General features: G+C 61.9%; 199 protein-coding genes (2 of these 199 running past the window's edge). 91 read left to right on the top strand and 108 right to left on the bottom strand.

The genetic code is table 11. The annotated features are described in order from the left end of the window. Positions 1-584: the beginning of an omega-aminotransferase AptA gene (gene aptA / locus ADU59_RS14520; RefSeq protein WP_068954821.1), read on the bottom strand. The gene continues 754 nt to the left of window position 1, outside the view; only the first 584 of its 1,338 coding nucleotides appear in the window; its start codon is at positions 582-584; its stop codon lies off the left edge, out of view. Between the two features lie 142 nt (positions 585-726). On the opposite strand from aptA, the gene ADU59_RS14515 reads away from it, so the two are divergent. Beyond that, a complete protein-coding gene (locus tag ADU59_RS14515) occupies positions 727-1,275 on the top strand; it encodes a cupin domain-containing protein (RefSeq protein ID WP_068954820.1) in 549 nt (182 codons plus the stop codon). Between the two features lie 24 nt (positions 1,276-1,299). Here ADU59_RS14515 and ADU59_RS14510 read toward each other — a convergent pair whose 3' ends face one another. From ADU59_RS14510 to ADU59_RS14475, 8 genes are all read right to left on the bottom strand, one after another. After that, positions 1,300-2,742, bottom strand: coding sequence for a M20 family metallopeptidase (locus tag ADU59_RS14510; RefSeq protein WP_068954819.1), 1,443 nt, complete (start codon positions 2,740-2,742; stop codon positions 1,300-1,302). 126 nt (positions 2,743-2,868) lie between these two features. Next, on the bottom strand, positions 2,869-4,413 hold the full coding sequence (locus ADU59_RS14505) for an ABC transporter substrate-binding protein (RefSeq protein WP_068954818.1): 1,545 nt from the start codon (positions 4,411-4,413) through the stop codon (positions 2,869-2,871). A 24-nt stretch (positions 4,414-4,437) separates the two neighbouring features. Next, positions 4,438-5,301, bottom strand: a complete 864-nt coding sequence (locus ADU59_RS14500; RefSeq protein ID WP_068954817.1) for a serine hydrolase — start codon at positions 5,299-5,301, stop codon at positions 4,438-4,440. Between the two features lies 1 nt (position 5,302). Continuing rightward, a complete protein-coding gene (locus ADU59_RS14495) occupies positions 5,303-6,931 on the bottom strand; it encodes an ABC transporter ATP-binding protein (protein WP_068954816.1) in 1,629 nt (542 codons plus the stop codon). Next, entirely contained in the window at positions 6,928-7,746 is an 819-nt protein-coding gene (locus ADU59_RS14490; protein ID WP_068954815.1) for an ABC transporter permease, read from the bottom strand. The genes ADU59_RS14495 and ADU59_RS14490 overlap by 4 nt, the downstream gene beginning before the upstream one ends. Continuing rightward, entirely contained in the window at positions 7,743-8,687 is a 945-nt protein-coding gene (locus ADU59_RS14485) for an ABC transporter permease (RefSeq protein ID WP_068954814.1), read from the bottom strand. Before ADU59_RS14485 ends, ADU59_RS14490 begins: the two co-directional genes overlap by 4 nt. Before the next feature lie 178 nt (positions 8,688-8,865). Then, a complete protein-coding gene (locus ADU59_RS14480) occupies positions 8,866-9,771 on the bottom strand; it encodes a LysR family transcriptional regulator (RefSeq protein ID WP_068954927.1) in 906 nt (301 codons plus the stop codon). 55 nt (positions 9,772-9,826) lie between these two features. Continuing rightward, entirely contained in the window at positions 9,827-10,732 is a 906-nt protein-coding gene (locus tag ADU59_RS14475; RefSeq protein ID WP_068954813.1) for a LysR family transcriptional regulator, read from the bottom strand. Positions 10,733-10,844: 112 nt separating this feature from the next. Between ADU59_RS14475 and ADU59_RS14470 the strand changes: the two genes are divergently transcribed. Further along, positions 10,845-12,236, top strand: a complete 1,392-nt coding sequence (locus ADU59_RS14470) for an MmgE/PrpD family protein (protein ID WP_068954812.1) — start codon at positions 10,845-10,847, stop codon at positions 12,234-12,236. Between the two features lie 8 nt (positions 12,237-12,244). Here ADU59_RS14470 and ADU59_RS14465 read toward each other — a convergent pair whose 3' ends face one another. Then, complete coding sequence (locus ADU59_RS14465) at positions 12,245-13,108, bottom strand: MurR/RpiR family transcriptional regulator (protein ID WP_068954811.1); 864 nt, start codon at positions 13,106-13,108, stop codon at positions 12,245-12,247. Between the two features lie 208 nt (positions 13,109-13,316). Between ADU59_RS14465 and ADU59_RS14460 the strand changes: the two genes are divergently transcribed. Together ADU59_RS14460 and ADU59_RS14455 are read left to right on the top strand one after the other, a co-directional pair. Next, positions 13,317-13,808: a hypothetical protein gene (locus tag ADU59_RS14460; protein ID WP_068954926.1), complete on the top strand. Its 492-nt coding sequence runs from the start codon at positions 13,317-13,319 to the stop codon at positions 13,806-13,808. Positions 13,809-13,832: 24 nt separating this feature from the next. Beyond that, positions 13,833-15,320, top strand: coding sequence for a M81 family metallopeptidase (locus ADU59_RS14455; RefSeq protein ID WP_068954810.1), 1,488 nt, complete (start codon positions 13,833-13,835; stop codon positions 15,318-15,320). On the opposite strand, the gene ADU59_RS14450 is transcribed toward ADU59_RS14455, so the two are convergent. Both ADU59_RS14450 and ADU59_RS14445 read right to left on the bottom strand, forming a co-directional pair. Then, entirely contained in the window at positions 15,307-15,891 is a 585-nt protein-coding gene (locus tag ADU59_RS14450; protein WP_068954809.1) for a DUF922 domain-containing Zn-dependent protease, read from the bottom strand. The genes ADU59_RS14455 and ADU59_RS14450 overlap by 14 nt on opposite strands. A gap of 29 nt (positions 15,892-15,920) precedes the next feature. Next, the gene (locus ADU59_RS14445; protein WP_068954808.1) at positions 15,921-16,847 is read right to left on the bottom strand and encodes an SMP-30/gluconolactonase/LRE family protein; all 927 of its coding nucleotides are present in this window, start codon (positions 16,845-16,847) and stop codon (positions 15,921-15,923) included. A gap of 121 nt (positions 16,848-16,968) precedes the next feature. Here ADU59_RS14445 and ADU59_RS14440 point away from each other — a divergent pair, with 121 nt between their 5' ends. Next, positions 16,969-18,003 carry a LacI family DNA-binding transcriptional regulator gene (locus ADU59_RS14440; protein ID WP_068954807.1) on the top strand — a complete coding sequence of 345 codons (1,035 nt, stop codon included), beginning with the start codon at positions 16,969-16,971 and terminating at the stop codon, positions 18,001-18,003. 66 nt (positions 18,004-18,069) lie between these two features. Here the strand turns inward: ADU59_RS14440 and ADU59_RS14435 are convergent, their stop codons facing one another. From ADU59_RS14435 to ADU59_RS14410, 6 genes are all read right to left on the bottom strand, one after another. Next, positions 18,070-18,807 (bottom strand): ABC transporter ATP-binding protein, encoded by a 738-nt coding sequence (locus tag ADU59_RS14435; protein WP_068954806.1) that lies wholly within the window; start codon positions 18,805-18,807, stop codon positions 18,070-18,072. A gap of 4 nt (positions 18,808-18,811) precedes the next feature. After that, positions 18,812-19,654, bottom strand: coding sequence for an ABC transporter permease (locus tag ADU59_RS14430; protein ID WP_068954805.1), 843 nt, complete (start codon positions 19,652-19,654; stop codon positions 18,812-18,814). Positions 19,655-19,671: 17 nt separating this feature from the next. Beyond that, positions 19,672-20,640, bottom strand: coding sequence for an aliphatic sulfonate ABC transporter substrate-binding protein (locus ADU59_RS14425; RefSeq protein ID WP_068954925.1), 969 nt, complete (start codon positions 20,638-20,640; stop codon positions 19,672-19,674). Positions 20,641-20,755: 115 nt separating this feature from the next. Beyond that, complete coding sequence (locus ADU59_RS14420; RefSeq protein ID WP_338012936.1) at positions 20,756-21,343, bottom strand: alpha/beta hydrolase; 588 nt, start codon at positions 21,341-21,343, stop codon at positions 20,756-20,758. Between the two features lie 16 nt (positions 21,344-21,359). After that, on the bottom strand, positions 21,360-21,548 hold the full coding sequence (locus tag ADU59_RS14415) for a hypothetical protein (protein ID WP_139093173.1): 189 nt from the start codon (positions 21,546-21,548) through the stop codon (positions 21,360-21,362). Between the two features lie 202 nt (positions 21,549-21,750). Next, complete coding sequence (locus tag ADU59_RS14410; RefSeq protein ID WP_068954802.1) at positions 21,751-22,461, bottom strand: SDR family oxidoreductase; 711 nt, start codon at positions 22,459-22,461, stop codon at positions 21,751-21,753. Positions 22,462-22,546: 85 nt separating this feature from the next. Between ADU59_RS14410 and ADU59_RS14405 the strand changes: the two genes are divergently transcribed. Further along, the gene (locus ADU59_RS14405) at positions 22,547-23,488 is read left to right on the top strand and encodes a LysR family transcriptional regulator (RefSeq protein ID WP_068954801.1); all 942 of its coding nucleotides are present in this window, start codon (positions 22,547-22,549) and stop codon (positions 23,486-23,488) included. Here the strand turns inward: ADU59_RS14405 and ADU59_RS14400 are convergent. Beyond that, positions 23,476-23,826, bottom strand: a complete 351-nt coding sequence (locus tag ADU59_RS14400) for a putative quinol monooxygenase (RefSeq protein WP_083198273.1) — start codon at positions 23,824-23,826, stop codon at positions 23,476-23,478. The two genes, ADU59_RS14405 and ADU59_RS14400, sit on opposite strands and share 13 nt — an antisense overlap. Before the next feature lie 84 nt (positions 23,827-23,910). Between ADU59_RS14400 and ADU59_RS14395 the strand changes: the two genes are divergently transcribed. The 7 genes from ADU59_RS14395 to ADU59_RS14365 all read left to right on the top strand — a co-directional run bounded on the left by ADU59_RS14395 (position 23,911) and on the right by ADU59_RS14365 (position 30,783). After that, entirely contained in the window at positions 23,911-24,237 is a 327-nt protein-coding gene (locus tag ADU59_RS14395; protein ID WP_068954800.1) for an ArsR/SmtB family transcription factor, read from the top strand. Positions 24,238-24,464: 227 nt separating this feature from the next. Then, positions 24,465-25,652, top strand: coding sequence for an aminotransferase (locus ADU59_RS14390; RefSeq protein ID WP_083198272.1), 1,188 nt, complete (start codon positions 24,465-24,467; stop codon positions 25,650-25,652). Next, positions 25,649-27,064 (top strand): FAD-binding oxidoreductase, encoded by a 1,416-nt coding sequence (locus tag ADU59_RS14385; protein ID WP_068954799.1) that lies wholly within the window; start codon positions 25,649-25,651, stop codon positions 27,062-27,064. Before ADU59_RS14390 ends, ADU59_RS14385 begins: the two co-directional genes overlap by 4 nt. A gap of 19 nt (positions 27,065-27,083) precedes the next feature. Next, on the top strand, positions 27,084-27,878 hold the full coding sequence (locus ADU59_RS14380; RefSeq protein WP_083198271.1) for a MetQ/NlpA family ABC transporter substrate-binding protein: 795 nt from the start codon (positions 27,084-27,086) through the stop codon (positions 27,876-27,878). Then, entirely contained in the window at positions 27,872-29,050 is a 1,179-nt protein-coding gene (locus ADU59_RS14375; protein WP_083198270.1) for a methionine ABC transporter ATP-binding protein, read from the top strand. The genes ADU59_RS14380 and ADU59_RS14375 overlap by 7 nt, the downstream gene beginning before the upstream one ends. After that, positions 29,004-29,696 carry a methionine ABC transporter permease gene (locus tag ADU59_RS14370; RefSeq protein WP_068954798.1) on the top strand — a complete coding sequence of 231 codons (693 nt, stop codon included), beginning with the start codon at positions 29,004-29,006 and terminating at the stop codon, positions 29,694-29,696. Before ADU59_RS14375 ends, ADU59_RS14370 begins: the two co-directional genes overlap by 47 nt. A gap of 70 nt (positions 29,697-29,766) precedes the next feature. Continuing rightward, positions 29,767-30,783 (top strand): isopenicillin N synthase family dioxygenase, encoded by a 1,017-nt coding sequence (locus ADU59_RS14365; protein ID WP_068954797.1) that lies wholly within the window; start codon positions 29,767-29,769, stop codon positions 30,781-30,783. A gap of 70 nt (positions 30,784-30,853) precedes the next feature. Here the strand turns inward: ADU59_RS14365 and cysE are convergent, their stop codons facing one another. From cysE to ADU59_RS14305, 11 genes are all read right to left on the bottom strand, one after another. Then, positions 30,854-31,693 carry a serine O-acetyltransferase gene (gene cysE, locus ADU59_RS14360; RefSeq protein WP_244506433.1) on the bottom strand — a complete coding sequence of 280 codons (840 nt, stop codon included), beginning with the start codon at positions 31,691-31,693 and terminating at the stop codon, positions 30,854-30,856. Between the two features lie 561 nt (positions 31,694-32,254). Beyond that, a complete protein-coding gene (locus tag ADU59_RS14355; RefSeq protein WP_068954795.1) occupies positions 32,255-34,654 on the bottom strand; it encodes an aldehyde dehydrogenase family protein in 2,400 nt (799 codons plus the stop codon). 11 nt (positions 34,655-34,665) lie between these two features. Continuing rightward, a complete protein-coding gene (deoC, locus tag ADU59_RS14350; protein ID WP_068954920.1) occupies positions 34,666-35,622 on the bottom strand; it encodes a deoxyribose-phosphate aldolase in 957 nt (318 codons plus the stop codon). A gap of 41 nt (positions 35,623-35,663) precedes the next feature. Then, positions 35,664-36,677, bottom strand: coding sequence for an ABC transporter permease (locus ADU59_RS14345; protein WP_068954794.1), 1,014 nt, complete (start codon positions 36,675-36,677; stop codon positions 35,664-35,666). After that, a complete protein-coding gene (locus ADU59_RS14340) occupies positions 36,664-38,190 on the bottom strand; it encodes a sugar ABC transporter ATP-binding protein (protein WP_068954793.1) in 1,527 nt (508 codons plus the stop codon). Before ADU59_RS14340 ends, ADU59_RS14345 begins: the two co-directional genes overlap by 14 nt. After that, positions 38,180-39,187, bottom strand: a complete 1,008-nt coding sequence (locus tag ADU59_RS14335; RefSeq protein WP_068954792.1) for a sugar-binding transcriptional regulator — start codon at positions 39,185-39,187, stop codon at positions 38,180-38,182. Before ADU59_RS14335 ends, ADU59_RS14340 begins: the two co-directional genes overlap by 11 nt. Then, the gene (locus ADU59_RS14330) at positions 39,184-40,704 is read right to left on the bottom strand and encodes an FGGY-family carbohydrate kinase (RefSeq protein ID WP_068954791.1); all 1,521 of its coding nucleotides are present in this window, start codon (positions 40,702-40,704) and stop codon (positions 39,184-39,186) included. The genes ADU59_RS14335 and ADU59_RS14330 overlap by 4 nt, the downstream gene beginning before the upstream one ends. A 54-nt stretch (positions 40,705-40,758) precedes the next feature. Continuing rightward, the gene (locus ADU59_RS14325; protein WP_068954790.1) at positions 40,759-41,781 is read right to left on the bottom strand and encodes a galactitol-1-phosphate 5-dehydrogenase; all 1,023 of its coding nucleotides are present in this window, start codon (positions 41,779-41,781) and stop codon (positions 40,759-40,761) included. 124 nt (positions 41,782-41,905) lie between these two features. Next, positions 41,906-42,901, bottom strand: a complete 996-nt coding sequence (locus ADU59_RS14320; protein WP_068954789.1) for a substrate-binding domain-containing protein — start codon at positions 42,899-42,901, stop codon at positions 41,906-41,908. 616 nt (positions 42,902-43,517) lie between these two features. After that, positions 43,518-44,549 (bottom strand): L-idonate 5-dehydrogenase, encoded by a 1,032-nt coding sequence (locus ADU59_RS14310; RefSeq protein WP_068954787.1) that lies wholly within the window; start codon positions 44,547-44,549, stop codon positions 43,518-43,520. A 16-nt stretch (positions 44,550-44,565) separates the two neighbouring features. Then, positions 44,566-45,507 (bottom strand): 2-hydroxyacid dehydrogenase, encoded by a 942-nt coding sequence (locus tag ADU59_RS14305; protein ID WP_068954786.1) that lies wholly within the window; start codon positions 45,505-45,507, stop codon positions 44,566-44,568. 127 nt (positions 45,508-45,634) lie between these two features. Between ADU59_RS14305 and ADU59_RS14300 the strand changes: the two genes are divergently transcribed. The 7 genes from ADU59_RS14300 to ADU59_RS14270 all read left to right on the top strand — a co-directional run bounded on the left by ADU59_RS14300 (position 45,635) and on the right by ADU59_RS14270 (position 52,036). Continuing rightward, positions 45,635-46,402 (top strand): SDR family oxidoreductase, encoded by a 768-nt coding sequence (locus ADU59_RS14300; protein ID WP_068954785.1) that lies wholly within the window; start codon positions 45,635-45,637, stop codon positions 46,400-46,402. Further along, positions 46,377-46,913: a gluconokinase gene (locus tag ADU59_RS14295; RefSeq protein ID WP_068954919.1), complete on the top strand. Its 537-nt coding sequence runs from the start codon at positions 46,377-46,379 to the stop codon at positions 46,911-46,913. The genes ADU59_RS14300 and ADU59_RS14295 overlap by 26 nt, the downstream gene beginning before the upstream one ends. Then, positions 46,910-47,800: an NAD(P)-dependent oxidoreductase gene (locus tag ADU59_RS14290; RefSeq protein WP_068954784.1), complete on the top strand. Its 891-nt coding sequence runs from the start codon at positions 46,910-46,912 to the stop codon at positions 47,798-47,800. The genes ADU59_RS14295 and ADU59_RS14290 overlap by 4 nt, the downstream gene beginning before the upstream one ends. Positions 47,801-47,890: 90 nt before the next feature. Beyond that, a complete protein-coding gene (locus ADU59_RS14285) occupies positions 47,891-49,387 on the top strand; it encodes a sugar ABC transporter ATP-binding protein (RefSeq protein WP_068954783.1) in 1,497 nt (498 codons plus the stop codon). A 20-nt stretch (positions 49,388-49,407) separates the two neighbouring features. Continuing rightward, positions 49,408-50,472, top strand: a complete 1,065-nt coding sequence (locus ADU59_RS14280; RefSeq protein WP_068954782.1) for an ABC transporter permease — start codon at positions 49,408-49,410, stop codon at positions 50,470-50,472. A gap of 48 nt (positions 50,473-50,520) precedes the next feature. Next, positions 50,521-51,621 carry an ABC transporter substrate-binding protein gene (locus ADU59_RS14275; RefSeq protein ID WP_068954781.1) on the top strand — a complete coding sequence of 367 codons (1,101 nt, stop codon included), beginning with the start codon at positions 50,521-50,523 and terminating at the stop codon, positions 51,619-51,621. A gap of 82 nt (positions 51,622-51,703) precedes the next feature. Beyond that, complete coding sequence (locus ADU59_RS14270) at positions 51,704-52,036, top strand: hypothetical protein (RefSeq protein ID WP_068954780.1); 333 nt, start codon at positions 51,704-51,706, stop codon at positions 52,034-52,036. A gap of 5 nt (positions 52,037-52,041) precedes the next feature. Here ADU59_RS14270 and ADU59_RS14265 read toward each other — a convergent pair whose 3' ends face one another. Next, positions 52,042-53,031: a helix-turn-helix domain-containing protein gene (locus ADU59_RS14265; protein ID WP_068954779.1), complete on the bottom strand. Its 990-nt coding sequence runs from the start codon at positions 53,029-53,031 to the stop codon at positions 52,042-52,044. Between the two features lie 498 nt (positions 53,032-53,529). Between ADU59_RS14265 and ADU59_RS14260 the strand changes: the two genes are divergently transcribed. The 9 genes from ADU59_RS14260 to ADU59_RS14220 all read left to right on the top strand — a co-directional run bounded on the left by ADU59_RS14260 (position 53,530) and on the right by ADU59_RS14220 (position 60,775). Beyond that, positions 53,530-54,864 (top strand): TadE/TadG family type IV pilus assembly protein, encoded by a 1,335-nt coding sequence (locus ADU59_RS14260; RefSeq protein WP_068954778.1) that lies wholly within the window; start codon positions 53,530-53,532, stop codon positions 54,862-54,864. Beyond that, positions 54,861-55,382, top strand: coding sequence for a TadE/TadG family type IV pilus assembly protein (locus ADU59_RS14255; RefSeq protein WP_099050829.1), 522 nt, complete (start codon positions 54,861-54,863; stop codon positions 55,380-55,382). Before ADU59_RS14260 ends, ADU59_RS14255 begins: the two co-directional genes overlap by 4 nt. A gap of 9 nt (positions 55,383-55,391) precedes the next feature. Next, positions 55,392-55,964: a TadE/TadG family type IV pilus assembly protein gene (locus tag ADU59_RS14250; protein WP_068954776.1), complete on the top strand. Its 573-nt coding sequence runs from the start codon at positions 55,392-55,394 to the stop codon at positions 55,962-55,964. A 131-nt stretch (positions 55,965-56,095) separates the two neighbouring features. Then, on the top strand, positions 56,096-56,500 hold the full coding sequence (locus ADU59_RS14245; RefSeq protein WP_068954775.1) for a helix-turn-helix domain-containing protein: 405 nt from the start codon (positions 56,096-56,098) through the stop codon (positions 56,498-56,500). 96 nt (positions 56,501-56,596) lie between these two features. Continuing rightward, complete coding sequence (locus tag ADU59_RS14240) at positions 56,597-58,357, top strand: adenylate cyclase (protein WP_244506428.1); 1,761 nt, start codon at positions 56,597-56,599, stop codon at positions 58,355-58,357. Positions 58,358-58,372: 15 nt separating this feature from the next. Continuing rightward, on the top strand, positions 58,373-58,591 hold the full coding sequence (locus ADU59_RS14235; RefSeq protein WP_068954773.1) for a hypothetical protein: 219 nt from the start codon (positions 58,373-58,375) through the stop codon (positions 58,589-58,591). 8 nt (positions 58,592-58,599) lie between these two features. Continuing rightward, positions 58,600-59,784 (top strand): YcaO-like family protein, encoded by a 1,185-nt coding sequence (locus ADU59_RS14230; protein WP_083198268.1) that lies wholly within the window; start codon positions 58,600-58,602, stop codon positions 59,782-59,784. Beyond that, a complete protein-coding gene (locus tag ADU59_RS14225; RefSeq protein WP_068954772.1) occupies positions 59,781-60,455 on the top strand; it encodes a TfuA-like protein in 675 nt (224 codons plus the stop codon). Before ADU59_RS14230 ends, ADU59_RS14225 begins: the two co-directional genes overlap by 4 nt. A gap of 107 nt (positions 60,456-60,562) precedes the next feature. Then, a complete protein-coding gene (locus ADU59_RS14220; protein ID WP_068954771.1) occupies positions 60,563-60,775 on the top strand; it encodes a hypothetical protein in 213 nt (70 codons plus the stop codon). A gap of 68 nt (positions 60,776-60,843) precedes the next feature. On the opposite strand, the gene ADU59_RS14215 is transcribed toward ADU59_RS14220, so the two are convergent. The 4 genes from ADU59_RS14215 to ADU59_RS14200 all read right to left on the bottom strand — a co-directional run bounded on the left by ADU59_RS14215 (position 60,844) and on the right by ADU59_RS14200 (position 66,638). Then, a complete protein-coding gene (locus ADU59_RS14215) occupies positions 60,844-62,490 on the bottom strand; it encodes a phosphoethanolamine transferase (RefSeq protein ID WP_338012935.1) in 1,647 nt (548 codons plus the stop codon). 182 nt (positions 62,491-62,672) lie between these two features. Next, the gene (locus tag ADU59_RS14210) at positions 62,673-64,328 is read right to left on the bottom strand and encodes an ABC transporter permease (protein WP_068954917.1); all 1,656 of its coding nucleotides are present in this window, start codon (positions 64,326-64,328) and stop codon (positions 62,673-62,675) included. A gap of 106 nt (positions 64,329-64,434) precedes the next feature. Beyond that, complete coding sequence (locus tag ADU59_RS14205) at positions 64,435-65,454, bottom strand: extracellular solute-binding protein (RefSeq protein WP_068954769.1); 1,020 nt, start codon at positions 65,452-65,454, stop codon at positions 64,435-64,437. Between the two features lie 116 nt (positions 65,455-65,570). Next, positions 65,571-66,638 carry an ABC transporter ATP-binding protein gene (locus tag ADU59_RS14200; RefSeq protein ID WP_068954768.1) on the bottom strand — a complete coding sequence of 356 codons (1,068 nt, stop codon included), beginning with the start codon at positions 66,636-66,638 and terminating at the stop codon, positions 65,571-65,573. A gap of 492 nt (positions 66,639-67,130) precedes the next feature. Here ADU59_RS14200 and ADU59_RS14195 point away from each other — a divergent pair, with 492 nt between their 5' ends. Both ADU59_RS14195 and ADU59_RS14190 read left to right on the top strand, forming a co-directional pair. Further along, positions 67,131-68,375 (top strand): efflux RND transporter periplasmic adaptor subunit, encoded by a 1,245-nt coding sequence (locus tag ADU59_RS14195; RefSeq protein ID WP_083198267.1) that lies wholly within the window; start codon positions 67,131-67,133, stop codon positions 68,373-68,375. Then, positions 68,372-71,464, top strand: a complete 3,093-nt coding sequence (locus ADU59_RS14190; RefSeq protein WP_068954767.1) for an efflux RND transporter permease subunit — start codon at positions 68,372-68,374, stop codon at positions 71,462-71,464. Before ADU59_RS14195 ends, ADU59_RS14190 begins: the two co-directional genes overlap by 4 nt. A 33-nt stretch (positions 71,465-71,497) precedes the next feature. On the opposite strand, the gene ADU59_RS14185 is transcribed toward ADU59_RS14190, so the two are convergent. The 12 genes from ADU59_RS14185 to ADU59_RS14130 all read right to left on the bottom strand — a co-directional run bounded on the left by ADU59_RS14185 (position 71,498) and on the right by ADU59_RS14130 (position 84,795). Then, positions 71,498-72,115, bottom strand: a complete 618-nt coding sequence (locus tag ADU59_RS14185; RefSeq protein WP_068954766.1) for a ParB-like protein — start codon at positions 72,113-72,115, stop codon at positions 71,498-71,500. Continuing rightward, positions 72,112-73,728, bottom strand: a complete 1,617-nt coding sequence (locus tag ADU59_RS14180) for a SulP family inorganic anion transporter (RefSeq protein ID WP_083198266.1) — start codon at positions 73,726-73,728, stop codon at positions 72,112-72,114. Before ADU59_RS14180 ends, ADU59_RS14185 begins: the two co-directional genes overlap by 4 nt. 121 nt (positions 73,729-73,849) lie before the next feature. Further along, positions 73,850-74,620, bottom strand: coding sequence for an enoyl-CoA hydratase (locus ADU59_RS14175; protein ID WP_068954765.1), 771 nt, complete (start codon positions 74,618-74,620; stop codon positions 73,850-73,852). Positions 74,621-74,654: 34 nt separating this feature from the next. After that, positions 74,655-75,545 carry a 3-hydroxyisobutyrate dehydrogenase gene (mmsB, locus tag ADU59_RS14170; protein ID WP_068954764.1) on the bottom strand — a complete coding sequence of 297 codons (891 nt, stop codon included), beginning with the start codon at positions 75,543-75,545 and terminating at the stop codon, positions 74,655-74,657. Beyond that, positions 75,542-76,645, bottom strand: coding sequence for an enoyl-CoA hydratase/isomerase family protein (locus ADU59_RS14165; RefSeq protein WP_068954763.1), 1,104 nt, complete (start codon positions 76,643-76,645; stop codon positions 75,542-75,544). The genes mmsB and ADU59_RS14165 overlap by 4 nt, the downstream gene beginning before the upstream one ends. Further along, entirely contained in the window at positions 76,629-78,026 is a 1,398-nt protein-coding gene (gene lpdA, locus ADU59_RS14160) for a dihydrolipoyl dehydrogenase (protein ID WP_068954914.1), read from the bottom strand. The genes ADU59_RS14165 and lpdA overlap by 17 nt, the downstream gene beginning before the upstream one ends. Positions 78,027-78,031: 5 nt before the next feature. After that, a complete protein-coding gene (locus tag ADU59_RS14155) occupies positions 78,032-79,348 on the bottom strand; it encodes a dihydrolipoamide acetyltransferase family protein (RefSeq protein ID WP_068954762.1) in 1,317 nt (438 codons plus the stop codon). Between the two features lie 2 nt (positions 79,349-79,350). Further along, positions 79,351-80,364 (bottom strand): alpha-ketoacid dehydrogenase subunit beta, encoded by a 1,014-nt coding sequence (locus ADU59_RS14150; protein ID WP_068954761.1) that lies wholly within the window; start codon positions 80,362-80,364, stop codon positions 79,351-79,353. 1 nt (position 80,365) lies between these two features. Next, positions 80,366-81,598 carry a 3-methyl-2-oxobutanoate dehydrogenase (2-methylpropanoyl-transferring) subunit alpha gene (locus tag ADU59_RS14145; protein WP_068954760.1) on the bottom strand — a complete coding sequence of 411 codons (1,233 nt, stop codon included), beginning with the start codon at positions 81,596-81,598 and terminating at the stop codon, positions 80,366-80,368. Between the two features lie 67 nt (positions 81,599-81,665). Then, a complete protein-coding gene (locus ADU59_RS14140) occupies positions 81,666-82,793 on the bottom strand; it encodes an acyl-CoA dehydrogenase family protein (protein ID WP_068954759.1) in 1,128 nt (375 codons plus the stop codon). 25 nt (positions 82,794-82,818) lie between these two features. After that, positions 82,819-84,006 (bottom strand): acetyl-CoA C-acyltransferase, encoded by a 1,188-nt coding sequence (locus tag ADU59_RS14135; protein ID WP_068954758.1) that lies wholly within the window; start codon positions 84,004-84,006, stop codon positions 82,819-82,821. A gap of 21 nt (positions 84,007-84,027) precedes the next feature. Beyond that, positions 84,028-84,795 (bottom strand): 3-hydroxyacyl-CoA dehydrogenase, encoded by a 768-nt coding sequence (locus ADU59_RS14130; RefSeq protein ID WP_068954913.1) that lies wholly within the window; start codon positions 84,793-84,795, stop codon positions 84,028-84,030. Positions 84,796-84,993: 198 nt separating this feature from the next. On the opposite strand from ADU59_RS14130, the gene ADU59_RS14125 reads away from it, so the two are divergent. After that, entirely contained in the window at positions 84,994-86,004 is a 1,011-nt protein-coding gene (locus ADU59_RS14125) for an AraC family transcriptional regulator (RefSeq protein WP_068954757.1), read from the top strand. A 60-nt stretch (positions 86,005-86,064) separates the two neighbouring features. Here the strand turns inward: ADU59_RS14125 and ADU59_RS14120 are convergent, their stop codons facing one another. The 5 genes from ADU59_RS14120 to ADU59_RS14100 form a co-directional block, all read right to left on the bottom strand. Beyond that, positions 86,065-86,610 carry a glutathione peroxidase gene (locus ADU59_RS14120; protein WP_068954912.1) on the bottom strand — a complete coding sequence of 182 codons (546 nt, stop codon included), beginning with the start codon at positions 86,608-86,610 and terminating at the stop codon, positions 86,065-86,067. A 185-nt stretch (positions 86,611-86,795) separates the two neighbouring features. Continuing rightward, on the bottom strand, positions 86,796-88,880 hold the full coding sequence (gene pbpC / locus ADU59_RS14115; protein ID WP_068954756.1) for a penicillin-binding protein 1C: 2,085 nt from the start codon (positions 88,878-88,880) through the stop codon (positions 86,796-86,798). Next, a complete protein-coding gene (locus ADU59_RS14110; RefSeq protein ID WP_068954755.1) occupies positions 88,880-94,336 on the bottom strand; it encodes an alpha-2-macroglobulin family protein in 5,457 nt (1,818 codons plus the stop codon). The genes pbpC and ADU59_RS14110 overlap by 1 nt, the downstream gene beginning before the upstream one ends. Before the next feature lie 216 nt (positions 94,337-94,552). Beyond that, the gene (ssuD, locus tag ADU59_RS14105; protein ID WP_068954754.1) at positions 94,553-95,722 is read right to left on the bottom strand and encodes an FMNH2-dependent alkanesulfonate monooxygenase; all 1,170 of its coding nucleotides are present in this window, start codon (positions 95,720-95,722) and stop codon (positions 94,553-94,555) included. Positions 95,723-95,966: 244 nt separating this feature from the next. Further along, positions 95,967-97,364, bottom strand: a complete 1,398-nt coding sequence (locus ADU59_RS14100; RefSeq protein WP_068954753.1) for an FAD/NAD(P)-binding protein — start codon at positions 97,362-97,364, stop codon at positions 95,967-95,969. A 462-nt stretch (positions 97,365-97,826) separates the two neighbouring features. Here ADU59_RS14100 and ADU59_RS14095 point away from each other — a divergent pair, with 462 nt between their 5' ends. Continuing rightward, positions 97,827-98,657, top strand: coding sequence for a MipA/OmpV family protein (locus tag ADU59_RS14095; protein ID WP_068954752.1), 831 nt, complete (start codon positions 97,827-97,829; stop codon positions 98,655-98,657). Between the two features lie 25 nt (positions 98,658-98,682). Here ADU59_RS14095 and ADU59_RS14090 read toward each other — a convergent pair whose 3' ends face one another. From ADU59_RS14090 to ADU59_RS14020, 15 genes are all read right to left on the bottom strand, one after another. Beyond that, complete coding sequence (locus ADU59_RS14090; RefSeq protein ID WP_083198265.1) at positions 98,683-99,960, bottom strand: SAM-dependent methyltransferase; 1,278 nt, start codon at positions 99,958-99,960, stop codon at positions 98,683-98,685. Beyond that, positions 99,957-100,391 (bottom strand): EamA family transporter, encoded by a 435-nt coding sequence (locus ADU59_RS14085; protein WP_068954751.1) that lies wholly within the window; start codon positions 100,389-100,391, stop codon positions 99,957-99,959. Before ADU59_RS14085 ends, ADU59_RS14090 begins: the two co-directional genes overlap by 4 nt. Beyond that, positions 100,388-101,566, bottom strand: coding sequence for a peptidogalycan biosysnthesis protein (locus ADU59_RS14080; RefSeq protein ID WP_083198264.1), 1,179 nt, complete (start codon positions 101,564-101,566; stop codon positions 100,388-100,390). The genes ADU59_RS14085 and ADU59_RS14080 overlap by 4 nt, the downstream gene beginning before the upstream one ends. Continuing rightward, a complete protein-coding gene (locus tag ADU59_RS14075; RefSeq protein ID WP_068954750.1) occupies positions 101,547-102,365 on the bottom strand; it encodes an alpha/beta hydrolase in 819 nt (272 codons plus the stop codon). The genes ADU59_RS14080 and ADU59_RS14075 overlap by 20 nt, the downstream gene beginning before the upstream one ends. Beyond that, positions 102,352-103,227 (bottom strand): fatty acid desaturase family protein, encoded by an 876-nt coding sequence (locus ADU59_RS14070; RefSeq protein ID WP_068954749.1) that lies wholly within the window; start codon positions 103,225-103,227, stop codon positions 102,352-102,354. Before ADU59_RS14070 ends, ADU59_RS14075 begins: the two co-directional genes overlap by 14 nt. After that, positions 103,224-103,577 (bottom strand): DMT family transporter, encoded by a 354-nt coding sequence (locus tag ADU59_RS14065; protein WP_068954748.1) that lies wholly within the window; start codon positions 103,575-103,577, stop codon positions 103,224-103,226. The genes ADU59_RS14070 and ADU59_RS14065 overlap by 4 nt, the downstream gene beginning before the upstream one ends. Further along, positions 103,574-104,527: an arginase family protein gene (locus ADU59_RS14060; protein ID WP_068954747.1), complete on the bottom strand. Its 954-nt coding sequence runs from the start codon at positions 104,525-104,527 to the stop codon at positions 103,574-103,576. Before ADU59_RS14060 ends, ADU59_RS14065 begins: the two co-directional genes overlap by 4 nt. Before the next feature lie 4 nt (positions 104,528-104,531). Further along, a complete protein-coding gene (locus ADU59_RS14055; RefSeq protein ID WP_068954746.1) occupies positions 104,532-105,953 on the bottom strand; it encodes an aspartate aminotransferase family protein in 1,422 nt (473 codons plus the stop codon). 16 nt (positions 105,954-105,969) lie between these two features. After that, positions 105,970-106,653, bottom strand: a complete 684-nt coding sequence (locus ADU59_RS14050) for an MtnX-like HAD-IB family phosphatase (protein WP_068954745.1) — start codon at positions 106,651-106,653, stop codon at positions 105,970-105,972. A 217-nt stretch (positions 106,654-106,870) separates the two neighbouring features. Continuing rightward, on the bottom strand, positions 106,871-108,247 hold the full coding sequence (locus ADU59_RS14045; protein ID WP_068954744.1) for a sensor histidine kinase: 1,377 nt from the start codon (positions 108,245-108,247) through the stop codon (positions 106,871-106,873). Continuing rightward, positions 108,244-108,900 carry a response regulator transcription factor gene (locus tag ADU59_RS14040; RefSeq protein ID WP_068954743.1) on the bottom strand — a complete coding sequence of 219 codons (657 nt, stop codon included), beginning with the start codon at positions 108,898-108,900 and terminating at the stop codon, positions 108,244-108,246. Before ADU59_RS14040 ends, ADU59_RS14045 begins: the two co-directional genes overlap by 4 nt. Before the next feature lie 271 nt (positions 108,901-109,171). Continuing rightward, a complete protein-coding gene (locus ADU59_RS14035) occupies positions 109,172-110,008 on the bottom strand; it encodes a sugar phosphate isomerase/epimerase family protein (protein ID WP_068954742.1) in 837 nt (278 codons plus the stop codon). A gap of 59 nt (positions 110,009-110,067) precedes the next feature. Beyond that, positions 110,068-110,868: an ATP-binding cassette domain-containing protein gene (locus ADU59_RS14030; RefSeq protein WP_099050827.1), complete on the bottom strand. Its 801-nt coding sequence runs from the start codon at positions 110,866-110,868 to the stop codon at positions 110,068-110,070. Then, positions 110,844-111,923 (bottom strand): ABC transporter permease, encoded by a 1,080-nt coding sequence (locus tag ADU59_RS14025; protein ID WP_068954740.1) that lies wholly within the window; start codon positions 111,921-111,923, stop codon positions 110,844-110,846. The genes ADU59_RS14030 and ADU59_RS14025 overlap by 25 nt, the downstream gene beginning before the upstream one ends. A gap of 168 nt (positions 111,924-112,091) precedes the next feature. Then, positions 112,092-113,120, bottom strand: coding sequence for a sugar ABC transporter substrate-binding protein (locus tag ADU59_RS14020; RefSeq protein WP_068954739.1), 1,029 nt, complete (start codon positions 113,118-113,120; stop codon positions 112,092-112,094). A 504-nt stretch (positions 113,121-113,624) separates the two neighbouring features. On the opposite strand from ADU59_RS14020, the gene ADU59_RS14015 reads away from it, so the two are divergent. The 4 genes from ADU59_RS14015 (at position 113,625) to ADU59_RS14000 (ending at position 117,444) form a co-directional block, all read left to right on the top strand. Continuing rightward, positions 113,625-114,848, top strand: a complete 1,224-nt coding sequence (locus ADU59_RS14015) for an ROK family transcriptional regulator (RefSeq protein WP_068954738.1) — start codon at positions 113,625-113,627, stop codon at positions 114,846-114,848. A gap of 69 nt (positions 114,849-114,917) precedes the next feature. Next, positions 114,918-115,811, top strand: coding sequence for an ROK family protein (locus tag ADU59_RS14010; RefSeq protein ID WP_068954909.1), 894 nt, complete (start codon positions 114,918-114,920; stop codon positions 115,809-115,811). A 40-nt stretch (positions 115,812-115,851) separates the two neighbouring features. Further along, a complete protein-coding gene (locus ADU59_RS14005; protein ID WP_068954908.1) occupies positions 115,852-116,643 on the top strand; it encodes an inositol monophosphatase family protein in 792 nt (263 codons plus the stop codon). A gap of 123 nt (positions 116,644-116,766) precedes the next feature. Beyond that, positions 116,767-117,444, top strand: coding sequence for an HAD family hydrolase (locus ADU59_RS14000; RefSeq protein WP_274534648.1), 678 nt, complete (start codon positions 116,767-116,769; stop codon positions 117,442-117,444). Positions 117,445-117,469: 25 nt separating this feature from the next. On the opposite strand, the gene ADU59_RS13995 is transcribed toward ADU59_RS14000, so the two are convergent. Beyond that, on the bottom strand, positions 117,470-118,387 hold the full coding sequence (locus tag ADU59_RS13995) for a LysR family transcriptional regulator (RefSeq protein WP_068954737.1): 918 nt from the start codon (positions 118,385-118,387) through the stop codon (positions 117,470-117,472). 60 nt (positions 118,388-118,447) lie between these two features. Here ADU59_RS13995 and ADU59_RS13990 point away from each other — a divergent pair, with 60 nt between their 5' ends. Further along, a complete protein-coding gene (locus tag ADU59_RS13990; RefSeq protein WP_068954736.1) occupies positions 118,448-121,321 on the top strand; it encodes an FAD-binding and (Fe-S)-binding domain-containing protein in 2,874 nt (957 codons plus the stop codon). Between the two features lie 39 nt (positions 121,322-121,360). Here ADU59_RS13990 and ADU59_RS13985 read toward each other — a convergent pair whose 3' ends face one another. Continuing rightward, the gene (locus ADU59_RS13985; protein ID WP_068954735.1) at positions 121,361-123,196 is read right to left on the bottom strand and encodes a methyl-accepting chemotaxis protein; all 1,836 of its coding nucleotides are present in this window, start codon (positions 123,194-123,196) and stop codon (positions 121,361-121,363) included. 439 nt (positions 123,197-123,635) lie between these two features. Between ADU59_RS13985 and ADU59_RS13975 the strand changes: the two genes are divergently transcribed. Then, entirely contained in the window at positions 123,636-124,622 is a 987-nt protein-coding gene (locus ADU59_RS13975) for a DUF1402 family protein (protein ID WP_068954733.1), read from the top strand. A gap of 62 nt (positions 124,623-124,684) precedes the next feature. After that, on the top strand, positions 124,685-125,206 hold the full coding sequence (locus ADU59_RS13970) for a DedA family protein (protein ID WP_425332020.1): 522 nt from the start codon (positions 124,685-124,687) through the stop codon (positions 125,204-125,206). Positions 125,207-125,243: 37 nt separating this feature from the next. On the opposite strand, the gene ADU59_RS30640 is transcribed toward ADU59_RS13970, so the two are convergent. Next, on the bottom strand, positions 125,244-125,381 hold the full coding sequence (locus ADU59_RS30640) for a hypothetical protein (RefSeq protein ID WP_158515725.1): 138 nt from the start codon (positions 125,379-125,381) through the stop codon (positions 125,244-125,246). 55 nt (positions 125,382-125,436) lie between these two features. Here ADU59_RS30640 and ADU59_RS13965 point away from each other — a divergent pair, with 55 nt between their 5' ends. Beyond that, positions 125,437-126,045: a hypothetical protein gene (locus ADU59_RS13965; protein ID WP_068954731.1), complete on the top strand. Its 609-nt coding sequence runs from the start codon at positions 125,437-125,439 to the stop codon at positions 126,043-126,045. Positions 126,046-126,153: 108 nt separating this feature from the next. Next, a complete protein-coding gene (locus tag ADU59_RS13960) occupies positions 126,154-127,341 on the top strand; it encodes a hypothetical protein (protein WP_068954906.1) in 1,188 nt (395 codons plus the stop codon). Between the two features lie 61 nt (positions 127,342-127,402). Here the strand turns inward: ADU59_RS13960 and ADU59_RS13955 are convergent, their stop codons facing one another. Beyond that, complete coding sequence (locus ADU59_RS13955; RefSeq protein ID WP_099050826.1) at positions 127,403-127,891, bottom strand: GNAT family N-acetyltransferase; 489 nt, start codon at positions 127,889-127,891, stop codon at positions 127,403-127,405. A 528-nt stretch (positions 127,892-128,419) separates the two neighbouring features. Here ADU59_RS13955 and ADU59_RS13945 point away from each other — a divergent pair. The 6 genes from ADU59_RS13945 to ADU59_RS13920 all read left to right on the top strand — a co-directional run bounded on the left by ADU59_RS13945 (position 128,420) and on the right by ADU59_RS13920 (position 134,692). Next, positions 128,420-129,139 carry a FadR/GntR family transcriptional regulator gene (locus ADU59_RS13945; RefSeq protein WP_068954728.1) on the top strand — a complete coding sequence of 240 codons (720 nt, stop codon included), beginning with the start codon at positions 128,420-128,422 and terminating at the stop codon, positions 129,137-129,139. After that, the gene (locus tag ADU59_RS13940; RefSeq protein WP_068954727.1) at positions 129,136-130,308 is read left to right on the top strand and encodes a PLP-dependent transferase; all 1,173 of its coding nucleotides are present in this window, start codon (positions 129,136-129,138) and stop codon (positions 130,306-130,308) included. Before ADU59_RS13945 ends, ADU59_RS13940 begins: the two co-directional genes overlap by 4 nt. Positions 130,309-130,351: 43 nt before the next feature. Then, on the top strand, positions 130,352-131,611 hold the full coding sequence (locus ADU59_RS13935) for an ABC transporter substrate-binding protein (protein WP_068954726.1): 1,260 nt from the start codon (positions 130,352-130,354) through the stop codon (positions 131,609-131,611). A 229-nt stretch (positions 131,612-131,840) separates the two neighbouring features. Continuing rightward, entirely contained in the window at positions 131,841-132,779 is a 939-nt protein-coding gene (locus tag ADU59_RS13930) for a carbohydrate ABC transporter permease (RefSeq protein ID WP_068954725.1), read from the top strand. Between the two features lie 4 nt (positions 132,780-132,783). After that, entirely contained in the window at positions 132,784-133,617 is an 834-nt protein-coding gene (locus tag ADU59_RS13925) for a carbohydrate ABC transporter permease (protein ID WP_068954724.1), read from the top strand. Between the two features lie 4 nt (positions 133,618-133,621). Beyond that, entirely contained in the window at positions 133,622-134,692 is a 1,071-nt protein-coding gene (locus tag ADU59_RS13920; protein ID WP_068954723.1) for an ABC transporter ATP-binding protein, read from the top strand. A gap of 12 nt (positions 134,693-134,704) precedes the next feature. Here the strand turns inward: ADU59_RS13920 and ADU59_RS13915 are convergent, their stop codons facing one another. Both ADU59_RS13915 and ADU59_RS13910 read right to left on the bottom strand, forming a co-directional pair. Then, positions 134,705-135,922, bottom strand: a complete 1,218-nt coding sequence (locus ADU59_RS13915; protein WP_068954722.1) for an adenylate/guanylate cyclase domain-containing protein — start codon at positions 135,920-135,922, stop codon at positions 134,705-134,707. Positions 135,923-136,107: 185 nt separating this feature from the next. Next, positions 136,108-137,007 carry a LysR family transcriptional regulator gene (locus ADU59_RS13910; protein ID WP_068954721.1) on the bottom strand — a complete coding sequence of 300 codons (900 nt, stop codon included), beginning with the start codon at positions 137,005-137,007 and terminating at the stop codon, positions 136,108-136,110. 121 nt (positions 137,008-137,128) lie between these two features. On the opposite strand from ADU59_RS13910, the gene ADU59_RS13905 reads away from it, so the two are divergent. From ADU59_RS13905 to ADU59_RS13895, 3 genes are all read left to right on the top strand, one after another. Continuing rightward, positions 137,129-137,869 (top strand): SDR family oxidoreductase, encoded by a 741-nt coding sequence (locus ADU59_RS13905; RefSeq protein ID WP_068954720.1) that lies wholly within the window; start codon positions 137,129-137,131, stop codon positions 137,867-137,869. A 330-nt stretch (positions 137,870-138,199) separates the two neighbouring features. Then, positions 138,200-139,351 (top strand): efflux RND transporter periplasmic adaptor subunit, encoded by a 1,152-nt coding sequence (locus ADU59_RS13900; protein WP_068954719.1) that lies wholly within the window; start codon positions 138,200-138,202, stop codon positions 139,349-139,351. After that, positions 139,348-142,521, top strand: coding sequence for an efflux RND transporter permease subunit (locus tag ADU59_RS13895; RefSeq protein ID WP_068954718.1), 3,174 nt, complete (start codon positions 139,348-139,350; stop codon positions 142,519-142,521). Before ADU59_RS13900 ends, ADU59_RS13895 begins: the two co-directional genes overlap by 4 nt. A 158-nt stretch (positions 142,522-142,679) precedes the next feature. Here the strand turns inward: ADU59_RS13895 and ADU59_RS13890 are convergent, their stop codons facing one another. Beyond that, positions 142,680-143,273, bottom strand: a complete 594-nt coding sequence (locus ADU59_RS13890; protein ID WP_244506426.1) for a demethoxyubiquinone hydroxylase family protein — start codon at positions 143,271-143,273, stop codon at positions 142,680-142,682. 97 nt (positions 143,274-143,370) lie between these two features. Beyond that, entirely contained in the window at positions 143,371-143,934 is a 564-nt protein-coding gene (locus tag ADU59_RS13885; RefSeq protein ID WP_068954717.1) for a TetR/AcrR family transcriptional regulator, read from the bottom strand. A 119-nt stretch (positions 143,935-144,053) separates the two neighbouring features. Here ADU59_RS13885 and ADU59_RS13880 point away from each other — a divergent pair, with 119 nt between their 5' ends. After that, a complete protein-coding gene (locus ADU59_RS13880; RefSeq protein ID WP_068954716.1) occupies positions 144,054-145,262 on the top strand; it encodes an MFS transporter in 1,209 nt (402 codons plus the stop codon). Positions 145,263-145,265: 3 nt separating this feature from the next. Here the strand turns inward: ADU59_RS13880 and ADU59_RS13875 are convergent, their stop codons facing one another. From ADU59_RS13875 to ADU59_RS13850, 6 genes are all read right to left on the bottom strand, one after another. Continuing rightward, positions 145,266-146,888, bottom strand: coding sequence for a 5-guanidino-2-oxopentanoate decarboxylase (locus tag ADU59_RS13875; RefSeq protein WP_068954715.1), 1,623 nt, complete (start codon positions 146,886-146,888; stop codon positions 145,266-145,268). A 74-nt stretch (positions 146,889-146,962) separates the two neighbouring features. Continuing rightward, positions 146,963-147,769 carry an ABC transporter permease gene (locus ADU59_RS13870; RefSeq protein WP_068954714.1) on the bottom strand — a complete coding sequence of 269 codons (807 nt, stop codon included), beginning with the start codon at positions 147,767-147,769 and terminating at the stop codon, positions 146,963-146,965. 4 nt (positions 147,770-147,773) lie between these two features. Next, positions 147,774-148,601 carry an ABC transporter permease gene (locus ADU59_RS13865; RefSeq protein WP_068954713.1) on the bottom strand — a complete coding sequence of 276 codons (828 nt, stop codon included), beginning with the start codon at positions 148,599-148,601 and terminating at the stop codon, positions 147,774-147,776. Between the two features lie 172 nt (positions 148,602-148,773). After that, complete coding sequence (locus tag ADU59_RS13860) at positions 148,774-149,853, bottom strand: ABC transporter substrate-binding protein (RefSeq protein ID WP_068954712.1); 1,080 nt, start codon at positions 149,851-149,853, stop codon at positions 148,774-148,776. Between the two features lie 72 nt (positions 149,854-149,925). Further along, positions 149,926-150,999 (bottom strand): ABC transporter ATP-binding protein, encoded by a 1,074-nt coding sequence (locus ADU59_RS13855; protein WP_068954711.1) that lies wholly within the window; start codon positions 150,997-150,999, stop codon positions 149,926-149,928. A 119-nt stretch (positions 151,000-151,118) separates the two neighbouring features. Then, complete coding sequence (locus ADU59_RS13850; RefSeq protein ID WP_068954710.1) at positions 151,119-152,015, bottom strand: LysR substrate-binding domain-containing protein; 897 nt, start codon at positions 152,013-152,015, stop codon at positions 151,119-151,121. A 153-nt stretch (positions 152,016-152,168) separates the two neighbouring features. On the opposite strand from ADU59_RS13850, the gene ADU59_RS13845 reads away from it, so the two are divergent. The 5 genes from ADU59_RS13845 to ADU59_RS13825 all read left to right on the top strand — a co-directional run bounded on the left by ADU59_RS13845 (position 152,169) and on the right by ADU59_RS13825 (position 158,335). After that, positions 152,169-153,755, top strand: coding sequence for a zinc-binding metallopeptidase family protein (locus tag ADU59_RS13845; RefSeq protein ID WP_425332018.1), 1,587 nt, complete (start codon positions 152,169-152,171; stop codon positions 153,753-153,755). Between the two features lies 1 nt (position 153,756). Next, complete coding sequence (locus ADU59_RS13840) at positions 153,757-154,674, top strand: dimethylarginine dimethylaminohydrolase family protein (protein ID WP_068954709.1); 918 nt, start codon at positions 153,757-153,759, stop codon at positions 154,672-154,674. A gap of 249 nt (positions 154,675-154,923) precedes the next feature. Beyond that, positions 154,924-155,670, top strand: a complete 747-nt coding sequence (locus ADU59_RS13835) for a CPBP family intramembrane glutamic endopeptidase (RefSeq protein WP_158515724.1) — start codon at positions 154,924-154,926, stop codon at positions 155,668-155,670. 111 nt (positions 155,671-155,781) lie between these two features. After that, positions 155,782-156,939, top strand: coding sequence for an alpha-hydroxy acid oxidase (locus ADU59_RS13830; RefSeq protein WP_068954707.1), 1,158 nt, complete (start codon positions 155,782-155,784; stop codon positions 156,937-156,939). Positions 156,940-156,955: 16 nt separating this feature from the next. Beyond that, complete coding sequence (locus ADU59_RS13825) at positions 156,956-158,335, top strand: FAD-binding oxidoreductase (RefSeq protein ID WP_068954706.1); 1,380 nt, start codon at positions 156,956-156,958, stop codon at positions 158,333-158,335. Between the two features lie 6 nt (positions 158,336-158,341). Here ADU59_RS13825 and ADU59_RS13820 read toward each other — a convergent pair whose 3' ends face one another. Continuing rightward, complete coding sequence (locus tag ADU59_RS13820; RefSeq protein WP_068954705.1) at positions 158,342-159,049, bottom strand: transcriptional regulator NanR; 708 nt, start codon at positions 159,047-159,049, stop codon at positions 158,342-158,344. Between the two features lie 210 nt (positions 159,050-159,259). Between ADU59_RS13820 and oiaX the strand changes: the two genes are divergently transcribed. Together oiaX and ADU59_RS13810 are read left to right on the top strand one after the other, a co-directional pair. After that, a complete protein-coding gene (gene oiaX / locus ADU59_RS13815; RefSeq protein WP_068954704.1) occupies positions 159,260-160,513 on the top strand; it encodes a 3-oxo-isoapionate-4-phosphate decarboxylase OiaX in 1,254 nt (417 codons plus the stop codon). Continuing rightward, positions 160,513-161,856, top strand: a complete 1,344-nt coding sequence (locus ADU59_RS13810) for a four-carbon acid sugar kinase family protein (RefSeq protein ID WP_425332017.1) — start codon at positions 160,513-160,515, stop codon at positions 161,854-161,856. The genes oiaX and ADU59_RS13810 overlap by 1 nt, the downstream gene beginning before the upstream one ends. 21 nt (positions 161,857-161,877) lie before the next feature. On the opposite strand, the gene ADU59_RS13805 is transcribed toward ADU59_RS13810, so the two are convergent. Then, positions 161,878-162,273, bottom strand: a complete 396-nt coding sequence (locus ADU59_RS13805) for a hypothetical protein (protein ID WP_068954703.1) — start codon at positions 162,271-162,273, stop codon at positions 161,878-161,880. Beyond that, the gene (locus ADU59_RS13800; protein ID WP_068954702.1) at positions 162,266-162,508 is read right to left on the bottom strand and encodes a type II toxin-antitoxin system prevent-host-death family antitoxin; all 243 of its coding nucleotides are present in this window, start codon (positions 162,506-162,508) and stop codon (positions 162,266-162,268) included. The genes ADU59_RS13805 and ADU59_RS13800 overlap by 8 nt, the downstream gene beginning before the upstream one ends. Positions 162,509-162,705: 197 nt before the next feature. Here ADU59_RS13800 and ADU59_RS13795 point away from each other — a divergent pair, with 197 nt between their 5' ends. The 7 genes from ADU59_RS13795 to apnL all read left to right on the top strand — a co-directional run bounded on the left by ADU59_RS13795 (position 162,706) and on the right by apnL (position 171,000). Further along, on the top strand, positions 162,706-163,533 hold the full coding sequence (locus ADU59_RS13795; RefSeq protein ID WP_068954701.1) for a phosphogluconate dehydrogenase C-terminal domain-containing protein: 828 nt from the start codon (positions 162,706-162,708) through the stop codon (positions 163,531-163,533). Positions 163,534-163,612: 79 nt separating this feature from the next. Continuing rightward, positions 163,613-164,554: a D-ribose ABC transporter substrate-binding protein gene (locus ADU59_RS13790; protein WP_068954700.1), complete on the top strand. Its 942-nt coding sequence runs from the start codon at positions 163,613-163,615 to the stop codon at positions 164,552-164,554. Between the two features lie 72 nt (positions 164,555-164,626). Next, positions 164,627-165,271, top strand: coding sequence for a DUF2291 family protein (locus ADU59_RS13785; protein WP_068954699.1), 645 nt, complete (start codon positions 164,627-164,629; stop codon positions 165,269-165,271). 1 nt (position 165,272) lies between these two features. Further along, positions 165,273-166,832, top strand: a complete 1,560-nt coding sequence (locus tag ADU59_RS13780; RefSeq protein ID WP_068954698.1) for a sugar ABC transporter ATP-binding protein — start codon at positions 165,273-165,275, stop codon at positions 166,830-166,832. Continuing rightward, positions 166,832-167,896, top strand: coding sequence for an ABC transporter permease (locus ADU59_RS13775; protein ID WP_068954697.1), 1,065 nt, complete (start codon positions 166,832-166,834; stop codon positions 167,894-167,896). Before ADU59_RS13780 ends, ADU59_RS13775 begins: the two co-directional genes overlap by 1 nt. 213 nt (positions 167,897-168,109) lie before the next feature. Further along, positions 168,110-169,144, top strand: coding sequence for a Gfo/Idh/MocA family protein (locus ADU59_RS13770; protein ID WP_068954696.1), 1,035 nt, complete (start codon positions 168,110-168,112; stop codon positions 169,142-169,144). Then, positions 169,141-171,000, top strand: coding sequence for a D-apionate lactonase (apnL, locus tag ADU59_RS13765; protein WP_068954695.1), 1,860 nt, complete (start codon positions 169,141-169,143; stop codon positions 170,998-171,000). The genes ADU59_RS13770 and apnL overlap by 4 nt, the downstream gene beginning before the upstream one ends. A gap of 813 nt (positions 171,001-171,813) precedes the next feature. On the opposite strand, the gene guaD is transcribed toward apnL, so the two are convergent. Next, a complete protein-coding gene (guaD, locus tag ADU59_RS13760) occupies positions 171,814-173,148 on the bottom strand; it encodes a guanine deaminase (RefSeq protein ID WP_068954694.1) in 1,335 nt (444 codons plus the stop codon). Beyond that, the gene (locus ADU59_RS13755; RefSeq protein WP_068954693.1) at positions 173,145-174,380 is read right to left on the bottom strand and encodes a urate hydroxylase PuuD; all 1,236 of its coding nucleotides are present in this window, start codon (positions 174,378-174,380) and stop codon (positions 173,145-173,147) included. Before ADU59_RS13755 ends, guaD begins: the two co-directional genes overlap by 4 nt. A 135-nt stretch (positions 174,381-174,515) precedes the next feature. On the opposite strand from ADU59_RS13755, the gene ADU59_RS13750 reads away from it, so the two are divergent. From ADU59_RS13750 to ADU59_RS13740, 3 genes are all read left to right on the top strand, one after another. Continuing rightward, a complete protein-coding gene (locus tag ADU59_RS13750) occupies positions 174,516-175,430 on the top strand; it encodes a LysR family transcriptional regulator (protein ID WP_068954692.1) in 915 nt (304 codons plus the stop codon). Between the two features lie 79 nt (positions 175,431-175,509). Further along, the gene (locus tag ADU59_RS13745; RefSeq protein WP_068954691.1) at positions 175,510-175,764 is read left to right on the top strand and encodes a type II toxin-antitoxin system Phd/YefM family antitoxin; all 255 of its coding nucleotides are present in this window, start codon (positions 175,510-175,512) and stop codon (positions 175,762-175,764) included. After that, a complete protein-coding gene (locus tag ADU59_RS13740) occupies positions 175,764-176,177 on the top strand; it encodes a type II toxin-antitoxin system VapC family toxin (protein WP_068954690.1) in 414 nt (137 codons plus the stop codon). The genes ADU59_RS13745 and ADU59_RS13740 overlap by 1 nt, the downstream gene beginning before the upstream one ends. 4 nt (positions 176,178-176,181) lie before the next feature. Here the strand turns inward: ADU59_RS13740 and xdhC are convergent, their stop codons facing one another. From xdhC to uraH, 4 genes are read right to left on the bottom strand one after another with little or no spacing between them, the layout of a single operon-like run. Beyond that, entirely contained in the window at positions 176,182-177,057 is an 876-nt protein-coding gene (xdhC, locus tag ADU59_RS13735) for a xanthine dehydrogenase accessory protein XdhC (RefSeq protein WP_068954902.1), read from the bottom strand. Positions 177,058-177,062: 5 nt separating this feature from the next. Further along, positions 177,063-179,399: a xanthine dehydrogenase molybdopterin binding subunit gene (gene xdhB, locus ADU59_RS13730; RefSeq protein WP_068954689.1), complete on the bottom strand. Its 2,337-nt coding sequence runs from the start codon at positions 179,397-179,399 to the stop codon at positions 177,063-177,065. Between the two features lie 10 nt (positions 179,400-179,409). After that, positions 179,410-180,885 (bottom strand): xanthine dehydrogenase small subunit, encoded by a 1,476-nt coding sequence (gene xdhA, locus ADU59_RS13725; RefSeq protein ID WP_068954688.1) that lies wholly within the window; start codon positions 180,883-180,885, stop codon positions 179,410-179,412. 3 nt (positions 180,886-180,888) lie between these two features. Further along, on the bottom strand, positions 180,889-181,248 hold the full coding sequence (gene uraH, locus ADU59_RS13720; protein WP_083198261.1) for a hydroxyisourate hydrolase: 360 nt from the start codon (positions 181,246-181,248) through the stop codon (positions 180,889-180,891). Between the two features lie 163 nt (positions 181,249-181,411). On the opposite strand from uraH, the gene puuE reads away from it, so the two are divergent. The 3 genes from puuE (at position 181,412) to ADU59_RS13705 (ending at position 183,822) form a co-directional block, all read left to right on the top strand. Continuing rightward, positions 181,412-182,830 carry an allantoinase PuuE gene (gene puuE, locus ADU59_RS13715; RefSeq protein ID WP_068954686.1) on the top strand — a complete coding sequence of 473 codons (1,419 nt, stop codon included), beginning with the start codon at positions 181,412-181,414 and terminating at the stop codon, positions 182,828-182,830. A 10-nt stretch (positions 182,831-182,840) separates the two neighbouring features. Next, positions 182,841-183,326 carry an ureidoglycolate lyase gene (locus ADU59_RS13710; protein WP_068954685.1) on the top strand — a complete coding sequence of 162 codons (486 nt, stop codon included), beginning with the start codon at positions 182,841-182,843 and terminating at the stop codon, positions 183,324-183,326. Positions 183,327-183,453: 127 nt separating this feature from the next. Beyond that, positions 183,454-183,822: a YciI family protein gene (locus tag ADU59_RS13705; RefSeq protein ID WP_068954684.1), complete on the top strand. Its 369-nt coding sequence runs from the start codon at positions 183,454-183,456 to the stop codon at positions 183,820-183,822. Positions 183,823-183,974: 152 nt separating this feature from the next. Here the strand turns inward: ADU59_RS13705 and ADU59_RS13700 are convergent, their stop codons facing one another. The 3 genes from ADU59_RS13700 to ADU59_RS13690 form a co-directional block, all read right to left on the bottom strand. Further along, positions 183,975-184,394 carry a GNAT family N-acetyltransferase gene (locus ADU59_RS13700; protein ID WP_068954683.1) on the bottom strand — a complete coding sequence of 140 codons (420 nt, stop codon included), beginning with the start codon at positions 184,392-184,394 and terminating at the stop codon, positions 183,975-183,977. 168 nt (positions 184,395-184,562) lie between these two features. After that, complete coding sequence (locus ADU59_RS13695; RefSeq protein ID WP_068954901.1) at positions 184,563-185,855, bottom strand: NCS2 family permease; 1,293 nt, start codon at positions 185,853-185,855, stop codon at positions 184,563-184,565. A 398-nt stretch (positions 185,856-186,253) separates the two neighbouring features. Further along, positions 186,254-186,688 carry an Lrp/AsnC family transcriptional regulator gene (locus tag ADU59_RS13690; RefSeq protein WP_099050825.1) on the bottom strand — a complete coding sequence of 145 codons (435 nt, stop codon included), beginning with the start codon at positions 186,686-186,688 and terminating at the stop codon, positions 186,254-186,256. A gap of 127 nt (positions 186,689-186,815) precedes the next feature. Here ADU59_RS13690 and ADU59_RS13685 point away from each other — a divergent pair, with 127 nt between their 5' ends. The 7 genes from ADU59_RS13685 to ADU59_RS13655 all read left to right on the top strand — a co-directional run bounded on the left by ADU59_RS13685 (position 186,816) and on the right by ADU59_RS13655 (position 197,706). Beyond that, entirely contained in the window at positions 186,816-189,869 is a 3,054-nt protein-coding gene (locus ADU59_RS13685; RefSeq protein WP_068954681.1) for an aminotransferase class III-fold pyridoxal phosphate-dependent enzyme, read from the top strand. A 629-nt stretch (positions 189,870-190,498) separates the two neighbouring features. Then, a complete protein-coding gene (locus ADU59_RS13680) occupies positions 190,499-191,533 on the top strand; it encodes a LacI family DNA-binding transcriptional regulator (RefSeq protein WP_425332016.1) in 1,035 nt (344 codons plus the stop codon). 43 nt (positions 191,534-191,576) lie between these two features. Continuing rightward, positions 191,577-192,815, top strand: coding sequence for an ABC transporter substrate-binding protein (locus ADU59_RS13675; RefSeq protein WP_068954680.1), 1,239 nt, complete (start codon positions 191,577-191,579; stop codon positions 192,813-192,815). Between the two features lie 73 nt (positions 192,816-192,888). Next, positions 192,889-193,806, top strand: a complete 918-nt coding sequence (locus ADU59_RS13670; RefSeq protein ID WP_068954899.1) for a carbohydrate ABC transporter permease — start codon at positions 192,889-192,891, stop codon at positions 193,804-193,806. After that, complete coding sequence (locus ADU59_RS13665) at positions 193,803-194,681, top strand: carbohydrate ABC transporter permease (protein ID WP_068954679.1); 879 nt, start codon at positions 193,803-193,805, stop codon at positions 194,679-194,681. The genes ADU59_RS13670 and ADU59_RS13665 overlap by 4 nt, the downstream gene beginning before the upstream one ends. Positions 194,682-194,702: 21 nt before the next feature. Next, positions 194,703-196,631: a glycoside hydrolase family 127 protein gene (locus ADU59_RS13660; protein ID WP_068954678.1), complete on the top strand. Its 1,929-nt coding sequence runs from the start codon at positions 194,703-194,705 to the stop codon at positions 196,629-196,631. Position 196,632: 1 nt separating this feature from the next. Further along, a complete protein-coding gene (locus tag ADU59_RS13655) occupies positions 196,633-197,706 on the top strand; it encodes an ABC transporter ATP-binding protein (RefSeq protein WP_068954677.1) in 1,074 nt (357 codons plus the stop codon). A gap of 28 nt (positions 197,707-197,734) precedes the next feature. Here ADU59_RS13655 and ADU59_RS13650 read toward each other — a convergent pair whose 3' ends face one another. Genes ADU59_RS13650 through ADU59_RS13640 form a run of 3 tightly spaced genes read right to left on the bottom strand, consistent with a single transcriptional unit; the run spans position 197,735 to position 202,722 of the window. Further along, positions 197,735-200,878, bottom strand: coding sequence for an efflux RND transporter permease subunit (locus ADU59_RS13650; RefSeq protein ID WP_068954676.1), 3,144 nt, complete (start codon positions 200,876-200,878; stop codon positions 197,735-197,737). A 32-nt stretch (positions 200,879-200,910) separates the two neighbouring features. Then, the gene (locus ADU59_RS13645) at positions 200,911-202,062 is read right to left on the bottom strand and encodes an efflux RND transporter periplasmic adaptor subunit (protein ID WP_068954675.1); all 1,152 of its coding nucleotides are present in this window, start codon (positions 202,060-202,062) and stop codon (positions 200,911-200,913) included. A gap of 57 nt (positions 202,063-202,119) precedes the next feature. Next, entirely contained in the window at positions 202,120-202,722 is a 603-nt protein-coding gene (locus ADU59_RS13640; RefSeq protein ID WP_068954674.1) for a TetR/AcrR family transcriptional regulator, read from the bottom strand. Positions 202,723-202,889: 167 nt separating this feature from the next. On the opposite strand from ADU59_RS13640, the gene ADU59_RS13635 reads away from it, so the two are divergent. Then, complete coding sequence (locus ADU59_RS13635) at positions 202,890-203,573, top strand: DUF2161 domain-containing phosphodiesterase (protein WP_068954673.1); 684 nt, start codon at positions 202,890-202,892, stop codon at positions 203,571-203,573. Between the two features lie 26 nt (positions 203,574-203,599). On the opposite strand, the gene ADU59_RS13630 is transcribed toward ADU59_RS13635, so the two are convergent. The 10 genes from ADU59_RS13630 to ADU59_RS13585 form a co-directional block, all read right to left on the bottom strand. Then, positions 203,600-204,748, bottom strand: a complete 1,149-nt coding sequence (locus tag ADU59_RS13630; protein WP_068954672.1) for a serine hydrolase domain-containing protein — start codon at positions 204,746-204,748, stop codon at positions 203,600-203,602. Continuing rightward, positions 204,745-205,629, bottom strand: coding sequence for an N-carbamoylputrescine amidase (gene aguB / locus ADU59_RS13625; protein ID WP_068954671.1), 885 nt, complete (start codon positions 205,627-205,629; stop codon positions 204,745-204,747). Before aguB ends, ADU59_RS13630 begins: the two co-directional genes overlap by 4 nt. Continuing rightward, the gene (locus ADU59_RS13620) at positions 205,629-206,660 is read right to left on the bottom strand and encodes a histone deacetylase family protein (RefSeq protein WP_068954670.1); all 1,032 of its coding nucleotides are present in this window, start codon (positions 206,658-206,660) and stop codon (positions 205,629-205,631) included. Before ADU59_RS13620 ends, aguB begins: the two co-directional genes overlap by 1 nt. 66 nt (positions 206,661-206,726) lie before the next feature. Further along, positions 206,727-207,761, bottom strand: a complete 1,035-nt coding sequence (locus ADU59_RS13615; RefSeq protein ID WP_068954669.1) for an ABC transporter substrate-binding protein — start codon at positions 207,759-207,761, stop codon at positions 206,727-206,729. Positions 207,762-207,783: 22 nt separating this feature from the next. Further along, on the bottom strand, positions 207,784-208,584 hold the full coding sequence (locus tag ADU59_RS13610; protein ID WP_068954668.1) for an ABC transporter permease: 801 nt from the start codon (positions 208,582-208,584) through the stop codon (positions 207,784-207,786). After that, positions 208,577-209,497, bottom strand: a complete 921-nt coding sequence (locus ADU59_RS13605; RefSeq protein ID WP_068954667.1) for an ABC transporter permease — start codon at positions 209,495-209,497, stop codon at positions 208,577-208,579. Before ADU59_RS13605 ends, ADU59_RS13610 begins: the two co-directional genes overlap by 8 nt. Position 209,498: 1 nt before the next feature. Next, positions 209,499-210,608 carry an ABC transporter ATP-binding protein gene (locus ADU59_RS13600; protein WP_068954666.1) on the bottom strand — a complete coding sequence of 370 codons (1,110 nt, stop codon included), beginning with the start codon at positions 210,606-210,608 and terminating at the stop codon, positions 209,499-209,501. A 107-nt stretch (positions 210,609-210,715) separates the two neighbouring features. After that, positions 210,716-212,389 (bottom strand): amidohydrolase, encoded by a 1,674-nt coding sequence (locus ADU59_RS13595; protein ID WP_068954665.1) that lies wholly within the window; start codon positions 212,387-212,389, stop codon positions 210,716-210,718. Positions 212,390-212,471: 82 nt separating this feature from the next. After that, on the bottom strand, positions 212,472-215,396 hold the full coding sequence (locus ADU59_RS13590; RefSeq protein WP_068954664.1) for an aminotransferase: 2,925 nt from the start codon (positions 215,394-215,396) through the stop codon (positions 212,472-212,474). A 184-nt stretch (positions 215,397-215,580) separates the two neighbouring features. Beyond that, positions 215,581-215,727: a DUF1127 domain-containing protein gene (locus ADU59_RS13585; RefSeq protein WP_068954663.1), complete on the bottom strand. Its 147-nt coding sequence runs from the start codon at positions 215,725-215,727 to the stop codon at positions 215,581-215,583. A 270-nt stretch (positions 215,728-215,997) separates the two neighbouring features. Here ADU59_RS13585 and ADU59_RS13580 point away from each other — a divergent pair, with 270 nt between their 5' ends. The 10 genes from ADU59_RS13580 to ADU59_RS30635 all read left to right on the top strand — a co-directional run bounded on the left by ADU59_RS13580 (position 215,998) and on the right by ADU59_RS30635 (position 228,058). Beyond that, positions 215,998-218,373, top strand: coding sequence for a helix-turn-helix transcriptional regulator (locus ADU59_RS13580; RefSeq protein WP_068954662.1), 2,376 nt, complete (start codon positions 215,998-216,000; stop codon positions 218,371-218,373). A gap of 337 nt (positions 218,374-218,710) precedes the next feature. Then, positions 218,711-220,273, top strand: a complete 1,563-nt coding sequence (locus tag ADU59_RS13575; protein WP_068954661.1) for an ABC transporter substrate-binding protein — start codon at positions 218,711-218,713, stop codon at positions 220,271-220,273. Between the two features lie 123 nt (positions 220,274-220,396). Continuing rightward, positions 220,397-221,419, top strand: coding sequence for an ABC transporter permease (locus ADU59_RS13570; protein ID WP_068954660.1), 1,023 nt, complete (start codon positions 220,397-220,399; stop codon positions 221,417-221,419). After that, on the top strand, positions 221,419-222,306 hold the full coding sequence (locus tag ADU59_RS13565) for an ABC transporter permease (protein ID WP_068954659.1): 888 nt from the start codon (positions 221,419-221,421) through the stop codon (positions 222,304-222,306). Before ADU59_RS13570 ends, ADU59_RS13565 begins: the two co-directional genes overlap by 1 nt. After that, positions 222,303-223,148: an ABC transporter ATP-binding protein gene (locus ADU59_RS13560; RefSeq protein WP_068954658.1), complete on the top strand. Its 846-nt coding sequence runs from the start codon at positions 222,303-222,305 to the stop codon at positions 223,146-223,148. The genes ADU59_RS13565 and ADU59_RS13560 overlap by 4 nt, the downstream gene beginning before the upstream one ends. After that, positions 223,145-224,053, top strand: a complete 909-nt coding sequence (locus ADU59_RS13555) for an ATP-binding cassette domain-containing protein (protein WP_068954657.1) — start codon at positions 223,145-223,147, stop codon at positions 224,051-224,053. The genes ADU59_RS13560 and ADU59_RS13555 overlap by 4 nt, the downstream gene beginning before the upstream one ends. After that, the gene (locus ADU59_RS13550; RefSeq protein WP_068954656.1) at positions 224,046-225,593 is read left to right on the top strand and encodes a hydantoinase/oxoprolinase N-terminal domain-containing protein; all 1,548 of its coding nucleotides are present in this window, start codon (positions 224,046-224,048) and stop codon (positions 225,591-225,593) included. The genes ADU59_RS13555 and ADU59_RS13550 overlap by 8 nt, the downstream gene beginning before the upstream one ends. After that, a complete protein-coding gene (locus tag ADU59_RS13545; protein ID WP_068954655.1) occupies positions 225,583-226,686 on the top strand; it encodes an S-methyl thiohydantoin desulfurase family protein in 1,104 nt (367 codons plus the stop codon). Before ADU59_RS13550 ends, ADU59_RS13545 begins: the two co-directional genes overlap by 11 nt. Positions 226,687-226,698: 12 nt before the next feature. Next, positions 226,699-227,817, top strand: a complete 1,119-nt coding sequence (locus ADU59_RS13540; protein ID WP_068954654.1) for an S-methyl thiohydantoin desulfurase family protein — start codon at positions 226,699-226,701, stop codon at positions 227,815-227,817. 85 nt (positions 227,818-227,902) lie between these two features. Further along, on the top strand, positions 227,903-228,058 hold the full coding sequence (locus ADU59_RS30635) for a hypothetical protein (protein ID WP_158515723.1): 156 nt from the start codon (positions 227,903-227,905) through the stop codon (positions 228,056-228,058). A 104-nt stretch (positions 228,059-228,162) separates the two neighbouring features. Here ADU59_RS30635 and ADU59_RS13535 read toward each other — a convergent pair whose 3' ends face one another. Together ADU59_RS13535 and ADU59_RS13530 are read right to left on the bottom strand one after the other, a co-directional pair. Then, positions 228,163-228,672 carry an NUDIX hydrolase gene (locus tag ADU59_RS13535; RefSeq protein ID WP_068954653.1) on the bottom strand — a complete coding sequence of 170 codons (510 nt, stop codon included), beginning with the start codon at positions 228,670-228,672 and terminating at the stop codon, positions 228,163-228,165. Positions 228,673-228,677: 5 nt separating this feature from the next. Then, positions 228,678-229,682, bottom strand: a complete 1,005-nt coding sequence (locus ADU59_RS13530) for a LacI family DNA-binding transcriptional regulator (protein ID WP_068954898.1) — start codon at positions 229,680-229,682, stop codon at positions 228,678-228,680. Positions 229,683-229,866: 184 nt separating this feature from the next. Here ADU59_RS13530 and ADU59_RS13525 point away from each other — a divergent pair, with 184 nt between their 5' ends. Further along, on the top strand, positions 229,867-230,686 hold the 5' portion of the coding sequence (locus ADU59_RS13525) for an ABC transporter substrate-binding protein (protein WP_068954652.1). The gene runs 209 nt beyond the window's last position; only the first 820 of its 1,029 coding nucleotides appear in the window; the start codon lies at positions 229,867-229,869; its stop codon lies off the right edge, out of view.

Raw genomic sequence — 230,686 nt, 5'->3', positions numbered from 1 at the left:
CCCTTCACGAAGGCATTCTTCGCCAGGTCATGGGTATGGCGCAGATGGTCGGTGCCGGGAATGAGCGGAAAGACGCGGCGGTTGTTGACCAGACCGCCCACCGAAATACCGCCGAAACCGACGCCATGATAGCCGCGCTCACGGCCGATCAGCCGTGTCCGCGTGCCCTGCCCGATCGAGCGCTGGTAGGCGACCGCGATCTTGAGCGCGGTATCGACGGACTCCGAGCCGGAGCCGGTGAAGAACACACGGTCGAGCTTGCCGTCCGCCCCGCCGGGCGCAATCTCCGCCAGCCGCTCGGCGAAATCGAAGGCGATCGGATGGCCCATCTGGAAGGAGGGCGCGAAATCCAGCGTGGAAAGCTGGCGCTCGACCGCAGCGGCGATCTGGCGGCGGCCGTGGCCGGCATTGACGCACCAGAGACCTGCCGTCCCGTCGAGGATCTTGCGTCCATCGACGCTGGTATAGTGCATGCCCTCGGCCGAAGCGAGCAGGCGCGGTGCCGCCTTGAATTGCCGGTTGGCGGTAAACGGCATCCAGTAGCTGTCGAGTACCGGGGTGTTCTGTCTGTTGTGCTGGTTCATGGCGACCTCCTGTGAGGCCGTGATGACGCCATGATTTCATATAACCAAACAAGTCCTTTTCTATTGAGCCATAAACCGTTGAAAATACGTGGCACGATATGTAATAGTTTCGATATTTCGAACAGGCGAAACAGGAAAATCCATGTCGGTCGATATCGGAAACCGATTGCGCCATCTGCGCATCCTCAACAATCTGTCGCAGCGGGAGCTGGCCAAGCGGGCGGGCGTGACGAATTCGACGATCTCGCTGATCGAGTCCAATTCCTCCAATCCATCCGTGGGTGCACTGAAGCGCATCCTCGATGGCATCCCCATAGGACTTGCGGAATTTTTCGCATTCGAGCCGGAGCGCCCGAAGAAGGCCTTCTATCAGGCAGAGGAACTGGTCGAGATCGGCAAGGGACCGATCTCCTACCGCCAGGTCGGCGACAGCCTGTTCGGCCGCAGCCTGCAGATTCTCAAGGAATGTTATCAACCCGGCGCCGATACCGGCAAAGTACCGCTGGTGCACGACGGCGAAGAGGGCGGGATTGTTCTATCCGGGCGCCTTGAGGTCACCGTCGACGACGAACGCCGGATTCTCGGACCCGGCGACGCCTATTATTTCGAAAGCCGCCGCCCCCATCGCTTCCGCTGCGTCGGCCCGGTTGCGTGCGAGATCATCAGCGCCTGCACGCCGCCGACATTCTGACCGGCCAGGCCGTCCCGGCAGAAACTAGTGTTTCTGAGGATAAACGTCAGCCGGAATCGGGCAAACATAGGCTTGCCCATCCATCTTGTTGTGCCACTCCGCCTTCGCGTCATCACGAAGCTTTTCCGACGTCATCAAATCGAGGCCGGTGGCCGCCAGCACCTTTGCCGCATGCACCATGGCCTTATGCGCCGCCGGGCTTCGTCCCTGCGCCACCACCTGCCATGTGTGCGGATTGGTGCCGATCGCCCAGGCGGGCGCCCAGCATTGTGCCGTTGGCGTCACCCGGCTGACATCGCCGACATCGGTCGAACCGGCCCGGAAATGCGACTGGCCTTCGAAGGCCCGCAAGCCCAGATGCAAGGCTGTTGAACCATCGATCTTGTCGTTGGAGAAAACGTCGCTCTTGATCTGGTACAGGCGAATGCTGCTTTTGATCGCCTCGTCGGTAAAGGTTGCCTGGATTTTCTTAGCGAAAGCGATGTCGGTCTCGTCAAACGGCACGGGGCCGAGAGCAACCATGTTGTCGTGGATCGCATTTTCGAGCGTAAGGTTGGGAAGCAGATTGGTCGAGGCGGTATCGAAAATGGTCTCGACGTCTGTCTCGGTCATCATGGCAGCCCCCCGGGCAACCTTCTCGACCCGCTCGGCCAGTGCCAGCGCCTGCGCCATTTCCGGCGCGCGGATCAGGTAAAGCACTTCCGCCTTGGCCTGCACGACATTGGCGGCACGGCCACCGGCATCGGTGATGGCATAATGGACACGGCAATCCTGCGGCATGTGCTCACGCAGGAAATTGACGCCGACATTCATCAGTTCGACGGCGTCGAGCGCGGAGCGGCCGAGATGGGCGCTGTTGGCCGCATGCGCCGCCACCCCCTTGAATCGGTAATAGGTTTCGATGACCGCCAGATTGTTGGTCGAACGGACCCCGTTGAACGGCGCCGGATGCCATGTCAGCGCCGCATCGACATCGGCAAAGGTGCCGGCGCGCACCATGAAGGTCTTGCCGGAACCGCCCTCTTCTCCGGGGCAGCCGTAGTAGCGCACGGTGCCCGGAAGATTCTCGGCCTTCAAGTGCTTTGCCAGGGTAATCGCCGCAAGCAGCGATCCGGCTCCAAGCAGGTTGTGGCCACAGCCATGGCCCGTGCCATCCGGCGACAGGGCCTGCTGGGTGTCCACGCCGGCAACCTGGCTCATGCCGGCCAGCGCATCGAATTCGCCGAGAAAGGCGATGACGGGCTTGCCGCTGCCGTATTCGCCGATGAACGCCGTTTCCATATCGGCGACATTGCGGCGCACGGAAAACCCGTTTTGCTCAAGCGTCTCGATGAGCAACGCCGACGACCGGTATTCGTCGAATTTCAGCTCCGCCAACGCCCAGATCTGATCGCTCAGAGCGGTAAACTGCGGCGCCATTCCATCGATGGCGGCAGCCAGGGAAAGCAGGGACGATTTATCGGGCATGTGTATCCTCGCATCCGCGCCTTTTGGCGTCGGAAATCCTGGCCGGCGGATCGGTCTCCGCCAGCTTCAATCATGTTCAAAGAGCAGGAGAGATGCGCCGCCGCAGCGGCGCAGTCTGCTCGCGGCTTATTTGTCGAGCGACACTTCCCAGAGGCGCGCATTGGACTGCCAGACCGGCTGGCCCTTCAGCGCCTTGGTCGCACCCCAGACATCGACCATGTCGTAGAGGAAGATGCCCGGCATTTCCTGCAGCATCAGCTCATGGAACGCGTCGAAAATGGCCTGGCGCTTCTTCGGATCGATCTCGCCATAGGCAGCCTTCATCAGTTCCCGTGCCTTCGGATCGTCCCACATCAGCGAGGCATTCTTGTCCTTGTCGCCGACATAAAAGCTGTACATCAGCGCCGGATCGAGACGCGGGGCGACGGACTGCGAGATGATCTGGTAGTTGCCCGAACGGCGGCGATCGACCTGTGTTGCATAATCGAGCACCTCGATCTGCACGTTGAGCCCGATCTGCTGCAGCATCGCCTGCGCCATCACGGCCGCCGAGAAGCTCGGCACGTTGCCGCGCTTGTTGGCAATGATGCTGATCGGCTCGCCCTTGTAGGCGGCCGCGTCGAGCTCCTTCTTCGCCGCGTCCAGATCGTAAGGAAGGCGCTTCTTCTGCACGTCGCTGAAATAGACGGAATCGGAGGAGACCATCGAACCGTTCGCTTCGCCGGTGCCGTTCGACGCGGCTGCGACCAGCTGGTCGAGATCCAGCGCCTGTGCCATGGCGCGGCGGATGGCGGGCTTGCCGAGCACCGGATCGCGGGTCTGGATATAGAACAGGTTCTTGCCGTTGTTGCGGGCAATGATCAGCTGAGTCTTGTCGCTATCCTTGAATTCCGGGATGAGATCGGGAGAGATTTCAGCCGTATCCAGCACGCCCGATTGCAGGCCGGCCTTGACCGTCGAAGCATCGGGAATGACCATGAACTTGATGCCGTCAACCAGCGGCCGCTTCGATCCCACCATGCCGTCCGGCTTGCCGTCGTTCTTCGGCGAGACATAACCGTCAAACTTGGCAAGGTGAACGTATTCGCCCTTCTTCCACGTGTCCCACTGGAATGGACCGGTTCCGATCGGCTTGTCGAACGTACCGTCGGCAGCAACGGAATCGGGAGAGATGATGCCGGTATAGCCACATTCGGGCCGTGACATCAGGCCGAGGAAAACCGCCGACGGCCTTTCCAGCGTCATCGTCACGGTCGATGCGTCCACAGCCGTGATACCGGTCACATGCACGGCGCCATTGCCGTCGAAGTCCTTGATGCAGGTCCATTTGGTCTGCGGGTCCATGTAGCGGTTCCAGTTCCAGACGACATCCTGCGCCGTCAGAGCCTTGCCGTTGTGAAACGTCACGCCGCCGCGCAGCTTGAACGTATAGCTGAGCCCGTCCGGCGCCATGTCGACACTTTCCGCGAGAAGCGGCTTGACCTCGCCATTATTGGCATAGCCGACGAGCCCTTCGACGATATGGAGGATCACACCGTCGGTATTGCCGTCGCGGTTGACGCCGGGATTGCTGCTGCGCAGATCGGAACTTTGCGCCACGACGATATCGCGGGCCGCCGCCGTACCGGCCAGCACCATCATCATGGTACCGGCAAGGAGAATGGTTTTCATTGTTCTACCCTCTTTTATGGTTGATTATGACTGGAATTCGTCCCAGCAGGCGCGCGAAAGCCTGCCGATGGTTTCGAGAGACACCGTGTATCCCGGCGTCCCGTCCGGCATCGCCTGCGGCACCTGATCGGTATAGGCGGCGATGATGTAGAAGGGCGCACCGTCGCGGTAGACGATGCCCGCGTCCATGCGGCCGCGCTTGCCGCGCCCCCCCTTGCTCGCCACCTTTGTTTCGAACGGCAGCCGCGAATGGATGCCGTAACGCAGCACCTGGTTTTTCAGGGTTTGCAGCGCGTATTGGCAAAGCTCGGTCGAACAGCCGAGTTTGGCAGCCGCCTCCCCTGACGTCTGCGCATCGAGAATGGCCTGCAAGAGCATGACCTGATCGGCGGCCGTGGTCGTCGTGACCGCGCCCAGCGCATGATCCGGCGACAGCGCCAGCGGCGGGATGAGGAACCGGTGATGGGTTCCGCTCATGCCGATCGACTTGCAATAGAGATCGACCTCTTCCAACGTCAGCCGCTCGAACACCATCTTGGTGCAGACATTGTCGCTCAGCACCATCATGCCGGTAATCGCGTCGCGCAGCGAGATGACGATGCCGGGCGTCAGATAACGGAAGATGCCGCTCGCCACTTCCTCGGCGAGACGCTGCTCGTAGACGATCTTCTCATCGAGATCGAGACGCCCCTCGCCGACGGCCTTGAGGGCTGCCATCATGATCGAGGTCTTGCGGGTGCTGGCGGACGGGGTCTCTTCGTCCGCGCCACGACCAAAAGTTTCGCCGGTCAGCAGATTGCGGACACAGTAGCGGGTGATGAAGGACTGCGCATCGCAAATCGCATTCAGCCGGTCGGCCGCCTTGCTCGAAGTCGTCATCGTGTTCATATCAGGCCTCCAGACGCCATTTCAGTTTGACCCCGCCGTTCTCGTTGAGATCGAGCGCGGGGATGGCCGACAAAAGGCGTCGTGTGTACGCCTCCTTCGGCTTGTCGAAGATCGTGTTGCGGTCGCCCTGTTCGATGATGCGGCCGTCCTGCATGACGATGACGCGGTCGGCCACCTGCTCGACGACACCGAGATCGTGGCTGATGAACAGGCAGGAAAAGCCGTAGCGTTTCTGCAGATCGGAAAAGAGCGTCAGAACCTGCGCGCGGACAGTGACGTCAAGCGCCGAAACCGGCTCGTCGGCGATCAGGAATTTCGGCCGCCGGGCAATGGCGCGGGCGATCGCAACGCGCTGGCGTTGACCACCGGAAAGCTCGTGCGGATAGCGCAGGGCATATTCGGTACCGAGACCAACCTCGTCGAGCGTTTCATAGGCCCGCTTCGTCTTGGCGGCCCGATCAATGCCGGGCACAAGCCGCAAGGCTTCCTCGACCAGCGAAAGGATCGTCATGCGCGGATCAAGCGACGAATAAGGATCCTGAAAGACCATCTGGCAGTTCAGCCGATAGTCCTGCCAGTCCGCCGACCGTTCACGACCCTGAAACAGGATTTCGCCGCTACTCTGGTTCACCAGCCCGGCGATGGTGCGGCCGAGCGTCGTCTTTCCCGAGCCGGAGCCGCCGACCAGCGCGACCACTTCGCCGGCATGGATATCGACGCTGACGCCATGCAGCGCGCGCTTCGCCGTTCCCTTCTTGAAAAACGATTTGCGGCCGGGATAATCGACCACGATGTTACGGGCCGAGATCATCGGCGCCGATACGGTGTCGATCGTGCGAACCTCGCCGCGGATCGGCAGCGATGAGAGCAGTTTGCGCGTATAGGGATGCAGCGGTGTTTCGAGAATCTGCTCCGTCGTGCCCTGCTCGACGACCGACCCTTTTTCCATCACCACGATACGGCTGGTATAGCGCGCCACCATCGGCAGATCATGGCTGATCAGGAGAACGGCCGTGCCCTCGGCCTTGGTCAGTTCGACCATCAGCTCCATGACATCGCGCTGGATGACGGCATCGAGCGCTGTCGTCGGCTCGTCGGCGATCAAAAGCGCCGGTTTCAGGAGCATGACGGAGGCGAGCATGATGCGCTGGCGCATGCCGCCGGAGAATTCATGCGGATAGGCCGAAAGCGCGCCTTCCGGATCGCGAATGCCGACGCGCTGCAGCATGCCGAGAATGCGTTCACGCCGCGTGGCCGCCGGCACATTGGTGTGGAGCGTCAGCCCCTCCTCCAGCTGCCGGCCGATGGTCATCGACGGGTTGAGCGATGTCATCGGCTCCTGGAACACCAGCCCGATTTCCGCTCCGCGCAATTCGCGAAGCCCGGCCGCACTCATCGACAGGACGTCGCGTCCCTTGAAGGTTACCTGCCCGCCGGTCACCGTGATGGCGGGCGGCAGAAGCGAGATGATCGCGCGCGTCGCCAATGATTTGCCGGAACCGCTTTCGCCGACGATGCCGAAGATTTCGCCGGGCTCGATGTCGAAGCTGACCTTCTTCACCACCTCGACGCCGCGCTGGGCAACCTCGAGTGTCAGATCACGCACGCTGAGAAGTCTTTCCTGTGTCATTTCAGACCTCGCATGCGGGGATCGAGCTTGTCGCGGAGCGCGTCGCCGAGAAGATTGATGCCGAGCAACGTCAGCGCGATGCAGAGGCCGGGGAAAAGACCGAGCCAGACGGCCTGTTCGATAAACGGACGGCCGGCCGCCAGCATATTGCCCCAGGTGGGCGCCGGTGGCGGCACGCCGAGGCCGAGGAAGCTCAGCGCGCTCTCCGACAGGATCGCCCAGCCGAACATCGACGTCGACAGGACGGTGATCGGCGCCAGGCAATTCGGCAGGATATGGCGCATCATGGTGTAGAGTTCGCCATTGCCCATAATCTTGGAGGCTTCGATGAACTCCCGTTCCCGCAGGGACAGCACCGCGCCGCGAACGACACGCGCCATCGACGGCGTGTAGGCAATGCCGAGCGCGAAGATGATGCCGTATTGGTTTGCCCCGAAGACGGCGAGCAGGCCCAGCGCCAGCAGAATGCCCGGGAAAGCCAGAAGCGCATTGTTGACCGCCATGATCACCGCATCGACCCAGCCCCGGGCGTAACCGCTGACCAATCCGATCAGCGTTCCGGCAATCGCCGCCAGCGAGACCGTGAGGGCGCCGATCCAGACGCTGGCGCGGGCACCGACCATGATGCGGCTCAGGACATCGCGACCGAATTCATCGGTTCCCAGCCAGTGCTCCGCGCTCGGCGCCGCGAGGCGGGCGGTGAAGCTCAGCTTCATCGGATCGAATGGGGTCCAGAAGAGACCGAGTACCGCGACGGCGAGCAATAGAGCGATCAGGATGCCGCCGATGAGGCCATTGAACGTATAATTTTTCATTCGGCCACCACACGCGGATCGAAGAGGGGATAGAGCAGGTCGACGATCAGGTTGACGAGCACGTAGGACAAGGCGACGAACAGCAGGCAGCCCTGGATGACCGGATAATCGCGCTGAAAAATACTGTCGACCATCAGCCGGCCGAGGCCCGGAATGGTGAAGACCGTTTCGATAACGGCGATGCCGCCAAGCAGGTTGCCGAGGATCAGGCCGATCATCGTCCACGTGGGGCCGAAGGCATTTTTGAAGGCGTGTTTCCAGAGAACGGCACTTTCGGACAGGCCCTTTGCCCGCGCATGGGTGATGTAGTCCAGCCGCAGCACTTCCAGCGTCGAGGCCCGTGCCATACGGATCAGCACGCCCATCTCGTGGATCACCAGCGTCATCACCGGTAGGACCAGATAGAGCAGGCCGCCGACGAGGTTATCGCCGATCGAGACATAACCCAGCACAGGCAGCCAGCCGAGCTTCAGGCCGAAGAACAGAAGCAGCAACAGGCCCAGCCAGAATGTCGGGATCGACAGCAGCACCGTCGCCGTACCGACAAGGGCAAGGTCGGTCAGGCTGTTTTGGCGCCAGGCGGCGATGACGCCGGCCGGAACGGCGATCAGGCTGGCGAGCAATACGGCGACAAGGATGATCTGCGCGCTGACGGCGAAATGCGAGACGACCAGTTGCAGTACCGGCTCGTCGTTGACGATCGACCGGCCGAAGTCGCCGGTCAGGACGTTTCCACCCCAGATCAGGAACTGTTCGGGCAGCGACTTGTCGAGACCGAGCTCGGAGCGCATTTCGGCGATCTGATCGGGCTGTGCCATATCGCCAAGCATCAGGGCCGCCGGATCACCGGGAATGAAGCGGATCAGCGCGAACACCGTGATCGCCACGATCACGACTGTCGGCATCGCCATGAGCAGGCGGTTTAAGATAAATCTGAACATCGGTTCCCCTGAACACGATTGGATGCGGGATCGCTGCCGTTTGCCGGCTTGTTTGTGAAGGAACTATGATGGTTTTGCTAAATGCGCGCAATATTATGCATTTTTGTCATAGACCTATGCAGAAGCGGCGCGCGCTTTCCAGTGCCGGATCATCGAAAAATGCAACCAGCCAAGCGGGTTAGCGCGGTTCCTGCGAAAGGGCGATCTGGCGTTTGAGCGCATCCATCAACCCCTGCGCGGCGAGTGATGGCGGAACGCCCGCAGGCTTTGCAAGGCCGAACTCCTGGGTGGATGCGGGAACGAACGGGCGCTGGACGATTCGCAGATGCCGGTAGAGATTGGCATAGAAGCTGCTGATGATGCCGATACCGAGGCCATGCGCGGCATAGGCGCAGGCGGAGCTGTTGGTGTGGGTCTCGATCTTGACGTTCTGCTTCACCCCTGCCCGCTTGAAGGTCTGATCGAGCAGCATGCGTGTCGGCCGCTGGCGGCCGATCAGGATCAGGGGGATATTGCGCAAGTCCTTTGGCGTGATTTCCGCAAGCCCGGCCAAGGCATGGTTTTCCGGAATGACACAGACACTGATGCCGCTCGCCACCGGCTCCATCTCGATGCCCGGCCCCACCTGTCCCTCGTAGCGCAGGAAACCGAAATCGATCACCCGCTGCTCGACCAGCCTCGTGATGGCAGTGGTCGTCTCGAAAAAGGTTTCGATGCGCACGCTCGGATATTCCCTGGCATAGTCCATCAGCATCGCCGGGGCAAAATCCTCCCACATGCTACTCGGCAAGCCGATGCGAACGACCTCCGGCCCCGTCGCGCCGCTGCGCAGGTCTTCCGCCAGTCCGGAGAAGCGGTTCAATCCGAGCAGGATATTTTCAGCGTCGCGCGCCAGAATCGTCGCCTCCGGCGTCGGGATCAGGCGCCCCTTGTCGCGGGCAAACAGATTGAGCGACAGGTCGGATTCGAGCTGCTGCAGCAGCCGGCTGACGCCGGACTGGCTCAGTCCCATGCTCTTGGCCGTCGCGATCGTCGATCCCGTCGCAAGCAAGGTCTTCAGCACTTCCAGCTGCCGGAAATTGATCATCAGCAAAGCTCCCTTCAGAGCAAAATCAAATATGCGATCCCGATCGCAGGCTTTACGGCCAATCGCGCAAATAGGCGAGAAACAGCGCCGCGGATTTTGGCAGCGGATGCTGAGCCGAGGTTACGATGGCATAGGTGACGGGCAAGGCGGGCTCAAGCGGGACCAGTGCCAGCGGCAGCGACAGATATTCCCGGGCCAGCAATTCGCTGACGATGGCAATGCCCAGCCCCTCCGCCGCGAGCCCACAGGCACAGCCCACCGAATGCGCTTCGATCGCCGGGCGCTGGCGCAGTCCCTGCTTGTAGAACAGGGCTTCGAGTTCATGACGCACCGGCCGCTCCCGGTTCAGCAGGATGAGATCCTGCGACTTGAGGTCGGCGACGGAGAGAGCCGCACGGCCGGCCAGATCGTGATCCCGGTGCAGCGCACAGAGATTGCGCGATGGCAGCAGGATTTCCTGTCGAAGGCCGGATGTCGGCGATGGCAGGCGGGTAAAACCGATATCCGCCTCGCCATCGGCCACCATACGCTCGATCGCCAGATAGGTGCCGGAGGAAATCTCGACGCGGACAGGCCCGTTCTCGGAGAGGAAGCGCTTGACGAGGCGCGGCACCAGCGTCGCCGACAGGCTGGCGGGAAACGCCAGCCGCAGGGGAATTTCCTGGGACCGGCCGTTCTCCATTTCCTGCGCAAGCACCTTCAGCGCCGTCAGACGGTCCGAGATAGCCCGGATTTCCGGTCCCAGCTGTACCCCTTCCCGCGTTGGCGACAACCTGTTCTTGTCACGCTCGAACAGCCGGACGCCCAGATACAATTCAAGCTGATGCAGAAGCCGGCTGGCATTCGACTGCGAAATCCCAAGCTCCACTGCCGCAGCGATTGTCGAGCCCGTCGCCGCGATCGCGTCATAGGCCTGTATATGTTTGACGCTGATCGTCAGGTCGCCGTCCTTCGTCATTCCCGCTCCTGAAATTGAATAGCCCGACCCGCAAACCGCATAAGATTGAACAGCTCCGCGAAGGCGCACATGCTGAGGCGCAACAACGAAGACTTTGTGGAGACATTCGTCAATGGTGACGGCAATCGAAAAAATCGCCCATCACGTTTCGTCGCGTTCAGCGGCTTCGCCGCTGGCCTTGCGGCGCGCAAGCCAGGCTGTCACCGATACGATCGGCTGTATGCTCGCAGGCGCGGAGGATGGTGCGACGCGTTCCGTCGCAAAGGCGTTTTGTGGCGATATCGGCGAGAACGGCACATCCATGGTGGTCGGAGGCCGGCATGCATCGGCCTCGGTCGCGGCACTGGTGAATGGAACGGCGGCACATTGCCTGGACTTCGACGACAATTTCCATCCAGCCCGCGCCCATGCCTCGGCGGTTCTGGTTCCGGCCCTGCTGTCGATCGCGACAGCCAATGCCGGCATCTCCGGCCTGCAATTCCTGCGCGCCTATCTCGCAGGGCTGGAAGCGCAGGCCGCCGTCGGATATGGCGTGAATCCATCTCACTACAACAGGGGATGGCACGGAACATCGACGGTCGGATGCATTGGCGCAGCTGCCGGTGTGGCAAGCCTCCTCGGCCTTGGCGCAGATGGGATTGCACACGCGATGAGCATCGCCACCAGTTTCGCAGCCGGCCCCAAGGGCCAGTTCGGCACAGCGGTCAAACCGCTTCATGCCGGCATGGCCGCACGCAATGCGGTCGAAGCCGCCCTGCTTGCAAGGGCGGGATTGGCCGGTCGGCTCGATATTCTGGAGCGGTCCCAAGGGTTTCTCGACCTGACCGGTGGCGATGCGGCCAGGGGCTGGGATACGCTGTCCTTCGATGACAGCCACATCATCGAAACCCGGGGGCTGGTCGCCAAGCGGCATCCCTGCTGCGCGTCTACGCACCGAGCCATCGATGGGATGCTCGACCTTCGCGACCGGTTCGGCTTCACGGCGGACGATGTCGTTGGAATAGAAACAAAGGTGGGGATCTCTGCCGTCGACAACCTCGCCTATCCCGAGCCTGCCGACCCGATGCAGGCGCGCTTTTCGATGCAATATTGCCTGACCGCCGCCCTCGTTCAGGGCGGCCTGTCGCTTTCCGACTTCACCGATCAGGCGATTTTCAGGCCGGATATTCGCCGCCACATGGCAAAGGTTTCCATGACTGCTTACTCCGCCGCAGAAGAGCAGGGCCTGGAGCGCCTGCCGCACAAAATTGTTGTCCGCCTCGCGGACGGGCGCCTGCTGGAGACCGAAAAGCTGCATGCAACGGGATCGGTGGAGATCCCCCTGAGCGACACCGACCGGCACGCAAAGTTTCGCGATTGCCTCGCCTGGGCCGGCCTTGCTGAGACGGATCATCTCTACGAGAGTTTATGCACTCTCCCGGATGCACCCTCAGTACAGGGAGCGTTTGCAGCCGTGATGCTCCATGCCCGGGAAAGCCAGCCCGCAGATTCCGCGCGCCTTTGAGCCCCAGATCAGTCGCCGAGAAGCTGACGGTCGTCGCCGTCGCGGTGGGAGACGAGTTGTTGCTTGATCCGCCGCAACGTCGCCGTTGCCTGCGGCTGCATGTGATAGGCAACCAGGCTGGCGAGGATATCGACAAGCGCGAGATAGGCGATGCGCGTCGCGGTCGGATGGTAGATGTTGCTGCCTTCCGGCAGGTCGACCGGAACGGTGATATCGGCAGCGCGGGAAACCGGACTGCCGCTTTGCGTCAGCGCGATGGTGATGACTTTCTGATCGCGGGCAGCCATGAAAGATCGCACCAGTTCGGCGTTGCGGCCCGAAAACGACGAACCGATCACAACGTCGCCACGCCGGGCGGCGGCCGCCATCATCAGTTGCATGCCGTGATCGGCGCTTGCGGTGATGCGCAGCCCCAGACGGAAGAGGCGGTTCTGCAATTCGCTGGCGATCATCGAGGAGTTGCCGCCGGAACCGAAGGCATAGATCATCTTCGCTTCCGCCAGCAGCGCAGTCGCCTGCCCGATCGCGTCAAAGTCGAGGCTGCGATGCAGCAGGAAAAGCGCGTTCTGTGCCTTGGAAACGACGTCCTGCGCCACATCGGCAGGCTCCCGGCTCGCCGGCTCAGGCTTCAGATAGCGCGCGCCGACATAGGTGGTCCGCGCCAGCTGCACCTTGAAATCGGCAAAACTGTCGCAGCTGAGCCGCCGGCAGAAGCGTGTTACGGTTGGCGGCGAAACGCCGGCCTTGGCCGCAAGTTCGATGATCGAGGCATTCACCGCAAATTCGAAGTCGGTCAGCAGGATTTCGGCGATGCGGCCTTCGGCTTGCGAAAACTTCGCCTTGCCGTCCTGAAGCGTGGTGAAAATATCCATTGGAATAGACCTTGAACGAGATTACCGGGTTGCCTTGAGAAGACCTGCGGCGGCGGTTTCCGGGCTGATTTGTCCAGATTCGTAAGCTTGATGGATACGGCCCGGCCTTGTAAATTATTTTCTTCCAACATTGACATACGATCATGAAAGGCGGATTTTGGCCAGAGAAAACGTCATATATGAAAATTATTTCGATTCTGGAGTAGCCGTGCGCGATCCTTTCCGCAATCCGTTTCCATCCTCCGACCCGACCCGTCATGCGATCTGGCAAATGCTGGTCGAGCGAGACATCGATGCCTTCCTCACTGCCGACTGGTCCAGGGTCGCCGGTGATTTCGTCGAGGACGGGTTCATCGGCATTGATGGCAAACGTGAGACGAGCCCCGACAAATGGCGCCTCGCCTTCCCGTCGCTGGCGGCCTATCGCGCCGAGTGGCTGCGGCAGGCGCTGGATTTCGCCGAACAGGATTTCGCAGACGATCCGCGCACGGCCATCTTTGCCACCACGACACTCGAAGACATCGAGATCGAAGGCGACATGGCGCTGGCCCGCAAGAAATTCGACGGCAGCCTGAAAAAGTCGGACGGCAGCATCGATATCCTCAAGTGGCAGACATTGTACTATTGCCGCCTGCACGAGGGGCGGTGGAAAATCTGTGGCTTCACCGGCTATCTGCCCAATCCGATGGGCGGGGCCTGAGCGGATAAGCACGAGGCAAAGGCATTGCGCATCTTCACTGCCGTCCTGGCGACCGAAACGAATACATTCTCGCCGATCTGCGTCGATCGCCGCGCCTTCGAAGCCTCGCTCTATGCGCCGCCGGGCAAGCATCCGGGAACACCGACGCTATGCTCCGCGCCGATCACGGTTGGCCGCCGGCTGGCTGCAGAAAGAGGTTTCGACCTTATCGAGGGAACGGCTGCCTGGGCCGACCCGGCAGGCCTCGTCAATCGCCTTACCTATGAGGGACTGCGCGACGAGATCCTCGGCCAGTTGCGCGCGGCCCTTCCGGTCGATGCCGTGGTGCTCGGCCTTCATGGCGCGATGGTTGCCGATGGCTATGAGGATGCAGAGGGGGACTTCCTCGCCCATGTTCGCACCATCGTCGGGCCGAATATTCTCGTCTGCGCCGAGCTCGACCCGCACAGCCATCTGACCGCAAAACGTCAGGCAGCAGCGGATTTCTTCGTCTACTTCAAGGAATTCCCGCATACGGATTTCGTCGATCGCGCCGAAGACCTCTGGCGCATCGCGCTCGGCACGCTGGACGGCCGCCTCAAGCCGGTCATGTCGGCTTTCGACTGCCGAATGATCGACGTCTATCCGACCTCGCGCGAGCCGATGCGCTCGTTCGTCGACAGGATCATGCGGATCGAAGCGGAGGACCCGGATATTCTCTCCATTTCCGTCGTCCACGGCTTCATGGCCGGCGATGTGCCGGAGATGGGCACCAAAATGGCCGTCGTCACCGACGGCAAGCCGGAGAAGGGTAATGCGCTTGCGCGCGAACTCGGACTTGAGCTTTTCGCCAGACGCGGGACCTTCATCATGCCGCAGATCGACGAGAAGGAAGCCGTTTCCCGCGCGCTATCGGCAACCGGCGGACCGGTCGTAATCGCCGATGTATGGGACAATCCCGGCGGCGGCACGGCCGGCGATGCGACCGTGCTGCTGGCGGAACTGCTGGCCCAAGACGCAAAGAACGTGGCTGTCGGGACGATCTGGGACCCGATGGCGGTGCAGATCTGCATGGCGGCTGGCGAAGGCGCCGAGATCCAGTTGCGCTTCGGCGCGAAATCGGCTCCTGGCACCGGCAACCCTGTCGATGACACTGTCAGGATCATCAAGCTGGTGCGCAATGCCGAAATGCGGTTCGGGCAGAGCCAGGTGCCCTTCGGCGACGCCGCGCATATCCGTCTCGACGGCATCGACATCATCCTGAACTCCACCCGGGCGCAGAGTTTCGACCCCAGCCTGTTCTCCGTGATGGGTATCGACCCGACATCGAAGAGCATATTGGTGATCAAGTCGACCAATCACTTCCATGCCGCCTTCGCGCCGATCGCCTCGGAAATTCTCTATTGTTCGGCCGGCACCCCCTATCCGAACGATCCGGCCCGCACGGACTACCGCCGGGCTCCGCGCGATATCTGGCCGATGGTGGATGACCCGCATGGGATGGAGCCAGCCGCCTCTTCTACCCGCCGTTGATCAAGGCCAGAACAAGCTGGTGGATGTTGCCGCCGTTACTGAGTTCGGCCCGGTCGAAATCCCGGCTCTGCTGCCGTTGCGCGCGGGAGAGTTCGCCAAGGCGCGTCGTCAGTTCGGTCCTGATCTTCTGGCACTTGGGATCATCCGGGACTGTCAGGCCCACGGACGTGGCTTCGATCTTTTTCACCATGTCCTTGATCTGGTCACCGTGAACCAGTTCATGTCTGTGCACACCCGCGATGAAGATGTCCCATTTCGCCGCGACGGCAGCCGGAAGACGTTCGGCCGGTTTCGGCAGCGTGTAGGTGATGGTGAGCTTCGGCCGCGCCGTGACGAGGACGCAGGCACCGCCCTGCGGCTCGTATTTTCTGGTCCAGGTCAGTTTGAAATTGGTAAAGGCGATGGCACGGCCTGAGTTGCCAACCTTGGGTCCCCGCTCGCCGATCGATGCATAGAGCGCACCGCCCGTCCGGCCGGCGACCGCATAGGTCTGCACCTTTTCGACGGCCTGCCATTCCTGCGCAGCGGCCGGGAATGACGCCAAAAAGCCGATCAGCAAACAAAAACCCATGCCTGTTTTCACGATAAGTCCCTTGTTGCTCAGCCAAGTTTCGCGCCGTTCGCGGTGACATAAACGGCATAAAGCGAACTTGTTGCCGTAATGAACAGCCGGTTGCGCCGGGGGCCACCGAAAGTCAAGTTCGAGACGATTTCAGGGATGCGGATCTTGCCGATCAGCGTCCCGTCCGGATCATGGCAGTGAACGCCGTCCTGCGCGCTCGCCCAGATCCGGCCCGCCCTGTCGACCCTGAAACCGTCGAACATGCCGTTGGTGCAGGTCGCGAAAACCTCGCCGCTTGAAAGTTTCCCCTCTGGCGAAACCGAGAACCGCCGGATGTGGCGCGGCCCGTTTTCCAGGTGGCTGGCACCGGTATCGGCGATATAGAGGTGCCGCTCGTCCGGAGAAAAGGCAAGGCCGTTCGGTTTTTCGAAATCATCAGCGACCTTTGTCACGGCTCCGGATTGCGGGTCGACACGATAGACGTGGCAACCGCCGATCTCTTCCTCGCCATAGTCGCCCTCGTAATCATGCATGATCCCGTAGGATGGGTCGGTAAACCAGATCGAACCATCAGACTTGACGATGACATCGTTCGGCGAATTGAACCGCTTGCCCTCGAACGTCTCGGCGATGACCTGCACCGTGCCGTCAAACTCCGTGCGCGTCACTCGCCGCGTCAGGTGCTCGCAGGTCACCAGCCGGCCCTGATTGTCCACCGTATTGCCGTTGGAGTTGTTCGAGGGCTGCCGGAAGACGGATACCGCCCCGCTGGTTTCATCAAAACGCAGCATCCGATTGTTCGGAATGTCCGAGCACACGAGATAGCGGCCCGGCGCAAACCAGGCAGGCCCCTCCAGCCAGCGCCCGCCCGTCCACAATCGATCGACGCGGGCATGGCCGACGAAACACGCGGCAAAGCGCGAATCCAGAACCTCAAACCCTGTTCCCTCAATCGCCCCGAACATGTCCTCTCCCTCCTCGTATCAGGCCCCGCTGCTTACGGGCCGTTGTTTCTTTTGGATGATAGCGATAACATACGCGGGCACAACCAAGTTTTTTGCAGCAATCGGCCATGCGGAAACAGCAATGACGAAGATAAACGACGGCAAGACGACCGAAGCGCCGACCATGAACGACGTCGCCCGCCGCGCCGGTGTTTCCGCCATGACCGTATCACGGGCTCTAAAGGAAGGCAGTCACGTCTCCAGCGCGACGCGCGAGCGGATCACCCGGGCCATCAACGAGCTCGGTTATGTTCTCGATCAATCGGCCGGCAGCCTTTCCTCCCGGCGCACGGGCTTTGTCGCCGCGATCATTCCGTCCATCAACAATTCGAATTTTTCCGACACGGCACGCGGTATCACCGATGCGCTGGAGGGAACCGGCCTGCAACTGCTGCTGGGCTATACCAACTATTCCGTCGAGCGCGAGGAAGAGCTGATCGAAGCCATGCTCCGGCGGCGGCCGGAAGGGATCATCCTGACCGGCGGCTCTCACACGCCGAAAGGCCGGCGCATGCTGGAACAGGCCGGCATCCCGGTTATCGAGACATGGGACCGTCCGGCCCAGCCGATCGACAAGGTGGTCGGGTTTTCGAACGGCGAGGCGATGGAGCTTCTGGTCGAAACCCTCGCGCGCAAGGGTTATCGGCGCTTCGGCTATATCGGCGGCGTCACCGCGCGCGATACACGCGGCAGCCAGCGCCGGGCAGGATTTGTCCGTGCCCTGGAAAGATTGGGCCTGTCATCCGACCGGGTGATCTCCTTCGGGGTCCCGCCCATCTCGATGGAACAGGGCGCGCAGGCGGTCGTCAGCATGCTGGAGCGCTGGCCGGACACGCAGGTGGCCCTGTGTGTTTCTGATCTTTCCGCCTTCGGAGCGCTGATGGAGTGTCAGCGGCGCGGCCTGAAGGTGCCGCAGGATATTGCCATTGCCGGCTTCGGTGACTACGAGATCGCCGCCTGCTGTCATCCGCGCATGACGACCGTCAATGTCGATTGCTACGGCATCGGCCGGCAGGCCGCACTCAAGCTGACGCAAACCATCCAGGCACAATCCCCCGGAACGCCGGAGCCCGTCACCCTGACCGGCTTCCGCGTCATCGAGCGCGAAAGCACGTGAACCCACTCTGGGAAAAGATGATCCGGCTGGCCGAGCGCCGGAAGCCGCGCTGATCGTCCATACCGTTCAGGCGGGTTGCAGGGACGCGTTGAGGGACAGGAGCAGCTGCCGCTTCGCGGCCTCGAAAGCGGCGGATGTCCGGTCTCGCTTCTTCGGCAGTTCGATCGTGATTTCATCCAGGATACGTCCCGGCCATGGCCGCATGACGATGATACGGTCTGCAAGAACGAGGGCCTCGTCGATATCATGTGTCACGAGAATGAGCGTCGGGCGCGTTTCGGACCAGATGTCGAGCAGATGATCCTGCAGATCGGTGCGTGTGAACGCATCCAAGGCCGAAAACGGCTCATCCAGAAGCAGCACCTCCGGCCGGGTGACCAGCGCACGGGCGATCGCCACCCTCTGGGCCTGACCACCGGACAACTCCTTCGGCCAGCGGTGGCCAAGTTTCGCCAGACCGACCTTTTTCAAGGCAGCCTCGACCCGCCGCCCGCGATCCGCGCCGTCGAGTTCGGCAAGGCCGAAGCCGACATTGTTGGCAACCGTCAGCCAGGGCAGAAGTCGCGGCTCCTGAAAGATGAGATTGATCAGCGGATGCGGCTGGCTGACGGGCTCGCCATTCAACTCGACCGTTCCGCGCGTGGGAGTTTCAAGCCCGCTGATCAGCCGCAACAGCGTGCTCTTGCCACAACCGGACCCGCCGATGACGGCAATGATTTCGCTCCGGGCCACGCTGAGCGAAAAGCCCTCGAGCGCGTGCACGCCGTTTGCATAGGTTTTTCCGAGATTTCGCAGCGTCAGCATCGGCTCACTCCCCGCGCCTGTAGCTATCCTGCCATGTCAGGAAAGGCGCCGTTGCCGCCAGCAACAGACTGTCCGTCACCTTGCCGACGATGGCGAAGGTGATGATGGCGGCCATGATCTGGTCGGGTTTGCCCAGTTGCTGACCATCAACGAGAAGATAGCCCAGCCCTTCCGATGCCCCCATGAATTCTGCCGCGACGACGAACATCCAGCCAAGGCCGAGGCCGGATCGCAAGGCAAGCACATAAGCCGGGAGGACGGCCGGCAGCATGATCCGCCGCACCAGAGCAAAACCGGACAGCCGGAAGATCCGCCCGACCTCGACGATCTTGCGATCGACCGACAGGATGGCGCCCGACACACCGAGATAGACCGGAAAGAAGACACCGACAGCGATCAGCGCCACCTTTGAGGCCTCGAAAATTCCGAACCAGAGAATGAACAGAGGCACCCAGGCGATCGACGGAATGGAGCGCAGCGCCTGAAGCGACGGATCGATCAGGCGGCGGGCCAGTCCGAAATATCCGGTCACGGCGCCGGCAATGGTGGCCGCGACAGTGCCGAGGACAAATCCGAAGAACACTCTGACCGTCGTAATGCCGATGTGGTTGAACAGCTCGCCGGACTTCAAAAGCACCCACAGGGTCGCCAGAACCCTGGATGGCGGCGGCATGAGGCGGCCGGAAAACCAGCCAGCGGCAACCGCAACTTCCCAGAACAGCAGGCCCACAGCAGGCACGATGACAGCGGCCAGCGCTTGCCGGCTCAGGCCATAAAACGCCGACGCCGCGGCTGAGCGCGACGCCTTTATCTCGGTTTTGATTCCAGTCCCGGCCAGATCCGCCATGACGATGCTTTACGCCTTTACTGCGTTTTGCCGACAGCGAAACTGTCGTCGATCAGCTCGTTGGTAACCTTCTGGATATCGACGTCGGCCGGAAGAACACCCGCACTCTGCAAGGCGAGGCCTGCTTTCGAGATCGTATCGCGCTGCAGGTCGCCGATCGTCGGCTGGGAGATGTCGGTGCGTTCGAGCTGCTTGGCGATCACGTCCTCGGGCAGTTTTGCCGCTTCGACCAGCGCCGCCTTCAGGGCGGCGGGATCGGCGATCGCCTGCGCCCGCGCCTGCTCATAGGTGGCGATGACGCGCTTGACGATATCCGGATGCTCGGTGGCGAAGGTCTCGGTGGTGTTGAGCACGCCCCATGTGTTGTTTTCCGGCTTGCGATAGAACAGCTTCGCCTTTTCCTCCACTTCCGCGGAAGCCATCAGCGGATCAAGACCGGCCCAGGCATCGACGTCACCGCGCAAGAGCGCCAGCTTGCCGTCGGCATGCTGCAACAGCACCAGCGTCACGTCGGTTTCCTTCAGTCCGGCATCGGCCAGCGCACGAACGAGAAAGATATGCGGATCCGTGCCGCGCGTCACCGCGATCGTCTTGCCCTTCAGGTCCTGAACGGTGGCAATGGGGCTGTCCGCACGGGTGACCAAAGCGGTCCATTCAGGGCGGGAGAAGACATAGACCGATTTGATCGGGTTGCCGTTGACCCGCGAAATCAACGCAGCGGCGCCGGCCGTCGAGCCGAAATCGATCGATCCGGCACTGAGGAATTCCAGCGCCTTGTTGGAGCCGGCGGACTGCACCCAGCGGATGCTGATATTGTCTTTGACGAATTCCTTCTCGAGCAGACCTTCCTTTTTCAAAAGAAGCCCGACCGGATTGTAGGTTGCCCAATCGATCCTGATTTCCGAAAGATCCGCCGCCTGGGCCGAGGCCAGCCCGAAACTCAAAGCCGCCGCCACACCGATCATTGCCGAACGAAACAAGCCCATATCCATCCCCTATTGTTGGCATCGCCACTCTGCGTTGGGATAAGCCTACGGGCAAAGGCCATGGGGCGTGAAAGTCGGAATGTCTATTTCTATAGAATTTATGGAAATAATTTTCTCAGTGAAACTTGCCGGGATTGCCCTGTGCTTTCACCTTCTTTTCCAGCAAGGATAGCAGGCCGTAGCCGCCGGTCCATCTGCCAAAGCCGCTTTCGATATTGATATGGCCCGCTTGCCCGAGATTTTTGACCGGCGTCCTCCAGAGACGGCAATAGAGCGACAGGCTTTCAAGCGGCATGTAGATATCGTTCAGGCTTCCAACCGTGATCGTTGGAAAGGGCAGCGTCCGGGTTGGCATCCGGCCAAAGTGGATGGCGCCAGGATGCAGGTTTTCCGTGGTCGACAGGTCGCAGGGCGCAACGAGCAAAGCGCCCTTGATCAGCCGCGCGAATGGACTATCCGCGCATTTCGCAGCCAGCAGGCAGCCAAGGCTATGGGCGACGATATAGGCCGGTCCTTCCTGAGCAAGAACCTCTTCGAGACGCTTCGTCCAGGTCTCGATCCTGGGAGATTTCCAGTCGTCCTGCTCGACCAGCCGGCTGTTTGCATCGTCCTTGAGCCAGAACCGCTGCCAATGTCCATCGTCGGAGCCGTTCAACCCGGGCAAGATTAAGGTGAGTGTCATCTGGTTTCCCCGCTGTGGCACCCCGTCAACTCTGGGATTAACGGGCGCGCTGCTCCAATGCGAAGATCTCCTCGGAAATTTCGGATATGCGGTCGCGCAAGGCACGCCGCGCCCGGTAACCCATGCCGCCGCCTCCCAGGATGCCCGCATCATCAAGATCCAGCTTTGCCTCCAGCTGGTCTCTCATCGTTTGAAGGCGGTCGAAATGTCTCAGCAAACTCATCATGTCCTCACATCCACAGCGCGAAAATCCCGCATCGTGATTATCAAAAGGTATGGCGAGCATTATTGTCTATAAATTTGATAGACTAAAGGAACTGGCAACTACACGCGGCGGTGATTGCAAAAAATCCGGCCGTTGATCATTCCGATGACTGAAAATTTCCGCTGCAAGCGCTCACGGACCATCGAGCACATAACGGCATTCCTCAACGCATCGAGTAGCCACCGTCATTATAGAGCGTCGAACCCGTCATGTTGCCGTTGTCGAGGAGAAACAAGGCCGCGCTGACGGCATCGTCGACGCTGCCGACACGGCCGGTCAGGGCGAGAGACCGCCATCCCTCGAAAACCGGCTCCCGGACGGAGACCGGGCGGTTGCGCCAGAGTTCGCTGTCGATGGTTCCGGGCGAGAGGCAATTGACGCGGATCGGCCGCAACTCCACCGCGAGCGCCCTTGCCAGCCCCTCGATCGCGGCGTTGCAGGCCGCATAGGCAGCATTTCCGATCGGCCGAACAGAGGCGGCGCCCGACATCAGCAGCACGGCCGCGTCCTCGGCAAGATGCGGCAGGGCAGCATGAACGGCCCAATACTGCGCCCAGAATTTGCCACGGAACGGGCTCTCGGCGGTTTCGCTGTCTGCCTCGCGGAAGGAGGCTGTGCGGTAGGAGGCGCCGGGTGTGAACAGGCCCGCCAGATCGCTAAAGCCGTCAAAGAAGGCGGCAAGGGATGCCCTGTCCTCCATATCGACAGGGCGGACGACCGCGGCCGGACCGAGCTGCTTTGCTGCCTGCTCGAGACGAGTCACCGATCGGCCGCCGACAAGAACGTGGTCTCCCCTTTCGACAAGGCGTTGCGCAAGGCCGAACCCCATGCCGGAGGTGCCGCCGATGATGGCATATGTGTTTGCTTTTTTCATGCGCTCGACTGTATTCGCGATCTGAAATCCGTCGAAGCGATCAAAATTCCTGGGACTCACGAATATAATTCTCTAAATACGGAGGATGTCGACCATCGAACGGGCGGGACCGATCCGCATTTTCCTCACCGTCTGCGGCCTGAGCTCCTTTGCCGCCGCCGCGGACCGGCTGCATCTCTCGCCCTCTGCCGTGGCAAAGGCTGTCGCGCGGCTGGAGGACCGGCTCGGTGTGCGCCTGTTCGAGCGGACGACCCGCCGGCTGAACCTGACGCAGGAGGGCGAGCGCTACCGGGATGTCTGCCGCCGGGCATTCGAAGAGATCGACGCTGCCGAGGACGAACTGGCCGCCACCCGCACGGCGCCGAGCGGGCTTGTGCGGGTGAACCTGCCGCCGCTATTCGGCATGACCATCATCGCCCCGGCGCTTTTTGCCCTGTCGGACAGGTATCCGCTGCTCTCTTTCGAGATCGTGCTTGACGGCGAAAAGGTCGATCTGCTGTCGCAACGGGTCGATGTGGCGGTGCGGATCGGCGCTCTTCCGGATGTGTCGGGCCTCACCGCCCGCAAGCTCGGCATGCAGACCATCCTGCTCTGCGCGTCCCCATACTATCTCGCTGAACATGGCATGCCCGAAACAGTCTCCGACCTGGCCGGACACGCGCTGATTGCCACCAGCCGCAACGGGCGAACCCTGCCCTGGTCGATAACCGGTGCGGATGGGGTGATCGAAGCCTGGATGCCCCCTGCCCGGCTCCTGCTCGATGGAAGCGCGCTGACGCTGGCGGCGATCAAGGCCGGCCATGGGATCGGACTGCTGCCGGAATGGCTGGCAGCGCCGGAGATTGCATCCGGAGCGCTGCGGCAGGTGATGCCCGGACGAATCGCCGGCCATCTGCCGATCCACGTGATCTGGCCGAGCGCACCGGTGATGCTGCCGCGGCTGCGCGCGACCATCGATGCGATCGTCGCGGCTGCGGGAAAATCCAGCGTCGGGGGCCGCAGCGATGGAGATGGTCACGCGGCGTAGGAGCTGGCCATCTTCAGCCAGCGCACATCCATATCCTCGGCGAGATAATCCATCCGCCGCGAAAGGAAGTCGATGATGTACGGCTGCTGCAGATGTGCCTTCAGATGACCGAGGCTCTGCCAGGCCTCATAGAAGACGAAGAGGCAGGGATCGGCGCGGTCGCGGTGCACGTGATATTCCAGTGCGCCCGCCTCCCGCCGGGTGGGAGCGACAAGGGAGAGAAGCACCCGCTCGAGCGCGTCTTCCTGTCCGGGTCTGGCTCTTGCCTGGCCGACCAGCGTGTAGGGCGCGACATCATCCGCATCGGGTTCGGGAAGGGTAAAATCGGCGTTGGACATGGGATGTTCCTATTGGTATGAATATCACCGTACCTATCCCGATCTTAGGTATGACGCAATACGTACCTTGTGGAGTAACATTCATTGACAGATAGTGATGGACATCCTGAACCAGAGCAGATCGCGCTCGGGCCTATCCTCGCCGCGCTTGCCGATCCGCTTCGCCGGCGTGTCATCGCCGAACTCGCGCGCGCGCCGGACGGGACGGAGCGGACATGCGCGTCCTTCAACCTGCCCGTGACCAAATCGACCTTGACCCATCATTTCAAGGTGTTGCGGGAATCCGGTCTGGTCCGTCAGGTCGATCGCGGCAACAGCCGGGCCGCCTGCCTGCGGCGCGCGGATATCGAGGCGAAACTGCCGGGACTTCTGAGCCTGGTCGCGGCGGATGAGACCACGGGACAGGGCTGAGCAACCAGGGCCTGCCCAACCGGGACGGGTTTGCCGGCCACGGATCTGCGCCGCTCCAGAGGTGCGGATCGGCACGCTGGATGGATTGCCTCACCATCCCGCCTTTGCCGCAAATTTATTCTCACAATACCGAAATCACGTCACCACCAATCTTTGAACAGGTAATCTACAGAATATATGTTTTCCTCGCCTCGCCAGTTCGCGCGCGGCGCGCAGGAGACATACGCTTGGTCAATCCCATCTTTGCAAATGCCGGCACCTCTATCTTCGAATCCATGTCACGGCTGGCCGCCGAGACCGGGTCGATCAATCTCGGCCAGGGGTTTCCGGAAGGCATGGAGCCCGCCGCTCTGATCGATGCCGCCGTCAAGGCACTGCAGGACGGGCCACATCAGTACCCGCCGATGATGGGCCTGCCGGCACTGCGCCAGGCAGTTGCGGAAAACACCAAGCGTTTCCTCGAGATCGATGTGGATTGGGAGCGCGAGGTGCTGGTCACCTCGGGTGCCACCGAAGCGCTTGCCGATACGTTTCTGGCGCTTCTGGAGACAGGCGACGAAGTCATCGTCTTCGAACCGGTCTATGATGTCTACGCCCTGCTGATCCGCCGCGCCGGTGCGATCCCTGTTCCGGTGCGGCTGGCACCGCCCCACTGGGAGTTGCCGCGCGAACAACTCGCTGCGCTGATCACACCGAAAACCCGCGCCATCGTCATCAACACGCCGATGAACCCGATCGGCAAGATCTTCGACGACGAGGAACTGGCTTTTCTTTCCGCGCTTGTGCTCAAGCACGATCTCCTCGTCATCGCCGATGAAGTCTACGAGCACCTGACCTTCGACGGCCGCGCGCACAAGACGCTCTTTGCCCTGCCTGAACTCCGTGATCGCGTGGTCCGCATCGGTTCAGCCGGCAAGACCTTCTCGGTCACTGGCTGGAAGGTCGGTTATGTCACCGCCGACGCCAAGCTGCTGGCACCGATTGCGCGGGCGCACCAGTTCGTCACGTTCACCACGCCGCCGGCCTTGCAGGCTGCGGTCGCCGTCGGGCTTCGGCTGCCGGATACCTATTTCCAGAGCCTGAAAACCGATCTGGAACTGCGCCGCAATGTGCTTGTCGACGGCCTGCGCGCTGCCGGCTTCACCGTTGCGGACGCTGCGTCCACCTATTTCGCCATCGCCGATATCAGCAGTTTCGACGCCGATGGCGACGATCTCGCCTTCTCGCGCAGACTGACCCTGGAAGCCGGCGTTACGCCTGTGCCGATCTCCTCCTTCTATGGCGCGCGCGATGTCACCAGCCATGTCCGCTTCTGCTTTGCCAAGAAGATCGAAACGCTGGAAGAGGCCGTGAAGCGGCTGTCACGCTGGCGCGAGAACCAGGGCCGGGATCAGGGATTGAAAGCGGCGTCATGAACCAGCATGTCGCTTCAGGCGGACTAGCGGAGGCAATTGCCGCGCTGGTCTCCCGGTTTGGGGACCGGGCGCTCACCGGCCTGTCGGTCCGCGATCTGCATGCGCACGACGAAAGCCATCATCCTGCAAGCCGTCCCGATATCGTGGTGTTCCCGAGTTCGACGGAAGAAGTCGCGGAGATCGCCACTATTGCCAGCCGCTACCGCGTGCCGATCGTGCCCTTTGGTGCGGGATCGGGGCTTGAAGGTGGCGCCATTCCGGTTGCGGGCGGTATCTCGCTCGACACCAGCCGGCTTGACCGGATTCTGGACATCCGCCCCGACGACATGATCGTGCGGGTCGAGGCCGGCGTCCGGCGCCAGGAGCTGAACCGGCAGCTGCGCGACACCGGCCTGTTCTTTCCCGTCGATCCCGGCGCGGATGCCTCGATCGGCGGCATGGTCTCGACAGGAGCCAGCGGCACCAATGCCGTGCGGTTCGGCGTCATGCGCGAAAACGTGCTGGGGCTGACGGTGGTGACGGCCGATGGCCGCATCGTCAGGACCGGATCGCTCGCACGAAAATCGTCCTCCGGCTACGACCTGACCCGCCTGTTCGTCGGTTCCGAAGGCACGCTCGGCATCGTCACCGAGGTGACCCTTCGCCTTCACCCCATTCCCGATGCCGTCTCCGCCATTGCCGGTTTCCAGACGCTGGCGGGTGCCGTCTCCGCCGTCATCGACATCAAGCGCGCCGGCCTGTCGATCGGCCGCGTCGAACTTCTCGACGAAGCTCTGGTCGCGGTGATCAATCGGCACGAGACGCTCGATCTTGCTCCGCTGCCGACCCTGTTCTTCGAGTTCCACGGCAATCCCGAAAGCATTGCCGCGCTCTCGGATATCATCGCGGCAATCGTTGCCGACCATGGCGGAACGCCGTTGCGCTGGGCAAAGAATGCCGACGAGACACGCCGGATCTGGGAAACCCGCAGGGTGGCGCTGGGCTGGGCGAAAGCCGAGCGTCCCGGCGCCCATTCCTGGCCGACCGATGTCTGCGTGCCACTCTCAAACCTCGCCGATGCCGTGCTGGAGACCCATGCCGATATCCGCGCGTCGCAGATACCGGCCTATATCGTCGGCCATGTCGGTGACGGCAATTTCCACTGCGTGTTCATGTCCGATCCCGACGATGCGCAGGAACAGGCCGAGGTCCACCGGCTGGCGGACCGCATCGTCCTGCGGGCGCTGGCTGTCGGCGGCACGGCGACCGGCGAACACGGCGTCGGTCTCGGCAAGCGGGTGTTTCAGGAAGCCGAACATGGCGCGGAAGCCGTCGCCATGATGCGGACGCTGAAGATCGCGCTCGACCCTCTCAACATTCTCAATCCCGGCAAGATCCTTCCCGACCTTGCCGATCCCCTCCATTCCAACTGATTTCAAGGAACCCCGATCCATGCGTTTTGCATCCCGCCTGACCACTGCCGTCTCGGCTCTTGGCCTGCTCTTTGCCTCCCACCTGTCCGCTGCCGCCGAAACGATCAAGTTCGGCGTCACCGCCGGCCCGCATGCGCAGATCGCCGAGGCGTTGAAGCCGATCGCCAAGGCCAAGGGTCTGGATATCGAGGTCGTCGAATTTTCCGACGGCGCCCTGATCGATCCGGCCACCAATGACGGCGACCTCGATGCCAACGGCTTCCAGCACACGCCCTATCTCGACCAGCAGAATGCCGACCGCGGACTGAACCTCGTTTCGGTCGGGCGCACGGTTCTCCTGCCGATGGCCGGCTATTCCCGCAAATACAAGTCGCTCGACGCACTTCCCGATGGCGCCCAGGTCTCGGTTCCCAACGACCCGAGCAACGAAGGCCGCGCCCTGAAACTTCTGGAGGCCGGCGGCATCATCAAGCTGACTCCCGGCTCCACCTTCAAGGCGACGGAACTCGACATCATCGAGAACCCGAGGAACATCAAGATCATCCCGATGGAAACGGCGCAGCTTCCCCGCTCGCTGGAAGATGTCGACTTCTCCGTTATCACCTCGCATTTCGCCCTTTCCGCCGGCCTGGTTCCCAAGCGTGACGGATTGCTGGTCGAGGACGAACTCTCGCAGTATTTCTGCCTGATCGGTGTTGCCGAGAAGAACAAGGATGCGCCTTGGGTGAAGACGCTTGTCGAAAGCTACCAGTCGCCAGAGGTCAAGCAGTTCATCGAGACGACGTTCAAGGGCAACGTCATCGCCGGATGGTAAGTCCAGTGACGGCGCTCCCCCAACCCCTCGACTTCAAACAGCCTCCTGCACCCGCGGTGCAGGAGGAGACAGAACGGGACGCCGGGAGCGCCGCCGCCGGCCGGGTCGCCGTGCGCATCGAGAACCTGACGAAGACCTATGAAAGTGCTGCCGGGCCGGTGCTCGACGACGTGTCCCTGACGATCGGCGAGGGCCACATCCATGGCATTATCGGCCGGTCGGGCGCGGGCAAGAGCACGCTGGTGCGCTGCCTCAACAAGCTCGTCACGCCAACGTCGGGCCGCGTCATCGTGTCGGATCGCGAGATCACCAGCCTCGACGGGGCGGCGCTGCGTGCTGCCCGCCGCGATATCGGCATGATCTTCCAGCACTTCAACCTTCTGTCGTCGCGCACGGTGGCCGGCAATGTCGCCCTGCCGCTGGAGGTCGCCGGCGTTTCCAAGGCGGACATCCGCAGACGGATCCCGCCGCTGCTCGAGCTCGTCGGACTGGCCTCCAAGGCCGATGCTTATCCGTCCGAACTGTCGGGGGGCCAGAAGCAGCGTGTCGGCATCGCCCGGGCTCTGGCGCTCGACCCGAAAGTGCTTCTGTCCGACGAGGCAACCTCGGCGCTTGATCCGGAAACGACCGAGCAGATCCTGCACCTGCTCAAGGACATCAATCGCCGGCTCGGCCTGACCATTCTGCTGATCACCCATGAGATGGAGGTGGTGCGCGCCATCGCCAGCCACGTCGCGGTGCTGGAGCATGGGAGGCTGATCGAGAACGGCCCGACCTTCGATGTCTTCGCCTTTCCGAAATCGCCGGTCGCCCGGTCGTTCCTCTCCAGCATCGTCGCCCATGATCTGCCGCCGGAGATTGCCGGACGGCTTTTGCCCGAGGCGCACGCCGATACCGATCCGGTGCTGCGCATCGTCTTTACCGGTGACGCCGCGCATGATCCTGTAATCGCGACGCTGGTCGAGCAATTCCGCATCCGGCCGAATATCCTGCACGGGCGCATCGACTATATCGACGGTAAGCCACTCGGCGTGCTGACGCTGATTGCCGGCGGGCTGGGCGAACGCCTGCCCGACGTGCTGTCATATCTTTCATCCCTTAGACTGTTTGGAGAGGTCATCGGACATGCTGTTCGACCTGCTGCCGCCGGCGCTCGCCGGGCTCATTCTTGAATCGCTGAAGCAGACGGCGACCATGGTCGTGGTGGCAGCGCTGCTGTCAACCCTGATCGGCCTGCCGCTCGGCATTTTGCTCGTCGCCACCGAACCCGGCCACATCCTCGAACGGCCGGTGTTCAACCGGGTGATCGGGACAGTGGTCAATCTGGTGCGCTCGACGCCGTTCATCATCCTGATGGTCGCCATCATTCCGTTCACCCGCCTCATCGTCGGCACCACCGTCGGCACCTGGGCAGCGGTCGTGCCGCTCACCGTCGCCATCACGCCGCTGTTTGCGCGGCTGGCCGAAGCTGCCATGCGCGAGGTCGACCGCGGCCTGATCGAGGCGGCGGAATCCATGGGCGCGACGCCGTTCCAGATCATCACCAAGGTGCTGGTGCCGGAAGCGCTTCCCGGCATCGTCGCTGGGCAGACCGTGACGCTCGTCAGCCTGATCGGTTATTCGGCCATGGCCGGTACCGTCGGTGGCGGCGGGCTCGGGGATCTCGGCATCCGCTTCGGCTATCAGCGTTTCATGCCGGAGGTGATGCTGGCCGTTGTCATCATCCTCGTCGTCATCGTCCAGTCCGTGCAGGTTCTGGGCGACTGGGCGGCGCGCGCCGTCAACCATCGCATCGCCCGCAGGCGAAAACTGGCCTGAAGGCCAGCGTGCCGTTTACACAGTCAAATACCGGACTATCTTTTGTCCCGAACATTAGCAGGAGACTTTCATGAGCATCCATACGTCGGCGGTCCAGTTGCCCATCCTCGATCTCTCGCGGTTCAATGCCTCGCCGGAATCGCGGTCCGAATTCGTTGCCGACCTGCGCCGCGTGCTGCACGATCACGGCTTCTTCTATCTGGTCGGCCATGGTGTGCCGCCCGAATTGATCGCCGACGTTTTTGCCGTCGCCAAGCGCTTCTTCGCCCTGCCGGAGAAGGACAAGCTGGAAATCGAAATGGTCAACTCGCCGCATTTCCGCGGCTATAACCGGGCCGGTCTCGAACACACGCGCGGCAAGCAGGACTGGCGCGAACAGATCGACGTCAACACGGAATCCGAAGCCATCGAACTGACTGCGGATACGCCCGCCTGGAAGCGCCTCATCGGCCCGAACCAGTGGCCGTCGGCGCTACCGGAACTGAAGCCGTTGCTGCTGCGCTATCAGGCGGAAGTCACCCGCGTCGGTATCGATGTGCTCAAGGCGATCGGCATTGCACTCGGTCAGGATGAAAATGTCTTTTCAACGCTTTACGAGCCGCAGCCGACCCAGCTTCTGAAGATCGTCCGCTATCCCGGCCGCGATGCCGCCGAGAGCGAACAGGGCGTCGGCGCACACAAGGATGGCGGCCTGGTAACCGTGCTCCTGCAGGACAGCACGCCGGGCCTGCGGGTGCGCACGGAAGAGGGCGTCTGGCTGGAAGCACCGCCGCTGCCGGGCAGCTTCGTCATCAACACCGGCGAACTGCTGGAGCTGGCGACGAACGGTTACGTCAAGGCGGATGTCCACGATGTCGTAACCCCGCCGGCGGGATCGGAACGCTTCTCCGTGCCGTTCTTCCTCGGCGCCCGCTACGACGCGGTCGTCCCGGTCATCGAACTGCCGGAAGAACTGAGCCGCAAGGAGCGCGGCATCACCGTCGATCCGCTGAACCCGATCTTCCGCGAAGTCGGCCAGAACAACCTGAAAAGCCGCCTGCGCTCGCATCCCGACGTTGCCCAGCGTCACCATGCGGACTTGCTGTAGTCGCGGATTGATCAAGAGTTGAGAGGGGCTCAAGCCGAGCCCTGTCTTTTAAAGGCAGGGCCGGTTTCGATCAGATCACGTATTCGGGTTCCGTGATCGTCTGCTCCATGCTGATGCCGGGCAGATCGGAATTCGGCCTGCCGACCAGTCGCGCCGGTACGCCGGCAACCGAGGTGTGGGCCGCCACCGGCGAGACGACGACGCTGCCCGCCCCGACCTTGGCGCCGACACCCACTTCGATATTGCCGAGAATCTTGGCACCGGCGCCAATCAGCGCGCCACGGCGGATTTTCGGGTGGCGGTCACCGGTTTCCTTGCCCGTTCCGCCCAATGTCACATCCTGCAGGATGGAAACCTCGTCTTCGACGACGGCGGTTTCACCAATGACGAGACCGCTGCCGTGGTCGAGCATGATCCCCTGCCCCATCCGGGCAGCGGGGTGAATATCGACGCCCAACGCTTCCGAAATCCGGCTTTGGATGTGGCGGGCCATATGAACCTTGTTATGGTGCCAGAGCCAGTGCGCGACCCTGTGGCCCTGCAAGGCCAGAAACCCCTTGAAGTACAGAAACGGCGTCAGGATTTCGGCGTTGCTGGGATCGCGGTCGCGAATGGCTTCGAGATCGACCTTTGCCGATGAGACGATGCGCTGATCGCTTTGAAAGACCTCCCGGATGATGGAAATCAGCTCTTCCTGATTGATGTCGGGGTTTGCCAGTTTCTGCGCGATGCGATGTGCCAGCGCCTCGGCAAAACTCCGATGGTAGAGAATGGCCAAATTCATCGAGCGGGTGAGCAGCGGATCATTGTCAATCGCCGCGCGTGCCTCATTACAGAGCTGATCCCACAGGGTATCGGCGCCATAATCGGCGATCCGGATGGAGCTTGCTTCACTCTTGGCAGATTTCAATCCCACGTGATGTCCATCTATGGCGTTATGACGTTGCCGCTGACGCATCGATCGATAACACCTGTTTAAAGAGACGTTGTGGAGTAAAATTATTTCAATTTTTGACGATTACGGGCAATATTTCAGCGGCGACCTCGGGTTCGATCCGCCGCAACGCCGGAAAAGCCAGATCACTCTCCCAAGACGGCGATGCGTCGCAGATGGTCCGGCCAGGGATGGGGACGACGCTTTTCCGACTTGAGTATAAAATTGCAGATCGGGATCGGACTTTGGGTGAAACGTTCCATTCCGGAGCCATTGAAGGACGGCATTCGTTGTTTGTGTTCGCGGTATCGCGCACACTGGCGACAGTTGAAGGTTGCGATGGCCTCTCCTCCCGGCCCATCCTCTTCAGCTGTTCCCCTCTGGAGGTTGACACCTTCAAAACTCAAGGGTCCCGGTTATACCGGAGACCCTTTTTTTATTGTGTCACGCGTGGATTGATCCGGTTTCAGAAATTCGGCAGGGCAGCCCCTGCCGCATCCCTATACCGTAGCCGATCCATGGCGGCGGAGCGCCCGTTCATTCACCATAGGGCACCCAGATGTTTTTAACCTGCGTTGCCCGGCGAAGATACTCCCGGCCCTGACCTTGAGCGGCATTCAGCCAGTCACGCTGGCGGCCATTGCTGACCCAGGTGGTCTTCAGGTTTCCGCAGGAGGCTTTCTCGACCATGGCGCTGCCGTCCTTCGATCCGGCGTACCAGATCGCGGCAACCTCGTCATGCTCGGCCAGGGTCTTGGCCAGCAGATCGCGCTCGCCAGTGATGATGTTGACGACACCATCGGGCACATCCGACGTGTCGAGCACCTGGTAGAGATTGGTGGCGATCAGCGGATGACGCTGCGAGGGAATGGCGATGACGCGGTTGCCCATGGCAATCGCCGGCAGGATCAGCGACACCAGCGACAGGAGTGGCATCTCGTCCGGGCAGACAATGCCCATGACGCCGAACGGTTCGTTCATCGCCAGCGTGACATGGCGGGATTTCGTGCCATGGACCACGCCGTCATACTTGTCGGCCTGGGCCGCGTAATAGAAGATCCGGCGCAGGCTGGCGTCGAATTCGTCCGCTGCCGCCTTGGCCGAAACGCCCGTACTTTCGACCAGCAATGCCTCGAATTCCGCACGGCGGGCATCGAGGTTTTCGCCAAGGTAGTACAGCACCTGCGCGCGGTTATGGGCGGTCGCGCCGCCCCAGGAGCTGGCTTTGGCGGCCGCTTCGACCGCATTGCGGATGTCCTTGCGGCTGCCGATACCGGCCTCGCCGATAACGGCGCCACCCTTGCCGATAACGGAATAGCTGTAGCCGCCATCCGGCCGTGCCTGCTTGCCGCCGACATAGTTCTTGGCCGTGCGGTCGATGCCGCCAATATGGGCAATCTTGCCGGAAAGGTCCGGCCCGGCCGCCGGCTTGAACGGCGCTTCCGCCTTGGCAATAGGCAGACGCTTTTCCCAGTCCGCCGACAGATACTCGTAGAGGCCTTCGCGGCCGCCTTCACGCCCGAAACCGCTTTCGCGGTAGCCGCCAAAACCGGCAGCGGCATCGAACATGTTGGTCGAATTGATCCAGACGACGCCGGCCTTCACCCGTGCCGCCATGTCGAGCGCCAGATTGATGTTTTCCGACCAGATCGAAGCGGCAAGCCCGTAGCGCGTGTTGTTGGCAAGCGCGATTGCTTCGTCCGGCGTGCGGAAGGTGGTGGCAACAGCGACGGGGCCGAAGATCTCGACCTCGCTGGCGGTCGAGGCCGGCTCGACATCGGTGAAAAAGCCGGGCGCGAAGAAGCTGCCCTTGGCGGGCAGCGTCACGGGCGCCTGCCACAGCGTGCCGCCCTCGATCTTGCCCTGTTCGACGAGGCCGGTGATGCGCTTCAGCTGCTTGGCCGAGACGATGGCGCCGATATCCATGGTCTTGTCGAGCGGATCACCGATCCGCAAGGTTTTCATGCGCGCCTTCAGCTTGCCGTAGAAAGTCTCGGCGATGCCTTCCTGCACGAGGATGCGCGATCCGGCGCAGCACACTTCGCCCTGATTGAACCAGATGGCATCGACCACACCTTCGATCGCGCCATCGAGATCGGCATCCTCGAACACGATGAAGGGCGACTTGCCGCCGAGTTCCAGCGACAGCTTCTTTTCCGATCCGGCAATCTGCTCGCGGATGATCCGGCCGACATCGGTCGAACCGGTAAAGGCGACCTTATCAACGTCGGCATGGCCGCAGATGGCAGCGCCCGTCGCACCGTTGCCATGCACGATGTTGAGCACGCCCGGCGGCAGGCCGATCTCGACGCAGACCTCGGCAAAGGCGATCGCCGTCAGCGGCGTCAGATCGGCGGGTTTCAGGACGACGGTGTTGCCGGCGGCCAGCGCCGGTGCCACTTTCCAGGCCAGCATCAGCAACGGGAAATTCCACGGAATGACCTGGCCGCAGACACCCACCGGCGAAAAGCCCTCGAATTCGCTGTCGATCATCTCGGCCCAGCCGGCGTGGTGATAGAAATGGCGGGCGACGAGCGGAATATCGATATCGCGCGTTTCGCGGATCGTCTTGCCGTTGTCCATGGTTTCCAGAACCGAGAAGAAGCGCTCGCGCTTCTGGATGTGGCGGGCGATGGCGTAGAGATATTTGGCCCGCTCATGGCCAGAAAGCTTCGACCATTTTCCAAAGGCGGCACGGGCGGCCTTGACGGCAGCGTCCACATCCTCGGCGTTGCCCTGCGGGATCTTGGCAAGGACCTGCTCATTAGCGGGGTTGATGACCGTCAGCAAGTCGCGGCCATCGGTGCCGGTGAACTTGCCGTTGATGAAGTGGCCGAAGCCACCAGCATTGGCGGTCAACCACTGTTGCACGTCTGAGTTCGATTCCGGTGCAGGACCATATTCCATGGTACGAAGGATATCCTTGATCTTGGCCATTGTTCTTGTCCTCACGCAAGCGGGTGACGGTTCGATGCCGCATAGCGGCCCGTCACGTAATGTTCGAGCTGGCGCTCGATGTCGGCGAGCATGGAGCTGGCGCCGAGACGGAACAGGTCGGGCTGCAGCCAGGGCAGGCCCAGCTCCTCCTTCATCAGGATCAGCCACAGCATGGCGTCCTTGGCCGTTTTCATGCCGCCGGCGGGCTTGAATCCGACGATCTGCCCGGAGAGCGCGCCGAAATCGCGCAACGCCCGCACCATCGTCAGGCTCACCGGGATCGTCGCATTGACGTCTTCCTTACCGGTCGAGGTCTTGATGAAATCCGCACCGGCCTGCATCGCCACCATCGAGGCACGATAGACGTTGCGCAGGGTGTTGAGGTCGCCGGTGGCGAGGATCGCCTTCATATGGGCATCGCCGCAGGCTTCCCGCATGGCCGATATCTCGTCGAACAATGCCTTCCAGTTTTGCGTCAGCACATGCTCGCGGGTAATAACGATATCGATTTCCCTGGCGCCCTGATCCACCGCATAGCGGATTTCCGCGAGTTTCTGCGGCAGCGGCGTCAGGCCGGCCGGAAAGCCGGTGGCAACCGAGGCGACCGGAATGTTCGAGCCCTGAAGGGCCTTGACCGCATGCGGCACCATGGTCGGATAGACACAAATGGCGCCGGTAGTGATGCCTTCATCCGCAAGGCCGAGCGCCTCGAGAATGTCGTCGCGGATCGGCCGTCTGGCCTTGGCGCAAAGACGCTTCACACGGCCTTCCGTATCGTCGCCGGCCAGTGTCGTCAGGTCGATGCAGGTGATCGCCTTCACCAGCCAGGCGGCCTGGTATTCCTTCTTCACCGTGCGGCGCGTGGCAAGCGAAGCGGCGCGACGCTCGCTGGCGGTGCGGTTGACGGCGATGTCCTCGAACCATTCCGGCTTGAGCCCGGTTCCGGCATTGCGGGGATGCGTGTTCATGATGATATCCGCTTTCTGCGTCGGGATCGGTTGGTTCATGGTCATCCGCGGCCCTTTCTGTGATCGATAAACCGGTTGAGCAGGATGGCTGCGACAATGATGATGCCGGTGACCGTCATCTGGTAGAAGGAGCCCAGGCCGAGAAGATTGAAGATGTTGCGCAGAACCTGCAACAACATGACGGCGAAGAATGTACCAAGCACACCACCGCGCCCGCCGAACAGGCTGGTGCCGCCGAGCACAACCGCCGCGATGGCGTCCAGCTCCAGCCCTTGCGCTGCCGTCGGCTGGCCGATCCGCAGCCGCGAGGTCAGGAGGATGCCGCCAAGCGCGGCCATCAGTCCTGAGACGGCGAAGACCGCGGTGACGATCAGGCGAGTCGGCAGGCCGGAGAGACGCGCCGCTTCCGGATTGCCGCCGGTGGCGTAGACATATTCGCCAAACACCGTGAAGCGCAGGACCAGGCCGGCGACGATGCACAGCAGGATGAAGATCAGGCCCATCGACGACAGCGAAAAACCGGGAAGCAGGGGGATCATCGTCGAGCTGATGCTGGCGAACCCCTGCGGCAAACCGCTGACCGGTACGCCATCGGTCATCAGATAGGTGAGGCCGCGAAACGAGACCAGACCGGCCAGCGTGACGATGAAGCTCGGCACCTGGGCAAGCGCTGCGGTCGCCCCCATCACCGCGCCGCAACCGGAGCCGACCAAGGCGGTGATCACCACGGCTGAGGCCGGACTGTAGCCATTGGCCAGAAGCACCGCCACCAGCATTCCGCAGAGCGCGACGATGCTGCCGACCGAGAGGTCGATATTGCCGGTGAGGATGACGAAGGTCATGCCGACCGCGACGACACCGACGACCGCTGCCTGCTGGAACAGGTTGGCAATATTGGTCGGCGTCAGAAAGCTGTCGGAAAGGGTCGCGGCAATGGCCACGACCACCAGAAAGATGACGATGAAGTTGTATTCGATGGCGACATCGATGATGCGCCTTGCGGGCGAAAAGGTCGGCGCCCCGGCTGGGGAGCGAAGCGTATCAATGTTGGACATGATGATCCCTCACGGTGTGGGCGCCAATACCGGCGTCGCCGAGAATGGTGGCTTTGAGGATTGTGTCGCGATCCGTCGCGGACGGATTGTAGCGGGCGATATTGCGGCCTTCATGAAAGACCCAGATCGTGTCGCAGGCAGCGTAGAGCTCGTCGAGTTCGCTGCTGGCGACGATCACGGCCGCGCCGTCACGGGCCAGACGATCGACGAGGGTATAGAGGTCAGCCTTGGCGCCGATATCGAGACCGCGGCTCGGTTCGTCCAGCAGCAGGATGCGGGCACCGTTGATGATCCATTTGGCCAGAACCACCTTCTGCTGGTTGCCGCCCGAAAGCTGCACCACCGCCTGTTCCGGCCGTCCATATTTGGTCGACAGGCTCTGGAGAACCGGCCGGGTGCGCTCCTTCTGCCAATTGTGCCGGGTTAACCAGCTCTCCCGCATCGACGGCAATGTCGCGTTCTTGTAGATCGGCGCATGCAGGATCAGGCCTTCGGTCTTGCGATTTTCGGGCACCAGCCCAAGGCCGCTCCTGATGGCGTGGGCCGGGTGGCGCGGGTGGAAGCGTTCGTTTTCGATATCGACTTCGCCCTCGAACGGGCGAGCCCCGAACAGCGATTTCAGGAAGCTGGTGCGTCCGGATCCGTTGAGGCCGGTCAAGCCGCAAACCTCGCCCCAGCGCACCTCGAAGTCGCGGATCTCAAGCCCCTCTGCCCCCTTGAGGTGGCGAACCTGCATCGCAACCCCGCCGGTCACCGGCGCCCTCTCCTGGCGCTCGACGAGCGACCGCTCCTTGCCGATGATCGCCTCGACCAGAGCTTCGTCACCGGTTTTGCTGACGTCGAACGTGTCGATCGTGCAGCCGCCGCGCAGCACCGTCATGCGGTCGCCGATCGCGCGCAACTCGCCGAGCCGATGGCTGACGTAGAGAATGGCGACGCCCTGGCTGACCAGATCGCGGATGACCTCGAAGACGCTCTCGAGTTCGGTCTCGTTGAGCGAGGCCGAGGGCTCATCCATGATGATGATCTTGGCATCCATGGTCAGCGACCGGGCGATTGCGGTGAGCTGCTGATTGGCAACCGACAGGGCTTCGACACGGATTTCGGGACCGAAATTGGCACCGACGCGCTGCAGCGCCTCGATCGACCGCCGGCGGCGCTCCCGTTTGTGGATCACGCCGAATGTGCGCGGCGCATGGCCAAGAAAGAGGTTTTCCTCGACCGTCAGCTGCGGCACGAGGTCGAGTTCCTGATAGATCATCGATATGCCCAGCCGTGCCGCCTCGGCGGGCGACCAGACGTCGACCGGCTTGCCGTCGAGCATCAGCTCGCCGGCGCTTGGACGCAACGCCCCGGCAATGATCTTCAGAAGCGTCGACTTGCCGGCGCCGTTGGCGCCGAGCAGGCAATGAACCTCGCCCTTGCGCACGTTCAGCGACGCCTTTTCCAGCGCGATGATATTGGGCAGAAACGTCTTCGAGACATTGCGGACCGTCAGGACGTCATGTGTCATGTTTTACCTCCAGCGCATGACGGGCGGTTGCCTCGTCGGTGACAAGCACCGAGACATACCTGGCCTTGAGGGCCGCCACGGCGATATCGAGCTTCTCCTCCCCCGATACGACGCCGATCGCGCGCTGCTTGCGCGTCAGGCTTTCGAGCCTGAGACCCACCGTCCGCTCGTCGATCGACTGGTCGACAATGCGGCCATCCCGATCGATGAAACGGCCGAGAATATCGCCGACCGCGCCGGCATCCCGCAGCCGGTCGATATCGTCCTCGTTGAGATAGCCGGAATTCAGCAGCACCGACTGGTGTGAAATACCACCCATGCCGAAGCAGACGACATCGGCCTGCTCGGCAAGCGTCAGCACGCGGCCGATGATCGGATCTTCCTCAAGCGCATCGCGGGTACTCTTCTTGCCGACGATCGCCGGTACCGGCAGCAATGTTGCGGTGCCGCTGCCGGCCTGCGCAAATTCTTCCGCCACCGCGCTCGTGCGTGCCGATGTCGAGCGCAGGTTGGTCGATCCGTTGACCAGAACGACGTGCACACCGGGATTCCAGTTGCCCGGCAGGAATTTTGCCACGGCCGACATGGTGCGCCCCCAGGAAACGCCGATCAGATCGGCCTTGGGGTTCAGACCGGCCAGATATTTGGCCGCCGCCTGGGCGACGCTTTCCATCAACAGGGCGGAATCGCGGGTGCCGCCGGACGGGACGACGATCGCGTCGCGCAGACCGTATTCCTGCTGCAGCTGAACCTCTAGCTCCGTCTTGCGGTGGGCGCGCGGGGTGATCTCGATGCGCACAACGCCAAGCTCCTTGGCCTCGGTCAGCAGCCGTCCGACCTGCCAGCGGGTCAGGCCGAGTTCGGTGGCGATCTCGCTTTGGGTGCGCTCCAGGTCGTAATAGAGTTTGGCGACCCGCACCATCAGATGCTCGCGCTGCTCGTCGGAGGGCAGACGCACGGAGGACGAAAGGCGATTGTCGGTGGGCTCGATGCTCATGGCCGTCCTCGTTGTGCCTGCCGTTGCGACAGTGTGTGAAAGGCCGGGGTCAGCGCCTTGGTTGTGTCTCGGTAAAGTTCCAGCGCCTCGTCGTAACGCCGGCTGCGGGCAGCATCGGGCAACAGTTCCTCGGTGGGCACGGCGCAGGCCTGCGATGCAGCGATCAGATCGGGAAACAGCCCCAGGGCATGCGCCGAGCAGATGGCGGCGCCGATCAGCGACAGATTGTCTTCCCGGGCAACACCAACCGGCCGGCCGATCGCATCGACCGTCGCCTGCAGCCAGAGCGGGTTTTTGCAGATGCCGCCGGCCATGACGATCTTGCCGACCTCGATACCGCGCTCCTTCAGAACGGCCAAGACGTTGGCCGAGCCGAGCGCGATGGAATCGACCGCCGAGGCGTAGATATCGGCACGGCCGTGGCCAAGCGACAGGCCGAGAATGGCGCCGCGCAAGTTGGCGTCACGATAGGGGGTGCGGTTGCCCATCCAGTAATCCAGCGTCAGCAGGCCGGAGCTGCGGTCCGCCGAGGTCATCACCTCGCGAATGAGCGCCTGATGGCCGGCCTCGTCGAGACCGAAGATGCGGCCACTCAGCCAGTTGAGGATCGACCCGGCCGAGACCTGTCCGGCCTCCACCAGCCAGTGATCGTCGACCAGCGCATGCGGATAGGGCCCCCAGAAGCCGGTGACGTCGCCCTGCCCGGCGAGATGGGTGAGGTGGACGACGGAGGTGCCGCCGATGATCAGCATGCCCCCGACGGCAACCGTGCCGGCGCCCAGCATGCCGATATGGGCATCGATACCGCCCTGCGCGACCAGCACTTGCGATGTTATGCCGAGCGCCCGCGCCACCTCGTCTCTCAGCGGTGCAATCGCGTCGCCAACCGGAATGATCCGCTGCGGCAGCTTGTCGATCAGGTCCGGGACGCCAAGCTCGTTGTAGATTTCCGGCACGAACTCGGCCCTGGCCGAATCGTAGTTCCATTTGCAGGCGGCGTTCATGCGCGAGCCGACCCAAAGCCCCGTCAGGCCATGATTGATGAAATCAAGCGCTTCGCAGATGATGTCGGCCTGCTGATAGACTTCCGGCTTGTTGCGGGCAAGCCACATCGCCTTTGGCACCAGCCATTCGACGGCATCGCTGCCGCCGCTATAGGCCATGACCGGATGTTTGACCGCCTGCGTGGCCTGCGCTTCCTCGGCTGCCCGGCAGTCCATCCAGAGGATCGCCGGATGGATCGGTTCGCCATTGTCCTTGCAGATGGCGACCGTCGACGCCGTCGTCGCGACGCAGATCGCCGCAATCTCGGAAGAGCCCGATTGAGAGACCGCGCGCGCACCGGCAGACAGCAATGCCGCCCACCAGTCGCCCGGCTGTTGCTCGGCCCAGCCCGCACGCGGAAAATCCGTGGCATAGGCTGCCTCCGCCGACGCAACCATGGCCTTTTTCCCGACGTCATAGACGCCGGCCCGGACACCACCGGTACCGAAATCGAAACTGAGGACGCGTGTCATCCTGTCGAATTCCCTCCCTGAGCCGGTCCTCCCCGGCTCTACCGATAATACCGCCTATGGGCGGAACATGACCTTGGAAAAGAACATGCTTCTGTCGGTGCGAAACTTTTCGAACATAGCGGGCAGTTCCGCAAGATCGAGATCATGCGTGATCATGAACTCCCACTTCAGTTCACCGGAGCCGAGCTTGTCCAGCGTCACCGTCCATTGCGGACCGGGATAGGGTGCGCCGAAGGAATTCCACGACCCATGCAACGAGATCTCCTGACGCAGGAAATGCTGGAACGTCTTGTTCTCGAAGGAGACGTCGCCGACAGGAATGCCGATGAAGACCACATGTCCGCCAGGCGCCGCCATTCGGGCCGCCATATTGATGGAGGACGGGTGCCCGGCCGCCTCGACGATCGTGTCGCAGAGCAGCGCTGCCGGCACATCCGCTCCCGATAGCAGGGTATGGGTGGCGCCAGCCTCGCGGGCCATGGCCAGCTTTTCCTCGGAGACATCGACGGCGACAACCTCCGTCGCGCCCATCAGCTTCATCCACTGGATGGCGAACAATCCGATCGGGCCGCAACCGATGACACCGCCGCGCTGACCCATGCCGATGCCGCCGGCCTTCCAGATCGCGTGAAGGGCAATCGAGGCCGGATCGGTCATCGCCACGGCGCGCGGGTCGATCCCCTTCGGCGTCTTCAGCAGGTTGGAAACGGGAATGGCGACGAATTCCGCATAGGCGCCATCCCGACGAGAGCCGAAATAATCGTAGTCGCGGCATCGCGAAAACTGGCCGCGCTGGCACTGATCGCACGTATAGCATGGCAGCATTGGTGGCACGGCGACCAGTTCGCTGACCGCGAAGCCTTCGACATCGGAGGCGATTTCGGTGATATGGCCGGAAAATTCATGGCCGCAGATCAGCGGCATCTTGTGCGCCCCCTTGATCAGCATGCGCGGCATGTCGGATCCGCAGACGCCGACGGCGGCAACCCGGACGATGACATGTCCCGCCTTGAGGGTCGGAGTGGGAACCTCTTCCAGACGAATGTCGCCGGGAGAATAGAGAACGGCTGCGCGCATGACGGAATCCTGTGATGCTGGAAATTGAAAAGAGAATAAGGGCGGCGCAGACGCGTCGTGACCGGCCGCCAAGTTTGGGCTGCGGAGCAGCGAACTGCCCCGCAGTGTCGGGAGGAAAGCTTTTTTACTGACCCAGAACCTTCGGGCGGTATTCCGCAAACAGGCCTTCGCGCGGGAAGTCCTTGACGTTGTCCTTGGTCACCAGTGCCGTGCCGGCATCGACGAATTTGGAAACGGGCTTCTTGGCTGCCGCCTCGCGAGCGACCTGGATGGTGACGTCGCCCAGATATTTCGGATCGTTGAGGGCCGTCGCGATATAATTTCCGCCATCGGCCATCACGCCGAGCGCTTCGGAGAGGCCGTCGACCCCGGCAACCAGCACGTCGGTGCGGTTGTTTTCCTGCAGAACCTGCAGGGCACCGAGCGCCATGTCGTCGTTATGGGCGTAGATCACCTTGACGTCGGCATTGGCCTGCAACAGGTCCTGCATGGCCGTGACGGCGTTGGAGCGGATGTATTCCGCATAGGGACCTTCGACGATCGTATGGCCGGATCCTTCGATAGCACTGTGGAAACCATCGCGGCGGTCCATCATGACCGCGCCCCCAGCATCGCCCTGGATCTCGATGATCTTGGCCTTTTCGATACCGTCGGCCTTCAGGCGCGCAACGACGGCTTCGCCGACGAGCTTGCCCATCGCCTTGTTGTCGCGGCCGATATGGGCCGTGACGCCTTCGCCATTGATACTGCGGTCGACAGTGATGACCGGAATACCGGCAGCGACAGCCGCTTCGAGCGACGGCACCACCGCATCCGGATTGACCGGATTGATGATGATGGCGCTGACGCCCTGCGTGATCAAATCCTGGATGTCGTTGTTCTGCTTGGACACATCGCCATTGGCATCGAGGAACACCAGCGTGTCGCCGCCTGCCTTTGCAGCCGCCTCGGCGCCGTCCTTCAGTTGAACGTAAAAGGGCGATTGCAGCGTCACCTGGCTGAAGCCGATCTTCAGGCCTTCGGCATGGGCTGCCGTTGCATGCAGGCCAAGACCGGCGGCCAGCGAAATTGCCGAAACGGCAATCGAAAATTTGGACACGAATGTACGGCGGCTGAGCATTGTTTTCCTCCCAATGAACTCGATTTTTCCTCACCAAAATCAACAAATGTGCAAACAATGCTCATCTGCTGATTAAAGGTAAGCAGACATTCATGGGGCTGTCAACGCGATCGCTGCCAGCCCTGAGGATAAAATTCGGGCGTTACATTTACCATTTTAATTCAATGACTTATCGCGAACAGGCGACGAGCGTTCGATTCCCCGCTTCAATTTCAGGGCGTTATTGCGCTGCGAATCCGGCATTGGCCTCAGGCTGCAAATGAGCAAAAAGGGGATCGCGCGAAAGCCGATGGAACGCTGGTGAACGCCGATACCGGCGTGGAAGACAAGCGGCAGAGGGCCGCCGCCGGCGCTGCGCAACAGAGCGGATCGGGATCGTCACGTTGTGTGGGGTTTGACAGATTGCGGAGTGTCAGCCGGACATGCCGGCGGCGAGCGCCGGCGACAAGGAGGACCGTTCCCCGAAACCAGTCGCCGACGCAGTTTGCAGTCGGCTTTTTTGTGTGGCGGAAAGCGAAGCACCCCGACCGTTCAAAGCGAACGCTTCACGCCGGGGGCTTCGGCCATTCGCCTTGGCTGCCGCACGGCAATAGTGGCTTGTTCCGGTTACGTTACGCTAGAATGCGATCTGCACCTTCATCGACCGGCTGCGATCGCCGGCCGTCTCGAAAGCTGCCACGGCATCGTCGAGACCGAAGATACCCGTCAGGAGCGGCTTCACGTCGACCCGGCGGCGGTTGATGAGATCGACGGCCAGCGCGAACTCCTCATGGAACCGGAAGCTGCCACGCATATCGATCTCCTTCGACACGATAAGGTTCTGCGGGATGGAGACGTCGCCGCCGAGCCCGAGCTGCATGAGGATGCCGCGTGGCTTCAGCACGTCGAGCCCGGACCGCACAGCCCGTTCATTGCCCGAGGCTTCGAACATCACGTCGAAATAACCCTTGTTGGCGGAATAGGCGGCAAGTGCGTCGCCATCGGTAGCGACATTGATGGTGCGGTCGGCGCCGACTTCGAGCGCTTTCAAAAGCACCGCGTCCATCACGTCGGTGGCGACGATTTCCTGCGCGCCGTGCGCGCGGGCAGCAAGGATGCACAACGCACCGATCGGGCCGCAGCCGGTGACCAGCACGCGCTTGCCGAGAAGCGAGCCCGCGCGGTTGACCGCGTGCAGCGTGACGGCGAAAGGCTCGGCAAAGGCCGCCTCGTTGATCGAGACCCCATCGGCGACCTTGTGACACTGCCAGCTTTCGGCGACGAGGCGCTGGCGAAACGCGCCCTGAATATGTGGCATCGGCATGGCGCTGCCATAGAAGCGCATGTTGAGGCAATGGTTCTGCTGCCCCTTGAGGCAATAGTCGCAGGCATTGCACGGCCGGCTCGGGGAGACGGCGACGCGATCGCCGACGGCAAGGCCGGAAACGCCGCTGCCCAGCGCCTTGATCGTACCGGCGATTTCATGGCCGAGGATCATCGGCTCGCGCAGCCGGATCGCGCCGAAGCCGCCGTGATTGTAGTAATGCAGGTCGGAGCCGCAGATACCGCCGACCTCGATGGCGATCTCGACCTGGCCCGGCCCGGCTGTGCCGGGATCGGTTTCCTCGACGCGCAGATCCTTGGCTGCATGGATCACTATGGATTTCATGGTCTCTCCTTCGCGCTCAGGCAACCGGCGTCAGCAACGGGACGCCTGAAAAATGCGCCGCCAGATTGTCGCGCACCAGTTTGCCCATCGCCTGGCGGGTTTCAACCGTACCGCTGCCGTGATGCGGCTGCAGGACGGCATTTTTCAGGCTCGCGAAGCGTGGATCGATGGCGGGCTCGTTTAGAAACACGTCCAGCCCCGCCCCCCGGATCCGGCCCTGTTCAAGCGCATCCAGCAGAGCCGCCTCGTCCACGGTCGTGCCGCGCGAGATATTGACGAAGATGCCGTCCGGCCCAAGCGCTTCGATCACCTCGGCGCTCACAATGCCGCGCGTGCCTTCTCCGCCCGCTAGCGTCACCACGAGAAAATCCGATTGCCGGGCGAGCGCGACCAGATCGCCAACGAAGGTATAGGGAAGGTCCGGTTTCGGTGCGCGGGCGAAATAGGAAATCGTGCAGTCGAAGGCGGCCGCACGTCGGGCAAAGGCCGCTCCGATGCGTCCCATGCCGACAACACCGACGCGCTTGCCGCAGACGCGGGTCGTCAGGTGCATATTGCCCTTCGTCCACTGCCCGCCGCGGACATAGGCATCGCCGGCGGGAAGCTGGCGCGCAGCGGCAAGCATCAATGCCATGCCGAGATCGGCCACGTCCTCGGTCAACACATCCGGCGTGTTGGTGACGCGGATGCCGTTTTCGCGGGCAAAGCGAAGATCGATCGCATCGGTACCGACGCCGTAGCAGCTGACGATTTCGAGCTTGGGCAGCCGTTTCATCAGATCGGCGGAGGCGCCGAGCTCGCCGCGCGTCGCAATCGCGCGAATACCGCCTGCATGTCCGGCCAGAAACGCATCGCGGTCTTCCGCCTCCCAAAGCTTGTGAATGACATAGCGGGATTCGAGATCCTCCATGTCCCAGGCGGGATAGGGACCGATCACAAGAACCTCTGGCTTCGACATGTTTATCTCCTGAATTTTCGTGCTTGACTTGATATGTTATCGATAACATATGTGTCAATAGAAACCGGGCGCTGTAAACAGGCAACGCGAAACGACACGGTTCGGAAAATTCTGGGAGACTTTAACAATGGGATTTCCACTGTTCGACCTGAGCGGGCGCCGGGCACTGGTGACGGGATCGAGCCAGGGTATCGGCTATGCGCTCGCCGAGGGTCTGGCGGCGCACGGCGCAGAGGTCGTTCTCAATGGCCGCTCCGCCGATAAGGTGAACGCCGCGGTCGAAGCGCTGCGCAAATCGGGCCATACCGCCCATGCGGCCGTCTTCGACGTGACGGACAAGGATTCGGTTGGCAACGGCGTTGCCGCGGTCGAGGCTGACATCGGAGCAATCGACATCCTCGTCAACAATGCCGGCATGCAGTTTCGCACGCCGCTGGAAGACTTTCCGGCCGACAAGTGGGAGCTGCTGCTTTCCACCAATATCTCCAGCGTCTTCTATGTCGGCCAGGCCGTTGCCAGGCACATGATCGCGCGCGGCAAAGGCAAGATCATCAATATCGCCTCGGTCCAGAGCGAGTTGGCCCGCCCCGGCATCGCCCCCTATACCGCGACCAAGGGTGCCGTGAAAAACCTGACGCGCGGCATGTGCGCCGACTGGGCGAAATACGGCATCCAGATCAACGCGATCGCGCCCGGCTATTTCAAGACGCCGCTCAATCAGGCCCTGGTCGACAGCGCCGAATTTTCCGGCTGGCTGGAAAAGCGCACCCCGGCCGGCCGCTGGGGCAATGTCGATGAACTGGTCGGATCGGCGGTTTTCCTTGCCGGCAACGCATCCTCTTTCGTGAACGGACACACGCTCTATGTCGATGGCGGCATCACCACCTGCCTTTAATGGCCCCATCGTCGTCATGGGCGTCAGCGGCTGCGGCAAGTCGTCCATCGGCGAACGGCTCGCGGCGCATCTGGGCCTGCCCTATGTTGAGGGCGACAGCCTGCATCCACCGGCCAACATCGCCAAGATGTCGGCGGGTATCCCGCTCGATGATGACGATCGCTGGCCATGGCTCGCGATGATCGGCAAGCGCCTGGCCGAAGCAGATGAGGCAGGGATCGTCATCTCCTGCTCGGCCCTGAAGCGGATCTACCGCGACCGGCTGCGGCAGGCTGCAGGACATCCCCTCGCCTTCGTCTACCTGAAGGGATCACGCGATATCCTGCTGCAGCGGATGACGGCCCGTCCGGGGCATTTTTTCAAGGCATCCCTGCTCGACAGCCAGCTCGCAACGCTGGAAAGCCCGGAAGACGAAAGGCTTGTTGTCACCGTCGATATCGCCCCCTCGCCCGAGGTCATCACCGCAGCGGCCCTCGAAGGCCTCGCTGCGCTGAATGGAGTTGAACCATGACGAAGACACAAGCCTGCAGGGTTGCTGTTATCGGTGCCGGCATCATGGGATCGGCCATCGCGACACGGCTGATCGAGACCGGCCAGAATGTCACCGTGTTCGATCTCGATCCGGTCAAGGTCAAGGCGCTGACAGACAAGGGCGCCGGAACCGCGGCCTCGGTAGCCGAGGCGACCCGTGCCAACGATTTCGTCATCCTCAGCCTCAACCATGCCAACATCGTGCGCGCTGTCGTGTTCGGTGCGGATGGCGTCAGTGCAGGCGCCGATGCAACCAAGATGCTGATCGACATGTCGTCTATCGATCCCGCCGATACGGCCGAGATGTCGGCGCAGTTGGCAAACGAGACCGGCATGAAATGGGTCGATTGCCCGCTGTCCGGCGGTGTGCCCGGCGCGCTCGGCGGACGGCTGACGATCATGGCCGGCGGTGACGAGGCCGATTTCGAGCGCGCCCGCGCCGTCATGCAGCATCTCGCCCGTAACTATACGCGCATGGGCGCAAGCGGCGCCGGGCAGACCACAAAACTGATCAACCAGCTGTTCTGCGCGGTGATCTTCCAGGCCGTAGCCGAGGCGACAAAACTGGCCGAAGCTGGCGGCGTCGATCCGGCGTCCATTCCCGCAGCGCTTGCCGGTGGCCGCGCCGATTCGAGCATCCTGCAGGAGTTCATGGGCAAGTTCGCCGCCCGCGACTACACACCCACCGGCCGGATCGACAACATGCTGAAGGACCTGGATTCGCTGCAGGCCTTCGCGCTGAAGACGAAGACACCTTTGCCGATGACCGGCCAGGTCGTCGAGATCCACCGGCTGCTTTGTGCGGCTGGCCTCGGCGCGCGCGATTCCGCCGAGATGATGCGCCTGCTCGACGGCACGCTTTCCTGACAAAATGTGGAGTGGGACGAACATCAGTCCTTGACTAACCAGATATGTTATCGATAACATATCTCAATCGACGCTTTGGGAGGAGCAGAGATGGACAATCGAAAACTCATCGAGTTCAGGGGAATCACCAAGATCTTTGGTGGCACCCGCGCGCTTGAGAATGTCTCCATCGATCTGCTTCCGGGCGAAATCCTTGCTCTTCTCGGTGAAAACGGCGCCGGTAAATCGACGCTGATCAAGACGCTTGCCGGTATCTACAAACCGGATGGCGGCCAGATCCTGTTTCGTGGCGAACCCTACAGCCACCGCCCGCCGAAACCCAATACCCGCCAGCCCGTCGCCTTCATCCATCAGGATCTCGGCCTGATCGAATGGATGACGGTCGGCGAGAATGTCGGCCTGGCACAGGGCTTTTCGTTGCGTTCGCGCCTGATCGACTGGCGCCGCACCGAAGATCGTGCCCGCGAGGCGCTGGAACTGGTCGGCTGCGATTTCGACCCCAGCACCCGCGTCCAGGATCTCACCCGCACGGAAAAATCGCTCGTTGCCATTGCCCGCGCGCTTGCCGTCGAAGCCGACGTCCTGGTGCTCGATGAACCAACCGCCAGCCTTCCGGCCGACGAGGTCGAGCGGCTGTTCAACGCCATCCGCCCGCTGAAGGAACGCGGCGTCGGCATGATCTACGTGTCGCACCGGCTGGACGAAATTTTCCGTATCGCCGATCGGGTCGCCGTCTTGCGCGACGGCAAGCTGGTGGGGCAGCGCCCCGTCAGCGAGACCCGGCCCGACGATCTGATCGAAATGATCGTCGGCCGCCCGGCCAACCAGCTTTTCGTCAAGGCCGCCTGCACGCCGGGCAAGGCAGTTCTTGCAGCCAGAAACCTGACCTGCACCGGCACCGGCCCGGTTTCGTTCGATATTCGCCAGAACGAACTGCTCGGCCTTGTCGGCCTGCGCGGCGCCGGACAGGAGCTGATCGGCCGCGCCCTGTTCGGCTGCGAGGCCTTTGGCGGCACGATACACCTGAACGGCGAGACACCGGACCTTTCGAACCCGGTCGCCGCAATGAAATCCGGCGTCGGGCTGATTGCGCGCGATCGCACGGAAGAATCCGTTGCCATGTCGCTGTCGCTTCGCGAAAACACCTTCATCAATCCCGGCGCCTCCGGCCGCGGCCTGTTCTCGTTCCTGTCCCCGGCCGATGAAGCCGAGCAGGCGCGCAAGATCGGTGAAACCGTGGGCCTGCGCCCGAACGACCAGAGCCTGCCGATCGAGGCGCTGTCGGGCGGCAATCAGCAGAAGGTCGTCGTCGGCCGCTGGCTGGTGACCGGCCGCAAACTTCTGGTCGCCGAAGACCCGACTGCTGGTGTTGATGTCGGCGCCAAGGCCGAGATTTACAAGCTGATCGCCCGAGCGCTCGAGGCCGGCCTCGCCGTCGTCGTCGTTTCCACCGATTTCGAGGAAATTGCCCATATCTGCCATCGCGCGCTGGTGTTTTCGCGCGGCCGCATCGTTGCCGAACTTCAGGGCGAGGCCCTGACCACATCCGCCGTCATTTCCGCCGCTTCGGCATCGGAAGCCGCCTAAGAGACCACGGGAGCAATACCATGCAATCGATCGAATCCACCGCGCTTGAACCGACGCGCAGCGAACTGGCCGGGCTTACAGTGGGCCAGAAGATCACCCGCTATATCCCTGTCTACGGTCTTGTCATTTTGACGGTCGCCCTGATGCTGTTGTTCTCGATCCTTTTGCCCGGCACCTTCCCGACGCTTCTCAACCTGCGCTCGATCGTCTCCGACAAGGCAATCATCGCGCTCCTGTCGCTGGCGGCGATGATCCCGATGGCATCCGGCCGCATCGATCTCACGGTCGGCTACGGCATTGTCCTCTGGCATATCCTGGCCATCAGCCTGCAGACCATGTTCGGCGTGCCATGGCCACTTGCCGTCGTCATCGTTCTGGCGCTCGGCGCTTTCACCGGTTTCCTCAATGGCCTTCTGGTCGAGGTGGCACGAATCGACAGTTTCATCGCCACGCTGGGCACCGGCACCATCCTCTATGCGCTGGCTCTCTGGCACACCGGCGGACGGCAGGTGGTCGGCGTGCTGCCGGAAGGTTTCTACGCGCTCAACGGCACGATGGTCTTCGGCCTGCCGGTCACCGGCTTCTACGTCATCGCCATCGCCATCGCGCTCTGGATCGTTCTCGAATATCTGCCGATCGGCCGCTACGTCTATGCCATCGGCGCCAACCCGAAAGCCGCCGCGCTGAACGGCATTCCGGTCCGCCGCTTCGTCATCGGTGCTTTCGTTTCATCCGGCACGCTCGCCGCCCTTGCCGGCGTCCTGCTCGCCTCGAAGCTGCGCATCGGCCAGGCCAGTGTCGGACTGGAATATCTGCTGCCGGCACTGGTCGGCGCCTTTCTCGGCTCCACCACCATCAAGCCCGGCCGCGTCAATGTCTGGGGCACGATGACCGGCGTCGTCATTCTGGCGGTCGGCATTTCCGGCATCCAGCAGATCGGTGGTTCATTCTTCGTCGAGCCGCTGTTCAACGGCGTCACCCTGCTCGTCGCCATCGGCATCGCCGGTTATGCGCAGCGCAAGCGGGGCGCTGCGGGCAAGGCCGCGACACCCGGCCCGCTGCCGGTCAAGACAGGGAAAAACTGAGGGAAACCGATTGTGCGAACTGCACCGTCTTCAAAGGGAGGAACAACCATGAAACGCAGAACATTGATCCGGAGTTCCGTCGCCATGCTGGCGCTGATGCTGGCAGGCCCGGTGCTCGCCGACGCCATAGCGGATGCCAAGGCCGTGGTGGACAAATACGCCACCCGCGTCACCACCTGGGACGGCCCCAAGGCAAGCCCCAAGGCGCAGGAAGGCAAGACCATCGTCGTGCTGGCCGGCGACCTGAAGAATGGTGGTATCCTGGGTGTCACCACGGGTGTCGAGGAAGCTGCAAAAGCCATTGGCTGGGAGGTCAAGGTGCTGGACGGAGCGGGTTCGATTGGCGGCCGCACGGCAGCCTTCGGCCAGGCCATGGCCCTGAAGCCGGCCGGCATCATCATCAACGGCTTCGATGCTGTCGAGCAGGCCCCCGCGCTGGAGCAGGCCAAAGCCGCAGGCATTCCGCTGGTCGCCTGGCATGCCGGCCCAGTGATCGGCCCGGATGAAAAGACCGGCCTTTTCGCCAATGTCAGCACCGATGCCATGGAGGTCTCCAAGGCCGCCGCCGACTACGCCTATGTCGACGCCAAGGGCAAGCCGGGCGTAATCATCTTCACCGACAGCACCTATGCGATCGCGATTGCCAAGGCCGACAAGATGAAGGCCGAGATCGAGGCACTGGGCGGCACGGTGCTCGAATATGTCGACACGCCGATCGCCGAGACGTCGCAGCGCATGCCGCAGCTGACCACATCGCTCTTGCAGAAATACGGCGACCAGTGGACCCATTCACTGGCGATCAACGACCTCTATTTCGATTTCATGGGCCCGTCTCTGGCCGCTGCCGGCAAGAGCGGCACCGATGCACCGATCAACGTTGCGGCCGGCGACGGCTCGGAATCGGCCTATCAGCGGATCCGCGCCAGCCAGTTCCAGAAGGTGACCGTTGCCGAACCCTTGAACCTGCAGGGCTGGCAGCTTGTCGATGAGTTGAACCGCGCCTTTGCCGGCGAAGCCTGGTCGGGCTATCTGTCGCCACTGCATGTCGTTACGTCTGACAATGTCGAATTCGACGGCGGACCGAAGAACAGCTTCGATCCGGACAACGGCTACCGTGACGAATACCAGAAACTCTGGGGCAAAATGTAACGATCGCCCAGGACCTGGGCATCGCGAACGATGCCCCTTTTTTTTCCAACGACGCAAAACTCCCGCCGACGAAAGCAGTATCATGATCATTCGCTACGCCCTCTTCGAAGGGGAAATTCACGCCGGCAGGGAAACGGAATTCCGCGCCTATGTGACGGAAAAGCTCGTGCCGCTTTGGACCCGGTTTCCCGGAGCCGAGGAGGTACGGGTGCTGGATGGAACGGACCGCGACGAAGGCGCCCCTGTCTACGCCATGGCTCTGGCCATCCGTTATCCCGATATCGACGCCTGCAACAGAGCGCTGCAATCGGATGTCCGCTTTGAAAGCCGCACTGTTACCGCCGGGCTGCTGGAGATGTTTTCCGGCCGCGTTCATCACCATGTCTTTACGGCCAACGAGTATCCGACGGTTTAGGCGCGCTATTTGCCGAGACGGCTCAATTGCAGGGTTTCCGTCGGCATTTCCCCAAAGGCTTCGCGATAGAGAACAGAGAAACGTCCCATGTGCGTAAATCCCCAATTGCGGGCCACATCGGAAATGGAAATGCGATCGTGCCTGCCGCCGACAAGTTCGCGGCGGACGCCTTCCAGACGCAACTGGCGCAGATAGTTCAGCGGTGTCGTATCCTTGAACTGCTGGAAGCCCACCTGGAGCGAACGGATGCTGACACCGGACGCCTGGGCGATGTCTTCAACCTGAATGGGGCTGGCAATGTTGGCGATCATATAGTCAATCGCCCGTTTCACCTGCCGCGGCATGGCTGGCGACGCAGGGCGCTCCAGCAGCGCCGAATAGCGATGCGGCACGCTTTCGAGCATTGCGACCATAATCGTGCGAAAGAAATACTCCGTGGAGCGCGCCGAGATATTGTCTGCTGGGCCGTTGGCGAGATTGTCCCAGAGGACCTGACCGAATGCGGCGAGCTTCGCGCCGGCACCTGTGTTCATGTCGCATTCGGCGAAGAGATCGAGGTCGTGGATCACCGGCATGTCCAACAGCTCGGAAAGCTGCCGGGTGACGGCCTTGCGGCTGAAGGCAATGCCGATATGGCTGCGCTCGGAATGGAGCCGCAGCATCCGGGTCTGGGAGAGATCCGTCGCGATCAGCTTGCCGGGTGTCGAGACGAACTGGCGGCCCCGCGCATCCAGTTCCATCGCGCCGGAGAGCGGCAGATAGAGCGCAAAGGCATCCGGTGGCTCGGAGAAGCTGACCTCCATTCCGGACCGGCATAGGCCCGACCAGATATCGAAATCGCCGGTCGAGAAATGCAGGTCCTCCACCGAGATCGAGGCCCCTCTGTTCATCGGATTGACGCGAACAGGCTTCAGGGTATTGGCATAGTGTTCACGGAGCTGATCGACGTCGGCTTCGACAACCTTGAAACGGGAGACCTGGCCCGGTCTGCTCATGGGTGGCGGCACTCACGCAGGGGAAGCAATTGCACTCCGCGCAGCGTTGCCGCGACGTCTCGAACCGGTCGCTCACCGCCCGCCTGCTTTTCATGCTTCATTGCCAAAGCCTCCAATCGCAAGCCTTTCGGCATGGCTGATTAATATGACTTTTGCACATATTAGCACACGCGTAAATGTTTTCTGCGGTCGGTGCATCTTCGGTGAGGAACTGAAGTGTGATGTACAGCAACAGAAACGGGTCGAGGCCAAAAGGTAAGGTGAAAATTTACTTAAAGGCTAATTTGCAACTTATGGTATTTATTCGTGTACTTTATGCAGTTTATACGGGAACAATCTATGTTTCGACCCCGATAATCTTCTTTTTTGTGGATTGCATGCGTAAACTGGATATTTCTGCGTCATTTATCCGGGGCAATAATCATACAATTTACTTGGTCATAATATTTACAATGCATCGTCAGCCTTTATCAAAGCTGAACTGGTGTCTCTGGAAATATGCGTCTCATCTCATTCGCCACCGCCCTGTTGCGGTTGAAATCCCTGCTTCGCGATACGAGAGGAAACGTTGCGCTGGTTGTCGCGATCGCGTCCCTGCCGATGCTGCTCGCCGTTGGCGCCAGCCTCGACTACACCCGGGCCTACAACGTCCAAAACAAGATGCAGGCCGATCTGGATGCTGCCCTGGTGGCGGCGATCAAACAGATCGATGGCTATGATGAAGGCAAGCTGGAGAAAAAGATCACCGATTGGTTTGACGCCCAGGCCGACAAACGTGATTCCAGCTACGATCTGACGGATATCAAGGTCGACAAATCCGGCCACACCATTACAGCCACGGCCGCAGGAACAGTGCCGACGACGCTGATGGCCCTTGCCGATATCAAAACCGTGCCGGTTGGCGTCACGAGCGCCATCAAGGGCCCGGGCACCTCCAATCTGGAAGTGTATATCGTCATCGACAAATCGCCCTCGATGCTTTTGGCGGCAACGAGCAAGGGGCAGACGCTCATGCGCAATACCGCCGGCTGCGAATTTGCCTGCCACAACACCAACGACCCGGTCACCGTTCAGGGAAAGAAATATCCGACCTACTACGCCTACAGCAAAGCCGCGGGCGTCAAGCTGCGGTCCGACGTCGCACTGACTGCGGTGGGCGAGGTCCTCGATATGATCGATAGCGCCGACAGCACCCATACGCGGATCAAGGTCGGCCTTTACGGGCTTGGGGAAAAAATTGCGGAGGCATTACCCCCGACTTACTCAACCAGTTCGGCGCGCAAGAAACTGTCCGATGACAGCAGCGGCCTGACGAGCGCGAGTTCGATGAAATCGACCGATTTCGACACGTCGCTTAAAGCCCTGAAGAGCAAGGTAGGGATAGCCGGCGACGGCTCGTCGGCAAACTCGCCACTGAAACTCGTTCTTCTCCTCACCGATGGCGTGCAATCCGATCGCGACTGGGTCCTCGGCGGCGCCAGCTATTGGGGTCGGGTGACACCGCTCAACCCTGCCTGGTGCGCTGCTCTCAAAGACAACAAAGCCAGCGTGGCTGTTCTCTATACCGAGTATCTGGCGATCCCAAATGACTGGGGATATAAGGCCACGGTCGCCGAAAGCATGAAAAGCAGCGTCTGGAGCTCTCTGTGGGGAGGCACCCTGCGCAACGGCGTCAGCGGCAACATGAGTCGTTTGAACTATATCCCGATAGCGCTGCAGGATTGCGCCTCCTCGTCGGACCTCTTCCTTTCCGCCGCGTCGGAGACCGAGATCGCAAAGGGTCTTTCCGCGCTGTTTACCCAGTATCTAACCTCCGTGCGCCTGACCCAATGATGCGCCGGCGAAGCTTTCATCGATTTTTCGGAGACAGATCCGGCGTCGCAGCGATCGAGTTCGCGATCCTGGCGTTGCCGCTCTTCGTGCTTGTTTTCGGCATCATCGAGATTTCGGCGATGTTCTTCGTCAATACCGCTCTCGATTCCTCCGTGCACAAAAACGCTCGGCTCATCAAAACCGGGCAGGCAGCCGAGAAGAAGACTTCTCTGGCGGACTTCAAGGCAAAGATCTGTGGCGACATGGTCTACATGCTGAACTGCGAGGCAAGGTTGCTGGTGTCGGTCGACGTCATCACCGACGTCTCGTCGGCCGGCGGCATGGTACCCGTCGATTCGAAGGGCAATGTCACAATCACCGAGAGCTTCAACCCCGGTTACGGCAGCGACTACGTGCTCGTTCAAGCCTTCCTGCCCTGGCCGCCGATCGTCAATCTCTACTCTCTCTCCAGCCGAACGCTCTCCGATGGGAGCTATCTTTTGGGTGCCTCCACCTTGTTTCGCAACGAACCCTTCTGAGGAAGCCCAATGACACCCCTGAAAATCCGTTTTGGGTCACGCCTGTTGCGGCGCTTTGGCGAAGATCGTGCCGGCGCATCCGCGATCGAGTTCGTATTGCTGATCCCGTTCCTATTCCTCCTCCTTGCCGGAACCGTCGATCTCGGTCAGGGATTGACGGTCCAGAGAAAGATGAACCAGATGGCCTCCACATCGGCCGAAATGGTGTCGATGCAAAGCAGCTGGACCCGCTCCGACATCTCGACCATCCTGTCCGGGGTGAGCTCGATCCTTGAGCCATACGACCTGACGGGCCTCACGATTCTCATCTCCGTGGTGAAAATCGATGCGAACAATAAAGCGGTCGTCGTCTGGTCGGCAGCATACGGCACAACCGCTCTTCCCGCAGGCCAGGCGTCCCCGATCGATGTTCCTGAAGAGTTGCGGGAACAGGATACGCAAATGATCGTGACGCATGTGCACTACAAACTGGAAACCATCTTCTCCGCTTTGTTCGAGCGTTTTACCGGTGTCCGGGGCTACGAATATGACCGGCATTTTTTCACAAGACCGCGCAACAGCGGTACGATCAGCTACAGCTAGGACATCGTAGCCTCAGCAAGACAGGGAATATTATGTCTGGAAGCACCTTTTTACAGAGGCTGCGATTGCAACGCGAACGCGATTGAAGCAAAGTGCTCATACTCAACCTTAGCGACGCCATGAGGGCACCGATGAACAAGATTCCGAACGCGATTGACGTCCATGTTGGAAGCCGTATCCGCTTCCGGCGAACAATGCTGGGGCTGAGCCAGGAAAAGCTGGGCGATAGCCTTGGCATCACATTCCAGCAGGTCCAGAAATACGAAAAGGGAACCAATCGCGTCGGCGCAAGCCGCCTGCAGAACATTGCTTCGACCTTGAGTGTTCCGATCGCTTTTTTTTTCGAGGAAACAGCGATCTCGGCGGGGGAAGGACCCAACGAGATCTCCGACATCTCGGTGTTCATTTCCAGCTCTGAAGGCCTGGCTCTGAACAGAGCCTTTATATCGATCTCCGATCCCGCGGTTCGTCAGAACATTGTCAAGCTGGCGAAATCGGTTGCCAAAACCGAAAGCGGAAAGGGCGCGGCAGGGTAAAATTCCGTGGCGAGAACGGGCTACTTTCTCCACACATTCGGAGAACTGAAAGTGCTCGATCCCGACGGTCGGCAGGTCTTTCTGCCGGAGCGAGGGATGTTAATTCTCGCCTATATGCGTGCCAGCCAGCGATTGGAGGTGTCCCGCGAAATCCTCGCGGCGATGCTTTGGCCTGATGTCGACCGCAGCATTGCATTCAAGAATCTTCGTTCGACGCTGCTTCGCATGCGCACAGCCGGCCAGTTGAACCCACTCCCTCTGTCTGCCGATGGCCGAATGGTGCGGCTTCAACCGGATGCGCTGCATTCGGATCTGGATTGCTTCCTGCCTGAAAACGATAAGCTGGCGCGCCTGCGCCAGATCGTCGAGACGATGAAGGAGGAATTCCTCGCCGGCACGCGCAATACAAATGGCCCCCTGAAACGATGGATAGAGGGGCAGCGTCAGGGCTATGGCGAGCTTTTAAGAGCTGCGGTTCTTGATGGATCGCCGCTGGCGACCGATCGAGCGGATATCCGCGCCGTTAAAATCGCATGCGTTCAAATTCTGCAGCGCGCACCGAATGACATGGATATCCGCAATATCCTGGATCGCGCCAAAATCGTCGAATCGGATGACGTGCCCGACAGGCTCTTTGCCGTGCCGCGCGAAACGCAAACCAGGCTAGATGCCACGATCGGTGTTGCGCCCTCCCCTTTGCAGGCCGAGCGGCTGTCACTGCCGCGCGTCGCCTTGCTTCCTCCCGATACGGCGGAAGATTCGCGTCTCAACGGATCGGTTGCAAATGCCCTGGTCGAGGACGTGACGATCGGTCTGTGCTCGCTTCGAACCGTGTCCGTCGTCGCCCCCTTCACATCCGAGCGCATTCGCGAGGCAGACGACAAGGCAGCGGTGCTGGAAAAGCATGGCGTCATCTATGCGCTCGACACCAAACGGTCGGGTGACGGCCTCTTCACCCAGCTCATTTTTCTGCCCACGGACGAAATCATCTGGGCCGAGCGCTTTACTCTGACGGCCGAAGGATTGACCACGCAGCGCAGCGAGATTTCCCGCACGATCACGCAAACCATTGCGCGCCAGGTGGACGAAACCGCAGCCGCACAACTCGATTTCGCCACACGCCCGCAAATGTATCTGAATTACCTGCAGGGCATGCAGCATCTGTCGGAACTGTCTCTGCCCGGGATTCGCAGGGCACGGAAAAAGTTTCGCGAGACCTTGCGCCTGTCTCCGGATTTTGCACCCGCGCTGGCCGGCATGGCGCGGACCCTGACGACGGAATGGCTTCTGACCGCGCGCGGAGATGAAGAGCTGCTGGTGGCGGCCGAGCAGAAAGCCATGGCCGCAGTTCACCACAATGGCAATCTGGCCGCCGGGTACCGCGAACTGGGCGTCGTGCAACTGTATCTGCAGAAACTCGATGAAAGTCTCGAAGCCCTGTCGACCGCCGAGACCATCAGCCCGCATTATGCCGATGCGCTTTACAGCCATGCCGACAGCCTCGTGCATGTCACCAGACCGGCGGATGGCCTGGTCAAGATCAAGAAGGCGATCGAACTCAATCCCCTTTGCCCGGATGCCTATTTCTGGACCGCGGCTGGGGCCAGTTACTTCCTCGGGGAGTTTGAAAACGCCGTTGCTTATATCGGCCAAATGCGCGACGCTCGCCCGGCTGACAGGCTGTTGGCTGCCAGCTGGGGAATGATCGGTGACAAGAACAAAGCCCGGGCAAGCCGCCAGCGAGTCCTGCGCGACAATCCCAGCTTTGACCTCCAGCGATGGCTTGAGGTCGTGCCGATGAAGGAAAGCTGGCAACGGGAACTGTATCGAGAAGGCCTGACCAAAGCAGGCTTCTAACAAAGGAGAGCGAATATGGCGAAAGTGGTCGTAATAGGGATTCCGGGCGAAAGCGGGCTTTGGCTGGCTGACCTGACAGCGGGGACGGTCACGCAACTGCCCAAGCCATTGTCTGGCGAACTTGCGACAGCCGAGTCCCTCCGGCATTCGGGTGGTGCTGTCGTGAAGGGTGTGGATTTTGCCGTGGCGGTCTCCTCGGCGGATCAAGTCTTTTCAGGCCATTTCGAGGGCTGATAACAGGCTTGGAAGACGCAGCCCCGCAACGCATCTATACGCCTCGTGAGACACTCTCCCGCGTCGAACCCCTTCTGAAAAACTTCGGCATCACCCGCGTTGCACGCCATACCGGCCTCGACAACCTGGGAATACCGGTATGGTGCGCCTATACGCCGAACGCAAAATCGATCGTTATCGCGCAAGGCAAGGGCATCACCGATGACGACGCCAAGGCATCGGCGGTGATGGAGGCGTTGGAACGGGTCGTGGCGGGGCATCCGGCTGTCGATATCGTCACCGCGACGATGAGCGGATTGGCGGACCGGGGACGGTTTGCCGATCCGCTGCCCAGCCTGATTGCGGGCGGGCAGTCCGATTTGCGCCCGGACGAGACAATCGACTGGATTGCGGGCCGAAATGTCCTGAACGGACAGGAGATCCTCGTACCGCTTGAGGCCGTGATTCTGGATCGTACCCGGCAGAATAACCGCTACTGGATGTCGTCGGACGGCCTGGCGTCTGGCAATTGCGATGATGAAGCGTTTCTCCACGGTCTTCTGGAGCGGATTGAGCGCGACGCCTACGTGCTTTGGCAAGTCGCACCGGCCAGCGACCGGCATTCGCGATGTGTCGACCCCTCACTGTATGGCGGCGCGGCCATGACGGAACTCCTCACCCGCATCGAAAGAGCCGGACTGGTTCTGCGGCTGTTCGACATCACCTCCGATATCGGCATTCCCTGCCTCACGGCCTTTCTTAGCCCTGCCGGCGTTTTATCCGACAGGCCCCTGCGGTATGTCGAGGTGACGAACGGATCGGGCGCCCATCCATCGCCGTCGGTTGCCGCACTTCGCGCCGTAACGGAAGCGGCGCAATCGCGCCTGACCTACATCAGCGGCGCCCGCGACGACGTCTCGGCGCAGACATACCGGACATCATTGCCGGATGAAACGCGCCGATTGTTCGCCTGCGTTCCAACCGAGGTGCCGGACTATCGGCAACCGATCCCGTCTACGACCGCTTCGATGATCGAGCACGTGCTGGAGAGACTGCGCGAAGCGCACATTCCATCCGCCATTGCCCTGCGTCTCTCAAGCAAGGACTGGCCTTTTTCCGTCGTCAAAGCGCTTGTCCCTGCCCTGGAAAACCCGGACGGCAAGCGCGCCCGACGTTTCGGCGCCCGCGCCATTGCCCGGACCTTGTGGCCATGAAAGTTATTTTTATCGGCCCAAGCCTGCCGGATGCCGCGCGCCTGTGTGCGAGTGACATAATCCTTCGCCCACCAGCGATCCAGGGCGACCTCCGCAAGGCGATCGATGAAGGGTTCACCTCTATCGGCCTGGTCGATGGCGGCTTTGAGTATCAGCCGCCGGTCTGGCACAAGGAAATACTCTACGGCTTGTCCATCGGCGTGCGGATCTACGGGGCATCGAGCATGGGCGCGCTTCGTGCCGCCGAATGCGAAGCCTTCGGAATGATCGGCATCGGAGCGGTATTCGACGGGTTCAAAACCGGGAGGCTGATCGATGACGCCGACGTCGCCTTGCTCCACGGTCCTGAAGAGTTGGGATATCCGGCGCTGACAGTGCCGTTCGTCAATGTCAGCGCAACGCTCGATACTCTGCAAGAAAGTGGTCACCTGTCACCCCTGCAGCAGGAGTTGCTGGAAACCAGCGCGCGAAATATCTTCTTCAAGGAACGCACGTGGAAAAGGATCGTTGCGGGCAGTGGTCTCGGCAAGGAAGTCCTGCCCGTGCTGACACGCGGAATGGTCGATATCAAAAGGCAGGATGCCCTGCAGCTGCTGGCCACCATGCACGAAGCACCGGCAACGTTGCGCAAACACGCTCCCGACTGGCAGTTGAACCTGACAGCCCTCTAGGAGAGGAACATTCAATCGAAACGTGTGCAACGCTCGTGCAACGCCATTTGTTTCGAATTGTATCTACAATCACCTTCGAAACCTCCATAGCGCGTAGGAATTTTCGAATGGACAACCTTGCCACCGTTTCAACTGAAGCCGAAGAGTTCGCCACGATTGCGCGAATGCTGACCTACATCCGGGACAGCGCACGCCAGCTTGACGCATCTGCGCTTGAATATTGCATTGAAATGGCGATGAAGGCCGTTACAAGCGAGCTCAGGAGCCGGGACGACACACCATCGGCCGAATTCGAGATGGTGCTGAGACAGCTCCAATAAAAGCGCCACTCCCGCCTCATTATGGCGCCCGGACGTTTTCAGACGTTGTTTGCTACCCGTAAAGCTGATCACGACGCCGGTGACCCGCTCGGCGCGGCCCCCCTGCAGGCGGCGAAAACATCCAGTTCGGGCCTGTAAACTTTGGTCACGACGTCCATCATCCCAAGCACGGTATGAAACAGATTGTCGTGCGACGTCGGGGCGTCCGAATACTGACGCAAGCAGCCGACATCCAGTTTCATCACCTGGGCATATTGATCTGAAAACCAGGCGATGAAGGGAACATGGGTCTGCTCCACAGGCGCAAACATGTACGGCGCGCCATGCAGGAACAACCCGTTTTCGCCCAGCGATTCGCCATGATCCGACATGTAGATCATCGCACCATCGACAGTGCCCTGATGCTTCTTCAGCAGCTTGATCACTTCCGACAGGTTGTGGTCGGTATAAAGGATCGAGTTGTCATAGGCGTTGACGATCTCCTCGCGGCTGCAATCGGACAGCTGCGCCGTGCGGCAATCGGGCGTGAAACGCCGGAATTCTTCAGGATACCGCAAATAATAAGTCGGCCCATGACTGCCGAGTTGATGCAGGACGATGACGGTGTTCTTGGTGATGCTTGCGAGCTTCGCATCGAGAAGCCCCAGGAAAATATCGTCCTGGCATTCGCCGTCCGTGCAGAATTTGCTGTTCTTCTGCTTGGTAAGACTGGCAAAGCTGATCAGATCGGCAATCCCCTTGCTGCCGGTGTTGTTGTCCCACCAGTAGCCGTCGATACCGGCACGGCGCAGAACATCCATCAAGGTATCGGTCGAACGAGCCTTGCGGTCCGAATAGCTTTGCCGCCCATAAACGGAGAACATGCAGGGCAATGAAACGGCGGTCGCGGTTCCGCAGCTCGTCGTCTTGGTATAGTTGACAACGTCGAGGGCCTTCAGCTCGGGATTGGTTTCTCTCGCATAGCCATTGAGCGAAAAGTTCATTGCGCGCGCCGTTTCGCCGGCAACGATAATGGTCACGATCGGCTTGTCCGCTCTCGCATAGACCGGCCCAAGTCTGGCATCGGTCCCAAGCGGCGCACGGACAATGCCGATCTCGCGATAGGTGCTGACCGCCAGGCCGATCGCCGAGGTTATCGGCGCGAACGGCGTCAGCTTGGCCATCATTTCGCGGTTCTGGCGAATGTTCGACGAGATTCCGGAGTAATTGCTGATGATCAGGCCGACGCAGACAGCAAGGCATGCGGAGATAACGACGAAATTCGCAAAGAGTTTTCCGATCAGGGGGCGGTGCCTGATCTTCGTCCAGCAAACCAGCAACGACGGGAGAACGCCGTAAAGCAAAACGTGAAAGACAAATGTCGGCGTGACGAGATGACTTGCCTCCTGCGGCGTCGTCACCACGGCATTTCTGATCATTTCCTTGTCGATCACAACGCCGAAGAAGTCCGTGTAGTAGGATGAGATCGCGCCGGCGACGATCAGGAAAATCAGAAATGGCTTGATGACATATTTGGCGGAGAACAGCACCACGCCCGCAACCACGAGCAGAGCAATCGCCGCAGAAAACGTATAGAAACTGACATTGAAACCGCCAAATACAGAGAAGGCCTGGTTCCAGAACGTGAAGTTCAACGCACCGAGAATGTAAAGCGTGACGATCAGGGAAAGCGGGACGCTTCCCATCACAGGACGCTTGAAAGAGGGACGGTTCAAAGCACACTCCGACTACGGGCAATTGCAAAGGTGCCCTCTCCTGTGCCTATTACCTGACAAAAAGCTGAATGTCAGTTTGCACCACCCAAAATTGCACTGAAAACAGAAATAAAACCTAAAAATCCTGAGCCTGCCCGCATTTCGCCGGCGTCAGCGATGGACCAACGCCTTGCGTGACAAGCCTAGTTCCGGCCGATGCGCGAGAGGAGAATCACCGGCAAAATCCCGATCACGACGATGGCGAGCGCCGCAACGGATGCTTCCTCGTAGGTGCCTCTGGCCGCTTCGCCGTAGAGATGCGTGGCGAAGGTTTCGACATTGAGCGGACGCAAAAGCAATGTTGCCGGCAACTCCTTGACGCAATCGACGAAGATCAGGAGACCGGCCGCCGTCAAGGCTGTTTTCGAGAGCGGGAGATGCACATGGCGCAGGGTGCCCGCCGTCGTCTGCCCGAGCGTACGTGCCGCGTGATCGAGCGAGAGCGGAATGCGCGCCAGCCCCGCTTCGATGCCACCCGCCGAAATCGCAAGGAACCGCATCGCATAGGCATAGAGCAAGGCCGCGCCGGACCCCATGAACAGGAGCCCCGTCGACAGACCGAACCAGGCGATCGCGGTCCTGTCGATGAAGCGGTCGAGCATTGCAACAACGATCAGGACACCGATCGCGACCACTGTTCCGGGCGCCGCATATCCGAGCGTCGAGAACCGGTAGAACCAGGCGGCAGCCGTGCCCGGCCTTAGACGCACCGCATAGGCAACCACCAGACCGAAGAACAGCGTCATTGCGGTCGCGGCCGAAGCGAGCGAGATCGTATTGAATGCCTCACCCCAGAAACGTGGCGACAGGCCGGCAAACTGGATCCGCTTGACGGCCTCGACCGCGAGATAGAGCGCCGGTGCGGCGAAGCCGATCAAGATCGGCAACGAGCCGGCGATCAAAAGCAATATGCCTTTTGGCCGCGAGACCTTGGCGGGCTCGAACCCATGCTGGCGCTGCGCGCCGGCGGCATAGCGCTGTTTGCGTCTCGCCCATCGTTCTGCCGCCACCAGCAGCGCGACGATCAACAACAGCGACAGCGCGATCTGCGAGGCGCCCGGCAGATCCGAGCGGGTCACCCAGCTTGTGTAGATCGAGACGGTCAGCGTGCGGATGCCGAGGAATTCCGACGCGCCGATATCGTTCAGGGTTTCCATCAGCGCCAGACTAATGCCCACAGCCACGGCCGGGCGTGCCAGCGGCAGGGCAACGCGCCAGAAGACCTTGCGGCGCGATACACCAAGCATTCTCGACGCATCGATCAGGTTCGCCGACTGGGTGAGGAACATGGCCCGGGTCGGGATATAGACATACGGATAAAGCACGAAGCCGAGCAACAGGATGCAGCCTGCCATCGAACGTATGTCGGGCAGGCGGAACTGGCGCGGGCCTTCATAGCCGAGCAGCCAGCGCACCGCGCCTTGCACGGGACCGATCGGATGGAGGATGTCGAGATAGGCATAGGCGACGATATAGGTGGGGACGGCAAGCGGCAGCAGCAGCGCCCATTCCAGCAGCCGGCGGCCGGGGAAGGCATAGGCGGTCACCAGCCACGCGGTTCCGGTTCCGATCACAGCCGTGACGAGGCCGACGCCGGCCAGCAGAACGACGGTATCCCACAGCGCCACCGGCAGCACGGTGATCGCCAGATGAGACCACAATCCGGCCGATCCCTGAATGGCTTGCACGAACAGCGCGACGATCGGCAACACAACGAACAGAGCAACGGCGGACGCGCCGAGCAGCCAGCCGCGACCGGCACGACGGCGATGCGGGCGTGCCGGTGACAGGCCCGTCATATGCGGGAATTCCATGCGAAAACAGGCGCCCGCGTTGCCGCGGGCGCCTTCTCTTGTATCCTACAGAGAGCGGCTGAAAACCGTATCATCCGTCCGGCGTCTTGCCTCAGTTGTCGAAGCCGACCTTGTCGACCAGTTCGCTTGCCTGCTTGCGATGGCTGACCACCTCGACCAGGGGCTTGGAATCGATCTTCAACTCGCCGAACGAGGCAATGATCGGATCGGCAGCGGCACCCGGCTTGACCGGATATTCGAAATTGGCTTCGGCATAGATCTTCTGGGCGTTGTCAGAGACGAGATATTCCAGAAGCTTGACGGCCTCGGCCTTGTTCGGCGCATGTTTGGCAACGGCCGCACCGCTGATATTGACCTGCGTTCCGCCATTCTTGAAGGTCGGCAGGACAACCTTGATGCCATTGCCCCAGGCAACCTGCTCTTCGCCACCCCTGCCCGAGCGCATCAGGCCGACATAATAGGAATTGGCGATTGCGACATCGCAAATGCCGCCGAGAATGTCCTTGGCGCCGTCGCGGTCACCGCCGGCCGCCTTGCGGGCCAGATTGTCCTTGACGCCAGCCAGCCACTTTTCGGTTTCCTCAGCGCCATAATGGGCGATGTAGTCGGCAATCAGCGCCGTGTTGTAGGGATGCTGGCCAGAACGGATGCAGACCTTGCCCTTCCATTTGGGATCGGCCAGGTCCTCGTAATTGAAGTCGGCCAGATCCAGATCCTTTGCCGCATACAGCACGCGGGCACGCATCGACAGGGCGTACCAATGGCCATTGGCATCGCGCAGCTGTTCGGGAACAGCTTCGGTCAGCGCCGTGGATTCGATGGCCTGCGTCACGCCCTTTTCGGTCAGGTCCACCAGATTGCCGGCATCGACGGTCATCAGGATATCGGCGGGCGAGCTTTCGCCTTCCGCCACAACACGCTCGGCCAAACCGTCCTTGAGGAAGACCGTGTTGACCTTGGTGCCCGTTTCAGCCGTAAACGAATCGAGCAAGGGCTGAATCAGGCCGGGCTCGCGCGTCGTGTAGATATTGAGTTCGGCAGCAGAAGCGGCACTTGCGCCGAAGAGGAAAGTGGCAGCGAGAAGTACGGACTGCGGGCGTGGATGTTTCATGTATCCCTCCAATGAATGCCCGCGTTGTCCATCATTTATGACTTAGATAGTCAAGTTAACGGGCGGCAGTTTACGGTTAACGATCACGGAGGTGTGATTGCGCGGCTGCAGTCCGGTTACGATCCCGGGTGCGAAAAGGCGAGCGTACTGCCGGGCAGAATCGCCAGATTGACCGCATCGGCATCCATCGGCAATCGGCTTGTCGTGCGCACACGCAAGGGCTCGGCCAGATTTTCAACGCGTACCGACAGTTGCTCCACTTCGCCCAGAAAGGCGCGACCGGCAAGGCGGCCGGCAAGGTTCCCCTCCCCCTCCACCACCGAAAGCCCCTGCGGCCGGAGGTACAGCATTGCCGCGGCGCCGTTATCGGCATCCAGCCTGTGGGCAAAACGGCCGATGGCCGTTTCCACGTGGCCATCACGGTAGACACCCGGGATCTTGTTGAAGGCGCAGAAGAACTCTGCCGCATAGGGTGTCTTCGGCCGATCGTGCAGATCGTAGCCCGTGCCGGTCTGGACGATTTCGCCATTCTTCATCAGTACGACCCTGTCGCCGGCCGAGAGCGCCTCTTCCGGATCGTGGGTGACCATGATGACCGTTGTGCCAAGGCCGCGCAGCAGGGCCAGCGTCTCCTCTCGCACCCGGTCGCGCAAGCCACGGTCGAGGTTGGAAAACGGCTCGTCCATCAACAGAATGTCCGGCTTGGGCGCCAGCGCCCGGGCAAGCGCCACCCGCTGCTGCTCGCCGCCCGACAGCATATGCGGGTACCGCCCGGCAAGATCGCCGATACCGATATGCTCGATGATGGCCCGCGCCCGCGTGCCGGCTTCCTTGCCCGGCAGACGCTTCAGCCCGAACATCACGTTCTGCTCGACGCTCAGATGCGGAAACAGCGCGTAATCCTGAAACACGAAACCGATATTGCGCGCCTCGGGCTCGATAAAACGGGACGGTCCGGAAACCTCGTTGCCCTTCAGAAGCACGCGGCCGGAATCGGGCGTATCGACGCCGGCGATGATGCGCAGAAGCGAAGACTTGCCGCAGCCGGATCGGCCGACAAGGCAGATGATCTCGCCGGCTGCAATCGCGAGATCGATGTTGGCCAGCGCGGCGACCGTGCCGAAACGCCGCCCGACGCCCTGGAGTTCGAGCACATGGCCGGGCGCTTGTCGTCTGTCAGTCATCGTCTTCGTTTTCCCTGCTCTCAAAACAGCTTGCCGATGGTCTATCTATCTGTCGAAAGAGCGTTGCGCCAGCACCCGCCGTTTGCGTTGACGGCGCTGACGATGCCCGGCCCGCGTCCCGCAGACCGGATTTCAAATCGCGTTTGCGGATGTCGGCAAAGCCAGTCTTCAGGACAGACGCAATCTCGACGAAATTCAATGATCGATGTGTACTGTTCTCGAAGCAGGAACCAGCATGATACAGGCGGATTTTCGAACGTCTTCTCCCGCTCCCACCGGCATGACCGTTCAGGGCGCCGATCCGTCCGACGGCTTGCACGCCAGCTCAACCGTCGGCCATAGCGACGACGGGTGAAACCAATCCAGGGCAATGCGGTCTCCACTGAATCCCGAAAATTAGACGAAATCACAACTTATTGATTTCTATCAACTCTTTTTCGGCTAGATTTTAAACTTCGTAGCAAAGCGTCATTCCCACTGAAGGAACGCAGCATGCGGTACCGGAATTCATTGCTTGTCCTTTCGGTTGCCGCCGTGGGCATTTTCCTCGGGCGCGCCGAACTGGCGCCCTATCTGCCCGGGTTTTTGGCAAAGACCGCCTCAGTAAAATCCGACGCAAAGGACCTTGCCGGTGGCTCCGGGCAGAAACAGGGGGCCGCAGGACATGGGGGCCATGCCGTCACCGTGACGGTGGCCACGGCAAAGGCAGGGTCCTTGCCGATCACGCGCAAGGCGATCGGCACCATCGTTCCGATTGCCTCGACGGCGCTTTCCAGTCTGGCCTCGGGGATCGTCGCCGAGGTGCTGGTCAAGGATGGCGCCGACGTCAAGGCCGGCGATCTGCTGGTGCAGCTGGATGACCGGACGATCAAGGCAAACATACAGCGCGATACCGCCACCCTGACGAAGGATCAGGCGACGCTTGACGATGCCAATACCACTTTGAAGCGGGTACAGGCCCTCAGCAATGCCGGTGCCCAGACACAGCAGCAGCTTGATGATGCAGTTGCGGCTGCAAAACAGGCCGAAGGCGCCATTGCCGTCGATCAGGCAAATCTGGCTGCGGACAAGGTCGCACTGACGCAGACGCAAATTCGCGCGCCCTTCGACGGCAAGCTCGGCGTGATTTTATTCTCCCCCGGCGCCTATGTCGCCCCGGGCGCGGATATCGTGACACTGACGCAGATGAAACCGGTCTACGCGGAATTCACGCTTGCGGAGCCCGATCTCGACCTTGCCCGGTCAGCACTTTCGGCCGGAAAACTCAACGTTCGCATTGCCCCGATGATGTCTCAGGACGACACCACAGCGGCATCGGGACCGATCGTCTTCATCGATAACGCGGTGGACCCCGCCTCCGGCACCTTCAAGCTGCGGGCGCTGCTGGAGAATGCAGATAGTGCGTTCTGGCCGGGGCAGTCCCTGGATATCACGGTCAATGCCGGTGAAAAGGATGGCCTGGTCATCGTGCCGGCCGTTTCGCTCCAGCCCCACGACGATGGCTCCATCTGCTACGTTGTCGGCCAGGATAATACCGTCCAGGTGCGCAAGGTCGAGGTCGCTTTGAGCGCCGGAGACACGGCCGGCATCGCGCGTGGCCTGGAGAAGGGTGAGGTTGTCGTCACGGAAGGGCAAGCGGGGCTGGTGGAGGGCACCCACGTAACCGTCGTTTCCGCGCCGGAACCCACGGCCGAGAAGGTTGCCGACAGCGCGTCCGATGCCGGAGCGGCACAATGAACATCTCCGAAATCTTCATCCGCCGCCCGGTCGCAACGATCCTCTTGACCATCGGCATCCTTCTCGCGGGCGCATCCGCATACACCAATCTACCAGTCGCCGCCCTGCCGCAGGCCGATTTTCCGACGATCAACGTCTCCGCCCAGCTTGCCGGCGCATCGCCCGATACGATGGCCAGTTCTGTCGCAACGCCCCTGATCAAGCAATTCGAGACGATCGCCGGTATCGACACGATCAGCGCCAGCTCATCGCTCGGCAATACCCAGATCACCATCCAGTTCTCCCTTTCGCGTGATATCGATGCCGCCGCCGCCGATGTGCAGGCCGCGATTGCGCGGGCTGGACGGCAATTGCCCGACAATCTGACCGCGCCGCCAAGCTACCGGAAGGCGAACCCGGCAGACGCCCCGGTGCTCATCTTGGCGCTGACGGGTGACGGCGCATCGCTGACGAAAATGGACGATGTGGCGGAAAACATCATTTCCCCCGCACTGTCGACGATCTCCGGCGTGGCCCAGGCACAGGTCTTCGGCCAAAAAGCCTATGCCGTGCGCATCGAGGTCGATCCGCGCAAGCTGCAAAGCCGGGGCCTTTCGCTGGATGGCCTGGCGACAACGCTGGCAGCAGCCAACGATCAATCGCCCGTCGGCACACTTCAGAACAAATCCCAGGCATTGACCGTCGAGGTTTCGACCCAGCGCAGCGATGCCGCCGCCTTCAAAACACTGATTATCGCCCAACCCGGTGGCCGGATCGTGCGGCTGAGCGATGTCGCCAACGTGAAGGACAGCGTGACCGTCGTCAATCAGGGAAGCTGGCTGGACGGCAAGCCGGCCATCGCGCTGGCCGTCCAGCGTCAGCCGGGCGCCAATACCGTGGCGGTGGTCGATGCCATTCTGGCCAAGGTGCCGGAACTTCAGGCCGGCCTTCCCGCCGACATGCATATCAATGTCGTCAACGATGCCTCCGTGTCGATCCGCGCGGCCGTGGCCGATGTCGAGACAACGCTGATGATCACCATCGGCCTCGTCGTTCTGGTGATCTATCTGTTCCTGCGGCGGCTGTCGGCCACGCTTATCCCAGGGCTCGCCGTGCCGCTGTCGCTGGTGGCGACGGTGGGGGCAATGTATGCGCTCGGTTTCTCCATCGACAACATCTCCCTTCTGGGCCTGACCCTGTCCGTCGGCCTTGTCGTCGACGATGCCATCGTCATGCTGGAAAATATCGTGCGCAAGGTCGAAGAGGGCATGGCCCCCCTACAAGCGGCAATCGAGGGCAGCCGCGAGGTCACCGGCACCATTGTTTCGATGTCGATTTCGCTGGTCGCCGTTTTCCTGCCCATTCTGCTGATGGGCGGTATCGTCGGGCGCGTGCTGAACGAGTTCGGCGTCGTCGTGACGCTGGCCATTCTGTCTTCGGCTCTCGTCTCGCTCACCGTCACGCCGATGCTTGCAGCCCGCCTGCCGCATCAGCCGCACGAAGAGGCACCGCGCGAGGGGCTGTTCGACCGGGTAACCGCCGCCTATGGCCGCTCCGTCGGCTGGTGCCTGAACCACCGCGCGCTGGTCATGCTGGTGTTCGTCGCCACCTTCGCAGCATCCGGCTGGATGTTCACGAACCTGCCGCGCAGCTTCTTTCCTGCCGAGGATATCGGTCTTCTGACCGTCTCGACGCAGGCACGGCAGGACATATCCTATCAGGCGATGAGCGCCTTGCAGGCGCGCGCCGCGGCCATCGTTGCCGCCGATCCCGCCGTTGCGCATGTGACGTCGACGCTCGGCTCCGGCCCCGGCGGATCGGCGCTCAACGCCGGCTCGCTGCTCGTGCAGCTAAAACCGCGCGACGCACGCCTACCGCTCGACGAAACCCTGCAGGCGTTGCGGGGCTCGCTATCGCAGATCGCAGGCTTGAAGGCGTTCATCACCCCCCAGCAAAGCCTGCGCTTCGGCGGCCGCAGCACCCAGAGCCTCTATCAGCTGGTACTGCAATCCATCGATGCCCAGGCGGCGCGGGATTCTTCGCAAACGCTCGCCGAGGCGATGCGCGCCGACCGGGCCAATTTCGTTGATGTCGCTTCCGATCTCCAGAACAACGCGCTTCAGGCGCATGTTGCCGTCGATAACGACCGTGCCAATACCCTTGGAATTTCGTCGCAGGCGCTGCGCACGACGCTGGAAGCCGCATTCGGCAGCTATGTCGTTACACAGATCCAAACCACCGGCGACAGCTACGACGTCATTCTCGAATACGACCAGTCGCTGGATTGGAACGAACAATCGCTGGCGGCGATCCGGGTCGCCTCCACGTCCGGCGCACTCGTGCCACTTTCGAGCTTTGCGCGCGTGACGCGCGAGGCAGGGCCGGTCACCGTCAACCAGACCGGACAGCTGACCGCCGTGACGCTATCGTTCAATCTGCCACCGGGCGTATCACTCGGAACGGCGACCGATCGCATCGAGGCGCTGAAGGAGCAGGTCCACCTGCCGTCCTCCGTCACCACCAGTTACGCCGGCGCCGCACAGATCTTCCAGCAGGCAAGCGGCAATACCGGACTGCTGATCGGGGCGGCGATCCTGACCATCTATGTGGTGCTCGGCGTGTTCTACGAAAGCTTTCTGCATCCGCTGACCATTCTCTCCGGCCTGCCGTCAGCCGCCTTTGGAGCCTTGCTGACGCTCAAGCTCTTCGGCTTCGATCTGTCGATCATCGCGCTGATTGGCCTCTTGATGCTGATCGGTATCGTCAAGAAGAATGCGATCATGATGATCGACGTGGCCCTGACGCTTCAACGCGACGAGCATCACGAAACGCTGGATGCCATCCATCAGGCGGCGGTACGCCGCTTCCGGCCGATCATGATGACGACCTTCTGCGCTCTGCTCGGTGCGCTGCCGATTGCGATCGGAACGGGCGCCAGCTCGGAGCTGCGCCAGCCGCTCGGCGTCGCGGTGGTCGGCGGGCTTCTCGTCAGCCAGGTGCTGACCCTTTTCATGACGCCGGTCATCTTCGTCGAGATTGAACGGCTGTCCACCTTCATACGGTCACTCCGGATGCGGATGCGCAGGAAGGCTGTCCCCGTGACAGGTTGAAGAGCGACTGCGAAAAGCCTGTCGCTGTTTGGGTCAATCGTCCGGGCCGCACCATCCCGGCAGATGGCTTGCGGCCTTCGTGCGGGCAAGCTTCATGGCCTCGGCCACGGCCCCCTTGAAATCCTTGTGCAGCGCTCGGGCATCGACGCGGTTGCGCAGAAAATCCGCCCACATGAACTCGCTAAACGGCGTATTGTCCTTGGCATAGCCGCCTGACGTGCGAAGGGCTCCGGCCAGAGACCGGTAGGGATCATCGACGAGATCCGCGACCGTCTTGGGGAGACGATCGTGCGGCTGGCGCATGCCTTTGGCATCGAATGGATACGTCCAGCGATAGTGATCCATCACCGACCAGAATTCCGGTTTTCCGAGGCCGCTGAGATCGGCGACAACACTGGTCAGGACATGTTCGACGCCCTCCTCCTGAAGCGCTCTGGCGAGATGGTGATGGTCAATCAGGTAAGCGCGCTTCTTCGGACCGAGAACGACCGGAACCATGTGGCGGCCGAGGAATTTCGCTCCGTTACGCCCGGCATGCGCGCGCCATTCCAGCCGTTTGCTGGCGACCTCGTGAAAGCCGACAGTCATCTGTGTCGGCCTGAAGCTTGCTATGGCCACCGGCTGCAGGCGTGGTTCGTATGACTGCGTCATGAAGGACCTCCAGAGCGGGATGGTTGAGACAAAACGGCGGCAACGGCATCGTCGACGCTGACGCTACATCGTCCGGCAAGTTCGGGTGATGCAGCCGCGATCAGGTCGCGCGCCCGGTCATGGACGCGCGCATAGTGCACCCGCTTGCCGGACGATCCTATCGTCTTGTCGAATTCCAGCAGTGCATCGAGCGCGGTGCTGTCGAGATCGAAACTCTCCTCAAGGCTGACAATGACGGCCGCGATAGCACTTTCGGCATGAACGTCATGGGCAATGGTGGTCAGCATGGCATCCGCATTGGCGAAAAACAGCGGCTGTGCCGGCCGCCAGATGGCAACGCCCGGAATCTGCGCCGCGTCGGCGTGACGTGCGATATCGACGAAATCGTGGCCCTGGCCAAGCCGGCCAAGGCGCGCGACATAAGGCGATGCCAGACGCCTGAGCAGGGCAGCCAGCGACAGCGCGATCGCCACCAGCATTCCATCCAGAACGCCGAACACCAGCACGCCAAACACTGCCGCGAGCGCGATGAAACCATCACGGTTCAACTGCCAGAGGCGCAGCAGCGGCATAGGATTGAGAGCATGGGTCAGTGCTGCCACGACCACCGCCGCCAGGACCGGTTGCGGAAGCAGCGCCACCGGACCGGGAGCGAAAATCATCAAGAACGCCAGGCCGAACGCCGCGATGACGGCCGTTGCCCGGCTTTGTGCACCCGCAGCCTCGCTCGCCGCTCCCGCCGAGAAACCGGCGCCAACCGGCATGCCCTGGACAACGGCGCTGGCAACATTTGCAAAACCCAGGGCACCAAGCTCGCGGTTTGCCTCGACGGTTTCGTTGTTGCGCAGTGCTAGGGACCGCAAGGTCCCCCAGGATTCGGCAAAGAGAATGAGCATCAGCGGCAGCACGAAGGGCAGAAGTGCCCTGATTTCCGTCCATTGGCGTCCCGAGAATTCCGGCCATGCGGCCTCCAATGGAATGCTGCCGACAAGCGCGACGCCATGATGGGCGAGATCGAAGAGGAAGGACGCGGCGATGCCCGCGCCGAGCACCAGAAAGGCACCCGGAACCAGAGGAATGCGGCGCAGAACAATGAGGGCGGCAAGAGCGGCCACACCGACCAGAACGCTCGGCAGATGCCATTGCGGCGCGGAGGAAACAAGGCCGATCGCCAGATGAAAAACATCCGGGGCTTTCACGTCCACACCGGCCAGAACCGGGAGCTGCCGCAGGATAATGGTTATCGCCAACCCGAAGGCAAAACCACGCAGGACCGGCCGGGAGATAAATCCCGCCAGGTTTCCAAGCCGCATCGCCGATGCGAGCAGGAAGAGAATGCCGACCAGTGCCACCACGATGGTGGCAAGCGCCGCCTTGTCGCCGACAGAGCCCGGCATGGCGGCAAGCGTTGCAGCAAGGATCGCTGCCGAAGACGAGGTGGGGGTGACGATGGCAAACCGGCTTCTGCCAATCACCGCATAGGCGAGACAGCCGGCAACCGCGGCAAAAATGGCCCGCTGAGGCGGCAATCCGGCTATTCCCGCATAGGCGACCGCTTCAGGCAACATCAGCCCCGCCACGGACACGCCTGCGATCCAGTCTCCCTTGCGCATCGACGGCTGTTGCTCCGCTGGTTTTCAGATCGCCTCAATAGCACGGATTGTACGGCACCTGGTCTTTCACTGCGATAGCGCCTCAAACAGACCTATCTCAACCTTCGGACTGACCGGCCGCCTATTTGCCCTGAAATTGCGGCGGCCGCTTTTCGATGAAGGCGGCCATGCCCTCCTTCTGATCGTGGGTCGCAAACAGTGCATGGAAAATACGGCGTTCGAACAGGATGCCTTCGCGCAGCCCCCCTTCGAGGGCACGATCGACCGCTTCGCGGGCGGCCATGGTGGCGGCCTTGCCGTAACCGGCGATCGTGCGGGCGGCGGCCAGCGTTTCGTCGATCAGCTTGTCCGCCGGCAGGACGCGCGCAACGAGGCCGCAGCGTTCGGCCTCCGTCGCATCCATCATTCGCCCGGTCAGGATCATGTCCATCGCTTTTGCCTTGCCGACAAGCTTCGTCAGCCGCTGCGAACCGCCCATGCCGGGGATGACGCCGAGCTTGATCTCCGGCTGGCCGAACATGGCGGTGTCGGCGGCAAAGATCATGTCGCACATCATCGCCAGTTCGCAGCCGCCACCGAGCGCATAACCCGAGACCGCCGCGATCTTCGGCGTGCGGAACGATGCGAACCGGTCCCAGGCGGCAAAGAAGTCCTCGCCAAACATGTTGGCGAACGACTTGTCGGCCATCTCCTTGATATCGGCGCCTGCCGCGAATGCCTTGTCTGAGCCCTTCAGCACAAAGCAGCCAACGCCGGGGTCGCGGTCGAGCGGCGCAAGATCGGTTACCAGCGCATTCATGATCTCGGAATTGAGCGCATTACGCGCGGCGGGCCGGTTCAGTGTGACGACCACAACCCGGTCCTGCTGTTCGATGATGATCGGTTTTTCCATGGGCGTGATCCTCTTGCGGGCGTTTAAGGCGTTTTCAGGCGGTGCCGCCGGATTGTTGCCTTAACATGTCGATGATGCCGGAAAAATCCTTGTCGGCGTTTCCGAGCTCGTTGAACAGCGCGTAGAGCTCCGCAGCCTTGGCCCCGAGCGGCGTTGTCGCCCCCGCCGATTGTGCTGCCTCCTGGGAGAGCTTCAGGTCTTTCAGCATGAGGGCTCCGGCAAAACCGGGCTTGTAGTCGTTGTTGGCCGGGGATGTGGGAACCGGGCCTGGCACGGGGCAATAGGTGGTGAGCGACCAGCACTGGCCTGAGGAAACCGAGGCGACATCATAGAGCGCCTGATGCGAGAGGCCGAGCTTTTCGCCGAGTACGAAGGCCTCGCCGACGGCGATCATGCTGATGCCGAGGATCATGTTGTTGCAGATCTTCGCCGCCTGCCCCGCCGTTGGCCCGCCGCAATGGATGATCTTCTTGCCCATTGCCTGGAAGATTGGCGCGGCATCCGCGAAGGCCTGCTGCTCGCCGCCAATCATAAAGGTGAGCGTTCCCGCTGCCGCGCCACCGGTGCCGCCGGATACCGGCGCATCGAGCGAGGGGCAACCTTTTCCGGCGGCCATCTCATGCGCCTTGCGGGCGCTGTCTATGTCAATGGTCGAGCAGTCGATCAGCAGCGTACCGGATGGCACCGTCGCGACCAGTTCCTGCCAGACCGACAGAACATGTTTGCCGGCGGGAAGCATGGTGATGACCGTGTCGGCGCCAGAGACCGCTTCGGCAAGCGACGCGCAGGCGGCGACGCCCTTTCCTTGCGCTTCATCCAGCAAGGGTTGCGAGAGATCGAACCCTTTGACCGTATGGCCAGCCTTGACAAGATTGGCAGCCATCGGGCCGCCCATGTGACCGAGACCGATAAAGCCGATCGTCATGCTGGTGATCCTTCCTTGGTCTTATCCGCAAAAAGTGGATGGGCGGATGGCTTGAAATAGGCATCGACATCCGCCGCGGTGACATCCGCAAGCCGACCCGGCCGCCATTGCGGATTGCGGTCCTTGTCGATCACGGCGGCGCGCACGCCCTCGTAGAAATCATGGCTGCGCAGAACAGCGGCCGTGGCCGCGAATTCCCGTTCGAGGCAGTCTTCCAACCTTTCGGTTTTGCGGCCAAGCCGCAGCAGCCGTAGCGTCACGTTGAGACTGAGCGGCGATTTCGCCGAGAGAACGGAGAGAATTTTCTCCGCGAAAGAACTGCCGTCACCACGCAGGGCGGCGAAAATGTCTTCGATCGTGTCGAAGGCAAAGAGGCGATAGATGGCCGGCCGGTGTGATTCCAGAACGCCGGCTGGCGGCGCTTCGGAAAAGTCTGCGATCACGGTTGAAACTGCCTCGCGTGAATTTCCCGCTGGCAGCGATGTCAAAGCCTCGGTCAATTCCGCAAGCCGTTCGGACCGGACAAAAATGTCTGCGAGGCCGACAAGAATGGCATCAGCGGCGCCCAGCGGTTCGCCGGTCAGTCCGACATAGGTGCCGAGTTCATTGGTTTGGCGTGTCAGGAACCAGGATGCGCCGACATCCGGGAAAAAGCCGATGCCGGTTTCCGGCATGGCGAAACGGGTGCGCTCGGTGACGATCCGGTGGCTGCCATAGACGGAGATACCGACACCGCCACCCATGACGATGCCATCCATAATGACGACATAGGGTTTCGGATAGCGCCCGATCCGGGCGTTGAGCCGGTATTCCTCGCGCCAGAAGGTTTCCGGCAGATCAGAGCCGGTTTTTCCGCCGTCATAGATGGCGCGGATATCGCCGCCAGCGCAGAGGCCGCGCTCGCCCTCGCCGGTGACGAGCACGGCCGCGATGGCCGGATCGGTCTCAAAGTCGTCCAGCGCGCACTCGATGTCGCGCACCATCTGCAGCGTCAGGCTGTTCAGCGCCTTGGGCCGATTGAGCCGGATACGACCGAGCGCACCCTGGTGGTCGACAAGCGTTTCTGCTTCTGTTGTGCGGGATTCAGACATGGAGGGCATGGCCGAGCGCCTTCATTGCTGCTTCCTGGAAACCTTCGCTGCGTGTCGGGTGCGCGTGGATCGTCGCAGCGATATCTTCCAGACGGGCACCCATTTCGATGGCTAGCGCAAAGGCGCTCGACAGTTCCGAAACACCGGCACCGACAGCCTGCACGCCGAGAACGAGGTTGCTGTCCGCGCGCGCCACGATGCGGACGAAACCGTCTTCCGAGAGCATCGTCATGGCGCGGCCGTTGGCATTGAACGGAAACAGCCCGACGCGAATCTCGTAGCCTTGCGCCCGCGCCTCATCCGGAGAGAGACCGGCCGTGACGATTTCCGGATCGGTGAAGCAGACGGCTGGAATGCAGCGCTTGTCCCATGTCCGCTTCTTGCCCGCGACGATCTCGGCGACCATTTCGCCCTGTGCCATGGCGCGATGCGCCAGCATCGGTTCGCCGGTGATGTCGCCGATGGCATGAACGCCGCGCATCGAGGTCCGGCAGCGGTCATCGATGCGCAGGAATTTGCCGGCGCGGTCGAGGTCGAGTTCATCCAGTCCCCATCCTTCGGTGCGTGGCTTGCGGCCGACGGTGACGAGGATCTTGTCGGCTGGCAGCCGCTGTTCCTCGCCTTCGGCGGTTTCGATCAGGAGCGCAACGCCTTCATCCGAAAGCCCCTTGGCCTTGGCGCCGGTCAGGACGCGGATGCCGAGATCTCCCAGCCGCTTGGCGAGGGGCCGCACCAGTTCCGCATCATATTGCGGCAGAATCTGCTGGGTCGCTTCAACCACGGTGACTTGCGCGCCCAACTTGGCGAAGGCGGTTCCGAGTTCCAGACCGATATAGCCGCCGCCGACAACGACCAGCCTCTGCGGCACCGTCTTCAGCGACAGTGCTTCCGTCGAGGAGATGACCGGCCCGCCGAAGGGCAGGAACGGCAGTTCCACCGGTTCCGAGCCGGTGGCGATCACCACCGTTTCGGCGCGGATGATCTGCGTTCCGGTTTCCGTCTCGACCTCGACGGTCTTGCCGTCGCGAAACTTCGCCCTGCCATGGACGATCTTGACCTTGGCCTTGCGCAGCAAGCCGAGCACGCCGCTGTTCAGGCGGCCGACGATGCCGTCCTTCCAGGCGATGGTCCTGGCGAGGTCGAGTTTCGGCGCCTCGACCGTGATGCCGAGCGGGCTTTTGGCGTTTGCCATCTGGCTGACCTTCTCGAATTCCTCGGCCGCATGGATCAGTGCCTTGGAGGGAATGCAGCCGATATTGAGGCAGGTGCCCCCGGCCTTGACGGCCTCGACGATGACGGTATCGACCCCGAGCTGGCCGGCGCGGATGGCGCAGATATAGCCACCGGGGCCGGCGCCGATGACGAGAAGCTTGCAGACGATCTCTTTCATGGGCATCAGCTTTCGATGAAAATCAGCGCGGGGGTTTCGAGCAGGGCCTTGATCCGCTGGACGAAGGTCGCGGCATCCCATCCGTCCACGACGCGGTGATCGAAACTCGACGACAGGTTCATCATCTTGCGCGGAATGAACTGGCTGCCGTCCCAGACCGGCCGCATCATGATCTTGTTGACGCCGACGATCGCCACTTCCGGATGGTTGATGATCGGTGTCGTCGCGATGCCGCCCATCGCGCCGAGCGAAGTGATCGTGATGGTCGAGCCGGACAGTTCTTCGCGCAACGCCGAGCCGGTGCGGGCGGCTTCCGCAAGGCGCACGAGTTCGCCCGCGCAATCCCAGATGCCGCGTGCTTCGGCATGGCGCACCACCGGCACGGTGAGGCCCGCGGGGGTCTGGGTGGCGATGCCGATATGAACGGCGCCGTGGCGGCTGATGATACCGGCGTCGTCATCGAAGGTGGCGTTGACGCCCGGCTGCTCGCCAACGGTCTTCACCAGAGCCCGCATCAGGAAAGGCAGGATCGTCAGTTTGGTCTGGTCCGGCTTGCGGCTGGCATTCATCGTCGCCCGCAGGTCCTCCAGATCGGTGACGTCGATCTCCTCGACATAGGTGATGTGGGGAATGCGCGACGTCGCCAGCACCATCTTCTCGGAGATGCGACGGCGCAGGCCGGTAACCTTGATCTCCTCGACAGTGGTTTTCCTGGCAAGGCCCACCGGCAGGATGGATGGCTGTGCACCACGGGCCAGAAACTGGTCGAGGTCGTCATGGGTGATCCGCCCTGCCGGGCCGGTGCCCGTCACCTGGCGCAGATCGACGCCGCCATCCTGGGCGCGAAGCCGGACGGCAGGCGAAGCGAGTGGCTTGGCGAGCGTATCGGGTGCCGCACGGCTTCCCTTCTCTCCTGCGGGGAGAAGGTGGCCAGCAGGGTCGGATGAAGGGGATAACTGGCCAAGGGAGGGCGGAGCGTCCCCCTCATCCGCCCTTCGGGCACCTTCTCTCCGCTGAGGAGAAGAAGAAGCGATCGTCACGGTTTCCGCCATCGGAACCGCATCCGCCTCGCCGCCCTCACCCGCGATCTGGATCCGCAGCAGCGGCGCCTTGACCGCAACGGTGTCGCCGATCTCAGCGCCGAGCCAGAGAACGGTGCCGTTCACCGGCGAGGGAATCTCGACCGTCGCCTTGTCGGTCATGACCGCAGCAAGCACCATGTCTTCACGGACGGGATCGCCGACCTTGCAGTGCCATTCGACGAGTTCGGCTTCCGCCACGCCTTCGCCGACATCCGGCATCTTGATAACGAATTCACCCATGATCACGCCTCCATGACTTCGGCGAGCGCACGCCCCACACGGCCGGGCCCGGGGAAATAATCCCATTCCTGGGCGTGTGGATAAGGCGTGTCCCAGCCCGTGACGCGAACGATGGGCGCTTCCAGATGATAGAAGCAATGTTCCTGCACGAGTGCTGCGAGCTCGGCGCCGTAACCCGAGGTCAGCGTTGCCTCGTGCACGACGACACAGCGGCCGGTTTTGGTGACGGATTGCACGATTGTGTCGAGATCGAGCGGCAGCAGGCTGCGCAGGTCGATCACTTCGGCATCGATGCCCATTTCTTCGGCGGCGGCCAGCGCCACATGCACCATGGTGCCATAGGCAATGACGGTCACAGCAGATCCCTGCCGGCGGATTTCGGCCTTGCCGATCGGAATGCTGTAGTGCCCTTCCGGCACCTCGCCCAGGTCATGCTTTGACCATGGCGTCACCGGCTTTTCATGATGGCCGTCGAAAGGGCCGTTGTAGAGACGCTTCGGTTCGAGGAACATCACAGGGTCCGGGTCTTCAATGGAGGCAATCAAAAGCCCCTTGGCGTCGTAGGGATTGGACGGAACGACGACCTTCAGGCCGCAGACATGAGTAAACAGCGCCTCCGGGCTCTGGCTGTGTGTCTGCCCGCCGAAGATGCCGCCGCCGGTCGGCATACGCAGCACGATCGGGCAGGTGAAGTCGCCGTTCGAGCGATAGCGGATGCGGGCGGCTTCCTGGGTGATCTGGTCATAGGCCGGGTACATATAATCGGCGAACTGGATCTCGACGCAGGGTTTCAAGCCATACGCGGCCATGCCGATCGCCGTTCCGACGATGCCGCTCTCGCTGATCGGCGCATCGAAGCAGCGGGTCTTGCCGTATTTCGCCTGAAGGCCCTGGGTGCAGCGGAAGACGCCGCCGAAATACCCCACATCCTCGCCGAACACCACCACATCGTCGTCGCGCTCCATCGACACGTCCATGGCGCTGCGCACGGCCTCGATCATTGTCATTCTGGCCATGTCAGTATCCTGCCTTCTGTCGTTGGCGACGAATATGGGGCGGCATCTCGGCATAGACGCCTTCGAAGATATCGCGCACGGAGGGCTTTCCGCCGGCATGCAGCGTGCCGTGCGCCTCCGCCTGCTTCTGCGCCTGGATCACCTCGTCGAGGATTTCGGCTTCGGCCTGCACGTGTCGCTCCTCTGACCAGACACCTTTGACGATCAGATGTTTCTTCAGGCGCAGGACGGGATCGCCCAGCGGCCAGGCTTCCGATTCCGTCTTCGGGCGATAGGCGCTCGGATCGTCGGAGGTCGAGTGCGCACCGACGCGGTAGGTGACGTATTCGATCAGGGTCGGACCGAGATTGCGCCGGGCGCGCTCGGCCGCCCAGTGCGATACGGCATAAACGGCGAGATAATCGTTGCCATCGACCCTGAGCGCCGGGATGCCGAAGCCCAAACCCCGGGCAGCAAACGTTCCGGAGCCGCCGCGGGCGATGCCCTGGAAAGTCGAGATTGCCCACTGGTTGTTGACGATATTGAGGATGACCGGCGCCTTGTAGGTGGAGGCAAAGACCAGCGCCGAATGGAAATCCGATTCCGCCGTCGAGCCGTCACCGATCCAGGCGGCGGCGATCTTGGTGTCGTTCTTGATCGCCGACGCCATCGCCCAGCCGACCGCCTGGACATATTGCGTGGCGAGATTGCCGGAAATGGTGAAGAAGCCATGCTCCTTGGAGGAGTACATGATCGGCAGCTGACGGCCGCGCAGCGGATCATTCTCGTTGGAGAAAATCTGGTTCATCATCTCGACCATCGGATAATCGTCGGCGATGAGCAGCCCGGCCTGACGATAGGTCGGGAAATTCATATCGCCCTTCTTCAGCGCCTTGCGGAAGGCGCAGCTGACGGCTTCCTCGCCCAGATGCTGCATGTAGAAGGATGTCTTTCCCTGCCGCTGCGCCATCAGCATGCGGGCATCGAAAGCGCGCAGCTTCATCATGTGCTTGAGGCCGGTCAGCAATTCCTCGTCCGACAGCAGCCCGGCCCATGGGCCAACGGCCTCGCCATCGCGGTTCAGTACGCGGATGATCGAATAGGCGAGATCGCGGATGTCTTCCGGCGCGGCGTCAACCGACGGGCGCGGCACGGAGCCTGCCTTGGCGATGTTGACGTTGGAAAAATCCGGCTGACCACCGGGCCGGACGGCCGGTTCCGGAACATGCAGGCTCAATTGCGGGAACTCGGTCATGCCGTGCTCTTCCTCCTTTTGGACCCACGCTTTCCTTGCTCACTCCCGGAAAGCGGGGTCTCTTGTTTTATAGACTACGCGCAATGACGATACGCTGCACGTCGCTTGTTCCCTCATAAATCTGGCAGATGCGCACGTCGCGGTAGATGCGCTCGACCGGGTAGTCCGACATATAACCATAGCCGCCATGGATCTGGATCGCATCCGAACAGACCTTTTCCGCCATCTCCGAGGCGAACAGCTTGGCCATCGAGGCTTCCGTCAGGCAGGGCTCGCCGGCCCCCTTCAGTTCGGCGGCATGCAGCACCATCTGCCGCGCCGCCGTAATCTGCGTTGCCATGTCGGCGAGGCGAAACGCGATGGCTTGATGTTCGATGATCGGCTTGCCGAAGGCGATACGCTCACGGGCATAGTCGCGCGCTGCCTCGAACGCTGAGCGCGCCATGCCGACCGATTGCGAGGCGATACCGATGCGGCCGCCTTCGAGGTTCGCCAGGGCGATCCTATAGCCCTCGCCCTCCGCCCCCAGCCGCAGGTCGGCCGGAATGCGCATGTCGGTAAAGGCGATCTGGCAAGTATCGGAGGAATGCAGGCCGAGCTTGTGCTCCACGCGCACGACCTCGTAACCCGGTGTATCCGTCGGAACGATAAAGGCCGTGATGCCCTTCTTGCCGGCATCGGGATCGGTGACCGCGAAGACGATGATGACGTTGCCGTTCTTGCCTGACGTGATGAACTGCTTGGCACCATCAAGCACATAATGATCGCCGTCGCGGCGGGCGCGGGTGCGGAGATTCGATGCGTCCGAACCGGCCTGCGGTTCTGTCAGCGCAAAGCCGCCAATCCACTCGCCCGAGGCAAGCTTCGGCAGGAAGCGCTGCTTCTGTTCCTCAGTGCCAAATTTCAGGATTGGCACGCAGCCGACCGAACTGTGCACGCTCATGATCGTGGAACACGGCCCATCACCGGCCGCGATTTCTTCAAGCGCCACGGCATAGGCGACCATGCCCGTTTCAGAGCCGCCATAGGCCTCCGGCACCAGCATGCCGAGGAAGCCGAGTTCACCCATTTCCTTCAGTTCGGCCTTCGGAAAGGCATGCGAAACGTCCCGTTCAGCCGCCCCCGGCATGAGACGCTCACGGGCGAAATCGCGGGCCATGTCGCGGATCTGGATTTGCTGTTCAGTCAGGATCATCTATCGGCCTCCTCCCAAAACCCGATCAGTGTCGCTCGATCGCAATCGCCGTCGCCTCACCGCCGCCGATGCAGAGCGCGGCCATGCCGCGCTTCAGATCGTAACGCTCAAGGGCTGCCAGCAATGTGACGATGACACGGGCGCCGGATGCGCCGATGGGATGACCAAGCGCGCAGGCGCCGCCATGCACGTTGACCTTGTCATGCGGCAGGTCGAGATCGCGCATCGCTGCCATGGCGACGACGGCGAAGGCCTCGTTGATCTCGAACAGGTCGACATCCTTCAGGTTCCAGCCGGTGCGTTCGCTGAGCTTCTTCAGGGCGCCGATCGGAGCCGTCGCAAACAGATTGGGCGCCTGCGCGTGTGTGGAATGGCCAGTGATGGTGGCAAGCGGCGTCAGGCCCTTCCGGTCGGCCTCGGAGCGGCGCATCAGCACCAGTGCCGCCGCGCCATCGGAAATCGAGCTGGAATTGGCGGCCGTCACCGTGCCGTTTTCGCAGAAGGCGGGTTTCAGGGTCGGGATCTTTTCGAGCCTCGCCTTGCCTGGCTGTTCGTCGCGGCTGACGACCTGTTCGGTCTTTCCCGCCTTTACGGTCACAGGTGTGATCTCGGCGTCGAACATCCCATCGCCCATCGCCTTCTTGGCGCGGGTGAGCGACGTCACGGCGAAATCGTCCTGCGCAGGCCGCGTGAACTGGTAGGCCTCGGCGCAATCTTCCGCGAATGTTCCCATCAGCCGTCCCTTGTCATAGGCATCCTCCAGCCCGTCGAGGAACATGTGATCGATGACACGGCCATGGCCGAGCCGGTAACCACCGCGAGCCTTATCCAGCAGATAGGGCGCATTGCTCATGCTTTCCATGCCACCGGCAACGGCGATGTTGGCGCTGCCGGCCAGAATCAGGTCATGCGCCAGCATCACCGCCTTCATGCCCGAACCGCACATCTTGTTGACGGTGCTGGCACCCGTGGCAAAAGGCAGACCAGCGCCGATCGCGGCTTGTCTGGCCGGTGCCTGCCCCTGCCCTGCAGGCAGGACGCAGCCGAACACGACTTCCTCTACTGCTTCCGGCGCCACGTCGCTGCGCTCCAACGCGGCGCGGATGGCCGCTGCCCCGAGTTCGGGCGCGGTGGCGCCCTGCAGGTCGCCCTGAAACCCGCCCATGGGGGTGCGGGCCGAACCGACGATGACGATAGGATCGTGCTGTGTCATTTCAAGCTCCCTAAACCGGTCTCAACGTGGCGCCATGCGCAAGGCACCGTCGAGGCGGATCACCTCGCCGTTGAGCATATTATTCTCACAGATATGGCGCACCAGCGCGGCGAATTCGGCCGGGCGGCCAAGACGTGGCGGAAAGGGCACGCTCTTGCCGAGGGCCTCCTGCGTCTCGGGTGGCATGCCGGCCATCATCGGCGTTTCGAAAATGCCGGGCGCGATGGAAACGACGCGGATGCCGTAACGCGCCAGTTCGCGGGCGATCGGCAGGGTCATGCCGACGACCCCGCCCTTTGAGGCGGCATAGGCGGCCTGACCGATCTGCCCGTCGAATGCGGCGACCGAGGCGGTGTTGACGATGACCCCGCGCTCGCCGTCACTATCGGGCTCTTGCCTCTGGATGATCGAGGCTGCCAGGCGGATCATGTTGAAGGTGCCGATGAGATTGATACCGATGGCGCGGGCAAAATTTTCAAGCCGGTGCGGGCCATCGCGGCCGAGAACCTTTTCGCCCGGCGCAACGCCGGCGCAGTTCACCAGCCCATGCAGATGGCCGAAGGTCTCGAGCGCTGCATTGACCGCAGCCAACCCGTCCGTTTCACTGGTGACATCGGTGCGTACGAAACGGGCGCTCGCTCCGAGTTCGCGGGCAACCTGTCCGCCGGCTTCGCTGTTGATGTCCGCGATAATAACGCGGGCACCGGCTTCGACCAGCAAGCGGGCACTCGCAGCACCGAGGCCGGAGCCGCCGCCCGTCACCACAAAAACCTTGCCGGCGATCAGCATGACAGAGCGACCCCGATTGGACGACGTGTGCGTGCTGATTTTCGATCCATCATGCAGCCCTCCCGTGCCACGTTTCATCGAAGATAACGGCTTTTCAGCCGAACCATCTTGCCGAAGTCTACGCTGACGCGGTATTGCAAGCGATGACAGAAGTGTCCTTCCTCTTTCGGCCACTTTTGCCATATTGGAGGACGATCGATGATGGATGCGGACCGGCGGATGATTTCGCCTTCTTTCGTCGAGGAGGCGCTCGACTGCCTGCGGCGGCAGGGTAAGCCTGCTGCACCATTGCTCACGTCTCTCGGTCTACCCCCGATCATCGACAAACCGATTTCGGCCGAAACCTACGGTGCGCTCTGGCTGGCGGTTGCCGCCGAAGTCGATGACGAATTCTTCGGCATGGGCGGACGAGCGATGCGGCGCGGCAGCTTCACGCTGCTGTGTCATTGCGTGCTGCACGCCGGAACCCTCGAGCAAGCCCTTCGCCGCGCCCTCCGCTTCCTCAATGTCATGCTGGAAGACCCGAGCGGCGAACTCGTGATACGCGAGGGACTTGCCGAGATCGTTTTGACGGACAAGGGTGAGGCGCGCTCTGCCTTCGCCTACCGGACCTACTGGATTCTGCTGCACGGCATCACCTGTTGGCTGGTTGGGCGGCGCATTCCGATCCGCAGGGTGGATTTCCGCTGTGGCGAGCCGCCGCAGGGCGCCGATTACCGCCTGTTCTTCGGCGCGCCGGTCCAATTCTCGCAAGCGGTCAGCCGTCTCGCCTTCGATCGCACCGTGCTCAAGCTGCCGATCGTGCGAACGGAGCAGGCTCTGAAGCAGTTTCTGCGCGGCGCACCCGCCAATATCTTGGTGCGCTACCGGTATGATGCCGGTCTCGCCGCCAGCGTGCGCAAGCGCTTGCGCCAAGCGGCACCCACCGCCTGGTCCAGCTTCAGCGATCTTGCGGGGCAGATGCGCATGTCGCCATCGACGCTGCGTCACCGCCTGCACGGCGAAGGCCAGAGCTATGCCGGTATCAAGGATGAAATCCGCCGCGATCTTGCCATCGACCTGCTGCTGCATGGCAAGAGCGGTGTCGGAGAGATCGCCGCGCAGCTTGGTTACTCAGAGCCGAGCGCCTTTCATCGCGCTTTCCGCAAGTGGACCTCGAAGAGCCCAAGCGCCTTCCGGCGGGAGACGGCCAGAGTTCAACGCGAATAGGATGTTCGGTCCAGCGGGGGAGCACCGCAACGTCCGATTGCTGCGGCGCAAATATCCTTGTCAGCGTGCGAGTTCTTTCTCGATCGCGGAAACGAGGCGCGCGTCTTCGGCGGTGACGTCGGGGGCAAAACGGGCGGCGACAGTTCCATCGCGGCCGATCAGGAACTTTTCGAAGTTCCACAGCACATCGGCAGCATTGTCCGGCACGACGCCATAGCCCTTCAGCCGATCGCGCATCGGCCCCTCGCCGATCGCCTCGGGGACTGTGGCGGTCAGGCTGCGGTAGAGCGGGTGGATGGCCTCTCCCTTCACCGAGATCTTGGCGAAGATCGGGAATTTCACGTCATAGGTGCTGGTGCAGAACTCGACGATCTCGGCTTCCGTGCCGGGCTCCTGCCCCATGAAATCGTTGGCCGGAAAGGCAAGGACGACAAGGCCTTCGTCGCGCTTGGCCTCGAAGAGCTTTTCAAGTCCCTCGTATTGCACCGTCAGGCCGCATTTCGAAGCGACATTGACGACCAGCATCACGCGTCCACGAAACTCGGCAAGCGTTGTCTGGCGACCGTCTGCGGTCTTGACCGGAATATCCAATGGGGATGTCGTCACGTTTTCCACTCCGCTCCTGCTTGATGACGTCACGGAAGAGCCGGACGGAGCAACGTATCCGGTCAAATCCAACTGATGAATATAGAGCCGACGGCATCAAGTCCACGCTGCCTATCGCAATTGCGGGACGTGGCCAGCGCCCTGAAAGTCCGCTTCCCGATCCGGATCGTCAAAATCAGAACGTTTCAGTTCAGAAAAACCCGCACGCTCGCAGCCCGGCCAGCAGCATCGATGACCGTCAGGGTGGAATAGCCGGCGCCGTCTGGGACCCATTGATTGACACGCCGCCGGGATGTTTCCGCCAGCGGTTTTCCATTGGCGAGCCAGCGGAAAGGAGCGCGCCCCCCTTGTAGCTTCAGGACAAGCGGCATGGGCGTGCCGACGGTATCGACGCCCAGCTCCACACGGGCGCCTTCGGGAGGATAGACGATTTGCGGGGCTGCCTCGCGGACCGTCGCGGAAACCAGCCCGGTGGAGGTCAGCGAAAAGCGGCGTTGGCTGATCGGCAATTGCGACTGGGCAATGCGCACAGCACCGGCTGGCGCCCGCGGCAATGGCGTCATGGCGATGCCGGATTTGGCAAAGCCCTCGAACAGGATCGGCGCGGCCGTTCCATAGCCGGTCAGGCCCGGCACCGCACCGTTGTCCGGGCGGCCGACCCAGACGCCGAGCACATAGCGGCCATCGAACCCGACAGACCAGGCATCGCGGTAACCGTAGCTCGTTCCGGTCTTGTAGGCGATGCCGCGCTGAACGGCGCCCGCCGGTGGCAGGACGCCGGAGAGGATGTCTGCGATCTGCCATGTGGCGACCGGATCAAGAAGCGGCTCGCCTTCGATCGCACCCGGTTGCCCCTGGATGCCATCGCCCAGCTTGACCGGCTTGCCGCGATTGGCAAGCGCTGCATAAAGCTGCACGAGGTCTTTCAGGTTGATCCCCAGCCCGCCGAGACCGATCGCCAGGCCGGGCGCCTCGTTCTGCGGCAGGATCGGCCTGACCTCGGCGCGGCGAAAGCGCATCATCAGGCGGCTTGGGCCAACGGAATCAAGCAGCCGGACGGCGGGAACGTTGAGTGACAGTTGCAGCGCCTGCCGGATGCTGACATCGCCCTGATAGGTCATGTCGAAATTGCGCGGACGATAGCCGAAGAAATCCGCCGGCCGGTCCTCGATGATGGTTTCCTGCGACACCAGCCCTTCCTCGAAGGCAAGGCCATAGATGAAGGGCTTCAGTGTCGATCCCGGCGAGCGTGAGATACGGGTCATGTCGATCCAGCCGGAGCGGCTGGCATCGAAATAATCAGCGGAGCCGAGCTCGCCGACAATCTCGCCGGTGCGTGCATCGGCCATCACCATGGCGATCGACACTTTGGCCCCAAGCCGTGCGGCGGCGGCCTTCGCGACCGTTTCGAGACCCGCCTGAATGGAGCGTCGCAGCGTCGTCTGATAGCGGGCAACCGTCGGCTCCTTTCTCAGCGCTGCTTCTGCGACATGGGCCGCGAAGGCCGGCAATTGCAAGCGGCGATTGGGAACAGCAAAGGAAGCGGCCCGTTCCGCCTCCCCTTCCCCGATCACGGCGGCAACGGCCATGCGCTCAAGCACACGCTGGCGCGCAATCTCCGCCGTTTTCAGGTGACGATCAGGCCGCCGTTTCTCCGGCAGTTGCGGCAGCGCCACGAGCAGGGCCGCCTCCGCAACGCTCAGGCGCCGGGGCTCCTTGCCGAAATAGGCAAGGCTGGCCGCACGGATGCCTTCAAGGTTGCCGCCATAGGGCGCGTGGGTCAGATAGAGATCAAGGATTTCAGCCTTGCTCAGGCGGCGCTCGATCTGAATGGCGCGCGCGAGCTGGCGGAATTTGGCCATAAAGGAGCGGCCTTCGCGCGGCTCGATCAAGCGTGCCACCTGCATCGACAGCGTGGAAGCACCGGAGACGATCCGCCCGTGGGTGGCAAACTGCCAGGCCGCACGCATCAGGGCCCAGGGATCGACACCCTTGTGCTCCCAGAAACGCTGGTCCTCATAGGCAATCAGCATGCGGACGAATTGCGGGTCGACATCCCCAGCCGTGGTCTTCAGCCGCCAGCGGCCTTCCGGCGTCGCGAAGGCGCGCAGCAACTGTCCGTCGGCATCCAGAACCTCAGTCGATACGGTGCGCGCCGCATCCAGCGGCGGCGGGTACGCCCGGTCGGCCGCCTCAAGTCCAAAGATCGCTGCCACGCACAAAAGCGCGGAACCCAGCAATGCGGCGCAGAGTTTCCACCAGAGAGACATTATTCGACCGCCTGAACCTCCATGCGTCCTGTCGCGCTGCGCGCGGAGAATTGCGGCCGGTACATGTCCTCGACGTTTGCCGCCGGATGATCATAGGTGCCCGGGGTGACGGCACGCACGACATAGGCAACCGTGATGGTGCGATTATCGCCGGCCGACCGATCGAAGGCGGCGACGAAACGGTCGCTGCGGAACTCCGTATGCGCCGCCTCGACTTCGCCGATCCATTCGAAATTCGACAGCTTGGCGCTATCGACCAGGCTCGGATTGTCGATCTCGAAACCAGCCGGCAGAAGGTCGGTGATCAGCACGCGCGACGGCCAGCTGTTGCTCTCCGTCGCGTTGATGACGACCACGTAGCGCTCGTTCTGCTTGGCCTCTGTGACATTGGCCTGCTCACCGTCGAGCGTGTAGTAAGTGCGCTCGATCGTGAAGCCGTTGCCGCCGGCCGGCAGCGGGAAGGCAGGCGCGGCGACGGTGGTCACCACGGCGGCCACCGGCTCGGCCGACCGGTTGGCGATCGTCACCGGCTGATCGAGAATTTCATCACCGGTGAGACGTGCCGCATAACCGCCGCTGCGCGCCGTGCCGTTGATGTCGAGCTTCAAATCCTGATCTCCGCTTTGGATGGCGCGGGCAGCAAGCAGCGTCCACATCTGTTCCTGCGTGCTTGTGTAGGATTGTTTCTCCCATTCGCGGGCAACGATCTTGGCAAGCTGCGGAATGATCGTCGGGACCGGACGGCTTTCGGCCGCCAGCGTCAGCACGGCAGCGTCGTCGCGCAGGGCCGATCCGTAGTCGGAGCGGTCAAGGCTCGTGCCGGTCGCTGCTGTCGACATCTGCAGCGCATCCTCGAAAATGCTCTGGGAACGCTGCGCATCGCCGTAAAGGGCGAGAGCCGCGGCCAGATGTCCCTTCGACAGGGGCGTCGGGAACTCCGGCAGCTTGGTGTCGGCGTAGTAGCGCAGATCGCTGATCGCCGCCTTGCGATTACGGGCAAGCACATAAAGCGCATAGGCGATTTCGTTGCCCTGGCTCTTCATGTCGATGTCGTAGCTCAGCGCATTCTGCAGGTTGTCGAGCGCCTGCACCATGGCCTGATCGGGCACCTGGTACTTCTGTTCGCGGGCCCGGGTCAGGAAGTCCGTGACATAGGCGTCGAGCCACAGATCGCCGGAGCCGGGGCTCCAGAGACCGAAGCTGCCTGTCGACGACTGGTAGGATAGCACGCGGTAGATCGCTTCCTGCACCCGCTTCTGGACGTCGCCATCCTCCGGCAGGCCGGATTGCTTGGAGAGTTCGCTGAGATAGAGCAGCGGCAGTGCCCGGCTGGTCGTCTGCTCGGCGCAGCCATAGGGGTAGCGGTCGAGCGAGGTCAGAAGGGCCGGAATGTCGAAGGCGGCGGAGCGTGTCACGCTGATGCTGACTGCCGATCCCTGCAGCATGCTTTCCGCCAGCAATTCGCCGTCCACCTTCAGGCTGGCATTCGGCTGGATGGTGATCGGGTGACGGGTCGTCACCGGCAGGGCGGCGGGGCGCACCGGAACGGAAACGGATTGCTGCAGCGACAGGCCACCATCGGCGCTCGAAAGCTCGATGGAGATGGCGCCATCGCCCGGATGAACGCCGGACAGCGGCAGGGTGAGGTCGAACTTGCCGCCCGGCTTGACACTGAACGTCTGCTCGGCCTCAGCCGCATCGATCACGACGGCGGAGCTGCTGGTGACCTTGAGATTGAGATCTCCGGCAGGGCCATCGGTATTGGCGATATCCAGCCGCAGTTCGGCCTTGTCTCCCGGCGCTAGGAATTGCGGCAGGCTTGCCGTCACCACGACCGGATCGCGGATGATGACATCGGCACTGGCATGGCCGACGCCGGTTTTCGACCAGGCGACCGCCATGACGCGGGCCGTGCCGTTGAACTGCGGGATATCGAAGCTGACGATCGCCTTGCCGCCGGCATCGAGTTGGACCGGACCGGAGAAGAACGCCACCAGCTTTTCGGTCGGCGGATTGCCCTGAAGCGGCATCTGGCCGCCGTCGCCGCCGGTGCGCAGGCGTCCCGTCGCGCCGAGAGAACCGTCGATCAGGCGGCCGTAGAGGTCGCGGATTTCAAGGCCGAGCTGGCGCTGGCCGAAATACCAGCCGTCCGGATTAGGCACTTCGTAGCGGGTCAGGTTGAGGATGCCGACATCGACGGCAGCGACCGTGACATAGGCTTCTTCGCCAATCCCTGCCCCGGTGACCTCAACCGGAATGTTCAAAGTCTGGCGCGGCAACGTCTTTTCCGGCAGGTCGAGCTTGACCGCCAGTTTGCGTTCGGCCGGATCGACGGCCAGCCACTTGATGCCGATGGCGCGCATCGGCATGCGGCTTTCCTGTGCATCGCCCGGACGATAGAGTGTTGCCGTGACATAGGCACCGCCGCCAAAATCGGCAGTGATCGGAATATCGACCTCGCCGCCTTCGGCAGGAATGGTCGCGGTTTTCGTTCCGATCAGTTTTTCCGAGCCGATCGTCACCAGAACTTCACCGGCAAAACGCGGCGAGACGCGCAGCTTGGCGGTATCGCCGATCGCATAGTTCTGCTTGTCGAGCGCAATTTCCAGACCATCCGGCGTTTCCGTCGAGGTGGTTGTGACATACCAGCCGGAATCGAATTCGACACTGGATGACGGTCCATCGATATCGGCCGTCTCGACCTCAAGCCGGTAGCGGCCCCAGCCGGCCGACAGGGAAATCTCGCCGCCGTCCTTGGTGACGTCAAGCGTGCCGGTGGAGACCTGCTTGGTCGAAATCACCGGCTCGTATTTCCATGCGGTGCCGTCGCGGTACCATTGATAGTCCTGCTCGACGCGCAAAAGCTTCCAGGTCAGGCCGGACTTGGCTTGCTTTTCGCCGTTCTGGTCGATGGCGATGACATGGAATTTGCCGACCGCATTTTCCGCAAGGTCGCCGGAAAACTCCGGCTTGATGCCGATCATCGCGCCTTCCGGCTTGACCGGCAGCACGAGCGACCGTTCGACGGCCCGGCCACCAGCCTCCTGGACGCGCACGGTGATGTTGGCGTTGAGCAGTTGCGTGGTCGACGGTGTTTCCGTCAGATCGACGTCGAACGCCGCCTTGCCGTCCTCATCAAGCGGCTCCAGCCCTTCCAGCGGTGTACGGCTGTCTTCCGTTGCTTCCTCGTCGGCGAGACCGAAGAAATATCCCTTGAAGTCAGCGCTTTCGCGCGTCGGCTTCAGGCCCACTTCGCCTTCGAGCTCCAGCCCGGCGGCTGGTGCTCCATAGAGGAAGCGGCCATCGATGGTAACAGGTGTCGGCTTGCCGATCTCGATCTGTTTGACCGTGCTCGCCATATCGAACTCGACCCGGTCGGGTACGAAGTCATCGACCTGGAATTGCTTCTCGCTGATCGCCGTGCCCTTGGGATCGGTGAAGATCTGCACGGTCCATGTGCCGCGCATGGCATTGGGCTGCAAGGGGAGATCCAGTGCATAACCGCCGGCCAGCCCGCCGTCGCTGACGACGCGGCGGTCTTCGACCCCGTCGGGACGCATGAAGATGAAGGTCAGCGGCAGTTTCTCGATCGCAACCGAGGCGCTGTCGCGGGCAAGGGCCGAGACGTGCACGGTTTCGCCGGCGCGGTAGATGCCGCGCTCGGTCCAGGTCAGCACATCGATGGCGCCCGGCGCAGCACGTCCGGTGACGCCGCGGTCCGAAAGGTCGAACCCGGCGCGGGTAAGGTCGAGGAAAACGAAATCGTCGGCGCTGCTCTTTGCAGTGATGACAGCGGGTGCCATCGCGGCGGTGCCGCGCAGCAGGCCGGCGTCAAACGTCACGCGGCCATCGGCATCGGTGGTCCCGGTCCCCAGCACTTCATTGTTCTTGGCAAGCAGCGTCAGCTCGATGCCGGCGAGTTGCTTGGCACTGGCGAGCGAGCGGGCAAAGACCGACAGCCCGTCCGTGCCGGAATAGGTGGACAGGCCGATATCCGAGATGACGAACCATTGCGTCGCCTGGCTGTCCCACTCGTTGCTTGCCCCCGTCGCCGAAACGGCGGTCAGCACATAGACGCCGGGCTTGCGCTGCGGCAATGCCTCATCGACGGGAAAGCTGGTCACCACTTCCTTGTTGAGGTCGGTGGCAATATCGATCGATCCCTGCCAGACCATTTCGCCGTTTTCATCCTGAATGCGCTGGGCGCTGTAACCATCAAGCTGCGTCAGGAACTGCGAGGTCGTCAGCAGCGAAGCGATATTGCGATCGCCGATGCGGTAGAGCTTCAGGTTGGCGCTGGCGGTATTGACCGAGACGATCGGAATGCCGCGCCGCGCCGTTCCCGGCAGCACGAAGCTGTCGCCGGTAAAGCGGACCATCGCCGCGCGATCCGGGATATAGATATCGAGATTGACGTTGGTTTCCAGCGGCTCATCGACAGAAGAAGGCAGACCCGAACGGAAAGCCAGCTTGTAGCGCTGGCCATGGCTCAGGCCCTCGACGCAGATCTCGCTACCCTTGGCCTCAAGCGCCTTGGGCGTGGCGCCATCGAGCATGACGAACGGGGTATAATCGACGCCGGCCTTGACCAGCGGCTCGGAAAACTGAACGCAAACCCGTGGCGTGGCACTGTCGGAATCGATCTTGTGTTCGGTGACGCGGAAGCCCTGGCGCGTCCTCAGGTCGGTATAATCCGCGCGAACGCTCTTTGCTTCGACCAGTTCGAGGCTGGCCTTGTAAGCGCTCAATGCGGGGCGGAAATTTTCGGCATTTTTAAGCGCCGTCGCCAGAACGGCCAGCGCATCGGCGCGTGACTGCATGGTGCGGGTCAGCTGGTAACCGTTGAGCGCGGCAAGCGCTGCCTGCGTGGCGAAATCGGTATTGCCGTAGACCCGGTTGGCAGCCCGGGCGGCTTCGATCCACAGGGCACCGTCATCCGGTGTGATCGACAAGGCACCCTGGAAAGCTTTCAGCGCCGGTGCGATATTGCCGGCTGCGAGTTCGCGATGGGCGGTGGCGAGAAGGCCATTGATCCCCTGCCCTTCCTGGTCGCTGGTCAATTCCAGATTGTTCCTGGCGGTGCGGGCATCCGCAACGAGCTGTTCCGTCACGAAAGGCAGCGCCGGCGGTGCGCCGATATCCGGCTCGTTCGATGCGCTGGCCTCGACGATCTTGCCGGCGACGGCCCCGCTGAACGTGTTCAGTTTGTTATAGTCGGATTTGAGAAAGCACCATTTCACCTTGGGATTGTAGGTGAAGGCGCGGCAGGCGGAATCGCCGATGCAGACCTTCTCGCAATCGGCGAGCGAGACGTTCTGTTCCGTCCGCAAATCGAAGCCGAAATAGTCGCCGTCCTGTGTCGTGACGACATGCCTGCCTGTTTCCGCAGCATGGACCGCTGGCGAAAAGACAAGGGCACCGAGAATGATCGCTGAAATCCGGATAAACGCGCGCATAGACAAAAGTCCTCCCCAACGCTGCCGTTTTGACCGGTTTTACTCTTTAGGCTTGCCTGGAGTTTGTCAACCGAACACGGGCAGCGGACGCTCTGTGACCACTGCCCTGGTTAACGGCTGAACGTTACGGTTTAATCGCAGCGTCAGAGATAAAAACGCCAGGCTGCCGATTTTCTTCCAAAAGGAGACAATCGGCGGCCTGGCGTTTTGTTCGCGTCAGGACTGGGAAACCTTGAGCTTCGGCCGATGATCGCCGGCAATGGTTTCGCCGAAGGGGCCGGTGTTGGCACTGGCCGTATGGGCCTTGACCGGGTGGTTCAGCGGCAGGTTCGGCAACACGAGTTCGCCGAAACGGTAGGCTTCTTCCAGATGCGGATAACCGGAGAAGATGAAGGTATCGATGCCGATCTGCCGGTATTCGTCGATGCGGGCCTTGACCTGATCGGGGTCGCCGACAAGCGCGGTGCCCGCGCCGCCACGAACGAGGCCGACGCCGGCCCACAGGTTCGGGCTGATTTCCAGCTTGTCCTTGCGGCCGCCATGCAGCTTGCTCATCCGGCTCTGGCCGACGGAATCCATCCGCGAGAAAACCTTCTGGGCCGCCGCGATCGTGTCTTCGTCGACATATTTGATCAATTCGTCAGCCGCGGTCCAGGCCTCCTTGGCCGTTTCACGGACGATGACGTGGAGACGAATGCCGAAGGTGACCTCGCGGCCTTCCGCCGCTGCCAGGGCCTTCACCTCGGCAACCTTCTTCTCGACATCCTCGGGCGGCTCGCCCCAGGTCAGATATTTGTCGATCGTGCGGGCGGCGACCTGCTGGCCGATACCGGACGAGCCGCCAAAATAGAGCGGCGGATGCGGATCCTGGAACGGCTTGAACAGAAGTTTCGCGTCCTCGATGTCGAAATGCTTGGTTTTGACGGTCACGTCTTCGCCGCGCAGAACCGCCTTGTAGATATTGAGGAATTCCTCGGTGACCTCGTAGCGCTCCTCGTGGGAAGAGTGAATGCCATCGCCCTTGTTCTCGATCGGGTCACCGCCGGTAACGACGTTGATGAGGAGACGGCCGTTGGAAATCCGGTCGAGTGTCGCGGTCATGCGGGCAGCCAGCGTCGGGCTGAGCAGGCCGGGGCGAACGGCGACCAGATAGCGCAGTTTTTCGGTGAGCGGCGCCAGCGCAGACGCGACGATCCAGCTGTCTTCACAGCTGCGCCCCGTCGGGATCAGCACCCCGTAATAGCCGAGCGTATCGGCCGCCTGGGCAACCTGCTTCAGATAATTGAGGTCGACATTGCGGCCGCCGATCGATGTGCCGAGATAGCGGCTGTCCCCATGGGTCGGCAGGAACCAGAGAACGTCGATCTTTTCCGGAACGGTGCTCATGTACGATAGTCTCCAGCGTGTGCGAATACAGAATGGCTTTACCCTGTAGTTTTTCCGGGAATGGCCGCGACTGCAAAATAATTATATCTATAAATTTTATCGGCTACGGAAAATCCGTTCGCATTGCATGCCTTCTTGAGGCGTTACGCCCGCAAAGCAGCCAGCCTGCGTTTCAGCTGTGGAAACAGCGGGAGCGATGGCGGCTTCGAGGCCGCAATCTGGAGGCGATTCCGTGGACCTCTGGTTAGCCCGCCTGCAGTTGCGGCCGGGCTCTCGCATCGATCAGTGCTGCGGCGGCATAGGTCTGCGTGACGATCTCGGGGACGAGGTCGATATCGGGAAGCGAACCGAGACCGAGGGGACCAATGGCAAACAGGGCGACCGGCCGCCCCCTCTGGGTCAGAAGCTCGCCGGCCGGATTGACAGCCAGACCGAGATCAAGCTCGTCGGTGGTCGCAAGACCGGCGGACAGAAGATCCGTAACCACCGGATCCTTCAGGTCCGGCGACAGGCATCGGCAGTCAATAACCTCATCGACAGCAAAATGCTCCCCGGCCGTTTGACCCGCCCAGCGCACGAAAAGCCCATCCGGCAGGCGCTTGAGCGTGGTGCCCCGCCTCATCTCGGTCATGCCACCGGCCAGCTCGCGTTCAAGCCTTGCATGAACGTCCGCCGGCAGCCGGTTGCGATGGCTGTCATAGATGGCTCTCAGATGCCGATTGAACTGCCGCTTTTCGCTCGGCGGCAAAGATGCCCAAAGCGTGCGGGCGCGTTTGCGCAGGCCGTTCATGGCGGCCTGCCAGCTCCAGCCGTTTTCTTCCGCCTCCGCGCAGGCCTTGCGAACGAAACGGACGATATTGCGAAGCTGCGACGGCATCGGCTGGGACGGAAAAACCGCATCTGCCGGCATGCGCGTATGCGGTTGCGGCAGGAACCCGCGGCGCGAGAGGATCGTGATGCGTCCGGTGAAACCCCCGTCGCGCAATTGAAGAACCTGATCAACGGCACGCAACCCGTTGCCCATGACGACGACATGTCTCGGTGCATCCCCGCGTTCCTGCAACGCCGCTTCCAGACCTTGCGCTGCCGTCTCCAACGGTGCTTTCAACCCGTAGCCGGTGGCCAGCACGACCGTGTCGTAGGTCGCTTCGCTGCCATCCGCCAATCCAAGCGTGAACAGGCCATTGTCATGGCGGCGGATACCGGTGATGCCTTCGTTGGACATCTGCACGCTGACGTCCGTGCGCTGGGCGAGCGCTTCGGAAAAGCGCTGATAGACGTAGTCGCTGAACGTCGCCTTCGGGACGAAAATCTGGCCGAAACCCGGGATAGCAGCCGATACCGCCTCGCGGAAGGGAGCATTGGCCTGCAGCCAGCGGGTAAAATCCTTCGGCTCGCCGGTCGAGACGGACAGGTCGCGGGCGCGGCTGTTGAGGATTTCGGTCGCGCGCGCCGTTGCCAAAGCCTGGCCGCCACTGACGATCGGCCGCGGGTCGAACATGCGCAGCCGGAATGGCTGACTGACCGATTTCAGAAGGGCGATGGCCATCATCAACCCGGAAAAGCCACGGCCGACGATGGCGATCTGCAAGGGTTGGTCGCCGTGGGGACTGAAGGGCGACGAAAGACCGTGAACCGTCATATCATTTCCTCCCCGCATCATGCGGCTGGATGGTTGAACCTTGGCACTGTCACTCAAACGCCAGTTCATAAATATACGGCATACTCTATGTATTCTATAATTTTAACCACGGAGACCCCCGGGGTGCAAGTCGTTTTCACGCACTGTTAATTTTTGATATGTTTCCGTTACTTAAAGGCCGGGTTGCCATCCAGATCCGTCCAGCAGCGAGGCAGCAAGCAGATCCTCCACCATCCGAAGGCTCGATGCAAAGCGATGCAGTGATAGACCGGATCACAATGAGCCTGGCCCATGCCCGCTCATCTCAAGATTCCGCATATGGCCGTTCACTTAACGATGCCATTTAACGTTACAGTACCTCAAACCTGCGAAATTGCATATCTGAGTGAAAGGACACCTGCTATGGTGCCCTGAGGCAGTCAAATGGGTTTGTTGGCTCAATCGACCTCTGAGAGGGATGTCATGGCGGGACGTGCAAGTATAGCGTCTATGTTCTCGGTCATTGCGGCGACTTCCGTCTCTGGAAGCGCACAGGCTGGCGACCTCACGGATTCGACAACTGGCAACGCAAAAACGCCCGGCTGGATCATTACGATCGGCGGCGGCTCCGAATATGGGCCGTCCTATGAAGGTTCGTCCCACAACACCTTTACATTCGTACCCTCGTTCGATCTGCGGCGGACCGATGAAAAAGCGGACCTGAGCGCACCGGACGATAATATCGATTATTCGCTGTTCACCTTGGGCGGGATCGAGTTTGGACCGGTCGTCGGCTTCAGGAGCGGCCGCGCGCAATCGGATAGCCGCGCCCTGCGGGACATTCACCCGATCGACTGGAGTGTGGATGCCGGGGCCTATGCGCAATATTGGCCGATCGAGGATCAGTTCCGGCTGAGGCTGGAGGCGCGGCAGAGCCTGCGGAAAAATGACGGTTTCGTCGCGGATTTTGCAGCGGACTGGTTCACGCCGGTCGGCGATAACCTCATGATCTCCGCGGGGCCACGCGCCGCGTTTGCAGACTCGACCTATATGAGCAACAGTTTTGGAATTTCTGCGACCGAGAGCGCGGCGAGCGGCCTGGACGCGTTCGACCCGAAAGCCGGCTTCAAGTCTGTCGGGTTTGCCGTCGGCGTCACCTATCAGATCTCGGATACGACGAGCCTGCAGGTCTATAACAAGTTCGAGAGGCTCGTCGGCGATGCCGCCAACAGCCCGATTGTCAGCAACATCGGATCAAACACCCAAAACACCATCGGCATCGTGCTGACCCGGTCCTTCACGCTGAATTTCTGACCGTCTCCACAGGAACGGGTGAGCGCTATTGCACGCTCCGTTCGTCGGCGCCGATATAATTGCGCCCGACCGGAACGGCATCGTTGCGCTTGGCAAGCTGGATCTGGAACACCACGAGGTCTTCATAGCGAAACGCCGCTTCAGCCGCCGACAGGTAGAATTCCCACATCCGGCAGAAGCGTTCGTCATACAGCTGTCTCGCAGTCTCGCGATTGGCCATGAAGCGATCGCGCCAGTTCTTCAGTGTCCAGGCATAGTGCAGCCGCAACACCTCCACATCCGTCACGATAAGCCCGGCCTTTTCGATCTGCGGAATGATTTCGGAGAGAGACGGAACATAACCGCCGGGGAAGATATATTTGTCCAGCCAGGGCGTCGTGAATCCGGGGGTGGATGAGCAGCCGATCGTATGCAGAACCATGACGCCGTCATCGGCAAGCAGCCTGTTGCAGGTGTTGAAGAACGCGCCATAGGAGGCAACGCCGACATGCTCGAACATGCCCACCGAAACGATCCGGTCGAACTGCCCGCCAAGATCGCGATAATCCTGGAGCTGAAACGAGACATTGCCGTTCATGCCGGCGGGCGACGCCTGCGCATAGGCCAGTTGCTCCTCCGACAGGGTGATGCCCAGCACGGCGCCGCTGTGAACGCGGGCACCGATATGGTGTGCCAGCCCTCCCCAGCCGCAGCCGATATCGAGAACGCGGTGCTCGGGTGCAAGCAGAAGCTTGGCGGCGAGATGGCGCTTCTTTGCCAGCTGCGCATCATCGAGGCTTTGGCCGGCATCGTCGAAATAGGCACAGGAATATTGCCGGTCGGCATCGAGAAACAGAGCATAAAGCCGGCCGTCAAGATCGTAGTGATGCGCGACGTTGAGTTTTGAGCGGCTGCGCATGTTGGGCAGCGTGAGCTTGCGAAACCGGGCGCGCAAACCATCGATGATCCGCGCCGGCAAAGGATGCGTCTTGTTCTGCGCCTCGCGCAGGATCAGCGCGATGAAATCGTAGATCGTTCCCTGCTCGACGATGAAGCGGCCCTCCATGTAGAGCTCCCCGAGCTTCATGTCGGTATCGAGCAGGAAACTCCACTGGGCGAGACTGTCGGCAAACCGGACCGCCACGCGCACGCCCGTCAGGTCGCCATAGGTCAGGCGCCGGCCGCTTGCCGTGGTGATTTCGAGAAACCCGGTGGTGACGATGCGGGAAAACGCCGTCGCCAGGATCTTGTCCACGATCGTATGCCGCTTCGAATTGTCATTGGAGGCCGCGCGCGGCGAAGGCTTTTCGATGGAATAGGTCATTTGAGGACTGGGCTCGCTTTTTCAAGGCGTGTGGATTTAGCGGGAGTTGTGGCGCCGGCATGCGGCGTGCGTGTAGTCGCCGTACCGATGAACCAGACACCACAGAGGATCAGCGCGCTTCCCGGCAGCTGCAGTCCGTTGATCTCTTCGCCGAAATACAGCCAGCTCGAGGCCAGAACCAGAACGTAACTGATGGCGGAAAGGGGAAACGCCTTGGCGAGATCAAGTTCGGAAAGCACCCGCATCCAGATGAAAAACGTCACGATCTCGACGACGATTGCGGCGAGCATCCACGGCGAGCTCATCGTGTGAAGCAGCCAGTCGCCGGCCGAGCGGAAGTCGAGCGCCTGCTGCGCCGCCAGTTTGATGAAAATCTGGAAAAGCGTGTTGAGCACCGGGATCCCGATCCATATCAGCCGGTTGACGTTCATGGGGATTTGCCCGTGAAATCATCGGATGCAAGCAGCGGCGACACCAGCCGCAAAAGGCTCTGCACGACGCTGTTGCGATGCCTGAAATACATCGTGTTGGCTGTCAGCTGGCTGCCGAGCCGGACCTTGTTTTCGTAATAGGCCTGCCCGCTCTGATAGCGGCGCATGCCGTGTTCCAGGCAATAGCGCAGGTTGGTGAACCAGCTTAAAAAGTAAAGATTGTGGACGCGGCCCAGCTCGCTATCCATGCAGAAGAATTTGTCGATCAGTGTCTGATCGTCATGCACGAGAATATTGGCCGCCAGCAGCGTATTATCGGCGAAATAGAGCGTGCAGAACGATCGGCCCTTCATGCTCTTCAATATCCCGGTGAAGTAGTCCGGCGTCAGCGCCTCGAACTGCCATTCGCTGCGCTCACGCGTCTCTTGATAGAGAGCCATGACGCGCGGCAACAGATCGCCAAGGTCGGTCCGGGTCTCAACGGTGATATCGGCAAGGGACTTGAGTTTGCGCCGCATGTCCTTGCGGGTTCCGGACGACAGGCGGTTCATGTAGGTGTCGATCGTATCGAAGTCGATATCGAGCCAGGCCGTCGGCAGACCGGGCATGGCGGCAAAGCCCTGCTGTTCGAATGCGGCCTTGAATTGCAGCGCGTGATGTTGCGGAACATCCTTGACGCCGCGCAGGGCGCAGCCGCGCGTCCCCGCATAGTGCTGGAATTCGCGCAGGAGCCGGTCGAACAGCGCCGGCCTGCTTTCGGCCCGCACATCCGGATGAAAGCCGGGCGTGCCGGTTTCAGTGCACGGAGAACCGAGGCAGGCCAGTTTCAGCTTGAGTAAACCCGGAAAATACCGCCTGACCCGCTGGACGAACCGCCGCAGCGCACCGTCCTCCAAGGTGGTTTCAAGCGGGTAATCGGTGATGAAGGCCGGCATCGCCGCAATCGTTCGTCCATCCTGGACTAGGGTGATGTAGCACCAGGAAAATCCCTCGATCCCGGCTTCCTCGATCGCCAGAAGACAATCGTAGCCTTCGACTTCGCCCGCGAAGCAGGCATCCCAGGCATCCCTGCCAATCCTGCGGATCGAGGTTTCGATCCGAACCTGTAGCCCGAATGGCGCCCCCTCAATCACGGGAACACCGACGGGCAACTCTTTAGATACGGTCTGGAACATTGTTCGCCTCGAAGTAGCCGGCCGTCGCATCGGCAACATATTTGTGCTGCCGGTCGACATGGATCATGTGGTAGCTGTCTTCGATCCAGTGCAGCTCGTTGGGTGCACCGATGTGATCGGTGATGTAGCGGGCGTGATCCGGGCTGCTGAGGTCGTCTTCGCGGGCATGCAAGATCAATGTCGGCGTGCGCATGTTCGGCAGCTCGTCCTTCAGGGCATTTCCCAGCCGGTACATCTCGACAAGGCCTTTGCCGGGGAATTTTTCGATGACGCCCTCACCCGACATGTTCTCCATCATCCGGCGCATCCGCTGATCCTTGATGCCGAGCGAGGAGGTCTCGCTGAAATTCAGCCGGTCGAGAAACGGAATGCGCGACAGCCAGTTGATGTGGCGCGACAGCAGCGGGTAATAAAACGGGACATTCCAGCCGTCGTAGAGGAAGCAGGGCGAATAGATCGCCACGGCGTTGAACGTTCCCGGCCTCTGGTGGGCCGCAAACAGCGCCAGCTTGCCGCCAACGCAGATGCCCGCCGCAAACATAGTGCGTGTATGTTCCGCCAGCTGATCGGCGGCCTGATGAACGCTGGCCAGCCAATCGCGCCACGAGGTTTTCCGTAATGTTGCCGCGTCGCTTCCGTGGCCTGCCAATAGCGGCACATAGACACTATAGCCCTTGCGGTTCAGCTGACGCGCGACAAGGCGCATTTCGGCGGGTGCTCCCGTCAGCCCGTGCACGAGCAGAACACCCATGCCATTGGTGCCTTCCATGAAGTAACCAAGCCTGTCAGTGATCTGCATTTTGCGTGTCCAGTTCACGATTTTCCTTGGCCATGAAGCCGAGGGCATGGCAGGTGCTGATGACATGCACGCCCGCCTCTTCCTGCTGAACGGCAATCTGATCGTGGAATGTGCGAAGCTGGGTCCAGTGGGTGCGCGGACGGTAGTGATGTTCCGCGTGATAGCCGTTGCCGAACCACAGCCAGTTGTAGAAGCGGTTATGGCTGCTCACACCCCAGGCGATCGGCTCTTCGGGATCGCCGTGCAGATGTTCGTAGTAGCCGTTGAGCGACGACAGGCAATTGCCGAGATAATAGAACGGCGCAAAGAACAGCACGGCCCGCCAATCGTAAACCAGCGCCAGCCCGACAACGCCTATGAATGCGTAGAGCTCGAAGCGGCCCCATTTGGCATCGAAAGGCCGGGTCCGCGCAATACGCTTATGGATATCGCCGATATCGTCGCGGAAGAAGCTGAGGAAGGTGTATGACCAGACGTTTTCCGGCTCGCCGTTTTTCCCATGCCGGTAGATCGACAGCCAATCGACCGTCTCGCCCTTTTCGTTGGGACGGTCGCTGTTACCGGAATGATGGCGCATGTGAATCCAGTGGTAGTAGCTCTGCGAAAAGCCGATCGTGATGGATTCCAGCAGGCTGAAGGCATAATTCAGCGGCTTTGCCGAGAAGTACGGCGTGTGGATGAAGTTGTGCGAGATGCTGTTGATGTTCCAGGAAATGGAAACGGCGTAGATGCACCCCAACAGCGCCGACAGCCAAAGCGGCCGGCTGTGAAATCCAGCAATGAGATAGACGTTGAAAAACAGGTGAGCGAATGCGGCGACGACCGGTGCGCCATCCCACTTTGTATAGGCGAAGAGTTTCATAGTCCTGTAGCTCCCACACATGCGACACCTGCGGTGATGAGAAACACGCCAGCAGCATGCCGATAGTTGATGTGTTCTTTGAAAAAGCATGCCCCGGCGATCACGATGACGGCGTAGCTCAGCGCCATCATCGGAAAGGCAATGGACAGCGGCACGGTTTCGAGCACGACGGTCCAGGCGAGAAGCTCGACCGCCCAGAAGACGATGCCGATCCACGTGATAGGCTTGATGATGGCCCGGGCGAGGGTCGTATCGTTGGCGGCCTGCTTGAAGCAGACCTCCCGCACCATTTCGGCAAGGATGCAAAACCCGATCAGGGCCAGAAGCGGCAGGGTCAGGGAACCGCTCATTGCATGATCTCCGAGAGAACCGCGAGCAGCGTGTGATTGGCCGCACTGTTGATGTTCGTCGCCAGCCGCAGATCGGATGGCCGGCCGGGTTGATCCATCAGGATTTCGGCGCGTTTGGCGACCTGCATCCACAGGGTGCCCGCGTAAGCAGGCGTCGAATAATCGCCGGTGACATCGGCGCCGACGATGCGGTGCCGCGTGCCGATCTCGGTAATCAACGACAGCAGATAGGGCAGCCGCATCCGGCCCTGATCCCAATTGGTGACCGCGTCGTCCAGGGCAAGCACGTCCTTGTCGATGGTCAGGTAGACGGCATCCGTCTCGATCCGCGACAGCAACCGGTCGATGAAGTTCTGTTCGCCGATAGCGCTGATGGTGTTCCACCACAGCGCGCCTGTGTCCTGCCGGTAGCTGGCGCCCGAGCCGTATTGTTTTTTCACCCGGCTGGGCGGATGATCGTAGGGAAAAAGCTCCAGATCGCCGCTGCTGAGCAGCGAAAGATTGGCGCCCTTCCATTCCGGCTTGTGCAGATCGCTGCTGCAAACGCCGACGGTGATGACCTTGTGGACGAGCGGGTTCCGGACGGCGCGATTGACCCAGGATCCGCAATGCATGCCGCCGTTGAAATGCACCCAGTCCGGGTGATTGTCGAAATGGATCACGGTGACCGGCTTTTCGTCCTTCGCCAGCGCCACCTCCAGCAGAAGCGCCGTCACGTGATGAAAATCGCCGGATCCCATGAAGCAGAGATGGGCATCCTTTCTGCCGCGCAGCATCGCCCGCGCCAGCCGGTCCGCAACCGTGTTCAGGCTCTTCTGCTTGCCCCACAGGCGGATCGCGCGGCCGTCCTCCTCGGCCTGTATTTCGCCCGCGCCGGCGTTCAGGCAAGCGCGGGTGAAATCAGGCTGCAACTCCAGCGCATCATCGAGGTGAAGAAGGAGGAGTTGCATCAGCCTATCGCTTCGAAGCGCGCACCAGGAGTTGATCAAGCAGCGTCAACGCCAGATCGATCTCCTCGAACGTGATCAGCAGGTTCGGTGCAAGCGTGATGACATTCTTGTGGTAGCCGCCGACGTCCAGCACCAGACCGTACATCTCCGTGCCGACCTTGAGGTCGCCCTTCATGCCTTCGTCGCACAACCAGTCCATGGTCGCCTTGTCAGGCGTGAAGCCATCTTCCGCGCAGATTTCGCACCGCAGCGCCAGGCCCAACCCATCGACATCGCCGATAATGCGATGGCGCTTCTGCAAATCTCTCAAGCCATCGAGGAAATAGGCGCCCTTCTCCATGATGGTGGCGCCGAAGTCGGCTTCCTCAATCATTTTCATGGTTTCGAGTGCCACGGCGGTTCCCATCGGATTGCTGGCGAAGGTGGAATGCGTGGAGCCGGGCGGGAAGATACCAGGATTGATCAGCTCTTCCCTTGCCCAGACGCCGGACAGCGGATTGAGACCGTTGGTGATCGCCTTGCCGAACACCAACACGTCGGGGTTGACGCCGAAATGTTCGATGGACCACAATTTTCCGGTGCGATAGACGCCCATCTGAATCTCGTCGACCACCATCAGGATGCCGTGCTGATCCAGAACCTGTTTCAGCTCCTTGAAGAAATTCATCGGCGGAATGACGTAGCCGCCGGTTCCCTGAATGGGCTCGACATAGAAGGCCGCGAACTCGGCCTTGCCGGCCTTGGGATCCCAGACGCCGTTATATTCGCTCTCGAACAGGCGGGCGAATTTCTGCACGCATTGATGACCGTACTCCTCCTTGCTCATGCCCTTGGGGCCACGGAAGTGATAGGGGAACTCGATGAACTGCGCACGATCGCCGAAATGCCCGTACCGGCGGCGATAGCGATAGCTGGAGGTGATCGACGAGGCGCCGAGCGTGCGCCCGTGATAGCCACCTTCGAACGCGAACATCAGGCTCTTGCCGCCCGAATAATTGCGCACCAGCTTCAGGGAATCCTCGATGGCCTGCGAGCCGCCGACATTGAAATGGACGCGCCCCTTGGAGCCGAATTTACGCTCGGCATCCTGTGCGATCAGCGCGGCAAGCTCGACTTTTTCGCGGTGCAGATACTGCGATGCCACTTGCGGCAGCGTATCAAGCTGACGATGGGCAACGGCGTTGAGACGCGGATTGCGGTAACCGAAATTGACCGCCGAATACCACATCTGCAGGTCAAGAAACGGCGTGCCCTTGCTGTCGTAGAGATAGGAGCCCTCACAGGTCTCGAAAAAATTCGGCTGGTGGGCGTAGTGAACCGTATCGCCATGGGAGCAATAGGTATCTTCGAGCTGGCGCAATTCAGTTTCCGAATGCGGCAAGGGTGAAGCGATGTCGGATAGCTTGATCGGTCTATGCGTGTTCATTCAGTTTCTCACTTGTTTATGCGGCAACGTGACGGGGAGTTTTGAAGGCCTTGCCTCTGAGGGCAGGCAGGACGCTCACCAGGCTTTCGGTCAGATCGGAGAAGGTCTGGTAGGCGATGAAGGGGATATTCCGATCGGCGCAATGGTCGGCAAGGCTTGCCTTGGCGAAGACCAGTTCCGGCTTGTCGGACACACAGAAGTCCGAGCGGCCGTCGCCGATATAGACACGCAGATCGTCCGGCATCAGTGACCGGCATTTGCACACGCCGGACGCCGCCAGACAATTCTGGTCGGCATAGGGCGATGTCAGCGTGTAAGACTGGCGGCCGTCCTCGTCCTTGATGGTCAGCCGGTTGGCGATGACAGGCAAATGTCCAAGACCGTGCCGCGACAGAATACTCCGGATGAAGTAATCGACGCCGTCACTGACGATGGTGAGCGGAATATTGCGGATGTCGCAGAGCGCGGCGAACGATACGAAGCCGGGATCGATGAGGACATCCCGAAGGGCAGTGTCCAGATCCTGTTGCGTTGCTTCGATCAGGGCGATCTGGCGGCGCATACACTCGCCCGAACCGATCTCGCCGCGATTCCATTGTTCTTCGAGAAGCTCCCATTTCGGGTCGGCCAATCGCTCCAGGACGAGATCCGTTGCATCTTCAACAGAAATCGTTCCATCGAAATCACAGTACACATGCATTCAGTCATACCTCGGCATTCGTATGCGAGGGTTCTAACAGCCGTGCCTGAGTGCAAGATTATGCCAAAATGAAGGGAAACTGAAATCGCACGAATGTGGCGACTGCGTAATTCCTTAAATCGGAATCGGTTCAAGAATGCAGTTATGCAGCGGATCTATAGTGTTACGTCGAACTTCAGTGCGTCATGCATGCCGCACATCATCATAATATCCGGATTTATACTTTTGGCATCACGACATCGACCCTTAATCCTCTTCCGGAATCAGGGACATTGAGCGCGATGCTGGCGGAAAGCCGGGAAATGATATCCGATACGATCGCCAATCCCAGGCCTGAGCCTTCGACCTGGGGAGTATCGACACGGTAAAAGCGCTGGAACACGGCGTCGCGATGCTGCGTGGCGATGCCGGGGCCGCTATCGGCGATCGACAGCCGCCAGTTTTCTGCCTCGGCCTCGATCGTTACCTCGATCGTCCCGCCGGCGGGGGTATATTTGATCGCATTGTCGATGAGATTGTTCACCATCAAGCGCAGCAGCGGTTCATCGGCATTGACCTGCGCATCGGTATCGCCACGCAAAGAGACATCCAGCTTCTTCAGATTGATGATGTTGCCCAGCTCCGCAATCACTGCGGCGACGGTCTGGTAGAGCGGTACGTTTTTCATTTCCACGGGCTGATAGCTGACGCGGGCGGCGCGCAGCAGCTGCTCAATCAAATGCATCGCCTTGTCATTGCTCACCATCAGGTCGCACAAGATGGCCCGGCGCTCCTCTTCGGTCTCGGCAGTGGCCAACATCTGGATCAGCAGTCTGACGCCCGCCTGCGGTGTCCGCAATTGATGAGCGGCATGATCGGCGAACCGCCGTTCCGCCGTCAGCGACCGGTCGAGCTTGTTGAGAAGCTGGTTGATCGACCGGCCGAGCGGGAAAAGGTCGCGCGGCAACGCGCCGATCGGAATGCTGGAAAGATCATCCGGCGAACGGCTGCGAATTTGGCTGACCAGTCCATGAATGGCGCTGAGGCCGCTCTGGATGCCGAACCAGATCAGCAGGGCCAGAAGCGGGAATAAAATTACCAGCGGAAAGGAGAGATTGAGAAGAATGTTGGAAACCAGGGTTTTGCGCAGCTCGAGCTTTTCGCCAACCTCCATGACGATCGTCGTGCGCGGAATCGGAAGGGCGTAGACCCGCCAATCCTCGCCGTCATACTGGATGTTGGTGAAGCCGGCTCTCTGCACCGGTACGGTTTGAGGAAATGCCGTGCTTGAGAAGACGCTGATCTGCCCGTCTTTCCAGGCCCGGAACATATGCGCTTCCGCATAGTCATCGGCATCCTCGTTCATTGCCAGCTGGTTGCCCATTTCCAGATCGATGTCGTTGACCTGCTTCGACTTGCGCGGACCCGGCTTTTCGACTTCATGCTCCAGCAGCGTCCAGAGAACATTGGCATCGTTGATCAGCTGCGCATCGTAGATATTGTTGATCTCGCGCGTGGCGCTGCGAAACGCAAGCGCGCCGATCACGGCAATCGTAATCAGGATGGTCGGCGCAATTCTGAAAAAAAGTTTCCGTGCAAGCGTTGGCTGGATCATAGCTCGACCATGTATCCGACACCGCGAATGGACTTGATAAAATCGCTGCCGAGTTTCTTTCGCAGATTGTAGATCACCACTTCCGTCGTATTGCTCTCCACCGCATTGTCGGCACTGTAAAGCGCGTATTCGATATCGCTTTTTGTCACGTATTTGCCGGCCCGTTCCATCAGAAGCTTGAGCATCTGGAACTCCTTGGCCGTCATCGTCACCTGTCCCGCCGGTCCGCGCACGACCCTGGCGGCAGGATCCACCTCGACAGGCCCGCTTCGCAACACGACATCGCTGCGCCCCTCTCTTCTCCGGATCAGCGCACGCAGCCGCGCCAGAAGCTCGTCGAGATCAAACGGCTTGATCAGATAGTCGTCGGCACCGCTATCAAGCCCGCCAACCTTTTGCGCGGGCGTATCGCGGGCCGTCAGGAGCAGGATCGGAACCATGTTCTTTTGCTTGCGCACCGCCTTGACCACCTCGATACCATCGAGTTTCGGCAGGTTGACATCCAGGATGGCGACACTGAAGCTCAGGTCCTGAAGGGCGGCCAGCCCGGCCTCCCCGTCCTGCACCCAATCCACGCCATAGGCGTGCTTCTCCAAAGCCCTTTTCAGCGACGAGCCAAGGATCGCATCGTCTTCAACGAGCAGAAGGCGCATGTTTTTGCTTACCCTTTTCCTGAAACAACGTTTTCAAACCCGGCAAAAACCTCCGCGCGTTTTTCCTTAAACGACAGCATCTCGGTTTTTTCCGGGCAGAACCACCGGCTATGGTTGCAGGAAAATCTATCGATGGCGAGTGCCGGGCGCCATCCCGCGATGTCCGGTTATGCCAGCCCGTGCTGTGACACACGGACACATCCTGTTTGATTGGCACGTTTATCGGCGCCGGGAAAACCAGCGCTGCGGGTTCAAGCGCGCCGGAAGCCTTTTATTCTGCAGGAGAAAGGCGGTCTTTCAAATAGCTGAAGCTGCGTCTTGCGATGTCATGCGGATCGATGCCGCGGGATCCGAAACCGGTCTCGACCGTGAACAGGCCTTGATAGCCGGATCTCTGAAGTGCCCGCAGCAGGCTGTCCCAATCCATGTCGCCGTCGCCGATGGCCTTGCGGTCCGTATCGGCGGCATGAAGATGAACAAGGTCCGCACCCATCTCGTCCACATAGCTTGCCAGTGATTTGCCCTCATAGGCGACATGGCAGGTATCGAACATCAGCTTGACGTTTTCCCCTTCGCTCTCGTGCATCATCCGCCGCGCATCGGCGGCAGTATCGATGAGGTTGGTATCGGCGGTCGTCGGTTCGATGGCGATGGTGATGTTGCGATCGGCCGCGTGCGTCGCGATGGACCGCAGGCAATCCAGGCTGTGCGCCCAGCCGTCCTCATAGGGCATGCCCTCCGCCCGCCAGCCGCCGATATACAGCACCATGCCGGCGCCGAGGTCCGATGCCAGATCGACGATTTCCTTATAGTGCTCGATGGTCGCCTGCCGTTCGGCTCTTAGCACCGAGCACGGGTTGCAGCCGAAGCCGCCGCCGATGGCAGGCAGCAGGCTGGATATGGCAATGCCCTCGCCCGCCGCGATCGCCCTGATCTCGCCACGCCGCGCGCGCGACAATTGCTGCGGCCAGGCGTGCGGTGCACAGCAGCCGATCTCCACGGCATCATAGCCGATCGCGGCGAGAGAACGGATCGCATCCTCCAGCGGATAGGTCGGCAGAAAGGTGGGAAAGCTGCTGAACGGGAACGTATTGAAGGCGAGTTTCATGGCATGCAGCTCCAGGGTGCGGGAATGCCGCACCGGCAGATGAAGAAGGACGGGAGGAATCAGGCGGCGAGCGGCGGGGCGAGCGCGCCCGTCATGATCGCCACGGCATCGGACATCGAGAAGTCCTTTGGCCGGATGACCGCGGCACGCTTGCCCAGCCGGTGGATGTGAATGCGATCCGCGACCTCGAAGACATGCGGCATGTTGTGGCTGATGAGAACGATCGGAACGCCGCGTGCGCGCACCTTGAGGATCAGGTCGAGAACCTTGCGCGATTCCTTGACGCCGAGGGCCGCGGTCGGCTCGTCCATGATGATCACCTTGCTGCCGAAGGCGGCGGCGCGGGCAACGGCCACCCCCTGACGCTGGCCGCCCGACAGTGTTTCGACCGGCTGCTGGATATTCTGGATCGTCAGCAGGCCGAGTTCCGAAAGCTTCTTGCGGGCGATAGCGTCCATGGCCTTTCGATCCAGCTGATGAAACAGTTTTCCCAGGATGTTGGAGCTGTAGATCTCCCGGCCCAGAAACATGTTGTCGCTGATCGACAGGGCCGGTGAGAGCGCCAAAGTCTGGTAGACCGTCTCGATTCCGGCGTGGCGCGCTTCGATCGGCGAGGCGAAGGATACCAGTTCTCCGTCCAGGCGGATCTCGCCGGCATCCGGACGGATGGCACCCGACAATGCCTTGATCAGGCTGGACTTGCCGGCACCGTTGTCGCCGATCACCCCGAGAATTTCACCGGGCATGAGGTCGAATTCGGCGTTGTCGATGGCGACGACGCGGCCATAACGCTTGACGAGACCCCGGGCGCTGAGAGCGGGAATGATGGAGGCGGTCATGCCGATACCTTTCTGATCCATTGGTCGACGGCGACGGCGATAATGATCAGCCAGCCGATCGCAAAGAGTTGCCACAGGACATCGACGCCGGCGATACGCAGCCCCGACTGGAAGACGCCGACGATCAGCGCCCCGATGAGCGGGCCGAGGATGGAACCGCGGCCACCGAACAGGGAGATGCCGCCAATCACCACCGCCGTGATCGATTGCAGGTTGCCCTCGAAGAAACTAGTGGGGGACACTGCGCCGACGCGACCGATGGCCGACCAGCCGGCGATGGCGCAGATGAGGCCCGCGACGGAATAGACGGAGATGAGAACGCGATCGGTGCGGATGCCGGCCAGCTCCGCCGCCTCCTTGTCGTCGCCGACCGCATAGATATGCCGCCCCCAGGCGGTCCGGGTCAGGGCGTACCAGAGGATGACGAAGACGAGGACGAGCAGGAACGACCCGTAGCTGATCTGGGTGCCGAACAGCGTAATGTTCTGGCCGAAGAATTTGAGAATGGGAGCCGCTGTATCGATCTCGCTGCCGCGGATCGATTGCGCGCCGGAAAGATAGAGATTGAGCGCATAGAAGACGTTCCAGGTGCCCAGTGTCGCGATGAACGGCGGCAGCTTGACGCGCGTCACCAGAAAGCCGTTGAGAAACCCGATCGCCGTGCCGCAGACAAAGGATATCAACAACGACAGCGGCGCATTGAAGCCCAGCTTCACCGCGAGCTGTCCCGCGATCACCGAACTCAGCACCATGATGGCGGCGACCGAGAGATCGATGCCGGCGGTGAGGATGATCAGGCTCTGCGCCACTGCGAGCACGCCGATGATCGAAACCTGCTGGACGATCAGTGACATGTTGTAGGGTGAGAAGAATTTCGATCCGGCAAAGAGCCCGAAACCGATCAGGGACAGGACCAGAACGATGAGCGGAACCATCGTCGGGAAACTGTGGAGGAAACGCTGGATCCGGCCCAGGAGGCCGATGTCATCGACGTCGAAACGGGCATGGGACGCATTGGCGTCACTCAAGGCCATATCACCTGCTTGGGCCGGCAGGCCCTCGAATTTGTCTGCCATGGAAAGAGCTCTCTTCATCAATCTGGATACGCGCCCCTTGCGGGGTGGGGCGGGCGGCTTTCGCCGTCCGCTCCCCGGCGCGCGTTTGGGAGTTGCGCGCTAAAACGCCTGTCCTCAAACCGCGGGAAACGGTTCGTCGTCAGACAAGCGTTGAGCGTGGCGAAGAGATCATCCCCAGCACTTCTTGAGCCCCTCTTCGGAGGTCATGGATGGCAGGCCATCCACCGGCTGGTCGGTGATCAACTCGACGCCGGTATTGAAGAAATCGAGACCGGGGGTCACCTCCGGCTTCTTGCCGGTTTCGGCGAAGGCCTTGATCGCTTCAACGCCCATGGAGGCCATCAGCAGCGGGAACTGCATCGAGGTCGCGCCGATCACGCCCTCCTTGATATTGGCGACGCCCGGGCAGCCGCCATCGACGGAGACGACGGTCACCTTGCCCTGACGGCCTGCGGCCTTGATCGCCTCATAGGCGCCGGCAGCCGTCGGCTCGTTGATGGTGTAGACAAGGTTGATCTCCGGATCGATCTGCAGGAGGCTTTCCATGCCCGTGCGGCCGCCCTCTTCATTGGCATTGGTCACGGCATTGCCGATAATGCGCGGGTCATCTTCGTCGCCGATATCCGTCGGGTTCTTGATGTCGATGCCGAAGCCCTTCAGGAAACCCTGATTGCGCATGTAATCGACAGTGATTTCCTGCGCATTTAGGTTGAGAAGGGCGATCTTCGCATTCTGGGCCTCGGCACCCAGCTTGCCGGCAGCCCATTTGCCGACCAGTTCGCCGGCCTTGAAATTGTCCGTCGCGAAAGTAGCGTCCGCGGCATTGGCAGGGTCGAGCGGCGTATCGAGCATGATCGTCAGCAGCCCGGCCTCGCGGGCCTTCGTGATGATCGGCACCAGGGCGCTGGAATCGTTCGGCGTCAGCAGAATACCCTTCGCGCCGCTGCCGATGCAGGATTCGATGGCGGCGATCTGCGTGTCTGCGTCACCGTCCTGCTTGCCGGCAAAGGTCATGAGGTTGACGCCAAGCTCCTTGGCCTTCGCCGAGGCGCCCTCCTTCATCTTGACGAAGAACGGATTGACCTCGGTCTTGGTGATCAGGCATGCCGTGATGGCGTCCGCCGCATGCGTGGGCGCCGCCATGGTGACGGCAGAAAGCACTGCGCCAGAAATCGCGCTGACAAAAACTGTTTTCATTCTCTCCTCCAGACCAGGCCGAACCTGGCAGTGTTGATACGGAACCCCTCCCCGGCGCTCCTTCGACGTCCACCTCAGCCTTGGCTGCATGGCGCCGGTACAATGCAAACACCAAACCTCAAGCCTGTCAATATATAATGCGGTATGATTTATTTATTAAGCATCGACGGCGCTCAACTTCGCTCGCGAATTCACCGAATCCGAGGAGAGTATCCACATCCATCCAAAACGCCCTGAAATCCTTTCGGATATCGTCAATTTTGGGTCATCTCGGTCATTTCTTCGGAACTTTTATCTATGCCGGCTTACCGGCGCCAACGGAAGCCATTTCTAATATAAATCATATAATTAACCCGGTATGATTTATTTATTGACGGACGCAACCCCTTGCTGCATAGTTTTTCCGTAATCAGGGATGATGTCTGCCGATGACTTGGAGCTTCTCATATCAACAGCTACGATGGACGTGCGGCACCGCCGCGCCATTCGTTGAGGGGAAATGCCTTGCTGAGCAGTGAAAAAATCCAGGGGGATTCCCCGCAGCTGTCGGATACCAGCCGCGGCACCAATCAGACAGGCGTCAAGCTTTACAACGAGCGGCTGGTCCTGTCGCTCGTGCGGACCCACGGGGCCCTTTCGAAGGGCGAGATCGCCCGCATGACGGGGCTGTCGGCGCAGGCAAGCTCCGTGATCATGAAACAGCTCGAGGGCGATGGCCTCCTGATCAAGGGAGAACCCCAGCGCGGCAAGGTTGGCCAGCCCTCCGTGCCCATGTCGCTCAACCCCGAAGGAGCCTTCTCGATCGGCTTCAAGGTGGGTCGCCGTTCCGCCGATGTCGTGCTGATGGATATGGTCGGCAAGGCGCGGCAGTTGATCCGCACGTCCTATGCCTATCCGACCCCCAGCCTCCTGAAAGCGTTCCTCGAAGCCGGCGTCAACCAGATCATCGACAACATGACGCGGCTTCAATACGGCCGCATCCGCGGGATCGGCATCGCTGCGCCGTCGGAAATGTGGAGCTGGGAAGAGGAATTCGGTGCGCCGCACGATGTGGTCGAGGCGTGGCGGCTGTTCGATCTCAAGGCCGAGGTCGAACAGATGTTCTCCTGGCCCGTCCATTTCTACAATGACGCCACGGCCGCCTGCGCGGCGGAGCTCGCCTTCGGCGAAGGCCGCAAGTATCAGGATTTTCTCTACGTCTTCTTCGCCACCCTAATCGGCGGCGGCGTCGTGCTCGACGGCAGCCTCTACCCGGGACGACGGGGCTATGCCGGCTCCATCGGCTCGACGCCCGTGCCGTCGCTGGAACCGGGCCAGCCGCCGAAACGGCTGATCCAGTGCGCCTCCATCTTCTTGCTTGAACGGATGATCCGCGACAGCGGCGGCGAACCGGACGCGATATGGCACAACAACACCGACTGGTCGCATCTCGGCCCGGTCTTGGACCGGTGGATCGAACAGACCACCGATAGCCTTGCCCTGGCAATCGGCGCTGCGATTTCCGTCATCGATTTTCACAACGTCGTCATCGACGGCGGGTTCCCTGCGGACGTGCGTGCAAAAATCGTGCGGCAGACGCGCGAGAAGGTCGCCCGCATGGAAATGCAGGGCGTGGCGCCCGTCGAGATCGTCGAAGGCAGGATCGGCAGCGATGCGCGCGTTCTCGGCGCCGCCAGCCTGCCGTTGCTCGCCGACTATGCGCGAGACCGCGATATTCTCTTCAGCTGAAGCGGGAGAGGGAAAATGACCATTGCAATGACCGGCCCTGCCCAAGGGCCGGCGGGAGGAAAGGCCGACATGCTGATTGGAATTGATTGGGGTGGCACCAAGATTGAAGGCGTCGCCATGGAGCGGGATGGGCGGGAGTTGCTTCGCCTGCGCGAGGAAACACCGCGCCACGACTATTTCGGCTGCATCCGCGTCATCAAGGCGATGATCGCAGGATTGGAAAGCCAGACGGGCAGAACTGGAACGCTCGGCATCGGCATTCCCGGCTCACTCGAGCCGGTCAGCCGTCTCGGCAAGGGTGCGAGTTCGACCTGGCTGCTCGGCCGCCCGGTGGAAAAGGATCTGCATGATGCGATCCAGCGGGATATCAGGGTCGAAAATGACGCCGATTGTTTCGCCGCCTCCGAGGCGGTCGACGGCGCCGGGGCCGGCCACAATGTCGTCTTCGCGGTCATTCTAGGATCCGGCGCCGGGGCCGGGATCGCGGTCGGCGGCAAGGCCCATCATGGCCCCAACAACAGCGGTGGCGAATGGGGCCACAATCCCCTGCCCTTCCCGAACGTGACGGAAATTCCCGGCAAGGCCTGCTATTGCGGCCGGCATGGCTGCATGGAAACCTGGGTCTCCGGCCGTGCTTTCGAGGCGGAATATGCAAGCCATACCCATGAGGAGCTGAAGGCACGCGAGATCATCGACAGGAAGCGCAACGGCGACCGCCTGTCCGGCCTGCTCTGGGAGCGCTACATCGATCGTGTCGCGCGGGGCCTGGCAACCGTCGTCAATTCGCTGGATCCCGATATTCTGGTGATGGGCGGCGGCATGTCGAATGTCGACGAACTCTATGACGACCTGCCGCGCGAACTGGCAAAACGCACCTTCTCCACTGTTTTCCACACGCCGATCCGCAAGGCGGTTCACGGCGATTCCAGCGGTGTCCGTGGCGCTGCCTGGCTCTGGAAATAACGCGGCCCTTCCGCCCGAAACCCAATCCGAAAGACATATGATGACCGATACATCTTCGCTGAAAGCCCGCTACGACTTCGCCACTGCCCTCATTCGCGATGCCGGCGATCTGGCGCACGGCTACTTCAAGAATCGCGACAGCCTGACGATCAAGAGCAAGGGCCTTCAGGACATGGCGAGCGAAGCCGACCTGAACACGGAGATACTGATCCGCGACCGGCTGGCAATAAGCTTTCCGCAGGACGCATTCCTGGGCGAGGAAACGGGCCTGTCCGCCTTCGCGCCCGAACAGGGCATCTGGGTCGTCGATCCGATCGACGGCACGCAGCCGTTCGTTTCGGGCATGTCCAGCTGGTGCGTCTCGATCGCCTTCGTCCAGAACAATGTGCTGAGGTTCGGCATGGTCTATGCGCCGGAACGCGGCGAGCTTTTTGCCGGCGGCGAAGATTTTCCGGCAACGCTGAACGGCAAGCCGGTATCGCGCCATCCCGGCAAAACCATCAAGGACGGCATCGTCGGCGTCGGCTATTCGCCGCGTGTGACGCCGGATGAATTCCTGCCGATATTCGAGCGTTTCCTGAAAAACGGCGGCATGTTCTACCGCGACGGGTCCGGCGCCCTGACGCTATGCTACGTCGCATGCGGCCGGCTGCTCGGCTATATCGAGCCTCACATCAACTCCTGGGATTGCCTCGGCGCCATCGCCGTCATCCGCGCCGCCGGGCTGAAGACCAACGATTTCCTCGCCAATGACGGCCTGAACAAGGGCAATCGGGTGCTGGCGGGCAATGAGACGGTCTATGCCGAGCTGGAAAAGATCTACGACAACTGAGCGGCAATGCCGCTCCCTCTCCACCAAAGCCACCACGCTCAAAACCAGCGCGCATGATCCGTCGAACACGGTGTGACCTTCACGTTTCGCCGGAAGCCAGCCAATCTTGAAGAAGGAAATACCGTGAGCGATCCACAACCGACCGTTCTGCAACGCACATTCTCGGCCTTTCTCTTCGACATGGACGGGACGCTTCTGGATTCGACCGCCGTCGTCGAACGCATATGGGGTGACTGGGCGACCCGCCATGGTTTCGACCCGGCAACCTTCATCCGTACCATTCATGGGGTCCGGGCGATCGATGTCATCACCCCGCTTGGCCTGGACAATGTCGATCCCCAGCTGGAAGCGCTGCAGCTTCAGGCTCTGGAAATGGAGGATATCGACGGCATCGTGCCGATTGCCGGCGTCGTCGATTTCCTGAACGGCCTGCCTCGCGAAAAATGGGCGATCGTGACGTCGGCGCCGCTTGAACTTGCCAAAAGGCGCATGGCGGCGGCAGGCATTCCAATGCCCGGCATTATCGTCAGCGGCGAGGACGTGACCTATGGCAAGCCCGATCCGGCCTGCTACCGTCTGGGGGCCGAGCGTCTCGGCGTCGATCCGGCCGATTGCCTCGTTTTCGAGGATGCGCCGGCCGGCATCCGCTCCGGCGAAACGGCCGGCGCGGAGATTGTCGTGATCAGCGCCACCCACCGGCATCCGATGAAAACGATGCATCTGACACTCGAAAACTATCGCCAGGCGGGCTTCCATTCCGATGCCGATGGTTCGTTACGCCTGACCATCCCCGTTCGATAATTTGCGGTTCAGCGCCGCCGTCCCGCTATTTCCTGTTTAGCTGGGCCTTCAGCGCCAGAATGAATGCGGCTGCTGCCGGCGACAGCACGGTCCGCTTCAGGTGAATCAGTGAGATTTCCCGCTCCACCCGAAGATCGGCGATCGGGAGAAAACGGATGTTTTCGTTCGCCATGACCCCGGCGGCAAGCTGGGGAAGCAGGGCGACGCCGACGTTCTGGGCGACAAGCATCAGCTGCGAGATGGTGCTGTGGCATTCGATCGGACCGCGGCGGAGCATGTCCGGCAGTTCCTCACACGCACCCAGTATCCGGGCGATCCCCGTTCCGCCCTGAAGGCTGATGACGTCTTGCGGTGCGATATCTGAAAGCAGGAGCGGCCCGTCCTTGCCGGCAAGCGCATGGCTGGCGTGGCAGACGAGTCCGAAGGGGTCCCTGGCAATCGGCGTCTGCACGAGGTCCGGGGACGACAATCCCCGTGCGACGATGCCGAAATCCACGGTGTGATCCTGCACCAGTTCGGCAACGCGGTCGGCGACGTCGTCGTGGATGACGAGATCGATGCCCGGATGCTCCCTTCGAAACAGCCGGACCGTTTGCGCCAGGATCCCGAGAACGACCGACGGGGCCGCCCCGATAGCGACACGGCCCCGCTTGAGCCCGCCCGCCTCCTTCAAGCCGTTCAGCGACTGATCGAACATCGACACGATCGTGCGCGCCGACGAAAGGAAGTCCCGCCCGGCATCGGTCACCGCCACCGGCCGGCTCTTGCGATCGAACAGCGCAACACCCGCCAGCTCCTCGATCTGACGGATCGTTTCCGTCAGCGCCGAAGGGACGACCCCCAACCGCTCGGCGGCCCGGACGAAAGACCGCTCATCGCCGACAGCCAAAGCCGCCCTGAGATGGCGGATTCCTATGTTCGAATTTATCGAAATTATATTCATAACATTCTAATTCTACGAACAATGACGGCATGGTTCAATGGCCAATCGAAGGAGAGGCACATGACGATTCACAGCCGGAATATCCCCCGCGAGCCGACAGATCCGCAGCCTATCGCAGCGGCCTTGAAGGCTGGCGGGTTTCGCGGCGAGGTGACGTGGGACGCGGCCTCGCGCGCCGCCATGTCGACGGACAACAGCATCTACGAGATCAGGCCCGATATCATTGCCGCGCCGCACGACGCCGATGATGTCGAGACCCTGCTCGCCGTATTGTCCCGGCCGGAATTTGCACATATCCCCATCACCGCGCGCGGCGGCGGCACCGGCACCAACGGACAGGCTCTCAACACCGGCTTGATCGTCGATTTCCGTCGCCACATGAACCGCCTCATCGCCGTCAACGCGGCGGAGGGCTGGGCGGATGTCGAGCCCGGAATCGTCCTTGACGATCTCAACGCCCGTCTTGCCCCGGCCGGTCTGTTCTTTGCGCCGACAACCTCCACGTCCAATCGCTGTACCATCGGCGGCATGGTCGCCACCGATGCATCGGGCAAGGGATCGCGGATCTACGGCAAGACCAGCGACAATGTGCTCGGCCTCGATCTGATGCTCGACGGCGGCAGGCATCTGAGCACCTCGGCCCCTCTGCCCGTGTGGTCGCCACCGCTCATCGACACGCTGACGGCGGCCTGCGATGCCGGCCGCGCACCTCTGCTCTCGCGCGTGCCCGCCCTGTCGCGGCGGTTCACCGGATACGACCTCGAACGGGCGCGGCCGGATAAAGAGACGCTGGACTGGTGGCGGCTGCCCATCGGCGCGGAAGGCACGCTTGGCCTCGTCACGCGCATTCGCGTGCGCCTTGTCGCCCGTCCGAAATTCCGGCGGCTCGTCGTTTTCGCCTTTTCCAGCTTTACCGAAGCGCTCGGCGCCGGCACGGCACTTCTTGCTTTCGAGCCGCTGGCGATCGAGGTGATGGACGAATGGGTGCAGGGGCTGGCGCGCAAGGCGGGCTTGCTCAACGACTTGCCGCAGGCTCTGGCAGGCGATGGCGTGACCCCGCTCGCCTTCAATTTTGTCGAGCTGTCGGGCAGCGACGAGGATAAACTTGAGGAAAGCGTGGCGGCACTGAGAGCCGGGATGGAGGGGCCAGCAAAGCCGAAGGGGCTCGTCGGCATTCATGTCGCCCTCGATGATGCGGAGGTGGCGCGGCTGTGGGCGGTGCGCGCGGCAAGCGTCGGGCTGCTGGGCAAAACCAGCGGCACGCGAAGGCCGATTGCCTTCGTCGAAGATTGCGTCGTTCCGGTGGAAAATCTTGCCGCCTTCGTCAGCGATTTTACCGCAGTCCTCACCGCGCACGGTCTCAGCTTCGGCATGTATGGCCATGTGGATGTCGGCTGCCTGCATATCCGCCCGGCACTCGACATGGATTCAGCGCCCGACCGCGCGCTGATGAAGACGCTGTCGGATCAGGTCTATGCGCTCACCCGGCGGCATGACGGCATTTTCTGGGGCGAGCACGGCAAGGGCATTCGCGGCGCCTATCTCCAGGATTTCGTCGGCGCGGAGGCCTATGGCGCCTTCCAGCGGATCAAGACGGCGCTTGATCCGCACGGCCGCTTCAACCCCGGCAAGCTCGTCAGCACCGACACGCCGATCCACCACATTGCCACCACGCCTTTTCGCCCCGTCAATACCGCCCCGTCCGATCCGCTCGCACAGGCCTTCCGCTGCAACGGCAATGCCCAGTGCCTGAGCTACCAGGCGACCGTTCCGATGTGTCCATCCTACAAGGCGACGCTCGATCCGCGCCATTCGCCGAAAGGCCGCGCCGATGCGCTCCGCGACTGGCACCGCACGCTGGATGCGCAACCCGACATGCGCGCGCAAATGGACGCCGATACATTTGCGGCACTCGATCTCTGTCTCGGCTGCAAGGCCTGCGCCACCGCCTGCCCCGTGCAGGTCGATATCCCCGAGATGAAATCGCATTTTCTCGAAGCCTATTATACCGATCGCCGCCGGCCGCTTGCAGATCGCGCCGCGCTGATGATGGAGCGGTTCGCGCCGCTCATCGCACGGCTGCGCAGCGTTGCGCGTCCGGTCGGTAATCTTCTGCTGCCGCTGGCGAAGCGCCTTCTCGGATTCCGGGATCTGCCGCGTCTTGCGGCGGATGGCCCCGAACGCGCCGGCTACCCCGTCCTGCCGGCTGGCAGGATCGCCCGGATGATCTGGCCCGAAACGACCGTCTGCCTTGTCCAGGATCCGTTCACGGCGGTGTTCGATACGCAGGCGGTCATTGCTGTCGCCAACGGACTTGCCGCATTGGGCTATCGCCCGGTCATTGCCTCGGCGATGGCGGGCGGCAAGGCCGCGCATGTGCTTGGAGATCGCAAAGGGTTCCGGCAGCAGGCGGAAAGACTGAAAATGCAGCTCGACCGTATCGCCGCCAACGGCGTGCCGATGGTCGGCATCGATCCCGCCTTCGTCATGATGCTGCGACAGGAATACCGCAAATCCGGCCTCGAGCTGGCCGCTCCGGTGCTCCTGCCGCAGGAATTTCTGGCATCCCGCCTTGACGCCGGCGACATCTGGCCGACAGCGCGAGGTGCTGTGCGTGAAAAACTCTTTCTCCACTGCACGGAAGCAACGCAGCCGCAGATGGCGGCGCAGTGGCGGCGCGTCTTCGAGCGCATCGGACTGCCCGTCGAGGTCGTCGCCACCGGCTGTTGCGGCATGGCCGGGCTTTTCGGCCATCTCGAACGCCACCAGACTGTCAGCCGCGACCTCTTCGCCCTGTCCTGGAAAGCGCAGACGGATGGCGAGCAGAGGGTTGCGGCCACCGGTTTCTCCTGCCGCTGCCAGACGAAGCGGTTTTCGCAGGCATCCGCGATCCATCCCATGGCACGGATCGCGGATGCCTTTGCGGCCGGCTAGCCTTGCGGATATCCGTGCGGCACGCGGCAACCACCTGCCTTATGCCGCCCGGCGGGCATACCTGCCGGATGTGTTTGCCGACCCGTGATCCGCCGATGCCAGCGTGAACTGAGAGATAAGCTCCCTGAGTTGACTGGATTCCTGCGCCAGGGTTGCGCCGGCCGCGTTCATCTCTTCAACCATCGCTGCGTTCTGCTGGGTGACCTGATCCATCTGGTTGACGGCCGTATTGACCTCCGCCAGCCCGACGGACTGCTCTCTGGCTGACAATGCAATCGCGTCCATATGCTGATTGATGGTCACGACGTAGTCGCCGATCACCTTCAACGCGCCACCGGTATCGCGAACGAGTTTCACCCCGTTTTCGACCTCGACGCTCGAGTTGCGGATCAGCTCCTTGATCTCCTTGGCGGCCTTTGCCGAACGCTGGGCAAGTTCGCGGACCTCCTGCGCGACGACGGCAAAACCCTTGCCTGCCTCACCGGCGCGGGCAGCCTCCACCCCGGCATTCAAGGCCAGGAGGTTTGTCTGGAAGGCGATTTCATCGATGACCGAGATGATGTTGGCGATCTGGCTCGACGATTGCTCGATGCGTTCCATGGCATTGACGGCACTTGCAACGACCGAGCCGGACTGCACAGCACTCGTATTCGCCTGAACGGCGATCAACCGGGCCTCTTCAGCGCGCTGCGAGGAATTGGACACGTTCGCCGTAATCTGGTCGAGGGCTGCCGCCGTCTCTTCCAGCGAGGCCGCCTGATGCTCGGTACGCTTCGACAGGTCGTCCGAACTCTGGCTGATTTCGCGTGATCCGCTGTCAATCGATGCGGCCGCAGTGGTGACCGATTGAAGGGTTTGCGCCAGCTGCACAATCGACGCGTTGAAATTCTGGCGCAACGCCTCGAAATCCACGGCGAAAGCATCCCGAAGCTGGAAGGAAAGGTCGCCGGCCGCAAGGTGCGCCAGACCGTCCGCCAGTCCGGCCGTTGCCAGCTCCATTTCCTCACCCTTGATGCGGGCAGATTCAGCATTGCGGCGGCGTTCGCTCTCGGTCAGGGAGCGTTCGCTCGCCGCTTCCGCTTCAAGCTGGATATTTGCCAGCGCATTTGCCTTGAAGATTGCCACGGCCGCCGCCATGGCACCGATTTCGTCCGCTCTGCCTTCGAAAGGAATTGTGGTTGTTGTGTCGCCGGTCGCCAGCGCCTTCATCGATGCCGTAATCGCCTCGATCGGCCTGGCTATTCCGGACAGCGCAAAATAGATGCCACCGGCGATGACGGAAAGACCAGCTGCGACGGCAAGCATGGTGATTGTCATCGTCGTCTGGAAGACCTGCTTGCTCAGCTCGTAAGACCGCTGCGATCCCTCGCTTTTGCTTTTGACGATCTTGTCGATCACGCTGGTCAGTTCGGCGGCGGCGGGGCGAACCCGCGTCTGCTGATCGATCTTCGCCTCCTCTATCTTCCCCGCGCGCGATAGCGCCAGCATGGGTTCTGCCAGTTGTTGCAGGGCTGCAAACCTCGTCCGGATGTCCTTCGCCAGGGCCTGTTCTTCCGCATCATTGCTTGCGGCTTCGTTTAATTTCAATTCGTCCAGGAATTGCCTGGCATCGGCGTCCAACGCCTGCTCAACGGTTTTCCGGCTGGCATCGTCCAGAGCCATCACGTGGTTGAGGTAGTTGCGCCGCATGGACGACAGTGCCAGATTCATGTCCTTGGCGCCGGACACCCCGGGCAGCCAATCCATCGCCATCTCTGCGACATTCCTGTTCAAGGTATTCATGCTTTGGATGGCAAAACCGGCAAAGGATAGGAACACGATACCGATGAGCATCAACACGGCGGTCAATGCTGTCTTGATTTTAGGGCGCGACACGATAGCCTCCTGGAAGTGACTGTAAAACGCCCCAGCCGGTGACTTCATGTCAGCGTCGTCAGCAGAAAAACTCCGATAACCATCTCGGGTCTCTTGTCGGAGAACTGAGCGCCAACATATTTAAGAAATATATAATTCAATACGGAAGTGCCTGAAAATCAATAATAAAACTATCTGCGGTTGCCCTGCGTCAGGCAAGCAAGTCATCTCAATTGTATTTTCCAGTCCTGGGCGGTTTGGAACAAAATCGCCATCTTTCTCAGATTGCATGGATGAGAAAATAAACCTGCCCATGACAACACGCTGCTCGACGCGGGCCGCAGCCTGCGTTAGTCGCCTTGCCATTCGCCTCCGGTTGTGGAAATACCGGGACCATCCAACAGACATCACCTCGTCAGCCAGCGCACCCGTCGCGCGGAGTGGCAGAAACAGGAGTATCATGTTCGCGAGCATCTTCGGTCGATCGCTTATCGCCGCAACAATCCTGTTCGCCGCAATGGCACCTATGCACCCGGCACAAGCTGCCGCCCTCACGGTCGTGCCGCCCGGCAACCGTTCCAAGGAACAGCCCGAGATTCCGCGTGCATCCGCCCTTCGCTCGAAAGCCACCAACACGACTTACGACGAAAAATACGAAACCATCGTTTCGTTGCTGCGCAAAGACAAGAAGCTGCTCGGGAAGATCGAACAGGCGGCCACCGCCTATGACATCGCCCCGATACATATCATCGGCGCGCTCGTCGGAGAGCATACCTACAACATCACGGTGGTTGACTCTCTCCAGACCTACTACGTCAAAGCGCTTGCCTATGCCGACCTGGCGTTTTCATTCCGCTACAAGAATGTTCCGGTTCAAACCTTCGTCAAGCGGCCTGAATTTGCCTCCTGTGCATCGCAGGACGGCAGCGCCCTGATCTGGAGTTGCCGCGACGCGATATGGGATGAGCAATTCCGTGGCAAGACCGTGGAAGGAACCACGTATGAAAACATTACGTTTCAGCGCGCCTTCTTCCAGCCGTTCTATGCGGGGCAGACATTCGGCCTTGGCCAGATAAGTCCGCTCACAGCCCTTCAGGTCACCGATCTGGTCAGCAAGACGAGCGGCTTGCCGACGCTGTCGCCCGACCGGCCGCAGGCGATCTATCGCGACGTCATCGACCCGGATCGAAGCCTTCTCTACATCGCGGCAATCATCAGGGATTCGATCGATGCCTACAAAGCGGAGGGGTTTGATATTTCCGGCAACCCGGGCATCACCGCAACCCTTTACAATGTCGGCCAGCCGAGAAAACGGGCGCATGATCTGGCGCTTGCCGTGGCCAACCGGACCGGCCGCACCCTGCCCGTCGAGAATTACTACGGCTGGCTGATCAATGATCGATTGAGCGAACTGAACGCGCTGCTTTACGGCAATGGCGGTGAGTAATCCCGGGATTGAGATCGGAAAGCCCCCCTGCCGCCCAATCGTGGCCGGGTGAATGCATGAGCATGGAAAATATCGTTCAGTCGACCATCGAGTTCGTCCGCCAGCATGAGGCCTGGGCCGTGCCCGTTGTCTTCGTCCTCGCATTTGGGGAATCCCTGGCATTCATCTCGCTGCTATTGCCTGCGACCGTGATCCTGGTTGGCGTCGGTTTCCTGATCGGCGAAAGCGGCATTGCATTCTGGCCGCTTTGGCTTGCCGCAACCGCCGGCGCGATCCTCGGAGATTGGCTGTCGTACAGCATCGGCTTCCGGCTGAAGGAACGCGTCGGCCATTACTGGCCGCTGTCGCGTCAGCCCACCCTGATCCCGCGCGGGCGCCTGTTTTTCGAACGATGGGGCATCGCCGGCGTTTTCTTCGGGCGGTTTTTCGGGCCATTGCGCGCGGCCGTGCCGCTGGTCGCCGGCATTTGCGAGATGCCTCTCCTGACATTCCAGATCGCCAATGTCGCCTCAGCGGCCATCTGGGCGATCGGCGTGCTTGCACCGGGAGCCTTTGGCCTCAAGCAACTGATGGAATGGATGTGACCCTGACCTGAAGACAGGGGCCGAAATGGTCCAATCGTCAGTTATCTTCAGATACGGCCCCGATCAAACGCCCTGAGGTTACCGCCACAACCCATCGATTTTCAATCAGCCCACCGTTTTTCGCAATAAATCTTTGCAAACTGCCCGCATCCGGCCACGATTTGGCAGCAAGCATGCCGCAATTCCGGCGTTAAAGATCGCTCCCGTAGATCAGCCGGATGGGACATACGATGAAAATGGATAGGCATCTGACGCAGTTGCTCGACACCCGGCTTGGGATCGGGCGAAAGCTGGGTATCGGGTTCGGTGTGTGCGCCGCCGTCATCGGCCTGGCTTACGCCGCCGCTCACATAAATCCGCAAGAGGCAGCAGGCGTCGAAGACCGCGTTGCGGCTGACGCGGGCAAACGCGAAGACAAGCCGACGAAGCTTCAGACGGCCGTCGATGCGAGCCCCATCGTTCAGGTCGCGCTGCTGTCGAAGCCAAATCTCCCCGTCACAGCCATCCCTTCGGCAAAACCCGTTTCTTCGCCAAAGCGCGCGATATCCCATGCCGATGCCAAAACGGCAGATAGCAGGGCAGCGATGCCGTCAGGCGTTCTGCGGTTTGACCATTGTGTGCCGCGGTGCGAAACGCAGGATCCGCTGATCGTCGGCTATCCCGCTCCAGGCCCCGACCGGGCGGATATACGGTCCGCAGCCATCGATGAGGAGGATACGGGTTTCAATCTGCATCCTCTGCAGGAGGCGCGCTACATCCTCGGACGCACCGCGGAAGCGCCGCGTGCCGCTCTCCGCAAAGGCCGGCAGATAATCGACAACATCGTCGGCCCCGACTGAAAACATCGACTGCCCCAAGCGGCAGGCGCCGCAACGCGATGACATTCCAATCGTCCGATGTTCCGCCCTGGGTCCTCCCCCTCCATCGAGACGATATTGCAGGCCGATATGACTGAATCCATCCACAGACGCATGGTGTTGCACTTTCCCGGTTTTGAGCGAATGGACGCGCAGGCGCACCACAGGCGTTTCGAAAGGGCGATTCATCAAACATCCAAAATATGGGATTTTGTGGCAGATATCGGATCCGCGCGCCAAGAAGGCCCCGCGTCGAGTTTCACGGTCCTTTCCGAAGGGGCAAACTGGCAGACGCTCAACAGCATCTACATCTTCGATCATAATGTCCTGGTCGAAAAATTCGCCGGCCGGCCGGTCATCCGGCGGATCATGTCCGGCTATCATAGCGCTGTGCGCATTGTGCTGCAGGGCGGCCTGGCTGGATATTTCAGGCACGCCTGGCGGTTCGGCCTGTTCTTTCTCTTTCCGTTCCTGCTCATGGGCATTGCGCTCGCCACAGGCCTGACCTTGGCCACGTTGCCCTGGTGGCTAAGCCTGCATCCCTGGCATTATCTCTGGAGCCTGCCGCTGGCATGGGCATCCTTCCAGTTCGTGTTTCGCCCTTTCTCCGAGAGGTTTCACACGCTCCATCTCTTTTCCGATTGGGAGCTGGCGGTTGCGGCCGGAAGCCTGGACGATCCTTTCCTTGCCCGCTGGCTGGAGGATTGCGCCGACACCGCCTTGAAGGCTCTGGACGAAGAGGCGGACGAATATGTCATCAGTTCCCACAGCATGGGGTCAACTCTTGCAACGCATGTGCTCGGCATGGTGCTGGAAAAGAACCCCCAGGCCCTGGCCGGCCGGCGCATCGTCTTCGTGACCCTCGGGGGTGCCATCCTGCAGTGCGCCCTGCTGAAACCTGCCACCCGATTGCGCCAGCGCGTCGGCGCGATCGCGCGTGCGCCGGAAGTGTCGTGGCTGGAGGTGCAGTGCCTGACGGATGCCATCCATTTCTACAAATCCCGCGTCGTCGCGGTGTCCGGATATCCCGATGCACCCCAGGCCGAACTGTTGTTCATCCGGGTCAAGCATCTTCTCTCGCCGGAGCATTACCGGAAGATCAGGCGCGACCTTCTCAGGGTTCACCGCCAATATGTGCTTCCCGCCGACCTGCGGTCTCCTTTCGATTTTACGTTTCAGACCACCGGCCCGTTTCCAGCCAATCAAGTGTCGGATTTTTCCAAACGCGACGTTGGTGGATTGGCGGCACGACCGCTGGCCGTGTCACACGGGGAATAGTTCAAGCATCGTCACGCGGCGTTCATCCGAAGAAATCAGGCGCTGGCGGCTGCCAAGGCTTTCAAACCCCACTTTCATGAAGGCCCGCAAGGGCTTCGAAAGCGTCGCCGTAGGCCGCATGGATCCGTTCGTCCTCGGACCACTCAAGGCCCATCCGTGTGTAGAACTGCTGGGCGGAAACGTTTTTGGCATCGACCGACAGACGCAGATAGGTTCCCCCGCCCATGCGGACATGCGCTGCCGTGTGGCGCAGGAGTGCTACGCCGACGCCGGTGCCGCGAAATCGCTCCTCGACGGCGATATCCTGAATATAGGCGCCCTTCTGCCCCCGCCAGGTCGAAAAGCTCGGGAAGAACAGGCACATGCCGGCAAAATCTCCGCCGATCCGTGCGATCAGCACGCTGAAGGCCGGCTGCGTGCCAAAACCGTGCCGGCGAATGTCCTGCGGCGTGGAGGTAACTTTGCCCTCGCTGCCGAGATGCCGCGCGATGGTCAGCAGGCCGGCATGGATAAGATCCGCATCCTCGGACGTCGCGAGGCCAATGGTCATGGGGCTACCGGCAACATCCGCCATCAGAAGACCGCCCGCATGGCCGACGACCGGCGCAGGTGCCCGGTGGAGAACGGACCGGGTACGGCCCGGTTGATGGCTTGGATGTTCATGCTGCTCTGCTCTGGGATCAGTTATCGCTTGAGATAGCGGTTGAGGACATGGGCGGCGACTCGCTCGATCATCTTACCCCGGCGCAGCAAGCCTGCCACCCATTCGCAGGTTCCAGCATGGAAATTTCGCCCTTGCCGCGCTGGAAATGTCCTCTCGCCGCTGTTCGGCGCTCAGCCCGACGTCCGGGAAAATCTGGCTTTTATCCGTCACCTCGTGCCTCGCTGCGGCCCCGCCGGCGTCGATCAAATCGGATCGGACCTTCCCCGGCAAATCCATTAGATGAAGGATCGGCATTCAGCAAATGAATGCGGTGCCCCGCGCTCATGCCCGGAAAAGCGCGCTTGACGTCAGCGCCGCGATTTGCATTATTGCTCAGATGTCAGACCAATTTTGACCTTAGCCGGGAAGCGGACGATGAAGCATACGGATGCAAGAGCGGCCCTCATGCCCCTGCCCCCGGCGGACCGGGCCCAGCAGGTGACGGCTGCCTTGGCCGACTATATCCAGCGTTCCAATCTCGTGCCCGGCGACCGGCTTCCGGCCGAACGCGAGCTGATGGCGGCGCTTGCCGTCGGCCGCTCGACCATCCGCGAAGTCATCCGCCATTTTCAGGCGCTGGGCGTCGTCGAGGCGCGCAAGGGCAGCGGCACCTATCTGCTGCGGGCGATTTCGGGCACGACCATCCACATGCCGCTGTCGCTGGAAACCACCCATCTGCGCGACGTGCTTTTGAAGACGCTGGAGGTTCGCCGCGGCATCGAGGCCGAGGCCGGCATGGTGGCGGCACGGATGCGGACGGCGCAAGATCTGACGGTGATCGAGGAAAAACTTGATGAAATGGAGCGGGTGCACCTCTCCAAGGGCACATCCGGCCCGGAAGACCTCGCCTTCCACCTCGCCATCTATGACGCCACCCACAATCCGCTGTTCAAGCAGCTTCTCGAGCAGATGCGCGAAGCCTTCGAACGCTTCTGGGACAAGCCCTTCGACCGGCCGGATTTCGCGCGCCGGTCCTTCCCGTTCCACCGCACCCTTTTCAACGCCATTGCCGCGCAAGACCCCGAAGCGGCCCGTACCGAAACACTGAAAATCCTCGCTATCGTCGAGGAAGACATCAAGGAAATGTCCAAATGAGCAACGGGTTCGATCCGTTCGAAGATGCCTCCCTCATCGTCGCCCACGACATGAGCAATGCCTATGACGCCGTCGTGCCGCCGATCGTGCAGACGTCGCTGTTCACCTTCACCGACTATGACGACATGATCGCCTCCTATCGCGGCGAAAAGATCCGGCCGATCTATACGCGCGGCCTCAATCCGACCGTGCGCATGTTCGAGGAGATGCTGGCGAAACTCGAGGGCACCGAAGACGCGATCGGCTTTGCCAGCGGCATGTCGGCCATCTCCTCAACCGTTCTGTCCTTCGTCCAGCCGGGCGACCACATCGTCGCCGTCAAGCATCTCTACCCGGATGCCTTCCGCCTGTTCGGCACGTTCTTCAAGCGCATGAATATCGAAGTGACCTATGTCGATGGCCGCGATGAAGAAGAGGTCGCAAAAGCCCTGCCCGGTGCGAAACTCCTCTATCTGGAAAGCCCGACAAGCTGGGTCATGGAAACCCATGATGTCGCAGCGCTGGCAGCGCTTGCCAAAAGCCACGGCGTCCTCACCACCATCGACAACAGCTGGGCGAGCCCGATCTTCCAGCAGCCGATCGCGCTCGGCGTCGATCTGGTCATCCACTCGGCCTCGAAATATCTCGGTGGCCACAGCGACGTCGTCGCAGGCGTCGTTGCCGGCTCCAGGGAACTGATCGGCCGCATTCGTGGCGAGGCCTATCCCTATCTCGGCGGCAAGCTGTCGCCCTTCGATGCCTGGCTTTTGATCCGTGGCATGCGCACGCTGCCGATCCGCATGAAAGCACACGAGCAATCGACTGTGGTCATCGCCAAGCGGCTGCAGGCGCACGCGGCGGTCGAGACCGTCTGCTATCCCGGCCTTGCCAATCAGCTGGCGCCGGGCCTTACGGGCACGTCCGGCCTGTTCTCGTTCATCTTCAAGGAAGGCATCGACGTCCGCACCTTCTCGGATCACCTCACGCTGTTCAAGCTGGGCGTGAGCTGGGGCGGGCACGAAAGCCTGATCGTGCCGGGCGACGTCGTCCTTGCGCAAAAAGCACAACCCAATTCCGCGGTCGCCTTCGGCATCAGTCCGCGGTCAGTAAGGCTCCATGTCGGCCTGGAGGGAACGGAGGCCCTCTGGAGCGATATCGAAGCGGCAATCGCTGCCGCTTCAGCAGGCTGACACGACAGCAAGCAATCACCTGAACAAAAAAAGGGGAAGTAAAATGAGGAAACTGATAACCGCGGCGATCTTCGCCTCTCTGATGGCAGGCTCTGCGCTTGCCGATACCAAGCTGAAGCTGGTGGAAGTGATCACCAGCCCGGAACGCACCGAAACCCTGAAATCGATCGTCGCCAAGTTCGAAGCGGCCAACCCCGGAACGACGGTCGAGATCATCTCGCTGCCCTGGGGCGAAGCCTTCCAGAAGTTCGCCACCATGGTCTCGGCCGGTGAAATTCCCGACGTTATGGAAATGCCCGACACCTGGCTGTCGCTCTATGCCAATAACGGCATGCTCGAAAGCCTCGAGCCCTACCTCAAGACCTGGGACCAGACGGCCGGCCTGACCGATCGCGCGCTGGAACTTGGCCGCGATGTCAAGGACACGGCCTATATGCTGCCCTACGGCTTCTATCTGCGCGCCATGTTCTACAACAAGAAGATCTTCGCGGAAGCCGGTGTCGAAGGCCCGCCGAAGACGATGGACGATTTCGTTGCCGCAGCCGAAAAGATCAAGAAGCTGCCGGGCAAATATGCCTACTGCATGCGCGGCGGTCCGGGCGGCCTCAACGGCTGGATGATGTTCGGCGCCACCATGGCGGGCGACAACACCTATTTCAACGCCGATGGCACGTCGAAGTTCTCGGAAGAAGGCTGGGTCAAGGGATTCACCTGGCTGACCGACCTCTACAAGAAGGGCTATGCACCGAAGGACAGCGTCAACTGGGGCTTCAACGAGATCGTTGCCGGCTTCTACACCGGAACCTGCGCCATGCTCGACCAGGATCCGGACGCGCTGATCGCCATCGCAGAGCGCATGGATGCCGCCGATTACGGCATCACCACCATGCCGAAGGGCCCGTCCGGCAAGACCTTCCCGACCATCGGTTATGCCGGCTGGTCGATGATGTCGGCCAGCGCCAACAAGGATCTGTCCTGGAAGCTGATCGCAACGCTTGAGGGCCCGGAAGGCAATATCGAGTGGAACAAGAAGATCGGCGCGCTTCCTGCCCTGAAGGCGGCCGAGAAGGACCCGTTCTACGCCAGCGAACAGTTCAAGGGCTGGTTCGAGGAACTGGCCGACAAGGACGCCATCCCGACCGTGATGCCGACCTATCTGGAAGAATTCGCCTTCTTCAAGGATTCGATGGCGATCAAGACCAGCCAGGAAGCCATGCTCGGCGATATCACGCCGGAAGAGATGGCCAAGCAATGGGCTGACTACATGACCAAGGCTCAGCAGAAGTTCCTCGCGAGCAAATAAGTCGGACCTACGTTTGGAAAGACCCTCCCCACACCCTCCCCACAAGGGGGAGGGGCTCCACCCGCCGCACCATCAGACGCTTGAGCCGAGATGGTCGCCACGGGTCTTCTCCCCCCTTGTGGGGGAGATGGCCGACAGGCCAGAGGGGGGTTTCCGAGCCACAGCGTTGCGAAGCGCTGTTCCGGCATCCACTGACTGGCGAACGACCGCGAAACGGAAAACTTTGACGATGGCTTCACTTGCAGCCCGCAATGGCGGCTCGCGCAGGCACCAGCGGCCGCTGAAAAAGCGACTTGCCGATGCATCCGCGCCCTATCTTTACAGTGCTCCGGCGCTGATTCTCATCGTGACCGTCATGCTGGTGCCGCTGGTGCTCGGCATTTCCTATGCCTTTCGCGATATCCAGCTGCTCAATCCCTTTTCCGGCGGCTTCATCGGTCTTGATCACTTCAGGGCGCTGTCGCAGGACCAGAATTTCTATCGGGCCCTGAAGAACACGCTCTGGTGGACCGGCTGGTCCGTCCTGCTGCAGTTCGTCTTCGGTCTCATCCTTGCCCTTTTGCTGGACAAGCCTTTCTACGGCCGGGCCATCGTGCAGGCGCTGGTCTTCCTGCCCTGGGCCGTGCCGAGCTTTCTGGCCGGTCTCAACTGGGCTTGGCTGTTCAACCCCGTCGTCGGCCCCATCCCGCACTGGCTGTTCGCGCTCGGGCTGATGAGCGAGCCCACCAACATTCTGTCCGATCCGCAGCTTGCCATGTGGGGACCGATCATCGCCAATGTCTGGTGGGGCATTCCCTTTTTCGCCATCACGCTTTTGGCCGCCCTTCAGGCAATCCCGCGCGATCTCTATGAGGCCGCCAGCATCGATGGTGCAGGACCTGTTCAGCGCTTCATCTCCATCACGCTGCCGTTCCTTGCCCCGACCATCGCCATCACCGTTCTCCTGCGCACCGTCTGGATCTCCAATTTCGCCGACCTGATCATCGTCATGACCAATGGCGGGCCTGCAGACCGCAGCCAGATCGTTGCCAGCTACATCTTCACCCAGGCCTTCAAACGGCTGGATTTCGGCTATGCCTCGGCCATCGCGCTCGTTCTGCTCGTACTCCTGATCACCTATTCCATGCTGATCGTCGTGCTGCGGCAGTGGCTCCTGAGCAAGGATTGAGATCATGACCGCAAAACGCATCGTCTCCATCCTCGCACATCGTCTGGCCATCCTCGCCTATGTCGTCTTCGCGCTGTTTCCGCTCTACTGGCTGCTCAAGGTTTCCGTGACGCCCAACAAGCTGCTCTATTCCGAGGGCATCAAGATGTGGCCGTCGCGCACCAGCTTCGAGCATTTCGAGTTCGTGCTGAAACACAGTGATTTTCCCGTATTTTTCAAGAATAGCCTGATCGTCTCCGGCTCGACCGCTGTCATCGTGACGGTACTTGCCTCGCTGGCAGGCTATGCCCTCTCGCGCTTCCGTTTCCGCGGCAAATACTGGATCGTGGCGCTGATGCTTCTGACCCAGATGTTTCCGCTGGTCATGCTGGTGGCGCCGATCTTCAAGATCCTCTCGCCCCTTGGCCTCACCAACAGCCTGACCGGCCTCATCATCGTCTACACCGCCTTCAACGTTCCCTTCGCCACCTTCCTGATGCAGTCCTTCTTCGACGGCATTCCGAAGGATCTCGAAGAGGCCGCGATGATCGACGGCGCCACACAGTTCGTTGCCTTCCGCCAGATCATCCTACCGCTGACGCTGCCCGGCATCGCCGCGACGCTCGGCTTCGTCTTCACGGCGGCCTGGAGCGAACTGCTGTTCTCGCTGATGCTGATCTCCGGCAATGACGCGGCGACCTTCCCGGTCGGGCTGCTTTCCTTCGTGTCGAAATTCTCGGTCGACTTCGGACAGATGATGGCGGCGGGTGTCATGGCGCTCATCCCGGCCTGCCTGTTCTTCCTGTTGATCCAACGTTATCTCGTGCAGGGCCTGACGGCCGGCGCCGTGAAAGGCTGATCCCATGGCATCCATCGATATCGCCAACATCCGCAAGTCCTACGGCATTCATCCGGTGCTGCACGGCATCGACCTTGAGATCAGGGACGGCGAATTCGTCGTGCTCGTCGGCCCCTCCGGCTGCGGCAAGTCGACATTGCTGCGGATGATCGCCGGTCTCGAAGGAGTCACTGACGGCGAGATCCGCATCGACGGAAAACGCGTCAACGACCTTGCGCCCAAGGACCGCGACATCGCCATGGTGTTCCAGTCCTATGCGCTCTATCCGCATATGAGCGTGGCGAAGAACATGAGCTACAGCCTGCGCTTGAGAAAGACGGCCAAGGAAAAGATCGCCACGGTGGTTGCCGGTGCCGCAAACAAGCTCGGTCTCGATCCGCTGATGGAACGGCGTCCGAAGGCGCTTTCCGGCGGTCAGCGCCAACGCGTCGCCATGGGCCGCGCCATCGTGCGCGAACCCAAGGCATTCCTGTTCGACGAGCCGCTGTCCAATCTCGACGCCCGCCTGCGCGAACAGATGCGCGCCGAAATCAAGAAGCTGCACCAGGACCTCGGCGCCACCTCGATCTACGTCACCCATGACCAGATCGAGGCGATGACGCTCGCCGACCGCATCGTTGCCATGCATGGCGGCATCATCCAGCAGGTCGGCAGCCCGCTCGAACTCTACGACAACCCCGCCAACCTCTTCGTCGCCGGCTTCATCGGTTCGCCGGGCATGAACTTCTTCGAGGGACGCTACATGGCGACCGGCGATACCGCCAGTTTCGCGCTCACCGGCGGCATCGTCCTGCCGCTCGACGGCACAGCCAATCTCGCAGACGGCAGCCGCGCCACGCTCGGGATCCGGCCGGAGCACGTGGTTCTCGGCGCCGAAGGGCCGGATGTGATGATGGCGGCCGTCGATCTCGTCGAACCCACCGGCTTCGGCATCATCGTCCACCTCAAGCTCGGACCCGTCGCCTTCAAGGCCTTCACCCTCGACCGCCGCTTCCTCGGCATGCAGGGGAATGTGGCTGTCAGATTGCCGATACCGAACCTGCATTTCTTCGATGAGGACGGCCGGAAGGTCTGACGGAATCGGCCGCTACTCTGCCTTTTCCAGCGGCATCAGCGTGAACAGTTCCTGGGCCCGCTTGACACCGCGCAGCGCATAGCGGCCGATGGAGACCACCTCCGAATTGCGCGGCGGCGGTGCGGCCGCGACGAACTGCGACGACATGATGACGCTGCGATCGACGAAGCGGCACATCGAGGCGATGCGGCTGACCTCGTTGACGGCCGGGCCGATGACGGTGAAGTCCAGCCGGTCGCTCGAGCCGATATTGCCATAGAAGACATCCCCGATATGCAAGCCGAGATAAACCTCGGTCACCGGACGGCTCTGCTGCTGGCGCTGTTCGTTCAGCCCTTTGAGTTTTTCCCGCAAACTCTGCTCGGCCAGAAGCGCCCGGGCGCAGGCATCTTCGCGCTCTTCCGCCTTGAAGATCGCCAGCGTGCCGTCGCCGATCAGCTTCAGCACATTGCCGCCGGCCTCATGGATGGAGGAGATGACCGCGTCGGCGTAGTCGTTGAGGAACGGAATGATCTCGTCCGGCGGCAGGTTGTCGGAGATGCGGGTATAGTTCTGCAGGTCCGAAAACCACAGCACCGCCGAAATCCGCTCCGCCTTGCCGCGCGATATGCGGCCTTCGAGCACCTGCTTGGCAGCGTCTTCACCCAGATAGACCTCGGCAATGGTGCGCGAGACGCGCGTCAGCGATCCCGCCTTGATCGCCAGCGCCAGCACCGGCACCAGCTGCCGAAGCGCCGCGATATCCTCATCGCGAAAGCCGTCCTCGTCCATGGTCGTCCAGTGCGAATAGAAACAATCCATATCGCCGATATGACTGTCCTGGGCAAAGCGATGGATCATTGCAATATAGTCTTTGTGGCCGGAGGCCTGTAGCGTATCCAAAGTGAAGAAATCGAGAGGATCGCCGAAACCGAGGCGGCGGCGAATTTCATTCCCGTTGTTTTCACGCATATGATGGAAGGACGAGCGCTCCCAGTTCTCCGCCGAAACGCCTTCATTCGTCGGCCCATACTCGAAGGCGGTTTTCACCGGCTCCTTGCTGTCCCACTGGAACGCACGCCCTTCATAGACCGGATGCAGCGTATCGATCAGCGCCAGGCCACGATCGAGCCGCATCCCGGCCGCCCGGGCCCGCTGACAGAAGCCGTTGACGATATCCATTTCGTCGATGCCCTTGAGGCCCTGCGTCGTCAACCAGGCAGAAATCTCGCTGATATCGTTTGCGTTCATGTCGATTTTCCTGATTCCTGCGCCATTCACACGTCTAGCGCATCACCCCTTGATCCGGAATCGATTTCAGGAATTGAACGTCGCGGCAACGCGCTGAGCGGCGGGAGCGTCCGGAGACGGACCGTAAAGTTGGCGGGGATGTGGGACAGCAACCGCCGAAAGGCAAGCCTCGAACAGCGATCTTTCTATTTATCTTCCTGCCGTGTGACAAATTCGCGGGAAAGCCAGTCGATGAAAACACGCACGCGCGGCGACAGCTGGCGGCTGCGGGGATAGAGCAGCGATACCGGCGTGCGGGTCGGTGGATGGTCCGGCAGGATGGCGACGAGCGTGCCGTTTTTCAGGTCGTCCTCCAGCGAATAGCGCGGCGCCTGCATGATGCCGAGCCCCAGCCGCGCGGCCGCGACCAGCGTATCGGCGCCACTGACCGAAATCACCGCCGGCAGGGAAATGTTGCGGATCGCCCCCGATACCGTGAATTCCAGCGGCAGCAGCCCGCCGGTTGCCGTCGACCAGAAACCGATCATCTGGTGGCCGGCCAGATCGTCGAGGCTTTGCGGCATGCCGAAGCGGGCGATGTATTCGGGCGAGACGCAGGTCACCTCGTCCAGCAGGGCCACACGCCGCGCGATCATGTCGCTGTCCTGCAGATCGCCGACGCGCAGCACGCAATCGATCCCCTCGCGGACCGGGTCCACCAGCCTGTCACCTTCGCTCATGTAAAGCTGGATATCCGGATATTCCGTCAGGAAAGCCGGCAGTCCGGGCAGAACGAAATGCCGCGCCAGCTTGCCGTGCACATCGACGCGCAGCAGCCCCTTCGGCTTGGCGCCGGCAAAGGCGCCTTCCGCATCCTCGATATCGGATAGAATGGTGAGACAGCGCCGGTAGTAAGCCTCGCCGTCGAGCGTCGGGCTGACATGCCGGGTCGTGCGCTGCAGCAGACGAACGCCGAGCCGGGCTTCCAGCTGCTTCACCGCGTCGGTCACTGTCGAGCGCGGAAGCCCGGTGTCCTCGGCGGCCAGCGTGAAGCTGCGCCGCTCCACCACGCGCGAAAACACCCGCATCGCCTCAAATCTGTCCATCGGGATTGTTCGCCAATTTCGAATAGTGATGCCGAAGAATGCCCGATTATCCGCCGAGTGAAAAGCGGCATCTTCCCCTCATCGAAACACGCCGCAGCGCAGATCCCCAAGGAGAACGACAATGTCCGGCAACAACAACAGGGTGGCCATCGTCACCGGCGCATCCCGCGGCATTGGTGCCGCCATCGCAGAACGCCTGGCCAGCGACGGCTTCACCGTCGTCATCAATTATTCCGGCGATGCTGCTCCGGCCGAGGCACTGGCCCGGACGATCGAGGACAAAGGCGGCCGGGCACTGACTGCCAAAGCCGATGTCAGCGACCCGGAAGCCGTCCGCCGCATGTTCGACGCAGCGGAATCTGCCTTCGGCGGCGTCGATGTGCTGGTCAACAATGCCGGCATCATGATGCTCTCGCCGCTGGCCGACAGTTCGGACGCCCTGTTCGACCGCCAGATCGCCATCAACCTCAAGGGCGCCTTCAACACGCTGCGGGAAGCGGCAAGGCGGCTGCGCGACGGTGGCCGCATCGTCAGTCTCTCGACCAGCGTCGTCGGCCTGAAGCTTGAACATTACGGTGTCTACGCCGCCACCAAGGCTGCCGTCGAAACGCTGACCGCCATCCTGTCGAAGGAACTGCGCGGCCGCACCATCACCGTCAACGCGGTCGCCCCGGGTCCGACGGCCACCGACCTCTTCCTCAACGGCAAGAGCGACGACCTGATTGCCCGCCTGTCGGCGATGAACCCGCTGGAACGTCTCGGCACCCCGGACGACATCGCCTCTGCCGTCGCCTTCCTCGCCGGCCCCGACGGCTCGTGGATCAACGGCCAGGTGCTGTGCGCCAACGGCGGTATGATCTGAACCCGGCGCCCACATCGGCGGAACACGAATTCCGCGCCGGGTCGTGTCTTTTCCGTGGTGACACATTGTCTGAATAATGTAAGCTAAGCCTGAACAAAGCATAGCCTGTCTGGCATGGCCGCGGCTCAAAACACTGGCCTTACTGACAGGTTCAGAATCTATCCAATTGAAATAACTGAAGATTCCTTACCGTCCGCAGCCTGGTTGAACTCCTGCCCCGACGACCCGCAAGCACCGACGTCCGGCAAGAGGCGACCATCGCGCACGCTCCACGAACTGACCCGCGCAACCGTGCGGATCGGGATGTTCATTCGCTTCAGAGGGCTCACAATGGTACGACACTGGCTGGTTCCGGCGATACTGCTTTTCTCCACGGTTCTGACGGCAAACCCTTCTTCCGCGCAGGAGCAACCAAAGCCTGTCGTCACCGTGGCCAAGCCGGTGGTCCGCGATGTCGTCGACAGCGACGAATTCATCGGCCGCTTCGAGGCCGTCGATGAAGTGACGCTCCGCTCACGCGTCGGCGGCTATCTCGACCAGGTGAATTTCAAGGACGGCTCCATCGTCAAAAAGGGCGACCCGCTCTTCGTCATCGACCAGCGCCCCTTCAAGACCGCGCTGGATGTGGCCACCTCGTCCCTGGAAGTCGCCAAATCCACGCTGACCTTTGCCGACGCGGAATTTACCCGCACGGAATCACTGGTGCAGAAGGGATCGCTTTCGGTCTCCACCCTGGACGATCGCCGGCGCGAACTGCTGTCGGCGCAAGCCAATGTCCGCGGCGCAGAGGCGAGCCTCGCCCGGGCTTCGCTCGACATGGAATACACCACCATCATCGCGCCGCTGAGCGGCCGCATCGACCGGCGCTTGATTTCGGTCGGCAACCTCGTGCAGGCCGACCAGACGGCGCTGACGACGATCGTCTCGCTCGATCCGATCGACTTCTACTTCGATGTCGACGAGCGCCGGCTGCTCAACTATGCCCGCCAGGCACGCGAGCACGGCAGCAATCTGCAGGAGGGCGGCGGATCGCTCGATGTCTTCGTGACCATCGCTGACAGCACCGCGAAGCCCTTCAAGGGCAAGCTCGATTTCGCCGAAAACCGTGTCGATCAGGAAACCGGCACCATGCGGGTGCGGGCCCGTTTCGACAATCCGGATTTCGTGCTGCAGCCGGGCCTTTTCGGCCGCGTCGAGGTGCGTGCCTCCAATCCCTACAGGGGCATTCTCGTGCCCGACGAAGCTGTCGGTTCTGATCAGGATCAGCGGGTCGTCTATGTCGTTGCCGACGACGGCAGCTTCACGACGAAGCCGGTGCGCATCGGCCCGAGGCTGTACGGCTACCGCGTCATCCGCGAAGGCCTGACCGGCGATGAAACCCTTGTCGTCAACGGCCTGACGCGCTTGCGGCCGGGCGTCATCGTCGATCCCAAGCTCGTTGTTCTGCCGCCCGAAGCGGCGACTGCGGAGAACGGCCAATGAGATTTGCCCATTTCTTCGTAGACAGGCCGATCTTCGCCTCGGTCCTGTCGATCGTCATGCTGATTGTCGGCGGCATCGCCTATTTCCAGCTTCCCGTCGCCCAGTATCCGGAAATCGCACCACCGACCATCGTCATCCGCACCGCCTATCCCGGCGCCGATGCCGAGACGATCGCCAATACCGTCTCGACCCCGCTCGAACAGGAAATCAACGGCGTCGAGGACATGCTCTACATGTCGTCCTATTCGACTGCCGACGGCTCGATGGCACTGACCGTCACCTTCAAGCTCGGCACCGATCTCGACAAGGCGCAGGTGCTGGTGCAGAACCGCGTCTCGATTGCCGAGCCGCGCCTGCCCGAAGAAGTCCGCCGCATCGGCATCACCACGGCGAAAAGTTCGCCGGATCTGATGATGGTCGTTCATCTGCTGTCGCCGACCGACCGTTACGACCAGCTTTACGTCTCCAATTATGCCCGCAGCCGCGCCCGCGATCAGCTGGTCCGCCTTGACGGCGTCGGCGACGTCATCCTGTTCGGCGAGCGCGAATATGCGCTGCGCATCTGGCTCGATCCGGAAAAGCTCGCCTCCTACGGCATGACATCCGGCGATGTCGTGCAGTCGCTGCGCGACCAGAACGTCCAGGTCTCCGGCGGCTCGATCGGCGGACCGCCGAACGCGGGCAACAATGCGTTTCAGTACACCGTCACCACGGAAGGCCGGTTCAGCGACGCCCGCCAGTTCCGCTACGTCATCGTCAAGGCGACGGCCAGCGGCCGCCTCGTCCAGCTGCAGGACGTGGCCCGCATCGAGCTCGGCGCCAAGGATTACGTCACCAACAGCTATCTGAACGGTAAGGCCGCCGTCGCCTTGGGCATATTCTCACGGCCGGGAACCAATGCGCTCGAAGCCGCCGAACAGATCAAGGCGACGATGGAAACCCTGAAGAAGGATTTCCCGCCGGGCCTCGAATATACGATCGTCTACAACCCGACGGAATTCATCGCGGAATCGATCAACGAGGTCTACAAGACCATCCTCGAAGCGGCCATTCTGGTTGCCATCGTGGTGCTGGTCTTCCTGCAGTCCTGGCGCACGGCGCTGATCCCCATCGTCGCCATTCCCGTATCGCTGATCGGAACCTTCGCACTTCTGTTGGCCTTCGGCTTCTCGCTCAACATGCTGACCCTGTTCGGATTGGTGCTGGCGATCGGCATCGTGGTGGATGACGCGATCGTCGTGGTCGAGAATGTCGAGCGAAACCTGGCCAAGGGGATGACGCCCAAGCAGGCGGCGCATGTAACCATGGACGAGGTCGGCACCGCCGTCATCGCCATCTCGCTGGTGTTGATCGCTGTCTTCGTGCCGACGGCCTTCATCCCCGGCATATCCGGGCAGTTCTACCTGCAGTTCGCCGTCACCATCTCCGTGGCAACGGCGATCTCGGCGCTGAATTCGCTGACCCTGTCGCCGGCGCTCGCAGCCCTGATCCTGCGCCCGCATCAGGAACATCACGAAACCCGCAATCCGTTCACGCGTATCGGCAGGGGCCTTGCCAACGGCTTCAACAACGGCTTCGATCGAATGACCCACGGCTATTCCTGGGCGGTGCGCCATCTCGTCTCGACGCGGGTTGCGCTCGGCGCCAGCCTGATCGTCTTTTTCGGATTGCTGGCGGGGACCTGGTACATGGCGCAGATCGTGCCGCGCGGTTTCGTGCCGACGATGGACCAGGGCTATGCGATCGTCGTCGTGCAACTGCCCGAAGGCGCCTCGCTTGCCCGCACCGACGCCGTCATCCAGCGCGCGTCCGACATGATCCTCAAGGTGCCGGGGGTCAAGAATGCCGTCGCCTTTTCCGGCTTCAACGGGGCGACCTTCACAAATGCCTCGAATTCCGGCGTGGTCTTTGCCGCCTTCGACACGTTCGAGGAGCGGCTGAAGCATGGGCAGAGCGCCAACCAGATCATCGGTCAGCTCTACGGCACGATGCAGAGCATCCAGGAAGCCTTCATCATCGCCGTGCCGCCGCCATCGATCCGCGGCATCGGCAATTCCGGCGGCTTCAAGATGCAGATCGTCGATCGCGAAAGCTCCGACATGCGCCGCGCGCTCGGCCTTGCCTATCAGATGATGGGCGCCGCCAACCAGACGGAAGGCCTGACCGGCGTCTTCACCACCTTCTCCGCCTCCAGCCCGCAATATTTCCTGGCGATCGACCGCGACAAGGCCCGCGCGCTGAGCGTGCCGATTCCCAATATCTTCGAAACCCTGTCGATCAATCTCGGCACGTCCTATGTCAACGACTTCAATGCCTTCGGCCGCGTCTATCAGGTGCGGGCGCAGGCCGACCAACAGTACCGGCTGGATCGGGAGGATATCCTCGACCTGAAGGTGCGCTCCGCCACCGGCGCGCTGGTGCCGCTCGGCACGCTGGTCGATATCCGCGACACTACCGGCCCTTCGCTCGTCCAGCGCTACAACATGTATGTCTCGGTTCCGGTCCAGGGCAACCCCGCCCCCGGCGTTTCGACCGGCACCGCGCTCGACAAGATGGAAGAACTGGCGGCAAAGATCCTGCCACCGGGGACTTCATTCGAATGGACCGACCTCGCCTTCCAGGAGCGCAACACCGGCAACACGGCGATCTTCATCTTCGCGCTGTCGGTGATTTTCGTCTTCCTGGCGCTGTCGGCCCAGTATGAAAGCTGGATCCTGCCCCTGGCGATCATTCTCGTCGTGCCGATGGCCGTGCTGGCCGCGCTGATCGGCGTGCATCTGAGGGGGCAAGACAACAATATCCTGACCCAGATCGGACTGATCGTCCTCATCGGCCTTGCGGCCAAGAACGCCATCCTGATCGTCGAGTTCGCGCGCCAGGCGCAGGATGACGGAATGAACCCCGTCAATGCCGCAATCGAGGCAAGCCGCCTGCGCCTGCGACCGATCCTGATGACCGCCTTCGCCTTCATCCTCGGCGTCGTGCCGCTGATGATCGCCACCGGCCCGGGTGCTGAAATGCGCCAGTCGCTCGGCACCGCCGTCTTCTCCGGCATGCTCGGCGTCACCATCCTCGGCCTGTTCCTGACACCGGTCTTCTACGTCGCCCTCCGCTCCTTCGGCTACAAGCCGAAGGAGAAGCCCATCGCCCCGGAAGCCGGCATGATCTGACCCGGCAAAAGGCCGGGCAGCCCCTGCCCGGCAACGACGATCGGGCAGGGATCACGCACCACCGCGCATCAGCGCCATGATGGCCTCGGTGCGCTCATTCCTTTTCCGGCATGGCCGCGCTGCTTGTGGAAGCAGCGGGCAAGGTGCGTTACCAGCCGTCAGCTTTTCAGAGCCCGTGCCATCCGCGTCGAATCTCCCCAGGTCGACAGCCAGATCAGGCTGTCCGTCGCCATCGAAATGACAGTCCCCAGCAGGCGGGAAGCAAGACTTCGCGAGACCAGCAGCTCCTCCGCATGCTGCAGATGCGCGATCTCCTCATCGCGAATGGAGAGAATAATATCACTCAATTCGGGATCGCGCCCTTTCAGAAAATGCAATTGGTCATCGAGATGGCGATGCACTGTAGCTTCGACGGCGGCCGTACACGCCCATATGCCCTGCCGGCCGAGAAGCGCTGTGAGAAACCCGAGCATCCAGCCGCCGTAACTCCAGAACTGCATGATACGGCATGGCCGCGATCGCCGGACCGGCATAGCATCGCGAAAAAGCGTGCAATGACGCTGTTCATCTTCCAGCATGTCCGACAATGTCGGCACACAATCCGGCCAGAACCAGCCGGAGACGAGAATTTGCGCAGAATAGATCCGGATCGCTCCGAATTCGCCGGCATGGTTCACCCGGACGATGCGAGCGATCGTCAGCGCATCGCGCATGCAGATGGGCTTCTCGGTATTCGTATCAGCCTGCGGCATCGGCGCTCCTGCGTTCGGTCGGGCGAACCGATATCGCCCTGAAAACGTCAGGCGTGCTTAACAGCTGTGTCTTACCAATTCCGCCAATGGCTTAAAATCAGCGCTCCGGCAGCACCTTTTCGACCAGCAACCTCACCTGCCCCGCCGCCGCCGGCGTCTCGTCGAAAAGGATACGGAACATGATCGGCGCGACGACGTGGTCGATCACCGTCTCCACATCCGGAAAGGCCTCGCCGCGATCATCTGCACGGGCGGCAATGGCCTGTAGCTGTTCGCGGGTATAGCCACAGCATTTTCCGGCGTTGCGCGTCTCCGTGCCGGTGCTCGACAGCACGTCGCGGATCATTGCCCGGCCCGGACCCGAGGCCATTTCGTCAGCATATTGTTCCGCCCAGAGCTCAAGGTCCGTGCGTGCCGAGCCGGTATCCTTCGGCGGCGCGTCCGGGCGCAGGTGCTCGACCGCCACGTCGGCCAGCAGTTCCTGCAGGTCGCCCCAGCGGCGGTAGATCGTCGAGGGCGTGACGCCCGCCTCCGCCGCGATCAGCGGAATGGTCACGTCGCCGCGGTCCATCGTCGACAGGAGATCGCGCACCGCCTTGTGCACCGAAGCTTGCACGCGCGCGCTGCGTCCGCCCGGCCGTATGTTTTCGCGTATGTTCATCGGCGCTGTCTTCACTTTCCGCCCGTTACCCAACATTACTAAAGCAAATAATTTGCCTTTAGATCGGCATCGCGCTACAAGGGCTAACGCAATATTTTAGCTTTTAGGACCATAACGCCATGTCGAGCAAAAGTGAACATCTTTCGGGAGACCTCTCTCCCGTCAAACGGCGCTGGGCTCTGACCTTTCATGCGGTAACCCTGATCACCTTCCTTGCCGCCTCTGCGGCGCCGACGCCGCTCTATCATCTCTATCAGGAGAGCTGGCACTTCTCTCCCATCCTGCTGACGTTCATCTTCAGCGTCTATGCCTTCAGCCTGCTCACCACGCTTCTGATCGTCGGCTCGTTGTCCGATCATATCGGCAGGCGCCCGGTTATCTTCGTTTCGATCCTGCTGCAGGCGGCTGCCATGGTTCTCTTCATGCTGGCCGACAGCCCTTCATGGCTCGTTGCCGCGCGGGTCGTGCAGGGTATCGCCACGGGTGCCGCCAGCGGCGCCATTGGTGCTGCGCTGGTCGATGCCAACAGGACGACGGGGCCGATCGTCAACAGCATTTCGCCGCTGCTCGGCATGGCCGTCGGTGCGCTTGGCGCCGGCGCGCTCGTCCAGTTTGCACCCGATCCGATGCGCCTCGTCTATCTCGTCGTTTTCGCTGCCCTGCTCCTGCAGGCCGTCTTCGTCTGGACCGTTCCGGAAACAGCCGAATCCAAGCCGGGAGCCCTCGCCTCCCTGCGCCCGCATGTCGGCATTCCGCCGCAGGTCCGCTCCCCGCTGATGACGATCACGCCGATCAACATCTCGATCTGGTCGCTCGGCGGCTTTTACCTCTCGCTGATGCCGTCGCTCGTGGGTGCCGCAACCGGCAACCATTCGCCGATGGCCGGGGGATTGACCGTCGCGGCCCTCACCGTCAGCGGCGCGCTCGCGGTCTTTGTCAGGCGGCAGAAGCCGGCCCGCGCCAACCTGACACTTGGTGTCTTTGCCATGATGGCCGGTCTGCTGATCGTCGTTGCCGGCGTCCATTCGGGGCTTGTCGCGCTGCTGTTTTCCGGCACGATCATTGCCGGTTTCGGCTTCGGCTCCTGCTTCCTTGGTGCCGTCAGCACGATCATGCCGCTTGCCAGGCCGGAAGAACGCGCCGGCCTGCTGTCGGCCTATTACGTCCAGAGCTATCTCGCCTTCAGCATTCCCGCCATCCTGGCCGGGTTCCTGTCGCGCGCGGTCGGGCTCACCACGACCGCGGATATCTATGTCTGCGTGATCATTCTGCTGACGGCCGCCGGCTATGCCGCCATGTCGCTGGCCCGGCCGCAACCGGCCGAGTGACCGCTAACCCGGCGAGCGTTTCCCGCCCGCCGCCTGCGCGCGAAGCGCATCGCCGAAGACCAGCATTGTTGGCAGATGCCGCTGCGCGGCCGCCTCCAGCGCCGGTTTCAAGGCGTCATAGCTTTCCAGCCGCTCCGCGTGCCAGCCATAGGCCCAGCCGATCGCGATGAAATCCGGCGTGTGCAGATCGACGCCAAGCGGCGGGATGTTCTTCGAGACCATATAGGACTTGATCTCGCCATAGCCGCCATTGTCATGCAGCATCAGGATGACAGGCGCCTTCGCCTCCATCGCCGAGGCAAGCTCCGCCAGCGAAAATTGTACGCCCCCGTCTCCGGCCAAAATCACCACCGGGCGCTCGGGTCTTCCGATCTTGGCACCGATGCCCGCCGGCAGCCCGTAGCCGAGCGTGCCGTAACCGGTTGCCGAGTTGAAATAGGATCCCGGATATGCCGCCTCATAGGCCGTGTTGCCGGCATAGACGAGCTGCGTCGAATCCCCGGCGATCAGCACGTTTGGCAGGGTATCGCGGATCGTTTCGAGAAGGATGAGATCGTCGAGCATGGCGAGCGGAACATCACGATGAACGAGCGTTTCCACCTGCGCCGCCCGCACCGCCCCATCCCGCACACGCACCGACACCAGATCGAGCAAAGCGGCCGCGCATTTCGCCGCGTCTCCGACAATGCCGATCTCGGGCGCGCTCCTCCGCATCAGCTGCGCCGGATCGATATCGACGCGGAGGAAGGTCCCGGGAATGGAAAAGAACCCATTTTCATAAAAATCGTAGTCGGTCGGCCCGAGTTCCGTGCCGATCCCCAGCACCACGTCGGCCGCCTCGATCAGCGACCGGGTGGCCGGCATGCTGGCCGAAAGATTGACCGCCAGCGTGTGCCCCGGCGGCAGGATACCGCGCCCGTTGGTGGTCATCACCACCGGCGCATCGAGCTTTTCCGCCAGAGCCCGGATCTGCGCGGCAGCGCCGATAGCGCCGCCACCCGCCAGAATGACCGGCGTCTTTGCCCCATCCAGCAATGCGGCCGCCGCCTTCAGCGCGTCGGCATCTCCGACCGGACGTGTCAGCCGGACAGGCTTTTCCGGAACCGGCAGATGATCCGCCGATGCCAGCATCACGTTGATTGGCAGTTCGATATGCACCGGCCTTGGCCGGGCGCTGTCGAAGACGGCAAAGGCCCGCGCCAGCGCCGACGCCAGATCCTCCGGCCGGTTGACCGTGCAGCTGAAGGCGGAAACACCGCTCACCAGCGCCTGCTGGTTCGGCAGTTCATGCAGCCAGCCCTCGCCCGAGCCCATCCGCCCATGGGCATTGACGGTCGAGATCACCAGCATCGGAATGCTGTCGCCATAGGCCTGCCCCATCGCCGTCATGATATTGGTCATGCCCGGACCGGTGATGATGAAGCAGATACCCGGCTTGCCGGTGGCCCGCGCATAACCATCGGCCATGAAGCCTGCGCCCTGCTCGTGGCGCGGCGTCACATGACGGATTGGACTGCCGGCCAGCCCGCGATAAAGCTCGACCGTGTGGACGCCCGGAATGCCGAAGACGGTATCGACACCATAGGAGGCGAGCAGTTTGGTCAGATACATGCCGGTGCTGATCATCGGGCGTTCCTCGCTTCTTTTCTTGTTGTACGATCGTATAATTCTCGCGCGTGCACGTTCCGCAGCGCTTCGTCTCAGGTCTTTCGGGAAAGCTTGAAGGTAATGGCGGTCTTCACGAGGATCACCCCAATGACGATGCCGATCAGGATCACCGAGATTGCCGCGATGGCCGGATCGATATTGTCGCGCAGCCCCATCCACATCATCCGCGGCAGGGTCACCGCATCGACGCTGGTGATGAACAGCGTCACGCCGATTTCCTCCCAGGACAGCACAAAGGAGAGGAAGAAGGCGGTGAACACGCCGAACTTGATGTTCGGCAGGATGACCTTGAAGATCCGCTGGCTGACGGAAGCGCCGAAACCGCGCGCGGCGAGATCGATCCGCCGGTCCACCTGTGCCAAAGCCACGGTGACCATCACCACCGCGAATGGCGCGATCATCACCGCATGGGCGATGGCGACACCGATCCAGGTGTCATAGGCGACGATACTGTTGAGCTTGGAGAGCGACGTCAGGAAGAAATAGAGCGTGATCGCCGACACGACGGGCGGTGCCACCATCGGCAAGAGCACGAAGCCGAACAGCAGACTGCCGAACCACGGGCGGAACATCCAGATGCCGAGGCTGAAGGCCAGCGCCAGCAGTGTCGCGATCAAGGAACTCAGGATACCGATGCGCAGGCTGAGCCAGATACTCTGCAACCAGGCGGGGTTATCAAGCAGCGCCTGATAATGCCGCAGCGACCAGACATCCGTCGGCATCGACAGGAACCGCGCCGGCGTGAACGACACCGGCACGACGGCGATCAGCGGCAAGAACAGGAACAGTGCCACTGCGAAGGCGAGGAAAACAGCGATGGGCGTGGGCTTCATCGACATCGGCTCAACCCAGCATCCTGTTCGGCCGCACCAGACGCAGCATCAGGATCAGAAGCAGGCCGACGAACAGCATGAGGAGGACGCTGATGGCAGCGCCCAGCCCCCAGTCCGGGCTCTGGAAGATGCGCAAGTAAATCAGCTCCGCGATCATCACACTGCGGCCGCCGCCGAGAATGGCCGGCGTGATGAAGAAGCCGAGCGCAAAGACGAACACCGTCAACCCGGCGCCGAGAATGCCCGGCAGCGTCATCGGCACGAAGATCGACCAGAAGATCCGCAGCCGCGACGCGCCCATGCCGCGAGCCGCCAGAAACACCCGCTCGTCCAGGCTGCGCATGGCCGACGCGATGGGAAACACCGCGAAGGGAATGAGAAAATGCGTCATGCCAAGCACGACGCCAAACTCGTTGCGCACCATCGTCAGCGGCTCGGAAATGATGCCGGCCGATTGCAGCCACGTGTTGATCAGCCCGCGATTGGACAGCAGCGCCACCCAGCCGAAGGCGCGGGTGAGCACCGAAATCCAGAAGGGAATGAGAATGCAGAGCTCCGTCACCAGCCTCTGCGCCGGCGTGCCGCGCACCCAGACATAGGCGATCGCATAGGCGGCCGCCACCGCGCAGATGGTGACGATCAGACAGATGCGGAAGGTCCGGATGAACACCGACTGGATCAGCGGATCGCTGACCGCCTTGCCATATTGCGAAAACCCCGGCTGCGGCAGGGTCACGCTCCATTGCATGACGCCGAGAAAGGGAACGAGATAGGCAAGCCCCAGAAACAGCACCAGCGGCCCGAGCAGGAGCGCCGGTTTCAGTTTGTCGAATGTCATGGCGGCTCTCCTTTCTGTGAAACTGCCCGTGTCTTGAGGCGGGGTGAGTGCGGCAAACTCGATCCTCCCCTCCCCCTTGTGGGGAGGGTGGCCCGAAGGGTCGGGAGGGGTTCTTGCCTGGAACGAAGTCCCCTCCCCAACCCTCCCCACAAGGGGGAGGGAGCCGCTCGAGTTACGCCGAAATGATCTTCGTATACTCGTCCAGCGCCGGGCCATAATTGGTCTCGTACCAGGCCATATCGAGCGCGATCTGCTTGCTCATATTGGCCGGATCGACGGGGCTCAGACGCGCCTGTTCCGGCGACAGCAGCGCATCGGCAGCCGGGTTTGCCGGGCCCTGGCCCAGCATCTCGAACATGATGACCTGCTTCTTCGGATCCTGCGCCGAGGCGATGAACTTCATCGCCGCGTCCTTGCCGCCGGGATTGCCCTTGATCACGCCCATGGCGCCGGGCGAAATCAGGCCCTGCTCCCAGACGAACTTGATCGAGCCGCCGGAATCCTTCTCGATCAGCCCGGCGCGGGTCGACCAGATCAGCGCCATCGAAGCCTCGCCGTTCAGAAGAACCGACTGGCTTTCGGCGCCGCCACCCCAGTAGGACACGACATTGTCCTTGAAGGCGGCAAGCTTCTTGTGCGCGCGCTCGAGGTCGAGCGGATAGAGTTTGGCCGGCTCGACGCCATCGGCAAGAAGCGCCGCCTCCCACATGCCCGCGCCCCATTTGTAGAGCGAACGCTTGCCGGGAAACTTCTCCACGTCGAAGAAGTCAGCCATGCCTGTCGGCACCTTGTCGCCGAATTTCGAGGCATCATAGGCAATGATATAGGAGAAGAAATAGGTCGAGGCGGCAAATTCCCAGCCGAAGCCCTCGCGCATTTTCGTCTTGTCGACCACCGTATAGTCGATCGGCTCCATCATGCCCTTCTTGCCGAGCGCCTGTGCCGAGAAGGCATCGATATCGACGATATCCCAGGCGGGCTTGCCGCTTTCGAACTGCGCGGCAACCGCCCCTTCCGTCGGGCCGGAGCCATCCTGCTTGACGGTGATGCCGGCCTCTTCCTTGAAGGGCGCACCATAGGCCTTGTCATAGGCGGGGCCCGCGTCGCCGCCCCAGTTGACGAAGACGAGATCGCCTTGCGCCGCCCAGCCGCGCGTCGCGGCCAGCGCGATCGGGCTTGCCGACAGAAGCAGCGCTGCCAGCTGGGTGAATGTGCGGCGGGAGATCCCGCCCGTTGCCAATGTTTCGCTCATGCCGTTCTCCTCTGGTTTTTGCGGCGTGCCTTTATCGGCATCGCTCGTTCATGCACGTCACGTTTCAGGCACTTACAGAAAGAAACCCTGATTGGCCGGCCAGCCGGCCCAGACTTGCCGTCCCGGCTGGAAGGCGCTGGTCACCTCGCGTGTCGGCATCTGCAGGACGAGATCGATGCCGCCGGATGTCTTCAGGCCAAAGCGCGTTTCGGCGCCGAGATAGGTGATCTCGCCGATCTCGGCCTTCAGCATGTTGCCTTCGGCCGGCGCCTGCTCGAACATCACCATATGCTCCGGCCGGATGGCGAAATGTTCGCTGACGGCTTGTCCCGGCGCCGAGATGCGCATCGGATGCCCTTCGAAAAGCCCCTCGGCCCCATCCGCCGTTGTCCTGACCGATGACAGCGACAGGAAATTCACGTCGCCGAGAAACTCCGCCACGAAACGGTTGGCCGGCCGCTCGTAGACATCCTTCGGCGTGCCGATCTGCTGCAGCTGTCCGTGGTTGAAAATGCCGATGCGGGTCGACAGCGCCAACGCCTCGGACTGATCGTGGGTGACGAAGACAAAGGTCGTGCCGGTCTCCTGATGCAGCCGCCGCACCTCTTCCTGCATCGAGGAGCGCAGGTTCTTGTCGAGCGCCGAAAACGGCTCGTCAAGCAAGAGGACCGAGGGTTCGAACACCAGCGCGCGGGCCAGCGCCACACGCTGCTGCTGGCCGCCGGACAGACCGGCCGGCCGCTTCTTCTCATGCCCACGCAGGCCCACCCGATCGATGATCGTATCGACGCTGCGCTTGATGTCGGCGTCGGCGCGGCGCTGGACCTGCAGCGGAAAGGCGATGTTCTGCTCGACCGTCATATGCGGAAACAGCGCATAACCTTGAAAAACCATGCCGAAGGCCCGCTTCTCGGCTGGGACCGTTGTGATATCGGCGCCATTCTTGCGCAGTAGCCCGGAGGTCGGCGTCTCGAAGCCGGCCAGGATCATCAGGAAGGTGCTCTTGCCGGAACCGGAGGGGCCCAGAAGCGTCAGGAATTCACCGGAGCCGATGGTCAGCGAGATATCGCGCAACGCGTGGAAATCGCCATAGGCCTTGCCTATGCCGCTTGCTGTGATCTCGGCCGCCTCATTCCCGCTCTGCATGGACGCTCCTTTTCAACACGGAAATCGTATGAGCCTTTCCGCGGCAGAACAAACGAAATCTTTTCCCCGCTTGGACAAATATAATTTGCCGAATGCCGCCCATCGAACGGGCGAAGCCCCTAGGCATCTGCGTCATTTTTAAGCATCTCCGAGCGCAGCCAGGAGCTAAAGGCCACAACGGCCTGATTGTCGGCCTTGGCCTCCGATGTCACCAGATAATAGGAGCGGCTGGAATTGATGCTGATATCGAACGGCTGCACCAGCTGGCCGCTTTTCATCGCATGGCGGCAGGTGAAACGGTCGCCCACCGCGACACCCTGGCCGGACAGCGTCGCGGCAAAAACCAGGTTCATGTCGGAGAAGATGATGCCGGTTGAGGCGTAGCTCTGGTCGACCCCGGCCAGCGCCAGCCAGGTCTCCCAGTCCTCGTAATCGGTGAGGTGCAGCAGGCACATCTTCTTGATATCATTGGGGTCGTTCAGCCCGCCGATCTTGTTGAGCAGGATCGGGCTACAGAGCGGCGCAAATTCCACCTCGACGATCAGCTCCACCTGCATCGACGGCCAGTTTCCCGTGCCGAAGGCGATGAACACGTCGACGTCGGGATTGCTGATATCGTCCAGCCGGCGCGGCGTGACGATCGATATCCGCACATCCGGATAGGCATCGCGGAAATGCGAGATGTAGCTGCACAGCCAGTTGGAGGCAAAGCCCGGCGGACAGCTGACCGTGATCGAACCGCTGACGCCGCGGCTGGCGTGGCGCGCGGCGGACCCGGCAATGGAGTTGAGCGCATGGCGGATGTCGGCGGCATAGCCCAGCCCCTGCTCGGTCAACTCGATGCGCGTGCCGACGCGATTGAGAATCTGGAAGCCGAGCTCCCGCTCCAGCAGCCGCAGCTGATGGCTGATGGCGCTGCGTGTCAGGTTCAGCTCGTCGGCCGCCTTCCAGACCGTGCCGTGACGGGCAAAGCTTTCCAGCGCGCGCAACGCCTGGGTGGATGGAATTCTCTGCATCGGCCCTCTCCTGAACGTCCCTCAAGGCTAGACCGGATTTTGAGCATTGGCGAACTTAATTTGTCGAAGGCGAGAAAACATTTCACTTTTTCGCAGATCGGATCGGCGTTTAACTGACCGTCGCGCCGATCCCTCCAGCGAAACGAAATCCCCGTGCCGATCTCCGCCGCCCAGACATCAGCCCAGACCTTCGTCGACACCATCCGGGCCGACCTGTCGGACTGGACGGCCCGGATATTCTCGTTCGGCGAAACCGCCTGGCGCGAATACGAATCCGCCGCCTGGTATGTCGATCTGCTGCGAGAGCAGGGTTTTTCCGTCGAGGAAGGCTCGGCCGGCATGCCGACGGCCTTCTGTGCCGAATGGAGCAACGGCCCCGGTCCCGTCATCGGCATGTATGCGGAATACGATGCCGTGCCCGGCAACTGCCAGGCAGCAACGACGCGAAGAGAGCCGCGCGAAAACCTGAGCTATGAGGCCGGCGGCCATACCGATCCGCATTCGGCGCTCGGCATCGGCTCGCTCGGCGGCCTGCTCGCCACCAGGGCAGCGATGGAGCGGCACGGTATCAAGGGCACCCTGCGCTTCACCGGCGAACCCGCCGAAAAGGTGCGCGGCTCCAAGCCGATCCACGCGGCACAAGGCTATTACGACGGCCTCGACGGCATGTTCTCCTTCCACCCGTTCTACATGCTGCCGATGTGCAACACGGTGCGCTGGGATACCCACTGTGGTGCTGCCTATTCGATGATCTACCGTTTCATCTGCGACCAGCCCGAAGCCTGGGGCCGCAGCGACGATGCGCCGATCCCGCAGTCGCATTCGGCCGTGCGCGCACCCGGCGCCAACGACGCGCTGATGACCATGTACATGGCGTCCAAGGCGCTGCGCGATTCCATGCTCACCCATCAGGGCGGCTGGTCGATCAGCGAGGCGATCCTGACGGCCGGACAGGCCACGGCCGACAACCTGCCGGCCGGTCTTGCCGAAATCCAGTACATGATCCGCGTGCCGACCATCGCCATGGCCGAGCAGGTCACCTCGGTTCTCGACCGAAATGCCGCAGCGGCGGCGACCATGACCGGCTGCCGCTACGAGCGCCACTGGGTGTCCAAATCCCGCCCCGGCCTTGCCAATCACGCGATGGCCAATCTTGTCTGGGGCTCTCTTCAGGCTGTCGGCGCTCCGCGCTGGGACGAGACGGCCAGGACTGTTGCCCGCGAGATCCAGGCCATTCTCGGCGTGGAAGTGATGGAGGCCCCCTTCATCGACGAAATGGAGCAGTTGATTGCCCCGCAGGACGCCGAGGCCATCCTGCGCCGCGACCTCGCCCCGTCACAGCTGAATTCCACGTCGGACGACTATACCGACATGAGTTGGCACGCGCCGACCGCCCGCTTCTATATCGCCCGCCCCGCGCTCAAAGCCCCGCCGGGCTATACCTATCCCGTCTGGGTCGCCAATGCGCTCGGCGGCATTCCGGCAACCATCGATCCGACCGTGCTTTGCGCCGCAAAGACCCTCGCCCTATCCGCTATCCGCCTGCTCGAAGACGAAACCGTGCGCGCCACGGCCAGGCGCGAATTCAACGAGCGCACCGGCGGCGGCATCGGCGGATCGAAATGGACACCGCCGCTTTGCGACTATTCACCCCCCATCCACTTCCGATGGCCCGAATATGTGACCACCGCCCGTGGCCGCGACTGGTGGATCCCCAAACCCTCAACCCCGGAGGCATGACATGCAGTTCAACGAGCCCTTTTCGCTTCAGCGCCGCAACCCCAAGGGCGGCACCACGCCGCTCACCCGCTGGGGGTTCAAGAACGAGACCGATCCGCTGACCGACGTGCTGCTCGGCTCACCGGCGCATCTGCGGCATCTCTCGACCAGCTCGCTGTCGCGCAAGCATCTGCGCGAGGCGCCCTGCAACATCCAGGTGGCGCAGTCGCAGCACAAGGAACTGGTCGCAGCCTACGAGCATTTCGGCGTGAAAATCCATTGGCACGATCCGACGCCGGAACTGCCGATGCAGGTCTATTCGCGTGATTCCAGCGTCATGACGCCCTATGGCGCCATCATCACCGCCATGGCCAACTGGTGGCGGCGCGGCGAGAATTATGCCGCCATTCGCACCTATGAAAAGCTCGGCATCCCGATCTACGACATGGTCACGGCAGGCACGTTCGAAGGCGGCGATTTCAATGTCATCGAGGATGGCGTCGTCCTGATCGGCTGCGGCGGCGCCCGCACCCAGGAGGAAGGCGCCCGCCAGGTCGAGGACTGGTTCAAAAAAGAAGGCTGGGAAACGCGGCTTGCCTTCATCGACGAATATTACGTCCATATCGACCTGATGGTCGTGCCGATCGCCGAAAAGCTCACCGCCGTCTGCCTTGCCTGCACCGAACCGGGCATCGTCGACTGGCTGAAGGCCAAGGGCCACGAGATCATCGACGTGCCCTTCCAGGACACGATGGCACTCGGCTGCAACTTCATGTCGCTCGGCAAGGATCGCGTGATTGCGCCGACATCCTCGAAAACCCTGATCGAAAACCTGCGCGCCCGCGGCTTCGAAGTCGCCGCCATCGACATGAGCGAAATCTCCAAGACCGGCGGCGGTATCCATTGCATGGCGCAGGCGCTGGTAAGAGAGGCGGCCTGAGTTTTTCGGCAAAGCCCCCATCCGGCCTGCAACGCGCCGTCTTCCCGTCTCGACGGGGAGAAGGAATAGGCGACAAACGCCAACCAAAACCTCTAAGGTCGCATCGACTCGATGGGATATCCGGGCCAGCGAGGAAAACCAGCGCAGATGTCGTTCCCGCGTTGCCGACACGGAAGGCCGCCTCGCGGTCATCCTTCGGCGAGTGACAATCACGGGTCACCGGAAAGAAATGCGAGGAACCGGAACTCGATGGGCGTATTGAACAATCGATTGGGCCTGTCCCTGATGGTCCTGACGATATGGACCGCGATCACCGTTATCGGCGGCATCATGAGCGCTGGTTTCGATGGTTCGGCTGCCGATCCGCTCACCCAGGGCGTGCACACGGCCTTTGTCGCCGCGATCGTTTTCCTGATGGGGGCCGCGTTCATCTGCCGCTGGAACGACCTCGGGTTCAATGCCCCGGTCTCGGTGCGGTCTCTGTCCGCGCTCTGGCTGCCGCTGGTTTACATCGCGTTTTTCTGCGTCGCGATGATGCTTGCGGGCCTTCCCGCCACCGGTGTCATTGCCTCTATCTTTGTCAATACGATCCTGATCGGACTGTCCGAGGAGCTGATGTTTCGCGGCATTCTCTTCCGGGGCTTGCGGGCATGCTGCTCGCTCCGCTCGACCGTCTGGATATCCAGCCTGCTGTTCGGGGCCGTGCATCTGCTCAACGGGTTTTCGACCGGCCTTGCCTCCGCCGTGCCGCAGGCGATCTTCACCTTTTGCCTTGGAATTCTCTTTGTCGCCATCCGGATCAGAACCGGCTCGCTCTATCCCGTGATCGCCCTGCACGCCGCCTGGGATTTCTGCATCTTCATGCTGGATGTCGGTCCCGCAGGCCAGCTCTGGAGCGCTGCGGAGCTTTACGCCGTGGCATCGGTGCTGCCGCTTTATGGCCTCTACCTTCTCCGCAAATCCCGCGCCACGCCCGAAAGCGGAGACATGGCATGACAGCACGTCCATGGAGATGGCGGCCAGCGGTGCAAAGTCAGGAACAGGGCCTTTCCGCCATCCCTGCAGAACCGCTAAGGTCCGCATCGAATCGAGGAGCATCCGGCCAGCATGACATCCCTGCACAGACGTTTTCCCTGCATCCCCGACATGGAAGCGGCCGCCGCGCGGCGCATGCCGGGGTTTGTGCATGATTACCTGATCGGCGGTCTCGGCCGGGAAAGCGGCGTCCGGCGCAATGCCGCAAGCTTCGATACGATCGAGCTGATGCCGCGCTATCTGTCGGAAGCGCCGTCGCCGGATCTGAGTGTCAGCCTGTTCGGCAAGCGCTTCGATGCGCCCTTCGGCGTCGCCCCGCTCGGCCTTGCCGGCCTGCTCTGGCCCGGCTGCGAAGTGCCGCTGGCGCAAGCGGCCAGGGCCCGCAACATTCCGCATGTGCTTTCCACCTTCGCCAACCGCGCCATGGAAACGATCGGGCCGATCGCCGGCGACAATGGCTGGTTCCAGTTCTATCCGCCCAACGATCCCACGATGGAAGCCGACATGATCGGCCGCGCCGCGCGCGCCGGCTACCAGACGCTGGTGCTGACGGTCGATATCCCCGCGCCCACCCGCCGCGAGCGCGATATCCGCAACGGCATGTCGGTGCCACCGATCCTCGATCTCAGGACCATGTTCCAGATCGCCACCCATCCGCACTGGGCACGCCATGTGCTGCGCCACGGCATTCCCGATTTCGAGAACCTGTCGCCTTACTATCCGAAGGGTTCGTCGCTGAAGGAATCCGCCGCGTTCGTCGGCCGCGTCATGACCGGTCCGATCGGTGCCGATCGCGTCCGCCGCATCCGCGATGCCTGGAGGGGCAAGCTCTTGATCAAGGGCGTGCTCGACGTGACGGAAGCGCAAGCCTATCTGGCGCTCGGCGCCGACGGCCTGATCGTCTCCAACCATGGCGGCCGCCAGCTCGATGCCGCCCCGACCGCCGTTTCGATCCTGCCTGGCATCCGTCGCGCTCTTGGCCCCGATGTGCTGATTGCAGCCGATGGCGGCATCCGCTCCGGTCTGGACGTTGCCCGCATGCTGGCGCTCGGCGCCGATTTCGTCCTCCTCGGCCGCCCCTTCGTCTTTGCCAGCGCCGCCATGGGGGCTGCCGGCGGCGGCCATCTGATTGATATCCTCAAGGCCGAACTGTCCGGCGCCATGGCTCAGCTCGGCTGCCGGACGATTGCCGATCTGCCGTCCTTCCTCCACGCGCCCGTTGCCGCCTGATCAGGAGAGTATCCCCATGACCCTCATCGATGACCTGATCGAAGCGCTGGGCACCGAAACCGTGCTGACCGGCAACGCGATCGGCGAACGCTACCGCAGCGACGCCAGCACCACCGGCAAATCCCTGCCGCTCGCCGTCCTGCGCCCATCGAATACCGAACAGGTTTCGCTGGCTCTTGCCATCTGCGACCGCCACCGCCAGCCCGTCGTGCCGCAGGGCGGCCTCACCGGCCTTGCCGGCGGCGCCAATGCGCGGGGCGGCGATATCGCCCTGTCGCTGGAGCGAATGTCTGGCGTCGAGGAGATCGATACGGCAGCCGGCACCATGACGGTCCTTGCCGGAACGCCGCTGGAAGTGGCGCAAATGATCGCCGAAACCGCCGGCTTCCTGCTGCCGATCGATCTGGGTGCGCGTGGCTCCTGCCAGATCGGCGGCAATCTCTCCACCAATGCCGGCGGCATCCGCGTCATCCGCCACGGCGTCACCCGTGACAATGTGCTGGGCCTCGAAGCCGTGCTGGCCGATGGCACGGTGTTGTCCTCGCTCAACCGGATGACCAAGAACAACACCGGCTACGACCTGCGCCAGCTGTTCATCGGCGCGGAAGGCACGCTCGGTATTATCACCCGCGCCGTGCTGCGTCTGCGTCCGCTGCCGGCCAGCAGGTTGACGGCGCTCTGCGCGCTGGAAAGCTACGGCCATGTCGTCTCGCTGCTCAAATCCGCCCAGCGCACGCTGTCCGGCCTGTCGGCCTTCGAGGCCATGTGGGAGAGCTATGTCCGCTTCAACGCCGAGGCCCTGAAGCTCACCTTCTTCGACAAGACCTATCCGTTCACAATCATCATCGAACAGGATGTCGACGGCAGCGACGAGGACAGGGATCGCTTTGAGGCCTTCCTTGCCAAGGCGTTCGAGGACGGTCTCGTCACCGACGCGCTGATCGCCCAGTCGGAAAAGGAGGCCCGCGCCTTCTGGTCGGTCCGCGAAGGCCACCTGATGGACCAGCTCATGCCCGGCCTGATCAATCTCGATATCAGCCTGCCCGTCGGCCAGCTCGACGCTTTCGCCGGCGATTGCCAGGCGGCACTTCTCGCCCGCTTCCCGGCGGCCCACGTCTCGTTCTTCGGCCATGTCGGCGACAGCAACCTGCACGTGGGCGTCTGGGTCGAGAATGCAAGCGCGCATGACCTGCATGAGGTCGACACCATCGCCTATGATCTGGTGCGAAAATACAAAGGCTCGATCTCCGCCGAACACGGCATCGGCACGCTGAAACGCGACTTCCTCGATCACTCCCGCAGCCAGGCCGAAATCGGCGTCATGCGCCGGATCAAGGCGGCGCTCGATCCGAACGGAATCATGAATCCGGGGAAGGTGATCCCGCCTGCGGTCTGAACCGGATTACTTCGACGCGTACAGCGCCCGCGAGCGCTCCAGATGCTTCAGCACCGCCTGTTCGGCGGCATCGGGATCGCGCGCCGCCAGACAGGTGATGATCTCTTCGTGCTCGGCGAGCGTGAACTTTTCCTTGCCGGTCCAGATCAGCATTTCGGTGTGGTATTCCTTCAGCCAGGCAAGCATTGCCTCACTGACGGCGACGTAGATCGGATTGCGCGAAACCCGGGCGATCCGGGTGTGGAATTCCATGTCGGCGGAGATGAAGGCTTCCGCGTCGCCGAGCGACTGGCGCTGCCGCTCGAGAACCTCGCGCAAGCTAGCGATATCGTTGGCATCCCCCTTCAGCGCCGCCTCGCGGGCCATGCCGCGCTCGAAGAAGATGCGGGCGCTTTTCAGGTGTTCCAGCGTGTCAGACGATTTGGCCAGCATGATCTTCGCCGTCATGTCCATCTGCCGGAAGATCGATTGCGCCGTCAGTTCCAGAACCTTGGCCCGCTCGCCATGCGAGATCACCACCAGCCCCATGCCGGCCAGTGCCTGCATCGCCTCGCGGATGGCCGGACGCCCCACGCCGAAACGTTCCATCAATTCCCGCTCGGACGGCATTTCGTCGCCGGGCTGCAATTCGCCCGACGTGATCATCGCCTTCAGCCGCGCGAACACCTCGTCGGACAATTTGCGGCGGACGATCTGTTCGGACTGCTGGCCCATGGTTTCTCGCTGCTTCATCGTCGCCAACGTTATGCACCGCTCCGCCTGTGAAGGAAATGACGCAGTGCCTTGCGCCGCTCACCGTCCACATTCATCGTTGCTGATGCAAGCTTCCTCTTGCTTAATTGATATGCTCATTATACCAGTTGGCGAAAACGCGCCAGCCGGATCTGGCCGGGAATTGCCAAGCCGGGAGGATTTTGCTCGCTCATGATCGTCATCACCTACAGAATCGAAACGACCGGCAGCGTTGAGGCCATGGCGGAAAAGATCGCCAGCGACCAGTCGACCGGCACCTTCGTGCCCGTCCCCGGCGAAACGCCGGAGCTGAAAGCCCGCGTTGCCGCCCGTGTGCTCGCCATCCGCACGCTTTCCGATGCGGACCGCCCGAGCTGGCCCGAAGCGCCGGCCGGCCATGGCCCGATCCGCCGCGCCGAGGCCGACATCGCCTTCCCCCTCGATGCCATCGGAACCGATCTCTCCGCCCTGATGACCATCGCCGTCGGCGGCATCTTTTCCATTCGCGGCATGACCGGCCTGCGCGTCGTCGATCTGAAGCTGCCGCAGGAATACAAGGCCGCCTATCTTGGCCCCCAATTCGGCCTCCCCGGCAGCCGCAGGCTCACCGGCGTTCATGACCGCCCGATCATCGGCACCATCGTCAAGCCGGCGCTCGGCCTGCGCCCGCACGAGACCGCCGCGCTGGTCGGCGAGCTGATCGAATCCGGCGTCGATTTCATCAAGGACGACGAGAAGTTGATGAGCCCGGCCTATTCGCCGCTCAAGGAGCGCGTCGCCGCCATCATGCCAAGGATCCTCGATCACGAGCAGAAGACCGGCAAGAAGGTGATGTATGCCTTCGGCATCTCGGCGACCGATCCCGACGAGATGATGCGCAACCACGATCTGGTGCTTGAGGCCGGCGGCAACTGTGCCGTCGTCAACATCAATTCCATCGGCATGGGCGGCATGGCCTTCCTGCGCAAGCGCTCCGGCCTGGTGCTGCATGCCCATCGCAACGGCTGGGACGTGCTCACCCGCCATCCCGGCATCGGCTTCGATTTCAAGGTCTGGCAGCAGTTCTGGCGGCTTCTGGGTGTGGATCAGTTCCAGATCAACGGCATTGGCGTCAAATACTGGGAGCCGGACGAGAGCTTTGTGGAAAGCTTCAAGGCCGTCACCACGCCGCTGTTCGACCAGTCCGACTGCGCCCTTCCCGTCGCCGGCTCCGGCCAGTGGGGCGGCCAGGCGCCGGAAACCTATCGCCGCACCGGCCGCACCACCGATCTGCTTTATCTCTGTGGCGGCGGCATCGTCAGCCATCCCGGCGGTCCGGCGGCCGGCGTGCGTGCCGTGCAGCAGGCCTGGCAAGCGGCGGTCGCCGATATCCCGCTGGAAACCTATGCCAAGGATCATCCGGAGCTCGCCGCCTCCCTCAAGAAATTCGGCAGTGCAAGCGAGTAATGTTCATGCAAGACAATCTTCTTCTCTCCTATTACGGCGACGATCTGACGGGCTCCACCGATGTGATGGAGGCGCTGGCCTCCAATGGCGTCGAGACCGTGCTGTTCATGGACGTGCCGGATGATGCGCTGCTGACGCGGTTTGGCCATTGCCGCGCCATCGGCCTTGCCGGCACCAGCCGCAGCGAAACGCCGGACTGGATGGACGCGCACCTGACGCCCGCCTTCAAATGGCTGAAAAGCCTGAATGCGGCTCTCTGCCACTACAAGGTTTGCTCGACCTTCGATTCGGCCCCGACGGTCGGCAATATCGGCAAGGCCGTCGAAATCGGCAAGACACTGTTTGATCAGGCTTACGTCCCCGTTGTGGTCGGCGCCCCGCAGCTGAAGCGCTATACCGCCTTTGGCCATCTCTTTGCCGCCTATCAGGGCGAGGTCTACCGCATCGACCGCCACCCGGTGATGAGCCGCCATCCGGTCACGCCGATGACTGAAGCCGACCTGCGCCTGCACATGAAGGCGCAGACGGCGCTGGAGACCCGGCTTGCCGATCTCTCCATGCTTTCAGCCGCCGACGCCGATCACAGGATCGATGCGCTTTGTGCCGATGCGGATGGTATGGTGCTCTTCGATATCGACAGCCCGGAAAGCCAGATCCAGGCCGGCCGTCAGGTCTGGCGGCTGAAGCCCGCAAACGGCTGGTTCGTCGCCGGCTCGTCCGGTGTCGAATATGCGCTGCTCACCGCCTGGAATGCCGCTGGTTTGACAGAGGGGAAGAAGACCTTCCCCCTGCCGGGCAAGGCCGATCGCATCGCCGTCGTCTCCGGCAGCGTCTCGCCCACCACCGAGCGGCAGATCCGCCATGCGACACAGAACGGTTTTACCGGGATCAATCTCGATCCGCTGGAACTGCTCGGCGAAAACGGCAGCACCGCCTTGGAAAAGGCCATCAATGCGGGCCTCGACAGCCTCAGGCAGGGCAACAGCGTCGTCCTCAACACGGCGCTCGGCCCCTCTGCCGATCGCGGCGGCGACATCGACAGGATCCCCGGCAGCCGCCACCGCCTCGGCCGCCTGCTCGGCACCATCCTGCGCCGCCTTGTCGAGGAACAGAACCTCACCCGCGCCGTGATCGCCGGTGGCGACACCTCCAGCCACGCGTTGCGGGAACTCCACGTCCAGGCGCTGACCACCCTGCTGCCGCTGCCGCAGACACCCGGCTCCCCGCTCTGCACCGCGCACGGAACCTACGCCGCCACCAACGGCCTGCAGATCGCGCTCAAAGGCGGACAGGTCGGTTCGGACGGCTATTTCGCGCAGATCAGGGATGGTTTGCAGGGGTAGAGCATCGTCGCTCAGACAGAGCTACGCTCGATGAATGGCGCGCAGCCGTCGCGTTTCGGCTGCCTGCCTGATCAACAATGCGACCTTGCGCAATACGGCAGGGCTCAACGAGCCCACCGGGCGGGCGGCTTCCAGATCAAAGAGCTCATCCTCGCGGAGATAGTTATACTCATCGACGATGAGCCATGTCGGAAAATCGAGGCCGGCGCGGCGGCATTCGATCTCGCCGAGCGCAAAAGCAACGCGGCCTTGCGCCGGCGGCTGCGACGTGAGCGGAAACAGGAACAGATTTGCGGGCTTGGTCTGTGTCCTGACGACAAGGCAGACCGGCCGCGCCTTTCTACCGGACTCTTCGCCGTCATCGAACTGACGAGCCCAGAGATAGTTGTATCGCAGGATATCTCCCGGCTTAAACATCCTCGCCGTCACCCAGCAAGCTGTCGACACCGCTCATCAGTTCCGCATGGATGTCGTCAGGAGCCTCTTCGATCCGATAGGCGCGCTGCCGGCCGACAAGCCGGTGATAATCCTCGGCCGGAATGATCACGAGCCTTTCCTTGCCGCGCTTGGTCAGCGACACCGGTCCGCGCATGGCCGCATCCAGGATCTCGCCGGATCCGCGATTGAGATCGGAAAAGCTGTATTGCTTCATGGGACATCTCTTCTTCTGCGTGTCATACGTATAATACGTGAAATACGTATTATACGTATTCCCGAAAGCATTATACGTCAATATTGGGCAACCCGCCGCTGTCGGCCCAAAAAACCACCTCACAACATGATATACTGATTGACTCATCATACCAGCTGTCTATAGATCATCGCAAAACAAACGCGCAGTGAGGAAACATGACTTCAATCGCACTCTTCGGCGCCGGCGGCAAAATGGGCTACCGGCTGGCCAAAAACCTCAAGGGCTCGCGCTTCGACGTGCGCCATGTTGAGCTGAGCGATGCCGGAAAGGCACGCCTGCAGGCCGACCTCGGCCTCTCCTGCGTCGACGCCGACACCGCCCTTTCGGGCGCTGAAGTCGTTGTGCTCGCCGTGCCGGATACGGCCATCGGCAAGGTTGCCGCCGGTATCGTCGACAAGCTCGCCGCCGGCACCATCGTCATCGTGCTGGATGCCGCAGCACCGGCCGCCGGTCATCTGCCTGATCGTGCCGATCTCACCTATTTCGTCACCCATCCCTGCCATCCGCCGATCTTCAACGACGAAACCGACCCGGCCGCCAAGCGCGACTTCTTCGGTGGCGTCGCCGCCAAGCAGCATATCGTCTCCGCTCTGATGCAGGGTCCGGAGGATCATTTTGCGCTGGGCGAGGAAGTGGCCAAGGTCATCTGGGCGCCCGTCATGCGCTCGCATCGCGTCACCGTCGAGCAGATTGCGCTTCTGGAGCCGGGCCTGTCGGAAACCGTCTGCGCCTCGCTTCTGGTCGTCATGCGCCAGGCCATGGACGAATGCGTCGCCCGCGGCGTGCCGAAGGAAGCCGCCCGTGACTTCCTGCTCGGCCACATGAACGTGCTCGGCGCGGTGATCTTCGAAGAGACGCCGGGCGTCTTTTCCGATGCCTGCAACAAGGCCATCGAATTTGGCATCCCCGTCCTGATGAAGGACGACTGGAAGAAAGTTTTCGAACCCGAGGAGATCGCCGAAAGCATCCGGCGCATCACCTGACCGCCATCAGGCTTTCAAGCCTGACGACCATCGGCTCCGCCGGGAACGGAGCCGATCAATTTCACCTGGGAGGAACCACATGAAACTGACACGCAGACTGACCCTTGCTGCCTTCGCCGGCGCCCTTTCGCTGGGCGTTGCCATGCCGGCCTTCGCCGCCGACCTCATCGCCATCATCACGCCGTCGCATGACAATCCGTTCTTCAAGGCGGAAGCTGTCGGCGCCGAAGCCAAGGCCAAGGAACTCGGCTACGAAACCCTCGTTCTCGTCCATGACGACGACGCCAACAAGCAGAGCCAGCTGATCGATACTGCCATCGGCCGTGGCGCCAAGGCGATCATCCTCGACAATGCCGGCTCGGAAGCCTCGATCGCCGCCGTCCAGAAGGCCAAGGACGCAGGCGTCCCCTCCTTCCTGATCGACCGCGAAATCAACGCCACCGGCATCGCCGTCTCGCAGATCGTTTCCAACAACTACCAGGGTGCCCAGCTCGGCGCCGAAGAATTCGTCAAGCTGATGGGCGAGAAGGGCAACTATGTCGAGCTGCTCGGCCGCGAAGCCGATCTCAATGCCGGCATCCGCTCGAAGGGCTATCACGACATCATCGACGAATATCCGGACCTGAAGATGGTTGCCCAGCAGTCGGCCAACTGGAGCCAGACGGAAGGCTACTCCAAGATGGAGACCATCCTGCAGGCGAACCCTGACATCAAGGGCGTCATCTCCGGCAACGATACCATGGCCATGGGCGCGATCGCCGCTCTCCAGGCCGCCGGCCGCAAGGACGTGATCGTCGTCGGCTTCGACGGCTCCAACGATGTGCGCGACTCGATCAAGTCGGGCGGCATCAAGGCGACCGTGCTGCAGCCGGCCTATGCGCAGGCCCAGATGGCCGTCGAACAGGCCGACGCCTATATCAAGACCGGCAAGGGCCCGGCTGAGGAAAAGCAGCTGATGGACTGCGTCCTCATCAACGGCGACAACGCCGACAAGCTCGAGACCTTCGCGCTCAAGGACTAAATCCTCCCAAGGATGCGCGCAGGGCGGACAAACTCCGCCCTGCGTTTCTTTCCATGTGACGGAGCAGATTTCATGCCGAATTTCGCGACAGCCGCCGCAATCTCGCTCGCCATCGTGCTGGCGCTGCCCGGTTGCAAGATCATCAAGACACCGACGGCCGAAGAGGCTGCGGAAGCTGCAAGCGGCGGCTTCAACCCCAATCGTCAGGTCGCGGACATCTGGGATGCGAAAGTCATCCCGTTCCTCGAAAAGCGCGCCGGCACCTTCCAGGAGGTCTCCGCCCTTGCCGCATCCGACCTGAATGCCGCCGCCGCGAAATACGGCCACAAGGAGAAGGAGGGCAGCGCGCCCTGGACCTTTGCGGCGAAAGTATCCGGCACGATTATCAAGGCCGAAACGACATCACGCGCCGCCTATCTCGACACCGACGTCGATGGTGACGGCAAGGCGGACGTGCGCATCCAGATCGGCCCGGTCATCCGCGGCACGGCGATCCGTGACAGCCTGGATTTCGTCAATTTCAACGAATTCAAGAACCAGATCCAGTGGGCCGAATTCGGCAAGGCCTTCAACGTCCATGTCAACGGCCTGACGCTGGAGAAGCTGCCACGTGACGGCCTCGAAGGCAAAAAGGTCGAGGCGCTCGGCGCCTATCCGTTGCCCTCAGCCGGCCAGCCGGCGCTGTTGACGCCCGCCACCATCACGATCGGCAACTGACATGGCCGGTACAGAGAACCATGACACCATCCTGAAGCTCGACGATGTCACCAAGGTCTATTCCGGCATCGTCGCGGTCAAGCATGCCAGCCTCGAACTGAAGCGCGGCGCGGTCAACGTGCTGGTCGGCGAAAACGGCGCCGGAAAATCGACCCTGATGCGGATGATCGCCGGCGTCGAAAAGCCCTCGCTCGGCCGCATCCTGCTCGAAGGCAAGGAGGTCGAGTTCAACTCGCCCGCCGACGCCCAGAAGCACGGCATCGGCATGGTGTTCCAGGAGCTGAACCTGTTCGGCAATCTCTCCGTTGCCGAAAACATCTTCGCCACCCGCGAGATCACCCGCGGACTTCGCGGCATCGATCACAAGGCGCAGGTTGAAAAGGCCAACCGGTTTCTCGACAAGCTCGATGCCGGCATCAGCGCCGAGACCATGGTCGAGGACCTGCCGATCGGCCAGCAGCAGCTCGTCGAAATCGCCAAGGCGATCTCGCTCGATACCCGCATCCTCATTCTCGACGAGCCGACCTCGGCCCTGTCGGCCGCCGAAGTCGATATCCTGTTCAAGGTCATCGGCGAGCTGAAGGCGCAGGGCGTCGCCATCGTCTATATCTCGCACCGGCTCGAAGAGCTGATGCGCATCGGCGACTACATCACGGTGCTGCGTGACGGCCAGATCACCGGCCAGGCGATGGTCAAGGACATCAACACCCGCTGGATCGTCCGCTCGATGATCGGCTCCGATGCCAAGGATTTCGCCAAGTCGCTCGATCACACGCTGGGCGCGGAAGCCTTCCGCGCCGAAGACATCTGCCTGCCGCGCAAGACCGGCGGCTTTGCCGTCGATCACCTGTCGATCAGCGTGAAGGCCGGCGAGGTGCTGGGCATCTACGGCCTGATGGGCGCCGGCCGCAGCGAATTCTTCGAATGCGTCATCGGCCAGCATGCCCACTCGACGGGCCGGATCTTCGTTGAAGGCGAGGAGATCGCCGCCAAGGATACCTCCACCCGCATCCGCAAGGGCCTTGCCCTCATTCCCGAGGACCGCCAGCGCGAAGGGCTCGTGCAGGTCCTGTCGATCGCCGCCAACCTGACGCTCGCCAGCCTTGAGAAATTCGTCAAGTTCGGCTTCCACATTTCCGGCGAGCGCGAGCGTTCGGCGATCAAGGACGCCATCAGCAACCTGTCGATCAAGGCGCCGAATCCGGATTTCGACGTTACCTCCATGTCCGGCGGCAACCAGCAGAAGGTCGTCATCGGCAAGGCGCTGATGACCAATCCGAAGGTTCTTTTGATGGACGAGCCGAGCCGCGGCATCGATGTCGGCGCCAAGGCGGACGTCTTCCGCACCATGCGCCGGCTTGCCGGCGAGGGTCTCGCCATCCTGTTTTCCACCTCCGACCTCGAAGAGGTCATGGCGCTCTCCGACCGCATCGCCGTCATGAGCAACGGCAAGGTCACGACGATCCTCGACCGAGCCGACGCCACCGAAGAGCTGATCGTCAAGGCCGCGTCCGTGGGACACAAGTCGGCCGAACACAAAACCACTGGGGAACTTGCGTGATGACCACGGCAACCGCGACCGAAAAAGTACCCGCTGCCGATGGCGGCTCCATCCTTTTGACGCTGATGAAACTGCGCACGTTCATCGCGCTCTTCGCCGTCATCGCCTTCTTCTCGGTGTTTGCGCCGAACTTCCTGTCGACGGCCAACATCATCCTGATGTCGAAGCACGTGGCGCTGAATGCCTTTCTCGCCATGGGCATGACCTTCGTCATCATCACCGGCGGCATCGACCTGTCGGTCGGCTCGATCGTCGGCCTCTGCGGCATGGTCGCCGGCGGCCTGATCCTCAACGGCATCGACCTGCAATTCGGCTACACGATGTATTTCAACGTCGTCGAAGTCTGCCTGATCACGCTGGTGGTCGGCATCCTCATCGGCGCGGTCAACGGCCTTTTGATCACCAAGCTCAACGTGGCGCCGTTCATCGCCACGCTCGGCACGCTCTATGTGGCGCGCGGCTTCGCGCTGCTCTCCTCCGACGGCCAGACCTTCCCCAATCTCGTCGGCAAGGAAGAACTGGCCACCACCGGCTTCGGCTTCCTCGGCTCCGGCCGCATCATCGGCCTGCCGGTGTCGATCTGGATCCTGATCGTCGTGGCGCTGGCGGCGGCCTATGTGGCCAAATACGTGCCGATCGGCCGGCAGATCTTCGCCGTCGGCGGCAACGAGCGCGCCGCCCGCATGTCCGGCATCCGCGTCGACCGCGTCAAGATGTTCGTCTACATGTTCTCCGGCTTCTGCGCCGCCATCGTCGGCATCGTCATTTCGTCGGAGCTGATGGCCTCGCATCCGGCCACCGGCAATTCGTTCGAACTGAACGCCATTGCCGCGGCCGTTCTCGGCGGCACCTCGATGTCCGGCGGACGCGGCACGATCGGCGGCACCATCATCGGCGCCTTCGTCATCGGCATTTTGTCCGACGGTCTGGTGATGATGGGCGTCTCCTCCTTTTGGCAGATGGTCATCAAGGGCATCGTCATCATCGTCGCCGTGGTGGTCGACCAGGCCCAGCGCCGGTTGCAGCAGCAGGTGACATTGATGCAGCTGGCGAAAAAGGGGTAAAAGTCCCCTCTCCCCGCCTGCGGGGAGAGGGCTAGGGTGAGGGGCCGGGGGCTCAAATCCAGATACGGTTCAGGCTTGAACTTACGCAATGCCCCTCATCCGGCCTTCGGCCACCTTCTCCCCGTTCACGGGGAGAAGGACAAGCAGCAAGCTCCATCCTCCCATATCCCGCCGGCGAGGGGAGTTGGTGGAAGAATTGGAACAGGAGTTCACATGCCAGACCTCAAGGGAGCCCTGATCGGCTGCGGCTTCTTCGCCGTCAACCAGATGCACGGCTGGAACGACGTCAAAGGTGCTGCCATCGTCGCCATCTGCGATCGTGACCCCGAGCGCCTGAAGATCGTCGGCGAGCAGTTCGGTATCGAACGCCGCTATACCGATGCGGGCCAGATGTTTGCCGATGGCGGCTTCGATTTCGTCGACATCGCCACCACCGTGAACAGCCACCGCGCCCTGGTCGAACTCGCCGCCGCAAACAATATCCCGGCCATCTGCCAGAAGCCCTTTGCCCCGACGCTCGCCGATGCCAAGGCCATGGTCGCCGCCTGCGATGCCGCCGGCATTCCCTTGATGATCCACGAGAACTTCCGCTGGCAAACGCCGATACAGGCCGTGCGCAAGGCGCTCGACTCGGGTGCGATCGGCACGCCGTTCTGGGGCCGCTTCTCCTTCCGCTCCGGCTATGACGTCTTTTCCGGCCAGCCCTATCTTGCCGAAGGCAAGCGCTTCATCATCGAGGATCTCGGCATCCATACGCTGGATATCGCTCGCTATATCCTCGGCGATGTCGCCAGCCTCTCGGCCCGCACCAAACGCGTCAACCCGAAGATCAACGGCGAGGATGTCGCCACCATCCTGCTCGACCATGAAAACGGCGCCACCTCCATCGTCGATGTCAGCTATGCGACGAAACAGGCGATCGAGCCTTTCCCCGAAACGCTGATCGAAATCGACGGCACGGACGGTTCGCTGCGGCTGTCGCAGGGCTACGAGCTGCAGGTCACCAATGCCGAAGGCACCGTCAATACCGACGTCGCCCCGACACTGCTGCCCTGGGCGTCGCGCCCCTGGCACAATATCCAGGAAAGCGTCTACGCCATCCAGCAGCATTGGGCCGACAGCCTGCTGCATCGCAAGGAAACCTCCACTTCGGGCGCGGACAATCTCAAGACCTTCGCGCTGGTCGAAGCCGCCTATGCCAGCGCGGCCAGCAAAGCCACGGTCGAGATCGGGACCCTCCTGAAATGACCGATACGGCGCTTGCCTTCACGCTCTACGGAACCACGCAGGCCGATCCCGCCCCGCGCCTCCTCACGGCCGGAAAGCTGACGGCGCAACTGGCCGGCGGCAACCTGCGCGCCATTGCCTATGACGGCGTCGAGGTTCTGCGCGCCATCTCCTACCTGGTGCGCGACCGTGACTGGGGCACCTATGATCCCGCTCTGTCGAACCTTACGGTGCGCGAAACCGGAGACGGCTTCACCGTCGCCTACACAGCAAGCTGCAACGGCCCGGACGGCAGCCATCTTGCTATCGCAGCGACGATCGAAGGCACGGCCGACGGCAGGCTGACGTTCAAGGGGGAGGCCCTGTCCGCCACCGGCTTCGAAACCAACCGCTGCGGCTTCTGCATCCTCCATCCGATCGTCGGCGTCGCCGGCACGCCGGTTGCCGTCGAACATGTCGATGGCAGCATCGAAGACACCAAGCTGCCCGATCTGATCGATCCCTGGCAGCCCTTCAAGGACATGCGGGCCATCACCCACACGGCCCTTCCCGGCGTCAGCATCGAATGCCGCATGGACGGCGACACGTTCGAGATGGAAGACCAGCGCAACTGGTCGGATGCCTCCTACAAGACCTATGTCCGGCCGCTCGCCCTGCCCTGGCCCTACCGGATTCCGGCGGGCGAAGCCGTTACCCAGCAGATCACCTTGACGATCACCGACAGCCGCACCGCCGACACTCTCCGCGCCCCCGCCGGCAATACCGGTGTCATCCGCCTCACCCCCGGCATTTCCTCCGGCACCATGCCCGCCATCGGCCTGCTGATCACGCCGGAAGAGGCCAGAGCAAGCCTTGCCGCTCTCCAGCAACCGGATGCGCCGAAAGCCCAGGACCTGCTCTTCCATTTCGACCCCACAGCCGGGCATGGCACCCAAGCCTTCCGGGATTTCGCCGAGATCGCCGCGCTCCATAACGGCACCACGACACTCGAAATCGCCGTCCCCTGCCAGCGCCCGCTCGATACCGAAATGCAGGAGATCGCGGCCCAGATGCGCGCCGCAAACTTCACCCCCGGCGCCATCATGGTCTGCCCCTCCGTCGACCGGCAATCGACCCCGCCCGGCAGCAAATGGCCGGACTGCCCGCCGCTCGAGAATGTCTACGCCGCTGCATCGAGAGCCTTCCCGGGCATCCGGCTGGGTGGCGGCATGCTCTCCTATTTCACCGAGCTCAACCGCAAGCGCGTGCCTGCCGGAAACCTCGATTTCGTCAGCCATTGCACCAACCCGATCGTCCATGCCGCCGACGATATCAGCGTCATGCAGACGCTCGAGGCCCTGCCCTTCATCACCCGCTCGGTCCGTGCCATCTACGGCAACATACCCTATCGCCTCGGCCCCTCGACCATCCCGATGCGCCAGAACCCCTATGGCAGCCGCACGATGGACAATCCGCAGGGCGGCCGTATCCCGATGGCCAACCGCGATCCCCGCCACAACGGCCGTTTCGCCGCAGCCTTCGCCGCCGGTTATGCCGCATCCGTGCTGGATGCCGGTCTGGAAACCCTGACGCTGTCGGCGCTCACCGGCCCGTTCGGGCTCTATGCAGGGAAAGGTGAACCCGCGGTCGAAGGCGGGCCAAGGCCGCTGCATGAAGTCGTCAAAGGGCTGGCGCAACTGGCTGGACAAAAGTGGCAGACCGTCGTTACGTCCGAGCCGGGAAAGGTGCTGGCATTTCAGGTGGAAACGGCTGCCGGCCGCGCAATCTGGATCGTCAATCTGAGTGCCGAGAAACAGTCCGTCGACACGGAGCAACTCGGCATACCCTCTGCACAGACGCATCTTGCTCCCTTTGAAAGAACCTGCATCGTCATTTAAAAATCTGACGGAAATGGTTCCCTGGAGCTTTCCCATATCCCTCCGTCTTCCTCGCCCTTGTGGCGGGGATCCAGCGCGCCATGTCCATGGCGCAAAGCCTCCTTCCCCGCGACAGGACCACCCTCTCACCGCGCCGACGCGCGGTGGCTGGATGCCTGTGACATCCCTCGGGTCAAGCCCGAGCACAGGCATGACGGAAATTTTTGGATAATCCAAACCCGCTGCAACTCTCCCCGCACAAAAAAATCATCCCCGTAAATCCCCGCCTTTGAAACCTGTGTCATCCTGACGTCGTTCCGCCCATGGATACGCTGCCAGGCGTGGCAGTGAGGCGGGGCCGGTGCCGGGTGCGGGAAGGACGTAGGCCTTCATCCGGTGGATTGGCAGAAAGTGGTTTCCCTCTCGTCTGAAACAGGGCGGGGCGCGCCTGTGAGGCACACATGAGGAGCGGCGACTGGGATTGTAACAGCGATTCCTTTCGTGACGCCGCGGCGGCCGGAGCAATCCGGCAACCGTCGAGCGTCACCCTGTACCGGAAAAAGGTGCCGCCATCCCCGCAGAGAAACCGGAGTTGCCCGTCGACCAACACTGAACGGGGCGCTGGAAGGCGTCATATAAACTACCTTAGTCTCGGCACTTTTCAGCGCCCCGGCCAAGTGAATGAACAAGCAAAACCACGGCGGATCTTCCGGGTGTGGCTGCAGGCGTTGAGGGAGTGACCACCGCGAACACAAGAGGCAATTGCATATGCCGCAGATCACCCCACCCCGGAGCTTCGCTCCGACCATCCCCCTCAAGGGGAGGGTAACCCAATCACACCGTTTCCAGCGCCCGCGCCGCAGCACCGGCCTTCCGCGCCTTCATAGCCCTGCCCGCCACATAAACCTCGGCGACGCAACGATCGTCCCCCATCGTCTGGAGGATGAACAGCTCGTCGGCCAGCGATTTGGCCGTTCGCATCCTGAGCTCCATCGCCGATTTGCCGCTGGAGTCGAGGACGACGATATCGGCATCGGCGCCCACGTGCAGCGAGCCGATGCGATCCTGAAGACCGAGCGCCCGGGCATTGCCGAGCGTCATGCGGTAGAAGGAATTGAGCGGCGACAGGCGCTGGCCCTGCAGGTGCAGCACCTTGTAGGCCTCGTCCATCGTTTCCAGCATCGAAAAACTGGTGCCTGCCCCGACATCGGTCGCCACCGACCAGCGGGCACCGAGCCGGTCGAAGCGGTCGCGGTCGAACAGACCGGAGCCGAGAAAGAGATTGGAGGTCGGGCAGAACACGCCGACCGCACCGGTCTCGGCCAGCACCGAAATTTCCCGGTCGCTCAGATGGATGCAGTGCCCCAGCAGCGTCTTGCCGGTCAGGAGATCGTAGCGGGCATAGATGTCGGTGTAGTCCCTGGCATCCGGATAGAGCGAGGTGGCAAAGGCGATCTCGTCGCGGTTTTCCGACAGATGCGTCTGCACATAGCAATCCCGATGCTCGGCCACCAGCGCCTTGGCCATCTCCATCTGTTCCGGCGTCGAGGTAATGGCAAAGCGTGGGCTGATCGCATACTGCGCCCGGCCCCGGCCATGCCACTTGCCGATCAGCCGCCTGGTCTCGTCATAGCCCCGTTGCGGCGTGTCCCTCAGCGCGTCCGGCGCATTGCGGTCCATCATCACCTTGCCGCCGACCATCAGCATACCGCGCTGTTCAGCCGCCGTAAAATAGGCATCGACGCTTTGCGGATGCACCGAACAATAGGCGACCGCCGTCGTCGTGCCATTGGACAGAAGCTCGTCCATGAACCGCCCGGCAATGAAGGCCGCATGCTCCGGCTCGGCGAATTTCTGCTCCTCGACGAAAATATAGGTGTTCAGCCATTCCATGAGCTGCGCGCCATAGGACGCGATCGCCTGCGTCTGCGGGAAATGCAGGTGCGTGTCGATCAGCCCGGGCATAACCAGATGCGGGCGATGGTCGGCAACCGTCACGTCGGCGGGTGCTGCCTTGCGAATATCGGCATAGTCGCCGACGGCGACGATCTTGCCGTCGCGCACCAGAACCGCGCCATCGTCCACGGTCAGATAGGATGCGGTATCATCGATACCCTGCGGCTCATCGATAAAGGTGAGGACACGTCCACGGATCAGGAGTTCGCTCATTGGTTTTTTCCTCCGTTCACAACTGTCTCGTACCAGGCGACCAGCAGCTTGCGCTCGTCGTCGGTCACGGCGGTCACATTGGCCGGCGGCATCGCGTGCGAGCGCCCGGCCTGCAGGTAGATTTCCCGCGCATGGGCGGCGATTTCGGCGTCGGTCTCCAATACCACGCCCTTCGGTGGCTTGATCATGCCCTCCCAGCCCGGTTCCTGCGCATGGCACATGGAACAGCGGCCGAGGATGGTATCGCGCACCTTCGGAAATGCCTCCGCCGCAACAAAGGGCTGTTGCGCTGCCGAAACCTGTTCCGGCTCGCCAGTGAGGATCTTCGGTACGGTCGACAGCCACATGATGACGATGAACAGGAGCACGGTGGCCAGCCATGTCCAGGTCGGGTTGCCGGCATTGGCATGGCGGGTGTTGAAATAGTGGCGGATGGTGACGCCCATCAGGAAGACCAGCGAGGCGATGATCCAGTTGAACTGCGTGCCGAAGGCCAGCGGATAATGGTTCGACAGCATCAGGAACAGCACGGGCAGCGTCAGGTAGTTGTTGTGCGTCGAGCGCTGCTTGGCGATCCGGCCGTATTTGGCATCCGGCGTGCGCCCGGCGATCAGGTCGGCGACGACGATGCGCTGGTTCGGCATGATGATGAAGAAGACATTGGCCGACATGATCGTCGCGGTGAAGGCGCCGAGATGCAGGAAGGCGGCACGGCCGGTAAACAGCTGCGTATAGCCCCAGGCGACCGCGACCAGGATGAAATAGAGCGCCACCATCAGCCGCGTATTGTCATTGCCGAAGGGCGACTTGCAGAGCAGGTCGTAGATGATCCAGCCGAAGGCCAGCGAGGCGAGCGATATGCCGATGGCGACGGGCTTGGAGACGTCGAGCACGTTCGGATCGATCAAGTAGAGATCGGCGCCGGCATAATAGACCAGACACAGCATGCCGAAGCCGGAAAGCCAGGTGACGTAGCTTTCCCATTTGAACCAGATCAGGTGCTCGGGCATGTTGGACGGCGCCACCAGATATTTCTGGATATGGTAGAAGCCGCCGCCATGCACCTGCCATTCCTCGCCATAGGCGCCGGCCGGAAGATCCGGACGCTTGCGCAGGCCGAGATCGAGCGCAACGAAATAGAACGACGAGCCGATCCAGGCGATGGCGGTGATGACGTGGAGCCAGCGGACGGCAAAGGTCAGCCAGTCCCAGGCAATGGCGTATTCATACATAGGAGCCTCCCTGTTCGGGAGACTTCTGCCACCGCGCGATACCAACCGAAATGCCCGCTAATCCCGAACACTTTCAAAAAAATCTATAAGATCACCCCCGCTGTGGTCGGGTCCTGCCTGTGGTAGAAAGGTGTCATGTCCTATCTCGATAACATCCGCGTCTTCGTCCGCGTCGTCGAACTCGGTACGCTTTCCTCCGCCGGCCGCGACCAGCGGGTGACCCCGGCTGTGGCCAGCAACCGCATCAAGGAGTTGGAGCGGCATCTCGGCGTGCGCCTGTTCAACCGCACGACGCGCAAGCTGTCGCCGACCGAACATGGCCGGGTCTTCTATCTTGGCGCGGTCAAGATCATCGAGGCGGTGAACGAGGCCGAAAGCGCCATTGCCGATCTCTCGCACAATCCCAAGGGGTCGCTGCGGATCACCGCTCCGCTTGGCCTCGGCCGCCGGCTGATTGCCTCGGGCATTCCGGAATTCCATGACCGGTATCCGGATATCGAGGTGCGGTTGCGCCTCTCCGATCACAATGTCGATATCCTCAGCGAAGGTGTCGATGTCGCCTTCAAGCTCGGGGTTCTCGAGGATTCCAACCTGCGCATGCGCGGCATCCTCAACTGCCAGCGCGTCGTCTGCGCTGCCCCCGGCTATCTCGAAAAACGCGGCACGCCGGAAACGCCGGATGCCCTGATCGACGACAAGCACGACTGTCTGCTGCTGCGCTATCCGGGCTCGAAGGAATATTACTGGACGCTGCAAACCCCGGACGGCATCCGCAAGCTGGAAATCGGCGGCCCCTATGATTCCGATGACGGCGACGTGCTGACCCAATGGGCGCTGGAAGGCCGCGGCATCATCAACAAGCCGCTGTTCGAGGTGAAAGCCCATCTCAACGACGGCACGCTGGTCGAGATCCTCAAGGACACCCCGCCGGCCAGCGTCCAGCTCGCGGCGATCTATCCGCACAAGCGGTTTCAGGATCCGAAAGTGCGGCTGATGATTGATTTCATGGCGGAGCGCTGTCAGCGGATGATTGGGAAGATGCTGGAGTGAGAAGGTCAACAGCCGACTCGATTGAATTTTCCGAGGAAAATAGTATATCTTATCGCAAATATACTAGGCGGAGATATCGATGACATATGCTCTCATGACCAGCGCCGACTTCAACCAAAACCCTAGCAAGGCAAAGAAAGCCGCGAACGAAGGTCCGCTCGTCATCACCGAGCACGGCGAAGCGAGCTACGTGCTTGTCAAATATGACGATTTTCAGCGGAGCTGGAAAAAGCCGATGAGCCTGCTTGACGCGCTGGCCGATCCCTCGCCTCGGTCAGACAAAGATTTTGAACCCGAACGTATCGATTTTTCTGGCCGTGACATCACCTTCTGATGCCTCTCCTCCTTGATACAAATATGGTTTCGGCTGCGCGCAGACCGGATCGTCAAACCGAAAAATTCCGCGCCTTTTTTGCCGATTTTGATGCCAGCAGCGCATTTCTCTCGGCGATAACTATCATGGAGATCGAATTCGGCATTGCGCGAGAACGAAGCCGTGACACCACTTTTGCCGCAGAACTTGACCAATGGCTTAACGGCACGGTGCTTCCGCGCTTCCATGGCCGAATCTTGGCCTTTGATGCTGAGGCGGCCTCTATCGCCGGCAAGCTTCCGACAGCGGACAAGCGTCCTTCTCCGGATGCAATGATCGCGGCGATTGCGCTTCTCCACGGCATGGATGTTGTTACTCGCAACACGTCACACTTTGAACCGCTTGGCGTGCGCTGCCTCAATCCATGGGCGTAAACGGTCAGCGCCCTACCGTCGCCTTGGCCGGAGTATCTTGGTTTTTACGCCGACGAAGATCACTTTCACGATCGCAATTTAACGCCGCCGTCATGATCTCCGCCGCTGCCAGAGCCGCAATCACCGCCGGGCGCTTGTCCTTCACCGCCGCGCCGCCGATCGGGCAGGTCAGGCGGTCGAAAAGCTCCGGGCGGCCGACCTCGCGGGAGAGCCAGTTCTTGAAAGTCGCGCGCTTGGTTTTCGAGCCGATCATGCCGACATAGGCGGCATCCTCGCGGCGCAGGGCTTCGGCGGTGATGAGGAAATCGAGCGCGTGGTCATGGGTGAGGATGACGAAGGAACTGCCGGCCGGAGCGTCGCGCACCAAGGCCTCCGGCATCGCCGTCAGGCAGGTTTCGATGCCCGGAACATTGGAGGCGGAGAGCTCCTCCTCGCGGGTATCGACGAGGATGATCCGCAACGGCACCAGCGAAAGCGCCATCGCCAGCGCGTCACCGACATGGCCGGCGCCGAAGACGTAGACATGCGGACGCGAGGCCATCTCGCGGTCGCTGCGGGCGATGAGAAGCGTTGACAATTCCGCGTTCATGGCCGTGAAGGAAAGCCCGACCCGGCCGCCGCAGCATTGGCCGATTTCCGGGCCGAGGGGAATATTCATGGCCTCTGCCGGGACGCCCTGCCGCAAAGCGCGGCGGGCGTGGTCGATCGCCATATATTCCAGCTGGCCGCCCCCGACCGTGCCGAAGATGCAATCGGCCGCCACCAGCATCCAGGCATCGGTGTCGCGCGGCGTCGAACCGGCCGCACCCGTCACCTCGACGAGCACGCAGTCCGGCTCGCGGCGCAGAAAATCCCTGATGTCTTCGCGCTTGGCAGCCATGCCATTCACCCGTTCTTTGCCGCGCAACGCAGCCGCTCGATGGCCAGCAGCACCCGCTCCGGTGTCGCCGGCGCGTCGATGCGCGGTGCGATACGATACTCCGCAACGCTTGCCGCCGCCATCGAGATTGCTTCGAGAACCGAGATCGGCAGCATGAAGGGCGGCTCACCGACAGCCTTGGAACGGCGGATGGTTTCCTCGCGGTTGACCGACCATTCGGCCAGCTTGACGTTGAAGATGCGCGGCCGGTCGGAGGCGAGCGGGATCTTGTAGGTCGACGGCGCATGGGTGCGCAGCCGCCCCTTGGCATCCCACCACAGCTCCTCCGTCGTCAGCCAGCCCATGCCCTGCACGAAGGCACCCTCGACCTGGCCGATGTCCAGCGCCGGGTTCAACGATTTGCCGACATCGTGCAGCACGTCAACCCGATCGACCTGATACTCGCCGGTCAACGTGTCGACGCTGACCTCGGAACAGGAAGCGCCATAGGCATAGTAGAAGAACGGACGGCCCCGGCCGTCGGACCGGTTCCAGTGGATTTTCGGCGTCTTGTAGAAGCCGGCAGCCGACAGCTGGATGCGCGATCCGTAGGCGATCCTGATGAACTCCGCGAAAGGAATGCGTTCGGCACCGATGCGGATCATATTCGGCTCGAAGGCGACATCGTTTTCGCTGACGCCCCAGCGCTCGGCGGCGAACGTTACAAGCCGCGCCTTGATCTGCTGCGCCGCGTTGGCGGCGGCCATGCCGTTGAGGTCGGAACCGGAGGAGGCGGCGGTGGCGGATGTGTTCGGTACCTTGCCGGTCGTGGTTGCCGTTACCTTGATCCGGTCGAGATCGACCTGGAATTCGTCAGCCACCACCTGGGCGACCTTGGTGTAGAGCCCCTGCCCCATCTCCGTGCCACCGTGGTTCAGGTGGATCGAACCATCGGCATAGACATGCACCAGCGCACCGGCCTGATTGTATTCCGTCTTGGTGAAGGAGATGCCGAACTTCACCGGCGTCAGCGCGATGCCACGCTTGATGATTTGGCTCTTCCGGTTGAAGGCCAGCACCGCCTGGCGCCGCGCCGCATAATCGCAGGAGGTTTCCAACTCCTCGATGATCCGGCCGATGATGTTGTCTTCGACGGTCTGGTGATAGGGCGTCAGATTGCGCCCCTCGCCGCCGTAGAAGTTCAGCTTGCGGATGTCGAGCGTATCCTTGCCGAGCGCATAGGCGATGTCCTCGATCATCCGCTCGCCGCCGACCATGCCCTGCGGGCCGCCGAAGCCCCGGAAGGCGGTATTGGAAACGGTGTTGGTCTTCAGCGGCCGCGAGCGTAGCCGGACATGCGGATAGAAGTAGCAATTGTCGGCATGGAACAATGCACGGTCGGTCACCGGGCCGGAAAGGTCGGCCGAGAAACCGCAACGGGCCGAGAAGGTGGCGTCGACAGCCTCGATCCGGCCGTCGTCATCGAACCCGACCTTGTAGCCGACGTGGAAATCATGGCGTTTCCCGGTCGCGGTCATGTCGTCGTCGCGATCCGGGCGGATCTTCACGGCGCGACGATATTTCTTCGCCGCGAGCGCCGCGACGGCGGCAAACAGGTTGGCCTGCGTTTCCTTGCCACCGAAGGCGCCACCCATGCGGCGCACGTTGATGGTCACAGCATTGGAAGCGATGCCCAAGACCTGTCCGACCATATGCTGGGTTTCGCTCGGATGCTGGGTCGAAGAATACAGCGTGATCTCGTCGTCCTCGCCGGGGATGGCAAAGGAGATATGGCCCTCGAGATAGAAATGGTCCTGCCCGCCGATGCGCATCTCGCCTTCGAGGATATTCTTCGCCCTGGCAAAACCGGCGTCGATATCGCCCCGCTCCAGCTTCAGCGGATCGATGACCAGCGGATAATTGGCGGCGGCAGCCTCCAGGACATCGGTGACATGCGGCAGGTCGCGGTACTCGATCTTGACCCTGGCGGCAGCACGGCGGGCCGCATCGCGGGTTTCGGCGATGACGGCGAAGATCGGCTGACCGTGGAACTCGACCTTACCTGTCGCAAAAACCGGGTCGTCATGCTTGTGCGCCGGGCTGACATCGTTTTCGCCGGTGATATCGTCGGCGGTGAGCACACCGATCACGCCGGGTGCGGATGTCACGGCGTCGAAATCGATCGACAGGATCTGCGCATGGGTGCGCTGCGACAGGCCGAGATAGGCGTGCAGGGTGCCGGCGGGTTCGGGAATATCGTCGATATATTCGGCCGTTCCGGTCACATGCTTGTGGCCGGATTCATGGCGCTCGTTTTCGTGGACGCCGCCACGGATGCGGTCGATCGGCTGCATGACGTTCATGATCTTCTCCTCACACAGCCTGCTTGCGGTCGAGCCGTACCGGCTCGTCGCCCTGAGCTTCAAGATAGAAGCGACGCAGAAGGTTTTTGGCCACCAGCAAGCGGTAATCGGCGGATGCGCGCCAGTCGGAGAGCGGCGTGTAGTCCTTGGCGAGCGCTTCCATGGCGGCCTCGATCGTCGCCTCGCTCCAGTCGGCGCCGGTCAAGACCGCCTCAGCATTGTCGGCCCGCTTCGGCGTTCCAGCCATGCCGCCATAGGCGATCACCGCTTCAGCGACTTTGCCATTCTCATCAAAGGCCAAGCGGAACGCGCCGCAGACAGCGGAGATGTCCTCGTCCAGCCGCTTGGTGATCTTGTAGACCGCATAGCGCGCATTCTCCTCGAGGAACGGGATACGCACAGCCTCGACGAATTCACCGAGTTGGCGGTCCTGCTTGCCGTATTCGATGAAGAAGCTTTCGAGCGGCACGGTGCGGCTCACCTTGCCCTTGCGCAGCACGACGGAGGCGCCGAGCGCAATCAAGGCTGGCGGCGTATCGCCGATCGGCGAGCCGTTGGCGATGTTGCCGCCGATCGTGCCCATGTTGCGCACCTGCTGGCCGCCGATGCGGTTCCAGAGCTCGGTGAGCTGCGGGAAATGTCTTGTGATCAGCGGAAAGGATTCGGTGTAGCTGACGCCCGCGCCGAAGGTGATTCCGGTTTTATCGACCTTGATGCGACGCAACTCGTCCAGATGGCTGAGATGCACGACGGGCGCGATATCGCGCATGAACTTCGTCACCCACAGGCCGACATCGGTGGAACCGGCAACGATGCGGGCCTTGGGCTCCGCCTCGTAGATATCGGCGAGATCATCGACGGAGGCCGGCAGCAGGAAGCGCTCGGAACCCTCGCCGATCTCGACGCGCTTGCCATCCTTCAGCCCCTCCAGTTTCTCAATGATCGTGGCGCGTTCCGCGACCAGCGGATCCCGGTCGAGATCGCCGATCACCGACACGGCCTCGGCGGCGCGGATGATGGCGGCGTAACCGGTGCAGCGACAGAGATTGCCCTGCAATGTCTTCTCGATCTCCGTCACCGAAGGCTTGGGATTTTCCATCCAGAGCCCGTAGAGCGACATGACGAAGCCGGGCGTGCAGAAGCCGCATTGCGAGGCATGCGTATCGACCATTGCCTGCTGCACCGGATGCAGCGGACCACCGGGCACGGCAAGCGAATCCACCGTGACGATGTGGCAACCATCGAGCGAGCCGACGAAGCGGATGCAGGCATTGACGCTCTCGTATTTCAGCTGGCCATCAAGCAGGCGTCCGACCAGAACGGTGCAGGCACCGCAATCGCCTTCGGCGCAGCCTTCCTTGGTGCCGCGCAGATTGCGGTCGATGCGCAGGAAATCAAGCAAGGTCTGGACCGCCGAGACGGCAGAGAGTTCGACCAGGCGGTGATTGAGCAGGAACCGGATGGAACTGCGGATCTGGACGGTCATGGCTCAGCTCCCGCGATAGGTCGAATAGCTGTAGGGCGAGAGCAGCAGCGGCACATGGTAATGCGCCGTCTCGTCCGCAATGCCGAAGCGGATGGGGATGATGTCGAGGAACGGTACGCCACCCTCGTTCCGGCCGAGATAATCGCCGGCGTGGAAACGCAGCTCATAGGTTCCAGCCGTCATCGCCTCGCCGCTCAACAGCGGCGCATCGCAGCGGCCATCATCATTGGTGCGGGTGGAACCGATCTGCTCGGTGCGCTCGTTGTCGATGCGGAAGAGATCGATGCGTAGGTTCCCGGCGGGTTTGCCGAGCGCCGTGTCGAGCACATGGGTCGTCAGCCGGCCGGCTGTTCCAGATTGCATACGTTCACCTCCCGAAGACTGCATTCATCAGGCCACTATCCGCCACCGCACTTCCCCGCGGTAGCGGGCTGATCGTTCGAGACTTTCAAATTTTTGAGGGGGAATGGCGCGCGCGTTTTCTGGTTAGAAATCGGTCTATCACATATCTGGGAGGAGTGACTTCATGAGATATCCCCGCGATCTGCAGGGCTACGGCGCCGTGACGCCCGATGCCACATGGCCGGACGGCGCCCGCATCGCCGTGCAATTCGTCGTCAACTACGAAGAGGGTGGCGAAAACTGCGTGCTGCATGGCGATATCGCCTCGGAAGCCTTTCTGTCGGAGATTGTTGGCGCCAGCGCATGGGCGGGCCAGCGCCATTGGAACATGGAATCGATCTATGAATACGGTGCCCGCGCCGGCTTCTGGCGGCTGCACCGGTTGCTGACCGAGCGCGGCGTTCCGGTCACCGTCTATGGCGTCGCCACCGCCTTGAAACGCTCCCCGGAACAGGTGGCGGCGATGCAAAGTGCCGGCTGGGAAATCGCCTCACACGGGCTGAAATGGATCGAGCACAAGGACATGGATCCGGCCGGGGAGCGCAAGCAGATCGCCGAGGCGATCCGGCTGCACACGCTTGTCACCGGCGAGCGGCCGCGCGGCTGGTACACCGGCCGCTGTTCGGAAAACACCGTCGACCTCGTGACCGAGGAAGGCGGCTTTGCCTATGTCTCCGACAGCTATGCCGACGACCTGCCCTACTGGCACGAGCACGGCGGCAGGCACCAGCTGGTCATTCCCTACACGCTCGATACCAACGACATGCGCTTTGCCACGGCGCAAGGGTTCAACAGCGGCGACCAGTTCTTCAGCTACCTGAAGGACACGTTCGACGTGCTCTATGCCGAAGGTGCTGAAGGTGCGCCGAAGATGATGAATATCGGCCTGCATTGCCGGCTCGCCGGGCGGCCGGGACGCGCCGCCGCCCTTGCCCGGTTCATCGATTATGTGAAGAGCCACGACAAGGTCTGGATCGCCCGCCGTATCGATATCGCTGAGCATTGGATGAAGGTTCGCCCGTTCGAAGCCAACGAAAACCGCCCGTCTCGCCTGAGCGAGGACGATTTCGTTGCCCGTTTCGGCAGCGTCTTCGAACATTCGGACTGGATCGCCCGGCGTGCCTTTGCCGGAGAACTGGGAGCCGCCAATGATACCGCCATCGGCCTGCATGCGGCGCTCACCATGGTCTTTCGCGAAGCGAGCGATGCGGAGCGGCTGACAGTGCTCAATGCCCATCCGGATCTGGCCGGCAAGCTGGCGCTGGCGAAACAGCTGACCGAAAGTTCGACCCGCGAACAGGCGTCCGCCGGGCTCGACACACTGACAGATGCCGAGCGCACGCAGTTTACCATTCTCAACGGCCGCTATGTCAAAACCTTCGGCTTCCCCTTCATTATCGCCGTCCGTGGCCTCGGCAAGGATGACATTCTGGCGGCCTTCCAGCGCCGCATCGGCAATGACTGGCAGACCGAATTTCAAACGGCCTGCCGTCAGGTCGAGCGGATCGCCCTGCTGCGCCTGACCGGTATGCTGCCGAACTGAGGGGAAAACGATGAAGACGATCGACATCCGGCCGCTCACCCGCGAAGCCTTTGCACCCTTCGGCGAGGTTCTGGAAACCGAAGGCGCGCCAAGCTTTCCGATCAATGCGGGCAAATGCGTGCGGTATCATGACCTTGCGAAGATCGAGACGACGGGCGAAAGGGCCCGTCCGATGATCAGTCTGCTGCGGGGCGAACCCTATCCGCTGCCGCTGGAGCTTATCATGGTCGAGCGGCATCCGCTTGGCACGCAGGCATTTATCCCGCTCAGCGAGCATCCGTTTCTCGTCGTCGTTGCCGAAGAAACGCCGGAAGGACCGGGCGAACCGATCGCCTTCAAGACCGCCCCCGGACAGGGCGTCAATATCGGCCGCAATGTCTGGCACGGCATCCTGACGCCGCTCGACGGCATATCGGATTTTGCCGTGGTCGATCGCGGTGGCGAAGGCGTCAATCTGGAAGAACATTTTTATGAGGCGCCGTTCTTGATCCGCTGAACGTTCGGAAGGCAGGCCCATCTCGGCTGCCGCCGAAAAAATTTTCCGGACGATGTCGATTTCCGGAAAGCCGGTTCGTCGTTAGAATGCCAGCCCGATGAGGCCGGCTCTAACACGGAGACAGACGATGCGTGTGATGGTGCTCGTGAAAGCGACCGAAGACAGCGAAAAGGGCTTTTTCCCGACGGCCGAGACCCAAGCGATGATGGAGGCGATGGGCAAATTCAACGAGGAACTTCGAGATGCCGGCATCCTGCGCGAGGCCGACGGGCTGAAACCCTCCTCGGCGGGCAAGCGTGTTGCGTTCAATGGTTCCGGTCGCACGGTCATCGATGGGCCTTTCGCCGAGACCCGGGAGCTGGTCGCCGGCTTCTGGCTCTGGGACGTCAAGGACATGGACGAGGCCGTCGCCTGGGTAAAGCGCTGCCCCAATCCCATGCCGGGACCGAGCGAGATCGAAATCCGGCCGCTCTACGAGATGGCCGACTGGCAATGAGACGTTGATGCCGGAGGTCACGGATCTCCGTGACCGGGTGCGCTCGAAGCCGAGGGACTGAGAACCTTCGCGGGGTCTCAGGAATTGACCAGTGCTTTGGCGGGCATTGCGGATGGCTGAAGACGACACACAGCTTGCCGTTTCCGGTGATGCTAACGCACGACCCGATATGCCATGCCGAGAGAGCGTGGGGCCGTTTCCTTGAAGCCGAACTGTTCATAGAGCTTGTTGGCGGGCACATCCGCGATCAGACTGACATAGGCTGAAGCAGGAAGTTCGCTTTCTATATGTCCCATGATGGCCTTCATGATCATCTTTCCGAGCCCGCGTCCCTGATGTTCGGGATGAACGGCAATGTCCACGACCTGAAAGAAACAACCGCCGTCCCCGATCAGTCGCCCCATTCCAACTGCTGAGCCTTCGTGCAAAACCAATGCGGAAATAACGGTTCCCGGCAAACCTTTCCTCGCCGCCTCTTCCGAGAATGGGCTCAGTCCCGCCACCGCGCGAAGATGCAGATATTCTTCTGTCGAAGGGGTTCGAAGCACGACTGAATAAGCAAGCTGGTCCATCCGATATCTCCTGATCGTCTTACGCGCTCGACTTTCTCTAGCATCCCGAATCACGTCTGCCCAGAAACAGGAGCGGACGCTATCGAAAAGAAACGGGCCGCAGCGAATGCGGCCCGGACTTATGGATCAATCACCTGAAACGAGGCGGCTCTCCGCCGCCCCCTCCCCTCACTCCGCAAAGAACGCGAAGCGGATGACGAACAGCACTGCGACAATGAGCGTTGCCGGATGGATGGCCCGCCATTTGCCGGTGAACGCCTTCAGCACGACATAGCTGATGAAGCCGAAGGCGAGGCCGTTGGCGATCGAGTAGGTGAAGGGCATGGCCAGAGCCGTCAGCGCTGCCGGGGCGGCTTCGGTGAGGTCTTCCCAATCGACTTCGGTCAGCTCGCGCATCATCAGGCCGGCCACGTAGAGCAGCGCCGGTGCCGTCGCATAGGTGGGCACGGAACCTGCCAGCGGCGAGATGAACAGCGAGGCGAGGAAGAGGAGGGCGATGACCAGAGCCGTCAGGCCCGTGCGGCCACCGGCCTGGACGCCCGACGCACTTTCGACATAGGCGGTGGTGCTGCTGGTGCCCATCAGGGAGCCTGCGACGATGGCCGTGCTGTCGGCAAGCAGCGCCCGGCCAAGACGGCTCGGCTTGCCTTCCTGGATCAGGTTGGCCCGCTTGGCGACGCCGATCAGCGTGCCCGTGGCATCGAACACTTCGACCAGCACGAAGACGAGGATGACATGGATCAGGCCGCCGTGCAGGGCACCGACAATGTCGAGCTGCAGGAAGGTCGGCGCCATGCTCGGCGGCATGGAAACGATGCCGCGAAATTCGCTGACGCCGGTCACCCAGGACAGGACGGTAACGGCGAGAATGCCGATCAGGATGGCGCCTCGAACCCGCAGCGCGTCGAGCACGGCGATGACGAAGAAGCCGAAGATCGCAAGCAACGGCCCGGTCGCCTTTAGGCTGCCGAGGCCGACCAGCGTTGCCGGATTGTCGACGACGATCCCGGCGTTCTTCAGGGCGATGATCCCGAGGAAGAGACCGATACCGGTGGCAATCGCGCTGCGCAGCGACTGCGGAATGCCGGCGATCAGCCAGCTGCGGATACCCGTCACTGTCAGGAAGACGAAGATCAGGCCCGAGATGAAGACCGCCCCCAGAGCCTGCTGCCAGGTGAAGCCGAGCGCCGCCACCACGGTGAAGGCGAAGAAGGCGTTCAACCCCATGCCCGGCGCCATGCCGATCGGCCAGTTGGCGACCAGCGCCATGACGGCCGAGCCAAGCGCGGCGGCGATACAGGTCGCCACGAAGATCGCGTCGCGGTCCATGCCGGTGGTCGACAGGATGTCCGGATTGACGAAGATGATGTAAGACATCGTCAGAAATGTCGTCATGCCCGCGACCAGCTCGGTGCGGACCGTGGTATTGTGCTCACTCAGCTTGAAGAGCCGTTCAAACATATTTCCTCCCTTGGCCAGGATCGTCAGACCTCCGGCGCATGCCACTGGCCGAACCGCCTTCTCCTCCGGCGAGCCGACCACACTGTACCGATTTTCAAGCCGTTGCGGCTTGTCAGGGCCCCTGCCCGATCAGGATCCCGCGTCCCCACAGGAGATGCCGGATGTCTCATTTACGGTTTGATGATTGTGCGTTTTCGCGCGCCGGATCGCTAGCCGTCCATTTCGACGGCCCAAGCGAAAGACTTTCAAATTTTTCGGGGGACGGTTTTGGGCGGAATGGGGGCCGGCGGCCGGAAACGCCACGTCCTGTTTCGCCAAATCGGCGCTGGAACGGGTGAAACGCTGCGATTTTCCTGCCGATCATTGTGTGGGCATCGGCAGCGAAGTCAAGCGCGGCCTCAGCTGCGCTCGATATCGCGGCGAAGAACGATGGAGGTCGTCAGGTCGTCGACATTCTCCAGCATCGCCACCTCGTTCCTCAGTTCATTGAGCGCATTGATCGACCCGACCTCGACCTCGACGACAAGATCGAGCTGGCCGCTGACGGAGGAGACCTTGCGCACGGAGGAGAACCCCGCCAGGCGGTCGAGCACGCCGATCGACGGCGTCTTCTTGAGCGTCAAAAGCAGGAAGGCCTGGATCTGGCCGTCGTCCAGCTGGCCGATATCGGCGCGATAGCCGCGAATGATCCCCGCCTTTTCGAGCCGGCCGACCCGCTCGGTCGTGGCACTTCTGGAAAGCCCGATGCGGCCCGCCAGCGACTTCATCGGAATGCGCGCCTCCCGCGACAGGATGCTCAGGATCGTCCGGTCGATCGCGTCTGTATCCTGCATATTTTTCGCCTTTGAGGGAGCCGACAAGATGACGGTTATTATAAACACAATGCCGGTGCAACCGGCACAATGCCGGATGCACCATTCGTTCTGTCATGCAACTCTGGGGACAACACGGGGACGCGACATGACCGATATGCTGAAGACCACACCGGATTTCTCCATCGAGGACGCAAAGCGCCTGCTTGCCGGGCATTATGGCCTCAAGGGCACGCTGTCGCCGCTCGACAGCGAACGCGACCAGAATTTCAAGGTGATGACCGGCAGCGGTGAGACCTATATCCTGAAGATCATCAATGCAGGCGAACCGCTGGTCGAAAGCGAATTCCAGACTGCCCTTCTCAGGCATATCAGCCGGCACGCGCCTGATCTGCCGGTTCCCCACATCCGCTCGACAACATCCGGCTCCAGCCTTGCGGAGACGACAAGCGGACACGGTGTTCGCCATCTGCTGCGCCTTGTCGGCTGGGTGCCGGGCATGCCGCTCGCCCAATCGGCACGCAGCGACACGGCGCTGGAATCGCTCGGCCGCCTGCTCGGCCGTTTCGATGCGGCGCTGAAGGGCTTCATGCATCCCGGCGCGCTGCGCGACCTCGACTGGAACATCTGCCATGCCGGCCGCTCCGCCGGCAGGCTCCACCATATTGCCGGCACTGAGGATCGCGCGCTGCTCGAGCGGTTTCTCGCCCGGTTCGACATCACGGTCGCGCCGCGTCTGCCGGCCTTGCGTTCGGCTGTTATCCACAATGATGCCAATGACTGGAACGTGCTGGTTGACAGCGACAATCATGACCGGATCGCCGGCCTGATCGATCTCGGTGACGCCCTTTATGCGCCGGTGATCGCCGAGGTCGCCATCGCTGCCGCCTATGCCGGTCTCGATCATGCCGATCCGATCGGCGCTGCCGCAGCCATCGTGCGCGGCTTCCATGCGGAATATCCGTTTCTCGAAGAGGAAATCGACCTCCTCTTCGACCTGATCGCCATGCGGCTCGTCACCTCGGTGACGATCTCGGCCTCGCGCCATGCCCATACCGGCGGCAACCCCTATCTCGCCATCAGCGAGAAGCCGGCCTGGACGCTGTTGCGCAAGATGGATGCAATGAACCCGCGTTTTGCCACCGCGATCCTGCGCCATGCCTGCGGTTTCGAGGCCGCACCCGGCGCGCATGCCGTCACGGCATGGATTGAAGCCAACCACACATCGCTTCGCCCGCTGCTCGACCGGCCGGCGGCCACCTATCCGGCCGATCTCGTACCCTATGCCGATCCTAACCATCCGATGACGGTGGCCTCCGCCGGCGAGCGGCCGGACGAGGCGCAGGCGATCTGGCAAGCCTATTGCAGCGAACGCGGCGTCGATCTCGGCATCGGCCCCTGGGGCGAGGCGCGCACGGTCTATTCCGGCGACATGTTCGTGTCCCGGCTGATCGAGGAGACCCGCCGCATCCGTCATCTCGGCCTCGACCTGTTCATGGCTGCGGGCACCAGGCTCTACACGCCGCTGGCTGCCACGATCGTCAGTGTCGAGATCGAGAAAGATCCGCTCGGCTACGGCTGCCTGATTGCACTGCGCCACGAACCGGAAGGCTGCCCGGCCTTCGTCTCGCTCTGGGGGCATCTGGCCCATGAGGCCCTCGGCAGGCTGCAAGCGGGTGACCGTCTGGAAGCCGGCGCGCTGGTCGGGGAGATGGGCGCGCCCACGGAAAACGGCGGCTGGGCACCGCACCTGCATCTGCAGATTTCCACCGACACCCGCCTTTCCGCCACGGAAATCCTCGGGGTCGGCGAGGAGCGCTACCTCGATGTCTGGGCCGAGTTGTTTCCGAATGCGAATGCCTTCGCCGGCATCGCCCCGGAATTCTTTGCGAAAACCGGGCGGTCGCATGACGAGATCGTCAGGCTGCGCAAGGAATTGCTGATCCCCAATCTGTCGATCTCCTACGACAGGCCGATCAAGTTCGTGCGTGGTGACGGCGTCTGGCTGATCGACGACAGCGGCCGGGCTTATCTCGACTGCTTCAACAATGTCTGCCACATCGGCCATGCCCATCCGGCGGTGGTGGAGGCGATGGCCCGGCAGGCTGCGACGCTCAACACCAATACGCGCTACCTGCACGACAACATCGTCGCCTATGCCGAGCGGCTGACCGGCACCCTGCCGAAGGAGCTGACGGTTGCCGGCTTCGTCAACAGCGGCTCGGAGGCCAACGGCCTGGCGCTGCGCCTGATGCGGGCCCATACCGGCCGCGAGAATGCGATCGTGCTCGACTGGGCCTATCACGGCACGACGCAGGAGCTGATCGACATCAGCCCCTACAAATTCCAGCGAAAGGGCGGCAAGGGACAGAAGCCGCATGTCCACGTCGCACCCGTTCCCGACAGCTATCATGCACCCGCCGACTGGGCGGCCGGAGAACATGGAAAACGCTATGCCGAAAGCGTTGCCGAACTGATCGCCACGATGCAGGCAAAGGGCGAAGGTCCGGGCTTCTTCATGGCCGAATCCATCCCCAGCGTTGCCGGACAGGTGTTCCTGCCGGACGGCTACCTGAAGGAGGTCTACCGGATGGTGCGCGAGGCAGGCGGCGTCTGCATCGCCGACGAGGTTCAGGTCGGCTTCGGCCGGGTGGGCAGCCACTGGTGGGCCTTCGAGGCGCAAGACGTCGTTCCCGATATCGTCACCATGGGCAAGCCGATCGGTGATGGCCATCCACTGGCAGCCGTCGTGACGACGCGCGAGATCGCCGACAGCTTCAACAATGGCATGGAATATTTCAACACATTCGGCGGCAATCCGGTCTCCTGCGCCGTCGGCCTTGCCGTGCTCGATGTCATCGAGGGGCAGGACCTGCGCCGCAATGCGCAGGAGATCGGCAACCATCTGATCGCCGGCTTCCGGGCACTGCAGCAACGCTTCGAGGTGATCGGCGACGTGCGCGGCATGGGTCTGTTCCTCGGCATCGAACTCGTCACCGACCACAAGACCAAGGCGCCGGCCACGGATTTTGCCCGTGCCGTCTCCAACAGCGCACGCCAGCGCGGCGTGCTGATGGGCACCGAAGGACCACATGACAACGTGCTGAAGATGCGGCCGCCGATGATCTTTTCGAGGCGCGACGCGGACCACCTGCTCGCCGTGCTCGAGGACACCTTCGAGGCGGTTGCAGCAACGGGCTGATCGCCCCGGCCAATAGCAAACAACAAACAACAAAAGAGCCTGGCAGCGCTCTGCGCCGCCCGGACGGGGGGACACGTGCGACGTAAAAACCCGCTGGAGAACCGATCAACGCAAGCGCAGAGACTGTCTCGAGCCATCGCGGGGCCATGCTTCGCGGCGGTTTTTGCGTTTGGATGAATGACGGAGAAAAAGAGCCCTGAATCGAAAAAGCCTGCCGCGGGAGGAGGTGCGGCAGGCTTTCGAATAGAACCGAACGGCAACTGGGAGGAGGAGTGTTGCCATTCCGCAAGTGCCCTCTGGGAGGAGGAGCGAGGACACCTACAATATCGAAGCTCTGCGGGAGGAGGTGCATCACTTCGATGAGCTGAATATACATTGATTCCGCTTAAATCGTAGGCAGAATTTTGCACGGCAGCCATGCGCTATGCGCGCAGCAGATGGCTCGCCAACTCATAAATCGGTTCAAAACGGCTGCTGCTCTGATCTGCCCGCATACCAGCGAGCACCGGTGTCGGAGGGAGCTTCCGCCTCACCAGCAAAAACACCCACATCCCTCAATTCCAATGGTTTTTTTGAGAAAACGTTTTTTCATTTGACATTGCCCTTGGTAAAAGGTTTTCTCATCTCAATTGAGGGAGGATATTCTGGATACCGGGGGAGCAAAGAAGCGCATTACGATCCATGACGTTGCAGCGGCAGCGGGTGTGAGCATTTCGACCGCGTCGAAAGCGCTGAACAACACAGGACGCATGGGAGACGAGACGCGCGAACGGGTAAAGCGCGTCGCCAGCGACATCGGCTTTCGCCCGAATGCATTGGCGCGCGGCCTGCTCAGCAAGCGCAGCTTCACCATCGGGCTTCTGACCAACGATACCTATGGCCGTTTCACTTTGCCGGTTATGGCCGGTGTTTCGGAGGCGCTGGTCGATCATGGCGTTTCGGTCTTCCTCTGCGCCATCGAGGACGATCCGGCGCTGGGGCAGATCCATGTCGAGGCGATGCTCGACAAGCAGGTGGACGGCATCATCGCCACCGGCAAGCGGCTCGACAGGCGTCTGCCGGTCGATCTCTCGAACCTGCCGGTTCCGGTGGTCTATGCCTTTACCGAGGGCACGCCGAACAGCGTGACCTTCCGGTCGGACGATGCGCAGGGCGCAACGCTGGCCGTTGAATGGCTTTTGCGGAGCGGGCGGCAGCGGATTGCGCATATCACCGGCCCAAAGGAATTTTTCTCCGTGCGGGAGCGCGCCGATGCCTACAGTGCCGCCGCTGGCAGTGCCGAACCGGTCCTATACGGCCTCTGGTCGGAAAGCTGGGGGCATGACGCGATCGCGGAGATCTGGAGGCGGCCTGGAGAAAAGCCGGATGCGCTGTTCTGCGGCAACGACCAGATCGCCCGCGGGGCCGTGGACGCCCTGCGCGAGCGCGGTATCAAAGTGCCGGAAGACGTATCCGTCATCGGCTTCGACAATTGGGAGATTGTTGCGGCCCAGACGCGGCCACCGCTGACGACGGTGGATATGGAACTGAAGGAACTCGGGCGGCAGGCGGGATTGACCGTTCTGGCGCTTGCGGAGGGACGGCCTGTCGAGCCGGGCGTGAGGAAACTGCCATGCCGGCTGGTTGTCCGGCAGTCATGCGGGGGCAGCACCCCGAGGGAATGAACGCGGGCGCCGGAGGAGATGGCGCCATATTGGGAGGAGTGTCATGATCAAGCGTCTATTGGCAGCGACCAGCATCGCTACCCTGTGCCTGGTTGCCAGTGCAGCGGCGGCCGAAAAGGTGGAAATGTGGGTTCGCACCGGCGTCGGCGATGCCTTCAAGAAGGCCGTCGAAGCCTACAATTCCAGCCATGAGAACCAGGTGGCGATGACGGAGGTGCCGTTCTCGGAACTGGTGCAGAAATACGCAACCTCGATCGCCGGCGGACAGGCGCCCGATGCGCTGTCGATGGACCTGATCTACAATCCGGCCTTTGCAGCGGCCGGACAACTGGAAGACCTGACGGACTGGGCAAAGTCCCTGCCCTATTTCAATTCTCTTTCGCCGTCGCACATCAAGCTCGGCACCTATGAGGACCGCATCTACGGCCTGCCGCTGTCCGTCGAGACCTCCGTCTTTGCCTGGAACAAGGATCTCTACAAGAAGGCCGGCCTCGATCCGGAAAAAGCACCGGCCAGCTGGGACGAGATCACCGCCAATGCGGAGAAAATCCGGGCGCTGGGTGACGATACCTACGGCTTCTATTTCTCCGGCGGCGGTTGCGGCGGCTGCATGATCTTTACCTTCACCCCGCTGGTCTGGGGATCGGGCGCCGATATCCTGTCAGCCGACAGCAAGGCGGCAACGCTCGATACGCCGGAAATGCGCAAGGCGGTCGATATCTACCGCAACATGGTCAAGAAGGATCTGGTGCCCGCAGGGGCCGCCAGCGACAACGGCGCGAACTTTCTCTCCTTCACCAACGGCAAGATCGGCCAGCAGAGCCTCGGCGCCTTTGCCATCGGATCACTGGTAACGGAACATCCGGACATCCATTTTGGTGTCACGCTGATCCCCGGCGCCACCGGCGGAACATCCTCCTTTGCCGGCGGCGACAATTTCGTGGTCACCAAGGGGACGCCGAAGATCGCCGCCGTCAAGGAATTCCTCGAATATATCTATTCCGAGGACGGCCAGAAGATCATGGCGAAATACGGCAGCCTGCCGACCCGCGGCGATATTGCCGACAAGGTTCTGGCAGGTCTCGACCCGCGGCTGCAGGTCGGCATCCAGGCCATCTCCGTTGCCAAGACGCCCTACACGCTGCAGTTCAACGACCTGATCAACAGCGCCAACGGCCCCTGGGCGAGCTTCACCAACGCCGCCATCTATGGTGACGACGTCGATGGCGCTTTCTCAAACGCCCAGAGCGAAATGCAGTCGATCATCGACAGCGGCCAATAATCTCCCGGTCGCTGTGGCCGGGAGGAAAAGCCGCCTCCCGGCCAATTCTTTCAAATCCATGCGGAGCATTTCGATGACCGGTTCCGGTTCGAAGACCCCATCACCGCAGCGCAGGCGGCGGCGCAGATCGGGCTGGCGCGGCCTTGTCTACATCGCGCCGGCAATGGCGCTGGTCATCCTGTTCTTCGTCATACCGGTGATCTTCACCGGCTGGATGAGCCTGCACAACTGGCCGTTGATGGGCAGCACGCGCTGGATCGGCTTCAAGAACTACGTCCGCATGTTCCACGACGCCCGCTTCATGTCGGCGCTGCAATTCACCGCCTATTATACCGTCGTCGTCACCATCGCGATCTTCGCCGTCGCCTTTCCGCTGGCGATCTTCGTCGAGAAACAGCGGCGCTTCGTCAGCGCCTACCGCACCATCATCTTCCTGCCCGTCGTCGTCGGCCTCGCCACGGCCTCGCTGCTCTGGGTGTGGCTGGCCAATGTCGACAGCGGCTTCATCGGACCGGTTCTCAAGGCGCTCGGCTGGGTGGACAAGAGCCCCAATCTGCTCGCCACCTTCGACAGCGCCTTTCTCACGATCATCGTCATGGTCGTCTGGAAGATTGCCGGCTTCACCATGATCATTCTTCTGACCGGCCTGCAGGCCATTCCGTCGGAGCTGACGGAAGCCGCCCGCATCGACGGCGCCGGACGCTGGCAGCGTTTCCGGCACCTGACGCTGCCGCTGATGCGCAAGACCATCGCGCTGGCGCTGATCATCTCCGTCACCGGTTCGATCCTCGCCTTCGACCAGTTCTACATCATGACGTCGGGTGGGCCGCAGAACCGGATGATCTCGGTGGTCTACTACATCTTCAACCAATCCTTCGTGTCGTTCAATCTCGGCTATGGCGCCGCCCTCTCCATTGCGCTGCTCGCCATCCTCGTTGCGATCAGCATCGTGCAACTCTGGCTGCTGCGCGTCGCGGAGGAGCGGCCATGACCCCTTCAGCGAGGAACCTCTCGAAGCAACGCCGCACCCGCAAGGCCTTCCGGTCCGACAGCGCCTATCATGCGACCGGTATCGCCATCTGCCTGTTCTTTCTGGCCCCCTTCGTCATTACCTTCCTGGCGTCGTTCCGCCATGGAACAGAGGCTCGCCTGCCGCCGCTGCCGCCCTGGCCGACAAGCGGGATCAGCCTTGATTCCTACCAGTCACTCGATACGTTCGGTGCCGGTATCTGGCAGCATACGATCAATTCGCTGCTGGTCTCGCTCGCGACCGTGGTGCTGACCGTCGCCGTCAGCCTGCTCGCCGGTTATGGCTTCTCGCGCTACCGGTTTCCGCTGAAGAACGTGCTGTTCGTCCTGATCATCGCCACGCTGATGATCCCGTTCCAGTCGATCCTGACACCGCTGTTCATCATCCTCGCCAAGCTGGGCTTGAACAATTCGCTGCTCGGACTGACGCTGGTCTATGTGACACTGCAGCTGCCCTTCTCGGTCTTCATGATGCGCAATGCCTTCGACGCCGTGCCGAAGGAGATCGAGGAAGCCGCCCGTATCGACGGCGCGCGGGATTTGCGGCTGCTGGTGCGCGTGCTTTTGCCGCTGGTCCTGCCGGGCGTGGCGACCGTGGCGATCTTCGCGTTCCTCAATGCCTGGAACGAGTTTCTCGCAGCACTGATCCTCTTGTCCAGCAATGACAAATATACGCTGCCTGTCCTGATGATGGCAGTACGGGCCGGGCGTCTCGGCGCGGTCAACTGGGGCGCCGTGCAGGCCGGCGTCGCCGTCATGACGGTCCCCTGCCTGATCGTCTTCCTGCTTTTGCAACGCTACTACATGCGCGGGCTGATGGCCGGCGCGGTGAAATGATCTCAAGAAACGGATGAAGCCATGAACACGATGAAAAGAGACCGCCAGTTCCGCCCCCTGCCCGTGCCCAGCGTCGATATCCACGGCCTGTTCGGCGACCGTCAGGATGCGATCTGTGATACGACAGCCGAAACGCTGCTCGACCGCTGCGTCGAGGCCGGCATGCTTGACGCCATCGACACCAGCCAGCCAAGCCCCGGCATCGTCATCCCGATCCAGCCCTGGGGCGGCACCACGCAGATGTTCTGGGACTCGGATCTCGGCAAGTCGATCGAGACGGTCGCCTATTCGCTCTACCGCCGGCCAAATCCGAAGCTTGAGGCGCGTGTCGACGAGATCATCGACATGTACGGGAAGATGCAGGATGAGGACGGCTATCTCAATGCCTGGTTCCAGCGCGTCCAGCCCGGCCGCCGCTGGACCAACCTGCGCGACCATCACGAGCTTTACTGCGCCGGCCACCTGATTGAGGGCGCCGTCGCCTATTTTCAGGCGACCGGCAAGCGCAAGCTGCTCGACATCATGTGCCGCTATGCCGATTACCTGATCACGGTCTTCGGTCCTGGCGAGGGTCAGAAACGCGGCTATTGCGGCCACGAGGAGGTGGAACTGGCGCTGGTGAAGCTTGCCCGCGTCACCGGCAACAAGAAGTATCTCGACCTCTGCAAGTTCTTCATCGACGAGCGTGGCGCCGAGCCGCACTATTTCACCGAGGAAACCATCCGCGACGGCCGCGATCCGGCCAATTTCATCCAGAAGACCTATGAATACAGCCAGTCTCACCAACCGGTGCGCGACCAGAAAAAGGTCGTCGGCCATGCCGTGCGCGCCATGTATCTCTACTCCGGCATGGCCGACATCGCCACGGAGTATAACGACGACAGCCTGACGGCGGCGCTGGAAACCCTTTGGGACGACTTGACCACCAAGCAGATGTATATCACCGGCGGCATCGGCCCGGCAGCCTCCAACGAGGGCTTCACCGACTATTACGACCTGCCCAACGAAAGCGCCTATGCCGAGACCTGCGCCTCGGTCGGCCTGGTCTTCTGGGCCAACCGCATGCTGGGGCGCGGTCCCAACCGGCGCTATGCCGATATCATGGAGCAGGCGCTCTACAATGGTGCCATGTCCGGCCTGTCGCTCGACGGCAAGACGTTCTTCTACGAGAACCCGCTGGAAAGCGGCGGCAAACATCACCGCTGGGTCTGGCACCATTGCCCGTGCTGCCCGCCAAACATCGCCCGCCTCCTCGCCTCGATCGGCTCCTACATGTATGCGGTTTCCGAGGACGAGATCGCCGTGCATCTGTACGGCGAGAGTACGGCCCGCTTCGACATCGGCGGCGCCAAGATCGAGCTGGCGCAAAAGACCCGTTATCCCTGGGACGGGGCGATCCGTTTCGATGTGACGGCGGACACGGCGGCCCGGTTCGCCATCTCTCTGCGCATTCCCGAATGGGCTGATGGTTCGACATTGAAGGTCAACGGTCAGGCGGTCGATCTCTCATCGGCGACGATCGACGGCTATGCCCGCATCGAACGCGACTGGAAGATTGGAGACCATATCGACCTCGATATTCCGCTCAGCCCCCGCGCCCTCTTTGCCAATCCACTGGTGCGTCAGGATGCCGGCCGCGCGGCGCTGATGCGCGGACCGCTAGTCTATTGCGTCGAGGCCACCGACAATGGCCGGGAATTGAATGCAATCGAATTGACCGGCAACCTCGCCGCAGCAAAGACAACGGAAATCGCCGAGCTGCGTGGCGCGGTGGCGTTCGATATCCCGGTCACACGCGATGAAGCCGATTGGGGCGCCACGCTTTATCGCACGACGCCGCCAAGCACGAAAAAGGGAACGGCGCGGTTCATCCCCTATCCTTTCTGGGACAACCGGGAGCCGGGCGAAATGCTGGTCTGGGTCCGGGCGGGCGAACAGAACGGTGAATGACATGACCGACACCGGCGTTGTGCTGACTGACATTCGCAAGAGTTTTGGTAGCCTGGAGGTCATTCACGGCATCGACCTGACGATCGCGGAGGGGTCCTTCGTGGTCTTCGTCGGACCGTCCGGCTGCGGAAAATCGACGCTGCTGCGGATGATCGCCGGGCTGGAGGAGGTGAGCGACGGCGAGATCGAGATCAAGGGGCGCAACGTCACCGATCTCGACCCTTCCGACCGGGGCATTGCCATGGTCTTCCAGTCCTATGCGCTCTACCCGCATATGAGCGTGCGTGACAATCTGGCCTTCGGACTGAAGATGGCGCACACGCAACCGGCCGAGATCGAAGCACGGGTCAAGGCCGCCTCGGCGATCCTGAAGATCGATCCGCTGCTGGAGCGCCGTCCCGGACAGCTGTCCGGCGGCCAGCGGCAGCGGGTGGCGATCGGCCGGGCGATCGTGCGCAAGCCGGATGTGTTCCTGTTCGACGAACCGCTCTCCAATCTCGATGCGGAACTGCGCGTCTCGATGCGCATCGAGATCGCACGGCTTCACCGCGAGCTCGGCAACACGATGATCTATGTCACCCACGACCAGACGGAGGCGATGACGCTCGCCGATGTGATCGTCGTCCTGCGCGACGGCCGCATCGAGCAGACCGGCAGCCCGCGCGAAATCTACGAGAACCCGGCTAACATGTTCGTCGCGGGTTTCATCGGCTCACCGCGGATGAACCTCCTGAACGCCCGATGGCTGGGGAGCGGCAAGGTGGCAATCGGGCAGACCGAGATGGCGATACCGGTCGCAGGAGACGGTCTGAAGCCGGGCGACACAGTAAGTTTCGGCATTCGCCCGGAGCACCTGATCGTATCCACCGATGCCCCGGACGGCCTTGAGGCCCGGGTCGATTTCTTCGAATATCTCGGCGGCACGCAATATCTCTATTGCCAGCTGGCCGACGGCCAGCCGGTAACCGCCGAACATCGCGGCGCCGAGCCGATCGGGGCCGGAAGCGCCGTGCGGCTGTCCTGCGATATCGACAAGCGGCGCCTCTTCGATAGCGAAGGGCGCCGCTTGTCGTAAACCGGATAGATCTCCGACTTTCGGCGGATTACTCCGCCGCGATGGCGGCCGGGTACGCGGCGTCCGCCTCGTCTTCCCCGTCCGCCTGCTCCGGCTCTGCGGGTTTCGACTTCGGCGCCTTGCCGAAGAACAGGGCATAGCCGGCCGGAAGCACGAGGATCGTCAGCACCGTGGCGACGAGGATACCGCCCATCATCGCATAGGCGAGCGGGCCCCAGAAGACGCCGCGCGAGATGGGGATGAGCGCCAGAACCGCCGTCAGCGCCGTCAGCACGATCGGACGGAAACGGCGAACGGCCGAGCCGATGATGGCTTCCGTCCGGTCCATGCCCGCAGCGATATCCTGATCGATCTGATCGACAAGGATGATCGAGTTGCGCATGATGATGCCGAGCAGCGCGATGACACCGAGGATCGCCACGAACCCGAAGGGTGCGCCGCTGATCAAGAGAGCCGCGGCCGCACCGATAATGCCGAGCGGACCGGTCGCCAGCACCAGCATCGCCTTGCCGAAATGCTGCAGCTGGATCATCAAGAGCACGACGATGACGGCGAGCATGATCGGTGCCTTGTCGGCAATCGACTGCTGGCTTTCGGCCGCATCTTCCGCACCGCCCTGAATTTCGACCTTGTAGCCGGGTGCGAGGCTGTCGCGCAGCGGCTTCAGATCGGCATACATCTTTATCGCCACATCGTTTGGCTGCACGTCGTCCGGCAGCGTGCCGCGCACCGTGATCGTCGGCAGGCGGTTGCGGCGCCACTCGACGCCCTGTTCCAGAACCGGGACGACCTTGGCGACCTGCGACAGGGGCACGAAACTGCCGAAATCCGTCGGGATATAGATCGAATCCACCGCCGAGAGCAGATGACGGTTCGCGTCCGGTTCCCGGGCGACGATCGAGACTGTTTCCTCGCCATCGCGGAAATCGTCGAGCGGAGCGCCGGCCATGGTGGCCTGCAGCATCTGACGGATGCGCTGCGAGGTGACGCCGAGCGCCCGGGCGCGGTCCTGGTCGATCACCAGCTTCATCGTCGGAACCGGTTCGAGCCAATCGTCATGGATAGCGCCAAGCGCTGGGTTTTCGGCAAACTTCGCCTTCACCTGATCGGCGATCCGGCGCACTTCCGCACGATCCTGTCCTATCACACGCATCTGCACCGGCCAGCCGGTCGGAGGTCCGAGGAACAGCCGGTCGACCTTGCCCCGAATGGACGGAAAATCTTCGGCAAGGATCGTACGCAGCTTGACGATCAGCCGTTCGCGGGCGGGTTCGTCATGCGCCATGACAAGAAGCTGGGCGAAGTTGGGATTGCGCAGCTGCTGGTCGAGCGGCAGGAAGAAGCGGGGAGCGCCCTCGCCGATATAGGTAGCGATGAACGTCTTGTCTGTGTCGTCGAGTATCTTTGCTTCCAGCGCCTTCGCCTGGTTTTCCACTTCCTTGATGCTGGTGCCTTCCGGCAGCCAGAGATCGACGAGAATTTCTGGACGCGAGGACTGCGGAAAGAAATTCTTCGGAATGAACTGGAACGCCCAGAGGCTGGTCGCGAAGGTGACGAGCGTCAACGACAGCACGATGATGCGGTGGCGCACGGCCCAGCCGACGGCTCCACGAAGACGACGGTAGAAGCGCGTGTCGAAAACGTCGTGATGTTCGCCTGCATGATGCCGCTGCTTGAGGATCATGTAGCCAAGCCAGGGCGTGAAATAGACGGCCACGAACCAGGAGACGACCAACGCGATACCGACGACATAGAACAGCGAGCGGACATATTCACCGGCTGTCGAGGCGGCAAATCCGACGGGGATGAAGCCGGCCGTGGTGATCAGCGTGCCGGTCAGCATCGGAAACGCGGTCGAGGAATAGGCGAAACTGGCGGCATCGAGCTTGTCCAGCCCCTCCTCCAGTTTCCGCTCCATCATCTCGACGACGATCATCGCGTCATCGACGAGCAGGCCAAGGGCGATGATGAGAGCACCCAGCGAGATGCGCTGCAGGTCGATGCCCAGTTCGTACATGATGGCGAATGTGGCGGCCAGAACGAGCGGGATGGCAATCGCGATGACGAGACCCGAGCGCCAGCCGATCGACAGGAACGAGACGACCAGAACGATCACCAGCGCCTCGCCGAGCGCATGCATGAATTCGCTGACGGCGTCGGTGACGACTTCCGGCTGGTTGGCGATCTGATCGACCGCCACGCCATACGGCAGAGCCGATTCGAAGCGTTTGTAGGTCTCCTCGACCGCCGCGCCGACATCAGTCACCTTGAACCCCTTGGCCATGACGACCCCAAGCTGGACGCTGTCCTGCCCGTTGAAGCGATATTTGCGCTGATAGGGGTCCTCCAGGCCCGACGACACGGTGGCGATATCGCCAAGACGGGTGACCTGACTGCCGGATCTAAGCCGAAGCTCGCGGATATCCGATGCCTTGGTCAGTCCGCCTTCGACGGAGATACGCACCGAGCGCGTGCCGGTATCGACGGAACCGGCCGGATCGACATTGTTCTGTCCCTTGATGGCGTTCTGTACGTCGGTCAGCGTCAGTCCCCGGGAGGCCAGCACTGCGGAGGAAATGTCGATGTAGATCTTTTCCGGCTGGTCGCCGATGATCACGGCCTTTTCGACGCCGGGCGTCGTCAGCAGCATGTCGCGCGCCCGGATGGCGAATGTCTTCAGCTCGGGGTAGCTGTAGCCCGCGCCGCTCAGCGAATGCAGAGTGATGAAGGTATCGCCGAACTCGTCGTTGAAATAGGGGCCGAGCAGGCCCTGCGGCAGTTCATTGGCGATATCGCCGACCTTCTTGCGCACCTGATAGAAGGCATCCGCCACGTCGGCGCCGTTGGTATCGCCCTTGACCTGCAGGGTGATGATGGCGCTGCCGGCGCGGGTATAGGAGCGGACGAAATCGAGATGCGGCGTTTCCTGCAACTTGCGCTCGATCTTGTTGACGACCTGGTCTTCCATCTCCTGGATCGAGGCACCCGGCCAAATGGCCTGCACGACCATGACGCGGAAGGTGAAATCCGGATCCTCCTTCTGGCCCATGCGCATCAGGCCAAGCACGCCGGTGATGAGGATCAGGCCGAAGAGGAAGCGGGCGATGCTCGGATGCCCGATCGCCCAGCGCGACAGGTTGAAGGACTGCTTTTGATCGGTGGAGGTGGTCATCGGCGTTGTTCCGCTTTCGATGGATCTAGGGTTCAGCGCACAAGCTGGGCGTTGCCGCCGGCATTATCGGCGGACGCGGATTGCTGCGTCATTTCGCTGTCGAGTTTCACCTTGAGACCTTCCGTCATGAACTGCGTACCGGCGGCAACGACGATATCGCCAGGCTTCAACCCGTCCGTGATCCGCACGCCGTCGCCGGTGAAATCAGCAACCTTGACCGGTCGGGAATGCACGGTCCCGGCGGCGCGGTCGACGGTCCAGACGATCGGCTGATCATCCTTCCTGGCAAGTGCGCTAAGCGGGATGGACAGCAGTTGCTGCATGTCCGCGGCGGAAGCCAAGATGCCGGCGGTCATGCCGAGAAGCACGTTCGGATCGTTCGGCAGGCTGACGCGGACGGCAAAGGTGCGCGATTGGGGGTCGGCGCTGCCGGCCACCTCGCGGACCTTGCCCTGCAACATCAATGCGGCATCCGACCAGAAGCCCACGGTGACGATTTTGCCGGGCTTGAACTGGGCAATGTCCGTCTCGGGGATGGCCACCAGAACTTCCTTCTCACCATCGACCGCGACGGTGACGACCGGTGTTCCCGAGCCGACGACCTGGCCGATATCGGCGCTGACGGCGGTAACGATACCGTTCTGATCGGATTTCAGATCGGCGTAGCTCACCTGGTTTTCGGCCTGCTCCAGAGTCGATTTTGCAGAATCGCGGGTGGCGACAGCCTGATTGTAGCTGAGCACCGCCTGCTCAAGCTGCGATTTCGGCGAGACATTCTTGGCAAACAACTGCTCGGCGCGGACGCGGACCAGTTCGGCGGTCTCGACCTGCTGTTCGGCGGCATCAAGGTTTGCCTGAGCGCTGCGAACCGCAAGCGCGTAATCGGCCGGATCGATACGGGCGAGCAGATCGCCGGATTTCACCCGCTGGCCGATATCGACGAGGCGCGCGGTGATCTTGCCGTTGATACGAAAGCCGAGGTTCATTTCGGTGCGGGCGCGCACCGTGCCGGAATAGCTGAGCGTGCGGCTATTGTCGGCCGCTGCAATCTCGACCACCTTGACCGGGCGCACGACCTCTGCGGTCTCGGCCTTCTGCTCCGAGCAGGCGGACAAGGCGAGGGCCGCGACGGAGATGACGGCGGCAATGGACAAACGACGGCGGGACTGGCTGGGCGAAGACATGTTCGCGCTCCTGATCTTGAAATGAAGTGTCGAAAACGAGCCGTTGGCCAGCGGCTTTTATCTCAATGCCTTGATGGCAAATTCGATGAGCTCGCCGGGCATCGCCCGGTTGGGTTTGGAAAGACATTGGGCCACCATCTGCGGATGGCACATGTTGACGGTCGCAGCGCCGAAGCAGCGGGCAGCGGCGGCGGCGTCCTGCTCGGCAAACTCGCCGGCGGCAATGCCCTGCCGAATGATCTCTTCGATCAGTTCGTGGATCCGGTCGATGTGCTTTTCAATGACGTGCCAGTCACGCTCGATGGCGACGATGACCATCTCGTGCACCTTTTCCTGGTCCATCATCGCGGTAACGATCAACTGGTGTTGCGCATTCAGATATTGCCGCAGACGATCGGCCGCGCCGATCGGCCGGCGGGAGATTTCCAGGGCCTGCTGATAGCCGCCCTCGAGCATGCGGCCGCAGACGGCCTGGTGAATCTCGGTCTTCGACGCAAAGAAACGGTAGATGTTGGCGGGCGACATGCCGAGATCGCGCGCGATGTCGGCGACGTTGGTTTTGGCGTAGCCATAATGCCGGAACAGACGCTCCGCGCTATCCAGTATGCGCGTCACATTGTCCTGCCGGGCAGCATCCAGGATTTCCGTGTTGTCATCCATCCTACAATCTTTCGATTTACGACTGACGAATTTTGAATTTCGTCAGTCGTAAATCGAAAGTTGCCATCTGTCAACAGCCGGCATCCACCAGCAAAATTGCAGGCCTTCGTTGATCTCGCCAACAAAACGCGTCAAGACCGTAGCCGACGATGATGTGAGGACATGATTTGGAGACCACGCTTTATCTGCCGATCAAACGCTTTCTCGAGGCGGCCGGCTACAGCGTCAAAGGCGAAATCGCCAGCTGCGACCTCGTCGGCCTGAGCCCCGACGAGCCGCCTGTCGTGGTCATCTGCGAACTCAAGCTCAGCTTCAATCTCGAACTCGTCCTGCAGGCCGTCGACAGGGCGGCGGCAAGCGACGAGGTCTGGATTGCCGCCCGTGTTTCGGCCAAGGGAAAGGGACGCGAAAGCGACCGCCGCTACCGGGATCTTTGCCGCCGGCTTGGTTTCGGCATGCTCGGTGTTTCCGACAACGGCACGGTCGATGTCATCGTCAGCCCGGTTGCGCCGATGCCGCGCAAGAACGCGCGCAAGCGGTCGCGTCTCGTCAACGAGCACAAGAAGCGCAAGGGCGATCCGGCCGTTGGCGGCAGCACCCGGGCGCCGATCATGACGGCCTACCGCCAACAGGCGCTGGCCTGCGCCGCCGCCCTGCAAGCGGGCCCGTTACGCCCCCGGGACCTGAAACCGGCCGTCCCGACGGCGATGAATATCCTGCGCGGCAATGTCTATGGCTGGTTCGAGCGCGTCGAGCGCGGCATTTACGGCCTGACACCGGCTGGCGCCGAAGCACTCGCGCGCTGGCCGTCGCCATCGCCGGAAGGCGATGTGGAAGTTGCCGCCGAATAACCGCGAATGCGCATCCGGCCGGAACGTCAGGCGATGACCGCAGCGGAGATCTTACGCAGCATGCACACGATCGCCTGATCCAGCACCGGGTCGACCGGCAGCGCCTGCGACGACAGCTTGACGATCACGGTCGCCGTGGCCGGATCGATCCAGATCCATTGGCCGTGAATGCCGATGGCTGCCAGTTCTCCGCCACCGGTCTCGTACCAGTAATTGCGGTAGCTGCCGGTTGGAAACAGCGTCGTCTGGTCGCCGTTCTGCCAGGCCTCGCGGCTGCCGCCCGTCCACAGGTCTTCGATGAAAGACTGCGGCAGCAGCCCGCCGCCCCGTGTGCGCACGCGTTCGCCGGCCAGAGCCAGATCGCGGGCCGTCGCCGACATGCCACCGGCGGCGCGGGCGGTGCCGATGCGGTCGACTGTGATCATGGCATCCGATCTTGCCCGCATCGGCTTCCACAGAGACTGACTGAGCAGCGTGGCCAGCCGCGCACCGGCGGCCCGCTCCAGCACGATGCCGGCCAGATCGGTATCGGGCGAACGGTAGGCGTGTTTCTCGCCATGCGCCCAGGGGCCTTTTCCGATGCTGCAAATGAAGCTTTTCAAATCCGGCGCCGGATCTTCGGCTCTATCGGGGTTCCATCCGGTGGCGCGGCGGTAGCGGTCGAAGCCGCCCGAGGTGTCGAGATAATCCTCGACGAAATCGACGCTGATCTCCATGTCGAACAATTGCTGCACCGTTGCATCCGCATAGGCGGAACCGGCGACCTCCGGCACGTAATCGACAATCAACCTGTCGAAGGAGAGCAGGCCTTTCCCCGCCAGAATTCCGGCGAGCAGCGCCGTCAGCGATTTGGAAACGGAGAAGATGATATGCGGCCGGGCCGGATCGGAATGGCTGGCCGACCATTCGGCGACGATATGGCCATCCCGCATCACGACGAGTTCGTCGGTTTCGCTCGCGGTCAGAAATGCTTCCAGCGGGACCGTCACGCCGTCAACGCCGGGCACCTCCAACGTTCCGAGCGCGCCGAGATCGAGAGAGGGCGCCTCGCTCTGGCTGTCGGCGGCAATAACGGCCGAGGGCACGATCTCGCTGACATTCTGGAAGGACCAGCGGCAATAGGGCGCCGTTCGCCAGTTGGCGAGCGTCACGTCCGCGCGGGTAAAATCCGTCATGCCCTGTCTCCACCGTCTGCGGTTGCCAATGCGCCGTAAAGCTCAGGGCGGCGATCGCGGAACATGCCCCAGGCGGCGCGGTTGTCGGCGAGCGACTGTCTGTCGAAGCTGGCGATCAGGACCGCTTCGCCGTCCCGCCCGGCGCTGGCCACCAGCTGTCCGTCCGGACCGGCGATGAAGGAGGAGCCGTAATAGGATTGCGACAGGCCGCCGATCGTTTCGGAGCCGACGCGGTTGGCGGCGACGACCGGCATCATGTTGGCGGCGGCATGGCCACGCATCACCATGCGCCAGTGTTCCATCGTGTCGAGATCGGGCCGGGCGGGCTCCGAGCCGATCGCGGTCGGATAGAGGATCAGCTCGGCGCCCATCAGCGCCATGGCGCGGGCCGCTTCCGGAAACCACTGGTCCCAGCAGATGCCGACGCCGATCGCGCCGAACCGGGTCGGCCAGACCTTGAAGCCGGTATCGCCGGGCCGGAAATAGAATTTCTCACTGTAGCCCGGCCCATCCGGAATATGCGATTTCCGGTAGATGCCGAGGATCGTTCCGGCATCGTCGATCATCGCAAGGCTGTTGTAGAAAGCCTGGTTCTTCCGTTCAAAGAAAGAAACCGGCAGCACGACGCCGAGTTCGCGGGCCAGCGCCTGCATCGGCGCGATCACCGGATGATCGGCAAGCGAATGGGCCCGGGCAAAATGGACCGGATCCTGCGTCTGGCAGAAATACAGCCCTTCGAAAAGCTCCTGAACCAGAATGATATTCGCGCCCTCAGCCGCCGCCCGCCGGATCAGGCGCGATGCGGTGCCAAGATTTTCGGCAAGGTCATCCGTGCAGGCGAACTGGACGACACCCAGCGTCACGGTCGATGCTGTTGTCATCAGGCACCCTCGAAACCGGTGAGAACGCTGACGGCGTTGACGCCGATTTCCGCGACGGCATAGCCGCCTTCCATGACAAACAGGGTCGGCAGGTTCAGTTGCGCGATGCGCTCGCCGATCTTCGGAAAATCCTCGGTCTTCAGCTTGAACTTGCTGATCGGATCCTTCTCGAACGTATCGACACCGAGCGAGACCACGACGACATCCGGATTGTAGGTCACCAGCTTGCCGCAGGCGTCCTCCAGCGACTGGCTCCAGCGCGCCCAATCGGTGCCGAAGCGCATGGGATAATTGAGATTGTAGCCCTCCCCCTCTCCGGCACCACGCTCGTTGGCATGACCGAGGAAATAGGGATATTCCTGCATCGGATCGGCATGCAGGTTGATCACCTGCACATCGGCGCGGGAGTAGAAGATTTCCTGCGTGCCGTTGCCGTGATGATAATCGACATCGAGGATCGAGACACGTTTCGCCCCATTGTCGCGGAACCATTGCGCCGCCACCGCCGCGTTGTTGATGTAGCAATAGCCGCCCATGAAACCGGCGCCGGCGTGATGGCCCGGCGGACGGCAGAGCGCGAAGGCGGCGCGTTCGCCGTCCTTTACGAGACCGGCGGCCGTCAGTGCAACATCATGCGAGGATTTGATCGCATCCCACGACCCTTCGACAATGCCGCAGCCCGCATCGAAGGAATAATAGCCGAGCAGCCCGTCGATGAATTCCGGCGGAACGTCGCCGCGCAGGCCCCGCGTCGGCCAGGTGAAGGGCAATGCCGTACCGTCTCTGCCTTCGGCGATCCAGCGATCCCAGATCGTCGGCAGGAAATCGAGATAGTCCTGGCGGTGGATGCGGGCCGCCGTCATCAGATCATGCGGCTCAGGCCCCAGGATCGTGCCCAGCCCCACGGCCTTGATGCGCGCAAAAACATATTCGGCACGCGAGGTCAGTTCGTAGCCGGGAACGATGGCGCCCGCGACGAGCTCGAGCTGGTCGGCATGGCCGCGATGGCGGGGCGAGAAGACAGTTTTCATGAATATATCCGTCGGCACACAGTGAAACGCACCCCGCCTGCCGGGCGGGGTGCGGCGATCGCAGGCTTACTTCTGCAGTTCGGTCCAGATCCTGGTATAGAGTTCCTGGACCTCTGGCGGGCAGGTCTTGGAGGGAACCCCGCGTGCTGCGAACTCCTTCGGCACGTCGATTTCCGGCGCCCCCTTCATATCGGCCGGCATGAACGCATCGGAACCGGCAATGCCGTTGGCATAGCGGTGGAAGCCGGAATTCATGCCGGCATTTTCCGGGTCCATCATGAAATTCTGGAACAGCTTGGCGTTCTCGACATTCTTGGCATCCTTGAGGACGGCCAGATTATCGCTCCAGTCAACGAAGCCTTCCTTCGGATAACCATAGTGAATCGCCGGGTTCTTCAGGCGCTGGCGAAATGCCGAACCGTTCCAGTCGCTGGAGGCTGAAAAATCGCCGGAGCCCATCTTCTCGATGGTGCCGTACTCCATCGCCACCCAGTTCGGCTTGGCCTTGACCAGCGTGTCGCGCACCTTCTTGAGGATGGTCAGATCGCCGGTGCATTTGGTGCCGCCATTGTAAAGAACGGCGGCGTCGATGACGTCGTTCATTTCCGGCACGACGTTGACCTTGCCCTTCAGCTCGTCCGGCGTATCGAAGATGATGGCCCATGTATTGATGTCGCCCTTGTAGACATCGGTATTGACGACGGTTCCGACCGTGCCCATCGCCCACGGAACGGTGTATTTACGGCCCGGGTCGAAATCAGGATCGACCCATTCCTTGGCGACGTTCTTGAAATTCTCCATCTTGGCCGGATCCGTTTCAAGCAGCAGGCCTTCGGAAATCCAGATGGGGATATAATTTTGCGAGGGAACGACCATATCGAAACCGGAGCCGCCCTGGCGAACCTTGGCGAGTGCCGTGTCGTTGGAGTCATAGTCGGTGATCGTCACCTTGACCTTGTACTGGTCCTCGAATTTCTTGATCATCTCGGGGCTGGTATAGTTGCCCCAGTTATAGATGTTGAGCTCCCCTTCCGCGCGGGCGAGGCCCGCCGATGCCAGGAGCGCGGCCGTCAAGGCCACGGTCGCAGTGATCAGTTTCATGGTGCTGTTCCCTTCTTTTCTGTTAGACGCGTTTCCTGTTGACGATGAAGAAGACGGTAACGACGCAGATCGACAAGAGCAGAAACAGCGTCGAGATCGCGTTCATTTCCGGCGTAACGTTGCGGCGGATCTGGCCGAGCATGTAGGTCGGCAGCGTATCCTGCCCTGCGGATTTGACGAATTCGGTGATGACGACATCGTCCAGGGAGATGACGAAGGCCAGCATGAAGCCGGCGAGAATGCCCGGCCACAGCAATGGCAAAGTGACGTAACGGAAGGCGTTCCAGGGCGTCGCGTAGAGGTCGGCGGCGGCCTTTTCCAGCGTCAGGTCCATGTTTTCCAGCCGTGCCCGGATCGGCAGATAGGCAAACGGAATGCAGAACGCGGTATGGGCGGCGATGAGGTAGCCAAGCCCGGAATACCCGGTCCAGATCTTGATGCGGGCAAAGAAGATCAGGAGCGCGACGGCGGTAACGATCTCCGGGATCATCAGCGGCTGGTTGATGAAGGCATATTTCAGCGTCAGACCCCGATAGGGTTCCGTCCGCGTCGTGGCCAGCGCCGCCATCGTGGCCGCGATGGTGGCGATGACGGCCGCAATCGCGGCAATCTGCAGGGACCGCAGCGAGGCATCGATCACCTGCTGGTTTTCAAATGCCTTGGCGAACCATTGCAGCGAAACCCCTTCGAAGGACGCGAGCGAGGTCCCGGCATTGAAGGAATAGAAAACCAGAACGGCGATCGGCAGGTAGAGCGCGAAAAAGCAGATCATCGCGATGGTGGTAAAACCACGCTGACGCCGGATCGAGAATGTTCTAGCCATGCCGGTTCCCCTGAGATCCTGCGTTGCGGACATAGAACAGCAAAGCCACCATGACGATCAGCATCAGCGTGATCGACAGCGCCGATCCGAGCGGCCAGTTGCGGCCCTGGCCGAACTGCAGTTCGATCAGGTTGCCCAGCATCATGTTCTTGCCGCCGCCGAGAATGCTTGGCGTCACATAGGCTCCGAGCGCCGGGATGAAGACAAGGATGGAGCCGGCAATGACGCCCGGCTTGACCAGCGGAATGATGATCCGGCGCAGCACCTGAAACGGCGTCGCGTACAGGTCATACCCGGCCTCGACCAGCCGGAAATCCAGCTTTTCCATGCTGGCATAGAGCGGCAGGACCATCAGCGGCAGATAGACATAGACCATGCCGGTCAGGATGGCGCCGTCGGTGAACAGCATCTGGACCGGCCTGGCGATCAGACCGGACTTCAGCAGCAGGCCGTTGATCAGGCCCTCGTTGCGGATGATTTCGAGGATGGCGAAGGTGCGGATCAGAAGGTTGGTCCAGAACGGGATGGTGATCAGGAACAGCCAGAGTTCGCGCGTCTTTTCCGGGCGGGTCGCAATGAAATAGGCCGTGGGAAAGCCGACCAGCAGGGTCAGAACGGTGGTAGCCAGCGACAGCATGACCGAGCGCATGAAGATCGATACATGCGCGCTGGCGAGCGAGAACGTGCCGTCGAAAATATCCTTTTCCAGAACGACGCTGACCCAGCCGTCCAGCGACGGCAACCATTGCACGTCGCCATAAGGACCTGGCGTCAGGAAGGAATAGACGAGAACGATCAGCAGCGGGCCGGTGGCGGCAACAAGGATGATCAGCAGGGCGGGAAGCGAAAGCAGCCACCGTTTCCGGATGTCCCTGCTCTTTTCCGCCTCGATGGTCCCGGCTGCGTCCAACATCTCAATTCCTCAGGACCCGGGCGGCGTTGGCTTCAAGCGCAATGCCCACCCTGTCGCCTTCGGCAAACCGCGCCCTTTGCAGCGGCTTGTTCTGTTCTCGCAGGGTAAACAGCGTTTCCCCGTCCGAAAGACGGACGTGATAGTGGGTGTCGGTGCCGAAATAGACGACGTTTTCGAGTGTTCCGGTCATCTGGATGGCGGCCGGCTGGTCCGGCGGGCAGAGCGTCGCGTGCTCCGGCCGCAACACCACCGTCACCTCACCCTCGGCCTTGAAATCCTGCGGCACCGTCGCCGAAATCCGGCCGGCAACCGGCGTATCGACGTCGGCCACGCCATCGGCCACGGATGTGATCCGGCCCTTGAGGAAATTGGTCTCGCCGATGAAATCGGCGACAAAACGATCGGCCGGCGCGTCGTAGATTTCTCTGGGGTTGCCGACCTGCAGGATCTTGCCCGACGACATGACGGCGATGCGATCCGACATGGTCAGCGCCTCCTCCTGGTCATGCGTCACGAAGATGAAGGTGATGCCGGTTTCCGCCTGCAGCCGCTTCAATTCGATCTGCATGTCCTTGCGCAGCTTGTAGTCCAGCGCCGACAGCGGCTCGTCGAGAAGCAGGACCTTCGGCTGGGGGGCCAGCGCACGGGCCAAGGCGACGCGCTGCTGCTGCCCGCCGGAAATCTGGCTCGTCCGGCGGCCGGCGAGAGCCTCCATGCGCACCAGCTTCAGCATGGCGGCGACGCGATCCCTGACCTCCTGTTTCGGGCGACCAAGCATCGTCAGGCCGAAACCGATGTTTTCCGCGACCGTCATGTGCGGGAAGAGAGCGTAGCTCTGGAAGACCGTATTGACCGGGCGCTTGAAGGGCGGCATGGCGGCGATATTCTCGCCGTTCAGCATGATGTCGCCGGAGGTCGGAAATTCGAAGCCGGCAATCAGCCGCAGCAGCGTGGTCTTGCCGCATCCGGATGGCCCGAGAAGCGTGAAGAACTCGTTCTGCCGGATTGCGACCGATGCCTCGTCGACGGCGGCGAAAGCAAACTCGCCGAAGCCGAATATTTTGCAAACATTGCGAATTTCGACCGCGTTCAATTCCGCCATATGCGGCACACTTAACCTTGCATGAAGCTGCTGTTCCCTGCCTTTTCGGCTTTGCGCTAGGTGACCACAGCGCCTCCACGTTGACAACACGATTCTGTTTTACGAAGCAAAAATATTTATCGGCAGGAAAAACTGATGCGTCCACCGCAGATCGTCGTGACGGGCCGGATGGTGTGGAGCGCCTCGGGAGCGACCGTCTCGATATCACCGCCGAGAATGACGATATCAGCGAGATAACCTTGCCGGATCATACCTTTGCGGTCCTCCTTGAATTCCGCATAGGCACCCTCGACGCAGTAAGCGGCAAGCGCTTCCGTGAGCGAAAAGGACTGATCCGGATCGCTTTCCGCCCAGCGTTTGCGGATGACGGCGGCCTCGACGCCGATGATCGGATCGATGGGGGAGACCGGCCAGTCGGAGGCAAAGCAGATGCGTGCACCGGCATTTTTCAACGTCCGCCAGGCGTAGCTGACCGGCCAGCGCGCCTCACCGATGCGCGATACGGTCGGCTCCAACGGCACACCGGCGCAACCCGGCGGATGCGGCGGCTGCATGGAGGCAATGACGCCAAGTTCGGCAAACCGGGCGATGTCGTCTGCATGCACCACCTCGATATGCTCGATGCGATGGCGGCTGTCGCGCGCACCGTTTTCCCGCCGTGCTGCCTCGTAACCGTCCAGAACGGCACGAACGGCGCCATCGCCGATGGCGTGCACGGCAATCTGCAGCCCACGCCGGTCGGCCTCCACAGCGACCGCGCGGAAACTTTCGGGCGTAAAGAGACCTTCGCCGCAATCCCCCGGCTTGTCAGCATAGGGCTCGACCATGACCGCGGTCCAGCTGTCGAGCACGCCGTCATAGAACACCTTGACGACACCGGAGGACAGCCAGTCGCTGTCAAAGCGGCGGGCCAGATCGGAGGCCTTTTCGAGCATGTCGAGCGACATGAAATTCTTGAAATGAAACGGGATCATCACCCGGCACGGCAGACCACCGTCTTCTCTCTCGATCGTCGAGAGCAGCTCCAGCTGGTAGAGATTACCGTCCATGTTCTGGATGGTGGTGATGCCGTGCTCAGCGCAATATTCAAGGCCGCGCCGCATCACGGCGATATCCTGCGCCCATTCCGCTGCATTCGGATAGGGATCGGGCTCGCCGCCCGTCGCCAGACCGAGGCGGTAGCGATCAAACCCGCCGGCAGCCTGCAGCGGGCTGAAGGCTTCCATCTCGCGCAACTCTCCGATCGCAAGACCGTCCTCGCCCATTACGACCTCATTGCCCGGGCCGAGCGCGGCGCCGTGGAGCATGCCGACCAGTTCGAGTGCACTGGTATTGGCCCAGGCGGTGTGATGATCCGGTGCGAAGAGAACCAGCGGTTGGTGCGAAAGGATCGCGTCGAGGTGCTGGCGTGTCAGCCGTTCGGTGTCGCCGAGGATCGTATAGTCGGCCCCTTGCGCAAACAGGACTTTGTGCCCGCTACGGCTTGCCGCATAGGCCTGTACAGCCTCGGTCAGCGCCGCCAGCCCCTTCACCCCGGCCAGCTGGAGATGATCGAGTTCGGCAGCACCCGAAAACAGGTGCATGTGGTTTTCGGAAAAGCCGGGAAGCACCGTGCCTCCGGCTGCATCCACGACCCTGGTTTCCGCGCCCCGAAACAGCTCGATCTCCGCTTTGGAGCCGACGGCGACAATCCGGCCGGAGGCGAGCGCTATCGCCTCGGCGCGGGGATTGTCCTCATCCAGCGTCAGAACGCGCGCGTTGAGAATGATGATATCGGCCGTTTGCGTCATGCGGATACTCGCTGCTTGCCATGAATGAGGCATGAGCTAAGCCGATCCGGCCGCGCAATTCAACCGGGATCCGTGCCCGTCGCTACCATCCGTCCAAAAGCACGCACTCCAGCATGTCGGCGAAGAAATCGGCACTTTCCCGCGACAGGCAGAGCGGCGGCTTGATCTTCAGCACGTTCAGATGATCCCCGGTCGGCTGCATGATGACGCCCAGTTGCAGCAACCGGTCGCAGATCGCAGCCGTTTCTCCGGTCGCGGGCACCAGCGTCTCGCGGTCGCGCACGAATTCCAGCCCGAGATAGAGCCCCATGCCATGCACGGCACCGACGAGCGAAAACCGCTGGCCCAGCGCTTCAAGGCGGCGTTTCAGGTGATCGCCGACGATGCGGGCGTTTTCCTGCAGGCTTTCGTCGTGCATGATATCGAGCACGGTCATGCCGACGACGGAACTCACCGGGCTGCCGCCGGCGGAGGAGAAAAAATATCCCTCCTTCTCCAGCGCATCGGCGATCGCCTTTGTCGTGATGACGGCGCCGAGCGGATGACCGTTGCCCATGCCCTTGGCGACGGTGATGATATCGGGAACCACGCCCTGCTCTTCAAAGCCCCAGAAATAATGGCCGAGACGGCCATAACCAACCTGCACCTCATCGGCGATGCAGACGCCGCCGCGCGCCCGGACCGTCGCATAGATCGCCTTGAGATAACCGGGCGGCAGGGGAATGCCGCCGGCGTTGCCGTAAACGCACTCGCAGATGAAACCGGCTAGCCGCTTGCCCTCCGCATCCAGCTTTTCGAGCACGGGAGCGACGGCAGCGACATAATCGGCCGTCGAACCGTTGCCGCGAAACGGGCCCCGATAGGTATTGGGCGACATCACCGGGTGCACCCAGCCCGGCCTTGTCGTCAGCGCCTGCGGATTGTCGGCGATCGAGGTCGACACCGCGTCGCTGGCGACCGACCAGCCGTGATAGCCTTCCAGCAGGCAGAGCATGTCGCGGGCACCGGTGGCCGCCCAGGCCAGCCGAAGTGCCAGGTCGTTGGCTTCCGAGCCGCTGTTGACCAGAAACACCGTGTCGAGCCCTTCGGGCGCAAGCGCCGCCAGCCGTTCGGAAAACGCGGCTACCGAGGCATAGTGAAACCGGGAATTGGTGTTGAGCCGCTGCCATTGCCGGTGCACGGCTTCGGCCAGGCGTGGATGGCCATGGCCGAGGATGGAGACGTTGTTGACCATGTCGAGATAGGCACGGCCCTCGACATCGACCATATGCTCGCGCCGGCCACGCTCGATCTGCGGCGGTGTCTCGTAGTAGTTCTTCTGCGGCCTGGCGAAGTGGTTGTGGCGTCGCGCGAGAAGGGCTGCACTTTCCGGTGCTGGCGCATCGCAATCGAAGCCAAGCAGATGCGCTGGCGAAGGACATAGCGCGGCCCATGCCGCCGCATGCGCCGGCGCCGCAAACAGCGGCGGCACGATATCCGTATCGCGGCAGAGCTGGACGCGCAGCAAGGCCTTTCGACCCGGCATACCAGCGAGGGAGCCAAGCGGCTGGCCGCGACCGGCAGCTGCCTCCAGTCCGGGCAAAGCCTCGATACCGGTCAAATGAAGGGCTGCATCCTCCCCTTTCAGAACAAGGCCGCTGCCAGTGGATTTCAGAACGCCATCAAAGGGCGCAGCGACGCTCGCGCCCGTTGGCAAAAACAGATCGACATGCAGCGCAAAGGTTTCGGAAGGCTTTGACGAAAGCAGCACCGTGCGGGTCAGCCGGTATTCGCCGTAGCGGGTTGCGGCGAGAGGGTGTTTGCCGGACGCGTCCCGCAGCAGGTTTGCTTCGAGCATGGGTTCCGGCCATGGCTCACCGTCGAACAGCGGGCTTTGCGTATCCAGCGCGACCGTCGCAACCTGCGCCAGATCGATTTCCGGCAACAGCAAGCTGCCGGCGATCGGGGGGACCGGGGCAAGCGAGCGCCCCACGGACTGGGCGATTGCCGTCTCCATCAGCGCTGATGGTACAGAGACCGCGACGTCGAAGATCATGCGTTCGTGGTCGATATTGCCGGCGACGTAAGGATTGTCCGGATCAAGCGCCAGCTGCTGTTCGCTGCTGGCCACCAGCACGGCGGACCGCGCCACGATCAGCGGCCAGAGCGCCCGCAATTCCGCATCATTGAGCGGAAAAATCGCGTGAAACGCCTTGATCGCGGGCAGAATGACGAAGGGATCGCCATCGGCATGATGCAGCAGCGAAGCACAGGTCACAGCGAGATCGGCGACAAGCCAGCCGTTGATGATATCGCCGAAATCGATCACCCCGTTCGGGATCAGCTGGCCCTGCTCGTTCGGTTGGCTGACGACATTGTCATCGGTCACGTCATGATGGATCGCCTGCAGCCGCAGCTCCGGCTTCAGAGCGTCGAGCCGTTGCATGGCCGTGTTCATCGCCCGCGCGATCCGTTGCTTTCGGTCCGCGTCCTTCACAGCGGACAGGAGATGGTGCACGACCGGGCCTGCGTGACGCAGATCCCACTGCAGCTCACGTGACAGGCCGGGATGGACGAAATCGGAAAGCGCCAGGGCAAGCCGGCCACCGAGCGCGCCGAGTGTTGCGATCGTGACCTCGGGAAGATGTTTCCGCTGTGTCAGCGGCTCGCCCTTGATATAGTCGAGCAGGCGGATCTGATAGTCCTGCCCGCGCACCGTAACGAACACGATGTCCGCACCGTTGACGGCAGCGATAACCCTCGGCACGCGCGGCGTGCCGGGTTTGGTGGCGATATGGCGCAGCGCGGCGTTCTGCGCTTCGAGCTCGACGGTCGCATAGTCCGCGCGGCAGATTTTCAGGACGAAACGCCCGTTTGCGGTGTCGATACGATAATTGCGATCCTGCTGGCTGCCGAGCTCGGCGATCGGTCCCACGAGACCATAGTGGGCAGCAAAAAGGCCGGCGGCCTCTTTCGCAGTCACATCCGGCCGCGACAACGCAGCACGCTGCAAAAACGCTTGTTCCACTCTCTCGCTCCCCGGAATCACACCACCCACAGATTGGCACAGCCGGGAATGAACGCGAACGAAAATTGACCGCCCCCCGATCCGGCTGCTGCTACTCCGGACGGAGAGCCCTCAAACGCGAAACGCCCGCTGCAAGGCAGCGGGCGTTTCGATCAGTCTCTTTGGCCGGCGGTATTCGCTGTGATCAGCGAGCGACCGCTGCGCGGGCGATGCTGCGGATGTCCGAACGATCGATGCCGAGATCGCGCAATTCGCGCGTGGTCATGCGGCCGAGTTCGTTGACTGTCTGACGATACTTGCGCCAGTTGTTGAAAGAGCGTGCTACGTTCATGCTGATCCCCTTTCCAGGGCTGTCCGGTGCCGGCAGCCAGTCGGTGGCGCCGTTGTTATTTGATGGCCGGGATATAATCCTCCCGATTGTGCTGCAACAGCGCCAATACGGCAGACCACCCATGCACGGGACGCATAGTCGATTTGGTCCTCCCCTCTTTGCGATTGCTGCCGGCCTGCAGCCGGTACGCTTGTTCCCCGCATCGGTTGACAGGGCCCCGAAATGGAGGCACGCAAAGGGCAATTCCGGCGCCATTGTGAAAGCACCTTCATGGACCGTTTGGTCGACCGTCCGAGGATCATCGAAAATCTTCTCGCGGACGAGACGCCGGTGACGGTTCTCAATGCGCCGGCCGGCATGGGGAAATCCTGCATCCTGCAGCTTCTGGCCCGCCATTTCGCGACCGATGTCACCTTCTCGACCGCGGCGCCCGAGCCCACCGGCGCGAGCGCTCCGGTCCTTTGGGACATCCCGCCCTATGGGACGCCGGCCCCGATCCCCGATGGTTTTCTCGCCGGACAGGGGCGGCTTATCATCGCCAAGCGTCCGGATGTGGTTCTGCCAGGATTGTCGCGTGCGCTCGCCTATCGGCATGCCCGGGTGATCGACACCGAAGCCCTGCTCATGTCGCCGGACGAGCTTCGGCCGCTGTTTGGCGATCCGCGTGCTGAGGCCATCCTCGCCGACACGGCCGGCTGGCCGCTGGCAGTCTTCAACGACAATCTGTTTTCACCCGATGATGCGACGATGAGCACATTCCTGCAGAGCGAGATGCTCGAGACGATGCCCGAGGCCGATCTGGTTGATTTGCGCATCCTGCTCGATGGCGGCACTGCCAGGGCATTCGAGGACCATGGCCTTCTGCCTTTTGCCAGACCGGATGGAAACGGCGCACTGCGTTTCGGCATGCCATCCATCACGCAGGCCCTTGACGAGGCGTTGCACCTGTCCATCGCAGCGCGGATCAAGACCGCCGCAGGCGCCAAAGCCATCGCCGAAGCCTTTGCCGAGCGCGGCCGGACGGTCGACGCGATAGAGACCTTCCAGAATGCCGGCTTTTTCGACAATGCGCTGCGCCTGTTCGAAAAGGCAGGCGGCAATTTCTTCATCTATTTCCACGGGCCAAAAGCCTTCGAAAACGTGCTGGCCGGATTTCCGCGCACCTATGCGATGCAAAGCGAGGAACTGGTTCTGTCGCATGCGCTGCAAGCCTTGAAACAGGGCGACGTCTCCCGCGCGCGCCGGCTGCTTGCCGACCGATACGGCGATTCAGCCAACGATCTCGGCATGATCTTTTCGGCCCGGTCCGTCTTTTCCCGCGAGTTCCGGGCCTTCCGGCTGCTGATGCTGCTCTACGAGGATTATTTCTTTAGCGAGGAACTGCTCGACCGCGCCTATGCGCTGATGGCCGAGTTTCCGATCGACGATCATCTGTTTCGCGGCAGCTTCTACAATTCGGTGCTGGAATTCTACATCCGCAACCGCCGCTTTGCCGAGGCCGAGGACGTGGCCCAGCGGGCGATGTACCATTACAGGCAGGCCGGATCACCGATGCTGGCCTTCTATATCAGCCTGCATCAGGCCCTGATCCGGCTGCTGATGGGCGACGCGCTGACCGCCCGCAAACATGCGGCCCTTTCGTCCGCCAGCTTGAACGCAATGGGCTTCGAAAGCCCGAACGACAGGCGGCTGCAGGTGCTTCTCGATGCGTGCGTCGAATATGAAGGCGGCAAGGCAGAGCCGCTGGCGCGGTTTCTCAGCCTGGAAATCGACGATTTTTCCCATGGCGAGATCTGGCCAAGTCTTCTGGAGTTCGCACTGCACTACGGCAGCCAGGCTCTCGGCGAACATTTCTCCACCATCGCCGCGCGCAGTTTTCTCGACCGCTGGCGGGTCTATCAAGCGTCGAACGGCCAGTTCCAGACGATGATCTCGATCCGCGAGGCGGCGGTGCTGCAGAATGCCAATCGATGGCAGGAGGCAGCGGAACATCTCACCGCGCTGAAATCCCGCGTGGACCGCAGTTTCGTGCTGGCAGGCGGAGATGAACTGGTGCGGCTCCACGAGCGCGACGAACTGGCTCTCGCCCTCATCTGGCTGCGCCAGATCGTCTACGAAATGCCGGGGCGCGAAGACCTGGACGGGTTGATCACCACGATGATCGGCAACCTGCATATGACGGATAGACAGCGCATGGCGGCAGAAATCTGGCTTGCACATGTCAGCAAGCGTCAGCGCAACCTCACCAAGGCGCGCGCGGTGCTGCAAAAGACCTTCGGTGATTGCGCCCGCCTGGGAACCATCGCGCCGCTGGCCGAAGAGCGGGTGTTTCTGCAGGAACTGATCGACAACCAGCGCATCGGCGGCTTTCTGGCCACGTCTTCGCCGATCCGCCAGATCATCCGCAAGCTGCGCGACGCGGGACGCCTTGCAAGCGACACCGGCAACCGCAGCGAACTTTCGCGCCGGGAAAGCAAGATCCTGCTGATGATTTCCGAAGGAGCTGCCAACAAGTTCGTCGCCAATACGCTTGGCCTCAGCGAGGCCACGGTGAAATTCCACCTCGGCAACGTCTATCGCAAGCTCGGCTGCCGTAACCGGCAGGAAGCCATCAGCTCCGCGCGCGCGCTGGGTCTTGTGAGCTAATTATGCCGCTGCAATAGCCCGCCTTTCCGGCATCTTCTGCGTAAAACCTATACCATTTATGATAAAACCTATACCAGCACCGTGTTGAGCGCCCCGCCGTGCCATGCAATCTTTCCCACAGGCCTTGAACAAGAAGGGCCTGCACTCAACGCGGTGTTCGACGTATCGGAGAGCCAGCCTGCCCCAAGACCGGGCTTGGCCGCCGGTTTCGGATTGCATCCGCGCAGCATTCAGACGGCTTGATCCAAGGCGCAACAGGTGCCGGGCAAAGCCGGATAAAATACGACAATCCAGAAGGATTGCGACGGGAACCTTTTTCTTCAAACCGGGAGAACCTATGCGTAAGCTCCGATTTATCGCCTCGACGGCAGCCGCCGCCGTCCTGCTTGCCGGCACCGCTGGAACGGCTGCGGCCAAAACGGTCGTGACCATGAATACCGTGCAGATCTTCGGCACCATCGATCCGGCCAAGATTTCCGATTACACCGACTACATGGCCGCCGTGAACCTCTACGACAGCCTGACAAGCGTCGATTCCAAGGGCGCTATCATTCCCGAACTCGCCGAAAGCTGGACGGTTTCGGATGACGCCAAGGAAGTAACCTACAAGATCCGCGCCGACGCCAAATTCTCCGACGGCTCGCCCGTCGAGGCCTCTGACGTCGTCTATTCCTTCGAGCGGCTTTTGCGGATCAACCAGGGTCCGGCCAATCTGTTCGCCGATGTCCTGGCGCCGGGATCGGTCGTTGCCGTCGATGCCAAGACGGTGAAGTTCACCCTGTCGAAAACGTTCGCACCGTTCCTTGCCACCGTCCCGGCCGTGTTCATCGTCAATGCCGACGTCGTCAAGGAGAATGCCGGCAGCGACGACGGGCAGACCTATCTCTCCACCAAGGTGGCCGGTGCCGGAGCCTACAAGCTGGTCGAATGGGACCGTGGCGCGAAGATGACGATCGAGCGCGACCCAAACTATTACAAGGGCTTCGGTGAAGGCCCGATCGACGAGGTTCGCTGGATCGTCACCAATGACGAAGCCACCGTGCGGTCGCTTGCCGCATCCGGCGAACTGACGATGACCAGCCAGTATCAATCGCCTGAGACCTACAAGGCGCTGGAAGCCATGGGCCGTTTCAACATCGTCAGCCAGGATACGGCGACGGCCTTCTATCTGAAGCTCAACACCAAGGTGCCGCCGACCGACGATATCCATATTCGCCGCGCGCTGGCGTTGGCGACCGACTATGCGACAATCCGCGACGTCATCCTGCCAGGCGGCGAGCTGACATCGCCACTGCCGTCCAGCTTTGCCGATTTCCATGCGTCAGACATCGCCGCACCGAAATACGATCTGGAAGCCGCCAAGGCGGAAATCGCCCAGTCGAAATATGCCGGCAGTGAAATCCCGATCACGCTCGGTTATGTCGCCGGAACCAAGTTCGAAGAGGAAATCAGCCTGCTGATGCAGTCGAACCTCGAGCAGCTCGGCTTCAAGGTGACCCAGCAGGCCGATCCATGGAACCGGATCACCGAACTTGCCACCAAGGTGGAGACGACGCCGGCCGTCAACCAGATCTTCTTCGGACCGACCTATCCGTCGCCGGATTCGATGTTCTTCACCCAGTATCATTCGAAATCGGCGGGCACCTGGGCCTCGGCCGAATGGCTGCAGGATCCGGCCATCGACGCACTGATCGACGAGGCGCGCTCGACCGGCGATATCGCGAAACAGGCGACCATCTATCGCGATCTGCAGCACAAGCTGGTCGAGCTTCAGCCGGACGTCTTCCTGATGACCCAGAAGGTCCAGCACGCGATGGACAAATGCCTGACCGGCTTCAACGCCGTTCCCATGCAGTCCTTCGACTACGACTTCACGCGCTACAGCTGGACCTGCAAGTAAGACAGGAACAGCCCTTCCGGTCCGCGCTGCCACGCGGGCCGGGGAATAGTCCGGAAAACCGGGTGTGCGACGGCCGCTTGCCGGTCACCTTCCTTTCAATATCCGTTCGACAAGGCTGGAACATTGGAATTCCTCCTCTTCCTTCTGCGGCGTGTTTTGTGGTCCCTGCTGGTGCTGTTCGGGCTCTCGGTGGTGATCTTCTTCATCGCCCGCGCCATGCCCGGCGATCCGGTTCGCCTGGCGCTCGGCCCCCGCGCCAGCGCCGAACAGGTGGAGCAGCTGCGTGAAACGCTGGGTTTCAACCAGCCGCTGATCCAGCAATACGGCATCTACGTCGCGGGTCTTGCCAAGGGCGATCTCGGCCGTTCGCTGCTGACCGAGCAGCCGGTGGCGCAGGATATCCGCCAGACCTTTTTCGCCACTTTCGAACTGGTGCTATCGACGATCACCATCGCCTTCGTCCTCGGTGTGCCGCTCGGCGTTGCCGCTGCCCGATGGAAGGATCGATGGCCGGATAATCTGGTGCGGATGCTGGCGATCTTCTCCGCCGTGACCCCGAGCTTCTTTCTGGCGCTGCTGCTGCAGATTCTTGCCGGCTACGTGCTGCACATCCTGCCGACCACCGGCCGCCTGCCGCCCGGAATGGCGTTTGCCGCCGATATCACCGGTCTGTTGACCGTCGATTCACTGCTGCATGGCCGCCTCGATGTCTTCGGCGAATCCCTGCGTTACCTGCTGCTGCCGTCCTTCGCACTGGCTGCGGCGACAATGGGTCAGATTGCCCGGATCACCCGTTCGTCGATGATCGACGTTGCCAGCCAGGATTATGCTGAAGCCGGCCGCGCCTTCGGCGTTCCGGAACGGGTGCGGGTGTTCAAATACATGCTGCGCCCGAGTTTCGTGCCGCCGCTGACCATCCTCGGCCTCGAATTCGCGTCGATGCTCGGCAATGCTTTCGTGGTCGAGCTGGTGTTTTCCTGGCCGGGCATGGCGGCCTACGGCGTGCGTACCATCATGCAGAAGGATCTGAACGCCATCATGGGGGTCGTCATCGTCTCCGGCGTCTTCTTCGTCCTCGTCAATCTCGTCATCGATGTGCTGGTCGGCATTGTCGATCCGCGCATCCGCATCCGGGGGAGACGCTGATGTCCGACGTGTCGCTACCTCAGGCCGAAAACAGGCGCCTCTCCAACAGCTACCAGAATTGGTACCGCTTTTCGCGCAATCCGACGGCGGTGATCGGCGCCGCGATTGTCATCATCTGTGTGCTCGCCGCGATCTTTGCGCCGCTGATCACACCCTATCCCGAGCATGTCGGTGCGATGGTGAACTTCCGGGCGCGGCACCTGCCGCCGTCGTTCGAATACTGGTTCGGCACCGACAATGTCGGCCGCGACATCTTTACCCGCGTCGTCTACGGAATGCGCATCTCGCTGCTTCTGGCTTTCGTCGTGCTCGGTACGGCGGTGCCGATCGGCACCATTCTCGGTCTTCTCGCCGGCTATTTTGGCGGCTGGGTCGAGGTGGTGATCATGCGCGTCACCGATATCGCGCTGGCCATTCCGCCGCTGGTCATGGCGCTGGCGGTCGCAGCCGTCCTGTCGCCGGATCTTGTCAACTCGCTGCTCGCCATCGCCGCCCTCTGGTGGACCTGGCATACGCGGCTGATCTACTCGATCACCAAGCAGATCCGCAGCCAGGAATTCATCGAGGCGGCGGAAACGCTGGGGGCCAGCAAGTTCCATATCCTCTTCCGCGAAATCCTGCCCAATTGCGTCTCCGCCATTGCCGTCAAGACCTCGCTCGATTGCGGCTTCGTCATCCTCGTCGGCGCCTCGCTCTCCTTCCTCGGCCTCGGCATCCAGCCGCCGACACCGGATCTCGGGACCATGGTCGCTTCCGGCGCCTCGTTCCTGCCCGACTTCTGGTGGGAATCGGTACTGCCGGGCCTCGCCATCCTGTTTCTCGCGCTCGGCTTCAATCTTCTCGGAGACGGGCTGCGCGACCTCTTTGACGTACAGGAGGTCAGATGAGCTTTCCCCTCCTCAAGGTTCGTGATCTCTGCGTGGAATTCACCACATACGGCCAGACGCAGCAGGTTCTGCGCAACGTCAATATCGAGGTTCCCGCCCGCTCGCAGGTGGCGCTCGTCGGCGAAAGCGGTTCCGGCAAGACGGTGACGATGAAGGCCATCATGGGATTGCTGCGCCAGCCGCCGGCCCGCATCACCAAGGGCGAGATCTTCTATGACGGTGCCGATCTTTTGACCATGCCAGCCAAGGAACGACTCCGGCTACGCGGCACCGCCATGTCGATGGTGTTTCAGGACCCGATGAGCTCGCTCAACCCGGTCTTCACCATCGCCGACCAGATGGGCACGATCCTCAAATATGCCGACCGGCGTCTCGGCCGTAACCGCTCGAAAAAGGAACGCATTGCCCGCGTCCATGAGGTCCTGTCACAGGTCCGCATGCGCGATCCTGAACGCATCGCCCGCGCCTATCCGATCGAGCTTTCGGGCGGCATGCGCCAGCGCGTGCTGATCGCCATGGCGCTGCTGAGCGAACCCGATCTGCTGATCGCCGACGAGCCGGGCACGGCGCTTGACGTCACGACACAGGCGCAAATCCTCAAACTTCTGAAGGATCTGGTCGAGGCGCGCGGGCTGGCGCTGCTGATGATCACCCACAATCTCGGCGTCGTGCGAGAAACCTCGAACTACGTCTACGTCATGAACAAGGGCGTCATCGTCGAACACGGCGAGACTGCGCAGATCTTCGACGCGCCGAAGGACGACTATACCAGGAGCCTCATCGACGCCGTGCCGCGACTGACCGGCGGCAGGCGCTTCGGCCAGCAGGGAGCCCTGGTATGAGCGGCCCGATGCTGGAAATCCGCAACCTCTGCAAAGCCTTCCCGACCCGCAACGCCTTCGGCCGCAGGACCGGTGAGGTCCGCGCCGTCGACAATGTTTCCTTCTCGATCGACAAGGGCAGGGTCTATGGGCTGGCCGGCGAAAGCGGCTCGGGCAAATCGACCATCGCCCGCATGATCATGGGACTGGAGCGGCCTGATAGCGGCGACATCCTGATCGACGGCCGCAGCATCACCGACCGTTCGAGTGGCCGTGTGCATGGCCGCCAGGTTCAGATGGTGTTCCAGAATCCCGGCTCTTCGCTCAATCCGCGCCGTACCGTTGGCCAATCCGTCGCCGTACCGCTCGATGCCCACGGTTATCCGCGTGCCGGCAGGCAGAAACGCATCACGGAGCTTCTCGACATGGTGCAACTGCCGGCGAATTTTGCGCAGCGCTATCCGCACGAACTGTCCGGCGGCCAGAAACAGCGCGTGGCAATTGCCCGTGCATTGGCCGTGGAGCCGAAACTCCTGGTGCTGGACGAACCGACCTCGGCGCTCGATGTTTCCGTGCAGGCCAAGGTGATGGATCTTCTGGCTGATCTCGGCCGGGAGATGGATCTGACCTATCTCTTCATCTCGCACGACCTCAGCCTGATGCGCAATTTCGCTGGCGATGTCGGCATTCTCTATCGCGGCGTCATCGTCGAACACGGCACATCCGATGCCGTGTTCGATCACCCCGCCCATGACTATACGCGCCTTCTGCTGGCCTCCGTCCCCGTCATTTCCAAGGAGGAGGAAGCCCTGCGCCCGCACATACCCCTGATCGACGGGGAAATCCCGACGCCCGAAATGTTGATCGCGCTTCGACAACAGGCGGTCAAACAGACCATTACCAATGAGGTTCAGACAGATGATTAGAATTGGCATTGATGTCGGCGGCACCAATACGGATGCCGTGATCATGAATGGCACGGAGGTGATCGCGGGCGTGAAGTCCGCGACCACGGCTGACGTTATGAGCGGTGTCGTCAACGCACTGCGCGACGTTCTCGCCGCATCCGAAATGGATGCGTCCATGGTCGATTTCGTGATGATCGGCACCACGCATTTCACCAACGCCGTCGTGCAGCGCCGCGACCTCGCCCAGACGGCTGCCGTGCGCCTCGGCCTGCCGGCAACGGCATCGCTGCCGCCGATGGTCGATTGGCCGGAAGACCTCAAGCAGTCGATCGGCAACCACACATACCTCGCCCATGGCGGTAACGAGTTCGACGGACGGGTGATCTCGCCGCTGGACGAAGACGAATTGAAGGGCATCGCCAGGGATATCGCCGCCAAGGGCATCCGCTCCATCGCCATCACCTCGGTGTTTTCTCCCGTCAGCAGCGATTTCGAGAAGCGCGCCGGTGAAATCTTCGCCGAAGCCCTTCCCGGCGCCCATATCACGCTCTCCAACGAGATCGGCCGCATCGGCCTGCTCGAGCGTGAAAACGCCGCGATCATGAATGCCTGCCTGCGCGATCTCTCCGCCCATGTCATCGAAGCCTTCCGCAACGCCATCCGCGAGGCGGGCATCAAGGGCAAGTTCTTTCTGACGCAGAACGACGGCACGTTGATGGATGCGTCCTTCGCCGAGAAATTCCCGGTGCTGACCTTCGCCTCAGGCCCAACCAACTCCATGCGCGGCGCCGCCTTCCTCTCCGGCGTCAGCGAGGCCATCGTCGTCGATATCGGTGGTACCACCTCGGATGTCGGCTCGCTGCACAAGGGCTTTCCGCGCCAGGCGACGGTCGCCGTCGAAGTCGGCGGTGTGCGCACCAACTTCCGCATGCCCGATGTGTTCTCCATCGGTCTTGGTGGCGGCTCGCATGTGGTCGAGACTGATCACGGTATCAAGGTCGGACCGGTTTCGGTCGGTTACCGCATCAAGACGGAAGCGCTGATCTTCGGCGGCGAGACGCTGACGACCACCGATGTCACCGTCGCAGCCGGCAGAGCCGATCTCGGCGATGCCTCGAAAGTCGCACATCTGCCGAAAGAGCTGCTGGAGCGCGTCCAAGCGAAGATCCATGACATGCTGGAGGATTGCGTCGAGAAATCGCGGCTTTCGCCGGATCCGCTGCCGGTCATCGTCGTCGGCGGCGGTTCGATCCTCGTCAACGGCCCGATCGGTGGCCTTGAGGTGATCAAGCCTTCGCATTTCGGCGTCGCCAATGCCGTCGGTGCTGCTATCGCCCAGGTTTCCGGTGAAGTCGACCGTGTCTATTCGCTGGCCGAGCTTGGCCGCGACAAGGCGCTCGAAGATGCCAAGAGCCGTGCCGTCGAAGCGGCGGTCGCAGCCGGTGCGTCGCGGGATTCCATTGAAATCGTCGATGTCGAGGATGTGCCGCTCGCCTATCTGCCCGGTAATGCCACCCGCATCCGCGTCAAGGCCGTGGGAGAGCTCCATGCCGGTTGAAGGTTACCTGCTGAAGGAAGAGGATCTGGTTCCCCTGTCGATGGGCGCTGCCCTGCTCGGAACCGGCGGCGGCGGCAATCCCTATATCGGCATGCTGCGGGCACGCGAACTGATGCGCAAGGGCGCCGAAGTCAGGATCATCCCGCTGGAAGCCCTGGCGGATGACGCATGGGTCGCGGAAGTCGGCGGCATCGGCGCGCCCGTCGTCGGCGTCGAGAAGATCGAGGAAGGCGGCGAATGCTACCGCGCCATGCGTGCCGTCGAGGAGACGGCGGGCGTCACTGTTTCGGCCGTCATTTCGGCCGAGATCGGTGGGGCGAACTCGATCGAACCGATCATCGCCGCCGCCATGGCCGGGCTCCCGGTCGTCGATGGTGACGGTATGGGCCGCGCCTTCCCGGAAGTGCAGATGACCACCTACATGATCTACGGCGCTGATGTCGCTCCGGCTGCGATCGCCGACGACAAGGGCAATGTCGTCGTTTTCAAGGAAATGGTCGACATGTTCTGGCTGGAGCGGTTTGCCCGCGACGCCTCTGTTGCCATGGGCGCCGGCGCCGGTTTTGCCGTTGCCCCGATGCGCGGCGATTTCGTCCGTCGCACCGCCGTGCCGGGCACGGTCACCCAGGCGATCGAGATCGGCCGCACCATTCTGGAAGCCCGCGCCAAGCGGCAGAATGTCGTCGATCGGGTCGTGGAGAGCACCGGAGCGACCCTGTTCTTCACCGGCAAGATCACCGACATCAAGCGCGAACTCACCGGCGGCTTCTCCCGTGGTCACGCGCTGCTCTCCGGCGTCGGCGATTGGGCCGGGTCCGAGGCCCGCATCGCCATTCAGAACGAAAACCTCGTTCTCTGGGTCGATGACAAGCCGGTGGTGATGGTGCCGGACCTGATCGTCAATCTGGAAATGGACACCGGCGAACCGCTGACGACGGAAATCCTGCGCTACGGCCAGCGCATCGCCGTCATCGGGCTGCCGGTACACGATCTGATGAAGACACAGCGTGCGCTCGAGATCGTCGGTCCGAAGGCGTTCGGCTATCCGGAACTGACCTTCCAGCCGCTCGAATTCCGCACTGCGTCGAAGTAGGAGAAGACACCCATGAAAATCCTGCGGACAATCTACGCGGAAGATCTGGAAGATATCGCCATCGGCGGCGCCATCCTCGGCACCGGCGGCGGCGGCGATCCCTATGTCGGCAAGCTGATGGCACAGGAAGCCATCCGCAAGCACGGGCCCGTCAAGCTCGTCGATATGGCCGACCTGCCGGACGACGCACTGATCGTACCCGTCTGCATGATGGGCGCACCGACCGTGATGACGGAAAAGCTGCCGCAGGGCGACGAACTGATCATCGCGTTCCGCAAGCTGGAACAGTTGCTCGGCCGCAAGATCGATGCCGTGCTCTGCGGCGAGGCCGGCGGCGTCAATTCCACCACGCCATTCGTCGTCGCGGCCGCCACGGGCCTGCCGCTTGTCGACGGCGACGGCATGGGCCGCGCCTATCCGGAATTGCAGATGGTGACCTTCACCATGCATGGCGTTTCGGCAACGCCGATGGTGCTCTGCGACGACAAGGGCAATTCGCTGGTACTGGAAACCGTCGACAATGCCTGGACCGAGCGCCTTGCCCGCGCTGCAACCGTGGAAATGGGCGGCTCGGCGCTGCTTGCCTTCTATCCGATGAGCGGCGACGTGGCGAAGAAATGCGTCGTGCGCGGCACGCTGACGCTCTGCGCCAATCTTGGCCGCACGCTGCGGGAAAGCCGGGCTGCCAACGGCAATCCGGTCGACGCCATCAGTGACATGCTGGGGGCCACCCTTCTCTTCCACGGCCGCCTGACGGATATCGACCGGCGCACCATCGGCGGCTTTGCCCGAGGCACTGCGCGGTTCGATGGTGTCGAGGAATGGAAGGGCCAGACGTTCAAGCTGGATTTTCAGAACGAATTCCTGATGGCCGAGCGTGACGGCGCGATCGTCTGCACGACGCCGGATCCGATCACGCTGCTGGAGGCCGAAAGCGGCAATCCAGTGACGGCCGATTCTCTGCGCTACGGGTTGCGGTTGGTGGCGCTGGCCTTCCCGTGCAATCCGCAGTGGCAGACACCTGCCGGCATCGCACTCGTCGGTCCACGGTATTTCGGCTACGATGCGGACTATATTCCTTACCAGGTCCTCGGTCATGCGGGAGGCAGGGATCAAGCGAGCCCCGCCTGAAGCCCGAGGCCGGCATTCGTTTCATCGCTGGAACTTTTCGTGACCCGACGCGTTGCAGGCGCAGAGGGAAACAGGAGTTTCTGTCATGCTCGCAAAGTTTTCTTATCTCGTATTCGGCTTTGTTCTCGGTGCCGGCCTGCTGCTGGCACTGACAATGGCAAACCACACGACGCTGTCGAAAACGAGCCGCCTGAACGGCACGGCCGCGCCTGCGAATTTTGTCATGGAACGTTTCGGTTAGACACGCCGCCGCAGGCCATCCTGTTTGAAGTCCCTCGCGCTCACGTCTGGGCGCGAGACCATTACCTCATGTTTGAAAGCCGCTCGCCCCGGAGACCTGCGGCCTCACGGCAGCAATGTCCGCTGCATCGACAGGAATAGCCCCTTGAGTTCCGGTTCCCGGACGCGGCGGGCCGCCTCGACGCAGGACACCCACTCGCTGATGCGCTGGCCTTTCTCCCGAAAGGAATCGGAAATCTCTTCGACATCGAGCAGATGCACCTGAACGCAGCACGGCGCGCGCTGACCGTTATCAAGCACCTTCAGGTAGGTGAAATATCCGAACGGCCTTTTCTTCGCCTTGCCGCGCACCCCCGCCTCTTCGAAGGCTTCGATCGCGGCGACCTCGTGCGGTTTCTTGCCCGTCATCGGCCAGCCTTTGGGGATAATCCAGCGACCGCTCTCGCGGCTTGTCACCAAAAGCACCTCGAACAGGCCGCGATCCGGGCGCATCCGGTAGCAGAGCGCGGCAAACTGCTCACGCATTCGCTCCTTGAGCAGCGCACCGGTATAGGGGGCGAGTTCGGATAGAAACGTCCCGGGTTTTTTCGAGGATTTCTTCGACACTCCACCCATGGCGCTCAGCCGCCCCGGATCGAGCTTCGCCAGACCAGATCGGCGTGCAGGCGCACTGAATGATGTTCAGGCTGTGCGCTGTCGCCTACCAGCCAGGAAACGGCTTCGCGCGCAATCATGTCCACCGGCTGCGCAAACGTGGTCAACTGATAGGATGACCAGGCGGCCTGCTCGATATCGTCGAAACCGGCCACGCAGATCTGATCGGGGATGGACATGGAAAACTGATGCCGGGCGGCATCCATGAAGCCGCAGGCCAACAGATCGGTGGCACAGAAGACCGCGTCCGGACGATCCTTACGGGTCAGAAGCTGCTGGGCGACAACCCGGCCGCTTTCGTATCCCGTATGACCGAACCGTTCGACGATCACATCAAGCCCCAGCGCCTTGGCGGCGGCAACGAAGCCGCGCTCGCGCGCCATCAGGCTCGGCGTACCTGCCTGCGAATTGGCAAAGGCAAGCTTGCGGCACCCGGCGCGCACGAAAGCCGTGGCAACGCGCGCCGCCGCATCGGCGTCGTCAAGATTGATGCTGAGCGGCCCTTCCCGGTCGTCATCGCGGTTGATCAGCACCAGCCGCTGGCCGTTCTTCAGACAGAGGTCGGTGATCGACTTGTCCGGCAGGCCGGAGAGGATGATCGAGGCATCGGCGCGGTACCGGATGGCCTGCCTGAGCGCGAGATCGACACTGCCGTCGGAACGGTCGGTATTGATCAGCATCGATATCTTGCCGGAATTCTGCAGCTGCTGCGTCAGCGCCCGGATGAGCGAAGAGCGGTAGGGCGTGCCGATCTCCGACACGATCAGGCAGACGATGCCGCTTTCGTTGCGCATCAGGCCTCGGGCCAGATGGTTGACGTGGTAACCCAGCGCCTCGGCGGCATCGAGCACCTTCTGGCGCGTTTTCGGCGAAACGCTGGCGCCGGACGTAAACGTGCGGGAAACCGCCGAGCGGGAAACGCCTGCTTTTTCCGCCACTTCCTGAGCGCTGACGAATAGTTTTTGCGACACGTTGACAACCACCCTTTGACAGGCAATTTGCACAATTTTGCAATAGCGTGCAAGCACTTGATCGGCTGCATTATGACAGTTTTGTGAAGAAATTGTTTGACAGCGGTTTTCATCTCATGCAGCATTTGCACACGCTTGCAAAAGCGAGTGGCGTGGAGGCGCCGCTTCAACAGGAGGGAATTTCATGGCTTCAAGATATATTGCCGCCGCTGCGCTTGCCGCCGGAACGGCGCTGACAGCATTCTCGGCGCAGGCCGCTGGCAATCTCAATCTGATCTGCTCGGCAGACGTCGTCATCTGCGAACAGATGAAGGAAGGCTTCGAGAAGGAAAACGATATCAAGGTCAACATGGTGCGCCTCTCTTCGGGTGAGACCTATGCCAAGATCCGCGCCGAGTCGCGCAATCCGAAGACGGACATCTGGTGGGCCGGCACCGGCGATCCGCATCTGCAGGCGGCGTCCGAAAACCTGACGCTCGAATACAAATCGCCCATGCTCGACCAGCTGCAAGATTGGGCGAAGAAGCAGGCGGAAAGCGCCGGCTACAAGACGGTCGGCGTCTATGCCGGCGCGCTGGGCTGGGGCTACAACACCGATATCTTCAAAGCCAAGGGCTTCAAGGAGCCGAAATGCTGGGCGGACCTGCTGGACCCGGCCTTCAAGGGCGAGATCCAGATCGCCAATCCGAACTCCTCGGGCACCGCCTATACGGCACTCGCCTCGCTTGTCCAGATCATGGGCGAAGACCAGGCCTACGACTATCTGAAGAAACTGAATGCCAACATCTCGCAATATACCAAATCGGGCTCCGCTCCGGTGAAGGCGGCGGCCCGCGGCGAAACCGCGATCGGCATCGTCTTCATGCATGACGCCGTTGCCCAGACGGTCGAAGGTTTCCCGATCAAGTCGATCGCGCCCTGCGAAGGCACAGGCTACGAGATCGGCTCGATGTCGATCGTCAAGGGCGCCAAAAACCTCGACAACGCCAAGATCTGGTATGATT

The organism is Pararhizobium polonicum, from assembly GCF_001687365.1.
Lineage (GTDB): Bacteria > Pseudomonadota > Alphaproteobacteria > Rhizobiales > Rhizobiaceae > Pararhizobium > Pararhizobium polonicum.
This window is presented reverse-complemented; position numbering and strand designations above follow the sequence as displayed.

What these genes read in the sequence shown, in the direction of transcription:
- ADU59_RS14515 (WP_068954820.1), top strand. Translation starts at nt 727, where the DNA reads ATGTCGGTCGATATCGGAAACCGATTGCGCCATCTGCGCATCCTCAAC.
- ADU59_RS14510 (WP_068954819.1), bottom strand. Translation starts at nt 2,742, where the DNA reads ATGCCCGATAAATCGTCCCTGCTTTCCCTGGCTGCCGCCATCGATGGA.
- ADU59_RS14505 (WP_068954818.1), bottom strand. Translation starts at nt 4,413, where the DNA reads ATGAAAACCATTCTCCTTGCCGGTACCATGATGATGGTGCTGGCCGGT.
- ADU59_RS14500 (WP_068954817.1), bottom strand. Translation starts at nt 5,301, where the DNA reads ATGAACACGATGACGACTTCGAGCAAGGCGGCCGACCGGCTGAATGCG.
- ADU59_RS14495 (WP_068954816.1), bottom strand. Translation starts at nt 6,931, where the DNA reads ATGACACAGGAAAGACTTCTCAGCGTGCGTGATCTGACACTCGAGGTT.
- ADU59_RS14490 (WP_068954815.1), bottom strand. Translation starts at nt 7,746, where the DNA reads ATGAAAAATTATACGTTCAATGGCCTCATCGGCGGCATCCTGATCGCT.
- ADU59_RS14485 (WP_068954814.1), bottom strand. Translation starts at nt 8,687, where the DNA reads ATGTTCAGATTTATCTTAAACCGCCTGCTCATGGCGATGCCGACAGTC.
- ADU59_RS14475 (WP_068954813.1), bottom strand. Translation starts at nt 10,732, where the DNA reads ATGACGAAGGACGGCGACCTGACGATCAGCGTCAAACATATACAGGCC.
- ADU59_RS14470 (WP_068954812.1), top strand. Translation starts at nt 10,845, where the DNA reads ATGGTGACGGCAATCGAAAAAATCGCCCATCACGTTTCGTCGCGTTCA.
- ADU59_RS14465 (WP_068954811.1), bottom strand. Translation starts at nt 13,108, where the DNA reads ATGGATATTTTCACCACGCTTCAGGACGGCAAGGCGAAGTTTTCGCAA.
- ADU59_RS14450 (WP_068954809.1), bottom strand. Translation starts at nt 15,891, where the DNA reads ATGGGTTTTTGTTTGCTGATCGGCTTTTTGGCGTCATTCCCGGCCGCT.
- ADU59_RS14445 (WP_068954808.1), bottom strand. Translation starts at nt 16,847, where the DNA reads ATGTTCGGGGCGATTGAGGGAACAGGGTTTGAGGTTCTGGATTCGCGC.
- ADU59_RS14440 (WP_068954807.1), top strand. Translation starts at nt 16,969, where the DNA reads ATGACGAAGATAAACGACGGCAAGACGACCGAAGCGCCGACCATGAAC.
- ADU59_RS14435 (WP_068954806.1), bottom strand. Translation starts at nt 18,807, where the DNA reads ATGCTGACGCTGCGAAATCTCGGAAAAACCTATGCAAACGGCGTGCAC.
- ADU59_RS14430 (WP_068954805.1), bottom strand. Translation starts at nt 19,654, where the DNA reads ATGGCGGATCTGGCCGGGACTGGAATCAAAACCGAGATAAAGGCGTCG.
- ADU59_RS14425 (WP_068954925.1), bottom strand. Translation starts at nt 20,640, where the DNA reads ATGGGCTTGTTTCGTTCGGCAATGATCGGTGTGGCGGCGGCTTTGAGT.
- ADU59_RS14415 (WP_139093173.1), bottom strand. Translation starts at nt 21,548, where the DNA reads ATGATGAGTTTGCTGAGACATTTCGACCGCCTTCAAACGATGAGAGAC.
- ADU59_RS14410 (WP_068954802.1), bottom strand. Translation starts at nt 22,461, where the DNA reads ATGAAAAAAGCAAACACATATGCCATCATCGGCGGCACCTCCGGCATG.
- ADU59_RS14405 (WP_068954801.1), top strand. Translation starts at nt 22,547, where the DNA reads ATGTCGACCATCGAACGGGCGGGACCGATCCGCATTTTCCTCACCGTC.
- ADU59_RS14400 (WP_083198273.1), bottom strand. Translation starts at nt 23,826, where the DNA reads ATGTCCAACGCCGATTTTACCCTTCCCGAACCCGATGCGGATGATGTC.
- ADU59_RS14385 (WP_068954799.1), top strand. Translation starts at nt 25,649, where the DNA reads ATGAACCAGCATGTCGCTTCAGGCGGACTAGCGGAGGCAATTGCCGCG.
- ADU59_RS14380 (WP_083198271.1), top strand. Translation starts at nt 27,084, where the DNA reads ATGCGTTTTGCATCCCGCCTGACCACTGCCGTCTCGGCTCTTGGCCTG.
- ADU59_RS14375 (WP_083198270.1), top strand. Translation starts at nt 27,872, where the DNA reads ATGGTAAGTCCAGTGACGGCGCTCCCCCAACCCCTCGACTTCAAACAG.
- ADU59_RS14370 (WP_068954798.1), top strand. Translation starts at nt 29,004, where the DNA reads ATGCTGTTCGACCTGCTGCCGCCGGCGCTCGCCGGGCTCATTCTTGAA.
- ADU59_RS14365 (WP_068954797.1), top strand. Translation starts at nt 29,767, where the DNA reads ATGAGCATCCATACGTCGGCGGTCCAGTTGCCCATCCTCGATCTCTCG.
- ADU59_RS14355 (WP_068954795.1), bottom strand. Translation starts at nt 34,654, where the DNA reads ATGGCCAAGATCAAGGATATCCTTCGTACCATGGAATATGGTCCTGCA.
- deoC (WP_068954920.1), bottom strand. Translation starts at nt 35,622, where the DNA reads ATGAACACGCATCCCCGCAATGCCGGAACCGGGCTCAAGCCGGAATGG.
- ADU59_RS14345 (WP_068954794.1), bottom strand. Translation starts at nt 36,677, where the DNA reads ATGTCCAACATTGATACGCTTCGCTCCCCAGCCGGGGCGCCGACCTTT.
- ADU59_RS14340 (WP_068954793.1), bottom strand. Translation starts at nt 38,190, where the DNA reads ATGACACATGACGTCCTGACGGTCCGCAATGTCTCGAAGACGTTTCTG.
- ADU59_RS14335 (WP_068954792.1), bottom strand. Translation starts at nt 39,187, where the DNA reads ATGAGCATCGAGCCCACCGACAATCGCCTTTCGTCCTCCGTGCGTCTG.
- ADU59_RS14330 (WP_068954791.1), bottom strand. Translation starts at nt 40,704, where the DNA reads ATGACACGCGTCCTCAGTTTCGATTTCGGTACCGGTGGTGTCCGGGCC.
- ADU59_RS14325 (WP_068954790.1), bottom strand. Translation starts at nt 41,781, where the DNA reads ATGCGCGCAGCCGTTCTCTATTCTCCCGGCGACATTCGTCTGGAAGAG.
- ADU59_RS14320 (WP_068954789.1), bottom strand. Translation starts at nt 42,901, where the DNA reads ATGCTCAGCCGCCGTACATTCGTGTCCAAATTTTCGATTGCCGTTTCG.
- ADU59_RS14310 (WP_068954787.1), bottom strand. Translation starts at nt 44,549, where the DNA reads ATGAAATCCATAGTGATCCATGCAGCCAAGGATCTGCGCGTCGAGGAA.
- ADU59_RS14305 (WP_068954786.1), bottom strand. Translation starts at nt 45,507, where the DNA reads ATGTCGAAGCCAGAGGTTCTTGTGATCGGTCCCTATCCCGCCTGGGAC.
- ADU59_RS14300 (WP_068954785.1), top strand. Translation starts at nt 45,635, where the DNA reads ATGGGATTTCCACTGTTCGACCTGAGCGGGCGCCGGGCACTGGTGACG.
- ADU59_RS14295 (WP_068954919.1), top strand. Translation starts at nt 46,377, where the DNA reads ATGGCGGCATCACCACCTGCCTTTAATGGCCCCATCGTCGTCATGGGC.
- ADU59_RS14290 (WP_068954784.1), top strand. Translation starts at nt 46,910, where the DNA reads ATGACGAAGACACAAGCCTGCAGGGTTGCTGTTATCGGTGCCGGCATC.
- ADU59_RS14285 (WP_068954783.1), top strand. Translation starts at nt 47,891, where the DNA reads ATGGACAATCGAAAACTCATCGAGTTCAGGGGAATCACCAAGATCTTT.
- ADU59_RS14280 (WP_068954782.1), top strand. Translation starts at nt 49,408, where the DNA reads ATGCAATCGATCGAATCCACCGCGCTTGAACCGACGCGCAGCGAACTG.
- ADU59_RS14275 (WP_068954781.1), top strand. Translation starts at nt 50,521, where the DNA reads ATGAAACGCAGAACATTGATCCGGAGTTCCGTCGCCATGCTGGCGCTG.
- ADU59_RS14270 (WP_068954780.1), top strand. Translation starts at nt 51,704, where the DNA reads ATGATCATTCGCTACGCCCTCTTCGAAGGGGAAATTCACGCCGGCAGG.
- ADU59_RS14265 (WP_068954779.1), bottom strand. Translation starts at nt 53,031, where the DNA reads ATGAGCAGACCGGGCCAGGTCTCCCGTTTCAAGGTTGTCGAAGCCGAC.
- ADU59_RS14260 (WP_068954778.1), top strand. Translation starts at nt 53,530, where the DNA reads ATGCGTCTCATCTCATTCGCCACCGCCCTGTTGCGGTTGAAATCCCTG.
- ADU59_RS14255 (WP_099050829.1), top strand. Translation starts at nt 54,861, where the DNA reads ATGATGCGCCGGCGAAGCTTTCATCGATTTTTCGGAGACAGATCCGGC.
- ADU59_RS14250 (WP_068954776.1), top strand. Translation starts at nt 55,392, where the DNA reads ATGACACCCCTGAAAATCCGTTTTGGGTCACGCCTGTTGCGGCGCTTT.
- ADU59_RS14245 (WP_068954775.1), top strand. Translation starts at nt 56,096, where the DNA reads ATGAACAAGATTCCGAACGCGATTGACGTCCATGTTGGAAGCCGTATC.
- ADU59_RS14240 (WP_244506428.1), top strand. Translation starts at nt 56,597, where the DNA reads ATGTTAATTCTCGCCTATATGCGTGCCAGCCAGCGATTGGAGGTGTCC.
- ADU59_RS14235 (WP_068954773.1), top strand. Translation starts at nt 58,373, where the DNA reads ATGGCGAAAGTGGTCGTAATAGGGATTCCGGGCGAAAGCGGGCTTTGG.
- ADU59_RS14225 (WP_068954772.1), top strand. Translation starts at nt 59,781, where the DNA reads ATGAAAGTTATTTTTATCGGCCCAAGCCTGCCGGATGCCGCGCGCCTG.
- ADU59_RS14220 (WP_068954771.1), top strand. Translation starts at nt 60,563, where the DNA reads ATGGACAACCTTGCCACCGTTTCAACTGAAGCCGAAGAGTTCGCCACG.
- ADU59_RS14210 (WP_068954917.1), bottom strand. Translation starts at nt 64,328, where the DNA reads ATGACGGGCCTGTCACCGGCACGCCCGCATCGCCGTCGTGCCGGTCGC.
- ADU59_RS14205 (WP_068954769.1), bottom strand. Translation starts at nt 65,454, where the DNA reads ATGAAACATCCACGCCCGCAGTCCGTACTTCTCGCTGCCACTTTCCTC.
- ADU59_RS14200 (WP_068954768.1), bottom strand. Translation starts at nt 66,638, where the DNA reads ATGACTGACAGACGACAAGCGCCCGGCCATGTGCTCGAACTCCAGGGC.
- ADU59_RS14195 (WP_083198267.1), top strand. Translation starts at nt 67,131, where the DNA reads ATGCGGTACCGGAATTCATTGCTTGTCCTTTCGGTTGCCGCCGTGGGC.
- ADU59_RS14190 (WP_068954767.1), top strand. Translation starts at nt 68,372, where the DNA reads ATGAACATCTCCGAAATCTTCATCCGCCGCCCGGTCGCAACGATCCTC.
- ADU59_RS14185 (WP_068954766.1), bottom strand. Translation starts at nt 72,115, where the DNA reads ATGACGCAGTCATACGAACCACGCCTGCAGCCGGTGGCCATAGCAAGC.
- ADU59_RS14180 (WP_083198266.1), bottom strand. Translation starts at nt 73,728, where the DNA reads ATGCGCAAGGGAGACTGGATCGCAGGCGTGTCCGTGGCGGGGCTGATG.
- ADU59_RS14175 (WP_068954765.1), bottom strand. Translation starts at nt 74,620, where the DNA reads ATGGAAAAACCGATCATCATCGAACAGCAGGACCGGGTTGTGGTCGTC.
- mmsB (WP_068954764.1), bottom strand. Translation starts at nt 75,545, where the DNA reads ATGACGATCGGCTTTATCGGTCTCGGTCACATGGGCGGCCCGATGGCT.
- ADU59_RS14165 (WP_068954763.1), bottom strand. Translation starts at nt 76,645, where the DNA reads ATGCCCTCCATGTCTGAATCCCGCACAACAGAAGCAGAAACGCTTGTC.
- lpdA (WP_068954914.1), bottom strand. Translation starts at nt 78,026, where the DNA reads ATGAAAGAGATCGTCTGCAAGCTTCTCGTCATCGGCGCCGGCCCCGGT.
- ADU59_RS14155 (WP_068954762.1), bottom strand. Translation starts at nt 79,348, where the DNA reads ATGGGTGAATTCGTTATCAAGATGCCGGATGTCGGCGAAGGCGTGGCG.
- ADU59_RS14150 (WP_068954761.1), bottom strand. Translation starts at nt 80,364, where the DNA reads ATGGCCAGAATGACAATGATCGAGGCCGTGCGCAGCGCCATGGACGTG.
- ADU59_RS14145 (WP_068954760.1), bottom strand. Translation starts at nt 81,598, where the DNA reads ATGACCGAGTTCCCGCAATTGAGCCTGCATGTTCCGGAACCGGCCGTC.
- ADU59_RS14140 (WP_068954759.1), bottom strand. Translation starts at nt 82,793, where the DNA reads ATGATCCTGACTGAACAGCAAATCCAGATCCGCGACATGGCCCGCGAT.
- ADU59_RS14135 (WP_068954758.1), bottom strand. Translation starts at nt 84,006, where the DNA reads ATGACACAGCACGATCCTATCGTCATCGTCGGTTCGGCCCGCACCCCC.
- ADU59_RS14130 (WP_068954913.1), bottom strand. Translation starts at nt 84,795, where the DNA reads ATGCTGATCGCCGGCAAGGTTTTTGTGGTGACGGGCGGCGGCTCCGGC.
- ADU59_RS14125 (WP_068954757.1), top strand. Translation starts at nt 84,994, where the DNA reads ATGATGGATGCGGACCGGCGGATGATTTCGCCTTCTTTCGTCGAGGAG.
- pbpC (WP_068954756.1), bottom strand. Translation starts at nt 88,880, where the DNA reads ATGTCTCTCTGGTGGAAACTCTGCGCCGCATTGCTGGGTTCCGCGCTT.
- ADU59_RS14110 (WP_068954755.1), bottom strand. Translation starts at nt 94,336, where the DNA reads ATGCGCGCGTTTATCCGGATTTCAGCGATCATTCTCGGTGCCCTTGTC.
- ssuD (WP_068954754.1), bottom strand. Translation starts at nt 95,722, where the DNA reads ATGAGCACCGTTCCGGAAAAGATCGACGTTCTCTGGTTCCTGCCGACC.
- ADU59_RS14100 (WP_068954753.1), bottom strand. Translation starts at nt 97,364, where the DNA reads ATGACGGTTCACGGTCTTTCGTCGCCCTTCAGTCCCCACGGCGACCAA.
- ADU59_RS14095 (WP_068954752.1), top strand. Translation starts at nt 97,827, where the DNA reads ATGGCGGGACGTGCAAGTATAGCGTCTATGTTCTCGGTCATTGCGGCG.
- ADU59_RS14090 (WP_083198265.1), bottom strand. Translation starts at nt 99,960, where the DNA reads ATGACCTATTCCATCGAAAAGCCTTCGCCGCGCGCGGCCTCCAATGAC.
- ADU59_RS14085 (WP_068954751.1), bottom strand. Translation starts at nt 100,391, where the DNA reads ATGAACGTCAACCGGCTGATATGGATCGGGATCCCGGTGCTCAACACG.
- ADU59_RS14080 (WP_083198264.1), bottom strand. Translation starts at nt 101,566, where the DNA reads ATGTTCCAGACCGTATCTAAAGAGTTGCCCGTCGGTGTTCCCGTGATT.
- ADU59_RS14075 (WP_068954750.1), bottom strand. Translation starts at nt 102,365, where the DNA reads ATGCAGATCACTGACAGGCTTGGTTACTTCATGGAAGGCACCAATGGC.
- ADU59_RS14070 (WP_068954749.1), bottom strand. Translation starts at nt 103,227, where the DNA reads ATGAAACTCTTCGCCTATACAAAGTGGGATGGCGCACCGGTCGTCGCC.
- ADU59_RS14065 (WP_068954748.1), bottom strand. Translation starts at nt 103,577, where the DNA reads ATGAGCGGTTCCCTGACCCTGCCGCTTCTGGCCCTGATCGGGTTTTGC.
- ADU59_RS14060 (WP_068954747.1), bottom strand. Translation starts at nt 104,527, where the DNA reads ATGCAACTCCTCCTTCTTCACCTCGATGATGCGCTGGAGTTGCAGCCT.
- ADU59_RS14055 (WP_068954746.1), bottom strand. Translation starts at nt 105,953, where the DNA reads ATGAACACGCATAGACCGATCAAGCTATCCGACATCGCTTCACCCTTG.
- ADU59_RS14050 (WP_068954745.1), bottom strand. Translation starts at nt 106,653, where the DNA reads ATGCATGTGTACTGTGATTTCGATGGAACGATTTCTGTTGAAGATGCA.
- ADU59_RS14045 (WP_068954744.1), bottom strand. Translation starts at nt 108,247, where the DNA reads ATGATCCAGCCAACGCTTGCACGGAAACTTTTTTTCAGAATTGCGCCG.
- ADU59_RS14040 (WP_068954743.1), bottom strand. Translation starts at nt 108,900, where the DNA reads ATGCGCCTTCTGCTCGTTGAAGACGATGCGATCCTTGGCTCGTCGCTG.
- ADU59_RS14035 (WP_068954742.1), bottom strand. Translation starts at nt 110,008, where the DNA reads ATGAAACTCGCCTTCAATACGTTCCCGTTCAGCAGCTTTCCCACCTTT.
- ADU59_RS14030 (WP_099050827.1), bottom strand. Translation starts at nt 110,868, where the DNA reads ATGGATCAGAAAGGTATCGGCATGACCGCCTCCATCATTCCCGCTCTC.
- ADU59_RS14025 (WP_068954740.1), bottom strand. Translation starts at nt 111,923, where the DNA reads ATGGCAGACAAATTCGAGGGCCTGCCGGCCCAAGCAGGTGATATGGCC.
- ADU59_RS14020 (WP_068954739.1), bottom strand. Translation starts at nt 113,120, where the DNA reads ATGAAAACAGTTTTTGTCAGCGCGATTTCTGGCGCAGTGCTTTCTGCC.
- ADU59_RS14010 (WP_068954909.1), top strand. Translation starts at nt 114,918, where the DNA reads ATGCTGATTGGAATTGATTGGGGTGGCACCAAGATTGAAGGCGTCGCC.
- ADU59_RS14005 (WP_068954908.1), top strand. Translation starts at nt 115,852, where the DNA reads ATGACCGATACATCTTCGCTGAAAGCCCGCTACGACTTCGCCACTGCC.
- ADU59_RS13995 (WP_068954737.1), bottom strand. Translation starts at nt 118,387, where the DNA reads ATGAATATAATTTCGATAAATTCGAACATAGGAATCCGCCATCTCAGG.
- ADU59_RS13990 (WP_068954736.1), top strand. Translation starts at nt 118,448, where the DNA reads ATGACGATTCACAGCCGGAATATCCCCCGCGAGCCGACAGATCCGCAG.
- ADU59_RS13975 (WP_068954733.1), top strand. Translation starts at nt 123,636, where the DNA reads ATGTTCGCGAGCATCTTCGGTCGATCGCTTATCGCCGCAACAATCCTG.
- ADU59_RS13970 (WP_425332020.1), top strand. Translation starts at nt 124,685, where the DNA reads ATGGAAAATATCGTTCAGTCGACCATCGAGTTCGTCCGCCAGCATGAG.
- ADU59_RS30640 (WP_158515725.1), bottom strand. Translation starts at nt 125,381, where the DNA reads ATGCTTGCTGCCAAATCGTGGCCGGATGCGGGCAGTTTGCAAAGATTT.
- ADU59_RS13965 (WP_068954731.1), top strand. Translation starts at nt 125,437, where the DNA reads ATGAAAATGGATAGGCATCTGACGCAGTTGCTCGACACCCGGCTTGGG.
- ADU59_RS13960 (WP_068954906.1), top strand. Translation starts at nt 126,154, where the DNA reads ATGACTGAATCCATCCACAGACGCATGGTGTTGCACTTTCCCGGTTTT.
- ADU59_RS13955 (WP_099050826.1), bottom strand. Translation starts at nt 127,891, where the DNA reads ATGACCATTGGCCTCGCGACGTCCGAGGATGCGGATCTTATCCATGCC.
- ADU59_RS13945 (WP_068954728.1), top strand. Translation starts at nt 128,420, where the DNA reads ATGAAGCATACGGATGCAAGAGCGGCCCTCATGCCCCTGCCCCCGGCG.
- ADU59_RS13940 (WP_068954727.1), top strand. Translation starts at nt 129,136, where the DNA reads ATGAGCAACGGGTTCGATCCGTTCGAAGATGCCTCCCTCATCGTCGCC.
- ADU59_RS13935 (WP_068954726.1), top strand. Translation starts at nt 130,352, where the DNA reads ATGAGGAAACTGATAACCGCGGCGATCTTCGCCTCTCTGATGGCAGGC.
- ADU59_RS13930 (WP_068954725.1), top strand. Translation starts at nt 131,841, where the DNA reads ATGGCTTCACTTGCAGCCCGCAATGGCGGCTCGCGCAGGCACCAGCGG.
- ADU59_RS13925 (WP_068954724.1), top strand. Translation starts at nt 132,784, where the DNA reads ATGACCGCAAAACGCATCGTCTCCATCCTCGCACATCGTCTGGCCATC.
- ADU59_RS13920 (WP_068954723.1), top strand. Translation starts at nt 133,622, where the DNA reads ATGGCATCCATCGATATCGCCAACATCCGCAAGTCCTACGGCATTCAT.
- ADU59_RS13915 (WP_068954722.1), bottom strand. Translation starts at nt 135,922, where the DNA reads ATGAACGCAAACGATATCAGCGAGATTTCTGCCTGGTTGACGACGCAG.
- ADU59_RS13910 (WP_068954721.1), bottom strand. Translation starts at nt 137,007, where the DNA reads ATGGACAGATTTGAGGCGATGCGGGTGTTTTCGCGCGTGGTGGAGCGG.
- ADU59_RS13905 (WP_068954720.1), top strand. Translation starts at nt 137,129, where the DNA reads ATGTCCGGCAACAACAACAGGGTGGCCATCGTCACCGGCGCATCCCGC.
- ADU59_RS13900 (WP_068954719.1), top strand. Translation starts at nt 138,200, where the DNA reads ATGGTACGACACTGGCTGGTTCCGGCGATACTGCTTTTCTCCACGGTT.
- ADU59_RS13895 (WP_068954718.1), top strand. Translation starts at nt 139,348, where the DNA reads ATGAGATTTGCCCATTTCTTCGTAGACAGGCCGATCTTCGCCTCGGTC.
- ADU59_RS13890 (WP_244506426.1), bottom strand. Translation starts at nt 143,273, where the DNA reads ATGCCGCAGGCTGATACGAATACCGAGAAGCCCATCTGCATGCGCGAT.
- ADU59_RS13885 (WP_068954717.1), bottom strand. Translation starts at nt 143,934, where the DNA reads ATGAACATACGCGAAAACATACGGCCGGGCGGACGCAGCGCGCGCGTG.
- ADU59_RS13880 (WP_068954716.1), top strand. Translation starts at nt 144,054, where the DNA reads ATGTCGAGCAAAAGTGAACATCTTTCGGGAGACCTCTCTCCCGTCAAA.
- ADU59_RS13875 (WP_068954715.1), bottom strand. Translation starts at nt 146,888, where the DNA reads ATGATCAGCACCGGCATGTATCTGACCAAACTGCTCGCCTCCTATGGT.
- ADU59_RS13870 (WP_068954714.1), bottom strand. Translation starts at nt 147,769, where the DNA reads ATGTCGATGAAGCCCACGCCCATCGCTGTTTTCCTCGCCTTCGCAGTG.
- ADU59_RS13865 (WP_068954713.1), bottom strand. Translation starts at nt 148,601, where the DNA reads ATGACATTCGACAAACTGAAACCGGCGCTCCTGCTCGGGCCGCTGGTG.
- ADU59_RS13860 (WP_068954712.1), bottom strand. Translation starts at nt 149,853, where the DNA reads ATGAGCGAAACATTGGCAACGGGCGGGATCTCCCGCCGCACATTCACC.
- ADU59_RS13855 (WP_068954711.1), bottom strand. Translation starts at nt 150,999, where the DNA reads ATGCAGAGCGGGAATGAGGCGGCCGAGATCACAGCAAGCGGCATAGGC.
- ADU59_RS13850 (WP_068954710.1), bottom strand. Translation starts at nt 152,015, where the DNA reads ATGCAGAGAATTCCATCCACCCAGGCGTTGCGCGCGCTGGAAAGCTTT.
- ADU59_RS13840 (WP_068954709.1), top strand. Translation starts at nt 153,757, where the DNA reads ATGCAGTTCAACGAGCCCTTTTCGCTTCAGCGCCGCAACCCCAAGGGC.
- ADU59_RS13835 (WP_158515724.1), top strand. Translation starts at nt 154,924, where the DNA reads ATGGGCGTATTGAACAATCGATTGGGCCTGTCCCTGATGGTCCTGACG.
- ADU59_RS13830 (WP_068954707.1), top strand. Translation starts at nt 155,782, where the DNA reads ATGACATCCCTGCACAGACGTTTTCCCTGCATCCCCGACATGGAAGCG.
- ADU59_RS13825 (WP_068954706.1), top strand. Translation starts at nt 156,956, where the DNA reads ATGACCCTCATCGATGACCTGATCGAAGCGCTGGGCACCGAAACCGTG.
- ADU59_RS13820 (WP_068954705.1), bottom strand. Translation starts at nt 159,049, where the DNA reads ATGGGCCAGCAGTCCGAACAGATCGTCCGCCGCAAATTGTCCGACGAG.
- oiaX (WP_068954704.1), top strand. Translation starts at nt 159,260, where the DNA reads ATGATCGTCATCACCTACAGAATCGAAACGACCGGCAGCGTTGAGGCC.
- ADU59_RS13810 (WP_425332017.1), top strand. Translation starts at nt 160,513, where the DNA reads ATGTTCATGCAAGACAATCTTCTTCTCTCCTATTACGGCGACGATCTG.
- ADU59_RS13805 (WP_068954703.1), bottom strand. Translation starts at nt 162,273, where the DNA reads ATGTTTAAGCCGGGAGATATCCTGCGATACAACTATCTCTGGGCTCGT.
- ADU59_RS13800 (WP_068954702.1), bottom strand. Translation starts at nt 162,508, where the DNA reads ATGAAGCAATACAGCTTTTCCGATCTCAATCGCGGATCCGGCGAGATC.
- ADU59_RS13795 (WP_068954701.1), top strand. Translation starts at nt 162,706, where the DNA reads ATGACTTCAATCGCACTCTTCGGCGCCGGCGGCAAAATGGGCTACCGG.
- ADU59_RS13790 (WP_068954700.1), top strand. Translation starts at nt 163,613, where the DNA reads ATGAAACTGACACGCAGACTGACCCTTGCTGCCTTCGCCGGCGCCCTT.
- ADU59_RS13785 (WP_068954699.1), top strand. Translation starts at nt 164,627, where the DNA reads ATGCCGAATTTCGCGACAGCCGCCGCAATCTCGCTCGCCATCGTGCTG.
- ADU59_RS13780 (WP_068954698.1), top strand. Translation starts at nt 165,273, where the DNA reads ATGGCCGGTACAGAGAACCATGACACCATCCTGAAGCTCGACGATGTC.
- ADU59_RS13775 (WP_068954697.1), top strand. Translation starts at nt 166,832, where the DNA reads ATGACCACGGCAACCGCGACCGAAAAAGTACCCGCTGCCGATGGCGGC.
- ADU59_RS13770 (WP_068954696.1), top strand. Translation starts at nt 168,110, where the DNA reads ATGCCAGACCTCAAGGGAGCCCTGATCGGCTGCGGCTTCTTCGCCGTC.
- apnL (WP_068954695.1), top strand. Translation starts at nt 169,141, where the DNA reads ATGACCGATACGGCGCTTGCCTTCACGCTCTACGGAACCACGCAGGCC.
- guaD (WP_068954694.1), bottom strand. Translation starts at nt 173,148, where the DNA reads ATGAGCGAACTCCTGATCCGTGGACGTGTCCTCACCTTTATCGATGAG.
- ADU59_RS13755 (WP_068954693.1), bottom strand. Translation starts at nt 174,380, where the DNA reads ATGTATGAATACGCCATTGCCTGGGACTGGCTGACCTTTGCCGTCCGC.
- ADU59_RS13750 (WP_068954692.1), top strand. Translation starts at nt 174,516, where the DNA reads ATGTCCTATCTCGATAACATCCGCGTCTTCGTCCGCGTCGTCGAACTC.
- ADU59_RS13745 (WP_068954691.1), top strand. Translation starts at nt 175,510, where the DNA reads ATGACATATGCTCTCATGACCAGCGCCGACTTCAACCAAAACCCTAGC.
- ADU59_RS13740 (WP_068954690.1), top strand. Translation starts at nt 175,764, where the DNA reads ATGCCTCTCCTCCTTGATACAAATATGGTTTCGGCTGCGCGCAGACCG.
- xdhC (WP_068954902.1), bottom strand. Translation starts at nt 177,057, where the DNA reads ATGGCTGCCAAGCGCGAAGACATCAGGGATTTTCTGCGCCGCGAGCCG.
- xdhB (WP_068954689.1), bottom strand. Translation starts at nt 179,399, where the DNA reads ATGAACGTCATGCAGCCGATCGACCGCATCCGTGGCGGCGTCCACGAA.
- xdhA (WP_068954688.1), bottom strand. Translation starts at nt 180,885, where the DNA reads ATGACCGTCCAGATCCGCAGTTCCATCCGGTTCCTGCTCAATCACCGC.
- uraH (WP_083198261.1), bottom strand. Translation starts at nt 181,248, where the DNA reads ATGCAATCTGGAACAGCCGGCCGGCTGACGACCCATGTGCTCGACACG.
- puuE (WP_068954686.1), top strand. Translation starts at nt 181,412, where the DNA reads ATGAGATATCCCCGCGATCTGCAGGGCTACGGCGCCGTGACGCCCGAT.
- ADU59_RS13710 (WP_068954685.1), top strand. Translation starts at nt 182,841, where the DNA reads ATGAAGACGATCGACATCCGGCCGCTCACCCGCGAAGCCTTTGCACCC.
- ADU59_RS13705 (WP_068954684.1), top strand. Translation starts at nt 183,454, where the DNA reads ATGCGTGTGATGGTGCTCGTGAAAGCGACCGAAGACAGCGAAAAGGGC.
- ADU59_RS13700 (WP_068954683.1), bottom strand. Translation starts at nt 184,394, where the DNA reads ATGGACCAGCTTGCTTATTCAGTCGTGCTTCGAACCCCTTCGACAGAA.
- ADU59_RS13695 (WP_068954901.1), bottom strand. Translation starts at nt 185,855, where the DNA reads ATGTTTGAACGGCTCTTCAAGCTGAGTGAGCACAATACCACGGTCCGC.
- ADU59_RS13690 (WP_099050825.1), bottom strand. Translation starts at nt 186,688, where the DNA reads ATGCAGGATACAGACGCGATCGACCGGACGATCCTGAGCATCCTGTCG.
- ADU59_RS13685 (WP_068954681.1), top strand. Translation starts at nt 186,816, where the DNA reads ATGACCGATATGCTGAAGACCACACCGGATTTCTCCATCGAGGACGCA.
- ADU59_RS13675 (WP_068954680.1), top strand. Translation starts at nt 191,577, where the DNA reads ATGATCAAGCGTCTATTGGCAGCGACCAGCATCGCTACCCTGTGCCTG.
- ADU59_RS13670 (WP_068954899.1), top strand. Translation starts at nt 192,889, where the DNA reads ATGACCGGTTCCGGTTCGAAGACCCCATCACCGCAGCGCAGGCGGCGG.
- ADU59_RS13665 (WP_068954679.1), top strand. Translation starts at nt 193,803, where the DNA reads ATGACCCCTTCAGCGAGGAACCTCTCGAAGCAACGCCGCACCCGCAAG.
- ADU59_RS13660 (WP_068954678.1), top strand. Translation starts at nt 194,703, where the DNA reads ATGAACACGATGAAAAGAGACCGCCAGTTCCGCCCCCTGCCCGTGCCC.
- ADU59_RS13655 (WP_068954677.1), top strand. Translation starts at nt 196,633, where the DNA reads ATGACCGACACCGGCGTTGTGCTGACTGACATTCGCAAGAGTTTTGGT.
- ADU59_RS13650 (WP_068954676.1), bottom strand. Translation starts at nt 200,878, where the DNA reads ATGACCACCTCCACCGATCAAAAGCAGTCCTTCAACCTGTCGCGCTGG.
- ADU59_RS13645 (WP_068954675.1), bottom strand. Translation starts at nt 202,062, where the DNA reads ATGTCTTCGCCCAGCCAGTCCCGCCGTCGTTTGTCCATTGCCGCCGTC.
- ADU59_RS13640 (WP_068954674.1), bottom strand. Translation starts at nt 202,722, where the DNA reads ATGGATGACAACACGGAAATCCTGGATGCTGCCCGGCAGGACAATGTG.
- ADU59_RS13630 (WP_068954672.1), bottom strand. Translation starts at nt 204,748, where the DNA reads ATGACGGATTTTACCCGCGCGGACGTGACGCTCGCCAACTGGCGAACG.
- aguB (WP_068954671.1), bottom strand. Translation starts at nt 205,629, where the DNA reads ATGACAACAGCATCGACCGTGACGCTGGGTGTCGTCCAGTTCGCCTGC.
- ADU59_RS13620 (WP_068954670.1), bottom strand. Translation starts at nt 206,660, where the DNA reads ATGAAAACTGTCTTCTCGCCCCGCCATCGCGGCCATGCCGACCAGCTC.
- ADU59_RS13615 (WP_068954669.1), bottom strand. Translation starts at nt 207,761, where the DNA reads ATGAAACTGATCACTGCGACCGTGGCCTTGACGGCCGCGCTCCTGGCA.
- ADU59_RS13610 (WP_068954668.1), bottom strand. Translation starts at nt 208,584, where the DNA reads ATGGCTAGAACATTCTCGATCCGGCGTCAGCGTGGTTTTACCACCATC.
- ADU59_RS13605 (WP_068954667.1), bottom strand. Translation starts at nt 209,497, where the DNA reads ATGTTGGACGCAGCCGGGACCATCGAGGCGGAAAAGAGCAGGGACATC.
- ADU59_RS13595 (WP_068954665.1), bottom strand. Translation starts at nt 212,389, where the DNA reads ATGACGCAAACGGCCGATATCATCATTCTCAACGCGCGCGTTCTGACG.
- ADU59_RS13585 (WP_068954663.1), bottom strand. Translation starts at nt 215,727, where the DNA reads ATGAACGTAGCACGCTCTTTCAACAACTGGCGCAAGTATCGTCAGACA.
- ADU59_RS13580 (WP_068954662.1), top strand. Translation starts at nt 215,998, where the DNA reads ATGGACCGTTTGGTCGACCGTCCGAGGATCATCGAAAATCTTCTCGCG.
- ADU59_RS13575 (WP_068954661.1), top strand. Translation starts at nt 218,711, where the DNA reads ATGCGTAAGCTCCGATTTATCGCCTCGACGGCAGCCGCCGCCGTCCTG.
- ADU59_RS13565 (WP_068954659.1), top strand. Translation starts at nt 221,419, where the DNA reads ATGTCCGACGTGTCGCTACCTCAGGCCGAAAACAGGCGCCTCTCCAAC.
- ADU59_RS13560 (WP_068954658.1), top strand. Translation starts at nt 222,303, where the DNA reads ATGAGCTTTCCCCTCCTCAAGGTTCGTGATCTCTGCGTGGAATTCACC.
- ADU59_RS13555 (WP_068954657.1), top strand. Translation starts at nt 223,145, where the DNA reads ATGAGCGGCCCGATGCTGGAAATCCGCAACCTCTGCAAAGCCTTCCCG.
- ADU59_RS13550 (WP_068954656.1), top strand. Translation starts at nt 224,046, where the DNA reads ATGATTAGAATTGGCATTGATGTCGGCGGCACCAATACGGATGCCGTG.
- ADU59_RS13545 (WP_068954655.1), top strand. Translation starts at nt 225,583, where the DNA reads ATGCCGGTTGAAGGTTACCTGCTGAAGGAAGAGGATCTGGTTCCCCTG.
- ADU59_RS13540 (WP_068954654.1), top strand. Translation starts at nt 226,699, where the DNA reads ATGAAAATCCTGCGGACAATCTACGCGGAAGATCTGGAAGATATCGCC.
- ADU59_RS30635 (WP_158515723.1), top strand. Translation starts at nt 227,903, where the DNA reads ATGCTCGCAAAGTTTTCTTATCTCGTATTCGGCTTTGTTCTCGGTGCC.
- ADU59_RS13535 (WP_068954653.1), bottom strand. Translation starts at nt 228,672, where the DNA reads ATGGGTGGAGTGTCGAAGAAATCCTCGAAAAAACCCGGGACGTTTCTA.